The organism is Rheinheimera sp. MM224 (assembly GCF_947090785.1).
GTDB lineage: Bacteria > Pseudomonadota > Gammaproteobacteria > Enterobacterales > Alteromonadaceae > Pararheinheimera.
Map to the genome: position 1 here is coordinate 3,808,212 of NZ_OX352320.1, position 230,686 is coordinate 4,038,897.

A 230,686-nucleotide genomic window follows, 5' to 3' on the forward strand; every position below is an offset into this window, starting at 1 on the left:
TTTGGCGAAGCAAAAGAAAGTATCTCGCCAGCGGCGAAAGCTTTAAAGCAAAAAATGTAGCAATCAAAAACAGTTACAACTACAAAGCGACGAAGTTATTCAGCCTTCCCCTCAGGCGCCGTAGCCAACTTAAGCGGCAAACCCGCATCCTGCTTTACCTGCTCAATCACCACATAAGTATGAGTTTGCAACACGCCTGGCAAGTCCACAATCAAACCCAATACACCCCGGTACGCCTCCATACTGGATAAGCGTAGTTTCAGCAGATAATCAAAACCACCGGCCACCATATGGCATTCCGCTACTTGAGGGATTTTCACCACCGCATCGCGAAACTGATCAAAGACTGCGCCAGTGGTTCTGTCCAGCGTCACCTGAATAAAAGCCGCAGTACCAAAACCCAGTTTACTGGCGTTTAAACGGGCGCCATAACCTTCAATAAAACCGTCCTGCTCCAGCTTGCGAACCCTGTCTATGCATGGGCTTGGGCTTAAGTTGACCTTTTTTGCCAGTTCGACATTAGAAATACGTCCATCTTTTTGCAGCGTGTCTAGAATTGTCATGTCGATACGGTCCGGTAACCGGCCTTTGGCGCTTTGAGTCATGGCAGTATTTTTTCTGGTTTTAGGGTTAATAAACCGAATTATATAAGGTTAGCGTTAAAAAGAAACCACCAAATAGGGCTGCGCTTTCACTAAAATGCAGCATAATTTTTTCAATTCACTGGATTAAAACCCTATGTTATTCCAAGGCCAACTGACCACCAGTCACGCTATTCGTCAAACCATGCGCGACCATTACCGCGCAGATGAAGATCAGGTACTCAACAACTTATTGCCTATTGCTGATATTGGCCCTGCGGCGCGCAGCCGTGCCTGGGAAAAAGCCCGTCAGTTGGTGGTGAATATCCGTGAAGCTCAGGTTGGTAAAGGGGGTGTAGACGCCCTGCTGAACGAGTTTTCTTTGTCGACAGACGAAGGTTTAGTGCTGATGTGTTTAGCCGAAGCCTTATTACGTGTGCCAGACAAACATACGGCCGACCTGCTTATTCGCGACAAGTTATCCAACGGTGATTGGAGCTCGCATTTAGGCAACAGCGAATCTTTATTTGTGAATATCTCGGCCTGGGGTTTATTGCTGACTGGCAAGCTGGTGAATTACAGCGACGATCAGAAAAAAGCTCAGTTTGGTTTATTAAAACGTACTTGTGGTCGTATGGGCGAGCCAGTGATCCGTCAGGCTGTGCGTTATGCCATGCAAATTATGGGTACCCAGTTTGTGATGGGCACCAGCATTGAAAAAGCGGTAGAACGTGCAGTAGAGCTGGAAAGCAAAGGTTTTACTTATTCGTACGATATGCTGGGTGAAGGCGCCCGCACTATGGACGACGCCAACCGCTATTTCGACAGCTACATGATGGCGATTAAAGTCATAGGCACTGCAGCGAAAAAACGTGGCCCATTAAAAAGCCCTGGCATTTCCGTGAAATTATCTGCCATTCACCCACGTTACGAATTTACCCATCGCGACCGCGTGATCAACGAATTAGTGCCACGCTTAAAACAACTGGCGATTGCCGCCAAAGCTTATGACATCAGCTTTACTGTTGATGCCGAAGAAGCTGACCGTTTAGATTTATCGTTGGATATTATCGAAGCTGTATTCTCCGATCCGGAATTAAACGGCTGGGAAGGTTTTGGTTTAGCAGTGCAGGCCTACTCCAAACGTGGTTTGTTTGTCATTGAATGGCTGCGTGAGCTGACGGTCAAAGTGGGCCGTAAAATGATGGTGCGTCTGGTCAAAGGCGCGTATTGGGATACTGAAGTAAAAGTTAGCCAGACTGAAGGTTTAAGCGACTTCCCGGTATTTAGCCGCAAGCCGTCGACCGATGTGTCTTATCAGGCTTGTGCCAAAAAGATGCTGGAATACCGCGACAGTATGTACCCTATGTTCGCCACTCACAACGCTTACACAGTAGCCACCATTTTAGAAATGGCGCCGGATCGCACTGGTTATGAGTTCCAGCGTTTACACGGTATGGGTGATGCACTGTACGATCAAATCGTGGCTGATGACAAAGTCCCTTGCCGTATTTACGCTCCTGTCGGCGAACACTCTGACTTACTGGCTTATTTAGTCCGTCGTTTATTAGAAAACGGTGCTAACAGCTCTTTTGTTAACAACATTGTTGATGAAAATATTCCGGTTGAGTCTTTATTAAAAGATCCGGTAGAAACAGTGCGTGCCTGGAGCAAAAAACGTAATAACTCTATTCCGTTACCAGACCAACTGTACGGTGCGGCTCGCCTGAACTCTAAAGGTCAGGACTTTACCGATATCGATCAGGTCACAGCTATGCGCGAAGCCATGGATACATGGCTCGCTTCTGTCAGCCAGATTGAAGTACCAGCAGGTGCTTTTGCTGTGACTAACCCGGCCAACACCAAAGAAGTGATAGGTTTCCATCATCACAGCAACAGTGCTCAAATGGAGCAGACGGTAACCAACGCTGAAGCCGCATTCCCAGCCTGGTCTGCGACTGCGGTGACTGAACGCGCTGCGCTTTTAAATAAACTGGCTGATCAACTGGAATTACACCGCGACGAATTACTGGCTTTATGTATTAAAGAAGCCGGTAAAACCGTAGGCGACAGCATGGCCGAAGTACGCGAAGCTGTTGATTTCTGCCGTTATTATGCGGCTGAAGCCAGCAAGAACCTGCAAGCATCTCAAGCCCGTGGTGTAGTGCTTTGTATCAGTCCGTGGAACTTCCCACTGGCTATTTTCTTAGGTCAGGTCAGCGCAGCTTTAGTGGCTGGTAATACAGTAGTAGCTAAGCCTGCCGAGCAAACCAGCTTAATAGCTGTGCGTACTCTGGAGCTGATGAAAGCTGCTGGTTTCCCGGACAATGTAGTGCAACTGGTGATAGCACCAGGTCGTCAGGTCGGTGAAGTCATAGTGCCGGATAGCCGTATTCAGGCCGTGATGTTTACAGGTTCTACTGAAACTGGTGCCTGGATTGCCCGTAAACTGGCCGAACGCGGTGGCGAGCCAGTGCCACTAATTGCCGAAACCGGTGGTCAGAATTGTATGATTGTTGACTCTACCGCTCTGCCTGAGCAAGTAGTAGACGATGTGATCTCTTCTGGTTTCCAAAGCGCAGGTCAACGTTGTTCAGCACTTCGGGTATTGTTCCTGCAGGAAGATGTCGCCGATAAGATCATCACTATGATCAAAGGCGCTATGAAAGAGTTGCATGTAGGCGACCCGGCCTGGTTAAGCACGGACTTAGGTCCTGTGATTGACACCAAAGCGTTAGAGCGTTTAAACCAGCATGTGCAGTATCTGGAAGGCAAAGCGACCTTGCATTATGTTTGTGATGCACCATCTGCAGGCGATCATTATTTCTTCGCACCACGTTTATATGAAATCAGCAGCCTGAATCTGCTGGAACGTGAAGTGTTTGGCCCAGTAGTGCATATCATCCGCTTTAAAGCGGAAGAGCTGGATAAAGTCATTCAGCAAATCAACGCCACAGGCTATGGCCTGACTATGGGTATCCATAGCCGTATTGCCCAAACCACAATGAAAGTTGCCAGCGAAATCAAAGCGGGTAACATCTATGTGAACCGCAATATGATTGGTGCTGTAGTGGGTGTTCAGCCATTTGGTGGCCGTGGTTTATCTGGTACTGGCCCTAAAGCCGGTGGCCCGTTTTACTTAAGCCGTCTGGTGAAAGAACATGAGTTACAGGCCCCTGCTTTGGATGCTGCTTTACAACAACAGTTAGAAGCGGCCAGCGGTTTTGATGCTCAGTTGAACACTCAACTGCAGCAAATGGCTGTGGCTCAGGTGCCGTGGCTGAATCAAAACGTCACCAACCGAGGTTCTGTGTTACGTCGTTTTATCGCTCAGCTGGCTGGTAACAAGTTGGTATCGGAGCAAGAGCACGACTTAAACGACGTGATCACAGCGGCTCGTGAACAGCTGCAGTTTATCGAAAAAGAGCTGGCCCAGCCTATTACTCTGCCAGGACCTACAGGTGAATCTAACCAATTGCATCTGGAAGCCAAAGGTGTAGTGGCGCTGATTCGTAGCGAACACAGCAGCTTCCAACACTGGATGCTGGCGTTAATCACAGCTCTGGTATCAGGTAATGCAGTGGCCAGTACTGCAGGCGAAGCTCAGCATGCAGAAATGGACACCTGCCGTAAGTTGTTACTGCAGGCTGGTTTACCAGCGAACCTGTTCCATTGGGTGAAGTTGCCAGCCTTAAAAGCGCTGTTAGCGCATCCAACACTGGCAACAGCTGTAATTGAAGGCACCAACCCACTGAAAGCAATATCTGCGCAGTGGATGGCGGCCCGTGATGGCGCTATCAGTGCTTTAGTCACCAGCCCAGCTGATCATCAGTTATTGCATCGTTTAGTGACAGAAAAAACCGTCACTATCAATACAACAGCTGCCGGTGGTAATGCCTCGTTAATGACGATGACAGACAACCTGGGTTAAAACTTCAGCAAAAGCTAATTAAACCGTCGCAACAACGTTCCAGACAGTTGCGACATACCGTCCCTCCATGGACATATAGCCCGCCTTGTTGCGGGCTTTCTTTTTGCCTAAGAACAATGTATCATTTTTTTCATATTTACAATTATTAGTGAATTTCCGAAATTCGGCAATCACAGAGAGTCAGCCTATGACAGCACCAGCTCAGCTTAAAGTTTTGTCTATTGCCGAATTACAGCCAGGCATGTACGTAGTGTCTGTGCATAAGCAAAAAGGCAATGTCGAAATTAAAACCCAGGGCTGGGCCAGAACTGCTGCTGTAATAGAGCAACTGAAGAAAAAAGGCGTGCTGGAACTGGTGGTAGATTTAAGTAAAACTTTGGAGCAACCCAAAGTAGAAGCCGCTGCCTCATCAGAGCCTGTGCCCGCAGCGTCAACAGGAAGAACACGCGAAAAAGTTAGTTTTGAGCAAGAGCTTGGGCAAGCCAATGTGCTGTACCAACAAGCCAAAGGACTGCAGAAAAAAGCCTTTGCCGATATTCAGGCAGGTCGCGAGTTGAACCTGCAACAGTTTCAGGACTGCGCCACGGGGTTTATCGACTCGGTATTTCGTAATCAGGATGCCTTACTCTGCATCAGCCGCATCCGCGAAAAAGATGCCTACCTGCTGGAACACTCGGTCAACGTATCTATTCTGATGACCATTTTTGCCAAACAAATGAAGTTTGACGAAGAGCTGATCCAACAACTGGCGACAGGCGCCTTATTGCACGACATAGGCAAAATTCTGGTGCCGGACAGCATACTGAATAAACCCGGCAAACTGACGGCAGAAGAATTTGGTGAGATGCGCCGTCATGTGGTGTATAGCAAAGAAATTCTCGACAAAATACCAGGCTTAAGCCCCATCAGTATTGATGTGGCGGCTGTGCATCATGAGCGACTGGATGGCAAAGGTTACCCTCATGGTTTGGCCGAGCAGCAAATCTCTGTATATGGCCGGATGATTTCTATAGTCGACACCTACGATGCTATTACCGCACAACGCTGCTACAAAGAAGGTCAGACTGGTATTTCGGCGCTGAAAATATTAAAACGCGAATCGCCACAAAGTTTTGATCCTGTGCTGTTGGCGCAGTTTATTAAAGCTATCGCCATTCACCCTGTCGGCACTTTAGTCAAACTGAACAATGAAAAGTTGGGCATAGTGATTAAATCGAATGAGCAGGATCCGCTGCGTCCTGTGCTCAAGGTATTTTACAACTGCAAGTTCAGACGTTATATCGAAATTTCTATTGTTGATCTGGCGAGCAATAAAGTGGATCTGGAAATTGAAGGTGCTGTGATGCCTGAAGATTTTGGTATTGATATGATTCGTTTTTTCCGCCAGTCAGTGCTGGAGTAACAACGTCTTTAGCGACGTTGATAACTCCAGTCTGTTAATGCTTCGACACTAAACTGAACCTGATTAAATTGCAGCACCACATACTGCGGCAATATCTCTTTGACCTGAATATCTGCTGTCACCCACTGGCCTTGTTGTAAGTCTTTGCCGTTTACTTTGATCCAACGTTGTTTGGCATCAGTGGCGTAGACATGAGCTTCAAAGCGCAATGAAGGTAATTGGCGCTGTAATAAGTCATCCAGTTGATTAATATCCTGCGCCGGCACATCGTGGTAATTAATTTCTTGTTTGCGTTGCTGTGGGCTATCGGCGGCAGCCAAAGCCGACTCAAATTTACCGCGCAGTTCAGCTGATACATCGGATTGTTCCAGCTCTGCTGCAGGTAATAATTCGTCAACCGGGGTTAATTCTTCGTCTGTATCCGCTTCCTGCATTTGCTCAAAATCAACAAAGTCTTCATCCCTCTCGTCACCACTGGCGCGCCCTAATACTTTCTCACCGCGTTTGGCCGATACAACGAGTTGCGGATCTTCTTCCGGCACTTCTTCCAGTTGCACAGGCTCCGTTGGTTTTAATAAATCGGCTGCCAGTTGCAGTTCCATCGCGATATCAGCCGCATTGGCAATAGCAGGTGCAGCCTGAACCGGGGCAACCACCACTTCAGAGACAGGCTCTTTATTATCGAATTGATACTGGCCAATAAAAAAGCCCAGCAATAAACCTAAAACCACTAATAAAGTTAAAGCAGCAATACGCCAGCCATGGCCTGATGCAGGTTTAGCTGCGGCCACTGGTACTTGCTGTTGTTGCTTTAACGCATCCATTAATAACGACATGACGGGTTCCTACCAAATAAATGCAGACAGCCCTGCACCGACACCTAACGCCACTAGCGTTAATACCGGCCATAACCAGACAGGCAAGGCCGCTTTTTCCGGTTGAGGTTTAATAGCCAGCACTTCTGAAGCCGCCTGATTAATCAGGCCAGCGTCAATTAACGCCTTTTGCTGACTATAACCCCCTAACAAAGCGCGGTCGCAGATTAAATTGAGTAGGCGAGGAATACCACCTGATAATTGAAATAATTTTTTTACCGCAGAAGCCGTAAACACAGGCCGACTACAACCAGCGACCTGTAAACGATAACTGATGTACTGCTGCACTTCCTGCTCGGTCAAAGGCATTAAGTGATACCGGGCCGTGATCCGCTGCGCCAACTGACGTAAATCCTGACGCTGCAACAACTGCTGCAATTCAGGCTGACCTATTAAAATCACCTGCAGCAGTTTTTTAGTATTGGTTTCTAAATTGGTTAACAAGCGCAGTTGTTCCAGCACGGCGGGCTGTAAATGCTGGGCTTCATCGATAATTAAAATAGTATTTTTACCGACCTGATGGTTTTTCATCAGGCGGTTAGTAATTTTGTCAGTCAGCATTTTTAGGCTGGCGTCAGATTTTTTGTAGCGGATTTTTAGCTGATCACAAATAGCGGCCAGCAATTCCAGTTCGTTTAAAGTGGGATTTAAGATAAAAGCCACTTCGGTTTGGTCGGTCAGTTCCTGCAATAAACAACGCGATACTGTGGTTTTGCCAGTACCGACTTCCCCCGTTAACAGCACAAAACCACCAGCTTCACCTAAACCATAACGCAAATGCGCCAGAGCTTCGGCGTGACGAGGACTTAAAAATAGAAAGTCAGGGTTAGGCGCTATGGAAAAAGGCTGACTGGTTAAACCGAAAAATCCGGTATACATAAGGTTCCCGCTGCTGAGTTTTGGCGACAAAAAAAAGCGAAGCGCTATAATGGCAAAAAAACAGGGAAGGTGAAAGCATTGAAAACTTATGTTGTAGCTGGAGCAGGAATACATTGAAAATTTATCTTGTGGGCGGAGCTGTTCGCGACGAGCTGTTGGGCTACCCGGCTTTGGACCAGGACTGGCTGGTGGTAGGTGCTACACCTGAACAATTACTGGGGTTGGGTTATCAGGCTGTAGGCAAAGATTTCCCGGTGTTTTTGCATCCCAAAACCAAACAGGAATACGCTTTGGCCCGCACCGAACGCAAACAAGGCCAGGGCTATACAGGTTTTGCCTGTTATTTTGCGCAAGACGTCACCTTAGAGCAGGATTTACAGCGCCGTGATCTAACCATCAATGCGATAGCCAAAGATGATACAGATCAGTTGCACGACCCTTATGGTGGTGTGGCGGATATCAAGGCAAAAATTCTGCGTCATGTTTCCCCTGCTTTTAGTGAAGACCCACTGCGGGTATTAAGAGTTGCACGTTTTTATGCCCGTTATTTCCATAAAGGTTTTACTGTTGCAGCTGAAACTTTGCAGTTAATGACAGAACTGAGCAACAGTGGTGAGCTGCAGCATTTAACTGCAGAGCGGGTCTGGCAGGAAACAGCTCGCGCTTTAACAGAACAAGACCCACAAGCTTATTTTGAGTTGCTGCACAGCTGCGGCGCGTTAAAGGTATTGATGCCTGAACTGGATCAGCTGTGGGGAGTACCCAACCCGCCGCAGTGGCATCCGGAAATAGACACCGGTATCCACTGCATGTTAGTGCTAAAACAAGCAGCTTTATTGTCTGACCGGTTGGATGTACGTTTTGCAGCGCTTTGTCATGATGTAGGGAAAGGCATTACCGATCCGGCTTTATGGCCAAAACATCATGGCCATGAACATAGTGGTTTGCCTTTAGTGCAGGAGTTATGCGGTCGTATTCGTGTGCCCAACGACTGTCGCGATTTGGCGTTGTTGGCCTGTGAATATCATCAGTTGCTGCACAAAGCCTTTGAGCTTCGCCCCGCCACAGTACAAAAGTTATTTGATGGCATAGATTTATGGCGTAAACCCGAACGTCTGGATTTATTGCTGCTCTGTGCCATAGCCGATTTACGCGGCCGTACCGGCTTTGAACAAGCAGATTATCCGCAAGCTGATTATTTACGTCAGCTCGCAGTAGCAGCCCGCGCTATTGATATGAAGACTATAGTGGCTTTAGGTTTAAAAGGTGAAGCGATTAAACTGGAGGTCGCTAAAGCACGGCTTGAGGCTATTAGCGCCGCTAAACAGCAGTGGCAGGAGCAGCATCCGGCCAGTTAAAAGCTACTTGCCACAGCTTTTGTGGCACTTGGTAGTTTTGCCACATCTGCTGATAGTTTTGGCCTGTCAGCGGATGGATTTGCTCTGGTGCCAGTTCGGACAAAGGCAATAACACAAAGGCGTTTTTAGTAATTTCATCCCGCGGTAATTCAACAGGTTCTTTGCACACGAGTTGATCGTAAGTCAGCAAATCCAGATCCAGCCGTTTGCCACAAAACTTAGGCGATTTCACAGGTCGGCCATACTTTTGTTCTATCGCCTTAAAGGCTGCCACACAGTCAGCTACAGATAAATGGGTGTTGGCTTGCGCCACCAGATTATAAAACGCATCACCATCAAAACCCACAGCTTCACTTTCATACACAGCAGAGCAGCGAATTTCACCGAATAATGCAGACAGCTCAAGATAAGCGGCGCTGATATGCAAATCACGCTCTATATTGCTGCCAATACTGATATAAATCAGCGCCATTACCAATTCCCACGGGATATAGACACGCCCACACTAGCAGCTGCTGGCACAGCGGCAGGCTTGGCAATAGTCACTTTTACCGCTTTAGTCGGGAATTTTTTCAGCACCATAGCTGCTACTTTTTCAGCAACAGTTTCAATTAATTCATGAGGTTGCTGGCAAAGTTCTGCAATGGCAGTACAAACAGCGCTGTAATCCAACGTATATTGCAAATCGTCAGTCGCGGCAGCCTGGCGAATATCGGTAGCGAGCTCCAAATCAAACTCCAGCGTTTGCTGTATGGCTTTTTCCCACTCATACACACCTATTACGGTCTGAACCTTGAACTGCTTGATAAAAACTATATCCGTCATAGATTTCCGCTTTTGTTAAAGACTTGTTTCAGGTAGGCTGGTCGGATAGGCAAAAATTAAAAAAGCCTATACTCTGAACACCTTATTAAACAGGACGCGATTTTAGCGCACTTTGCCGGACTGAGGAACCTTAATCCATGACCGTCACTATAGCGATTTTGATGCTGTTAGCTTATTTAAGCGGCTCAATCTCGTCTGCCATTCTGGTCAGCCGCATATTCAGGCTGCCCGATCCGCGCACTCATGGTTCATGTAATCCGGGCGCAACCAACGTATTGCGTTTAGGCGGCGCTGTTCCAGCCTCTATGGTGCTGGTATTTGATGTGCTCAAAGGCACTATTCCGGTTTGGGGTTCTTATTTTTTAGGCATAGAAGCCTTTTATCTGGGTATGATTGCAGTCTGCGCCTGTTTAGGTCATATATTCCCCATCTTTTTTGGCTTTAAAGGCGGTAAAGCAGTCGCTACAGCTTTTGGCAGTATGATGCCTATAGGGCTTGATTTAGCTGGTTTATTGATTTCTACCTGGATGATGCTGATAGGGGCTACCGGCTATTCGTCGCTGGCGGCTATCGTCACTGTAGGCCTGGCGCCTATTTTTACTTGGTTTATCAAACCTTTGTATACCATCCCAGTGTCGATGCTGAGCCTGCTGATTATTATCCGTCACAAAGACAATATCATCAGGCTCTGGAATGATCAGGAAACTAAGGTCTGGCATAAAAACCGCAAAACCAAAGCTCAAGATCCCGAACAGGAATAATTAAAGACCCCAATTAATTACAAGGCGGGTAATTGCTCCATAGGCCAACGTGGCGTCACACCTATGGTTAAATCCTGCTGCTGCCCTGCTCTTAAACGTTGAAAACCTGCAAAAGCAATCATAGCGCCGTTGTCGGTGCAGAATTCTTTACGTGGGTAATAGACTTCGCCTTTTAAGCTTTTCAGTAAAACTTCCAGCTGTTCACGTAACGACGTATTGGCACTAACACCACCTGCGACCACTAAACGTTTTAAGCGCTGCTCTTTTAACGCACGACGACACTTTAATACCAGCGTATCCACTACAGCCTGCTGAAATGACGCTGCAATATCTGCCTGTACTTCAGGGCTTTTGCCTTCGGCTGCAATCACATTAGCAGCGGCTGTTTTTAAACCACTGAAACTGAAATTTAAGCCAGGTCTGTCTGTCATTGGACGTGGAAAAGCGTATTTATCGGCCTGACCTTGTGTAGCTAATTTGGCAAGCAAAGGCCCACCTGGGTACTCCAGCCCCATCAATTTAGCTGTTTTATCAAAAGCTTCACCTGCCGCATCATCGACAGATTCGCCTAATAACTGATACTGACCTATACCATCCACCCGCACGAGCTGGGTGTGACCGCCAGACACTAACAAAGCGATAAAAGGAAACTCCGGCGGGTTTTCTTCCAGCATAGGCGCCAGTAAATGGCCTTCCATATGATGCACTGCAAGTGCTGGTTTGCCCCAGGCAAAAGCTAAACTACGACCTATTGATGCGCCCACTAACAAAGCTCCGGCTAAACCCGGACCTGCTGTATAAGCCACACCATCTATATCGGAGGCTTCACAACCAGCTTCTTTTAACGCTTGTTGAATTAAAGGCAAAGTTTTACGTATATGGTCACGTGAGGCCAGTTCAGGCACTACACCGCCGTAATCTGCATGCAAAGGGATCTGGCTGTATAACACATGACTTAGCAGACCCCGCTCTTCGTCGTACACAGCGATGCCGGTTTCATCACACGATGTTTCTATGCCAAGTACTCGCATTTTTCTCCCCTTACCTATATGCTACGCGGCGAATTGTACTGGGATCCGAGCATCATCACCAGTACAACACTTATTGCTTTACATTGGGGCTGGCTTTTGAGTAAAATGCCGCACCATTTTTAATCGTATTGGTTAGACACTAACCAGAGTTGACCGAGGTGAGAATTTAATGCCTGTTGTTAAAGTAAAAGAAAACGAACCATTTGACGTAGCTTTACGTCGTTTCAAGCGCTCTTGTGAAAAAGCTGGCGTATTAGCTGATGTACGCTCTAAAGAGTTTTTCGAGAAGCCAACTTGGGTTCGTAAGCGTAAGAAAGCTGCCGCTGTTAAGCGTCACATGAAAAAGCTTTCTCGCGAAAACGCTCGTCGCATCAAGCTTTACTAAGATTATTGCCTGACCTATGGCATTGTTAGAACAGCTGCAAGAAGCCCAAAAAGACGCAATGCGTGCCAAAGACAAATTGCGTCTCGGCACTATTCGTTTAGCTTTAGCTGAAATCAAACAACGTCAAATTGACTCGCAGATGGTGCCTGATGACACCAATATTCTTCCTGTACTTACCAAAATGGTAAAGCAGCGGAAAGAATCTGCCAGTCAATACAGTGCAGCAGGTCGGCAAGATTTAGCTGATATTGAATTAGCAGAAATCGTAATCGTAGAACAGTTTTTGCCACAAGCCTTATCTCAGGCTGAGCTGGATGATTTAGTGCAACACGCTATTACTGCTGTTGCAGCCTCTGGAATGCAGGACATGGCGAAAGTCATGGCCCACTTAAAGCCACAGGTTCAAGGCCGTACTGATATGGCCGTTTTAAGTCAGGTTATTAAAGCTCGTTTGAGTTAAGCTTCTAGCTGAACTACTGCACGCCGTGCCCTTAGCACGGCTTGTCTTTTTCTGAATACAAGTAAAAAGGAAAAAGGTGGCAGGACAAATCCCCAGACACTTTATCGACGACTTATTAGCTCGTACAGATATAGTGGAACTGATAGATCACAGAGTTCCGTTAAAAAAGGCCGGTAAGAATTACCAGGCTTGTTGCCCTTTCCATAACGAAAAATCCCCTTCTTTTACCGTAAGTAGCGACAAACAGTTTTATCATTGCTTTGGTTGTGGCGCTCACGGCAATGCCATCAGTTTTATGATGGCGTACGAACAACTTGAATTTGTAGAAGCCATTGAAGAACTGGCGAAGCAGCATCATTTAGAGATACCACGCGAACAAGGCAGTGGTAAGCAGTATCCGCAGGCTCAGGCAGACGATTACAGCCAGATGCAAAAAGCGGCAGATTTGTATCAGCAACAGCTGAAGCAACAGGTTCATGCTGCCACTTATTTGCAGAAACGTGGTATTTCAGAGGCCACAGCGACAAAATACGGCATAGGCTACGCACCTGATAGCTGGGATTTTGTATTAAAGCAGTTAGGCGTTTCACGTTCAGCTCGTGATCAGCTGTTTGAAATTAAACTGATCAGCCGCAATGATCAGGGTCGTGAATATGATTTTTTCCGTGACCGGCTGATGTTTCCGATCAGGGATAAACGCGGCAGAGTGATAGGTTTCGGCGGCAGAGTGATAGGTGAAGGTACGCCAAAGTATCTAAACTCACCAGAGACCCGCCTTTTCCATAAAGGCCGTGAACTTTATGGTTTATACGAAGCCAGACAAAGCCAGGACAGGCTGAATCGTGTGCTGATTGTTGAAGGTTATATGGACGTGGTGGGGCTTGCCGAGCAAGGAATATCTTTTGCAGTGGCTTGTTTAGGCACCGCCACGACCCCAGATCACATGCATACGTTATTCCGCCTGACCAGCACTGTCACTTGCTGTTATGACGGTGACAGAGCAGGCCGAGACGCCGCATGGCGCGCCTTACAAAGTGCCTTACCGCATTTAAAAGACGGCGTAGAACTGAATTTTGTATTTTTACCGGACGGCGAAGACCCGGACTCGCTGGTGCAAAAAGAAGGCAAAGATGCCTTTTTAAACCGTCTGGAACAGGCTATGCCTTTAGGTCAGTATTTATTTGACCATCTGGCCAAAGAGTTAGATTTAAACAGCGACGCCGGAAAATCCGCCTTATGGGTTAAAGGTAACGAGCTGATTAAACAAATTCCAAGTGAATTTTACCGCGATGCCTTGTTTGAAACCCTGGGATCGCTGGTTGGTAAATCGTCGCAGCAAAACACTGCGGCCAGAAGCCAGACTAAGGTGCAGAGCAAAGCCCCTGCGACCACAAAAATTACGCCGATGCGCCGGGCTATTGCGTTGTTACTGCAATACCCTGCCCTTGCCAAAGTGATGCCACTGGCTCCTGAACTGGCTCAGGCGAATTTACCTGGTATTCAGTTATTGCTGACAGTACAGGAGACTTTATTAGCTCAGCCTGAACTGACTACGGCGCAATTGCTGGAACACTGGCGCGATACGCCTGAATACAACATATTGGTGAAGCTGGCGTTATGGGACCATCAGGTTGCCGAAGAGCAGTTAACTAAAGAATTTCTGGATACCTTCCGCTCTATAGAAGATCAGTATCTGGGTCAACGTCTGGAAGAATTGCAACGCAAAGATACTTTGCAGCAACTGACCACGGCGGAAAAACACGAATTTGTGTTGCTGTTAAAAGCTTTTAAAAGCAAATAACCGTGAGTAAGCCGTCATTGCGCGGTGGCTAGAAAAGCCGCGCTTTGTTATAATCGCTAATTCGCATTTTTGAACTAACTATTTGGGTGGAAGAACAGCCTCTATGGAGCATAATCCTCAGTCGCAACTAAAACTCCTGATCTTGAAGGGTAAAGAGCAAGGTTATTTGACCTTTGCTGAAGTGAATGATCATCTTCCACAAGATATTATTGACTCCGATCAGATCGAAGACATTATCCGTATGATCAATGACATGGGTATTCAGGTGTTTGAAACAGCACCAGATGCCGATGACCTGATCATGTCTGACGCTGCGCCGGATGAAGACGCCGCAGAAGAAGCCGCTCAGGCTTTAGTCAGTGTGGATAAAGAGTTAGGTCGCACTACAGATCCGGTCCGCATGTATATGCGCGAAATGGGCACTGTAGAGCTGTTAACCCGTGAAGGCGAAATCGACATCGCCAAGCGGATTGAAGATGGTATCAATCAGGTTCAGACCTCTGTGGCTGAATACCCTGAAGCCATCACCTACCTGTTAGAACAGTGGGATAAATTCGAAGCCGAAGAAATTCGCTTAAGTGACATCGTCACCGCTTTTATCGATCCAAACGAAGTGGATGATATGGCCCCAACGGCCACTCATATCGGTTCTGACGTGCCAGAAGAAGAACTGGCCGATGAAGACGCTGATATCACAGGCGATGACGAAGAGTCAGAAGACTCGGACGAAGAGGCTGACACTGGCCCGGATCCGGAAATGGCGCGCGAGAAGTTTGGTGAACTGCGTACTCAGTACGAAGTAACCCGTGCCTCTATCGTCAAAAACGGCCGTGAGCACCAGACCACCAAAGAAGAAATTGAAAAACTGAGCGAAGTTTTCCGTTGCTTCCGTTTAGTGCCAAAACAGTTCGACCGTCTGGTCAAAAACATGCGTGAAATGATGGACCGCGTGCGCGTCCAGGAACGTATTGTGATGAAGAACTGCGTTGAGTACGCAAAAATGCCAAAGAAAAACTTTATGAAGTCTTTCAGTGGCAACGAAAACTCAACTAGCTGGATCGACGCCGAAATCGCTGCAGGTAAACCTTATTCAGCCAAGCTGGGTGAGATGCGTGACGATTTGTATCGCAGCGTTGAGAAGCTGAAAAAAATTGAAGAAGAAACTGGTCTTTCCATCTTTAAAATTAAAGATATCAACCGTCGCATGTCGATTGGTGAAGCTAAGGCCCGTCGTGCGAAAAAAGAAATGGTTGAGGCGAACTTACGTCTGGTTATTTCTATCGCGAAAAAATACACCAACCGTGGCTTACAATTCCTTGATTTAATTCAGGAAGGTAACATCGGCTTGATGAAAGCTGTCGACAAGTTCGAATACCGTCGTGGTTATAAGTTTTCAACTTATGCTACATGGTGGATCCGTCAGGCTATTACCCGTTCTATCGCTGACCAGGCACGTACTATCCGTATCCCTGTGCATATGATCGAAACCATCAACAAACTGAACCGTATTTCACGTCAGATGTTGCAGGAAATGGGTCGTGAGCCGTCTCCGGAAGAATTGTCCGAACGTATGGGCATGCCGGAAGACAAGATCCGTAAAGTGCTGAAAATTGCGAAAGAGCCAATCTCCATGGAAACACCAATAGGTGATGATGAAGATTCGCATCTGGGCGATTTTATCGAAGACAGCTCTTCAGAATCGCCGCTGGATTCAGCCACCATGGAAAGCTTAAAAGCCGCCACCAACGAAGTGTTGGCCGGTTTAACAGCCCGTGAAGCAAAAGTACTGCGTATGCGTTTTGGTATCGATATGAATACCGACCATACACTGGAAGAAGTGGGTAAACAGTTTGACGTAACACGGGAACGTATCCGTCAAATCGAAGCCAAAGCGCTGCGTAAACTGCGCCACCCTTCCCGTTCAGAAGTATTAAAAAGCTTCCTCGACGAGTAGATTTGTTTCGCGTCGAAAATGTGCTCCTGCATTTGCGACGTACCGTCCTTCCATGGACATAAAAGAGGCACCTTCGGGTGCTTTTTGTTTTTTACTCTACGAAAATCGCCATGCTTAAAGACATAGACCTGAGCCATATCCGCAGTTTCGAATTGGAGGAACATGTTGCATTCCCTGCTCATTCCGGTTTACCTGCAATGTTAGATCCAAAAGGCGCTCCATTCCTTCCTTTAACCGCGGTTCAACCAATACCCCATAAACCCCAGCAAAAAAATAATAAGGCAGACAGATACAAAAAACCTGTTGGCGATTGCCAACGTATTGGTTGTCGAATGAACTCTGCAAAACGCAAATTAACCAGATGCAACTCAAACAGCAAAGCAAGCATCAGTAATGCCAATGCAAGTTGGTAATAGCGCTGGGGATCTGCGCTGCCATAAAACCAAGGCGAACATAACGCATATAGAAAAACCAGATAGATAAATAACATTTTCATCTTTTTATAAGAAAACTGGAAAAGCTTCTTAATATCCATGATTTTTCTCCTGTTAAATATAATGGCTGGCAACAGCGACACTATTGCCAGCCACACATCCTTTACTCGAGAGCATCACTAATCCAGCGCTGCACAGACGTATTAGTATTCAACCACTGCCCCACGGTATATCCTGCCTGGAAAGCACCTGCTAAAAAACCCAGCGCAGCGACAAACCGAGTTGCTGCAGCAAGATTTTTGGGGCTGTAAAATTCTCCACCAGAAACAGCTGCAATCTGTTTAGTATCTAATATGATCATATGTGTTTCTCCTTGAACAAATGAAAGCCTGCCTTTCAGGCTAAGTATTAGCTCGAATAACCAAACCTAAAGGTTGTGGTTTTCGAGGATCACATCTGCGCTTAACAAAAAACACAGGACTGCAGCGACATCACCTTTTGTAAGCACGGATTACTGGGAACTCAGCTTATTTCAACACTACATACTGGTTCTTTAATAGCGAGCAGCATTTCAACCTTCTGTAATAGCACAATATCACGAGCATTTTTTACCACATCCCTATGATGGGAAACAAAACGCCGATAGAGAAAAGCACTAAACCTGAGCCTCGTCTGCTGGCAATATTGAATAAAATCAAGGACTCGGACAGAGGCTCTAAATGCAGAATTCGACTGTAATAACGTCAGAAAAGACGCCCCAACAATAATTTGAGCGGCCGTCTCCATAACTAAGTTGATGATTTTGAAAATGCTAAAAGGAGTAATAAGCGAAGAAACAGGAGCAAGTTGCAATACCATCACTGGGGCTTCAGGCTTGCCGCTTTGTTGTATCGCATTTGAAAGAAGCCATCCTTGTTCCATAACTCAAACCTGTAGGTAATGGCGACCACTAACTTCCGCATAGATAGTTAACAATAAATTTACGTCATACAAGTGATTTAAGCAAATATTAACCAGTACATTTCCGGTGGAAACACTTAACAGCTTTATTTGGCAGGAAATTTAGTTGATCACAAAATACAGAACCGAGTGATAATTAAAGCCCGTTGCAGTTTTACGCAACGAGCAAGCTAATCCTGCAATAAATACTCCTGCTAATCGGCAATATTTTTATGGAGAATTTATTCCTTCAGTCGGCTAATTAATATAGCCACCAAATCAAGTGTAAATCGCAGGTCCTGTTTGTTTAATCCGGCCTTAGTTATGATTCACTGGCTCTGCAACCGCAACAAACCGTCGACAACAGACCTGCATTAACGACGAAAGTGCGACTTAGACCTGTGTCCTGCTGTCGTACCTCACGGCTAGTGTGAAGGATTCCACGGAGAAGCGGATAAAAAACAAGCAATCAGTACAAAGAGCATGTCACGAAGCGGTGACAACAGCGGAAAAACTTCTTATACTGCCTGCGCTTTAAAGAGTTCAGCCTTTGAACTTGTTTATTTAAAGCCTGTTTCAAATGGCCCTATAGCTCAGTTGGTTAGAGCATCCGACTCATAATCGGCAGGTCCCTGGTTCAAGTCCAGGTGGGGCCACCATTTATCAAGCACTTCTCTAAAAAAGCTTATTTTCAAAATCTCTTTAATTTTGCAGCGGATCGGAATTTCAGAAATTTATTGTACTACGCTCTGTCAATGCGTCTGAAAATGCCACTTCTACTTTTTTGTACTTGGGATATCCATTGGTATTTTTTGATGATAGCTTTTGCTAAGGAACCATAGACGAAAAACAACCGTTAAGGATGACTGCCATGAATAAATACAAGATTCTAAAATTAGGGGAAAAAACGGAGTTTGAGACCGACCAATTAAAAATAGACGCCTTACTTGAGGCTGGCTACAAAATTATCAGTGAGATTGAAGCAAGCAGCGTAGGCGATGCTAGATACAAAAACGCACATAGAAGCGCACAAACGACAGATCTTGGGGCAGAGAGTACGGCATCGAAAAACCCTTCTAGCTATTTGGAAGTAACCTCAACTTTGTTTTTGCTTCTTTCGTTGATCGGATGTCTTGTATTACTTACCCTCGGTTTCGACGCCAGAGACTCATATGAAACACGCCGTTATGCAGTACTCTATTTCACAAGCGCTTTTGCTTGTTTTGTCATTACACTACTAATTCATAGCGTTTGCAGGTCAATCATTTACATAGCCAACAAGTAAAATTGTTGGCGTTTTTTTCGGTCGTAAGAACGCCTTTTGTGAGGTACGAAATTACCATTCAAAACCCTTATCGTTTCCTTAGCTGAAGCGACATGTCTTCTGTACCAGCATTACTGGAGGATTTGACGATACCCTCTTTCAAAAGTCACTTTAAAATCGGCTCAAATTTTTTTAGAACGGTATCAGGCCATTTGCCATAATCATTCCCAAACACAGCCAGCATTTGCTGAAACTCCTCTTTAAGGTCTTCAATTCTCCCTATTTCCATTAATTTCGTATAAGCGCTAAGCATTTCAGCAGCCTTGTTTGAGAAAAACGTTTCATCATCTTTTATTTTTTCTCTTTTGGCGTTCAAAGCTAATTTTTCATGTACTTTTCCGACATACAGACAAATAAAGGCTCTATCTGTTGAACCTGATTGATCGTAATCTTCAATCAGTTTGGGAATAAGATATTTATCCGCAAAGGCTACTCCATCACTATAGCGCCCAGCCTTTTGAAAATAGGGAATTATCTTGGCTATATTCGCTGGAGAGAAAGACACATCGGAAATCCAAATGTTCTCTAACGCTTCTTTCATCACGCTAATGGCTGTATCAAAGTTTTTTTCTTTCGCACTGGCAGAAGCTGACTTTAATAGTAAGTCTACCTTTTCATCATAATGAAACCCTAACTCAACGGTCATATTCCTTTCCTTTGGCAGATAACCTTAGTTTTTTGCATGTTGGCTGAAACCCTTACCGTTTACTTACCTAAAGCGACGGATCTTTTATACCAGCACCATCAGGGTTTTCTGGGTTAAGGTATTGCTACAACCTCAGAAAATCTTGCGTATATCTTGCTTAATTATTGCTTTAAATTTGATAACAATTCAAACCTACCAGCCGCGCTATAACAAGATGTTTGCACTTATTTAAAACGGCTCATGCGATGATCTTTTGTCTGGACAGGTCTACTTCGTTTGCTAGTCTTTTGGCAAATAGGAAAGCCAGAACAGTGCTGAAAGAGCAGAAATTGCAGACAAAACGCCGCTGTGATCAAACAACAGGCCAACTCCAGGGCAGATGCTCTTAAGCTCTTGCTGCGTGCCCCAAATCCATTTCCGCTAACAATTGCTGCATCAGTTGCATCACCTTTAAATTGGCTTGTTCCATTTTGCTCAGGCTTTGTAAAGTCTCTGGCCAGCACCCCTGATGGTAATAATCCAGCGTGCTTTTTGCTTGTTGATGCACAGCTTCGTGTGGTGCTTCAATCTGCTGGTAGACAGAGCTTTTGGCCATACGCTGCTGTGTTGGCAATTGATCATATAAAGCGCCGAGCCGGCATTGGTGTTCGTCTGGTAAGTCTTTGGACTGAAAGCTGGCACCTCCCAATAAGGTGCGGTACACCATCATCTTCATCACAAGTTCTTGCAGGTTGGCTAGTTCCACCGCAAACACCATAGCTGAGTAGGTGCTGCTACGATCGGCCTGAACACAGTTCTGGCTGATATGCTGGCTGACCTCTCCTGTATCGCCAAACAAAGTGGACAAGGCCTGAGTTTCCTCATCCATAGCGCTTACATGCACACTAACTTCATCTACTTGCTGCAAAATACTTTGAATAGATGTGCTGATTTCTGTGGTCGATGCTGTGGTTTTTAAAGCTAATTTGCGCACTTCATCCGCCACCACTGAAAAACCGCGGCCATGCTCACCTGCCCTTGCGGCTTCAATCGCTGCATTCAGTGACAACAAATTCGTTTGCTCTGAAATAGAGCGAATAAGCTCTACTACACCGGAAATAACAGAGGTTTCGGTTTTCAGCTTTTGCAGCGTCTGCAGGCTTTTACTGCTTTGTTGCTGCAAAGATTGCAGTTGCTTGTTCGATTCCTGCATCTGAGAGCCACTGCGCTCGGCCAATTGACGGGCTTCGGATGCCAGTTGTTGCTGCTGCTTTAAGTCATCAGAGAGCCTTACCATGCTGTGTTCCATATGCAGCATGCTTTGTTCAAATTGCCCCAGCTCTGTGGCAGCTTTTGCTGTGCTCTCCAGTTGTTGCGTTATGGTTTTGAGCTGCAGATCCCTGGCGGCCAGTTGGTTTTGAAGTTGCTGATTATGCTCTAACAACTGCTGTAGTTGCTGCTCCGTCTCTTGCCGCTTCACTTCGGCGTGTTGCAACGTAACAGTGCGTACCAGGCTCCACATAAGTCCCCCTTTGCTTGTTCTTTACTAGTCAGTCAGGCCCGGCAAAACGCCGGGCCGCGCAAGCTACCGCTGATCACCATTACAGGTCGCTATGAGGACCAAAAACTTCATAGTGAATTTGTGCCGAAGCCACACCCAAAGCCAGTAACTGGTCTTTGGCAAACTTCATAAAACCTGTAGGACCACAGAGGTAGAAATTGGCACTTTGCAGCGGTAACTCATTGGCGACGGCTTTCAGATCCATCAAACCAGCAAATTGACCAGCAGCTGTGTTCTGCTCCGCTTTGTTGAACCAGGTAAAGTTGTGCAGCAATGGGTAGTCTTGTTCCAGTTGCGAAATACGCTGTGCAAAAGAGTGTTGCTGCGTATTTTCACAAGCGTGCAGGAAAAACACCGGGGTTTGTTGCTTTAAAGCCACGATGCTTTCCAGCATAGACACCATAGGGGTTAAACCCACACCAGCTGAGATCAACACTGTAGGTAAATGGGCAGATTGCAGGAAGAAATCACCGGCGGGCGGCAGAATATCCAGCTCATCTCCGGCCTGAATTTCGTCATGCAGATAATTAGAAACTAAACCAGCCACTTCACCCGTTTCACGTTTTACGCTGATACGGTAACTATGGCCATTGGCTTTGTCAGACAAGGAATACTGACGGATTTCATAGTAGTCACAATGTGCTGGCTTTACCTTCACGCCCAGATACTGACCTGGCAGATAATCCACTACAGCATCACCATCTTTTGGCACCAGTACAAAACTGGACACCAGTTCAGATTCACGGATTTTTTCTTTCACTTTAAAACGACGTGGACCATACCAGCCACCCGGTTTTTGTTCAGTCTGGTTATAAAGTTGACGCTCGCGGCCTGTAAAAATATTCGCCAGCACGCCATAAGCTTCTGTCCAGGCTTGCTCTACTTCTGGCGTAAACGCATCAGGAGCCAGTTCACGTAAGGTTTCAATCAGGTGATGACCTACAATGTCGTAGTGCTCAGGCTGAATAAAAAAGCTGGTATGTTTATGCGCCACACGCTCCACAGTTTCAGTCAGCACAGACAAGTTATCGATATTTTTGGCATAAGCAGCAATAGCACTAAATAAGGCAAATTGCTGACGGCCACTGTGCTGGTTGGTCATATTAAAAATATCTTTCAGCTCAGGATTTACCTGAAACATGCGCTGATAAAAATGGTTAGTAATAGCCACACCTGCACCTTCCAGTAATGGCACAGTGCTTTTAACGATGGCAATAGTTTGAGCAGATAACATAATAAAACCTCTTTTAATTAAATAAGTTAGAACAACAGAAACTAACCTGGTCTGCCATCAGCACGGGGCTGAGTCAGTACAGGCCAATAAAACCGAATAAAAATTGCAAAGGCGCAGAGCCATAACAAAGCGCTGACTTGCCAGAACACCAGAGGGAAGCCTGCTAAGCTGGCCAACATCCGCACTGGGCCAGCCAGCAACAACAAAGCAAAAGCTACAGTGATAGTTTTGCCAACCTGCAGTAGCCGGCCTGTATGACCTAAAGACACCCGCGCCATCATGGCGAGGATCATGCCAGCCATAGCGCTGATACTCAGCAGATGCAGCACGTCTTTAAACACAAGGAGCTGAGTTAAATCGTCGCTTTTTATATGGAGTAGGCCTAAAAGAATTAAACCTAAAGCCAAGGCCAGATAAGCCAGCTGTAAGGACCACAGCAATGGAGCAGCCCAGATTTTCCATGGGGTCCAGAAGGATAAACGCACCAGATGCAAAGACCCCACCAGCAGCATCAACCAGCCCGCTTTAAGTGGCAGTTGGACAAAAAAACCTGTGATAAACAATGCGGTACCAAACACGGACAAGGGCAATAACACCTTATCCAGCAGTGGGGTTTTGATTTGTTCCAGCCCCAAAGCTCTGGCGGTAAAAAATGGGATCACGCGTCCGCCCACTATGCCCATCAGGATGCCAAACAGCAGGATCATGCTGTGACTTAAATGCGAAGCGGCGGCAAACTGCTGTGTTGCAGCTGCATAAACAAAAGCCGCATTGAGCAAAGCCATCACAGACAATAATGGAATAAACAGATAGTTATTTTTGCTTTTTGCCCTGATAAGTAAGCTCGCCAGACTGTAAATAGCACCAGTCCACCACAGCAGTTGAACGGCGATAAAAAGCCATAACAGTGGAGGGTATTCGGCGAATAACAAGCTAAAACGGGCAGTCAGCCAAAGCCCGGTTAATAACAACAGCGGTTTGCCCGATAGACTGGGCAAGCCTGTCCAGTTTTGTGCTGCCGTCAGTAAAAAGCCCACAGCCACAGCAGCTCCAAAACCAAAGACCATCTCATGGGCATGCCACAAGGCTGCAGGAAAACCAAACTGAAACGACATCAGGCCACTAAACCACAAGGCCCAAATGCTGATCGCCAAAAAAGCCCAACAGGCACCGGCCAGAAAAAAAGGTCGGAATGCCAGGGCAAACAAAGGATAAGAGGACAGAGCTTTTCGCTTACCCTCTTCTGTCTGTTCAGGCCAGTGGATATTAATAAGAGAAGGACGCTGGATCATGGCTTAACGCACTTCTTTATGCAGTTCGTACTGAGCTATACAGCGGCAGACATAGGCAATTTTCACCAAAGTCGCGCTGAAAATCATAGTGACGTGACCTGCCAGTTGCAGTTCAAACGAAAACATATAAGACAGCGGATAACAGACAACCACAGTCGCCAGCAGTAAACTAAAAGACAAAGCTAATAACGTATTGGCAGCCAGTAACAAAGTTTCGAACTTGTCAGAGGCGGACAGTTTTTCATTACTAAAAAATTGGGCAACATGAAACATCATAAGCTCCTATGGAATCACCGGATTCCGGTTTGGTTTGCTTATGTAGTGCAGTTCTGATGCCAGTTATTTTTAACTTATACTTCAACACATTAAATAATTACCGGCTAAAATACATGTCAAAATGACCCAACCAAAAAGAGTCAAAATGACAAACTAGATTCTTTGTGACACAATTAAAACACTCTAATTGTCAGCAGGAGCTGCAATGGCCGAACTCAACTCAACCTTGTTGCTGGAAGTAGCGCTGGATCTGGCGAACAGCATCACTACTACAGATCGCTTTGACCGTTTGCTGGGCTCTGTCCGTAAAGCTATTAACTGCGATGCGGTGGTATTGCTCTCTTATCAGGGGGAGTTGCTGATGCCGCTGGCCATTCAGGGCTTAACGGCTGATACCTTAGGCCGTCGTTTCGCTCTGAAGGATCACCCTCGCCTTGCGCTCATTTGCCAGAGCAGTAGCCCGGTGCGTTTTCCATCCGACACTGAATTGGCCGATCCTTACGATGGGTTGTTACTGGCGCAGGCAGGTGACTTGCCCGTGCATTCCTGTATGGGTTTACCTTTGTATTCAGATGGCCAACTGATAGGGGTGCTGACGCTGGACAGCCTGAAACCTGCTGCTTTTTCTGCGATAGCTGAACGGACCTTAGACTTGATTGCAGCTATGTCGGCAGCCACCTTAAAAACCGCTATTCAGCTGAAAAAACTCGAACAACAAGCGCTGCAGGCACAACATTTGGTCGAAGAACTGACGCATGAAGCCTTGATCCGGGATGGTGGCGAGCTGATAGGTCAAAGCCAGGCGATGCTGGCGCTAAAAAGTGATATTCAACTGGTGGCGGGTTCAGATTACACAGTGCTCATTCAGGGCCAGACTGGTGTAGGTAAAGAGCTGGTCGCCAGAACTCTGCACCAGTTATCCAGAAGAGCTAAACGGCAACTGGTACATTTAAACTGTGCGTCTTTGCCTGAAACTCTGGCTGAATCTGAGTTGTTTGGTCATGCCAAAGGTGCTTTTACCGGCGCCGAGCGGGAGAGACCGGGTAAATTTTTATTGGCCGATGGCGGTACTATATTTCTCGATGAAGTTGGTGAACTACCACTAAGCGTACAAAGCAAATTATTGCGGGTGCTGCAAAGCGGTGAAATTCAGCCTGTCGGCAAAGATGAAGTAAAAACGGTGAATGTGCGGGTGATAGCGGCTACCAACAGAGATTTAGCTGCTGAAGTGGCTGCAGGTCATTTTCGCGCCGACTTGTATCATCGTTTATCGGTGTATCCCATTACCGTGCCTGCATTAAAAGAACGACAACAGGATGTGTTGTTACTGGCCGGCTACTTTCTGGAACTGACAGCCCGCAAACTGGGCATACGTCAGCTAAAACTCAGCACCGCAGCTCAGTCCGTGTTGTTGCAGTACAACTGGCCGGGTAATGTACGGGAACTGGAACATGTGATTAGCCGCGCGGCACTTAAAGCCAGAAAAGAAGCCAAAGCTCAGGATATTATTGCGCTGTTGCCGCAGCATCTGGAGCTGGCAGAGCGCGCAGTTTCAACCGATAACCACTCGCCAGCAACTTTGCCGATGATCCACAGCGAGGGCTTAAGCCTGAAAGCTGCCACTGAAGAATTTCAGAAGCAGCAAATTATTCAAATCTTAAGCCAAACAGCTGGCAACTGGAGTCTGGCAGCGAAGCAGCTGGATTTAGACAGAGCCAATCTGGCCCGCCTCGCCAAACGATTAGGTATTAAAGTCGAAAAGACGGTGCGTAGCTAAAATTGAGATAACCAGCGCGTGAGCAATTGCTGGCTAAACTGGCGTAAAGCTGGCGCATAAACTTTGGTGTCCTGGCGGATTTTGGCTAAATCTGCCAAAGGCCAGGCCGCTAATTCGGCGGCATGGCCAAGCAACCATTGTTCGATACGCTGGCCTTCCAGTTCAGGGTGGCATTGAAACGCCAGTACTTGCGAGCCTATACGGTAAATTTGCTTGTAACTTTCACTCGATGCCAAAAGCTCTGCACCAGCAGGCAAATCAAAGGTATCGCCATGCCAGTGGAACATCTGGATTTCTGCATCCACGTCCTCAACCGCAAAAAGCTGAGTGTCCAGCGCGGCTTGAGTAAAACGAATAGGCGACCAGCCAATTTCTTTGCCATAAGCGCCCGGATACACAGCAGCACCAGCAGCTGCAGCTATTAGCTGCGACCCGAGGCAAACCCCGACTAATGGCTTTTGTTCTGCCAAACGTTGTTTGGCTATCAGAAGCTCAGTCTGTAAAAACGGATACAAAGCCGTGTCGTACACGCCCACAGGGCCACCTAAAATGACAGTTAAATCGGCCTGATAAGCCGCAGTTAAATCATCCATAGCCGCATCCAGATACTGCAGCTGATAACCAGCAGCCATTAATGGCTCGGCAAAACTACCGAGATCTTCAAACTGTAAATGCCGGATCACCACACAACTTTTCGTTTTCATCTATTTTCTCCTCTATGCCGTATCCTGATGTTCACGACAAATCAGTTGTGTGCTTGTTACCGGCAAAGGCTGCTTAGTTAAACCACAAAAGGGCAAACCATCCTGCTGTTGATGGAAACGACAGCTCTTGCACACGCCAAAACTTTTGCGCTGCTCTTGCTGCTGCACATGACTCAACAACTGATGCAAAGCGCCGGTCAGTTGCTGTTCCAGTTCAGGCCCCAACTGCTGCACTGCCTGTTGCAGCACCTGCACAGCCACCAACTGTTGCACCACAGCTAAACCTGCTGCTGTTGGTTTTAAATGCACTATGCGTTTGTCCTGCAGATCCGGCTCTTTGTAAATCCACTGCCGCTCTTCCAGCGCTTTTAACGACTGAGACACTGTGCCTTTGGTCAGGCCCAGATAGTCGGTCACGCCCATCACAGTGTCTGAGTAATGATTACAAATACTCAGATAACGCAAAGCGCTGAGCTGCACTGCGGGCACCATTGAAAGTTCGGCATCATCCCGCTGCCAGCTGCGCAGCAAACTGTTGATGCGTTCGACATAATCAAAAAAGCTTAAAGCCATAGTTTTCACACCTGCACTTGCATCTGGATTTAGAACTGCATTTTATCTGCACAGTATAGCTTGACATTGTATCGAAGCGAAACTATTATTTTCATAACGTATCGATTCGATACTTAATTTAAGGTTGAGTGAGGAGCTTTTATGAACGTTCAGGTTTTTGACACCCATGTAAAAACGACCAATGGCCATTATCTGCATTTTGATGTGTTGGTAACACCAGAGCACGCAGCTAAGGCTAAACTTTATGCACAGCAGTTTTTACAACAACAAGGCTATAACAGTGACGACATACAGCAACAAAGCTGTGATTTTTGTCATAACGAAATAGCCACCCCAGCGGTTATTGCAGCTATTAATGCGCAGGGTTATTACATTCTGAAATTACAGGGCTGCTAAGCGGCTCTGTTTTAATTAACCCAAGATTAAAGGAGCACTCTGATGAGCCCGGCCATTCTTGCTTGTGATTTACATGATCATGTCGAAATTATCTGTATGAGACGATACCCGGTCCTGATCCACCAGCTGGATGGCAGCACTATTCAGGGTATTGCCCGTGACACCCGAAGTACAGCACAGGAAGAATTTCTGGTGCTGGATAAGGACGGGCAAAAAGTGGAAATTCCACTGTTGCAGATTGAACGTATTGAGGTATTGGATGCCAATGCACCCCAACAGGAAATTTGGTTACAGCAAGGCGGCAGCTGCGCTATTTAAGCCTATCGCCCCCAATAACCAAAAAGCCACCGACCCGGTGGCTTTTTGTTTTCTGCTGTTTAGCAGCACAGAACAAAAAAATAAAACCATAAAAATTAAAACCTTAATAAGTAACCCACAGTTTTCTTAAAACATAGCCTTGACACAGTTTCGATTCAAAACAATAATATGTATCGAATCGAAACGTATTTCAAAATACAGCACAGTGCAGTACAGATTCTTAACCTGACTTTCTTAAAGGAAACAAACCTATGAACACTAAAACTATTGCTACTTTTTACCATGCTGGTTGCCCTGTTTGCATTAGCGCCGAGCAAGCCTTGTTAAGCATGATTGACCCGAACAAATATCAAATCAATGTAGTGCATTTAGGTGAACAGAGTGCTGAAGTCGCAACAGCCAAAGCTGCCGGCGTGCAGTCAGTACCTGCCTTAGTCATTGATGGCCAGGTATTACATATCAACTTTGGCGCTGCCATCACAGATTTAGCTTGAGGTGAATGATGAAAAAATTACTGTTAAGTTCATTAATAGCTTTAGCCGCCAGCCAGGCGCTGGCTCATGGCCCTGGTGGTATTCACTCGGAAAAATCAGCCACTACAGCTGCTTTTGACTTAGTCCACACCCGGGTATTTAAAGACGGTACCCATCTGGTATTTGAGCAAGTGGTTGCAGGCACTGCAGGTGCAGAAAAACCAGTCAGCAATGGCGGAAAATTTGCCACAGCAGAGGTACTAAGTTATGTCTGGCCAACCACACTGGATTCTTCAGTCATAGGTTTTGATGGTAAAAAAGGCATAGTGGCGCTGGCGTTAACTGCCCACCCTGACTTTGATGACACACCTTTGTATGACGAAAACAACGATGGCAATCTGGCGAACGATGGCGACGACTGGCATTCACATTGGGTGGTGTTAACCCCGGATGAAAGCTGTGGCCCTAAAGGTTTAAAAGTGCGGGATATTCCAAAAGGTGAAACTCCTAAAGTGCCAAAAACCTGGCCAGGTGCTCCAATTTATATCGACTCTCCGGGTTATGATTTCAACCTGAAAAAAGATACCGTCACCATCCGTGTGCCGTTAAAAGAAGTGGGGTTCCCAACTGATTTTAACTACGACGGTGTGACAGCTGCACTGAAAGTAAATGCCAACCTGCACAACCCGCTGCTCTGCGTAGTGAATGTGTACGATGTGGCTTCAGGTGATTTATCTTTACCAGCCACCTGGCCACAAAAAGCTAAATAAATCTGCTTTAGCATCAGAATAACCAGCAGTAATTCCTGCTGGTTATTGCTTCATCTTATTTAACACTTCAGTAGCCTGAAATATGCTGGTCCCTTGTGGACTAACACCTTTGCCCAAACGAATATCAATCCGCACTTCGGTGTAATCCGTTGTTGTATCCAGCTCAGGCATCATGTCAGGCTGGTAATAACTACTGCAGCTGAGTAAACCACAAGACGTCTGCCGATGATGGCTGGCTGTGCTGAGCCTGGTAGTCACTTCATAGGTCTTGCGGTCTACCAGTGTTTCTTTTTCCACCAAATCAAACCAGTCGTAGCCCTGGCTCAAAGTTAGTTCGGCCGCCCTTTGCAGGGCATAATCCATAGCTTTGGCTTTGTTTTTACCTCTGAGTTTAAACTGGACCCTGTGATAATTAGGACCCAGCTCGGTATCACTGTAACCATAACCCGCAGCCGATGCACTGCGGTAATCAGGCGCACTGCTGCACGCCGTCAGACTTAACAATAAAACAGCAAGAAGTAGTTTCATGATCATTCTCCTTTGTGTTTTGTCGACCAGCCTTGCTGGATTAATTGTTGTTCACCCGAAAGGCTTAACACCTGACCTGAGATCATCTGGTCAATCACTGGGTCCAGCACCCCAGTGCCACTGGCGGTCTGGTACATCAATTCTTGTTTCGCCGACCCATTGACCATAGCTTCCAGCTGCCAGCCTTCTGCAGAACGGCAAGCCAATTGCTGGCTGAGTTCAGTAGTGCTGCTGATTTGATAGTGCCGGCAGTATCTGCCTTGTTGATCCAAAAAGGTCAGATGTGCAGTTAAGGTTGAATCTGTTCCCAACTGATAACTACTACCTGCGGGTTGAGTCTCCAGTGCCAGGCTGATATCAGACCATGGGTCATGCTGTTGCCATAGCACCAGGGCATAACCAGCAGCAAAAGCCATACAAGCTGCAGCTGCACTATGCCACTGCCGTGGCTGTGCCAACCGGCGCCAGAACGGAAACCGGATTACCGAACCTTGTTCTGGTTCATCCAGCAGCGCCATCAGTTGCTGTGGCACCGGAGTAGCATCTATCAGACTTGCCTGCTGTTTTAGCAATAAATCCACTTCAGCCAAAGCCGCCAGACGTTCAGCTAATTGCTCGTCCTGGAGCAACAATTCACGGATCTGCTGCATTTGTGGTTCAGGTAATTCAGCATCAAGAAATGCAGATAACATTTCATCTGTGATCTTCATACAACGTAACTCCCCTTTGCGAGCCGAACGCTTTGAGCTAAAGCGGTGCGGGCTCTGGCAAGACGACTCATAATAGTCCCAGCCGGTAAAGCCAGGATTTGGGCCGCTTCGGCATAACTACATCCCTGCACAGCCACCAGACTCAAAACTTCTTGTTGGTCTTGCGGTAACTGGCTAATGGCGCTTTGTACCTGCGTTAGCTGTATTTGTGCCAGCATAGTGGCTTCTCCATCTGTACTGGCTTCTTGTAGTTCTGGCTCATTAGCTCCGGCCTGTCGTACTTTGCGGCTACGGTATTCGTCTATCCAGACATTGCGACATACCCGAAAACACCAGTGCAATAAAGTCACATGGGGTTCAGGCGGGCTATTCAGTAACCGCTCTAGGGTGTTTTGCACCAGGTCATCAGCGTCCTGAACCGAACCGGTCAGCGAAAACGCAAAACGTCTCAGCTGAGGTAATAAAGTTTTTAATTCAGTTTTCATCGTCAGTAATACTCCCTGTTAAAAAGGAGACGAAGCAGCACACAGATTTATTCCACCACAATGGAATTTTTTTTCTGCTCAGACGTTTTTATGGTACATAGTTTTTTGTAACCAAAGAGATCATCATGAAAAATAAACTGACCTTTGTACTATTGTCCTTGTTGGCATTGGAGTCACAAGCTCAGCTTTTGCCTTCAAACCCGCTGACCGACAGACTGGAACAGCCTCTTGGTTCGCCCGTCACAGACCGTCTGACAACTTTAGAGCAGCAGTTGTTACATCAAACCAGACAACAACTGCTTCAGGATAAGCTTGCCACTAACAGATTGCGCCAGCGCCTGAGTCTTAACCTGGACCCAGTCATGCAATTGCCAGCCAACCTGCCAGTAGTGAATCAGCAAAACCAACTGCTCTGGCGTGAAATTGAATTGGAGCCCGGAGTCAGAGTCGTCGAAGGTCAATGGTTGCTGATGTTAAGTTCGCAGCAATGGCAACAACAGACTCAGTTGCACAGTTATTTAGTCGACCAAAAGCGTTACCAGGAATTAGGCTTATTTTTATACCGGATCCAGCTGCCGACAGGTTCAGGAACTAAACCTGAACTGCTGCAATCGTTACCAGCAGATATACAAGCACAGGTTTTCAGCAATACTATTTACAATCCGCAACAAGGCAAAGCCAATGGTGCCAGCAAAGCTTCTGCTTCTGACAGCTTCTGTCAAAGTGCCGTAAAAATAGGTATGGTGGATTCCGCAGTCGATCGACAACATCCCGCCTTTGCCCGAACTGAAGCCTTAATCAGTAGAAATTTTTTACCGCCCGATCTGGCACAAGACAATCAGCATGGTACGGCTGTAGCCTCATTACTGACAGGCCAGGGGCCGGGGCTTAAGCCTTTGTTACCGCAGGCGCAGCTATTTAGCGCAGCAGTGTTTTATCAGCAGAACGCTTATCAGCAAGGTGCTACTTTGGTCCATTTATTGGAAGCGCTGAATTGGTTAGCCTCAGAGCAAGTGCAACTGATTAATCTAAGCCTGACAGGTCCGGCTCATCCTTTACTGCATCATGCCATCAGAGCATTAGATCAGAAAAGTATTGTATTGGTTGCAGCAGCTGGTAATGCAGGTCCTGCTGCTTCGCCTTTGTATCCGGCGGCTTATAAAGAGGTGATTGCCGTCACAGCAGTGGATCAACAGCAACATATTTATCGCTGGGCCAATCAAGGGGATTATATTGAGTTCGCTGCGCCCGGAGTCGCTGTCACTGTGGCCAAAGCCGGTGCTGACTTTGGTTTGGAAACCGGCACTTCACTGGCTTCGCCAGTGGTTGCAGCTATTGCAGCCTGTCAGTTGGCATCAGGTGTAACTGCAGCTCAACTCAGAGCTCAGTTACAGCAACAGGTAGTAGATCTGGGTGAACCGGGCAAAGACCCTGTCTATGGTTTTGGCTTGCTTCGCCCAGGATCCCATTAAAAAGATAAGCGCAATGCCATACCGGCCAGATTTTGCGAATAGTCTGCTGTTGGCACATTGGATGCGGAACTCTGATGCTCCAGCTGGGCTGTCAGCGCCAGATAGTTATTCAATTGCCATTGCCAGTTCATCAGCCAGCTTTGGATCCGATCCTGCCGTTTTTCAGCGTCAGCGGCAATCTGATAGTCTTTGTGTTGCCATTGCCAGCCGAACTGAACCTTGTGATCCTGCTCAAACCAACGCCATTGCTGTGACGCTTTCAGTTGTATCAAAGGCCCCCGGAAATCAAACAATTCAGACTCAGTCTGTTCGTCCTGGTAAGCCAGACCAAGCTGCATAAAACCCTGCTGATCGGTGCTGAATGCAAAGAAGTCACTACGCAGTTGTTGTAGTTTGGCATCTCTGTCATCAAGCACAGTAAAATCTTTATCGGTCTGGGTCAGACTCAACCTCAGGTAATAACGCTGCTGCCAGAGTTTAGCCATATACAGGCTGTATTGATCCAGACCAAGAAAATCCTCGCTGGCTAAGCTGGCATCTGCTTTGTGGTAACTACTGCCAAGCGTCAACCACTTTGCCTGATAACTCAGATCTGCAGACCATAAACCTAAGCTAGTATTAAAATCTGAATTATCTCGCCAGCTGTTTTGTTGGTGCCTGTAGCCAAGATCCAAGGCCCACCGCTGGGCCGGAGTCCAGTGCAGAGCCAACTGCGCTTCCAGTTCCTGCCCTGAAGCTGAGCGACCTGACGCATTGTCCAGCTCAGCGGTTTTAAGGTTTGAATTGTAGCTCTGACCATAATTCAGATAGCCTGTGACTTTGGTCTGCTCTGACGGCTCAAGCGCTTCAGCCCTGACACTTCCTAACAGGCTAACTAGTTGCAGACACAAAATATAATGCAGTGTTCTCATGATAATGCTCCGGAAAAAGGCCAGCAGAACGCTGGCCTGACTATTTTATAAACCCAGAGTTAACACACTGTTCAGGCTCGATTGCACAGAATTCACCACTTCAGCTTTGATGGTGTCATCCACAGCTTTTGTCAGTTCAGTACTTATTTGCTGCTGAACCAGAGCATTTGTGCTTTGGCTGACTGCAGCCCGGGCAGAATCATTGACCAGACCAGGCAATGCCGGAAGCTCTGCTGGCACAACTGAATCTGCGGACGGAAGCTCAGGTATTGTCACAGCAGGTTGAGGCAACAAAGTGTTTACGGCCGTGGAGCTTTGCTGAGCTATGCTTGTACTTTGTGACAAAGCCGCAGAGGTCAGCAGCGCTTCACTTTGTGCAGCACCGTCTGTATTGGTAGTGACCTGATTATTTGTTTCAGCGGAAGTTGAACTGGCAGAAAGAATACCCAAAGACGCAGTATCTGAGGATGAGGCCAGCGTATTTGGTTGGTGCTGTTGCAAGGTTACAGTAGCTGCAGTGTTTTGTGCTGCAGCGGCCGCTGTGACTGTCATTTCGGCCTGCGCCATACAAAGACCAGACAAAGATGCTAAAACCACTGCTGCTGATAAAGAAGAAAAGCGGATTGTGTTCATATTGATTACCTCTGTTGTCACCATTGACACAGAGGTAACGATTCAGCTCCCGGATTTATTCCACAACAGGAAAAAAATCTGTCGCAATTTCTAATGGATTAGCCAATTCAGCCTTCTGTTGGTACATGCGCCGATCAGCCACTTTGCTCAACACTAAATCAGTTTCACCATCCTCTGGAAAACAAGCCAGTCCTATACTGCAGCTGATCTGAATTTCCAGACCATGAATATCAAAAGGCAAAGCGATAGAATGCTGAATTTTTTCAGCGACCAAGGCCGCATGATTTAGTTCGTCCACCGCAGGTAACAGGATAATAAACTCATCGCCGCCTATACGGGCTACGGTATCGGAAGAGCGGATTGCACAGAGTAAACGCTCTGCGACCTGCTGCAATAACAAATCCCCCACTGCGTGGCCATGAGTATCATTCACAGGTTTAAACTTGTTTAAATCCAATAACATCAGGGCCAAGGCTTTTTTATGCCGCACTGCGTATTGCAATGCCTTTTGTAAGCGATCAGAAAACAAAGTGCGGTTAGGTAAACCTGTTAAGGTATCGTGCTGCGCCATATAACGCATACGTTCTTCAATTTTACGTCTTTCGGTTAAATCCCTGCTAACCCCTAAAATGCCCACAAATGCCCCTTCAGCATCATACATACCGGAGATTTTTACCTCACTCCAGACCCGGCGACCGTCTTTGCACACCTGCTCCACTTCGCCAACATAATCCGGATAAACCTCTCCTTCCTGTAAAGCTTTGGCAGCTTTTTTCATTTGCAGTTTCACCTGGGCATAAGAGTCTGGCGTTACCAGCTGCTGCATTTGTTGATGCATCAGCTCTGCGACAGTAAAACCTGTCAGCTTTTGTGCTGAAGGGCTGATATAGGTAAAGTGTCCGCTTAAGTCCATAGTCCAAATCACGTCAGTGGCATGATCAGCCAATAAACGGTGCCGCTCTTCACTGCGTTTTAACACTTCTATTGCATTGCTACGCTCTATGACAATTTCAGCCAAAGCTGCGCTTTCGCTAATCAGCTGGATATCCTGCTCAGACGGTACTGTTACCTCTTTGTGATAAATTGCAAAAGTACCCAGTACTTTGCCTTTACGGTTTTTAATAGGTTCAGACCAGCAAGAACGGATACCCGCCAAATCAACCAAGGCCTGGTAAGGTTGCCAGTAAGGATGCAGCCGCACATCTTCCACTATCACGCGCTCACCTGAATAGGCGGCAGTACCGCAGGATCCCACACCATAAGCTGCAGCCAAACCCTCAATAGCTGCGTTGTATTCATCCGGCAAATGAGGAGCTGAAGCTACATGTAAAAGCCCCTGTTCATCCAGTAACAACACAGTGCAGCTGGCCGACGGGTCCATTTGTTCAGCGCCTTCAACCAGGGCATCCAACACCTGTAACAACGGAGCTTGTTCAACAATCATCGAGAGGATCCGGCTGCGATTTTGCTGCATCAACGCTGAGCGCTGACCTGTATTTACAATAGCTTTGAGTTTACGATTCACCCGAAATATAAAAATAACAAAGGCCAAAGTAGCAGGAATAATAAAAAAGCGCTGCCGCGGCCAACAACAACCAGCCTGAGCTACTGTTATCCCATGCTGAGGCATCAACAGATGCCGGGACACAGACCAACAATCCATGTAGCAGAACGAGCCATAACTTCACGTTATTCCCCTATATCTTCATTCCATAATTCTGGTTTAGTGGCGATAAAATCCTGCATCAGTTGCACACATTCAGCATTGTCCTGAACAATAAGTTCAACGCCGCGGCTTTTGACATAACCTTCAGGCCCCTGAAAAGTACGGTTTTCACCTACGACTACTTTAGGAATACCATAAAGCAACACAGTGCCGCTGCACATATCACAAGGGGATAAGGTGGAATACAACACGGCTCGTTGGTAGTCTTTTGCTGTTAAACGACCGGCGTTTTCCAGACAATCCATTTCCGCATGCAACACACAACTGCCCTTTTGTACCCGCTGATTGTGGCCGCGGCCTACAATTTCACCATCGATCACCAGCACTGAACCTATAGGAATGCCGCCTTCGGCTAAACTTTTTTTGGCTTGTTCTATCGCGGCTAGCATAAAAGGGTCAGTCATTTACTTCATCCTGTAGATCACTTGAAATAAGCCACAGCTTTTTAAAGCTTGTGGCTATGTTTCAGTAGTTTAGTGAGAAAAACAGAAAAAGAAGCACAGTTCTGTAAATTAAATTGCCTACGGTTCAGGCGTTGTCAAAAATAGGGAAGGCTTTGATGTTGGATCAAACCACTTTGGAATAACTCAAGCTATTGGCCTGATGCAGGTAACGGTCAAAACTGGCACAAACTAAACGCACCAGTAACCGACCCAGTGGCGTCACCTGAATAACAATGTCAGAACATAAAACTAAGCCATCGGCTATCAGCGGGTCCAACTTAGGTAAGGCATCGGCAAAATAACTCCAGAAATCCTCTATAGCAAAGCGCTGACAAAAGTCAGGGATATCCAGTTTAAAATGGCAAATCAGTTGGCTGATTAAGGCTGCGCGGATTTTATCGTCCTGACTTAAACTAAAACCCCGTTCCAACGGCAATTGTCCGGCACTAAGCTGCTTCTGATAATCTTGCAGTTCTTTTTGATTTTGCCAAATCACGCCATTGACCTGGCTAATAGAAGACACCCCCAAGCCAATCAAAGCATCCTGGCCTGCTGTGGTGTAGCCCTGAAAGTTACGCTGCAATTTACCTTGTTGCTGCGCTATGGCTAAAGAGTCTGTGGCTTTGGCGAAATGATCCATACCAATACACTGGTAACCAGCTTCACTGAAATGCTTGATAGCAAGCTGCAACAAGGCCAGTTTATCTTCAGCCTGTGGCAGGCTTTGGGTTGGAATTTTGCGCTGGGCGGCAAAACGGGTGGGCATATGGGCATAACTGAATAACGACACTCTGTCCGGATCCAGCTGTAATACGCTTTGCAGCGTCTGTAAAAATCGTTCTGGTTGTTGGTAAGGTAAGCCATAGACCAAATCCAGATTAATAGAGCTAAAACCTAAACGCCTGGCTTCCAGCACCAAAGCCTGGACCAGATCTTCGCTTTGCACTCTATTGATGGCTATTTGCACTTGCTCATCAAAGTCCTGCACACCAAAACTAACCCGGCTAAAACCCAATTGGCGCAAATGAGCCAGCTTTTCCAGACTGCAGCTGCGTGGGTCGATTTCTATCGAAAGTTCAGCATCGGCTTTAAACACAAAATGTTGTCTGAGCAACTGCATAAGTTTGGATAACTGATCTTCAGTCAAAAAAGTGGGAGTGCCACCACCTAAATGCAGCTGTGAAATGGTTTTATCACAAAGTAACGGCTGATACAGCGCCATTTCCCTGGATAGACTTTGCAGATACAAATCAGCTTTTTCACTGTGGCGGGTCACTATTTTGTTGCAGCCGCAGTAATAACACAGCTGCTGGCAAAACGGGATATGCAGGTACAAACACAGCTCTGAAGCTGAATTGGCCAACGCCGCCTGGACAGCTGATGCAGGAAAGTCTGGCAATAAGGATAAAGCCGTTGGGTAAGACGTATAACGGGGACCATTCACCGAATATTTCTGTATTAAATCAGCTGACCATAACACCTGCATTGAACTTTTCTCTGTTGTCCCGTCAAAGGTGGCACCAGTTTAAAACATCGGCTTTTGCGCTGTTTTGATCTGAAACAAAGTCAGCGACTGCCCCTTTGTAGTTCCGATAAATAGTTCAGATAACGACCAAAGCCCATAAAACGGCGACAAATTAAGCTGGAAAAAACCAGTCAATTAACTTAGAATGAACGTTCACTCTAAATGGAGATTCTAAACATGCAGCGTTCCCGCATCGTATTTTTTGCCCTTTCAGCCCTGGCGGGCTCTGTTGCTTTGGCCGGTTGTGGCCAGGCTCAACAAGCCTCTGCACCAGCGGCTCAGGCTATGCCTGTTGGCGTAGTTACTCTGAAAAGTCAGGCCATTACCCTGACCAAAGAATTACCAGGCCGCGTTGCTGCCTCACAAATTGCTGAAATCCGCCCTCAGGTCGACGGCATAGTGCTGCAACGTTTATTTACCGAAGGCGGTGAAGTAAAAGCAGGTCAGGCTTTGTATCAAATCGACCCTGCCAGTTTTGACGCGCAGCTTTCAAGCGCTAAAGCCGCGGTAGCCCGGGCTCAGGCCAGCATCGCCAGCAGCAAATCAAAAGCCAGTCGTTATACCGAATTGTTGAAAATTAAAGCTGTCAGTCAGCAGGAATTTGATGAAGCTGACGCCAGCTATAAACAAGCTCAGGCCGATTTACTGACAGCTCAGGCTCAGCTGAAAACAGCTCAGATTAATTTAAATTACAGCAAGGTATTGTCTCCTATCAGCGGCCAGATCAGTAAGTCCGCTGTGACGGCAGGTGCTTTAGTCAGCGCCAATCAAACAACAGCTTTAGCGACTGTGACTCAGCTTGATCCTATTTATGTCGACCTGACTCAGTCAAGCAACGAGTTACTGCAACTGAAAAAAGCGCTGGCATCCGGTGCTTTAGGTTCTGATGCTGCCATTCAGACCGTCGTTGAACTGAAAATGGAAGATGGCTCTGTTTATCCACATAAAGGCACGCTGCAGTTTTCTGAAGTGACAGTGGATCCGGGTACTGGTTCTGTCACCTTAAGGGCACAGTTTCCTAACCCTGAAAAGTTACTGCTGCCAGGTATGTATGTGCGCGCTGAAGTGGTTGAAGGTGTAAAAGCCAACGCTATTCTGGCGCCACAACGTGGTATCAGCCGTAATAGCAAAGGTGAAGCCACCGCTATGGTCATTGGTAAAGAAGGCAAAGTAGAAGCCCGTATTTTACAAGCCGACCGCACTATAGGTTCAGATTGGCTGGTCAGCAGCGGCTTAAATGCCGGTGATCAACTGATTATTGAAGGCTTGCAAAAAATACGTCCTGGTGCGCCAGTTCAGGCGGTTCCAACCGATGCAGCTGCTCAAGCCAAGTCACAGTAAAGCCAACGGAGAATCCTGATGTCACGATTTTTTATCGACAGGCCGATTTTTGCCTGGGTGTTGGCCATAGTGGTGATGCTGGCTGGTATATTAGCCATCAACACTTTGCCAATCGCACAATATCCATCGATAGCACCACCTGCTATCAGCGTCAGCGCCAGCTATCCTGGAGCTTCAGCCCGTACTCTTGAAGATACGGTTACCCAGGTTATAGAACAGAAAATGAAAGGTCTGGATGGCCTGATGTATATGTCATCCACTTCTGAATCCAATGGTTCTGTGACTTTAACCTTAACCTTCAGCGCCGATACCAACCCGGATATAGCTCAGGTTCAGGTGCAGAATAAACTGGCTCTGGCCACTCCGCTGTTACCGCAGGAAGTGCAACGTCAGGGTGTGTCTGTGGCTAAATCAGCGCGTAACTTCCTGTTAGTGGCCGGCTTTGTGTCTGAAGATGGCAGCATGAGTAATATCGACATTGGGGATTATGTTGCGTCCAACGTGCAGGACATAGTCTCCCGCGTCAATGGTGTAGGCGAAGTGCAGCTGTTTGGTTCTCAGTACGCCATGCGGATCTGGTTAGACCCGGCTAAATTACAAAACTATAAGCTAACCACAGCCGATATCAGTGCGGCGATTAGTGCGCAGAATGCTCAGGTGTCTGCAGGTCAGTTAGGTGGTATGCCCGCAATTGAAGGCCAGCAACTGAATGCTACAGTCACAGCGCAAAGCCGCCTGCAAACTCCGGAGCAGTTCCGTGCAATTCTGGTGAAAACCAACAGCGACGGTTCAGTGGTACGTTTAGGTGATATTGCCAAAGTTGAATTGGGTGGCGAAAACTACGGTGTTGTGGCCCGCTTTAACGGTAAACCTGCTTCAGGTTTAGGTGTCAAACTGGCCAGTGGTGCCAATGCGCTGGAAACAGCGGCAGGCGTGAAAAAAGCCTTAGCAGACCTGGAACCCTTTTTCCCTGCTGGCTTAAAATCTGTTGTGCCTTATGACACCACACCTTTTGTGTCTTTATCAATTGAAAAAGTAGTCAGCACCTTAATTGAAGCTGTAGTGCTGGTGTTTTTTGTGATGTATCTGTTCCTGCAGAACTTCCGCGCCACTTTAATTCCTACCATAGCAGTGCCTGTTGTTTTGCTCGGTACTTTTGCCATTTTATCAGCCTTCGGTTACTCCATTAATACACTGACTATGTTTGCTATGGTACTGGCCATAGGCCTGTTAGTGGATGACGCCATAGTAGTGGTCGAAAACGTCGAGCGGGTGATGACCGAAGAAGGTTTGTCAGCCCTTGATGCCACCCGTAAGTCGATGGATGAAATTAAAGGTGCCCTAGTAGGTATCGCCATGGTGTTGTCTGCAGTCTTTGTACCTATGGCATTCTTCGGTGGTTCCACTGGTGTAATTTACCGTCAGTTCTCCATCACTCTAGTATCTGCTATGGGCCTGTCTGTATTGGTGGCTTTAATTTTGACACCAGCTTTATGTGCCACTTTATTAAAACCAAGCCATGTGCATGACGACAGCTCCGTTTTAGGTAAGTTTTTCTCTGGTTTTAACCGTGGTTTTGATAAAACCAACAAAGGGACTCAGAACTTTGTCAGTCGTATGATTAAACAAAGCAAAAGGTACCTGCTGGGTTATGCACTGATTGTTGGCGGTATGGTATTTATTTTCAGCCAGTTGCCTTCTGCATTTTTACCGGATGAAGATCAGGGCATTATGTTTAACCAGGTGGTATTGCCAGCAGGTTCAACCACAGAACAAACCCTGAAAGTAGTAGAGAAAATGGAAAACCATTTCCTGCAGGATCAAAGCGAAGCTGTGAAGTCTATTTTCACCGTAACAGGCTTTAGTTTTGCCGGTTCAGGTCAGAATGCAGCCTTAGGTTTTGTCAACTTAAAGCACTGGGACGAGCGTCAGCGTGATGACTTATCTGTAGGTGCAGTAGCAGGCAAAGCCATGGGTTATTTCTCTACTATCAAAGAAGCTTTTGTTTTCGCCTTCCCACCGCCGGCAGTGGTAGAACTCGGCACGGCCAACGGCTTTAACCTGCACTTACAGGACAGAGCTGGTTTAGGTCACGATCAGTTATTAGCTGCCCGTAACCAGTTATTAGGTATGGCAGGCCAAAGCCCTGTGTTGGCTGGTGTTCGTCCTAATGGTCAGGAAGATATGCCAGAGCTAAAACTGGACATCGACTTAGCTAAAGCCGAAGCCTTGAATGTCAGCCAGGCCGATATCAACAGTACGCTGGCGACAGCCTGGGGTAGCAGTTACGTCAATGACTTTATTGACCGTGGCCGGGTGAAAAAGGTTTACCTGCAAGGTACACCGGACAGCCGCATGGTGCCGGAAGATTTGACCAAATGGTATGTGCGTAACAGTGAAGGTGAAATGGTGCCATTCTCAGCCTTTGCCACCTCACACTGGACTTACGGTTCTCCTCGTCTTGAGCGCTATAACGGCTTCTCGTCTATGGAAATTCAGGGCGCTGCAGCACCAGGTTACAGTACAGGTCAGGCCATGGATGAAATGGAAAAACTAGCCAAACAGTTACCTGCTGGCTTTGCTTACGAGTGGACTGGTATCTCTTATGAGGAGCGTTTAAGCGGTGGTCAGGCGCCTATGTTGTATGCCTTATCCTTGCTGGTCGTATTCCTGTGTTTAGCCGCCTTGTATGAAAGCTGGTCCGTCCCTGCAGCCGTGATGATGATAGTGCCACTGGGTGTATTTGGTGCTGCCCTGGCCGCTCTTGTAGCCAACTTGTCGAACGATATCTATCTGCAGGTGGGTTTATTGACCACCATAGGTTTAGCCTCGAAAAACGCTATTCTGATCGTGGAGTTCGCCATCCACCGCATGGATCAGGGCTTAGGTTTAGTCGAAGCTGCGATTGAAGCTGTACGTTTACGTTTGCGCCCTATCTTAATGACGTCCATGGCCTTTATCTGTGGTGTATTGCCGCTGGCTATTGCCTCAAGCGCAGGTTCAGGAGCTCAGAATGCTCTGGGTATTTCAGTGATAGGCGGCACTTTAGCTTCGTCTATTCTGGCCGTGATCTTTGTGCCGATGTTTTTTGTGCTGGTTCGCCGTGTCTTCCCAGGCAAACACATAGCAGCGCAGGAGAAAGCAGAATGAAATTAAAAACTTTAACTTTAAGCGCTTTGGCCATGCTGGTATTAAGCGCTTGTCAACTGGCGCCAGAACAACAAGCCATTGAGTTACCTGTGCCACAAAACTATGCACTGGCCACCGGGGATTCTGGGGTCAAAGCGGCAGAGCTGCATTGGCAGCAGTTTTTCAGTAACCCTCAGCTGCAACAACTGATAGAGCTAAGCCTTGCGAACAACAAAAACTTACAGATCGCTGCGTTAAACGTGCAGCGGGTGCGGGCTTTGTACCAGATTGAAGACTCAGCGCTGTATCCGTCTTTGGACTTAAACGCGTCAGGTACACGCCAGCGTTTACCGGCCGATTTAACCGGCACAGGCAATGCGCAGATCAATCAGCAATACAGCGCGACAGTGGGTATTACCTCGTACGAGCTGGATTTCTGGGGCAAAGTGCGTAATCAGTCGGAACAAGCCTTGCAGCAGCTTTACTCCACAGAGCAGGCGCAATTAAGCAGCCAGATCAGTCTGGTGGCAGAACTGGCCAATGCCTGGCTGACTTATGCGGCCGATCAACAGTTACTGGAACTGGCGGCCCATACCTTACACAGTCAGCAAAAAACACTGGAACTGACAGAACAAAGCTACAACTTAGGCGCAGCTTCAGCTTTAACACTGCAGCAAGTCAAAAGCACAGTAGCGACAGCCAAAGTGGATATAGCCCGGTATCAGCGTTTGCTGCAACGGGATAAAAACGCTTTGGACTTACTAACCGGGACTCAAGTATCAGAACAGCTGTTACCGGATCGACCGCTGAGCAAACTGCTGCAATTGCCTGAATTACCTGCAGGTTTGCCGTCAGATTTATTGCAACAACGGCCGGATTTGAAAGCGGCAGAACATGATTTATTGGCAGCCAATGCCAATATAGGCATAGCCAAAGCGGCATTTTTCCCCAGCATCAGCTTAACGGCTAATGCTGGCTCGGCCTCGGCTGAATTGGATAATCTGTTTAAAGGCGGTTCGGGCAGCTGGAGTTTTATTCCGTCCATCAACCTGCCGATCTTTAACATGGGCCGTACTCAAGCCAATTTAGATGTGGCTGAAGCACAGCAGCAAGTAGCACTGGTGACTTACCAGCAAAAAATCCAGCAAGCATTTCGCGAGGTGTCTGATGGCTTAGCGGATCGTGAAGGTTATGCAGCGCAGTTGCAGGCTCAGCAGGACCTCGCCAACAGTAATCAGCAAAGCTTTATGTTATCCGAAGCACGCTTTAAACAAGGCGCTGACAGTTATCTGCAGGTACTGGACGCTCAGCGTTCCTGGTACAGCGCACAACAACAATTAATCAGCGGTCAGCAAGCTTTACTTGCCAGCCAGATTAGTTTGTATAAAGTGCTCGGCGGTGGCTGGCAACAAAGTAATACGTCAGCCGAATAAATGTGTGCTCACCGGGCTTTCGAGCCCGGTGTCGGAGTTCCCATGACAGAAAAAATAGCAAAAAGACATACAGATCCGGCGTTAGCAGAAGCGCGGAGAAACCAGGTACTGACAGCGGCAGCGGATTGTTTCCGTCGCAAAGGTTACCATGGTGCTGGCATGGCTGAGATTTCAAAAACTGCAGGGATGAGCGCAGGCCATATTTACAATTATTTCGACAGTAAAGAAGCCATTATCGAAGCTATTATTCAGCGCGATATGGAGGAAATGTTTTCTGTATTTCAGCAGTTTGAAGATGATCCGGGCGATCTGATGACTATTATGCTGGACGGTGCAGACCATGGTGTCGAACGGCATACAGATAAAGATAAAAACGCTCTTGAGCTGGAAATGCTGGCAGAAGCAGCCCGTAATCAAAAAATGGCGTTTTTGATGCAACAATCCGACACCCACGCCAGAGCTAGGATGAGGCGTTTGTTGACGGGTGAACGTAGTCTGGTCAAAGATGTGACGGACAAAGAACTGGATGCCCGTATCAATGTCATTTTTGCCATGATAGGGGGTTTGGCGATACGCCGGACTTTATACCCTGAGCTACAAAAAGATACGATATTGCTGGCATTACGCCCCGCCTTGCGTACTTTATTGTCGCCATTTACATAGAACTGATAAGGCAGTGTTTAACTGCCTTATGCTGCTTTACCCTGAAATTGATTCATAGTTGCCATCGCATTAGCCCAAAACTGTACTGAGCTTTTATCATTACGCTGCGCAGCACTCTTTATCGCGTCCTGAGCTTTTTCCATAAAATTGATAGCCGTTGTGTCTGAGTTGGCTTCATCGCCAGAACTTTCTGTTTTACCTGAATACAACAAGACCCGAAACGCCTGCTCCTGATCCGCCGGAATTTTTCCGCCCTCCAGGCCTTTCGTCAGCCAGTCGGATAATTGTTTGCGGCTCATAGTGTCAAAGGTCAAGGTCTTGCCGTCGCCAACTTGCCCTGTGCCGTTATCCACCGGCTTGTCTGCCGGATCAGTCACAGATGGAGATTCCTTTTTCGTAGCAGCCGCATACATAGCCGAATACTGACCAGAGCGGATTTGACTTAATGTTTCAAAAAGATTGCTGTTATCCAGTTTCATAAAATGCGTCCTTCAGTGCTTGCAAATGGCAAAGCAAGATGTACGCCAGTATTCGGGACATTATTTTGACAACACAGCTCTTAGCCTGAACGCCCGCTATCAAGTTCACAAAGCGGCAGATACAATGCGGCATATTTTTGAATATCCAGAGGGAAAAATGAAACAACAGCTGCAACACAAAGTGCAACAACTAGTGGAGAAAAACTGGTTTAGTCACGGTATCTTAGTGCTGATTTTAATCAACGCCGTTTTATTAGGTTTGGAAACCTCTGCCACAGTCATGCAAGACTTTGGTGCTGCGATCCTGCTCGCTGACAAAGTATTGCTGGCAGTTTTTGTGCTGGAACTGTTACTGCGGATTTTCGCCTATCGCCTTAACTTTTTTAAAGACCCCTGGAGTTTGTTTGATTTTGCAGTGGTTGGTATAGCTTTAATGCCAGCCACAGGACAATTTTCGGTGCTGCGAGCTTTACGGGTACTGAGGGTGTTGCGTTTATTGTCTATCGTGCCTTCAATGCGCCGTGTAGTGTCTGCCCTGCTGGGCTCTTTACCTGGCTTAGGTTCCATCGCTATGGTGTTGCTGCTGATTTATTACGTTTTTGCGGTGATAGCCACTAAGTTATTTGGTACAGCTTTTCCGGAATGGTTTGGCTCTATTGGCGCCTCGTTTTATACCTTGTTTCAGGTGATGACGCTGGAAAGCTGGTCTATGGGTATTTCCCGTCCTGTGATGGAACAGTTCCCTTTTGCCTGGGCCTTTTTTGTGCCTTTTATCCTGATCGCCACTTTTACCATGTTGAACCTCTTTATCGCCATTATCGTCAACACCATGCAAACCTTTACCGATCAGGAGCATGCGGCAGAACGTGCGGAAGACAAAAAAGCGGAGCAAGCCGAACAACAAATGATGCATCAGCAACTGACTGATATTAAGCAGGAGCTGCAAGCTTTAAGGGCAGAGCTGAAACAACAAAAATAATTGCAAGCACAGCTTTTATACTACAAATGGCGGCCTGAATCATAAATTCAGGCCGCGCTAGTCTGGTAACAGAACCTCAGGCTACTGCTTACCTATTTAATGATTCATCCATTTAAAACTCAGCTTAAGGCCCTGCCTCTGGTTTTCACTGTCCCTGCGAGAGATACCCTGTTTTTGATACAGATGTATCAACATCTCTGTACAAAGACAGCATAAAAAAAGCATAACCATTTGTTTTATAAACCATTAAAAATAGAGCTCATGTTATTTATTTGAAACTAAATGTTACAAATATCAACTACACTGCTTCAAAGCTCTTGCTATTATCAGTCTAACTTAAATCAATGGATGGACTAGATGATGAAAACATTACTGATCTCAATGCTCTGTGCAGCATTAGTGGTGCCCGCTGTATCCGCAGCTGAAGAAGGGAAAAAAACCAGAATACGCTCCTACCTTTATTCCACAGATTATGACAACCTGATGCTTAAAATTCGGAGCCAACGTTTTGAGGAAGCCTTGCCTGAACTAAAGCGTTTTGCCTACTATGGCGAAAAACATCCTCAATACCTGCTAGGTATGATGATGATCTCCGGTGAAGCCGGAGTTCCGGTGAATGTGGAAGAAGGTTTGTCATGGATGCGTTTGTCGCTGGAACAGCGTAATAAAGACTGGGAAAAATCTTATAAGCAGGTCACTTCGAATCTGAGCGAAGCGCAATTAGCCTCACTAGAGCCTATCTATCAGAAGCTGAAAGGTAAGTACGGCGTAGATGTGCAGAACATGCACTGTGGTATAGAACGGATGAGAAGCTCCAACCTTAAAATCCATATCTGTCGTAAAAACATCCTGCAACAGGAATATTACGAAGTCACTGAGTACACTCAAGAATAGAAAGCCATCCGCTTTGAGGCTATCTTTGCAACGATCAGCAAAGGTAGCCCTACCCGCAGCAATACTGAAAAACACATCGGCCACACTTTTGCTCACGAACCAGATTGTAAGCCGTTATTCTGAAATCACACAGTTGGCATAACTTAATTTGGGATGACATCGCCAGAGGCTTTGATCTGCGAATTGCACCGCTTTACCATCCGGGGTTTGTTGTGGCGCATGTGGGTAAAAATCAGTAGAAATAATCTGAGCTGAACTTTGCAAAGCCTTGTCACGTCTTGAGATGGAATAGGCTGTTGGATGAAATTCATCACTACGGGTGCGCACTATGTAACCCAATTGTACCAGTTTAGCTATAGCTTCGAACTGCTGCTCAGGCTGATTTTGCAGCACCATGGCCGCCTCTGCACTGGAAGGCGGATAATTACCAAACATCACCCGCCCGGCTAAAGATGGATGCTGCTTGCGGTACAACTCCAGTTGTTCTGGTTGACCATCAAACAAGAATACAAAACGGCCGCGGGACGAAGCTACACTTGGCCAACCTTGGGTCACTATTGTTTGCTGCAGGCTAAGACCTGGTGTTCGGACAAAATCAGGCGTCAGCAATTTATCTTCCGGCAATACAGCACGAATTTCCTGATCCAACCGGGCATAATCTCCCGCTGTCAGAACTCTGGGCTGAATACCCCCTGCTACGCCGCTTTCTTTTACATTGAGTAAAATCACCACAGGCAAATGATTTTTGTGCTGTTCTGACCATTTTAGTAACTGGCGCAGACAATCCTGAAACAATGGGCAATGGGAGGCAAAATCCAGATCCGGTATATGAAAGGCTTTAAAACCGGGTTGCTGTAACTTGGTTTTGTATTCTGCTGATAACAAAGACTTGCCCAACCACTGCTCCGCCGCTGGTTGGAGATACATACCACCTTGAGGATCGGCCAAGACATCCAGCTCCAGATGACGTAACCCCAACTCCAACTGCTGCTGCAAAGGTAAATGTTGATACTGCAATGACGAGGTATCCTGGCCTTGTTGCTGCATATAGCTGCTGGCTCCCTCCGGCAAAGCCTGTTTATAGCTATTGTGCGAGCCAATCCACTGTAACTGATTTAATTTCAGGGGTCCTGCGGCCTGAGCAGTACAACAAAGCCATAACACAGACAATAAGCAAACTCTGGCAAGCATGTTTTGAACCTTTTTTTAAGCAAAACATCACTATAGAGTTATAAGATGAAGAAATGGAGACACCAAAACTAAATTCTTTAGATGACGCCAAACAGTAACAAGACCTGTTATGTCTGGCGCTGCTCCAGCTCATCATTTACTGTGAATTACAGCCCCAGCTGCGCACCATACACTGACTGCCGCCATAACTTGAACAGTACTGCAACGCCTGAGACTGAGCATCACCACCGTCACTACTGGTTGCCCAACCATAAATGGTACTGCCTGCCGTTTGGTCAGCAGCATAAGCCGCACAACCCGATTCAAATACCTGCACTACACTGCAATTTCCACCACATTCTGATAAAGCTCTCTCTGAAGCTTCTGAAATTGAAGCATAGTCATAAGCAAAACCATATTGATCGCCCTGATTTTCATCAATAGCTAAAGCACCGGCGGCCTGCGCCAACGAACTAAACACCATCATTACAAAAACAACCAACAGATTTTTATACATAGTCAGATTTCCCCTTAGTAGTTATACCTAGTAGTCTCACAACCCGATAACAGACACAGCGTATTGATTTAAAGCAAATTTAACCAGACCTTTGCTCTGCAGAACACTGTAGTTGCTTAGTTGGGATATCACCACTAAAGCTGTTACTTTCCTAACAACGCTTCCTGCTCTAAGAAGCAGCCTTTTTGCTGCAAGGCATCCAACAAACCATAAAAGTGGTGCTTCTCTGCTAATTCCAGAGCTTTCGCCAGTTGATTAGGGTGTTTGGGCTTGTTGTTAAACAACGACTGCCAGGGGCTGAAATCAGCTGGTGTGACAAACTTTAGTTTGTCACCTAAGCGCTGCTTTAATAAATCAAATAACTCTAAAGCCGCCGCATCAAAATCAAAACCGCAATAAATCTGCTGATACTGCTGATAAAAAGGCGTCAGCAAGGCTGAACTGGCTTTACTGCCCGAAGCAAAACCAATGTCGGTAGTGTGCAAAGAAAAATCCAGCGCCAGCATCTGACCACAGACAGGCAGGAGCTCCGCATAACGGAAAAAGCACTCTTCGTTTTCAATCAGCAGCAGAGTAGTTTTAGCCTGATAGCTCTGAAATTTGTCGGTGCCGTCCAGCACCACTACTTCAGGTTGGCGGTTCTGGCATAACTCGTGATACACCAGTTGATATCCAAAAGAGGTATTCACCTGGTGTGAATCGCCAATCTGAGCCGCCTCTTTGCGTGACGCTGGCTTAAGCGCTTGCTGTTCAAGCTGACTAAACAAAACTTCAGATAAAATACTGACCTGCCATCGGCCCGAGCCTAACTGCCGCACTTTAAACATCTCGGACTTTTTCTGATAAAACAGCGGCGGTAATAACTCCAGCATACGACCGTAATGCACAGGCTTACCCTGGCGGATTTGCTGCAGGTATTTTTTTAACATCCCTTACTCCCAAATTGACCCGATTCCTGCCAACCCACAGTCAACCGCAAAGTAACAGGCTTAGCAAGTGTCGCGAAAGCTTTATCAACTTGTCATAAAAATGCCACGGGTCAATTGGATAATAGCTCCTAGTTAAGTGCGAACCCTGTTTATGTGTTGCTTTAACTCTCTGGATTGTCCTGGATTTTTATGAGGGAAACCCTTGTGGTTCTCCCTCTTTTTTTGGTTTTTCATCCATAATCTCATCTGCTGCGTATAGTCTGTTATTACTCTTGATGATGTCATATTATGCGCCTGATCCAGCTTTTAGGTTATGCCGGTTTACTACCTTTTATTGGCCTGACTTTTCTACAACTTTGGCCACAGCTTCTCGCTTTCACACCGCCATTCCCGGCATTTCAAAGCTACAGCCAGATTATTCTGGCTTTTATGTCAGGAGTACTCTGGCCTGTTTTATATCAGCAGTCTGAACGGTTTTTCCCTGTATGGGTGGTGAGTTTTGCACTGGTAGGCTGGTTTAGCGGCTCGCTTGTACCGTCGCAGCAACTTCTGGTACTTGCTGCAGCTTTTGTTGCATTGAGGTGGTTTGAAATCAGGCAAGGGAGTCAGTTAACATACTCCCCCGCCTACACCAGGTTAAGAAACCACCTGACGATAGTGGTTGTCACCTGCCATCTGCTTTACTGGTCCTCACTTTAGCGCACTAACTCAAAACCTTCATCCAGCCAGCCTGTGACTCCACCGATCATCTTCTTCACAGGCCTTTGCAACTGAGCCAGTTTCAGCGCCGCTTTATCTGCACCATTGCAATGTGGTCCGGCGCAATACACCACAAATAAGGTATCAAGCGGGTACAGCGCCAGACTCTCTACACTAATTCTGCTATGAGGAAAAAGAACGGCTTCAGGCAAATGGCCTTGTGCATAAGCAGTCTCCCCCCGCACATCCAGTAGCACAAAATCCTGCCGTTTATTGCTGATGGCATGATGTACATCCCAGCAGTCGGTTTCAAACTGCAACAAAGAACTAAAGTGGGTAATAGCTTGTTCAAAGCCCGCTGCTGAGGGCCTGGATACCATTGATGACATAAGTCTGCTCCTGTCTGAATGTGCTGTGGCATGGTGTTAATAAAACTCAGCAGTACTGTACTTTGCTTCCAAAACCGCCACCATTGGCTTAAAAGCCATAATAGATTAGTATTAAGCCAACACTGACAATCAGCCAAAACCGGAGCAGTCGCATGCACAAAATAGCCATTTTGTTAGGTCCCTCTGTCGCAACTTTTGAGCTGGGGTGTGCTTCCGAGTTATTTGCATTGAGCCGGCCGGAATACCCGGATTGGTATCAAACCGATCTGATCAGCTTTCATCCAGGACCTTTGATGGCAACTGGTGGCCTGCAATTACTGGTGCCTCAGGTTCAGGATTTAACTCAGTACGATACAATTCTGATCCCCAACTGGTCTGTGTCAGAACCAGAACCACCGGAAGAGTTGCGAGCACAGCTCTTGGCAGCTTATCAGCGGGGAGTGAGGCTTATTTCCTTTTGCTCAGGTGCCTTTTTATTGGCAGAGCTTGGGCTACTCAGTGGTAAAGCAGCGACTACTCATTGGCGTTATGCTGATGAGTTTCAACGGCGTTATCCGGACAGCCGTTATCAGCACAATGTGCTTTATTGTTTTGATGGCCAGATTGGCTGCTCAGCAGGCAGTGCTGCAGCATTGGATTTAGGCTTAGCAGTCATCCGGCGGGATTTTGGCTTTGAAATCGCCAACCAGGTCGCTAAAAGAGCTGTTATTTCGGCTCATCGTGAAGGTGGACAAGCTCAGTTTGTCACACTGCCTTTGCAGAAAAAAACCAATTTACTCAGTGCCACTATGGACTGGGCTCTATTAAATTTAAATAAACCTTTAGCTATTGAACAACTGGCCGATAAAGCGGGTATGTCCAGACGTAGTTTCGACCGGCACTTTAAAGCCAGTACAGGGCTAAGCCCGCTGCAGTGGCTGCTACAGCAGCGGTTACAATTGGTACAGCACTATCTGGAACAAGGTCAGCACTCGATAGAACAAATTAGTGACCTGACGGGTTTTGGTTCTTCGTTAAACTTGCGCCAGCAATTTCAGAAGCAACTGGGGATCAGTCCGCGCCAGTACCAGCGCCAGTTTAGTTGTAGTCAGCTTTACTGAACTACAAGGCTACAAAGCGGCAAATTTTATGTAAAAACATGTAAAAAACGGCCGGCTTTTGCCGCACTCTTGCCGTTGTTTTGCCATTTTGCTGTGTTTTTAGACGAAATAACCTTGGCACCAAATTTGCTCCTCTTTAAGCAACAGGTCAGGTACATGACCACAGCATAAAGCTCAGGAGACTAGTATGTTCAATATTTCTGGTGTAACCGCCTCACTTGGATTGGATGCTCAACTGTTTAAATCCCCTTCTTTTGGCAAAGACAAAGTCTTTATTGATGATCCTTATGCAGACAAAGTCAGTTTATCCAGCGGCCAACAAGAGCAGGACATGACCTACCAGCATTTGGCTAAAAACAATAACAATACCATGTCAAAATCAGAGGATATGGCCGAACAAAACAAAGAGAAAAATGACAAGTTAAAAGAGCCAGACCGCTTAGCAACGATGATGCAGCAAGTGCTAGATGGCAAACTCGGCATAGATCGGAAAAAGCTGGAAGAAATAGAAGAGAAAATTGAAGCTCTTGCCAATAAAGAAGGTGAGCTGACTGACGCAGATAAAGCTCAGTTGGAAATGCTGCAAAAACAAAAAGAGCAACTAATTAAAGAAGGAGCGAAAAAACTGACTGAAGCAGAAAGTTAATTCGTCAATTGCATGAACCGCCGGGTTTGCTTTGCAGTGGAGCAACCCGTCCGGCATTCTATTAGTTATATCGGCTCTCCTCAGGTTAAAAATTTTGCCCAAGCGATAAATAATAGCGATAGGCCCTGCCATTAATATCATCTTCAGCCCGGCCATACCCCAGATACACAGGGCCAAAAGGGCTGTCCCAGCCAGCAAACAGACTGCTGGCCCAGATCCAATCGGTTTCGTTGGCCAAACTGTCCAGCCTAATCATGTTGCCATGGACCTGACCTTTTTCCAATGAAGCTCCCAGATAAAATGGGGAGTTAAATACACTGAATCTGTTTTCACTCATCTTGTACAAATACACCAGACTGCCGAATTTAACTTCACTGCCAAACAAGTAATTTTTTGGATAACCTGACAAGTTTAATAGTCCTCCTAAAGAAAACTGCTCAACAGCGACCAGCGGATCTCCTGGCGTGTAGTCTTCAAAGCGCCAGCGGGTACGGAGTATATGCCGGGCAAAAAAGCTACGGGCCGCCTGCACCTCAACAGAATGACTACGACTTCGGTTTGTCTGACCTAACGCAGTATCGTCCAGCCATTGCCAGTTCGCACTGATACTAAAACCCCGACTTGGAAATGCAGGGTTATCCAGCCTGTCCCAGACAAAATCCAGCACAGGACCTTCGCGATCATACCTTAATCGGTTAAAACCTAAATCTTCAACTCCTGAACCCGGTATACGGAAATAACCGTCCCTGTTGGTCCAGCCAGAGCTCAATCTGGCGTGATCAGAGATATTCCAGCCAGCTTTTGCTGTCAGCGCAGTTTCTTTATTGGATAAATCTCCCAACGATAATCCTTCAGTATCCTCCAGAGACAAAATAGTGGTTTCTCTCTGGATTTGCGCACTGACAAAACTTGCAGGAGTAAAGACTGGCCAATACAGCTCTGAGCTAATCAGTTTGTCAGTGCCCAGCGCTAACTCATTATGCCACTCTGCTCCTAACTCACTGATATTGGTATAGGTATAAGAGCCCGCTAGCTGGTAATATCTGTTGTTACGAAAGTCGTCTTCCATAGTAAAACGGAAATTTAAGTAACCAGGGCCCCAGCTTTTTTCTACAGCCCGCACTTTTAAACTAGTGTCTTCACCTTGCTTATTTTGTTCCAATTGCAATGACACCCGCTCCAGTGTGTCGACTCCATACACCTGTCGCAGACCTTCTTTAAGCTTTTTGCTGTCGTAACTTTGACCTTCTTTCAGTGCCAGCCTGTGCAACAACACCTTGTCAGACAATAAACTTTGGTTATCCAGCTCAATATGGTCCACTCTGACTGTCGGCTCTTGCTTTGCTCTGTGTGCAGCCAGCCAATCCGGATACTGTTTTGGATAAGCGAAGCTGGCCAATGCTTTGCTTTGTTGTTCTGCGCTGACGCGGCCCGCTTCAATAGATGCAGGTAAGCGATCAAAATCCAAAGTCCCTATCTGAGCCACATTTGGGCTTAACAACAGATCGTCAGGCCCCAATAAGGCTATTTGTTGATCTACCACCTGACGGACTAAGAAATTGGTTAATTGATCAGTCACCGCAAAAGCCGAGTCTAACTGCTCTTTATTCAACAACGGCGCGTCAATCGCCACCGCAATAACACGATCAGCGCCTAAGTCTTTGGCAATACTGACAGGTAAATTATTCGCCACTCCACCATCGACTAATACCCGTCCATTCAGCTCCATAGGTCTTACTACACCAGGAATAGACATTGAAGCCTGTACGGCTTGCAGCAGACTGCCATGACTCATCACCACAGTTTCTCTGTTGGTTAAGTCAGCAGCCACGGCACGAAACGGGATAGGTAATTGATCAAAATGGCTGTGATTTAACTGCGCGCCATAAGCCTCTAAAATAAGTTCTGCCATGGCCTGGCCTAACAACACACCTTTGGGGATTTTTATGCCTGAGCTGTCTAAGCCCAGACCTAATCGGATCGGATAATCATCCTGCTGTTGTTTACGTCGCACTGGCATTTCATCACGGTGAACTTTGTCGCGAAAGCCTGTGCTCCACTCCAGATGATCAAGGATATATTGAATATCATCAGGGCTATGACCGGTTGCATACAAACCACCAATAAAGGCACCTATGCTGGTTCCAACTATTAAATCGACCGGTATACCTTGTTGCTCTAACTGGCGGATCACCCCAAGATGCGCACCACCACGAGCTCCGCCACCTCCCAAAACTAATGCAATACAAGGACGGTCTTTTACTCTGGCGCAAGGCTGCTGCTCCTGAGTCACAGGCTCTGCCGCATACAACACATCACTAAACAAAATTACAAAAAACAACAGTGCCCACTTTGCCTTCATGCACAATCCCTCTGTTATACTTTTCCATATAAGAAATAGGATGAAATATGAATTTGAATAATCAGGTTTTTCTTTGGATCTAACGCTTTAGAGTTGAGTGCACTCTGACTTATTGCTAAGGTTTCAGCAGACATATCCAGACCTTTGATTTTCACTTATGCTGTTTGAGTGAGTGGTTTGATTACACTCAGATTTTTTCTTTGTCTACTATGACAGTATTCACAAGCTGCTGCCACAACGAGGTCAAATGTTCGATTCATTACGTAGCCGGTTGGTTGTTTCACTTATCAGTCTGTTGACTATTCTGGCCTTAGCCAGCGGCCTTGCTACTTTAAATACGATGAAAAAAGATAGTGAACAACAAGCGCAACAAGTACTGAAAGTTGCGGCCAACGTCTTTTTGCAGGCTCTGGAAAATCGTGCCAGCCAGTTGACGAACTCCGTCAGTATTCTGGCCAGCGACTTTGGCTTTCGCCGGGCTGTGGCGACAGCAGAGCAAGAGACAATATTGTCGGTATTGGAAAACCATGGCAGCAGAGTGCATGCTGATTTGGTGTTGTTATTATCCCCTGGCGGTGATCTGCTCGCCAGCACCAGCGCAGACTTGAATAATGACGATGTAAAACCTGTGTTTTTACAAAGCAAAGGCAATCAGTCAGGCACAGTGAATGATATTCTGGTACTGGCAGGCAATTCTTACCAATTGGTGTTGGTGCCGGTCAAAGCCCCCCAAACCATAGCCTGGGTAGGTATGGGGTTTAGTTTGAATAAACAACTGGCTGAACAAATCAAAGGTATTACCGATCTGGATGTCAGTTTCACGACCAATAGTGAAAGAGGCAATCAAACTCTGCACTCCACATTATCTGCTGAAACGCAGCAAAGCTTATTACCTTTGCTGCCGAATCTGGCCGACACTCAACAGCAGCCATTTAGTAGTAATGAAGATCAGTTTTTGTCCCTTGCTTTAGCTCTGGATAAACAACAATTGCTCTGGGCAGTATTGCATTATCCAAGTTCGCGCTGGCAGGAAAGTTATCAGCAAATCCGACAGCAACTGCTGCTCATTTTTGGTTTAAGTTTAACGCTGGCCTTGTTATTAGCTTTTGTGATTGCCCGCAGTATTACTCAACCTTTACGTTTATTGTCCAACTTCGCCAGCCAGATAGGTCAGGGCTTGACGGCCGTAGATTTGCCAGCAGCCAAAGGCGAAATTGGGGTCTTGGGCAATACATTACATAAGATGCAGTTGGATATCCGCAGTCGGGAAGCAGAACTGCTGTTTCAGGCTGAACATGATTCGCTGACAGGACTCAAAAACCGCGGAGCAGCTGAACGTAAATTGGCAGAACTCTTACCGTCACAGGATGTAGGTCTGCTGCTGCTGAATATCAAAAACTTTCGCCATATTAACGATGCGCTGGGTTTTGCTAATGGTGACTCATTATTGCAGCAAATGGCGCAGCGTTTACATCAGTTGCATCCAGCACCTTTGTTAGCCGCCCGTTTAGGGGGCGACGAGTTTTTACTTTTATATAACCACCATTTTTCTGCGTTACAGCTGGAACAACTCAAGCTGCAACTGCATTCAGGCTACTTACTGGCTGACTCACCGTTAAGTCTGAAGGTTTCCATTGGTGCTTACAATATTAATCCGGGCAGCGTGCATGCAACTGATGCAATAAGACGCCTGGATATAGCGCTGAACCACGCCAAACAGCAACAGGGTTTAGTTGCGTTTTATCAGCAAGGTCAGGACGAAAGCCATCAGCGTGAACTGACTATTTTGCGTGATTTACCTGCTGCTCTGCAAAAGAACCAGTTATTTGTGGTTTACCAGCCTAAAGTGGAGTTGGGTAAACAATGCTGTCATTCTGCGGAAGCCTTAATCCGCTGGGTACACCCTGAACTGGGTTTTGTGCCGCCGGATGAGTTTATTAAATTAGCGGAACACGCAGGCAATATAGCACTGGTGACCGAATGGATACTCAACACTGTGGCGGCACAACTGGCTCTTTGGTACCAGCAAGGCCAGCACATCACTGTAGCTGTGAACCTGTCGGCACATGATTTAACCAATGCCCACTTGCCTGAAGATATTGCCGCCTTGCTGAAACTGTACAACCTGCCTTCGTCCGCTTTATCACTGGAAGTCACAGAAGGTGCGGTGATGCAGGATCCAAAACAAGTGATCCTGATATTAACCCAACTGCGTGATATGGGAATTGAGCTGGCGATTGATGACTTTGGCACAGGCCAGTCGTCTTTAGCTTACTTAAAACAGCTGCCGGTACACGAAGTGAAAATTGACAGAGCCTTTATTAAAGACATTGAACACAATCAGGATGACGCTCTGATTGTCAGTGCCACCACTCAGCTGGCCCATAGTTTGGGCTTAAAAGTCACAGCCGAAGGTCTGGAGAATTTGGCAGGCCTGGCAAAACTGCAGCAGTATCAGTGTGACAAGATACAAGGTTATTTTTTCTCAAAACCTCTAACAGCAGAACATTTCATCGAATGGCTGCAGAACTTTGAACAAAACAGCCCACAATGGTTTGAACAAGAAGTAAGTTCATGAAAAACATCTTAATTGGCCTGTGTTTATTAACGGCCAGTAGCAGTTTGATGGCAGGCTCAAAAGTGATAGCTACCGGAGGCGCTACCAACATCGAAGGTAACTCAGGCGGAGGCATAGTGCCATGGGCCACTATCAACGGTTACGGTAGCAGTGACGAATGGTCGGTCAATACCTTTGCTGGCAGAGTTGGGGTTGACGATTTTACGCTGGACAGTATGGGGGTTAGTGCCAGTTTCAACAACCAATGGGAGCTTTCCTACGCCCGACAAAAATTCGCTCTGGATACCATAGGAGGCGAGCTACGTCAGGACATCCTGGGTATCAAATACAAAGTAGCGGGCGAGTTATTGTATACCGCTATGCCGCAGATCAGTATTGGCGCACAGTTTAAGAAAAATCGCGATTTTGCATTACCTGCGGCTGTAGGGGCTGGTGATGATTCAGGCTATGAACTTTATATCGCAGCCAGCAAAGTGTTTTTTGATGCGATAGCAGGCCGTAACCTGCTGCTAAACGCCACAGTGCGATCTACTGATGCCCATCAAACGGGTTTGTTAGGTTTTGGTGGTGAAGATGTTGGACACAAACTGATGTTTGAAAGCTCGGCTGTATTACTGCTGAATTACAATCTGGCTGTAGGCGCTGAATTTAAACAAAAGCCGAATCAGCTTGGTTTTGCCGACGAACAACACTGGCGCGACTTATTCGCTGCCTGGTTTATTAATAAAAATGCGTCTGTCGTATTGGGTTATGTCGATTTAGGCGATATTGCAGGCTTAACAGAACAAACCGGCTTTTATTTTTCAGTGGAGGGCACATGGTGAAGTACCTTTTGCTGTTAGCGACCTTAGTTTTAACCGCATGCCAACAAAGCCCGGAAACGACTTTATATCAGCGTTTAGGTGGCGAAACCGGAGTTGAAAAGATTGTTGATGGCGTCCTGTATGGCATCGAACATGATCAGAGCATAGTGCATCATTTTTCCGATACAGATATTCCTCGTTTTCGTCGTTTGTTGATAGAACAGTTTTGTGAACTCTCAGGCGGTCCCTGCAAATACACCGGGGCATCCATGCAAGAAAGTCATACAGGTTTTCAAATTACCCAAGCCCACTTTGACGCACTGGTGAATCATTTAATCACCGCTATGCAGCAGCAGAAGGTTGCTATCGAAGCACAAAATGAATTTCTGGCGATTTTAGCACCTATGTATAAAGACGTGGTGTATCGCTGATGACAACACAAGTCGTTTTTCTTGATGCAGCCACTATGGCTGACACCGATCTGAATCCGCTGCAATTAGCTGAAGTCCATTTAACCTTGTATCCACAAACTTCTGCTGAGCAACTACTGAATCACGCCAGCGGTGCACAAGTGCTGATCAGCAATAAAGTACCGCTGGATGCCAAAGCCATTGCTGCCTTGCCAGAGCTACGCTGCATTCTGGTGGCAGCCACTGGCGTGAATATAGTTGATATCGCAGCCGCCAAAGCCGCTGGCATAGTGGTCTGTAATGCTCAGGGTTATGCAGGTACTGCGGTTCCGCAGCAGGTGTTTGCCTTGTTGCTGCAACTGACCAACCATATTCAGTCTTATCATCAGGCCGTGCAGCAAGGATTGTGGAGCCAAAGCCCACAGTTTTGCCTGCATTTGCAGCCTATAGAAGAGCTTGCAGGCAAAACCATGACTTTGCTTGGTTATGGTGATTTAGGCCAAGCGACAGCTCGTCTGGCTGAAGCTTTTGGTATGAAGGTTCTGATTGCAGAACGCCATGACGCCACAGAAACCCGCGCAGGCAGAGCCGCCTTTGAAGCAGCGCTGCGTCAGGCTGATGTGCTGTCGCTGCATTGCCCTCTCACTGACAGCACAGCAAAACTGATCAATGCAAAAACCTTAGGCTGGATGAAACCCACTGCGCTGCTGATCAATACAGCCAGAGGTGGACTGATTGACGAAGCCGCTCTTGCAGAAGCTTTAGCCCAAGGCACAATAGCAGGCGCAGCTTTGGATGTCTTGAGTACTGAACCACCTGCTGTTGCTCACCCTCTACTTGACCGTGCCCTGCCTAACCTGATCATTACACCTCATGTAGCCTGGGCCAGTCGTCAGGCCATGCAACGTCTGGTACTGCAACTGTCTGAAAATCTGCGGGCTTTTATCTCACAAAAGCCTATTCGTCAGGTGTAAGGCTTAGCAGCTTATGATCCTGATCCTGATCCAGCGTCAGCATAAAATCTGCCAGGTCAGGCAATTGCCGCCAACTCTCGCACGTCAAACGCTCGAAATACAACATAAAGTGTTCAAGCTCATCGGGGCTTTTGCCCAAGCCCCGCTGCTGTAAAGGCAGCTCCTGCCAGGCCCGCCAGCGACATACAGCCTTCCAATCCGGCGCATTGAGCCAGATCAGGCTGTCTGACTCTTGCCAGATTTGCTGATAATCAGTGGCAAGCTGCTGATTGACCTTGCGCCTCCATAGTGCGTCAGTATCCTGTAGCTGCTCCAATAGATTGATAGGAGAAAGCAGAGCTTTCTCTGCCTGAGGCTGCAGCCCAACACACCAACCTTCGAGGATCAACAAACGCGCCTTTGTCTTCTCTGAGGGGCGAGCTATACAATCCAAACCTTTATCATAGCGCTGCCAGACCTGAGCTTCGCCGCGCTTGAAAGCCTGTAATTGTGAGAGCAATAATGCTGTGTCATGTGTGCCCGGCACTCCACGCTCAGCGAAAAGCGGGTGCCAAAGCTGAGCTCTATTGAATCGTTTCGCGGGCTCAAGGTAATAATCATCCAGCGACACTACATCAGACAACACATCTTGTGTCGCCCATAACTGCTGCAATGCTTTAGCCAGACTACTTTTGCCACTGCCCTGTGCCCCACTGATACCAATAATCAATGTCTGAGATGGCTGAACCAGGCTTAATCGCCTTAATTGTTCATTCCATAAGTTCTGGTTGGACAACTGCAGTTTCAGGCTATACAAAAGCCACTGCCTCAGCCACAAATCACTAGTGTTTTCAATCACTAAGCACCTCATCGTTTTCATCTGGCTGTCTGATTTTCTTTCAGTTACACTGCGTTGTCTATTTTTGGAGAACTATTGCATGCGTCATGCTTTCTGCATTTTTTTGTTGCTGTTTACTTTTGCTATTCAGGCCGCAGATTTGACTCAATTAATGGAGCAAGTCAAAGCGGATCCACAAGGGCAACTCGACGCACAAGTAAAACAACCGGCCAAAACAGCCCAAGACTATTTCTTGTTGGCTTACAGTCATTATGTGCTGAAGAATAAAGAGGCCGCACTGGAATTCAGTAATAAGGCCATGACCTTAGAGCCAGATACTGAACTCGCTGGCCGTATCTTATTGATGCAGGCTTTAACTTATGGCGTATTTTATCGCGATACTGCATTGGCGATTGAAAAACTAAAACTGGCTCAGGCGATTTTGCCGGATGAGGATAGTGCAGCCACGCTCAATCTGCGGATGGATATTCTGGAAAGTTTTGCTCAGGCGTACAATCAGTTAGGCAATGCAGAACTTGCGATGAAAGCAGCAAATGAAAGCCTGACTCTGGCCACACAAGCTGCAGATAAACAGCGTCAACTGGATTCCATGATCACGTTAGGTCGTTTGCATTTAAACAACAACAATCTGACCAAAGCCTATCAACATTTTAGAGCAGCTTTACCGCTTGCCAGCGAAATGGGTGATCAACAAGCCATAGCGTCCATCAGCATGCGCCTGGGTATGGCCTATCAAAAACTGGAACAACACGAACTGGCATTACAGCACTTTACTGAGGCAGCGCGGCTTTATCAGCAGTTAGATAGCTTGAGCGCCCGGGTTAATGCACTGATTAATATTGGTGACAGCCAACTGGTGCTGAAACAGCTGGAAAAAGCCAAAGATACCTACAACACAGCGCTGAAGTTAGCTGTGGATAGCGAAGATCCTTATATGCTGATCTCCGCTCATGTCAGCTTGTCGGAGCTGGCAACGGAACAAGGTGATCTGGATCAATCCGAACAATTGCTTATTAAAGCTCACCAGTTAGCAAGTCAGGTGTCAGCACAATCGATCAAATCGGAAACCGCTTTATTTCTGGCCACTGTATTTATCAAAAAACAAAACTATAGTGCGGCAAAAAATATGCTGGACGAGGCAGCACCTGAACCGGAAAAGCTGGCGGCTTATCTGAAACGCAAACATTTAGCCTTAAATGCAGAATTAGCGGCGCTTGAACAAGAATGGCAACGAGCCTATCAGCTGGAAAAAACAGCCAACCAGCTAGAAGTTGCACAATTGAACGACACCAGCAAAATACAACTGGATAGTCTGCAGACCAGTCTTGAATTGCAACTGCAGCAAGAAAAACAACAACAGCAGCATCTGGATCAGCAAAACCAACTGAAACAATGGTTACTGATCACGTTAACCTTGTTAGCTCTTGCTGTTTTTATGTTGCTTTTGTTGCTGAGTAAGCAGAAAAAAACCGATACGGCTCCCTGATACAGGTATCACAGTGGCGTAGTTTTACCGAATTATTACTGCACCATCATCAGGCTAAAATGCAAGGCCAGTTGCTGGTCATAGTGCTGGAGCAAACACCTGCACTGTTAAATAAAGGGATACGGCATACGAAGGCCGACCTGAGCCTGTTCAGGGCTGGCTTGGATCAATCGCTGTTTTGGGTTGAACAGGAGCAAGAGTTCTGGCTGTATTGTGCTTCAGAACAGCAGGCGGCTGAGCTGCAACATCAGTTGCTCCAAACTATTCCAGCAGACTATGTGGCGCATTGCGCTGTATTACCTTTGCATGCATTATTGTCCAAACGTATTTGTGAGCAGGATTTAGATGCATTACGTGAATTGGTTTGGTACAGCCTGTCTTTGGCGCAGCAGCAAGGCTTCAACGGAGCTTTGGCATTTAACTATGAATGCCAGCAGAACCGCCCCTGTTCCTGGCAAACTGATAACTTACGACAGGATTTATTCAACGCCATTAGCCTGGGTATATTAAAGGTTCAGGTGAATGGCGTTTCATTGAGTGATAAATTACGACACCAACTGGGTCAGATTTGAACCTGTAGCAGGTTGGCTGGTAACTCAAACTCCATAGCGGTTTTGCGGAAAGGACAAATAAATTTCAGCTTTACCGCTTGCAACATCAAACCTTGTTCATTTTTATTGCCAGAACCATAAGCAGGGTCGCCCATCACAGGGTGTCCTGCTTGTGCAAAGTGACGGCGGATCTGATGTTTACGCCCAGTGATCAACTTGACACGGATTATGCTGGCGCGCCGCTCTTCGGAATAAGACTCCAGCTCAAATTCCGTCGTGGAGGCTTTATCGTCCAGCGGTGTGCTCAAGGCTGCTTTTGCAATCAGCTCGTCTGACAACTGACCTTTGACTTCAATCCGATATTCCTTATCAATTTTGTGCTGCTGCAGCATCAGACTAAAAGCAGCTGCCGCCTGCTTAGTATGAGCGATCAGCACCAAGCCACTGGCTTCGCGATCCAACCTGTGCAATAAAAATACCTGACGTTTACCTTGCCAGTGCAGTTCTGCAAATCGCAGTAAAGACAGATGATCCCCCCATTCATTGCCTTGCGACAACATACCAGCAGGTTTAAACCAGACACTATAGCCACGGGCTTCGTGAATAAGAACTGCAGGATCGCAGCTGCGTTGCAGTAACTGCTCGTCGTAATTCAGCTCCAGACTATCACCTGGCAACAGATCCGCCTGAGCACGGCGTAATCTTTTATTTTGTTTGCCACGCCGCCACAAGACTGCACCTTTGTTCATCGCGTCTTTCAGACGACCTTTGCTCAGTTGTGGTGCTGCGACAACCAAAGCCTCAATAGCCTGTTGTGCTTCGGTGATCTGGAGTTTTTTCGTCAGTTTCAAATTATTTATTCACTTAAAAAGAAGTTCAGCCAGTATTCATGGCGATTAGCCTGTAATGATACCAAAGCTAAGGAGGCTCTGTGTATGCGTAAATTTTGGTTGGTCAGTTTATTTGCCATAAGTTCTGGCATGGTACCCTTTTTCACTCTGGCCGCGCCTGCAGAAATTGCATCCACCAAAGAGTCATTTAAGTTGCAATCCGAAGTGGCGAAAACCGCTAAACCTAAAACAGCATTGCGTGCCAGTGGTGCTTTAATTCAAAGTGTCGAAAACAATGTCTGGTTTGATACCATCGACATTTCATTTGATTCAGATTTAAATAAAAACGGCTTTTTCCACAGCTTGTATGTCCGTTTTGATGCCGATACTAACTACGAGTCCGTCCCTGTATACGTACATTTTGCACTAAAACGTGCGGGTGCCCCTGAAGTCATTATTCACACCAGTTCTGTGTTTACGCTCTATGGCACCAGTGCAGACGACTGGTTTGCGATAGAAAGTGAACTGCTGCATAGTTTGCCGCCGGCTTATTACGACCTAGTGATCCGTGTCTATGATGCTGACTACAATGATTTACTGGCGGAAATTTCAGGCTTTGACGAACCGGCATTAGCAGAGCTTCCACTGGAAGATTTCTCGTATGACGAACCCCAGGTTGTGATTGTTGAAGAAGACAGTGGCAGTGTGGGCTGGTTTAGCCTACTGGGACTGGTTGGCGTTGCTCTGACCAGACGCAAATTTAAAGCCGCATAACAGATAAAAGCCCCGCTTATTGCGGGGCTTTTGTTTTCAATTATAAATTAGCCTCAGCAAAAGATGCCAACCGGCTACGTACTACACCATTGAGATTGATGGTGGTACTGCCTTCAAAGTTTTTAAAACGCTCCACTATATAAGTTAAACCAGAAGTCACAGCTGTCAGGTAATTGCTGTCGATTTGTGACAAGTTGCCTGAACAAATCAACTTAGTGCCTTCACCACAACGGGTGATGATGGTTTTCAGCTGCGCCGCACTTAAGTTCTGACATTCATCCAGCAGCACTATCGCATTCTGGATACTGCGTCCACGCATAAAGTTGACTGATTTAAACTGAATATTGGCCTTATCCATAATGTATTGCACGCTAGCATGCGGGTGTTCATCGGTTTTATGTAGCACTTCCAGCGAGTCAGTAATAGCCGCCAGCCATGGCGCCATTTTTTCTTCTTCAGTGCCGGGTAAAAAGCCAATAGACTCCGCAATTTCTGGCGTGTTGCGGGTCACTATGACTTTGTCGTACATGCCCTTCTCAATCACCAGCTCCAACGCGGCAGCTAAGGCAATTAAGGTTTTACCACAACCTGCAGGGCCAGTCAGAATGACCAAATCCATATCCGGGTCGAGCAAGGCATTTAACGCCATCGCCTGATAAATATTTTTTGGATGAATACCCCAGGCGTGTTTGTGCATCAAACGCTCAAAACCTAAATCAAGAATTTTGATTTCCTGCTCATTGATGTCCAGCACACGACCAGCAAAAGTTTCGGCTTCGTCAATCAGGTATTCGTTGATATACGCATTAGGTAATACGGAACGTGGTACAAAATGGTAGGTTTCACGCCCTTCATTGTGGGTGCGGCAGTCTTTGACTACAGACCAGAAATCGCCTGAAAACTTGTAATAGCCTTTGTATAAAAACCGTACATCATCAATCAACTGGTCGGTACGGTAATCTTCAACCAGCTTCAACCCTGCCCCTTTGGCTTTCAGGCGCATATTGATATCTTTGGTGACCAGTATCACTTTGGTCGGCGCTTTTTCCCGCTGTAAAAATAACGCTGTATTAATAATTAAATGATCGTTTTCACCACCAGGTAATCCCGGAATTTGGTCGCTGATATGATGGTCGTTGATAATAAATAAATGACCAGCATTTTTTTCTTCAATAGGACTTGGTAAAGCAACCCCTTGCAGCATCTCTTCAGGAGAAGCGTCTTTGAGTACATCTTCCAGGGCTCGAATCGCAATACGGGCTTCACGGCTGACGTCTTTGTGTTTGTCTTTGATGTGGTCTAATTCTTCGAGCACTGTCATCGGGATAACAACATCGTGTTCCTGAAAGTTTAAGAAGGCGAAAGGTTCATGCAGTAGAATGTTGGTGTCCAGAACGTATATTTTTTTATCTTTAGCTCTTCTTCGCGCCATAAGCAGCTCCTTAGCGACAATAAAAACCATGAAAGTTCATGGCAAAAATACAACAATCCTTACTTGGGTATACGCATCTGACTGGCTCCCTGATGTTTTGGTTCAGTGGGAAGGAAGATGTCAGTGCTTTTATTCATTTGATCTAAGCTTAGAGCAAAAATGCACTGCCTGTATGACCAATAGATGACGATTTTTAATCTATGGAAAAAAATACGTCATTACAGCTGATGCGGTATCAGGCATTTCGCTGTACCATGGCGCGCCATTTTCTGCAGTGAGGACAAGATGATAAAATTTGCTTTGGGTCAACGTTGGATCAGCGACAGTGAGTCGGATTTAGGTTTAGGTACTGTGATTGGGCAGGAAGGCAGGATGCTGACTTTGCTGTTTCCGGCCAGTGGTGAAAACCGTCTGTACTCCATTCTGGAAGCGCCGCTGACCCGTGTTCAGTTCAACCCGGGCGATACAGTCAAAAGTGCCGAAGGTTTTTCTTTATTAATCAGCGAAGTTGAAAGCAAAAACGACTGTTTTATTTATCATGGCACCCGCACTGACACTGATGAAACCGTGGCACTGCGTGAGTTGTTTCTCGATCATTTTATAAGTTTCAGTCAACCACAAGACCGCATGTTTGCAGGTCAGGTCGATCGTTTTGAAACCTTCCCTTTGCGTTACCAGAGTTGGCAACATTTGCATCAGCAGCAACAAAGCCCGTTGCAAGGTTTAGTCGGCGGCCGGATGAGCTTGATCCCACATCAAATTTATATAGCGGAAGAAGTGGCAAAACGTCACGCGCCACGTGTATTACTGGCTGACGAAGTAGGTCTGGGTAAAACCATCGAAGCAGGTTTAATTATCCACCAACAAGTACTGGCAGGTTTAGCTAAACGAGTTCTGGTGGTCGTGCCTGAATCGCTGCAGCATCAGTGGCTAGTGGAAATGCTGCGCCGCTTTAACCTGAAGTTTTCTATTTTTGATGATGAACGTTGTGTTGAATCCTCATTGGATGGCGGTAATCCGTTTGAAACCGAACAGCTGGTTTTAACCAGCCTTGAGTTCCTGGTAAAAAAACGCAGCCATCACCAAAAAGCCGTCGATGCAGACTGGGATTTGTTAGTCGTAGACGAAGCTCACCATTTGCACTGGAGCGAAGAAGCGGCCAGCACTGAATATCTGCGTATTGAAGAGCTGGCAGAAGGCACTGCAGGTTTAATACTGCTGACCGCAACTCCTGATCAACTGGGTCATCAGAGCCATTTTGCCCGCTTACGTTTATTAGACCCAAATCGTTTCCACGACTACCAGGCTTTTATTGCAGAAGAGCAAAGCTACAAACAAATCGCTGATTTGGCTGCGGTAGTGCTGGAGCAACACCCTTTGAGTGATGCATCGGCTCAAGCTTTAGGTCAGCTACTCGCTGAAAGCAATGTGAAAGCAGCATTAGCCACATTACAAAACACCAAGAGTGCCGATGAAGAGACTGAGCAAGCCAGACAGCAGTTATTAAATCAATTGCTAGACCGTCATGGCACAGGCCGGATTTTATTCCGTAACAGCCGTAGCGCGATTTCAGGCTTCCCACAACGTCAGCCACAGGCCGTTGCACTGGAATTACCTGAGCAGTATAAGAACGCATTAAAAGTACAACAAGCTTTTAATAAACAACAAAGCCTGGAGCAAAAAGCCAAAGCCAGTTTATTTCCTGAGCGCGTTTTTCAGGAGTTTGAAGGTAAAGCCAGCAGTTGGTGGCAATTTGACCCTCGGGTCGATCATCTGATCGCCTTGCTAAAACAGCATAAACGCAGCAAATTCTTACTGATCTGTGCTCATGCAGATACAGCTATCGCATTAGAAGAAGCAGTTCGCGTACGGGAAGGCATTCGCGCTTCGGTATTCCATGAAGGCATGACTATTGTTGAACGGGATATGGCCGCGGCTTATTTTGCTCAGGAAGATAACAGCGCTCAGATGCTGATCTGCTCAGAAATTGGCAGTGAAGGCCGAAACTTCCAGTTTGCTCATCATCTGGTGTTGTTCGATTTACCTCTGAACCCGGATTTACTGGAACAACGTATCGGCCGTCTGGACCGTATAGGTCAAACCCAGGATATTCAAATTCATATCCCATATTTTGCCGATCATCCACAGCAAGTATTGCTGGACTGGTATCAACAGGGTTTACAGGCGCTCAATCAGACCTGCCAAACCGGACGCTCCGTGTTTGAACAAGTTACCACTGAACTCTTTGAACTGCTTTGTGCCAACGTTATGGATCAAGACGCTGTGCAGGCGTTGATCGCAAAAAGCGCAGAACTGAACCTGCAACTGAAACAAAAACTTGAACAAGGTCGCGATAAACTGCTGGAAATCAACAGCTCTGGCAGAGGCAAAGCCAGTGAGTTGGCGGAAGCCATCGCTGTTTTGGATGATGAAACTCGCTTGCCTATGTTTATGTTACGGGCCTGGGATGTGCTGGGTGTTAATCAGGACGACAGAGGTGAAAACAGCATGGTGCTGACTATGTCAGAGCATCTGCATAGCCACTACCCTATGCTGGACGATGACGGTATCAGCGTGACCTTTGACCGGGCGACCGCTTTAGCTCAGGAAGATATTCAGTTTTTAAGCTGGGATCACCCTATGGTGCAAGGCACTCTGGATATTCTGACCAATGAGCAAATGGGCAATAGTTCTGTGGCTTTATTGCCAAACAAAGCCCTACCCGCCGGCACCTATTTTGTAGAATTTGTTTTTATAGTCGAAGCCAGTGCGCCAAAAGAGCTGCAACTGGGTCGTTATTTACCAGTGACTCCAGTGCGCCTGCTCTTGGAAAAAAATGGGAAGAATCTGGCTGCAAATGTTGGCTTTGAGCAGTTTAATAAGCAATTAAAGCCTGTCGGCAGACAACCTGCAGCCAAGATGGTGAAGGCTTTACAAAGCTTTATCCATCCGTTGATAGGTAAAGCGCAGGAGCTGGCCTCAGCACGTTTAATCGAAGTCCAGCAACAAGCACAGCAATTAATGCAACAAAAGCTCAATGCACAAATTGAACGCTTACAGGCGCTACAGAAATTGAACCCATCAGTGCGCCCTGAAGAAATCGCGCATTTACAAAAACAGCAACAAGAATTAACAGATTACATCAGTAAAGCAAGGTTAAAATTTGACGCATTGCGAGTAGTTGTTGTCAGCCATGACTAAAAGTGAATACAATGTTACTTGAGTACAAGCCGCCAACAACGCCTTACCTGGATATTGTTTATCAGGATGAAGACATTCTAATCCTGAATAAACCCAGCGGTTTGTTGACTGTTCCAGGCAAAGCACCTGAACATAAAGACAGTCTGGAGTACAGGGTGCGGCTGGTGTGGCCTTTGGCTCGCATAGTGCACCGGCTGGATATGGCGACGTCAGGTCTGGTGGTCATGGCCATGCATGCACAAAGTCAGCGGGATTTGAACAAACAGTTTGAATTACGCCAGACCAAAAAGCGCTATGTTGCTTTATTGGAAGGACAAGTGCTTGTTGATCATGGGTCTGTTGATTTACCTTTATTGTGTGATTGGCCGAACAGACCAAAACAAATGGTGCATTTTGGATCCGGTAAGCCGTCACTTACGTACTTTAGTGTGCTTGAACGGAATAAGCATCAGACCAAAGTTGAGTTAACGCCTGTCACAGGACGTTCTCATCAACTGAGAGTGCATATGTTGTGGCTTGGGCATCCGATCCTCGGCGATAAGTTTTATGGCACTGAACATGGAAAAGTTTCAGTGCCTCGACTTCAGTTACATGCTTGCGCTTTGAAACTAAGGCACCCAACTTCAGGAACTGAGCTATATTTTGAAGTTGATTGTCCTTTTTAATCAAAATGACAGCTGTAATTGATTGCTTTGTTAACCTAACGTTCAGTTATATAAGGTAAACTTGGCATCAGGGTAAGAAGTCAGATGGATATCTGACTTAAATTCTTAATAACGAGCAGCTAGATTTGACTAAATTTTTTAGTTGAATAGAATAGCCGCCGCAATTTACCTCTTAGGAGATATGGATGAAACTAAGTACTAGCGCAATCGCCATTATGGCAACTTTACTTTCGACAGCTGCATTAGCAGATAGTTCAAAACCTTTAGTCACTGACCGTGCGTACGGTTCTGTATTTGGCGAATACTACATGCCAGATGGTGACAAAACTGAATCTGTAGAATGGAACTACCTGGACAAAGGTTTTGGCTATGGCTTCGAGCTTGGCTACAACATCAACGAAACTTGGGCAGTACGTTTTGAATTCGCCAGAGATCGTCTGGAACAATTAACATCTAACGCTAAGTTTGATGCTGACCGTTTCGGCGTTGACGCCCTGTATAATGTTGCGAACACAGGCATGTATATTGTCGGTGGTCTGAAGCATTTTGACGTGGAAGCAGGTCCTGATTCTGACGCAGTGAATTTAGGTGTTGGCTACCGTCATTATGTTGACGAACGCATCTCTTTATTCGCTGAGATGAACCGTTTCCAGGGTCTGAACAGTAACTCTTACGGCGATGCTAATTTAAAAATTGGTGCATCTATACTGTTCGGTTCAGCACCAGCGATGTCAGAGCCAACTCCAGCACCAGAGCCAGTAGCTGCTCCTGTGGTAGTAGTTGCTGATAGCGACAACGACGGTGTACCTGATGCAAACGACCTGTGCCCAGGCACTCCATCTACAGATAAAGTAGATGCAACTGGTTGTTCAATCTTCACTGAAAAAGAAGTGAACTTCACGTTAAAAGCTCAGTTTGCTAATGACTCAGCTGAAATCAAACCAGAATACAGAGCAGAAATCGCTGATTTAGCAGCATTCCTGAAACGTTTCCCTGGTACTGATGTTGAAATCGGTGGTCATGCTTCAAACGTAGGTACTGCTGCTTACAACCTGAAGTTATCTGAGCGTCGTGCAGATGCAGTAGCTAAAGTATTGTTAAACGAACACGGCATCAGTGCTGGTCGCGTAACAGTAAAAGGTTACGGTATTTCACGTCCTAAAGTTGAAGGTAATACTCCAGCTGCTCACGCTGCAAACCGCCGCATTGAAGCTGTTGTAACTGCAACTATCAAAGAAAAAGTAGAACGTTAATCGCTACTGCCTGAAAAAAGCCGCCGTAAGGCGGTTTTTTTATAACTCCGTTTTGTCTTATTCACTCTCTTCAATAAAGTTTTCCTAGCTGATGCCGATACCCTGTTCAGATTTCCTTCTTTCTGAGCTAACTGATGCCACCAAAATTTTTAGTTGTTCTGCTGCTACTGAGTTGCAGCACCGTGGCTTCAGAACCGATGTCTATGGAAGAGTGGCATAAATCCGATTTGACCTGGCAGTTACCAGCGGATGAAATTACCGAATTATTAGCTGGAGACAAAAGTTTTCTGGCGTTAAAAAGGGCCGCATTTACCGCAAAAGTAAAAGGTACTATTTTATTTGTCCCCGACTGGTCACAACATGCCTCAAGCCCGAAATATCTAAATTTACTCCGTAAAGAATTTAACGATTATGGCTGGGATACCTTAGCTATCGCAGTACCAGATGCCCCTTTCGAAAACGATACCCCAAGTTTAGACAGCTATAAAGAACAGCTACAGCAACGCATAACTGTAGCAATGACCAGTGTAATGACAGAAAGCAGCACCATCATTGTGGTTGCTCAAGGTAGCAGCGCGGCCTTGATTAGCCAGCTTTATGCCGACAAAAAACTACAGGAACCTCAATCTCTGATCTTGCTGGAAGCTTATTTACCTCAAGCCGAGCAACAACGTAGCTTGCCTCTTGCTATCGCCAAACAGCAGGTTCCTACTTTGGATTTGAGGCAAGAAAAAGGGAATCAACAAGTTGCAGCACAATGGCAATTAAGAAGACAGCTGGCAAAGCAGCAACAAAAATTATTGTATCGCCAGCGCGAAATCAGCGGGCTGATTGCGCAGGCAGAAACCCAGCAGCGGGTATTTAAAGAAATTCATGGCTGGCTGAGCTACCAGGGCTACTAAAAATCGCTTTTCCGCTGCTAAAAAACTATTACACTGTGCGACATCAATTTCCCTGTCACCGCTTGCCAAAGAGGCCGGACTATGTCGCCCTTAATCCAAACCGTATTGTTGCTGACTGCCAGTAATATTTTTATGACCTTTGCCTGGTATGGGCATTTAAAGCATTTTAAAAGCTCAGCGCTGTATATTGCTATTGCGGTGTCCTGGGGTATTGCTCTGTTTGAATATATGTTGATGGTACCGGCTAACCGTATAGGCCATCAGGTGCTGAGTCTGGCTCAGCTGAAGATTTTACAAGAAGTGATTACTTTGAGCGTCTTTATTCCATTCGCCGTGCTCTATATGAAAGAACCCTTTAAATGGAATTATGTCTACGCTGGTTTGTGCCTGATGGGTGCAGTGTATTTTATGTTTTTCCGCGACTAACCTCCTTGTTTGCGGATCAATTCATAAGCAGCTTGAATATCCTGAGTCTTTTGTTTGGCCACATCCATCAGCTCAGGCGGTAATCCTTGCGACATCAACTTATCCGGGTGGTGTTGCGACATCAGTTTTTTGTAAGCCTTTTTTAGTTCAGCTTCAGAGCTGTCTGAACTGATGCCTAAAATTTTATAGGCATCTTTTAATCGGTTTCCTGCATCCGCTGCTCCGCTGCTACTGCTTTTGGTAAAGCGGGCTTCGGCTTCATAACGACCTAACATTTGTTCCAGTTGAGTACCACTGATCCCTAAAGCCGAAGCAACCTGTGTCAGGATCTTCTGTTCTGCGCTACTTAAATTTAAATCCACATAGGCCGTGCTAATTTGAATTTCCAAAAACATCAGCAACATATCTGGTCTGGTTCTGTAAGCAGATTTGAATTCTGCCAATTGCTCCAACAGCGGAAAATCAGCTTGTTTGCCATGACGAAAAGCGGCTTGTGCCTCTTGTTTCTGTGTTGCTGTTAAGCCTAACTGCTCCATAAAAACTGTTGCTTGCTGAATATGAGATTGAGTCACTACACCGTTAGACTTAGCGATATGCCCCATCACAGCGAAAGTGTTATAACGGAAAATCCCCTGAGCTTCTGATTTATCGCGGGAAAAACCATTAAACCCGCCACGGCTGGCAAAAGTTCCACCATAAGCTTTGTCGAACCAGTGTCCTACCAATAAACCAATAAACAAACCCGGAATTTTCAGTAATGCCATGCCAAATAAAGCCCCCAGAATTTTACCCCACATGTCCGGACTCCAGTTGTGCAGATAATTCTGTGAGTCGCTGCACTGTGCCTATATCGTGCCAGACACCCTGATAAAGCTCTGCTGTCACTTTATTTTGTTGCATAGCCTGTCGTAAATAAGGCGCTAACTTTTGCTTACCTTCCGCCACTGGATGAAAAAACTCTGGCTGATAAATAGCGATGCCACTGAAAGTAAAGCACTGCTGAGCTTGTGCAATGGCATGACCCGTTGTATTGATACCGAAGTCACCTTCCGGGTGCTGCGGCGGATTCGGCACCAGCACTAAATGCGCTAAGCAGTCTGCCCGCAGCTTGTCGCTCAGCTGCTGATAAGGGTAGTCACAAAACACATCACCATTCACTACAACAAAAGGAGCATCTCCCAGCAAAGGCAACGCTTTTTTTATCCCTCCGGCAGTTTCAAGGCCTTCTGAACCTTCATCAGAGTACTGAATAGTCACCCCAAACTGTTCGCCAGTACCTAAATGCGCAGGCAACAAATGCCCCAGCCAGGCATGATTAATCACAATATCTTGCAGACCTGATGCAGAAAGAGCCTCAAGGTGATACTGGATCAGTGGCTTGCCTGCAACGGGCAACAGAGGTTTTGGCAACAGATCGGTTAAAGGACGCATGCGCTCGCCACGACCAGCAGCTAGTATCATTGCTTTCATATCAGGCCGTCGCCTCCAGCGCTGGTTTAACTTTCTGTTTCAACCACAAATCCAGCTCCTGCAGCTGTGGGTAATGCGACGTCACCTCAAGTACATAGTCAAAGACCCGAGGCAAATCAGCAAGATAACCTGCTTTTCCGTCACGGTGGTATAAGCGGCAGAAAATACCACAGACTTTAATATGTCGCTGTAGCCCCATCCAATCAAACCAAAGCTGGAACTGCTCTGGGCTTGTATCTGCCGATAACTCGGCCTGAGCAATCAGGTTGTGGTAAAACTCATGACTTAAGTCTTGAACCAGTTCGGTGGGCCATTTGATATAACAATCTTTGAGTAAAGACACAGCGTCATAAGTGACGGGGCCTGTCACCACATCCTGAAAATCAATAACAGCTAAATGGCCATCAGGTTGCAACATTAAATTCCGGGAATGGTAATCCCTGTGCATACCGGCCTGTGGCTGTTGCAATGCAGTGTCAGCCAGTAATAAAAAATGTTGCTGTAGCATGGTTTGCTCTTGTTTATTGAGTGTCAGTTTCAAATGCTGAAGCACAAACCAATCGACAAAAATTTGCATTTCCCGCAGTAAAAAAGCCTGATCAAATAGAGGCAGAGGCCCTGCAGTCGTTGAATTGATGGCACGAACCTGAGTAAGTTGTGCCAATGCCTGACGATAGAAACAGGGGGCACTATCCTGAGTCAATCTGGACAGCAATAAAATGTCCCCCAAATCGCTTAACAGCAACAAACCTTGTTGAAGGTCCTGTGCAATAATCTGAGGAACCTGCAAACCTGCGGTAGCAAATGCCTGTTGTGTCGCAACAAAACGGCTACAATCCTCTGCTGGTATCGGAGCATCCATTAAAATGTAGCTGCGTTCTGCACTAGAAAAACGGAAATAACGCCTGAAACTGGCATCACCCGTGATGGGGTCTAACCGAATTGCTTCACCCGGAAAACAAGTCGTTAAAAAACTTTGAATTAACTGCATGCGAGCTGGCACTTCATCCCCCTCATCAGGTCAAAGCCAGCACTATAACGGATTAGCAGGATCCGGAAAATTGATTTATTATAGTTGGCCCTGTGTTCTGGTCGTTTTCACCTGTTGCACGTATTGTACTAAGTAGGTTGCATGACTCATTCTTTGATCTATCGCCTTATTATTATGGCGCTTGGTATTCCTTATCTGGCCCATGCAGAAGAGCAAACATCTCAACCTATTGAGCAATGTTACAGCGCCATTGAAATGCCAGCCAAGCTGAGCACGCTGTCAGCAAAAGACAACAGACTACAAATTTTATCGGACCGTATCCAAATGATGCAGGATCAAACCGCATTATTTGATGGCAATATAGAAATTCTCTACCGCAATACCATGTTAAATGCAGCCAATGCCAAGGTAAGTCAGAAAGAGCAAACCTTGCTCGCAAGTGGAGGTATTCAATACTACAGCCCAGGTTTGAAAGTCAGCAGTAGCGAGTTCAGTGCACAATTAAAAGATGATAAAGCCGTATTAACCGAGGCTGATTACCAATTGGTCAGCCAGTCGGGGCGCGGATACGCCAAAGAGATGAGCGCGTTAAAGCAGCAAATCAATTTATCTGAAGCAAGCTTTACCACCTGTCCGCAAGGCGACAGTAGTTGGGCATTACACGCAGACAAAATTAATATTAATGCAGATGATGGTTGGGGCGAAGCCTGGCATTCGGTTATTAAAATTCAGGACGTACCGGTCTTTTATCTGCCTTACATGACCTTCCCTGTCAGTGATAAGCGTAAAAGTGGCTTGCTGTTTCCAAAAATTGGCAGCTCACAACGGCTGGGTGTAGATTTGGAAACACCTTATTACCTGAATCTTGCCGAAAATTATGATGCCACTATAAGTCCACGTTTTATGAGTAAACGTGGGACTCAGCTTAATACAGAATTTCGTTATCTGACGGAAGAACACCAGGGTCAACTGCAACTGGAAATTTTACCTGATGACAATGACAAACCAGCAGGTTTTGGCAGTCGATATTTAGGTCATTTCAGTCATAGCGGTGAGTTATCCGACCGTTGGCGTGCCAGTGTTGATTTTACCGATGTTAGCGATGATGCCTATTTATCTGAACTTGGATCAGATTACAGCAACCAAAGTGATACGCAGTTGTACCGGCAAGCCAGCCTGAATTATTTCGGTGATTACCTGAATTCTGAAATTCGTCTGCAAGGTTTTGAAATTCTGGGTAATTATTTGCCATCTTACGCCGCTTTACCTCAGATCGACTTGAGTTCAGCTGCACCTTTGGATTTAGCTGCAGGTTTTGAATTTAACTGGCACAGTCAGTATGCCCATTTTCGTAATGACGCCGCTACAATTAACAATGCAGATCGTTTGCATCTTGAACCCAGTATCCGCTGGCCATTGATCACTCCAGCTATGGAGTTAGTGGCAGAAACCAGCCTGTTGCACACCCGTTATCAGCAAAATACCGATCAAAGTCTGCAGCTGGTGCAAGAAGAAACGAACAGGACTGTGCCTAAAGTTCAGATTAACGCCAAATTGAATATGGAAAGAGAGCTGGAATGGGAAGACTCAGGCTCCCTACAAACTTTTGAGCCACAGGTGCAGTATCTTTACATTCCTTATCGCGACCAATCACAAATCGGCTTGTATGATACAGCAAGGCTACAAGACGATTATTATGGTTTGTTCCGCGAAAACAGATATTCAGGTTTAGACAGAATTGCGGATACCAACCAACTGACCATCGGCTGGACGACAAGGCTTTATGACTCAGAAGATACAGAGTTATTCCGTTTTAGCTTGGGTCAGATTGTATTTCTGGACGATCCAGAGCCGATAGATAACTCACTACTAGACGCCGAACAGCCTGCTGATTCAGTACTGGCTTCTGAACTTTTATGGAACTGGAGCAAAGGCTGGTACTTAAACACCGCATTGCAGTATGATTCCAGCAACGAACGTATGGTTAAAAGCAATGTGACATTAGATTACATCGCTGATGATAAAAGCCTGATCCAGTTGAACCATCGTTACAGTCGTGAAGTCTCAGACTACGAAATTGCACAGGTTGGTTTTTTGGCCACTACGCCGATAGACGATAAATGGAAACTGATTGCCAGTTATTATCGTGACATCAACAAGCATCATATGATAGAAGCTAACTTTGGTTTGCAATATGAATCCTGTTGCTGGGCAATACGCGTAGTTGCCAAGCGTCAAATCAATACCAACCTTGAGTTGGCACTGAATGATTTGTCACAACCTCCTACTTTTGATAACGGTATAGCCGTACAATTTGTATTAAAAGGTTTTGGTGAAGGAGCTGGCTTCTCAGTCAGTGACATGTTATCGAACGGAATTTTTGGTTATAGACGCCCATATTTACTAAATAATTAATGTAGGAACCTATGAAGTTACAACTTTTGATTGCCAGCTCTGTGGCCGCATTTCTGGTCTTTTCGAGCCAGGCGGCAGAACAAAAGATCGACGGTGTTGCAGCTATCGTCAATAACGGTGTCGTACTGGACACTGAAGTGACAGATATGGTCAATAAGGTAAAGCGTAATGCTCAAAGTCAGGGCCAGACCTTACCTTCAGACCGGGCTTTACGTACTCAGGCTCTCGAGCGTTTAATCAGCAATAGCTTGCAGATGCAAATGGCTAAACGTATGGGGTTACAGATCACCGATCCTCAATTAGATCAGGCGCTGGAAAACGTTGCACGGGGTGAAAACCTGACGATGGAACAGTTTCGTCAGCGTATAGTTCAGGAAGAAGGTGACTACCAGCAGTTCCGTGAACGATTCCGTGAGGAAATCACTACAGGTGAAGTGTTACGTGCCAACGTGCAGCGCCGTATTTATATCAGCCCTCAGGAAATAGAGAGCCTGATGAAGGTTATGGAAGAACAAGGTGCATCCAATGAACAATACAATATTGGCCACATTCTGATTTCGATCCCAAGCCAGGGTACAACAGAAGAGATCAGTGGCGCCAAAGAGCGTGCAGATAAAGTCATGGCATTACTGCGTGAAGGCAGTGATTTCAAAAAAATTGCTATCGCTTCTTCATCTGACAGCACAGCCTTAGATGGTGGTGAAATGGGGTGGATGAATATTAACGAAATGCCAACGCTGTTCTCTGATGCTATTCGTGGTAAGAAAAAGACCGACATCATCGGGCCTTTGCGTTCAGGCGCTGGTTTCCATATTCTGACGATTTTTGATATTCGTGGCGCGAATGTTGCCGAACTGAACGAAGTGAAATCACGTCACGTATTAATTAAGCCGTCTATTATCATGAGTGAAGAAAAAGCCCGTGATACCTTAAAACAATTTGCTGCCGACTTTAAAGCAGGTAAAGCTGATTTCGCTGAATTTGCCAGCAAAAACTCAGAAGACCCGGGCTCTAAATTAAAAGGTGGTGATTTAGGCTGGGCTGATCCTGCCATGTATGTTCCCGCCTTCCGCGATACGTTAAACAATCTGCAAATCCAGGAACTGAGCGAACCATTCCGTACTGAGCATGGCTGGCACATAGTGCAATTATTAGACAAGCGTGTTGTTGATATGACAGCAGAGAAAAAGCAGGACCAAGTCTATCGTATGCTATTTAACCGTCGTTTTAATGAAGAACAAGCCAACTTCCTGCGCGAGTTACGTGATCAGGCCTTTGTTGAAGTGCTGGCGGAAACTGAATGACATTAAAGATAGCAATCACCCCAGGTGAGCCGGCTGGTATAGGCCCTGATCTGGTGGTGATGTTGGCGCAAAAAGACTGGCCTGTACAGTTGATCGTTTGCGCTAACGCAGAAGTGTTAAAACAAAGAGCGGCAGCGTTAAACCTGCCGCTTCAGCTTTTACCTTATGAACCTGACCAACCTGCACAACCACAGCAAGCAGGCACTTTAACTTGTGTTGATTTCGCTTTAGAAGCGCCTGTAATTGCAGGACAACTCAACGAAGCCAATGGTCGTTATGTGGTAGACACCTTACGTTATGTCGGCGAGAAATCTATATCAGCTGAATTTGACGCCATAGTTACCGGTCCTGTGCATAAAGGTATTATTAATAAAGCTGGTATTCCGTTTAGTGGTCATACCGAATACTTTGCTCATTTGTCGAATACACCTTATGTGGTGATGATGCTGGCAACTGAAGGGTTAAGAGTTGCGTTGGCAACAACCCACATTCCGTTGGCCTACGTAGCCAAAGCCATCACCAAAGAACGACTGCACAAAGTGATATCAGTATTGCATCATGATCTGCAGCACAAGTTTGCTATTGAATCTCCGGTTATTTATGTCTGCGGATTAAATCCTCATGCAGGCGAAGATGGCCATTTAGGACGTGAAGAAATAGACATCATCAGCCCAACTTTAGATGAACTACGCTTACAAGGCATGGATCTGGTGGGGCCTTTACCTGCAGATACCTTGTTTCAACCGAAATATCTGCAGCACGCCGATGCGGTCTTAGCTATGTACCACGATCAAGGCTTGCCTGTTCTGAAATACAAAGGCTTTGGACGCTCGGTGAATATCAGTCTTGGTTTACCTTTAATCAGAACCTCAGTCGACCATGGTACTGCACTGGATTTAGCCGGTACAGGAAAGGCCGACCCCGGCAGTTTATTCCATGCCCTGGAACAAGCCATTTATTTAGCGCAAAGAGCCAAGTTATCACATGACAGATAAAGTACACCTGGGCCATACAGCCCGAAAACGTTTTGGTCAGAACTTCTTACACGATCCTGTAGTGATTGAACGCATAGTCAAAGCCATCAACCCTAAACCGACGGACCTATTGGTAGAAATTGGTCCAGGGTTAGGTGCAATCACTGAGCCTGTGGTTGAGAAATCAGGTCACTTGACCGTGATTGAGCTCGACCGGGATCTGGCACAACGTTTACAAGAACACCCTGTACTGGCTGATAAATTGACCATACACCAGGCGGATGCGATGAAATTCGACTTCCGTCAGTTAGTACAACCAGGTAAGAAATTAAAAGTCTTTGGGAATTTGCCTTATAACATCTCTACCCCACTGCTGTTTCATCTGTTCGATTACGCAGATGATATTGAGAACATGCACTTTATGCTGCAAAAAGAAGTCGTTGAACGTATGACCGCAGGTCATGGCTCTAAAACTTACGGCCGTTTATCCGTGATGACTCAGTTCTTTTGCCATGCGATGCCGGTGGTCGAAGTAGGTCCTGGCGCCTTTAAACCAGCGCCTAAAGTGCACTCTGCTGTCGTACGCCTTATCCCTAAGCCAAGCTCAGAGAGACAGGATGTGCCTGTTGCAGTATTAAACAGAGTCTGTCTGGAGGCTTTTAACCAGCGCCGTAAAACCTTGCGTAACTGTTTCAGCAATTTTGCGACAGCTGAGCAAATTGTCGAAATGGGTATAGATCCAACCTTACGCCCTGAGCAATTAAGCGTGGAACAATTTATTGGCATAGCCCGCTGGCTGCATCAACAAGAGCAACAACAATTATGAGCCTGAGTTTCGAAATTCCAGTCTCAGTCGAGACATTTTATGTGGCGGCTCAATCTGATCCTGCTATGGGCAGATATGTATTTGCCTATACCATTACCATTAAAAATCACGGCTCTGAACCAGTACAATTACTCAAACGTTATTGGTTAATCACCGATGCCAATGGCAAAGAAACTGAAGTACATGGCGATGGAGTGGTCGGGGAGCAACCCCAACTCGCGCCAGGGTCCAGTTATAGTTATACCAGTGGAGCAGTGCTGGAAACTCCGGTAGGCACAATGCAAGGTCATTATGAAATGACCAGTCAGAGCCAACTGAGCTTTAAAGCAGCTATTCCTCTATTCCGTTTGGCTATCCCGAATATTCTGAATTAACTTCATGCCAAGCTATGTGATAGGGGATGTTCAGGGCTGCTTTAGCCAACTGCAATCCTTGTTAGCCAAAATCCAGTTTGATCCAAAGCAAGATCAACTATGGTTTTGCGGGGATTTAGTGGCAAGGGGCCCTGACTCGTTAGCTACTCTGAGGTTTATTCGTTCTTTGGGCGATACCGCTAAAGTAGTCTTGGGTAACCATGATTTACATTTTCTGGCCTGTGTTTTTGGTTTTGCTAAAGTAGATAACAAAGATCAACTTACCGAATTACTCCAAGCCACCGATTTGCCTGAATTAGCACTTTGGCTACAACAACAACCTTTAATGCATTTTGACCCGGAACGACAATTGCTTCTGGTTCATGCAGGTTTAGCACCGGATTGGCCAATTGAGACCGCATTAGAAGCGGCAGCTGAAGTAGGTGAAATACTGAAAAATTGTCCAGAAAAGCTATTTGCCGTGATGTATGGCAATACTCCTGCTTTATGGTCTGAAGCGCGGACTTTGGAAGAGCGCTGGCGTTTTACCATCAACAGTTGCACCAGAATGCGGTTTTGTCTGGCAAATGGCGCACTTGAACTCAAAGAAAAGCGCCATCCGGATAAAGTCAGTAATCTGATCCCGTGGTATCAGTTTTGGCAACAAAAAATTCACCCACAGATTTTTTTGGACACTGGGCAGCCTTGATGGGATATAGCCCGGTTGCAGGCATACATGCGCTGGATACCGGAGCTGTATGGGGAAATTATTTAACAGCCTATTGTATTGAGACGGCACAGCGTTATAGTGTTTCTGACTAAAAATAACGCTATAATGCGACGCTGTTTCAAAATAATATATTTTGAATTGTTTATTGTGTGGTGACAGGGCCAACGATGCCCTTTTAGCCTGGATACTGGGAGTAAGGTTATGAAGTTAACGGTAGCACTTCGGATTATTGGTGGTTTTGGTGTGATCTCACTTCTACTGCTGGTGATCGGTATTACCTCGTACATGAGCTTGAATAGTATCAATGCCTCAACCACGCAAGTAAATGAAATCTCGATCCCAGCTTTAGAAAATAGTGCAGTGCTGCAAAGTGAATTTGTCAAAATGAGCAAAGTCAGTCTGCAGGCATTTTATGCCACTGAAGTGAAACAGGTAAAAGATTTAGAGACTCAGTTCGGTGCGGAACAAGCATTGTACGATACAGCAGCTAAAGCATTACAAACTGTGGTGGCCGAAGAGGAAACTCTGGCGAATTCTTTTAAGGACGTGTCAGCGGCTTACACTGAATTCACCCCCGTCAGTAAAAAACTGTTCGCAGAGCTTAGCAAAAGTCTGACTTTGCGTGATCAAATCGCCTCTCATTTGTCGGATGTAGAATTAAATTCTGATGACTCAGCGTCTTTACTGTTAGATTTCAGCGATGTTAGAGATGTAGCCCGTCGATTCCCACAAGCAAGCAAAGCGGCCACTGAACTGGAAACAGGATTAAACACATTAGTAAGCGTTGTGGTCGATTTAACCCGTACCACTTCAGCAACCACTGCAGACACCATTTCCAATGAAGTAAAATCTCGTTTGGAAGGTGTAAACCAGCAAATGAGCTCCATTAAAACTGAAGCGGGTTCCAGTGTTGATATGGTTGCTGATTTAGATGAAAAAATTACTGCTATTAATGATTTGCTTGCAGGTGACGAAGGCATTCTGACGTTAAAAACACAAATGTTAGCTGCCTCAGCTGAAGCACAGAAATTACTGACTCAAGCTGAAGCTCACAACAAAACTGCGTTAGATGGGTTAAACCAACTGTTATCACGCGCAAGAACGGTAGCAGGTGAAATTCAATCTGAAGCTGCATCTGATGTATCAAACGCTATTTTTTGGATTATTCTTGTTGTATTAGCATCGGTTTCGTTTTCTTTTGTTGTTGCGACGTGGACGGTAAAAAGCATTACGACTCCATTATCAAAGGTTAATGAAATTCTCGGCGTCGTTGCTTCTGGTGACTTAACCAAACGTCTGGATGACAAAGCTCAGGATGAATTTGGCGATCTGGCCCGTAACTGTAATCAGGTTATTACCAACTTACGCCAGCTGATCCAGGGTATTATTTCCCGCTCTACACAGCTTGCCGCAGCTTCTGAGCAGACTTCTGCTATTACTGTGGAAACGACTACAGCTATTCGTGAACAGAAGTCTCAGGTCACACAGGCCGCGACTGCTACAACAGAGATGAGCAGCACCTCACAAGGTGTAATGCAAAGCTCGAACGATGCGTTGGCTGAAATCAAAAATGCGGACAGCGAAGCTGAGCGCGTCAAAGTGATTTCTGAAAATAACAAGCAGACCATACTGCAGTTATCAAAAGAAGTGGACCAAGCGTCAACTGTCATCAACAAACTGCATAAAGACAGCGCATCAATAGGTAGTATCCTGGATGTTATCCGCGGTATTGCAGAGCAGACGAACTTGCTGGCATTAAACGCCGCTATTGAAGCAGCCCGTGCCGGTGAACAAGGTCGTGGTTTCGCAGTAGTAGCGGATGAAGTTCGTTCTCTGGCGAGCAAAACTCAGGCATCCACTCAGGAAATTCAGGCGATGATTCAGGTTCTGCAAACCGGTGCTCATGCAGCTGTAGAAGCGATGAACAAAGGTAAAAAGCAGGCCGAAAATTGTGTGACTCAAACAGAAGTAGCGGCTCAGGCGCTGGAATCAATCACCAATGCGGTGCACTTAGCCCACGATATGAGCGAACAAATTTCTCATGCGGCCAAAGAGCAGAATCAGGTATCTAATGAAATCAGCCATTTATTAGAATCCATCGTCACTATTGCTGAACAAACAGCTTCTGGCGCTGAACAAACCTCTCAATCCAGCCATGAAGTAGCGCGTTTAGCTGAAGAGTTACGCCAGTCTGTCGACCAGTTTAAAGTCTAAACTGGTAACTCACTGAGCATAAAAAAATCCGCCAATTGGCGGATTTTTTTATTCTGATCGGATAAGTGAATTACTCACCACCACCCGCACGCTCTTTTAATACAGCTAACAAAGGAGAGGCAGCAAAACCATTGCCCTCTGCCCATGCCACATCACCAGAAGCTGCAACCTGAGCTGCTGGTAACTGTTTCACAATAAATTCACCCACGTCCGCTGCATTATTCTTTATCGCAAACCGAACTAAGCTATCACCGTTACAGGTCACGCCATCATAGATGTTACGTAAACGCAGGCGGTAATCACTTAATACTTTGCGTAATCTATTTTTATCGTCAGCCTTGACATAATCACACATAGAAGCAGCGAGCTGGTCGTCAGCATGCACCACTGGGGACACTAATACTGCACCGGCCACCACTACACCACAGAACACTGCTGGCAACAATTTCATACATTACTCCTGAAGCAGTCAAAAAACAGACAAATCCATAGTAACAACATGTAGCAACGGGTGCAATGCAGACCTGTTCATTCTCTGTTCAGGGTGCGGAAATGATAAGAATGGGGGTTTTGTGGATCAGGTTGATGATGCTCATATGCAGACTCACGCCAAGTCGCAACGGCCTGATAGTCTGGAAAGAAGGCATCGCCCTCTACGGTCAAATCAATATCAGTAATATAGAGTGTGTCTGCTAAAGGCAGCACCTGACGGTAAATTTCAGCACCGCCTATAATCATCACTTCAGCTTCATGCTGTACTAAAGCCAGTGCCTGCTCAATGCTTTGCACCCAGTCGGCATCAGTACTGAGTGCACCGCTCTGTCTGCTAATCACTATGTTACGGCGACCTGGCAGAGCCTTACCTATAGATTGATAGGTTTTCCTACCCATAATAACCGGCTTACCTAAAGTCACCTTTTTAAAGTGTTTCAGATCAGCCGGTAAATGCCAGGGCATCTGGTTATCTTTGCCAATTACTCTGTTATTGGCCATAGCCGCTATCATTGCAATCCGCATTGTCACCTCAGCGTTTGTAAATTACTTCAACGTCGTAATCATCTTCGTCGAAATCATCATCTTCATCGTCAAGGTCGTCTGCAACAGCCAATACGTCCTGATGATAATCATCCCACTTGAAGTTTACGGCGTCTTCGATCTGCTCCCTTGGTTTTTCAACCGGCAGCAATTCAATATAATTCAATATATCTGCAGCTAAACGCTCGGTATTAGTGCGACTGGCAGCAGCGATTCGATGAACCTCACCTTCCCAGTTGATGGCTTTGGTGACACGCTCAATTACTTCTTCCAGCTCATCTTCCAGCACTAAATCCAGTTTATTGAAGACTAACCAACGTGGTTTATTGGCTAACTTGTCACTGTATTTATCTAATTCATTTAAAATAGTCACAGCATTCTCAGCTGGATCTGAACCGTCAGCAGGCAGCACATCAACAACGTGCAACAACAAACGACAACGTTCTAAGTGTTTTAAGAACTGAATACCTAAACCGGCACCTTCAGCCGCACCTTCAATCAGACCAGGAATATCAGCTATTACGAAAGAACGGTGAGCTTCAACCCGCACTACACCCAGGTTAGGAACCAATGTAGTAAAAGGATAATCAGCAACTTTTGGCTTAGCAGAAGAGACAGCACGGATCAGAGTCGACTTACCGGCATTCGGCAGACCTAACAAACCTACATCAGCTAATAACAGCAACTCTAAGCGGATATTACGTACTTCGCCTGGTGTACCATTGGTCTTCTTACGCGGCGCTCTGTTGGTACTGCTGGTAAAACGGGCGTTGCCCAAACCATGCCAGCCACCTTTAGCAATCATCAACTTCTGACCATTTTTGGTCAAATCGCCAATAACTTCTGCGGTATCGATATCCACAGCACGTGTCCCTACAGGCACACGTAAAATCATGTCATCACCACGTTTACCGGTACAGTTGGTACTCATACCATTCTGACCACGTTCCGCCTGGTGATACTTTTCAAACTGATAGTCCACCAAAGTGTTCAGGTTGGTGTCAGCCATTAAATAAACATCACCACCATCACCACCGTCGCCACCATTTGGGCCACCTTTGGCGACAAACTTTTCGCGACGGAAACTGACAATACCGTTGCCGCCATCGCCGGCTTCAACCCGAATTTCCGCTTCATCTACGAATTTCATCTGGACTATCCTGATCTAAAAAAACTATGGGCTCATTATACTATCAATTCCGCCCGCACATGAATGCATAGCAGGGCTCTGATGAATTGAAAGCAACAAAACTGACCTTCAGCATACTGAAGTATCAGCCTCCGATCGATTCTTAATAAAAAAGCCCCGCACTAGGCGGGGCTTTTCGAATCAATGCGTCGTTATTCGCTAACGATGCTTACGAACTTGCGATTGTGCTCGCCTTTCGTTTCGAATTGCACTTTACCGTCAGTTAAGGCGAATAATGTGTGGTCTTTACCGATACCAACATTACTACCAGCGTGGAACTTAGTACCACGTTGACGAACGATGATGTTGCCAGCTAATACTGACTCACCACCAAAACGTTTCACACCTAAGCGTTTCGCTTCTGAATCGCGACCGTTACGAGTGCTACCTACACCTTTTTTACTTGCCATGAGTAGTTACTCCTTCGATTACGCGCTGATGCCGGTAATTTTCACTTCAGTAAACCACTGGCGGTGACCAGCTTGTTTACGGTAGTGCTTACGACGACGGAATTTGACGATTTTAACTTTATCGCCACGGCCATGGTTGACCACTTCCGCTGTTACTTTACTGCCTTCAACTAAAGGAGTACCGATCTTGATGTCTTCGCCGTTAGCGATCATCAGAGCTGAAAATTCAATAGTTGCGCCGGTTTCTAAGTCTAGTTTTTCTAGACGAAGGGTTTGCCCTTCCGTTACACGGTGCTGTTTACCACCACTTTGGAAAACCGCGTACATAGTTAACTCCGTACAAAGCACGCCGACTTTTAAGGGCGTGTTAATTATAATCACAGGGCGCGAATTGTACGCAATTTCCCCTACCCTCGCAAGCACAATTATTAAAAAGATCAGTGAGCAACAAAAAGGATCGGGTTTTACTTTAGCTGATCGGCTGCAATGGTGTAGAATCAGCCACATTCTATACCTAAGCAGTTGTTTTACCAGATGACGCTCGAAGAGATCCGCCAGCTCAGTCTTAATGACATGACGGCCGTGAACCAACATATATTCTCTCAGCTTAGTTCTGAGGTAGCGCTGATTAATCAGCTTGGCATCTATATAGTAAATAGTGGCGGCAAACGTTTGCGCCCACTTTTAGCTGTATTAGCGGCCCGTGCGCTGGGTTATGAGGGCCAACAACACATTACTCTCGCCACCATAGTGGAATTTATTCACACCGCGACTTTGTTACACGATGATGTCGTCGATGAATCTCTGCTGCGCCGAGGTAAGGAAACAGCCAATGCGGTCTTTGGCAACCAAGCCAGTGTCTTAGTAGGTGACTTCCTTTATACACGAGCTTTTCAGCTGATGGTGTCGCTGGATAAAATGCAGATCATGCAAATCCTGGCCGATGCCACCAATATCATTGCTGAAGGCGAAGTGTTGCAGTTGATGAACGTCAACGACCCGGAGACATCAGAACAAAACTATATGCAGGTGATTTACTGCAAAACAGCCAAATTATTTGAAGCTGCTACCCAGCTTGCTGCTATTTTGGCAAATCAGCCTGAATCTGTGGTGAATGCGATGAAACTCTATGGCATGCACTTGGGCACTGCGTTCCAACTGATTGATGATGTACTGGATTATCAGGCAGATGCTGATGAATTAGGTAAAAACATCGGTGATGATTTAGCCGAAGGTAAACCAACTCTGCCACTTATTTATGCGCTGCGTCATACAAGCGGTGACGACCAGCAACTGCTCAAAGATGCGATTGAACATGCCAACGGTATGCAGCATCTGGACCGCATCATGGCGATTTTAGAACAAACCAAAGCCTTTGATTACACCAGAGCCATGGCCGATCAGGAAGCTGAAAAAGCCCGTCAGGCTATCGCCTTCTTACCAGAGTCTGATTATAAAAACGCTTTGCTGACGTTAGCCGATATCGCAGTGCAGCGAAATCACTAAAAATACGTTTAGCTAAAAAACAGAAGCCAGCTTACGCTGGCTTTTTTTATTACTCGAACAATCTTAGTTTGCGTTAGCAACAAACTCTTCGCCTAAGGTGATGTCAGCTTTTAAAGTACCTAACATGTCGTTCATGGCTTTTTGCTCGTACGCACTTAACTCGCCGATAGGTAACAGTGCTTCAACACCATTTTTACCTAATACGATAGGCTGAGCGAAGAAACGGGCATGTTCACCCTGACCTTCAACATAAGCGTATTCAGTGACTTTTTCGCCTTGTAAACCTTTCACTAAAGACACACAAAAACGTGCAGCAGCCTGACCCATAGACAGAGTTGCAGATCCGCCACCGGCTTTAGCTTCAACTACTTCAGTTCCAGCATTCTGGATACGATAAGTTAATGAAGACACTTCTTCATCTGTGAAAGTGACATCTTTGACTTGAGACAGCAGAGGCAGAATAGTAGTACCGCTGTGACCACCGATCACTGGAACCAGGATTTCAGCAGGGTTTTTGCCTTTTAATTCAGCAACAAAAGTCTCAGCACGGATCACGTCCAGTGTAGTGACGCCGAATAAACGCTTAGGATCATAAGTGCCTGCTTTTTTGAACACTTCAGCGGCGATAGCTACAGTGGTATTCACAGGGTTAGTGATCACACCCACTAAAGCTTTAGGGCAGTTCACAACAATGGCTTCAGCCAGGTTTTTCACTACGCCAGCGTTAATGTTGAATAAATCAGAGCGATCCATACCTGGCTTACGTGGCATACCAGCAGGGATCATCACGATATCAGCACCAATCAGCGCTTTATCCAGGTCTTCTTTACCAAAACCTGTAATTTTTACCGCTGTAGGGATATGACTTAAATCAACAGCTACACCCGGTGTGACTGGGGCTAAATCGTACAAAGCTAAATCAGTACCAGCTGGTAAGTTTAACTTTAATAATAAAGACAGCGCCTGACCTATACCACCAGCAGCACCTAATACGGCAACTTTCATGCTATTCTCCCAATTTACGGTTCAAAAGAAACGCGCCAACAATACTGAAATGTGGCACAAAATACAAATCACTTACGCCTAAAGTCTAAGCATTTTATCCGATTTTGGTGTAATTTACTTGCTGAACCACAGTATTAGTCCAAGTTCGGTGAATACGACCGAAAAAACAAAAAGTTTAAACAAAAATGATGACTAAACAATCGAAACAAGAAGCTTTGATCCAAGCCTTTAAATCCTTATTGAAAGAAGAGCGTTTTGGTTCCCAAAGCGATATTGTTGATGCGCTGAAAGCGGAAGGATTTGACAATATAAGTCAGTCTAAAGTGTCCCGCATGTTAAGCAAATACGGCGCAGTGCGTACCCGTAATGCCAAGCAGGAAATGGTGTATTGTTTGCCCCCGGAACTGGGTGTTCCCACCACCAAAAGTCCGTTGCGTCAATTAGTTCTGGATATTGAACACAACGATGTGATGATCATTATCCGTACCAGCCCTGGCGCAGCTCAGCTGATTGCGCGCTTACTGGATTCTGTAGGTAAAGCTGAAGGCGTACTAGGCACTATAGCGGGTGATGACACCATTTTTATCGCCCCGACCAGCGTAAAAAATATTAACTTCACCTTAAACAAGGTCACTGAGTTATTTGAAAAGGTCTGATCCAGACTGCTCTTCCAGAAAATTAATAGAGGGGGCAAAAAAAGCAGCCCCCGCTTCAATTTGGCAATAATCCAGCAATAAATCTGCATCTTCGGTGTTATAACCCACACGGGTTGATAGCCATAAAGGTACATCTGTTGCGTTGGCTGAAAAACCAACAGAGATCATACCTTGTGAGCGAATATCTGCCACGGGCATGTTTTGCCAAAGAATTTGCTTACGGCCAGCTTCATTCTCCAATGCAGTTTTATCAGCATGAGAGTTTGACTGACGCTGTGCTGAGGGTAGCAACTGTCCATCTAGCTTATTACGTCCCATCACAGCTTCCTGCTCTGGCATCGTCAGTTGTTGCCAACGTTGTAAGTCATATTGATAGCGCAGCATATAGACATAACTGCCGGCACTCATTGGACTTTTCGGCTCGTTGCTAATCAAAGCACAGGAGCGGCGCTGCTTACCCTTAGGGTTATCAGGGCTGTCATGGAAGCCTGTCAGATTACGGCCATCCAGATAACGAAATGCATGTAATTGTTCATACAGATCCACATGTTGCTGTAGCAAATGATAAATTTGTTGGGTAGCTATATGAATGACATCAAAACGGTCTGCCCGGATCTGAATCAATAAATCGGGTGACACAACAGATAAATCTGCCGGATTATCCGTAAAATCAGGCCAGGGTTCTGGTTGGTACTCCGGATACAAATGCGGCCAGTAGTTTTGGCCTACTGCCACAACAACATTAAGCATCGCCTCAGAAAACTGATCCGATAAGCGTTCAGTCAGCATAGGTACTTTAGCTAACTGCAGGCGCACATAGTGCTCATGACCATCTAAGGCATTCAGCGCTACATAACAACAATGCAAGTTTGCTTCGGCACAGATGCCTGATTGTTCCCGGGCCATAACCATCTCATCAGAATTAGGGGTGGGCGATCATACCAATTTGGCTGGTCTTGGTCAGTAGTTTTCACACCAGTCAGCAACAGCCAGACAATTGCCCTGTATCTTTGTGAGATATATCTCACAAATCAGTAAGCTAATGCAGCTTTTACTGCAAGCAACACTTCAATAACAAATACATAAATCATTGATTTAAAATGATTTACAACTTAAAAACCACAAATTACAATAATATTTCACCACAAGTATTTAACAAACAAGGTCCTTTTCCACCGAAAAATAGACGATAATTATTTCGTCGCTGGATGTGACGGCTAAACAAGATGTTTGGCAGGACAAGCTACAAGAGGTAGCAGCAGGAAGCAAGGATATCAAAGGATTGTGCAGGGCAGCGCAAGGATGAACAGGACAGGCTCCGGAGTGAGCATACATCTTTAGGATGAAGATAAAAGGACAAGGACTCTGCCGGAGGCAGAAGGTACTCTCAGGATGAGGGTTAGAGGGAGAGGGATGCTGCAAGAATGCAGTTGGAATGTTCAGGACGAGCACAGGGATGATCCATCAGGGATAGTGGTTGGAAGGACGCCACCAAGTTTTAGGGGCCGCGAAGTTCGCGGCCCGTCTTGTTTTTAGACCACTCATTTTTACTTCCTCGTAGTTCCAGTCAGCAGTATCAAAAATGCACCATATTAATGCACCCTTTGCGCCACGCTGATGCAGTTTAGAGTTTTCGCACTAACAATAATGTTGTTTTTTTCATCAGGGCTCTTTTCCTGTTTGAAAACAGCTGTTAGATTACAGGCGTTCTTTGCAAAATGATTTGGCGACTGCACTAAAACAGCGCACAGGTCCGTGGCTAAGACCACAAGAAAAAACCCCGGAAGCTCGCGCCGCCGGGGTTGTCTGATAAAGACAAAGGACAAGGATAGACGAATTTGGTGGTACGGGTTTAGTTGCCAAGACCAACTGCTACTTGCGTAGCTGCTGGCTTGGCAACCAGCTCCTGAGAAGCCCCACCGGCTCTCCCCAGGCTGCCTACTTTACTGTCGATACAAATTCAGGATAGGCTTCTACGCCACACTCTGAACGATCAACACCTTCATATTCTTCCTGCTCTGTGACACGGATACCCACTGTCATTTTCAAAGCAAACCACACTATTAAACTCGCCACAAAAACCCAGACGAAAATAGTAGCAGCACCAGCCAGCTGACCCACTAAAGTGGCCGACTCTTTGGTCAGAGGAACAATCAATAATCCAAATAAACCTACAGTACCGTGCACAGAAATCGCACCTACAGGGTCATCAATTTTTAACTTGTCTAAGGCAAGGATAGAACCCACCACTAACACACCGGCGATAGCACCAAAGATAGAAGCTTCTAAAGGTGTTGGTGTTGAAGGTTCTGCGGTAATAGCAACCAGACCAGCTAAAGCACCGTTTAACGCCATGGTTAAATCAGCCTTTTTGAACAACAGCATAGACAGGCTAATAGCAGCAATAGTTCCTGCAGCAGCGGCAGCATTGGTATTTAAGAACACCACAGCGACAGCATTAGCGTTAGCAATATCACCTAATTTCAATACTGAGCCACCGTTAAAGCCAAACCAGCCTAACCACAGAATTAAAGTACCTAAAGCCGCCAGTGGCATATTGGAACCAGGGAATGCGTGAGCTTTGCCGTCTTTACCGTATTTGCCTTTGCGGGCACCTAACAGGATAACACCAGCTAAAGCAGCAGCAGCACCAGCTAAATGCACTATGCCTGAACCTGCGAAGTCAGAGAAACCTAAGTCACCCAAGCTGTATAAACCAAATACAGACTGACCACCCCAGGTCCATGAACCTTCCATTGGGTAAATCACACCAGTCATTACTACAGCAAAGGTCAGGAAAGCCCATAACTTCATACGCTCAGCCACAGCACCAGAGACGATAGACATAGCGGTTGCAACAAACACCACCTGGAAGAAAAAGTCTGAAGACTTAGAGTAAATAGCTTTGCCTTCAAAACCATTTTCACGCTCAGCGAAGCTGGTTAAAGTCTGAGCCACATCAACTTCACCAATACCGGTTAAGAAGAAACCACCGCTGTACATCAGCTGGTAACCACAGACCAGATACATCACACAAGCCACTGAATAAAGGACGATATTTTTTGTCAGTATTTCTGTGGTATTTTTCGCACGTACCAAGCCAGCTTCGAGCATTGAAAAGCCAGCTGCCATCCACATCACTAAAGCGCCACACACCAAAAAGTAAAAGGTGTCCATCGCAAACTGTAAATGATAAATTTGTTCCTGCATGATTTACCCCTTAGATGGCTTCTGAGTCCATTTCACCTGTGCGGATACGCACTACTTGTTCCAGATCATAAACGAAGATTTTTCCGTCACCGATGCGGCCTGTGTGTGCAGCTTTTTGGATCACTTCCAATAAACGCTCGACGTTTTCATCCAATACCGCGATCTCCAATTTTACTTTAGGTAAAAAATCGACCTGGTATTCCGCTCCCCGGTAAAGTTCTGTATGACCTTTCTGACGACCGAAGCCTTTCACTTCTGTCACAGTAAGACCTTCAATACCGATGTCCGCAATCGCTTCACGGACATCGTCAAGCTTGAATGGCTTGATGATGGCACATACGAGTTTCATGGTTATTATCCTTATGGTGTCTTGTTGCATTTGCCAATAAGACAAGAAAACCTTGTGCCAAGATTTATAATTGTTATTTTTCAATAAGTTACAAAATTAATTTTTAAATGTTCAAAAAAAACGCACCAATAAGGTGCATTTATTCACTGCCAGAGTGCAGCTGATGGGTAAAAAAACTAAATCAGGCGGGTAAAAATTGTTGCCATTGCTGCACTAAATGCAGCAGATCTTCCAGGCCACATTCGGCATAAAGCTGGCTTTGGTCCAACTCCAAATCCTGCTCTGGATCCAACTCCATGTGAGGACTTCCTTCCTGCAACAATGCGTAATGACAAATCACCACTTCAGAAGCCTGTACCGTCAGGCGATACTCTTTACCATCCCATTGATACTGACTCTGTGCATTCAGCTGCTGTAGCTGTTCCAGCAGCTGCTGATAAGCACTCGCCCGCCGCTCAAATTCATCCAATAAAAAACACTGCAAAGCCAGCTGCTCAGAACTTAACTTCAGGCTGTAGCGCTTCGCATCAGTGTTGTAGGTAAAATCGAATTCCATCACTCACCTGCCCCAAGAATAGTGGCTAATAAAAAGGCCCGCTAAGCGGGCCTTATTGCATCACGTTAAGTCAATTATACAGCTTGCTGAATAATCACATTGGCCGCTTTGCTGGTGTACTGGCTCATCTGATGGAAATTCAGGTAGCGGTAGGTGTCCGCAGCCGTCGTTTCGATCTGTTTGGCATACTCCAGATACTCCGGCACTGTTGGCAGACGGCCGATAATAGCAGACACAGCAGCTAATTCAGCAGAAGCCAGATAAACGTTAGCGCCCTGACCTAAACGGTTCGGGAAGTTACGGGTAGAAGTAGAGACTACAGTGGTATTGTCGCCTACACGAGCCTGGTTACCCATACACAATGAGCAACCTGGGATCTCAATACGGGCGCCAACACGGCCGAAAATACCGTAATAACCTTCTTCGGTCAGCTGATCTTTATCCATCTTAGTTGGTGGAGCAATCCACAGACGGGTTGGGATCTGGCCTTTGAACTTGTCTAACAATTTACCGGCAGCACGGAAGTGGCCGATGTTAGTCATACAAGAACCGATAAAGACTTCATCAATGTTGTCTCCTGCAACTTGTGACAATAAACGGGCATCATCCGGGTCATTTGGTGCACACAGAATTGGCTCTTTAATATCAGCCAGATCGATTTCGATGATGGCAGCATATTCAGCGTCAGCATCAGCACGTTCAAGTTTTGGATCAGCTAACCAGGCTTGCATGGCCTGAACACGACGTTCAATAGTACGTACATCGCCGTAGCCTTCGCTCAGCATCCACTTTAACATCACGATGTTGGATTCTAAGTACTCTGCAACTGAAGCTTCAGACAAAGTGATAGTACAACCAGCAGCTGAACGCTCAGCTGATGCGTCAGACAATTCAAAGGCTTGTTCAGCCGTTAAATGTTCCAGACCTTCAATCTCTAACACACGACCAGAGAAAATATTGACCTTGCCTTTCTTCTCAACCGTCAGCAAACCCTGCTTGATACCGTAGTAAGGAATTGCATGCACTAAATCACGTAAAGTGATACCAGGCTGCATTTCGCCTTTAAAACGTACCAGCACAGACTCAGGCATATCCAGTGGCATCACACCAGTAGCAGCAGCAAAAGCTACTAAACCAGAACCTGCCGGGAAAGAAATACCAATAGGGAAACGGGTGTGAGAGTCACCACCAGTACCTACAGTGTCTGGTAACAACATACGGTTTAACCAGCTGTGGATAACACCATCGCCTGGACGTAAAGAGATACCACCACGGTTCATAATAAAATCAGGCAATGTGTGGTGCGTGTTCACGTCAACCGGCTTAGGATAAGCAGCAGTGTGACAGAACGACTGCATCACTAAATCAGCAGAGAAACCTAAACAGGCTAAGTCTTTTAACTCATCACGAGTCATAGGGCCTGTAGTGTCTTGCGAACCTACTGTGGTCATTTTTGGTTCACAGTATTGGCCAGGACGAATACCTTTTACGCCACATGCTTTACCAACCAACTTCTGCGCTAAAGTGAAACCTTTGTTGGTTACCACAGTCACAGCAGGACGTTCAAACACTGTAGAGTGCGGTAAACCTAAAGCTTCACGGGCTTTGTCTGTTAAACCACGACCGATGATCAGAGGAATACGGCCACCGGCACGCACTTCATCAAGCAACACGTTCGAGCGCAGTTCAAAAGTAGAAACCACTTCATCAGTGCCATGGCGTTTGACCACTCCCTGATGTGGGAAAATGTCGATCACATCACCCATGTTCATGTTCGACACATCTAATTCGATAGGTAATGAACCTGAATCTTCCATTGTGTTGAAGAAAATAGGTGCAATTTTGCTACCTAAACAAACACCACCAGTGCGCTTGTTTGGTACGAATGGAATGTCGTCACCCATAAACCACAGCACTGAGTTAGTGGCTGATTTACGGCTTGAACCTGTACCGACCACATCACCGACATAAGCCAGTGGGAAACCTTTGGCGATTAAGGCTTCGATTTGCTTAACCGGGCCTTTTGAACCAGGTGCATCAGGCTCGATACCATCACGCACGTTTTTCAGCATAGCTAAAGCGTGCAGAGGAATATCAGGGCGTGACCATGCGTCCGGAGCTGGTGATAAATCGTCAGTGTTCGTCTCACCTGTCACTTTAAATACAGTCACAGTGATTTTTTCAGGGATAGCAGGCTTGCTGGTATACCATTCGGCGTCAGCCCAGCTTTGTAATACAGCTTTGGCGTGCACATTACCTGCGTCTGCTTTTTCTTTCACGTCATGGAAAGAATCAAACATCAGTAAAGTGTGAGATAAACCTTTAGCTGCTAAAGCCGCTAATTTTGGGTTATCCAGCAAATCGATCATTGGCTGGATATTGTAGCCACCAAACATGGTGCCTAATAATTCAGTTGCACGCTCTGGGGTGACTAACGAGCTTGTCACTTCGCCTTTGGCGACAGCAGTTAAAAAGCCGGCTTTAACATAAGCAGCTTCGTCCACGCCTGGTGGAATACGGTTCTCTAACAAATCAACTAAGAATGCACCTTCACCTGCTGGTGGGTTTTTCAGTAATTCAGTTAACGACGCCACTTGTTGCGCGTTAAGTGGCAATGGAGGAATGCCTTGAGCAGCACGTTCAGCCACATGTTCACGGTATTGTTGAAGCACAGTAATGTCCTCTGGTTAGGTCGCCACAGAGTACTGTATCAGTACCGCAGCGATAGACAGGAATCTCGAACAGGCTGGATTATAAGAAAAAACGGCCTGAATTGACACCTGAGTATAAGCAAGCAAGCTTATAGTCGCTATAACTTTCGTGAATACCATCCCTAGTTGAGAATCATTCTCAAGAATAATACTAAAACTGGTCGTGCAGATAATCAAATGGCCGCGTTAAGCGGCCATTTGTCAGTAATAAAAACGAATTACCAAATCTTCACGCGGTTTTCCGGCGCTATATACAGCTTGTCGCCTTCTTTCACATCAAAAGCTGTGTAGAACACTGGCAGGCTGGAAACAATACCGTTGACGCGGTAATGTGGTGGTGAATGTGGGTCAGTCGCTAATTGCTCTTTCATCACTTCATCGCGGTATTTAGAACGCCATACCTGAGCCCAGCTTAATAACACACGCTGATCACCGGTAAAACCATCCATCACAGGCGCTTCTTTGCCTTCCAGTGAGATATGGTAGGCTTTCAGAGCTACAGTTAAACCACCTAAGTCACCGATATTTTCACCTAAGGTCAAATCGCCGTTGACGAAATGGCCTGGTACCGGCTCATATTTGCTGTACTGTGCGCTTAAGGCTTTACCCAAAGCCTGGAACTTGGTTTCGTCCTGCTCTGTCCACCAGTTGCGTAAGTTGCCTTCGCCATCATACTTGGCACCCTGGTCGTCAAAACCATGGCCAATTTCGTGGCCAATTACAGCACCAATACCGCCGTAGTTCACCGCATCTTCAGCCGCCATATTAAAGAATGGAGGTTGTAAAATAGCAGCAGGGAACACAATTTCATTATTTGACGGGTTGTAGTATGCATTGACCGTTTGTGGTGTCATAAACCATTCGTCTTTATCGATTGGCTTACCTAATTTAGCCAACATCTGGTCGTAACCCCAATGGGTTGAACGCACAAAGTTACCTACTAAATCATCGGCTTTAATCTCCAGGCTGGAGTAATCTTTCCACTTGTTTGGGTAACCAATTTTTGGTGTAAAAGTACCCAATTTAACCAATGCAGCTTTTTTGGTGTCTTCTGACATCCATTCCAGATCTTTAATCGACTGCTCGTAGGCTTTGATTAAGTTCGCCACCAGCTTTTCCATATGAGCTTTGGCTTCTGGTTTGAAGTGACGTTCCACATACAGCTTACCTGTTAACTCACCTAACACAGAGTCACTGGCATCCACAGCTTTTTTCCAGCGTGGTTTTTGCTCTTTTACGCCACGTAAAGTGGTGGAGTAAAACTGGAACTGACGATCTTCAAAGGCTTTATTCAGCTTGTCTGCATAGGCATTTACCGTATGGAAAGTCAGGTAGTCCTGCCAGCTTTGTATATCTGTAGCTGCAACAATTTTACCTAGCGCTTCAAAGTAGCTTGGCTGGCCAATAATGATTTCATTCACATTGTTCAGTTTAGAACCTGCAGCAAAGTCGCTCCAGCTTAACTCACCCAAAGTTTTGGCTAAATCAGCAGTGGATACTTTGTTGTAGGTTTTATCCGCGTCGCGGTTTTGTACACGGGTCCACTGGTTTTTCGCCAGTTCAGTTTCCAGTGCATACACACGTTTAGCAGCAGCTGCAGGGTCTGCATGCTTAGCTAAAGTAAATAAATCCAGCAGGTAAGTCTGATATTCAGCCTGAATTTTTTTCGAAGCTTCATCATCTTTGGTGTAGTAATCACGGTCTGGTAAACCTAAACCGCTTTGATCCGCATAAACAGCGTATTCAGTAGATTTTTTGGCATCGTTGTTAACGTACCAACCTAATGGAATAGTCACGCCATCACGTTGCAGTGAGGCAAAAGTGCTGGCCAGTTGCTTTTTGTCTTTTAAGCCCTGGATCAGTTCCAACTGAGGCTGTAAGGCGGTTAAACCAAGCTCTTCCAGTTTGGCTTCATTCATATAGCTGTTGTAGAAGCTACCTAACTTATGGCCATCTGAACCAGGCGCTAAATCAGTGCGGCTGGCGACTTCATCAATAATGGCTTTAACAGCCAGCTGAGAGTTGTCAGCCAGTACATGGAAAGAGCCGTACGAAGATTTTTCCGCAGGGATTTCAGTTTTATTTAGCCAGCCGCCGTTCACAGCTAAAAAGAAGTCATCCTGAAAACGTACTGCTGAATCAAAGTTTTCTTTATCAACACCAGACACCAAAGCGACTACAGCAGCTGTAGCTTGTTGTTCTGCTGCTGGTTTTGCGGTTTCAGTGGTAGTGGTTTCTGGGGCTTTGCCACAGGCTGCCAGACCAAGCGCTATCGCAACGCTTAAGGCTGTTAAGGTAATTTTTTTCATCCGAAGGGTTCCTGCCAAAATTCAGAGGGTTGACTAACTGCACCATACTACTCTTGGCTGCGCTTTTTTGTTAATGGAAGTTGTAACAAAATATAAAAAAACCGGCTATGCGAAGCAATTGCCGGTTTTTTTCATGCCATCTCGTTAAGAGAATTAAGCTTATTTTTTCTTCGCTTTTGGATTTGGCAGGTCAGTAATAGAACCTTCGTAAACCTCAGCTGCTAAGCCAATAGATTCGTTTAAGGTTGGGTGAGCATGGATGGTCAGAGCTATGTCTTCAGCGTCTGCACCCATTTCTACAGCTAAGCAGATTTCACCTAACATTTCACCAGCGTTAATACCGACAATAGCGCCACCTAAAATGCGGTGTGTTTCTTTGTCGAAAATTAACTTAGTGAAACCTTCACTGCGACCTGAGGCGATAGCACGGGCAGAAGCGGCCCAAGGGAAAGTTGCAGTTTCAACAGCAACGCCTTTTTCTTTAGCTTCTTTTTCAGTGATACCAACCCATGCGATTTCCGGATCTGTGTAAGCAACAGATGGAATGCAACGTGGGTCGAAGAAATGCTTCTGGCCAGCAATTACTTCAGCAGCCACATGGCCTTCATGTACAGCTTTATGCGCTAACATAGGCTGACCTACTAAATCACCGATAGCATAGATGTGCGGTACGTTGGTACGCAGTTGTTTATCTACGTTGATAAAACCACGCTCATCTACAGTTACACCAGCTTTTGCTGCATCAACCAGTGCGCCATTTGGGCGACGGCCAACAGCAACTAAAATTTTGTCGTAACGTACAGCTGTCGCTGGTGCGTTTTTGCCTTCGAAGGTTACATATAAACCATCAGCTTTGGCTTCAACAGCAGTCACTTTAGTCGACAGCATAATGTTGAAGTTGTCTTTGTTGAACTTGGTGTACACCTTCACCAGATCCGCATCAGCAGCAGGAATTAACTGGTCAGCAAATTCAACTACAGACACTTTAGAGCCTAAAGCACGGTACACAGTACCCATCTCTAAACCAATGATACCGCCACCTAATACCAGCATTTCGCCAGGAATGTCTTTTAATTCCAGAGCACCGGTAGAGTCGATCACACGTGGGTCATCTTTTGGAATAAATGGCAGAGCAACAGGCTCAGAACCAGCTGCAATAATAGCGTTGTCGAAAGTAATAGTAGTATCACCAACAACCAGCGTATTTGGGCCAGTGAATTTACCGTAACCAGTCACTACTTTAACTTTACGCATTTTAGACATGCCAGATAAGCCGTTGGTCAACTGACCTACAACTTTGTCTTTCCAGGCGCGGATTTTGTCTAAATCAATTTGTGGAGCACCAAAAGTAACACCGTGAGAGGCCATTTCTTTGGCATCGTCGATCACTTTTGCTACATGTAATAAAGCTTTAGATGGGATACAGCCAACATTTAAACAAACACCACCAAGTGTGCTGCGTGCTTCAACTAAAGTCACTTCCAGACCTAAGTCAGCTGCGCGGAATGCTGCAGAATATCCACCAGGGCCGGCGCCTAACACCACAACTTGAGTTTTGATTTCGTTGCTCATCGGTTTACCTTTTTTATCTTTTGCTAAGATAGCCGCCAGTCAAAGCGGGCGGCCAGGAAATAAAGTGACGGAATTTTATCACCCTACCTGAAAGATGTCCCGTATCTTTTCAGAACACAGGACAACTTTCGGGCTTGTATCTATTACATAATGATTTGGCGGATATCCGCTAAATACGATGCCAAAGTCGCAGTGAAACGCGCAGCTAAAGCACCATCAATCACCCTGTGGTCATAAGAGACAGACAAAGGCACCATCAGGCGTGGTTCAAACTCTTTACCATTCCACTTAGGTTTGATATCAGATTTTGACACCCCCAAAATAGCCACTTCAGGCGCGTTGACGATAGGCGTAAAGGCCGTACCACCAATACCGCCTAAGCTGGAGATGGTAAAACATCCACCCTGCATATCGGCAGCAGTCAGTTTACCTTCACGGGCTTTTAATGAAATATCCTGCAGTTCGCGGGATAACTCGATAATGCCTTTTTTATTCACATCACGTACCACAGGGACCACTAAACCGTTTGGTGTGTCGACCGCTATACCTAAATGCACATATTTCTTCAGGATCAGGCTGGAACCATCTTCAGATAACGAGCTGTTAAAGGTGGGGAACTCTTCCATCGCTTTCGCCACTGCTTTCATAATAAAGACTAACGGGGTGTATTTAACGCCCATTTTCTTTTTATCAGCCAGTGCGTTTTGCTCTTTGCGGAATTCTTCCAGGCCAGTGATATCAGCTTCATCAAACTGAGTCACATGCGGAATACGTACCCAGTTACGGTGTAAATTCGCACCAGATAACTTCTGAATACGGGACAGTGGTTTTTCTTCCACAGCGCCAAACTTGCTGAAATCCACTTTTGGCCAAGGAATTAAATCGAAACCCACACTGTTGCTACTGCTGGTGACGTTGCCTTTGCCTGATGCCACTTGCGCAATAATGTTTTTCACATAGTTTTGCACATCTTCGCGCTGCACACGGCCTTTACGGGCTGTGCCTGTGACCTTGCTTAAATCAACACCAAACTCACGGGCTAAACGACGGACCACTGGCGATGCATGAGCATAAGCCTGATTCTCGGTAAATTCGCTTGTTGAAGCAGATGCCGCTGCAGCCGGAGCTGATGCTGCAGGCGCTGGAGTTGCTGCCGGAGCTGGCGCAGCAACAGCAGCCGAAGCTGCTACCGCAGCAGCTGCAGCTGATGGAGCACTGCCAGCCACTTCAAATACAAAGACTGAAGAGCCTGTTTGTACTTTGTCGCCTACTTTGACTTTGATTTCTTTGACAGTACCAGCAAATGGCGCTGGTACTTCCATTGAAGCTTTATCACCTTCCACGGACAACAGAGACTGATCAGCGGCAACAGTGTCACCGACTTTCACCATCACTTCAGTCACTTCAACGGCGTCACCACCAATATCAGGCACCTGAACTTCTTTTAACTCTGCAGCTGCAGGAGTGGCCGGAGCAGCAGCAACCGGAGCTGGTGCAGCCACTGGAGCAGGAGCCGCAGCGGCTGGCGCTGCAACAGCAGCACCTTCAGCTTCGAATACCATAATCAACGAGCCGGTTTTCACTTTATCGCCAGCTTTGACTTTGATTTCTTTAACAGTACCGGCTTGTGCAGCTGGTACTTCCATTGAAGCCTTGTCGCCTTCTACCGATAACAATGACTGGTCCAGTGCAACTTTGTCGCCCACCTTCACCAGTACTTCGGTGACTTCAACTTCATCCGCACCTATGTCCGGCACATGAATTTCAATCGTCATGACAAATCCTCTTATGCGTACAGTGGGTTAGTTTTGTTGGTGTCGATACCAAAACGGGCAATGGCGTCTGCCACTAACTGCTTGTCGATTTCACCGCGTTTAGCCAATTCACGTAACGACGCCAGAACTATGTAACCTGCGTTCACTTCGAAGTGACGACGCAGATTTTCACGGCTGTCAGAACGGCCAAAACCATCTGTACCCAGAACTTTATAAGACACCGCAGGTACAAAAGAACGCACCTGATCAGCATAGTTTTTAATGTAGTCGGTCGCTGCAATAGCAGGAGCTGAACCTAACACTGTGGCAATATATGGCACTTTTTCTTCTGCCATAGGATGCAACATGTTGTAACGCTCACAATCTTGGCCATCACGAGCCAGCTCGTTAAATGAAGTCACGGAGAACACGTCTGAGCCTACACCATAATCTTCACTTAAGATTTCAGCCGCTTTACGCACTTCATTCATGATAGTGCCGCTACCTAACAGTTGAACCTTGGCTTTTTCACCGACATGGCTTTCCAGTTTATAGATACCACGACGAATACCTTCCTCAGCACCTGCTGGCATAGCAGGGTGATGGTAGTTTTCGTTCATCACTGTGATGTAGTAGTAAATATTTTCCTGCTCAGCACCGTACATACGACGGATACCATCCTGGATGATCACCGCCAGCTCATAAGAGTAAGTCGGATCGTATGAAATACAGTTAGGCACTGTGCCCGCCAGAATATGGCTGTGACCATCTTCGTGCTGTAAGCCTTCACCATTTAATGTCGTACGGCCAGCAGTTGCACCTAACAGGAAACCACGGGCTTGCTGATCACCAGCTAACCAGGCCATATCGCCGACACGTTGGAAACCAAACATGGAGTAGTAGATATAGAATGGGATCATCGGCAGATCGTTGGTGCTGTATGAAGTAGCAGCGGCGACCCATGACGCCATCGCACCCAGCTCGTTGATACCTTCCTGCAATACCTGACCTGAAGTTTCTTCTTTGTAATAAGACACCACAGCGCGGTCTTCCGGCGTGTAGGTCTGGCCACGTGGGTTATAAATACCAATCTGGCGGAATAAACCTTCCATACCAAAAGTACGGGCTTCGTCTGCAATAATAGGCACAATTTGCTGACCGATATTTGGATCTTTCAGCAATACGTTCAGTGACCGCACAAAAGCCATAGTGGTCGAAATTTCACGTTTTTGCTCTTCCAAAAGAGGCTCAAATACGTTCAGCTCTGGCAGAGTTAACGCCTTAGTGAAATTCGGTAAACGCACTGGCGTGTAACCATTTAACGCATTACGACGGGAATGCAGGTACTGATGTTCAGGTGAACCTTCAGGCAGTTGAATATAAGACAGAGCCTGTACATCTTCTTCGCTGATGTAGTCTTCCAGGTTCAGGCGCTTACGGATTTGTAGCACATGGGTCATATCCATTTTCTTGACCTGGTGCGCAATGTTTTTGCCTTCAGCCGCTTCACCCATGCCATAACCTTTGATGGTTTTGGCCAGGATCACAGTTGGGCGACCTTTGGTTTCCTGAGCAGATTTAAAGGCTGCGTATAACTTGGACGGCTCATGACCACCACGTTTTAACGCGAAGATTTCTTCGTCTGTCATATCAGCCACTAGAGCTGCAGTTTCAGGGTAACGTCCGAAGAAATGCTGACGTACATAAGCACCGTCTTTGGCTTTATAGGTCTGGTAGTCACCATCTACAGTTTCGTTCATCAGCTGCAGTAATTTGCCTGTGGTGTCTTTGGCCAGCAGCTTGTCCCAGCCACTGCCCCATACCACTTTAATCACGTTCCAGCCGGCGCCGCGGAATAAACCTTCCAGTTCCTGGATGATTTTACCGTTGCCCATCACAGGACCGTCTAAACGTTGCAGGTTACAGTTCACCAGGAAACACAGGTTATCCAGCTTTTCACGGGCAGCAAAAGATAAAGAACCACGGCTTTCCGGCTCATCCATCTCGCCGTCACCTAAGAAGGCATACACACGCTGTTGGCTGGTGTCTTTCATACCACGACCATCTAAATACTTCAGGAAACGGGCCTGATAGATAGAAGTGATAGGACCTAAGCCCATAGAAACAGTAGGGAACTGCCAGAACTCAGGCATTAATTTAGGGTGTGGGTAAGAGGATAAACCTTCACCACCGACTTCCTGACGGAAGTTGTCCAGCTGATCAGCTGTTAAACGGCCTTCGACAAAAGCACGGGCGTAGATACCCGGAGAAATATGGCCTTGGTAATACACCAAATCGCCGCCGTCTTTTTCATTCGGCGCACGGAAGAAGTGGTTAAAACAGGTTTCGTAAAACGCAGCTGAAGACTGGTAAGACGCCATGTGGCCACCTAAATCCAGCTCTTTTTTCGAAGCGCGTAAAACGATCATAATAGCGTTCCAGCGGATCACTGAACGGATACGTTTTTCCAGATTTACATCACCCGGATACGCAGGTTCCTGCTGTGGCGGAATGGTATTGATGTAATTGGTGGTGATGCCTGTTGGCATATCCACGCCTTCCAGACGAGCCTGTTCCAGCACTTGTTCTAACAGGAACTGAGCGCGCTCTACACCCTCGGTGCGAACTACAGATTCAAGAGCCTCTAACCATTCTTTGGTTTCGAGCGCGTCGATGTCAATCTTATTGACTTCAGACATATCAAAGTTTCCTTAATCAGTTCCACGCCAGAGAGCGGAACATTAACAGTTAAAAAGTATGCTTACGCTCATTCGCTCTGTTGTGAACGTCTGAGCGAGCGTTCAATGCGTGAGCGCTCCCGGTCAGCTTCCAGCAATGCCTCTTCGATAAAGGCTAAATGGCTGTTGCTGGCTTGCCGGGCTTGCTCCGGCTCGCCATTGATCACCGCTTGCATCAGGCGATGCCTGTGCGAATTCAGCTGGCTCACTATGCCTTCTTTTTCCCGCAAAACTTCAAGGTTTAACTTGATGTTTTGCTCTACCAGCGGCGTTAAACCGCGCACCAAATGCAAAAGCACCACATTATGCGATGCCTCTGCAACCGCCGAATAAAACTGGCCTACCGACCGCGCTTCAGCGTCTAAATCCTGTTGCTGCTGGGCAGCACATATTTCTTCGTAACGTTGTTTAATCAGCTCGTAATCCGCTTGCGTGCCACGCAGCGCAGCGTAATAAGCACAAATGCCTTCTAAAGCGTGACGAAACTCCAGTAAATCAAATTGCGATTCTGGGTGACGACCAATCAGAGCAAATAAAGGATCGGTTAAACCCACAGCCAGATTTTCACAGACATAAGTGCCACCACCCTGACGGCGATTCACCAAACCTTTGGCTTCGAGCTTCTGAATAGCTTCACGTAAGGATGGACGGGAGACATCAAATTGCAGCGCAAGTTCACGTTCAGGCGGTAACTTTTGTCCGGGCGTAAAAGTACCTTCCAGCAGCATATGTTCCAGTTGCTGGACTATTTGGTCGGACAATTTGGCAGGTTTGATTCTCAGACTGGACATTGCCACCTTGATGTTAAGTCTTTGGTTATTGTTTTGGTTATTTCAAGTTGACCACTTGTAAATTGGTCTTACCAATTCAATTTAATGCGGCATAACTTAGCAGAAAGGATTCAAACTGTAAATTAAACTGCGGAATTATGCGACCAAAGCGGGTAAATAATTAGAGCAAAAGCTCAAAAATGAAGAGAGGAAAATACGGCAAGAAAATTGGTCTGACCATTCATAAAATTCGGGTCAGAGTAAAATTAAACGGCTTGGCTTAATTTTACTCTGACCCGAATTAAGTTTAACCCAGCCAGCCTGAGAGTGTCAGAACTGCTACTAAAGCGAGGAAAAATAGCACATTACGTTTAGCTAACTGCACCATACAAGCGGTTTCTTCAGCGCAGTTATAAGCATCATCAGGCAAAGGCTCAGCCGCTTTTGCTACTGTGGTCACTACTTTATCTGCCGGCGTTGAGAAGTCGCCTAAAAAGCCTAACAACGCAGCAGAAGCTCGGGAGAAATGCCCAACCAAAGCTAAACCTACGCCAAATAAACGTGCCGGCACCCAGTCAGCCCAGAACATCAGTTGTTGGAAGACTGCTGGAATATCAGGTGCGACTTCAACAAATTCAGCGCTTTCATCACCTTCTTCCGCCAGTTTTACTGCTTTATCCCAGCTGGCAGGTTCATTCATCTGACGCAGCAAAGCGTAAGTGATAGCACCAGCCCCACCTAAAATAGCAAACCAGAACAAGACTGCGGCGTAATACCGGAAATTCAACCAAACCAGACGTTGGCCATAACTTAAGTCAGCATCTGTTAAACCCACATCCGCACTTAATTGCTGCATAGTTAAAAAAGCCGCTTCGTTATCCGCTCTTTCGCTGGCGTTTAAATATTGTTTGTACAACTGACGATAATGCCAGCAGCCAATACATACCAGTAATACCAGCGTGTTCAGCACTAAAGTCACCAGACTACTGCCGATTAACCACAAAACCAGAGCATATACAATGCCCGGCAACAGCACCCACAGATACTGGCCTTTACTTTCGCTGACTAATTTGGACAAACCTGAGCTTTGGCTTACAGACAGGTACTTTTTGGCATAAAACAAAAACTGCCATGCCTCACTGCGTACCGCCAGCCGTTCAATAATTAAGGCGATAAGCATACTGATCAAGGTCATTTATCCATTCTCCTTTAACGCAGATTGATAACGGTCCCAGTCAAACGACGGACCAGGATCGGTTTTCCGACCCGGCGCAATCTGCTGATGTCCCACAATACGTTCCAACGTGATAGCCGGAAAGTCTTGCATCAGTTGTCTGGTTAACAGCACCAGACTTTGATACTGCATATCTGTATAAGGCAGATGTTCAGTACCCTCTAATTCTATTCCTATCGAAAAATCGTTACAGTTTGGCTGCCCGTTAAATTCCGATAAACCAGCATGCCAGGCTCTGTAGTGAAAAGGCACATACTGCCGAACCACACCGTTTCTGAAAATAACACAATGCGCCGATACCCGAACACCAGCTAAATCCGCAAAACTGTTATCGGCAGCAGTATCCAAAACACCCATAAATAAATCATCGATGTAGCTGTTGCCAAACTGGCCCGCTGGCAAACTGATGCAATGGATCACCAACAAGCTGATATCAATGTTATGCGGTCTTAAGTTCCAATGTGGACTTGGTCGCTGTTCAAGTTCAAAGGAAACCGGGTCTTGGTTCACCGTATAGATCCTGTTTTGCAAATGCGCTTCATGCTCGGTTAAGCTGGAGCCTTTATTGTCAACCCTGAGACTTTGGAATGCAAGCATCTGACAATACAACTAAATTAGGTCGGTTATTTAGCTGGATCAGTTGGCTGCTGTTGCTTGGGCTACTGTACTGTTTTTTTGAAGATCAGATTTCGTTACAAATAAACCCCAATCAGCAGCTGCAAAGTCAGGTTGGTAGCAGCGGTGAAAAAGTCACAGTGCTCAAACGTAACAAAGCAGGACACTATGTTGGCACCGCCTTGTTTAACGGTGTGCCTATGGAATTTATGCTCGATACAGGAGCAACAGTAGTCGCTGTATCAGAGCAGGCCGCACAAAAGCTGGGGATGAGCAAAGGCCAGCGTTATCAGGTCAGCACAGCCAATGGGCCCGCAGCTGCGTACGACAGCCAACTGAATAGCCTGCAACTGGGTGATATTATGCTGACTGACATACGCGCCAGTATCACACCTGGCTTACATGGCAGCGATATTTTGTTAGGCATGAGCGCACTAAAACAATTAGAATTCAGCCAACAACAGGATGAGCTGAAGCTAATCCAACGCTAATTTTAATTGGCCTTATGACCGATTATGACACCGGAACTATAAATACAGATGATTAACGTCCCTTACCTTACTGATTTACAACGGGATATTGAACTGACTGTTCGTCAGGCACTGGCCGAGGATTTAGGCCATTTACCACTGGAGCAAGGTGATATTACGGCGTCCTTGATCCCAGCAAGCCAGCAAGCCAAAGCCACTATTATCAGCCGCGAAGACTGTGTGTTTTGTGGCAGCGCCTGGTTGACCGAAGTATTTCGCCAGTTGTCCGCAGAAGTTCAGGTGGAATGGTTTGTTCAGGATGGTGAAAAAATCACTGCTAACTCCATATTGTGTGAGCTGACGGGACCTGCCCGTATTTTATTAACAGGTGAGCGTACCGCACTTAACTTTATCCAGAGTTTAAGTGGCACAGCTACTACTACGGCTTTGTATGTGTCGTTATTGGAAGGCAGCGCCACCCGCTTGCTGGATACCCGCAAAACTTTGCCTGGTATGCGTTTGGCGCAGAAATATGCTGTGGCTTGTGGTGGTGGTAAAAACCACCGTCTGGGTTTATACGATGCGTTCTTAATCAAAGAAAATCATATCGCAGCCGCTGGTTCTATAGATAACGCGGTCAGCATAGCGCGGCAAAATTTCCCGGGGAAACCTGTCGAAGTCGAAGTGGAAGATTTGATTGAATTTGAGCAAGCCCTCAAAGCCGGTGCTGACATTATCATGCTCGACAACTTCCATATTGCTGATATCCAGCAAGCCGTCAGCCTGAACAAAGGTCGGGCCAAACTGGAAGTGTCAGGCAATATCACTGCTGAAGCACTGCGTTCGTTAAGCAGTACAGGAGTGGACTACATCTCCAGCGGTGCTTTAACTAAAAACCTACAAGCCATTGATTTATCTATGCGTTTACGCAGCATCTAAATCGAAACAAGCAGATGAGGACTATGGCCTCATCTGCTGTCATTCGTCGCAGCGACCAGCAAACTGATAAAAGACTGATACACTTTATCTAGTGTTCCCGCACCGCTGTGATCGTTATGAATCCTGTCCCTCTATTGCAAGGCACTGTCAGCTACTGGCGTGACGACAAAGGTTTTGGCTTTATTACAACCGATACTTCAGAGCGGGTGTTTTTTCATATCCGCGACTTCACACAGCCACCGGCAAGACGTCCACAGCAAGGTGACAGACTGAGCTTCCAGCTAGGTTTGGACAAACAACAACGCTCTTATGCTCTATCGCTGCAACTTGAAGAAAGTACCCTAGCGCCGATAAAACCAGCCAAAGCAACTGGACCTGACTTTTATCAGATCCAGCAGCATGCCTGGTGTTTCCGCTATTTGTTTTTTGCCTTACTGTTACTGTCTTTATTGGCTGGCTCTTTTGCTTTTACGGTGCCTTTGTTTTATCTCGAAGCCAGTCTTTTTACTTACTGGTTGTATCAAATCGATAAAAAGCTTGCTGCCAGTGGACAAAGCAGTCGCTTACCTGAAGAGAGTCTACAAATGTTTAGTCTGATTGGTGGCTGGCCCGGCGCTTTAGTGGCACAAAAACGTTTGCACCATAAAGTACATAAGATGCCCTTTCAACGTGAATTCCGTTTTGTGATTTATGGTAACAGCTGCTTTTTGTTATGGCTTTTATCCGACTCAGGCGCTGCGTTTTTACATAAAGTAGCGCTGTTCTGAACAGAGCATACTGAACACTGTAGAATGCCAGTGGAAAATGGGTTTTAAAAATCAGCAATTTAACTCGTTGTTCACTTTTTCTATCTGCTTTGTTTGCAACTGAAATTAAACATCTGGCCAAAGCTTGCTTAATAACAAATATTAACCAGAATTAAGTAGCCCCGTATGTGGGCAAACCAATCAGGAGATGTTCCATGAAACGTAATCAAGGTTTTACCCTCATTGAATTAATGATAGTTGTTGCAATCATCGGTATTTTAGCTGCAATTGCTTTACCTGCTTATCAGGACTACACCGCCAAAGCCAATGGTTCAAATGCAGTGGCTTCGTTAGGTGGTCAGAAAATTAAAGTAGCTGAAGCCTTTGCCACAGGCGGTTCTTTAGGTTGTACTGACTCAGCAAACGTAGCTATCCCCGACTGTACAGGTGCTGGCGTGCTTGCCAGAACCTATGGAGGCATTACGGCCACTATGACCCCAACTGCGCCATTGGCAGGCTCAGGTCTCAATATTACCTGGACTTGTGCACTAACAGGTTCTGGTGCCGTACCAATTAAAGGCTGTGGTATTTAAGCTTTATTGTCTGCACAGAAAACGGCCCCGCATGGGCCGTTTCTCTCCCACTGAAACCACACAGGGCCAGCTTCACCATAAAGGATCTGTATGGCATTAAACCCAAGCTCAATTTTACTAAAACGTTTGCAACAGGCGAATCTGGTCGACCCGCAGATCACCGCCAAACTGCTGCAAGAAAAAAGTCACCAGTATCAAACTATTGCCGATTTGTTAATTGGCGAAAAACTGATTCAATCAAAAGTACTGGCAGAAGCCGCAGCCTCTTTTACCTTACACAGCTCTATGGATTTAGACTTTTTTGATATCAATGCTATCCCGGAGCAACTACGTAACGAAAAACTGATTCGTAAACACCATATTCTGCCGCTGAGTAAAAGACATAAAACGCTGTTTCTTGCAGTGGTCGACCCGACGGATATGACCTCTGTAGAAGATTTTGAATTTAATACCGGCCTGAACGCCGAAATGATAGTGGTCGAGTTTGATAAGCTGCACAAAGCGATCGACAAGCTCTTTGATACCACAGCTACTGACAGCTTTACCGATACGCATTGGGATTTGGCAAAAATGGGCCTGGCCGGTGGTGAAGAAGAAGACACCAAAGCAGTGGGTTCGGACAGTGAAGATCAGCCTATTATTTCTTTTATCAACAAAATGCTGCACGACGCTATTCGTAAAGGTGCTTCAGATCTGCATTTTGAGCCTTACGAAAAAAGCTACCGTATCCGTTTTCGGATTGATGGTATTTTGCATGAAGTTGCATCACCACCTGTAGCTTTATCTACCCGCTTATCCGCCCGTTTAAAGGTGATGTCCAGATTAGATATAGCCGAAAAACGTGTGCCTCAGGATGGCCGCATTAAATTAAAATTGTCTCAGAAAAAGTCGATAGACTTTCGGGTCAGTACTTTGCCGACCTTGTGGGGCGAAAAAATAGTGATGCGGATCCTCGACTCCGACAGCGCTATGTTAGGTATTGATATTCTGGGTTACGAAGTAGAGCAAAAACAGTTGTATCTGGACGCCTTAGCCCAACCACAAGGCATGATTCTGGTGACAGGCCCGACGGGCTCAGGCAAAACCGTCTCTTTGTATACAGGGCTGAATATTCTCAATACCGAAGAAACCAATATATCCACAGCTGAAGACCCGGTTGAAATTAACCTGCCAGGTATCAATCAAGTGCAGGTCAATCCAAGAGCGGGATTGACCTTCCCTTCTGCGTTAAAAGCTTTTTTACGGCAAGACCCTGATGTCATTATGGTCGGTGAGATCCGTGATATTGAAACCGCTGAAATCGCGATTAAAGCGGCTCAAACCGGGCATTTAGTCTTAAGCACCTTGCACACAAACTCAGCGCCTGAAACCTTAACCCGCCTGCTGAATATGGGTGTACCAGCTTATAACGTCGCAAGCTCTGTCACCTTGATTATCGCTCAGCGCCTGGCTCGGCGTTTATGCAACCATTGCAAAGCCGCAGAGCAACTGCCCGAACAGGAAGCGTTAAAACAAGGCTTTTCTGCCACGCAGCTCAGCCAACTCAAACTGTTTAAGCCTGTGGGTTGTGATCATTGCACTGGCGGTTACAAAGGTCGTTTGGGCATTTATGAAGTCATGCCTATCACAGCGCAAATTGCGGCGAAAATTATGGCAGGAGCTAATTCGCTGGATATTGCCGCTCAGGCACAAGTGGAAGGATTCCCAAACTTACGCCAGTCGGCGTTAAAAAAAGCAGCAGCAGGCTTCACCAGTCTGGCGGAAGTGAATAGGGTGACCAACGCTTAAGCCAACACAAAGCGCAGTAAGGATCAGAATCATGGCCGAAGTAAAACTCAAGCAGCTGGATATCTTCCTGTGGAAAGGCATTAACAGAAGAGGTAAAACCAGCAACGGTGAAATCAGAGCTGGTTCTGTGGCCGAGGCCAAAGCTTTGCTGCGGCAACAGGGTTTTACTCCGTCTTCAGTCAAGAAAAAAAGCAAACCTCTGGGGTTCACTAAGCCATCGATTAAATCCTCTGATATCTCTGTCGTCACCCGGCAAATTGCCACTATGCTGGGTGCTGGGGTGCCTTTAGTGCAAAGTATTGATCTGATTGCCAGTGGCGCCAGTAACGAAACCTTACGCCAGCTGATGGCAAAAATTTCAGTCAAAGTGCAAGGCGGTACACCTTTATCCGAAGTCCTGCGTGAACACAAAGACTATTTTGACGAACTTTACTGCGATTTGGTCAAATCCGGTGAACAATCCGGTGCTCTGGACAGAATTTTTGACCGCATAGCCATTTACAAAGAAAAAGCTGAAGCACTGAAATCTAAAATTAAAAAAGCCATGTTTTACCCTATAGCGGTAGTAGTGGTTGCAGGCATAGTCACCTCAATTCTATTGATTTTTGTGGTGCCACAGTTCGCTGAAATTTTTGGCAATATGGGCGCAGAACTACCTGCTTTTACCTTGTTTGTGTTGAGCATTTCCGAATTTATGCAAAATTATTGGTACATAGTATTAGGAATTGTGGTGGCAACCATAGTGGCTATGTCAAAATCCTATAAAACCAGCCAGAGCTTTAAAGTAGGCGCCGATCACGCCATTTTGAAACTGCCTATTATCGGTATGATTTTAAATAAAGCGGCGGTCGCGCGTTACGCCCGAACTTTATCCACTACTTTTGCGGCCGGTGTGCCTTTGATTGAGGCTTTGGAATCTGCGGCAGGAGCTGCGGGTAATGAAAAATACCGGGCTGCTATTTTGTCAGTGCGCGAAGAAGTCGCTGCGGGTAATCAAATGCATTTGGCGATGAAAAATACCGCGGCTTTCCCTGAGATGGTGAACCAGATGGTGGCGATAGGTGAAGAGTCTGGCGCACTGGACAGTATGCTGTCCAAGGTGGCGACTATCTATGAACAGGAAGTGGATGATGCAGTGGATGGCTTAACTGCCTTGCTTGAACCCTTGATTATGGCGGTATTAGGTGTCTTAATAGGCGGACTTATTATTGCGATGTATCTTCCGATCTTCCAACTGGGCAGTATTGTGTAATGGATTTTTTCTCTCCTCTGGTACAAGTGTTCGAACAGTCTGTACTTACTTTTTATATCATAGTGACGCTTTTTAGTCTTGCAGTTGGCAGTTTCCTCAACGTGGTGATCTACAGATTACCTAAAATGATGGAATTGGCCTGGCAACAGGATTATCAACAGTACTTTAGTCAAAACGCCGAGCAGACCAAAACCAGATTTAATCTGGCTTTACCGCATTCACATTGCCCTAAATGTCAGCATCAGCTCTCTGCTCTGGATAATATTCCACTGGTCAGCTGGCTGCTGTTAAAGGCCAAATGCCGTTATTGTAAAGCCCCTATCAGTGTGCGTTATCCGGCTATTGAAGCATTTACGGGCTTGTTGTCTCTGCTGGTCGCTATGCATTTTGGTGTGACAGAACAGACCCTGATTTATTTGCTGGTCACCTGGTGCCTGATTGCCTTGTCCTTTATTGATATCGATAAAATGTTGTTGCCGGATCAGATCACTCAGCCGCTGCTCTGGTTTGCCTTATTACTCAGCGTCACAGGCTTTACTGTGTCCCCCACCGACTCATTGATAGGCGCTGCTGCAGGTTACTTAAGTTTATGGTCGGTATTCTGGTTATTTAAACTGGTCACAGGTAAAGAAGGCATGGGTTATGGTGACTTTAAACTGCTGGCTATTTTTGGCGCCCTGCTCGGCTGGCAATTATTGCCATTAATTATTTTATTATCTTCCGTGGTAGGTGCTGTGTTGGGTTCGCTGATGCTACTGATACAGGGCAAAGGCAAAGCAACGCCTATTCCTTTTGGACCCTATATCGCGGCGGCTGGCTGGATTGCGATTTTATGGGGCAAGGATATTACTGCCTGGTATCTGGGTACTATGGGTCTTTAGTCAGCACAAGGCAGTTAGATTTATGTCCGGATATATAGTAGGTCTGACCGGCGGTATAGGCAGCGGCAAAACCACTGTCGCCAATTTGTTTCATGATTTAGGTGTACAAAGTGTCGATGCTGATCTGGTCGCCCGTGAAGTGGTGATGCCGGGAGAAGCAGCTTTGGCAGCCATAGTGGAGCACTTTGGCACTGGTATTTTGCAGCACAACGGCCAACTGGACCGCGCGATTTTGCGAGCTAAAATTTTTGCTGATGAAGCCGAAAAACACTGGCTAAATCAATTATTACATCCGCTGATACGCCAACGTTTACTGCAGCAGTTACAACAATGTACATCAGACTACGCTTTATTAATTGCCCCTTTGTTGCTGGAAAATAAGCTGCAAACCTATACAGACCGTGTGCTGGTGGTCGATGTGCCAGCAGAGCTGCAACTCAGTCGCACTATGCAGCGAGATCAGGTGCCGGCAGAACAAGTCCAAAACATCCTGAACAGCCAGATAGCGCGGACAGAGCGTTTGCGCTTGGCTGATGACGTATTGCTGAATACAGTGCCACTTTTTGAGCTCCAACCCCAGATACAGCAGCTACATAGCAGTTATCAGCAGTTTGCCAAGGAAAAACTAGCAAAAAGCTCTACTTAGGTTTATGGTAATGAACATTGTTAACAAATGTTTCAGTTATGACTTCAATCATCTACGAACATCCGCTGAACGAAAAAGTACGCACCTATTTACGGGTTGAGTATTTGTTTCAGCAAGTCACTAAGTTGCTGCCACTGGAAACAGAATGGCAACAACAGGGCTTTTTTACCTCGTTGTTTTCGTTGATTGAAGTATTGGAACGTAATGATGTGCGGCCGGATTTGATCAAAGACGTCGAACGCTGTGAGTCGGCGTTAGTAAACTGGTCACGTCATCCATCAATTTCGGATGAAATGCTGCAAAGCATGTTGCAAAAAGCAGTGCGCTTGCAAAGTGATTTATTAAGGTGCGGCAAGTTTGCGGCCAGCCTGAAAGAAGATAAATTCCTTGCTCCGTTACGTCAGCGCTTTTTTATCCCTGGCGGCACCTGCTATTTTGATTTACCTCAGCTGCAATACTGGTTTTCCCAACCTTTAGTACAACGGAAAAAAGCAGCGCAGGACTGGCTGGATCAGTTGTCTTTGGTTGAAACTGCGATCTCCTATGTACTGACTTTTATCCGTGAACGGGGTCAATTTCAGCCGTTAATCGCAGAAAACGGTTTTTTCCAAAGTAATACCGAGCAGTTTGAGTTGCTGCGTATCGACTACTCGATGGAATACCAAAGTTATCCCACCATCAGCGGTAACAGATACCGTTACGCCATACGTTTTATGCAGCTTTGCGACAGCTTAGGTCGTACTACCATAGATAAAGCGATTCCTTTTAAGTTAGCCTGCTGTTAGTCAATCAGCTGAAGGCTTGTCATTCGAGACGGGCGGGGATAAACCCGGCCCCTACCTGAAATCCACAGTCTGCGGTACACTAGCGCACTTTTGAATACGCTGTTGGAGTACGCCTTATGGCCACTATCGTCAAATGCCCGACCTGCCAGAAAGAAGTCATCTGGGGTCCAGAGTCCGCCTTCCGGCCTTTTTGTTCTGACCGTTGTCGTTTAATAGATTTAGGCGCATGGGCCAATGAAGAACACAAAATACCGGATAAAGGCCGTGCCGACTTGCCGCTCTCTGAGCAGCAATTAGAACAGTTAGAGAATGAGTTGCTAGAGCAGGATAACGAGTTTTTTAAATAAATTGTGTACTGTAGGGGCGACCTTTATGGTCGCCCGTCTACCCTTTGAAACCGATCCCAAACGATAATTACGGCCGTCCGAATTCGGCCAACAACTTATCTAATATCGGCTGATTGGCATCAGGAAACTGATACTGACCAAGCTCCGACAAAGGCACCCAGCGCACTGGCTGCCCTTCCAGACCTTTAGCCTCACCGGCAAAGTCTTGTACCAGATGAATATCCAGCAACACCGTCTTTTCAGGGTAGGTATACTGCAGTTCAAACCAAGGGCTTGAACCGGCAATATCCAGATCCACCTCTTCTTTCAGCTCACGTGCCAGGGCTTCAGAAGTTGTTTCACCTGCTTCCACTTTGCCACCAGGAAACTCCCAGCGACCGCCCTGATGCAATTTGTCCGGACGCAGCGCCAATAACACCTGCTGCTCCTTTAAAATGACACCTACGGCTACGTGAACTACTTTGAGCGTCATGATTTAAACCAACTTACCGTGACACTGTTTGTATTTCTTACCTGAGCCACAAGGACAAGCATCGTTACGGCCTACTTTTTCCGCATCACGAAACACCGGTGACGGATTAGTTTGTGGTACTTCAGTCGCAACCTGTTCTACTTCTTCGTGCTGGAACTGCATATCGGTACTTTCAGCTTTACGACGTTGTTCTTCCACAGCATCAACATCTTCAGCGGCACGGATTTGCACACGTGATAACACACCGACCACGTCCAGTTTCAGGTTGTCCAGCATAGTAGAAAACAATTCGAAAGCTTCACGCTTGTATTCTTGCTTCGGGTTCTTCTGCGCATAACCACGTAAGTTAATGCCCTGACGCAAGTGGTCCATCGCTGCTAAATGCTCTTTCCAGTGTGTATCTAAACTTTGCAGCATCACTGATTTTTCAAACTGACGCAGCACTGAAGGACCCACCATATGCTCTTTCAGCTCATAGGATTTATCGACCACTTCGTGGATTTGCTCACGCAGTTTTTCTTCAAACAGTTTCTTATCATCTGCTAACCATTTAGCGATTGGCATATCGATGGCAAAATCAGCGCGGAAACGGGCTTCTAAGCCTGGAATGTCCCACATCTCGTCTAACGACTGAGGTGGAATGTATTGATCCAGCACAGAGGCAACCACGTCGTGACGAATAGCATTGATGGTTTCAGAAATATCAGCTGCATCCATCAGTTCGTTACGTTGTTCGTACACTACTTTACGCTGGTCGTTGGCCACATCATCGAATTCCAGCAATTGCTTACGGATATCAAAGTTACGAGCTTCAACTTTACGTTGAGCGTTTTCAATAGCGCGGCTGACCCATGGGTGTTCAATGGCTTCGCCTGGCTCCATACCCAGTTTACGCATCATGCCAGCCATACGGTCTGAAGCAAAAATACGCATCAAGGCATCGTCTAACGACAGGTAAAAACGTGAAGAACCCGGATCGCCCTGACGGCCAGAACGACCACGTAACTGGTTGTCGATACGGCGCGATTCATGACGTTCAGTACCAATGATATGTAAACCACCAGACTCAATCACAGCGTCATGGCGTTTTTGCCATTCCTGTCTGACTTGTTCAATCTGTTCTGCACTGGCGTCACCTAACGCAGCCAGTTCAGCCTGCAGGTTACCACCCAATACAATGTCCGTACCACGACCAGCCATGTTGGTAGCGATGGTCACAGTGCCAGGCTGACCAGCCTGAGCAATAATTTGTGCTTCGTTAGCGTGGAACTTAGCGTTTAATACCTGATGCGGGATTTTGGCGTCATGCAACAATTTCGACAGGTACTCAGAACTTTCGATTGAAGCTGTACCGACCAGAATAGGGCGCTTCAGAGCACGGTTCTCTTCCACGTCTTTGATAATGGCCTGATACTTTTCTTCCACCGTCAGATAGACCAAATCAGGCATATCTTTACGAACCATAGGTCTGTTGGTTGGAACTACAATAGTTTCTAGGCCATAAATAGACTGAAATTCAAAAGCTTCAGTGTCTGCTGTACCTGTCATACCAGCCAGTTTGTCGTACAAACGGAACAGGTTCTGGAACGTGATAGAAGCTAAAGTCTGGTTTTCGTGGTTAATATGCACGCCTTCTTTAGCTTCAATGGCCTGGTGTAAACCTTCAGACCAACGGCGACCTTCCATAGTGCGGCCCGTATGTTCATCAACGATAACGATTTCGTTGTCTTTGATCACATAGTCCACATCTTTCTTAAAGAGATTGTGCGCGCGTAAAGCGGCATAGGTATGGTGCAACAGGGTAATGTTGGCAGCAGAGAATAACGAATCGCCTGGCTGGATTAAACCCAGTTCCTGCAGAATTTCTTCCACACGGATTTGACCTAATTCAGTCAGATAAATTTGCTTGGCTTTTTCGTCGATGGTGAAGTGACCATCGCCCATAGCGCCTTCTTCATCTTCTTTTTCCTGTTTCACAAGCTGAGGCACTACAGTGTTGATCACACGGTACAACTCAGAGCTATCTTCAGCCTGACCAGAAATAATCAGCGGAGTACGGGCTTCATCTATTAAAATCGAATCCACTTCATCGATAATGGCATAAGCTAAATGACGCTGAACCCGCTCAACAGCAGAGAAAGCCATGTTATCGCGCAGATAGTCAAAACCAAATTCGTTGTTAGTACCGTAGGTAATATCCGCACTGTAAGACGCTTGTTTATCTAAATGCCCCATACCAGGCACGTTGACACCTACAGTCATACCTAAGAAATCGAATAAAGGCGCGTTGGTTTCAGCATCACGACGGGCCAGATAATCGTTGACGGTAATAACATGCACAGACTGACCACTTAACGCATTTAAGTAAGCCGGCAAAGTAGCGGTTAAGGTTTTACCTTCACCTGTACGCATCTCAGAAATTTTGCCCTGATGCAGCACTATACCGCCAATCAGCTGCACATCGAAATGACGCATCTTAAACACACGTTTACTGGCTTCACGCACAGTAGCAAAAGCTTCTGGTAATAAATCATCCAGCGTAGCGCCATCCGCAAAGCGTTGTTTAAATTCAGCCGTTTTTAATTTGAGTTCTTCATCAGACAAGGCAACAAAAGCAGGTTCCAGGCTATTAATCAGCTCAACCGTTTTTTTCAATTTTTTTAAATAACGATCATTACGGCTACCAATTAATTTGGCGAAAAATTTTCCAAACATTTTATAAATACCACTTCTTGGTTGAGACTCGCTCCGAGTCCGGCCTGAGCCTTTGTTACCCACTTCCCTGAAACTCCTGCCTCAGGAAAAGGGGTATCTATTATTGAATACGGCGATTAACAAACATCATAGGGTCAATCTGCTGACCATTTTTCAGTACTTCGTAATGCACGTGAGGTCCTGTTGAACGGCCTGTGTTGCCCATAATGGCAACTTCCTGGCCTTTGGTCACCATCTGCCCAACCTGAACAGTGGTCTCCTGAGCATGGGCGTAACGGGTGCGATACCCATCGCTATGCTCAATCTCAACCATTTTACCGTAACCAAAACGTTCACCAGCCCAGGTCACAATACCACCTGCTGTTGCAAAAATAGCATCGCCTTCTTTACCGGCAAAATCTACTCCACGGTGCACTGCGGGTTCACCGCTAAAGGGGTCACTGCGAACACCAAAACTCGACGACAAGTAACCACTTAATACAGGGCGACCGGACAGCTGGACGCTTTTTCCTATATGGTGATTCAGGTCCAGAGATTCAAGCATCGCAAAACGGGTTTGCTCGGATTGCAGATTTTGCTCCAACTCATTGAGTTGCAACAACACGGCATTCAGTTCAGCCAGACTGATTTCAGTCGGAGTTTGTGAAGGACCTCCCATCGCAGGAGTCTCGTGCAGATTAAACTCTTCAGTCGACAAATCAGCAGCATCAATTAAACGTTCACCGACCATATTCAGTCGGTTCACCTGAGCCTGCAGCGTCGCAACTTTGGCAGTTAAAGCAGCCAACTGATTTTCAGCACGACGGCGAATATCAGCAATTTCTTCTGTTTCTGCGGCACGGCTCAATTGAGCTTTCTCAAGTTCGGCATTGCCTTGCTGAAACAAATTAGCAAAGGCTGCACCAGCGCCAGAGGCGATACAAAACAATAAGACGGCCGTGACTGTCAGTTGCGATGGCGTGCTGCCAAAGCTGAAGTGGCGATGTCGGCCACGATAGAAAACTGTTACACTCATGCAACCTCAGTATAAATTCATAAGTTAAGATGGCGCGCTATTCTCAGAAACCAGTGGATCTAAGTCAGTTGCTGCAACAAAGCTCTTTGTTGTCGACCATGCAGCACGCCGATCTGTTGCGCCAACTTAATACCGAATTAGCGCAGTTTCTGCAACTGGATCCATCCGGTTTTTGCAAAATTAGTACCATAAAAGCGGGTCGCTTAGTTATTTTGTGCCAATCGCCCGCCTGGGCGACCCGGCTGAAAATGCAAAGAGAGGCCATTCTAGACAATTTCCGCCAGAAAATCTTGCCGGATTTGGCAGGTATCGACATTGAAGTCTCACCCAATACCCAGCTGCAATATGTCAAAGCGGAAGAAATCAAAACTGAAGGACCTAAAATCTCTGAACAAGCTGCGGTGTATTTACTGGCTTTAGCACAAAACAGTGAAGGTGAGTTAAAGCAGAAACTACAAAGGCTGGCAGAGCTGGCTCAAAAGCCTCGCCCTGCCCCCAAGACTTAGGCCAATTGAGGTGCTAAGTATGATATCGGCATTTGCGCTTCTTTGTCGAAGCTAACAAATTCCCAGTTCGCCTGTTCAGCAAGTACTGCAGACAATAACTGGTTATTTAAAGCGTGGCCCGTTTTATAAGAACGGAACTCGCCCAGAATGCTGTAACCGGCCATGTATAAATCACCGATTGCATCCAGAATTTTGTGTTTGATAAATTCGTCTTCGTAACGCAGACCGTCCTGGTTTAACACCCGGAACTCATCCAGCACTACGGCGTTATCAAAGCTGCCGCCTAATGCCAGATTATTGGCGCGTAAATATTCAATGTCCTGCAGGAAACCAAAAGTACGGGCACGGCTGATATCTTTAATAAAAGACGCAGCTGAGAAGTCGAGCTTCATGCGCTGTTTGGTTTCAGAAATCACAGGGTGATCGAAATCGATGGAAAAATCCATACGGAAACCGTGATGTGGCACAAACTCAGCCCACTTGTCACCGTCTTCAACCCGTACTTTTTGCTTAATGCGGATAAACTTTTTGGCTTTTTTCTGTTCGCTGATACCGGCTTCCAGTAACAGGTAAACAAAAGGGTTGGCACTGCCATCCATAATTGGAATCTCAGCAGAGTCCACTTCGATAAACAGGTTATCGATACCTAAACCAGCCACCGCAGCCATTAAATGCTCAGTGGTGGACAGGCGCACGCCGTCATCGTTGATCAAACACGTACACATCACAGTGTCGCCCACTAATTCAGGGGTGACTTTAAAATCAACGATCGGGTTCAGATCGACACGCCGGAAGACGATACCGGTATTATCAGGAGCAGGCCGGAGAGTAAGCGTAACCTTTTCTCCCTTGTGTAAACCCACCCCGATCGAGCTGATTGATTTTGCAATGGTACGTTGTTTAATCATATTTTTTCCTGTTCAAATATTGAACAAATCCAAAATGGCGGCGAAGCATAACATAGCTAATCAGCTATGCCAACCTTTGAGCCTTTTGTAAGCTGACTAAAAATTAGTCAGCTTGTTTACGTAAAAACGCAGGAATATCGAAAATATCGATGTTCGCTTGTTTCTCCGCTACTGGCTTACTTTGCACAGCAGGGGCTTCTAATTGCACCTGTGACATGTCACGGGCGGCGTTACCCTGATGATGCGAATAGCTTGTACCAGCATTGCCATAAACGTGCGCTGAACGAACTGGTTCATGACGGTGATTTGGCACCAGGCTAATGTCAGGCTTACGCTCTGCACCTATACCTGTGGCAACCACAGTGACACGAAGTTCATCAGACATGTCAGGATCAATAACGGCACCTACTACAACAGTAGCATTTTCTGAAGCAAATGCTTTAACAGCATTACCAACAGTTTCAAACTCTTCAATGCTGATATCCAGGCCAGCAGTGATATTCACCAGAATACCCTTAGCACCTGATAAATCGATATCTTCCAGTAACGGGCTGGAAATCGCTTGTTCAGCGGCTTCTTCTGCACGGTCCGGACCTGATGCACGGCCAGTACCCATCATGGCAGTACCCATTTCAGACATCACTGTACGCACGTCGGCGAAGTCGACGTTAATCAGACCAGGACGAGTGATCAGCTCAGCGATACCTTGCACTGCACCTAACAACACGTTGTTAGCCGCTTTGAACGCATCCAGCAAACTAGTGCCTTTGCCTAAGACTTTTAATAACTTGTCGTTAGGAATAGTGATCAGTGAGTCAACATGTTTTGCCAGCTCAGCAATACCTTCGTCTGCATAAGCAGAACGCTTTTTGCCTTCGAACGGGAATGGCTTAGTCACAACAGCCACAGTCAGGATACCCATTTCACGAGCCACTTCAGCCACTATCGGAGCAGCACCAGTACCAGTACCACCACCCATACCGGCAGCGATAAAGATCATGTCCGCGCCTTGCAGCGTTTTCTTGATCGTTTCACGGTCTTCTTCTGCAGAACGACGGCCTACATCAGGGTTAGCACCAGCACCTAAACCTTTAGTGACGCCAGCACCCAGTTGCAGGGTCATATGGGCAGAAGAGTTACGCAGCGCCTGCGCATCAGTATTGGCAGCAATAAACTCAACACCTTCGATGTTGCTTGCAACCATATACTCAACAGCGTTACCGCCACCACCACCAACACCTATTACTTTAATGACAGCTTCTTCGCTGTGGTTTTCCATTAACTCAAACATAGCTCTCTCTCCGTTTTAGTACGCTTACTCAAAAAAGTTAAAATTCGCCTTTAAACCAGCTGGTGAGACGTTTCACCATGCCGCCGACCGACTCGCGGGCAGCAACAGCTTTTTTCTGCTGGGTCCGCATGTCTTTTCCGTAAATCAATAAACCCACGACGCTGGCGTAGGCCGGGTCCTGTACATATTCTCTTAAACCTGTAATGCCAATCGGGTAACCCAACCGCACCGGCATCTGGAACACATCTTCAGCAAACTCAATGGCACCTTCCATTTTGGCGGTACCACCGGTCAGCACTATGCCTGCGGCAATTTGTTCTTCCAGACCAGAGCTGCGGATTTCTTCCAGCACCAGTTCAAACAATTCCTGATAGCGTGGCTCTACCACTTCTGCCAGGGTATGGCGTGACATGCTGCGGGCCGGACGACCGCCCACGCTTGGCACTTCAATGTTTTCTTCTTTACCTACCATGCTGCGCAGTGCACAGGCGTATTGCACTTTGATATCTTCGGCGTGGCCTAAAGGCGTGCGGAAGATTTTGGCAATATCGCTGGTGACCTGATTACCAGCCACAGGGATCACTGCGGTATGGCGTAAAGCACCATTGGTAAAGACCGAGATATCTATAGTGCCGCCGCCCATATCAACGACGCAGACACCCAGCTCTTTTTCATCATCCGTCAGCACCGCATAGCTTGATGCCAATGAAGAGAAAATCAGCTGGTCGACATGCAACTCGCAGCGCTCAGCACATTTTTCGATATTTTTTGCCATATCATTGGCGCAGGTGATGATGTGAGCCTTGGCTTCCATCCGCACCCCTGACATGCCGATTGGGCTTTTAATGCCTTCCTGCATGTCGACTGAAAATTCCTGTGGCAGCACATGCAACATGCGACGCTCAGCCGAAATAGGCACTGACTTGGCGGCATGAATGACGTTAATCACATCTTCAGCTGTCACTTCGGCATCATTGATTGGCACCATGCCACTTTCGTTCTGGCAACGAATATGTTTGCCGGTAATACCTAAATACACAGAAGACACGCGGCAATCGGCCATCAGTTCGGCTTCTTCCACGGCGCGGCGCACAGACTGCACCACCAGGTTCAGATCGTTGACACCACCTTTGTCCATACCACGGGCTACATGAGTGCCCACACCAACAATACTTAACTGATTGTCAGCGGTAATTTCGCCCACTAAGGCTTTTACCTGTGCTGTGCCTATATCTAAGCCAACGATAAGATCACGTTCTGTCGACTTTGTCATCTTGTTCTCTTTGTTCTGGCGCTTCGACCCAACGTACAGCGACGCCTGTGTCATAACGCAAATCAACTTCGGCGACTGCCTGAGTTTTATGTTTACTAATCACAGGGTACAAATCGATAAACCGCTGCACCCGCTTTGCCGTATCTTCACGGCCCAGAGTCAGTTGAATGCCCTCTGCTAAATTCAGTTGCCAGGCCTGACGGGCTGACACTGTGAGTCCTGTTGCTGCATGCTGATGGACGGTCAGCATTTGATTCAATTGATTGAACATGGTCAGTGCATCCTGCTCGGCCCCGTCCGGACCTTGTAACTTTGGCAATGGCTGCTTTAGTTCAGCAACAGGAGCGACAAAGATCTGACCTTGTTGATTGAGTAAATAGTGGTCATTCCATACCGCGACTGGCTTATGTTCAGTCACCACCACCACGAGCGTATCAGGCCATTGTTTGCGCACGGCTGCCTGAGCTACCCAGGGTTGTTGCTGCAGAAACAGCTGCACCTGATCCACGTTCAAATTAAAAAAGTTACCCAGATACTGTTGTTGCAGCTTTTGGTTTAAACCTGCAGCTTCAATCTGAGAAAAATCGCCATAGACCTTCACTTGCTGGATAGGTGCACTTTGTTGATCCTGACTCCAAAGCCAGATCTGATAACCTAACCAGCTGACAAACCAGACGGCAAAGCAGAAAAAGGCGACACCAGCCCAGAAGGCTTTGTTAATAGGTGCGCTCACTGTCTTGCCGTTTTTGGTCATAAGGTCTGTTCTAAAATCTGCAGCACTAACTGCTCAAAACTTAAACCCGCTGCTTTAGCCGCCATAGGCACCAATGACTTCTCCGTCATGCCTGGCACAGTATTCACTTCCAGCAGATAGAAATTACCCTGCTCGTCCAGCATCGCATCGACACGACCCCAGCCTGACGCACCAACAGCAGTAAAGGCAGCGGCTGCAACTTGTTGCAAAAAGGCAGTCTGATCGGCTGTTAAAGGCGCAGGACAAAGGTATTCAGTGCTATTGGACTGATACTTGGCTTCATAGTCATAAAAAGAACGGGGAGTACGCATTTCAACTATTGGCAGTGCCTTACCGTTTAATACAGTCACTGTAAATTCGCGGCCCTGGATCCACTGTTCAACCAGTACATCAGAATCGTATTTACATGCCACAGCTAAGGCCTGTTCCAGCTCTTGTGCAGTGCTTGCTGCACTCATGCCGATACTGGAACCTTCATTCGCTGGTTTAACCATCACTTTACCAGCTAATTGCTGCAAAATATCCTGATAATTCAGTTGTTTTCCAGCTTCAGCCACTAAAAATTTTGCTGTAGGTAACCCTTGTGCCTGAAACAGCCATTTGCAGCGGATTTTATCCATCGCCAGGGCTGAACCTAAGACGCGGCTACCTGTGTAAGGTAAGCCCATCAGCTGCAAAGCACCTTGCATAGTACCGTCTTCACCACCACGGCCATGCAGTACTATAAATACACGATCAAAACCAGCTGCAGTTAAAGCACTTAACGGCTGATCTTTTGGATCAAAAGCATGGGCGTCGACACCTTGCTTTTGCAAAGCGGCCAGCACAGCGGCACCTGAACGTAATGACACTTCACGTTCTGCCGAGGTTCCACCAAACATTACAGCCACTTTGCCAAATTTGCTGCTCATACTTCAAGCTCCCTCGTTTGGTTTTAATGCAGAAATTGCTAATTTAGACGCTGCCAGTTGTTTGGCCAGCGCACCTATATTGCCCGCGCCCTGAGTCAGTAACACATCACCGTCCTGCAACACGTCAGCTAAAGCAGCGGGTAAATCGGCAGGCGTCGCTACATAAATAGGGTCCAATTGACCGCGGGCACGGATAGAGCGGCATAAACTGCGGCTGTCTGCGCCAGGAATAGCGGCTTCGCCTGCGGCATAAACTTCAAGCAATAACAATAAATCGACAGAAGACAGCACTTTGGCGAAGTCTTCATATAAATCACGGGTTCTGGTGTAACGGTGTGGCTGATAAGCCATGACGATACGGCGCTCCGGCCAGGCGTTACGCGCCGCAGCTAAAGTGGCAGCCACTTCGCTTGGATGGTGACCATAGTCATCGACCAGCAGCACTTTGCCACGGCCTGTCTCAAACTCACCGTACTGTTCAAAACGACGGCCTATGCCTTCGAATTTTTTCAGTGCAGCTAAAATGGAATCCGTTGCTATACCTTCATCTTTGGCCACGGCAAAAGCAGCTGTAGCATTCAGCGCATTATGACGACCGGCTAAATTCAGTTCAATCTGGCTGGCAACACCGTTTTTATCGGTAATAACAAAATGGCTTTGAGTACCGGTTTGACCGAAGTCGCTGATGACATAATCTGCATCTTCGCTAAAACCATAGGTAATGACAAAACGGCCAATTTGTAGGATCAGCTCACGAACGACGGCATCGTCGATACACATCACAGCGACACCATAAAATGGCAGGTTATGGCAAAACTCCAGATAGGTGGCTTTCATTTTTTCAAAGTCACCCTGATAAGTTTCCATATGGTCAGGTTCGATATTGGTGATCACTGACGCCATAGGCTGTAAATGCAGGAAAGAGGCGTCGCTCTCGTCCGCTTCGGCAATTAAATAGCGGCCAGCACCAAGACGTGCGTTGGTACCTGCAGAATTCAGTAAGCCACCAATGACAAAGGTAGGATCAGTGCCAGCTTCCGCAAAAATAGAGGCGATTAAGCTGGTAGTGGTGGTTTTACCGTGGGTACCAGCGATAGCAATACCATGGCGGAAACGCATTAATTCAGCCAGCATTTCAGCACGGCGCACCACAGGAATACGGTGTTCAATAGCAGCAGCCACTTCCGGGTTATCGGTTTTAATAGCACTGGAGACAACAACAACACTGGCGCCTTCGATGTTTTCAGCTTTATGGCCAATCACAATACAGGCACCTAACGACGCTAAACGATCGACCACAGGGTTTGGTGCTATATCTGAACCCGAAACTTTATAACCTTCATTGACTAATACTTCGGCAATACCACCCATACCAGCGCCGCCGATCCCAACGAAGTGGATCCGCTCTACTCTGCGCATAGCATTTTTATTTTGTTGTTTTGTATTGCTCATTTAGTCTTACCTATCACTTCACCACAGACTCTAACAACGTGTTCTGCGGCATCATCTATTGCTGTTCTGCGGGCATTATTTGCCAAATGACGCAGTGCACTTTTGTCCTGCAACCAGGACTGGAGTAAAGGCAACAAAGCACCTTTACTGAATTCGCTTTGTGGCAGTAATACCGCCCCTTGTTTTTGCACTAACCAGCTGGCGTTGGCCGTCTGATGATCGTCAATAGCAGATGGCAAAGGCACAAAAACCGCAGCTACGCCGGCACAAGCCACTTCGGATACAGTTAAAGCACCAGCGCGGCAAATCACTAAATCAGCCCAGGTATAAGCAGCAGCCATGTCTTCAATAAATGCACTGGCACTGGCCTTTAATTCAGGCAAAGCGGCATAAGCCTGTTGCACTTGCTGCTCCATCGCCTTACCCGTCTGATGCCTTATTTCCAGCACACCAGTCTGAGATGCTTGTGCAAACAGAGCAGGTAATTGCTGGTTAAACACCTGAGCACCTAAACTGCCACCTATCACTAATACTTTTAAGCTTGGTGTTGACGCCTGCAGTTGCTTTTGACCCGACACAGCCAGCACTTCAGCACGCACAGGATTACCCACTACTAATCTGTCTTTGCGATCGGCAAAGGCCTGTGGAAAAGCCACTAATACTTTTTTGGCAATACGAGCCAATAATCTGTTGGTGGTGCCTGCCACTGCATTTTGCTCATGCACTATTAAAGGCTTACCCGCTAACCAGGCGGCTAAGCCACCAGGTCCACTGGCATAACCACCAAAACCTAACACCAGTTCAGGGTTCAGTTGCTTGACTAAAGCACGGGCCTGACTGATGGAGCGCCATAACATCAGCGGCGCTTTGACTAAGCTTTTTAAGCCTTTGCCGCGTAAACCAGCCACTGCAATGCTATGAAACGGGAAACCAAACTGCGGCACTAAAGTCGCTTCCATTCGATCCGCTGTACCCAGCCAATGAATGTTCCAGCCTTGTTGCTTTAACAGTTCAGCCACAGCTTTAGCCGGGAAAATATGGCCACCAGTGCCGCCTGCCATAATCAGCGCTGTTTTTTGCGGTTTGTCAGTAGTCTGCATCAGCTCAGGCATGAGGACCCCCGCTGATGGCGTGACGACCTTTCAGTCGTACTTCAAAATCAATACGGATTAACAAAGCTGCGGCTACTAACATAATGATTAAGCTACTACCGCCAGAACTGACAAAAGGCAAAGTTAAACCTTTAGTTGGCAAGACGCCGCTTGCCACACCTACATTAACGCAGGTTTGAAAACCAATCCAAATCGCCAGCGCATAAGCTAAAAAGCCGTGAAAGCTCATGCCTTTAAACAAAGCTTTGTTGCCAATCCACAAAGCACGGCTGACCAGTAAAAACAGCAAGCTTAAAATCACAAACACACCTATCAGGCCGGTTTCTTCTGCAATCACCGCGAAGATAAAGTCGGTATGAGCTTCTGGTAAATACTCAAGTTTTTGTACGCTGTTGCCCAGGCCTTGCCCAAACCAGCTACCACGGCCAAACGCCATCAAAGATTGCGTTAACTGATAACCGCTGCCAAAAGGATCGGCCCATGGGTCTAAAAACGAAGTTACACGGCGCCAGCGGTATTCGCTGTATAAAATCAGCACACCAATAGCTGCAAGACCTGTGAAAATTAGGCAGAAAAACTGCCATAACTTAGCGCCAGCCAGAAACAGCAACACCACTGAAGTGGCAAACATCACAATGACTGTACCCAGGTCTGGTTGCATCAGCAGTAAAACAGCCAGAATAAACATAATGATCAAAGGTTTGATAAAGCCTTTGATGTTTTCCCGCACTTCTTCATGCTTACGAACCAAGTAGCTGGACAAGTAGACAAAAAAGAATAATTTGGCTGGTTCAGCCGCCTGAATATTGATTGGGCCTAACGCCAGCCAACGGGTTGATCCATTGACATTGCGACCCACCAGCAAGACTGCAATCAATAACACCAAGGCCAGCATCAGCAATAAGATATTGGTTGTATGCCACCAGGACACAGGTACATTCAGTACCACATAAGACACACCTAAACCTATCACCAGATACACCATGTGACGGATAGTAAAATGCATAGGATTGCCATGTAAGCGCTCTGCCACAGGCACTGAAGCACTAGTGACCATAATAATGCCAACACCAATCACCAACGCCAGCAACACCAAAAACAGCTTATCGTAGCTGTTGGCTTCATCGCGTTGCCACCACTGAGCTATGGCTTCAGTGGGTGAAGGGATCAGGTTCAGCAGCATTTGCTTCATAACCACACCTTCTGCACAGCTGCAGCAAACTGCTGGCCACGGTCTTCGTAATTTTTAAACATATCTAAGCTGGCACAGGCAGGTGATAACAACACCAAATCATCAGCAGTGGCCAGTTGAGCCGCAGTTTTCACTGCTGCCATTAAATCTTTCACTTCAAAGCTGCCCGCTTTTAACGCAGCTATCGCAGGACCGTCCTGGCCTAAAGTAATTAAGTGATCGACATCACGATTCAGCACTGTGGCCAATTCACTGAAATCTGCACCTTTGCCATCACCGCCTGCAATTAAAATCAATTTGCCTCTTACTTCAGAGCGTAAACCGTCAATAGCAGCTAGCGTTGCGCCGACATTGGTGGCTTTGGAGTCGTTGACCCAACGTACGCCTTTTTGATCCAACACTAACTGGCAACGGTGCGGTAATGAGGTAAAGGTCTGCAGCGCTTTGACTAAGCCTTCGCGGCTTGCTCCGGCAGCTAAAGCTAAAGCACAGCTGGCCAACGCATTAAACTGGTTATGCAAACCCACTATGGTCATTTCACGCACTGGCATTAGAGGCTCTGCTACAACTAACAACCAGCTTTCGCCCTGATGCTGAACCACACCGTAGTCTGCACCTGCTAAATCTAAAGCCAGAGCAGGCACCGAAGTTTTTGGTGTAGTTAAGCCATCGGCTTTATTGTAAATCGCCAGATCCGTGCCCTGATACACCCGTTGTTTTGAAGCAGCATAAGCGGCCATAGTGCCGTATCTGTCCATATGATCTTCAGTCACATTGAGAATACAGGCGGCTTTGCTTTGTAAAGAATGAGTGGTATCCAGCTGGAAGCTCGACAGCTCAAGTACAAACACATCAGCATCGCTTTGCAGCGCATCCAGAATAGGCAAACCAATATTGCCGGCTGCTACAGCCCGTAAGCCAGAACATTGCAGCATATGAGCAGTTAAACTGGTGACAGTCGACTTGCCATTGGCGCCGGTAATAGCCAGTACAGGTTTCTGATTTTGCAGTGCAAATAGTTCCACATCACCAATCAGATGAGCACCTTGTGCCAAGGCAAAACGTATAGCCGGATGTTTAGGGTCTAAGCCAGGGCTGACTACCAACACGTCCATATGAGCTAAACGGTTGGCGTCCAGTTCACCTAAATAAATACCGTCCACTTTGTCAGTTGGGATCTGTTCCAGCCCTGACACTTTTAAGCGGGTATCCATCAAAACTGGTTTCACGCCTTGTTTCAGCAAAAAGCGTACTGTGGCCAGACCTGAAAGGCCTAGTCCTATCACAGCAACACGTTTTCCCTGGAACAACTTAGCGTTCATTTTTTATCTCAGTTTTAAAGTAGCTAAACCAATCAGCACAAAAATGACGGACAAAATCCAGAACCGCACAATAACGCGAGGTTCAGGCCAGCCTTTTAATTCGTAGTGGTGATGAATAGGCGCCATACGGAAAATCCGCTGGCCGCGTAATTTGTAAGAACCAACCTGCAAAATCACAGACACAGTTTCCATCACAAAAACGCCGCCCATAATAAAGAGCACAATTTCCTGACGGACTAAAATGGCAATCACGCCCAGCACTGCACCTAAAGCTAAAGAACCTACATCGCCCATAAAGACCTGAGCCGGATAGGTATTAAACCAAAGGAAACCCAGGCCAGCGCCGACTAGCGCAGCACAAACCACCACCAGTTCACTGGCGTGAGGCAGATAAGGAATATTCAGATAATTGGCAAAATTCACGTTACCGCTGGCGTAAGCGATGATGGCAAAAGCAAAGGCCACCATAATGGTTGGCACTATGGCTAAACCGTCTAAACCATCGGTTAAATTCACCGCGTTGCTGGTACCCACAATGACGAAGTAACACAAAGCAATAAAGATAAAACCCAGCTGTGGCAGCACATCTTTAATAAATGGCACCACTAAACTAGTCTCAGCCGGACGTTCTGCCGAGGCATAGAGGAAAAATGCGATAGCCACAGCAAACAAGGACTGCCAGAAGTATTTCCACTTAGCGATCAGGCCCTTCGGATCCTTACGCACTACTTTGCGATAGTCATCAATAAAACCAATCCAGCCAAAGCTGATCAGCGTAAAAATCACCACCCAAACGTATTTATTCGCCAAGTCGGCCCATAACAGAATACTGGTCAGCACTGAACCTAAAATCAGCAAACCGCCCATAGTAGGGGTGCCTTTTTTCGAGAAATGGCTTTGTGGGCCATCATCCCGTACGGTTTGACCAATTTGCAGTTGTTGTAACTTAGCGATCAGCTTGGGGCCAAAATACAGGCTCAGCATTAAGGCCGTTAGAATACCCAGAATAGACCTGAAGGTCAGGTAACTGAATACGTTAAAGGCATTGATATATTGAGTTAAATACTCGGCTAACCACACTAACATGAGCTGATCTCCTGCTGACATCTTTCTAGCAAGTCCTGCACGACCAATTCCATTTTGGCGCTGCGCGAACCTTTGACCAGTACGGTGCTACTCGACTGTTCATCAAGGATCGGGCTTAACTTTTGGATCAGTTGCTGACGGGAACTAAAATGGGCCCCTTGGCCGTTAAATAAATCACTGGCGCTCTGTGATAACACACCCAGGGTGAATAACAGATTAATCCCCTTTTGTTTGGCGTATAAACCTACTTCTTCATGGTACAAACGGGCATCAGCGCCCAGTTCGCCCATATCGCCAAACACCAATACTCTGAAGCCCGGATAAGTAGCCAATAAGTCGATAGCGGCCTTAGTGGATTCAGAATTCGCGTTGTAGGTATCGTCAATCAAACGTAATTTGTCGCTGGCTACTGTGACATTAATGCGGCCTTTGACAGGCTTCATTGCCGCTAAACCTAACTGCACATCGGTCAGGCTGGCACCTAAAGTCAAAGTAGCAGCAGCTGCTGCTAAAGCGTTGGCCACGTTATGTTTACCAGGTAACACCAGCTGAATAAAAATCCGGCCTTGTGGACAAACTAAATCAAAGCTGGCACAACCTTGCTCATTCAGCACTATATGTTCAGCGGTAAAATCGGCCGCCTGAGTGCTGCTGAAGGTCAAGACAGTTTTATCCTGCAGACGCTTTAACCAATAATCAGAAAACTCGCTGTCCAATGGCACTATAGCAACGCCATCAGCACCTAAAGAGCCATAAATTTCGCCTTTGGCACGAGCTACACCAAACAAGTCACCAAAACCTTCCAGATGGGCTGCCGCCACATTGGTGATAATAGAGACTTCAGGTTTCACCAACGAAGAAGTGTAAGCAATTTCACCTAAATGATTGGCACCCAGCTCCATCACAGCGTACTGATGCTGCTCTGTTAAACGTAATAAGGTTAAAGGCGCACCAATATCGTTATTAAAGTTGCCTGCGGTCGCCAGCACATTGCCAATGCGGTCCAAAATAGCGGCCATCATTTCTTTGACTGTGGTTTTACCGACACTGCCAGTCACAGCCACAGATTTAGGATTGACCTTTTGTTTCACTGCCGCGCCTAAAGCCCCTAAAGCTAAGCGGGTGTCAGCAACGATAATTTGCGGCACTGCCACAGGCAGTTGCTGATCAACAATCAAAGCCACAGCGCCTTTGCTGATCACATCAGCAGCAAACTGATGACCATCAAAGTTCGGGCCTTTTAAGGCAATAAACAAATCGCCTTGAGTAATATTGCGGCTGTCTGTGCTGACGCTCTGAATTTGAATATCAGCGCCAACCAGTTGTCCCTGCACTAACTGTGCTATTTCTTTTGTTTGTAAAGGGATCATAAAGCAGTCTCCGTCACCAGTTGTCGGACAAAGGCACGTTCGTCGTAGGGTAAAACTTCATGGCCAATGATTTGATAATCTTCGTGGCCTTTACCGGCGATCAATACCAGATCACCAGCCTTGGCTTGTTCTAAAGCAGTGCGTATCGCCGTCTTACGGTCGGTGATCAGCTGATACTGCTGCTCTGTGCAACCTGCAGCTATATCCAGACAAATCGCCATCACATCTTCAGTGCGTGGATTGTCGGCAGTAATAATTAACTGATCCGCCAACCGCTCCGCGATAGCACCCATTAAAGGTCGTTTGCCTTTATCGCGGTCGCCACCACAACCAAAGACCACCCAAAGCTGGCCCTGACAATGGTTACGAACGGCTATTAAAGTTTGCTCCAGCGCATCAGGCGTATGGGCATAATCCACCACAGCCATCACTTTGCGATGGGCTTGATAAAACTGTTCGATACGGCCCGGCACACTGCATAATTGCTCTGCAGCACCCACTAAAGCCTCAAAGCTATGGCCTAATTGCAGCATGGCACCAAAAGCAGCCAATACGTTTTGAATATTAAATTCACCCAGCACTTTAAGCTGCAACAGCTGTTGACCTAAATGGCTGCTTAAACGGAACTGATAACCCAGTGGGGTAATTTCCAGTTGGTCGTAAGCCAAATACTCGCTATAGCCCTGGCAATCTTTGAACTGACCATAAGCCAGTACAGGAAGAGTGCAGTCAGCTGCTAATTGGCGACCAAACTCATCGGAGACATTAATCACAGCTTTTTTGGCTAAATCAGCTTTAAACAGCAAAGCCTTGGCTTCGCCGTAGGCTTGCATAGTGCCGTGATAATCCAGGTGATCGCGGGTTAAATTGGTAAACACAGCCACTTCAAACTGCAAACCAGCTACACGTTGTTGCACTAAGGCATGAGAAGATACTTCCATAGCCACCAAAGCACAGCCTTTAGCGGCTTCAGTCGCAAGAATACGGTGAATATCCACCAGATGAGGGGTGGTGTTATTCAAAGCGGTCAGGCTACGGTAATCGCCATAGCCCAAAGTGCCAATCACAGCGGCTTGTTGTTGTAACAACACAGCAAGCTGATTGACAAAAATAGCAGTACTGGATTTACCGTTGGTGCCGGTAATACCCACAAGTTGCTGCACCTGATGTGGATAAAAAGCAGCAGCTAAAACAGGCAGCAATTCAACTAGCTTATTTACAACCACAATACGCTCATCATTCAGCGCGCTCTGAGTATCAGTCAGTACCAATACAGCACCTGCGGCTAAGGCTTTTTCAACAAACTGATTGCCATGAGTTTTAGTGCCTGGCAAAGCCAGAAACACATCACCGCTTTGTACTTCAGCGCTGTTGATACGCAGACCCTGTAATGGCAAAGCTGCCACGGAGCCTGGCAGCTGGATTGCAAAAGGAGTCAGCCATAGCTGGAGTGAGTTAGCCTGCATTGGGCACCTCACTGACTTTGGTAATACGGCTATCGTTTGCATCAGGTGCGATATTTAATAACTGCATCGCAGCGCCCGATACAGCGGAGAACACAGGAGCAGCGACTTCACCACCGTAGTAATAATCGCCGCTTGGTTCGTTGATAATAACCACCACAGCAATTCGAGGATTTGAAATAGGTGCTATACCGGCAAAAGAGCCAATGTAATCATCGCTGTAACCACGGATACCGGCCTTTTTCGCCGTCCCTGTTTTACCACCTACGCGATAACCTGGAACAGCGGCTTTTTTCGCACTGCCGCCAGGGCCAACCACAGCTTCTAACATGGCAACCATATTGTCGGCATGTTGTTCGCTGACGACACGTTCACCTAAAGGCTTTTTATCACTTTTGAAAATAGACAATGGGTAAGACACACCGCCATTGGCGATAGTGGCGTAAATGCGGGCCAGCTGTACTGCGTTTACGGTAAAGCTATAACCAAAAGAAATGGTGGCTAACGCATGCTCACCCCAACGGCGTTGTTCACGTAACACACCAGGGGTTTCACCTGTCAGGCCTAAACCCGTTTCAGAGCCCACGCCCATCTTGTAATACATATCGAGGAACTTGTCGGTCGGCAGACCTAAAGCTAAGCGGGTCACACCTATGTTACTGGATTTGCGCATAATGCCGGTTAAGTCCAAATCGCCATAACCATTGATATCCCGCACTAAACGACCACCGATACGAACCGGGCCATAACCAGTTGAAATGACTGTATCCATAGTGGCAGTGCCATTCTCCAGAGCCGCTAAAACAGGCAAAGGTTTAATGGTTGAACCTGGCTCGAAGGTATCGGTAATAGCGCGGTTACGGTATCTGTTGCTGTCGGTATTTTTTCTGTTGTTCGGGTTGTACGAAGGTGCATTGGCCAAGGCCAGCACTTCACCGTTATGCACATCCACTACGACAACAGAGCCAGAGGTAGCACCAAACTGCATCACAGCTTTTTTCAGCTCACGGTAAGCCACAGCCTGAATACGCTGGTCGATACTCAGTTGAATATTATTGGATGCCTGACCATCGGTTTGTGACAGCACTTCAATTTCACGGCCTTTGGCATCTTTACGTATAGTTTTGAGTGCAGGTTTGCCGGTTAAAACGTCGTTAAACTGACGTTCAATGCCTTCCATGCCCTGATCATCCACATTGGTAAAACCTAACAAATGCGCAGTGACTTCACCGGCCGGATAATAACGGCGTGATTCCTGCTGAAAGGCAATGCCCGGAATTTTTAGCTGTTTAATGTAATCCACTGTGGCAGGACTAGCCTGACGTTGCAGATAGACAAAACGTTTGGAGTCATCGGCACCAATCTTATCCGACAGTTGCTGCGGGCTGATTTGCAGCATATCAGCCAGCGCATGCCAACGGCGTTCATCAATTTTGTGTCTGCTGCGCAGCACCAGTTGTGGGTCAGCCCAAATGGACTGCACAGGAACGCTGACCGCCAGTTCTTCACCGTTACGGTCTAAAATCATACCACGCATGGCAGCGTCAGATTTCACCCGCAAGGTGCGCATATCGCCCTGTTCCAACAGCATTTCAGGTTCTAACACCTGCAAATAAGCTGCACGGATAATCAGGCCGCTGAATACCGCAAATAAGGACACAATTACAAAAGCAAAACGCCAACTGATGACAGTCGGCTGTTGATTCTTTTTCGCCTGCTTTTTAGGTGCTGCTGGTTTCTTTATCATGGTTCCTGCACCACCACATCTTGCGGGCCGCTGGGCCTGACCATATTCAGTTTGGTCGCTGCCAGCTCTTCCACCCTGCTGTGTTCAGACAAGGCCCTCTGCTCCAGCAATAAGTTGCGCCACTCCATTTCCAGGGTGTCGCGATGTTGCAGTATTTTATCTTCGTGCATCGTCAGTTGGCGGTTCATATGAGTGAACTCCACCACGGCCAAAGCTGAACCTAAACAACACAACATCAGCACCAGCAAAAACTTGTGTTGCCAGATATCGCCGATGATCAGACGGTTCAGTTTGATGGCGCTCATGCGGTTTTCTCCGCAATACGTAATACAGCGCTACGGGCTCTGACGTTGTGTTCCAGTTCAGCATCAGACGGCATAATGGCTTTGCCAATCAGCTTTAATGGTGTGTACAGGTTCAGTTGGTCTTGCGTTAATGGCAAACCTTTAGGAATGGCGGCGCCTTTGCTTTTTAAACGCATAAACTGCTTTACCATCCGATCTTCCAGCGAATGGAAGCTGATCACCGTTAAACGGCCACCAGGTTTTAATACATGCACAGCAGCATCCAGCGCAGTTTTGATCTGGTCCAGCTCACTGTTGATATAAATCCGAATGCCCTGAAAGCTGCGGGTCGCAGGATGTTTTTTCTCTTTATGGCTTTTTGGTACCACGGTGCTGATTAAGCTGGCCAACTGAGCTGTGCGGGTCAGTGGCTGCTCACTGCGGCTGTCGACTATGGCATTGGCTATACGCCAGGCTGATTTTTCTTCGCCGTATTCACGCAACACAAAAGTAATGTCTTCCACATCAGCTTTTGCCAGCCAGTCGGCAGCAGAAATACCTGATGTTGGATCCATACGCATATCCAGTGGGCCATCACGCATAAAGCTGAAGCCACGTTCAGCATCATCCAGTTGAGGAGAGGACACACCTAAATCCAACAATATACCGTCTACTTTGCCGGTAATGCCTTTGTCTTCAGCAATTTGGGCTAATGCAGCAAAAGGACTGTGGGTAATAGAAAAACGAGGGTCGGCCAATAAAGGCTGGGCGGCAGCAATAGCAGCCGGGTCGCGGTCAATACCGTATAAACGGCCTTGTTCGCCTAATTTAGACAAGATCACTCTGCTGTGACCACCGCGGCCAAAAGTACCGTCGAGATAAATCCCGTCGGGTTTAATGGCTAATCCGTCTATGGTCTCGGCCAATAGTACGGAGATATGGGCGCTTTGATCCATCAGAGTACAAAATCCTGCAGCCGTTCGGAGATCTCAGCGTCGACGGACATATCACGTTCAATTGCCATATCTTCGGCAACACGTTTATTCCAGGTGTCTTCGTCCCAGATCTCGAATTTGTTAAGTTGTCCGACTAAACGGATGTTTTTTGTCAGGCTGGCATGGCTTCTTAGTGGCGCAGGTAATAGAATGCGGCCGCTTTTATCCATGTCACAATCCGACGCGTGGCCTATCAATAAACGTTTAAAGCGCAACTCTTGTGGGTTTTGGTTGGATAAACGCTGCAGCTGTTCCGCAACATCTTCCCATTCAGGTAATGGATACAGCAGTAAACAAGGATCTTTGGTGTGAATAGTACAAACCATGGCACCTTCTGCATCAGCAAATAAGGCATCACGGTAACGCGTTGGAAGCGCTAACCGACCCTTATCATCCAATGTTAAAGAAAACGACCCACGGAACATATTAATCCCACTTTATTGTTGTTTGATCCTGATATTTGATCCACAAATACCCACAATTTCCCACTGATGTACAGTTTAGGGCCGCAGAAGAAAGCTTGTCAAGGTGAAAACCCCTTTGTTTGATCATGATAGATCCAGTAAAAACAAGGCTTAGCGCGAAGATCCTGATTTCTGTGGGGAAAAGTGGAAGAAAAAAACCTTAAAATACTTTGAAATATTTCATTTAGTTACGCATAACCCAACCCTTCAGACTAATGGCTTGCAGTATGCGACTAAGGCGCTGTTACTAAAGTGATTACAGCGATTTTTTAAGGCAAAGGATAGTTATAACCTTATGATTTTTATTGAAAAAAACTAATACCTTGATGAAAGGAAGCAGTTAGAACTGCGATAAACGATAATAACTGCAAAAGCTTATCAAGCTCAAAACAAAGCCAAAAAAACGTAGAAGAATGAGAAAAACCACACAAAGAAACCAACAGTAGCAAGACTTTAAAAGTAAGCAAGCGCTCACAATCAGATATAAAAAAGCCCTGTCTGCCATAAGACAGTCAGGGCGAAAAACAGGAAGTTCAGCGACGCACTGCAGAAGCAGGTCGGGCTAACTGAAATATATCAGCAGCAACCCTGCTGTAACCTGAACCACCAATACGACTGATTAAATCCATTTTGTATGGATCAGGCATGCCATTGGCATCCAATAATGTGGGGTTGATATAAATCGCCAGCACTTCTGCAAAAATCACTTCACAGCTTGGGTTTTCCGGCGGATAAGGTTGTAACCTGGATAACCTGCATTCAAGAGCTACAGGAGCTAATGCCACACGAGGCACTTTGATTTGGCTGGACGCCGCCTGTTCCAAACGGGCTAAATCAAATTCACTTTCATCTGCAGGCACTGCGGCTGCGCTGATATTCATTTCATTAGCCAGCGCATGCGGCACCAGATTCACTACAAAATCCCGGGTCGCTTCAATATTTAGGCTGGTGTCTTTACGACTGCCATCGGCTTTATGCTGAGTGGAGATCATCAGGGTCGGTGGCTGATCTGTGATCATTTGAAAAAAACTAAAAGGGGCTAAATTCAATACGCCATCTGAAGACAGACTCGATACCCAGGCGATAGGTCGAGGGGTGATAGTACTGGTTAATAGCTTATAAGCCGCTGAAGGGTCCAACTGCCGCAGATCAATCCACATTAATAAAAACTCCAAAAAGATAAAACTAAACCCAACATAGCGGCTCCTGCTATCACCCGCATTAAGCTCTGCTTCGCCACAAACAAAGCCAGCGCTGCAAGTATAGTAATAAGAACAGCTTGCCAGTCGATAGCACCGGTAAAGCCTGTTGGCCATACAACATGGTATGCAAAAAACAGCGCTAAATTAACAATAACCCCCACCACCGCAGCACTTATTGCCGTTAATGGTGCAGTGAGCTGTAACTTGCCTTGAGTGGATTCCACCAGAGGACCTCCTGCAAGAATAAAAATAAAAGAAGGTAAAAAGGTAAACCAGCTCACCAGAAGCGCGGCTGTAATTCCGGCCAGCAACATCAAATCAGGGCCAAAGCTGGCATGCACATAAGCGCCAACAAAAGCGACAAAAACCACCACCATAATCAGCGGGCCTGGTGTGGTTTCCCCTAAAGCCAAGCCATCCATCATCTGCCCAGGCGTTAACCAACCAAACTTATCTACAGCGCCCTGATAGACATAAGGCAGCACAGCATAAGCACCACCAAAAGTTAATAATGCAGCCTTGGTAAAAAACCAGCTCATTTGGGTCAGTTGATGTTGCCAGCCCAAACTGAAGGTAAGTAGCAACATAGGTAAAGCCCACAGTACTAAACCACAAGCTACTACCACGACAAAACGGCTCCAGCGAAATAACGCATGTGAAGGAGTTGGGGTTGTATCGTCAATCAAAGCCGGACCATAACTTTTTTGGGAAGCCGCATGACCGCCAGATGAAAACACTGCAGGTGTCACTTTACTGCCGATAAAACCAATCAAGGCGGCAGACAAAACAATAAGCGGGAATGGCAGTTGAAAGGCAAAAATAGCGACAAAAGCAGCAACAGCTATAGCCCATAATAACGGGTGTTTCATCACCCGCCCGCCTATACGCCAGGCGGCATGTAGCACTATGGCGGCTATCGCAGGTTTAATCCCATAAAACAATGCAGCTACCCAAGGGTGCTCGCCATACACCAGATAACCCCAGGACAGCAGCACCAAAAGCAGTAATGACGGCAGAATAAACAACAAACCTGCCACCACGCCACCCAAAGTGCGGTGCATCAGCCAGCCTAAATAGGTCGCCAGCTGTTGTGCTTCAGGCCCGGGCAGCAGCATGCAATAATTCAGCGCGTGCAAAAACCGGCCTTCGCTGATCCAACGGCGTTTTTCCACCAGCTCAGTATGCATCAGAGCAATCTGTCCGGCAGGCCCACCAAAGCTGATACAACCCAACTTCAGCCAAAACCAGAAAGCTTGCCAAAATGGGATGGAAGGAGGAGAAGATAAGGCTACGTTTTGCATTGGAATATCAGCAAGTTATTAAGGGGTTCAGACTACCAAACTTATAAGGTGCATCGCCACTTGATAGTGATTCAGTCACCGTGGAATTATTTGATAGCATCTTAAATCCCGAAAACAACTACTGGACAAATAGATGAAAATAACTAACTCTACATGACGATTAAAAAAATGACATGCCGCTATTAGAAGCAATAAATACATGCTGTGCATACAAAAAAATAGCAGGAAATTAACACGCCAAGCACAAGTATCAATTTTGCCGAGCTTTGGTGTGCGCTCAGAGAAACAGGATTAAGCAAGGAGCACGGAATGGAAAATCAGAATACGAAAGTAACTTTGACGAAGCCAAAATCTATATGGAATCGTAAAGTGACTCTAGATTTAAAGCCGCTATTTAAAGCACTTGGAAAGATGGCTACCCATGCTACCACTCTCAAGTTCGAAGAGTTAGGCAACGATACCGTCGAAGCTGCGGTGAGTCTTGGGTTAGAGACTCCAATTGAGGAGTTAGGATATGCATTAGTTTCAAATGCGCTCTTAGACGCCCTAAAGTCATTATCACGAGAAAGTACCTCGCACTTCGACGCAAGCTCTTCTCAAGATTGCTCAATTAGCGAACAACTTGAGAAACAGTTAATTGGAACAGCCATTTCTTTCAATGATAAATTCTTTGACGCTCCAGCCGATCAACCTTTTCTCAAAGATGTAATTGAAGCCTATTCTAACTGGCTCTGTGATAATGGTGTTTCACCTTGGAACTCACAGTCTATAGCGGCTCGACTTCCTGCATACTTCGTTAATTCGCTATCGTCTGAATGGCGAAAAAATTCTTCTATTTATAAACGGTTATTAGACCTACAAGATACTCCTTTCAAAAAGGCTGAATACGCTCTACAAGGCTGGAATGCTTATTTTTCATACCTACAAAAGCGGATATCGGAAAATATATTCGACGAGCCATTTAGCCTCGCTCAGCTTTATATCCCGCTCAATGCTTACTACGTAGAACGTGTTGAAAAATCCGAGCAAAGTGCCTCTGAGTTCCGAACAAAAGACAGAAGGGTCTGTGTTTGCCTTGAAGATGAGCTTGTACATTGGCTCGGGTCTCAAGATAAATCAGATGCTTTGCGAGTAATCAGTGGTGGTCCAGGAAGTGGGAAGTCTTCTTTTACACGAGTTTTTTGCGCTGAAATAGCAAAACGCGGCATCGCAAAACCCATTTATATCCCGCTGCATCTTATAGATCCTACACGTGACGTTTCAAGCGAAGTTGAAAAGTTTATTCGAGATGAAGCACTACTTGGATTCAATCCGTTAGATCCTGATAGGAAGGAGATAGGTGTACTTCTGGTCTTCGATGGCCTAGACGAACTCGCTAGTATGGGTAAAGCTGCTGCACAAGTTGCTCGTGATTTTATACAAGCTGTCGAAAAGATGATTGAACGAAGAAATCTTGGCCCGAATCCTATTAACGTAATAATAAGTGGCCGTGAGTTAATCGTCCAAGAGAACGAAACTGAGTTTCGACGCCCACGACAAGTGCTTAACATACTTCCCTACTTTGTTACGGAAGACAAATCGACATATGCAGACCGTAAAAAAATACTTGAAGTAGACCTGCGACAACTTTGGTGGCAAAAGTACGGTACGCTGGTTGGGCAACAGTTCACAGGAGTTCCCAAACAACTGCAATTGCCGGAAATTGATGAAATCACGGCTCAACCTTTGTTGAATTATCTAGTCGCCCTAAGCTACCGACGTGGGAAAATCGACTTCAATCGAAAAATAAACTTGAATACAGTTTACGCAGACCTCGTGGTTGCGGTGCATGAACGGGGTTATGAGAAAACAAGAACTTATCGACCAATTAGCCATATTATTCTCCGAGACTTTGTGCGAGTTTTAGAAGAGATTGGTTTAGCTGCTTGGCACGGAAGCGACGGCCGTTCAACCTCTGTCAGGGATATACTTTTTCACTGTAAACAGAGTGGGCTCACCGCATTATTGGACTCTTTTACTGAGGGAGCTCAAGCAGGAACAACCAAATTGTTAGCTGCATTTTTCTTCAGGCGAGGAAGCGAGGCCGCTGGTGACGATTCGACATTTGTATTCACACATAAAAGTTTTGGTGAGTATCTCACAGCGATGCGCATCGTAAGGGGTCTTGATCGCATAATAACTGAGAGAAATCGGAGAATAGCAAACACCGACGACGGTTTCGATACAACTGATGCTTTGATTCATTGGGCGAAACTTACTGGGCCTGCAGCAATGACTGAGTATGTTCAGAGATTTCTTCGTCGTGAAATCGCTAAGCGGCAGATTGAAGAATTAGAAGTTTGGCAACCTGTTCTCACTGAACTAACTACACATGTCATTGAACACTTAATTCCCATGGAGAAAATTGGTAACCTCAGCCATTCATCTGCGTGTCGCCAAGAAATTAACTCGTCGACATCACTTTTAATAGCTTTAAACGCTGTGTCCGTAGCTCTACAAAAAGTTGCCAAACTAAATTTTAGTACCGAAGTGAGTTTTGGTTCCTTTTTACGTCGAATGTGTCCTCAACGCTCAGGGGCTAAGTCGCCACTGCTATTTTCGTGTCTATCATTTTTGGATCTCTCAGAGCAATGTCTGGATATGGTAGATCTATTTGGTGCAAACCTACAATCGACTATCTGGAGGGGAACGAGCGCGCACTTTGGGATCTTTGATAGCACCGATCTCAGTAATGCTGACTTTACAGGAGCAAAGTTAAGTTGGAGCCGATTTGGTCATGCAACACTCAATTCCGTAAGATTCGTTGACGCAAGACTTACAGGAGTAAAATTCGGGATTTCATCACAACTCCGAGGAATAGACTTTTCCAGAGCTCGGCTCCAGCGTGCAGATTTTGAACACGCAGAACTAGTGCAATGCACTTTCGATAGAGCGAATATTTCCGGTACTAATATTAATCTAGCTAGCGTAGTTGTCGACTGCACCATACATGGAGCTAGAGCCGATAAACATGAGAAGCAGTTAATTCAATGGGTAGAGCGATTAAGGAAGGATGGAAGCCTAAAAGGAGAGTTAAACTTAACAGAAGCAAATGACTCTTAGCCGTTAAAATAACACTGAATTATTCATAAGCAGAGGAAATTTGCCTCATTTGGCAAAACTGCAGTAGCAGACTAGCTAAAGCGAGGATGGCTATAGTTCTAAGAAGACCGTCTTTGGCAGGGATGCCAAAGACGAGCCTATAGGGACATATTCACGGCGTGTCTGCTTGGGCTATAGCCATACCGCAGCTACCGAACTTTGCTGAGTAATTAATTGTCAGCAAAGGAAATAAGAAGGTGTGAGTCGGCCCGTTAAGCCGGGTTCTGTCGTGGACAATCATTCCTCTAGGACGTACGTCACCGCACGCCTCAAGCAACCTACCCGCCCCCAACGCGGGCCGCGCCAAAGGGGGCCTATTTGGTCTTGCTCCGAGTGGAGTTTACCGTGCCACGAACTGTTACCAGCCGCGCGGTGCGCTCTTACCGCACCCTTTCACCCTTACCTGATCCCCAGCTTGCGCAAGGGCCATCGGCGGTTTGCTCTCTGTTGCACTAGTCGTCGGCTCGCGCCGCCCAGGCGTTACCTGGCACTCTGCCCTATGGAGCCCGGACTTTCCTCCCCCTGCTTACACAGGCAGCGATTGTCTGGGCCAACTCACGGCGCGCATTATACCCTTCTTCCTCGAAGCTGCAAGGTTGTTGGCCAGACTCTATCTATTACAGTATCAACATCTGATAAAAGTCGCGGGCGGGGACAAGCCTAATTAACATCAGATTGGAATTTGAAACGGGCGGGTATAAGACCCGCCCCTACGATTCGGTATCCCAGCTTAAACCCAATTTATACAAAGCATTTTTCTTTTCGCCGTGAATTTCTGCCGTTAAAGCGGCGGCTTTTTTCAGTGGTAATTCACTCATCAGCAGCTTCAGAGTTTGCTGAGCTGCCGGGTTAATTTCTTCTTCGGCAGCTAAAGTTGGCGCTATCATTAACACCATTTCGCCCTGACAACGGGCTGGGTCTTCATCTAACCAGGCTGTGATCTCTGCAGCTGTGCCATAGACAAAGTTTTCAAAGGTTTTAGTCAGCTCTTTGGCCAGTACCAGCTCACGTTCTGCACCAAACACCTTCACTACATCTTCTAAACAATCTTTGATACGACGTGCCGTTTCGTAGCAAATTAAGGTGCCTACACCTTGTGGAATGGCACTTAATACATTTTGACGTTGCTGACTTTTGGCAGGTAAAAAGCCAATAAAATGGAATTTATCTGTAGGTAAACCAGCGCAGCACAAAGCGCTGATCAAAGCACAAGGACCAGGTATTGGTACTACACGTACACCAGCGTCACGGCATAAACGCACCAGACTGTAACCCGGGTCACTAATCAGCGGCGTGCCCGCATCTGAGATCAGGGCAACGTCTTCGCCTGCCTGTAATTTCTGCAATAAAGTGGCAGCTCGTTGCTTTTCATTGTGGTCATGCAGCGCCAGCATTTTAGCTGAAATACCTAAGTGACTGAGTAACTTACCGCTGTGTCTTGTATCTTCTGCCGCCACCCAGGCCACAGTGCTTAAGGTTTTGATGGCGCGCTGACTGATGTCATCTAAATTGCCAATAGGCGTGGCTACTATGTATAAATTTCCGCTTTGTGCAGTCATATGGCGCTTATTCCGTTGTACTTGAATTACTTTGGCTGGAATTCATTGAGCTTAGGCACGGCACTGAGTAAGATACCTGCATGTTTCCTTCATTGTACCTGTGCATTGTGAAATCCAGCAAACTGAAGCCATTTATTCTTTTAGGCAGCGCCATAGCGTTAGCCAGTTGTTCTTCCGCACCACAGCAGGTTGCTCCGGTAAAACGAGCTCCTGTAGTCCAGCCTATTGTTGAGGCAGAAGATGAAGTGGAAGTCGTTAAAATCGAACGGCCTTTATCAGGCGCCGACTTTATTGAACAGGCAGGTCAACAGCAAGGTTCAGAACAGCAATGGCAATTGCTTGAAGCGGCCAAAGCGCATTTGCAACAAGGTGAAACAGAACAGGCATTAGCTATTAGCCGGGTTCTGGCACAACAAGCAGCACCTGATGTACAACAAGCTAACTTATTGCCCTTTTTTCAGGGCCTGATCGCAGCTGGCGATCATGAAGATATTGAAAAATTCAGCAGCCAGTATTCGTTAAGCTCGTTCAGAGATGAAGATAAAGCCGCTTATTTACAAAGCCTGGCTCAGTATCAAAGCAGCAGAAGAGAACCGGATAAAGCCGTTAAAACCTACCTGCAATTGCTGGCATTACAACCAGAGCAAAGCGCTTATCAAAGTGCTCTATGGCAACAACTGGGTATGCTGACACCGGACCAGTTAGAAAACCTGCGCCAAAGCTCAGATCCCACCACTCAGGGCTGGGCCCAGTTACTGCAACTGCATCAGCAGCATTTAGGTAACACTCCGGCTTTAACTCAGGCAATCAGCGATTGGCAACAGCAATACCCAAATCTGCCATCTTTGCAGCAACTACCAGCTGAAATTCAGCAATTAAGTGCTGTAGATGCATTTTCGCCTAAAACTATCGCCGTCTTGTTGCCTTTTAGCAGTAACTTCCGCCAGCACGCCGAAGCCATCCAACAAGGTATTCTGGCCGCCTCAGCCAACCAGCAAGCCCGTTTGATTTTTATCGACAGCCAAACCGAGGCTGCAGCTTTGAAGCAGCAACTGGCAGCAGAGCAAGTGGATTTTGTTATTGGGCCTTTGCTCAGAGAACAAGTGGATGCCATTTCACAACAAGCGGACTGGACTATTCCAACGCTGTTTTTAAATGGCAAAACCGATTTGGTGCAACAATCTGCCGATAAGTTTTATTTTTCCTTAAGTGTGGAAGATGAAGCGCACCAAATGGCCATGCTGTTTAAACAGAAAAACTATAAGCAACCTGTGCTGATGGCATCACGCAACCCGTTGAGCCAGCGTATGGCTGAACAATTTGGCCGTGACTGGAAACAAATAGCGGGGAAAGAACCTGAAGTCTATTGGTTTGCTGATCAGGCGGGTATGGAAAGCACCATCAAACAATTACTGGAAACCGCAGCCAGCGAGCAGCGTATCCGCGAAATCAGCCAGTTAGCTGGTGAAGGTGTCAAAGCTGAACCTCATAGCCGTCAGGATATAGACGCTATTTATTTATTGGCTGACCCTTCGCAAACCCGTTTACTGAAACCCTACATTGATGTGTCAGTCGCTCCGACTAAAACCACTGTGCCTGTGTACGCCAGTTCACGCAGCCATCAAAAGTCGGCAGAATTCACCGACCGCCGCGACCTGCAGGGTTTAACTTTTACCGAAATGCCATGGATGCTTAGTACGGGGCAGCAACAAGAATTCCGCCAGCAATTTGAACAACTGTTTCCACAGCAAGACGAAACCCTGCAGCGTTTATTTGCCATGGGGTACGATTCTTACCACTTAATTTTCCGTTTAAAGCAGCAGCAACAATTTCCAGCTCTGCGTTATCAGGGTTTAACAGGCAATCTGGCCTTGTCCACAGGTGGACAGGTTCAGCGACAGTTAACCTGGGGGAAATACAGTAAGGATGGTTTGCTGACACCACGGACCCCTTAAATGAGCACAAGCACTGGTCAGTTTTATGAACAACAGGCCTTAGTGTTTTTACAGCAACAAGGCTTACAACTGGTGCAGCAAAACTACAGTTGTCGCTTTGGTGAGATTGATTTAGTGATGCGCGAGCAACAGACGCTGGTTTTTGTTGAAGTGAAGTTCAGGCGCAGCAACCATTTTGGTGGTGCCGCTGCGGCCGTAACTATCAGCAAACAACAAAAGCTAACCCGTACTGCTCAGTGTTATTTACAAAGTGTTGGCCAACAGCATTGCCGTTTTGATGTAGTGGCCATTACCGAACAGCCAGCAGATATTCGCTGGATTAAGAACGCTTTTGCAGGAACAGCTAACTAATGCAAGACCATATCAGGCAACTTTTTACTGAAAATATTCAAACCATGATAGCGACAGGCGAAGCATTGTCTGCCCCTATCGAAAACGCCGCCGTCAGTCTGGTGAACTGCCTGATCAATGGCGGCAAAGTGATTTGTTGTGGCGAAGGCGCATCTGCTGCTTTAGCCACTCATTTTGCTCAGCTGTTATTGGATCAGTTTGAAGCCGAACGGCCTTGTTTACCGGCTTTTGCTTTGCTGAGTAACAACTCCAGCTTACAACCTGGTAATCAGGAAAACCCCGACCATCTGGCGCGTCAGGTACGGGCTTTAGGTCAGGCTGGTGATGTGCTGGTCGCAATTTCAATGACAGGCGAAGAACATAATCTGATTAAAGCGGTCGAAGCTGCTTTAACCAAAGATATGACTGTCGTGGCTTTAACTGTAGATAACAGTGGCGAATTATCGGGTTTATTAGGTAATCAGGACACAGAATTAAAGGTACCAGCGCACAGACCAGCGCGGGTGTTTGAATGTTATACCTTTTTACTGCACGCGTTATGCGAACTGATCGACATAACTCTGTTTCCGCAACAAGGAGATCTTTGATGTTGAATAAATTAATACTGGTGTTACTGACCAGCTGGTTATTACAAGGTTGTGCCGCAGCTGTATTAGCAGGTGGAGCAACAGCTGTTAAATCAGCAGGCGATCCACGTACGCTGGGCAGTCAGATTGACGATAAAAGTATTCAGGTGAAGGTGATCCGGGCTTTAGACGAAAATCCTGAAACCAAGAAAAAGGGCAATATCAATATGACCAGTTACAACGGTGTAGTGCTGTTAACAGGTCAGGTACCCAACGAGCGTGTGCGTGAAGTGGCTGGTGAAGTATCCAGAGTGGAAGGCGTCAAAGACGTACATAACCAACTGCGTGTTGCCAGCGAAATCAGCTTTGGTACAGGCAGTAAAGACAGCTGGATCACTACCCGCATCAAAGGCAAATTTCTGGCCGATGAACACGTCAGTGGTTTAAATATCAAAGTAGTCACAGAAAACGGTGAAGTGTTTTTAATGGGTCTGGTCAGTCAGCAAGAAGCTGAAAGAGCAGTTAACTTAGCCCGCAACGTGGATGGCGTAGCCCGCGTTATTAAAGCTTTTGAATACAAAGAGTAAATCATTGGGGTCAGGCACGGTTGATGCCTGACCCCAGCAATTCAGCATTCCTGCAACGCCTTCAGTGCCTTTGAATGAAACTCGCGGTGTTTCATCACCAGCAATACCAGCACAGACATAGCCATAAATAAGTTCGGGTCAATAAACCAGGACAAAGTAGCTAACGAAAAATAAATCGACCGCAAGCCATAGTTAAACGAATGCCCAGCCTGATCAATGACCTTGGCTGTTCTGTTGGCATACAAGGCCTGTTCTTCTGCTGTCATCTCACGACCATCTGGTGCAGCACCAATCAGTACTCCACCAAAACCATATTGACGTAATGACCAGGTGAACTGGAAAAATGCAAAGACATAAATCACCGCCAGGAACAGAATTTTCACCTGCACAGTTTCTTTATTTTGAGTAGCCCATGGCGTCAAATAACTTAATACCTCACTGATACTGCCACTTGAAGCCAAAGCCGTTAATAAACCCGCCAGTATCAACAAGGTACTGGAGGCAAAAAACGATACATTGCGTTCCAGCGTAGAAATCAGCGCTACATCGGCCATTTTATTGTCACGGTTCAGCATTTGTTTCATCCAGTCGTTGCGCTTACGGCGAAGCTCAAAAGACAAACAACTGGCTGTTCTGGCCTTACGTCTGGCCACTAAGGTGTACCCAATCCAGAGCGATAAAAACCAAAGAACCGCAATTAAATCAATCCACGTCAACATAACAAACCTTATTCCAGAGATAATTCAGTTGCCAAAGGCAAGGTAAAATAAAAACAGGCTCCACCTTGCTCAGAGCGCTGGTAACCAATTTCGCCACGCATGGCTTTAATCAAGTCTTTACAGATAGCCAGGCCGAGTCCTGTCCCTGTCACTTGCCGTCGATCCGATGAATCGGCCTGTGAAAATTTCTCAAACAAACGAGGCTCGAAACCCGATGCCACGCCACTTCCCTGATCAGTTACTGTGACTTTAACCATTTTAGGTGATAGCGCCATACTGACTTGTACTACGGCCCCTGTCGGCGAGTGCCGTATCGCATTAGCCAATAAATTAGCCATCACCTGCTGCAAACGCACTTCATCGACCTCTACCCACAAATCATTCTGTTCAGCACAGTGGAGCTCCAGCCTCACCTGACGCTGCAAAGCCACTGGCTGATTCAGTTCTATGGCTTGTCTGAGCAGCTCGTTTAAAGGCCAGAGCCTGAATTTAAACTGCATTTTATTCACTGCCAGCTTTTCTATATCCAGCAAGTCGTTGATTAACTTACCCAAACGCTGACTATTTTGTTGCGCAAGCATCAGCATATGCTGCTGTTTTTCATTCAGCTCACCCAGAGCTCCACCTATAGCCAAACCCAAAGCACCGGTGATAGCGGTCAAGGGCGTACGTAGTTCATGACTGACGGTAGAGACAAATTCGTTTTTTAACTGTTCTACCTTTTTCCGCTCGGAAATATCGCGGATCAACCAGACATAACGGGCTTTACCCTGGTGTTCAGTACTGTTACGCGATAAATCTATCGCAAAAATTTCGCCGCTGTGACGAACTCCCAGCAATTCAATCGCAGCCCCTTCCCCCGGATCTTGCGTAGCCAATACCTCGGCTTGCCCTGACGCTAACAACAGACTAAAAGGTTGACCCGCCAGTTGAATAGGTAAATAACCAAACACAGTGCTGACAGCGCTGTTGACCCTGTCGATGGTACCATCCACATCTGTGGTCACTATCACGTCCAGTACACTGTTCATAATACGACGTGAATACATTTCGTTGTCTTGCAGTGCATCTGCGAACAAGGCACTGCGCCTGTAGGAGTAAAGCAACCAGGCCAGCATCAGGCAAAATACAACCGACAAGGACGCTCCTAATAAACGCCATTGCCACAATCCCCAGCCCGTAGCATCATCCATAAAACGCACAGCAATCTGCCACTCCGCCCCTTTGATATTTAAATCCAGCACCAGCGCATCTTCACTGAATAAATGCGAATAACCAAACAAAGCGCCGGAAGATTGGTCTTTTTCACGGATCCCCACCTGCACCTGAAGACTATTCGCTTGTTGCAATAGCATCTGATTAAAGGAAGTTAAATCCAGTACAGTGCTGATAATGCCCCAGTAGCTGCCATCATTCAGAAATAACGGCACGCGATAGACATACCCCTCCCCACCTTGGATCAAGGCAACTGGCCCCACTAATTTGGGCTCTTTCTCTTCAATCAGCTGTTTAATTTCAGGCCATTGTTGAGGCAAGTTTTTGTAGTCCAGTCCTAAGGCTCTTTCATTGCCCTGCACCGGATAAATCAGTGTCAGCACATTGTCAGGCGCCAAGCCTATATTGCGGATATGTTTGCCTTGCTCCAGCAAGTTTTGTAGTAAAAACAACATTTCTTTTTCGGAAAGTTTGCCATCGCTGGCGCGTAAATGGGACGCCAGCCCAAGGCTCATATACAAAGAGGTGTTTAATTCAGATTCGACAAAAGAACGTAGCTGGCCAGATAAGCCTACCAACTGCTGCAGCGCCTGATTTTGCCGCTGTTCGACCAATTGTCTCGATTGATATTCAGTCACTATTCCTGCGCACAATAAACAAAATAGCGGCACCAACCAGTGCCAGGGCAATAGCCATTGGGATTGTTGTTTTAACGCGCGGCTCTGTTCCATGGTCTGTAACCTGTTGAACATCTTGTAGTATCGGTACTGACTATAACCTATCCGAATGGCATTACTCCATGCCCGAATTACACAGAGCAGCAGAATAAAAGTTTAACCTGCTGTGCTGAGTATCCATTCAAGCCGTGTTAAACTGCCCCGCCCTGACGGCATGACACTGCATCAGTAGAGGAGAAGCGCTGTGACTGAATTAATTCTGCAAACCCCGGACGACTGGCACTTACATTTTCGCGATGGCGATATGCTCAAAGAAACTGTGGCAGCCACTGCCCGTTGTTTTAAGCGTGCTATCGTTATGCCCAATCTTGTTCCTCCTGTAACCAATGCAGCAGAAGCTTTAGCGTACAAAGAACGTATTCTGGCCGCCCGACCTGCAGGCAGCAGTTTTGAACCTCTGATGGTGTTGTACTTAACAGACAAAACTACGGCTGAAGAGATTAAAGCCGCCAAAGCCGCTGGTGTAGTGGCCGCTAAATTGTATCCGGCAGGCGCAACCACCAATTCTCACTCTGGTGTCAGCAGTTTAAGTAAACTTTATCCTGTGCTGGAAGTAATGGCTGAGCAGCAGATGCTGTTATTGGTGCACGGCGAAGTAACAGACAGCCATATCGATATTTTTGACCGCGAAAAAGTATTTATCGATCAGCATTTAACTCAGCTGATTGACACTATTCCAGGCCTCAAAGTGGTATTTGAACATATCACCACTGCAGACGCTGTTGAGTTTGTTAAAGCTGCACCAGACCGTGTTGCCGCCACGATTACACCTCAGCATTTATTACTAAACCGCAACGATATGCTCGTTGGCGGTGTAAGGCCGCATAACTACTGCCTGCCGGTACTCAAACGCCGTACGCATCAGGAAGCCTTGCGTGCTGTGGTCGCCACTGGCAATACCAAGTTTTTCTTAGGCACAGATTCAGCACCACACGCAAAACACCGTAAAGAAGCAGCTTGTGGTTGTGCCGGTTGTTACAGTGCCTGGAGTGCAATTGAGCTGTACGCTCAGGTATTTGAAGACTTAGGTTGCCTGGATAAGTTAGAAGGTTTCGCCAGCCACTATGGCCCGGATTTCTACAACCTGCCACGCAACAGCGGCACCATCACCTTAGTGAAACAAGACTGGACAGTACCAGCGGAGATCACCTTACCTGATGGCAGCCCTATAGTGCCGTTTTTTGCTGAGCAGCAATTAAGCTGGCAGTTGAAAAAAGCTTTATAAGCTTGTGAAGGGTCCGGTCAGGACCCTTTTTTCTGCTCACTTACTTTTTTCTACGTCTTATTTCGCAGAGCAGTGCTGGTAACACCCAGGCTCTCGTGGGCAATGATTGCCGCGCGAACAAATTAACTGAGCCGGTTTATCTAAACTGCGGGCTACCCAGTTAATATTCAAAATATTCGACACCGTCGTTAAAGTAGAGCGAATAGATTTGGGCACTACGGCTGCTCCTCCTTGCGTTCGACAGAGTTGTTTTAACTCCTGCGCCATAGTCTCCACATCCATGCCCTGAGCTTCAATAGCAGGATTTAAATCAATACCAGCACAAAGCACATGAGCATTACCCGCTAAATCAGACACTTTGGTCGACTCACAGCAATAAATCCGTGGCTGGCCCTGCACATCTAAAATAGACAGCTGGGCTGAATGGGCGGATTCGGCCGCTTCAAACATGCGAAATACCGCCCAGTGCTGACAAGGATCTTCCACCTGCCGCATATTGCCCCAAGGCAGCGGAATACCATTGCCCCTATACACCGCTTTCAATTTACCCGGCGTATAGGCATCAAAATAATGCCAGTGGCTGTAAGGCGACACCGCCGTCATACGGCGCATAGCGACAGAAGCCGATACACCAGCTAAATGATGTGAACTGATTTCATAACCTTGTTTGTCTAACAGCTGGCGAAACGGCATTTTAGGGCACAACAAAGCACCGGCAAAAAAGCTCGATTCAAAATCACGCCAGGCATGCAAAATATCCTGCGGTGCCACAGCACTGTCATCTGTTGGTACAGACTCAAAAGCGCCCCCCACCATCATGCCGCTTTTCACGCCATCTTTGTTATGCAGCACGGCATGGCCTATATGCACAGCCAGCTCGTATTTCAGCCGGGTTGGCCACTGCTGCAGCAGCTTATTTAAATGCAAAGTTGCGGGCGGTAAAAAATACGAAGTAGGGACGTTTTTCGACAACACTCCCAGTTCATCCAGTACTTCTTTTGGGGTTTGCTCAAACCAGCGCACCTGCAGACCCAACTGCTGCACTATTTGCATTAAATCTTCCACCGACAACGGCATTCGCTTCAGGCCCACTTCTTCAGCGGCCCGTTCCAGCTCAGGGAAATGGTTTTGATGATGCTCCTGATGCGCGCGAATAAGCAGCTGGGCAAACTGACGACCGCTAATACCGGTTTGTGACAACATCTCCGGAATAGCAATTTGCAGAATGTCATTGGAAAACAAAAAGCCCGGTTCCAGCGCCATACCAGACACTCCGCCTCTACTGCCTTTTTGCGGTGTGATATCCAGTTGCTGCTCTTCGCCATCAAGAAACCATTCGACTTCTTTTTGAAAAACTTCAGCAATGACCTGCAGCATATCCAGGCTCGGTACCCGTTTGCCGCGTTCAATCATCGACAAATAAGACACAGACGGCGCGTACTCAGAGTTCACTCTGATGCAACGGGTCGACAAGTCTTCCATAGTTAAGTTATTGCGCTTTCTCAGGTTTCTGATCTTAGTACCAAGGAAATGCGACTTTCTGAGTAAACTTTTATTAGCTGTCATTTTGTAAAATTCACACTGTGAAGTTTTAATTGTGAAATTATTCAGAAAACTAACATAGACTAAATATCAAGCAACAGCAATGCTGCTTTACTGGCCCTACAGCCTTAAGACCTAATTAAAAGCAACACACAACAGGACAGAAATCATGAACATGACAGCCACCCAAAACTCACACCAGGACCATGATATCCGGGAAGAGATCAGCTACATAGCAGGGCTGAACCAGAGTCATGTCCGTCAGATCATGGATTACTCCAAAGCCTTCCTTGATAAAGTTTTTCCACTGGACCGCGGCTCACACAAAGATGTGTGCAGTTATGTGGTGTATTACCAGCATGTATTGGCTTTTTTTGCCGACGGCAGCAACAGTGGCTTAAGAACACCGGCGCAGTTTGTCGCTTTTGGCGGCCATCCGGAACAGCCTCAATCGCTGTTATTAAAAGATGGCGAACGCCATGTCGAATTATTGTTTTGCCACAAAGGAGCACATGGCTCCCTGGATAAAGCCGGTATCGAAGATATTCAATTACAGCTGACAGGCGAGCAGACTGGCTGGTTCAGTATGATCCGCGGTAACGATCAGGCACAGCCTTGTATCGCCAGTACACAAAATAGTCCGTGTTTTCGTGCAAAAGAAGGTGGCGATTACAGAGTAAATTAGTTATAACTAACGCAGTTGATTTTTTATACTCTTGGTTATAGCAATTACGAGTATATATATTTGCCTAACCTGATAAAAATCAGGGGCAAAAAGAATAAAAACAACAGGGGACGATAGACGTCGACGGGGAGAAAAAGGCCGGTTCACACCGGCCTTTTTTTATGTCCATGGAGGGACGGTATGTCGCAACTGTCGGGAACGTTGTTGCGACGATGTCCATGGAGGGACTTATACCAATCAGAACTGATAGGTCATACTTAAAGTCACAGAACGCGGCAGAATATAACGGCCGTTCGGTGAAGTTGGATTACGTGGGTCGCCTTCAGTTAAACCTTGTTTATCCGTCAGGTTATCCACCGACAACTGAGTTTTTAACTGCTCTGTTAACTCCAGCTGTAAACCCGCATCAATTTTGGTATAACCCGCTAAAGTCACAGTATTTTCATTGTCAGCATAGCGATCAGAAACCGAAGCTATAGTGCCGTATACAGAAGCAAAGGTATCTTCAAAAGCTTCAAAGCCATAACTTGGGGTTAAACGCACTTGCCATCTTGGTTGACGCTGAGCTCTGTTGCCTTCGTTAGTTGGGCTTTCGGTGATTTCAGTTTTTTGCAGCGTTGAATTCAGGTTCAGTGAAAACCCCACGCTGGTAAAGTAGTTAAAGTCCAGTTCTACACCATAAGCTCTGTTGGTCATCACTTCAGCCGGATCGCCCGGACGACGGACAAAAGTATCACCTTCCACTTCGTTATAAAAAGAAGTGGCGTAAAAGCTGTAGTTTTGTTCAGCCCATTTGTAGCCCAATTCAAACTGAGTCACTTCTTTAATCAGCTTTTCACCGCTGGTAAAGGCACCGTAGTTGTCGCGGAAGTCGTCAAAGAATGGCATCTTGTTGCCTTTATTGACGCGGGCAAATACACCCATATTTTTTTGCCACATCCAGTTCACACCAGCAGTCCAGGCAATTTTACTTTCGTCATAACTGACCGCTTTGCTGACCTGCCCCGTTAAACCTTCATCTACTGTGTAATCAATAGTGTGGTTCTCATTACGCAGGCCAAGATCCACTGTCCATTGCTCATTTAACGCCACTTCAACAGCGGCGTATAAAGCGCGTGTAGTACCATCACCAGTGGCATCAATATCATAGTTCCAGCTACAGCTGTCCTGATTGTCATTACAATTGATGCCAGTTAAAGCTTCACCACCTGATTCAACCACATGCCAGGCCTGGTTACCAATAGACCACCAGTCTTTCACCGAAAAGGCTGTGCTGTAGACACCTACAGTGTACTTGGCACTGTCGGCTGTTTTGGTGACAGCTAAATCGTTGGTGAAGGAATCCAGCTCTTTTTCAACCACCCAGCGGCCAATTTGCTGCACCATGGTATCGCCATCATACAAAGCGCCAGTGGTTGCACCTGTTGCGTTTAAACCGTTATCAGCGACAGTGCTTAACGCCACTGCGCCAGCTTCAGGCACTAAACCTAAGGTATTGGCATCGCCCTGGGTATAGTTAAAGCGATACAACAGTTTCCAGTCGTTGTTTAAATCCAAATCTACAGTACCGCCTGATACTGAGCCTTTCCAGCCACGGCCATCACCAAAATCAACACTACGGCTTTCACCGTCCGGGCCAAACTGAATAGTCCCTTGTCTGTTGTTTGGGCCAATCTGGGTGTAGGTATTATCCACACCAGCCACATTCAGTGGGGTTGGCAGATACCAGACACCGTGATCATCGGTCTGACGGGTATATAAATTGATACTGCCGTTGTCCAAATCTTTGGTGATATTCAGCGTAAACTGATGGCCTTCTTCCGAATTAAAACCCGCATCACGCACACCTTGTGAGCTGCTGATATAACCACCCATCATAAAATACAAGTCGTCAGCCAATTCGCCACTGACCACGGCATCCATGCGCTGCAAGCCATAATCAGAGGTGGATAACTTGACCAAACCTTCAGTTTCTTCCGAGCCTTCTTTTAACAAAAAGTTAGTGGTTAAACCCGGCTGACCATTGGAGATCACCGGTGTTGAGCCACCACGCAAGGCTTCCATAAAGTCGACTGTTTCATCGAGGCGAAACATCGAAGAGTTTTCTAAAAAAGATAAAGTTGGCGGTGGGAAAATTGGCACGCCCTGCATTTGCACAGTTAAAAATGGCGCATCACCACCACCTGGAAAACCACGGACAAAAACGTTGGCACCGGCTACACCGCCTGAGCTTTCAGACCATACACCAGGCACCAGGGTAAATAACTCGGCCGTGCTTTTTGGGTTCATTTTTTCGATATTTTCTGCCGACACGTTCGTGATGGCGTAACTGGCATCTACACGTAAACCAGCAATACCACTGGCTTTACCTGTAATGACTATTTGTTCAATCTGACTTTCTTCGGCTGGCTTTTTTGCTGCTGCAACTTTTTTAGTGTCTTCGGCTTGCTGCTGAGCTTGTAACATACTGACTGGCAGTAAGGTAATGAGCATGGCTGACGCCAGCTTAGTGAGCTGTAAATTCATCTGTTCTCTCCCCGTTGTCTTTGATTACGCAGCTATGACGCTATTTATTTATTGCTGCTTAAATAAACATAATTCATCTTGCAATCGATTGCAATAAAGAAACCGGAACTTTTGCAATCGTTTGCAATATCATTTTGTGTTAGGGTTTTACCAGGTCACAGAAGGGGCTCGATTTGACGCAATCCTTTTGTCATAATCAGCCGATTGGCAGAGTTTGAATGCAGTTTATTATGGAAAATCAGTTGTGAATTCAGGTAAAAAAATGATGACACTGGCCGACATAGCAGCTTTAGCTGAAGTGTCCGAATCTACTGCATCCAGAGCATTACGCGACAACCCTGTAGTGAAAATAGAAACTCGCCTGAAAGTACAACAAATAGCTCAGCAGTACCAATTTAACGTCAACCCTACGGCCCGCAGTTTACGTACACAGAAAAGCTACACCATAGCTGTGATCATTTTGTTTGATGCCAAAAGCCAGCAGGCAATTTCCGACCCCTTTTTATTGGAAATTTTAGGTGTGATTGCCGATGAGCTGACGCATAAAGGCTATGACATGTTGCTCAGCACCAGCAAAACTAAAGATAAAGACTGGAAAACTTATTACATAGACGCCAAAAGAGCAGACGGTTTAATCATCATAGGCCAGGGTGAACACGACCAGCGTATTGAACAACTGTCGCACAGCAAAGTGCCTTTTGTCGTCTGGGGCGCCAGTTCAGGTCATGATAGTTTTACAGTGGTAGGCAGTCAGAACCGCAGCGGCGCAGAAGCTGCTGTCAGTCATTTAGTGGCCCAAGGCTGTACACATATCGCCTTTTTGGGTGATTACCGCCATAACGAAATTGAACAACGTTATCTGGGTTATCAGGATGCGTTGCAAAAAGCCGGTCTGGCTTTAGATCCGGCCTACGAACTCATCACCGACTTTACCGCTCAGGATGGTTATGTAAAAACCCAGCAACAATTATTCCCGTTGCTGCCAGAGCTGGACGGTATTTTTGCCGCCAGCGATGCCATAGCTTTAGGTGCAATGAAAGCCCTGCAGGAACATGGCGTACAAGTGCCACAACAACTGGCTATTGCCGGTTTTGATGATATTGCGATGTCGGCCTATTGCTCGCCAGCACTCACCACAGTGAAACAAGACACCATCAATGGCGGTAAATTGCTGGTGTCTAAGTTATTGCAGCAAATGGACGGCGAACAGGCAGAATCTGAACTCTTACCTGTGCGGTTATTAACCCGTCAAAGTTCTGCGCGGCTGTAGGGGCCGTGGCTTGTCCCGGCCCGACCATCTGTAGCGCGGCATTTTGTCTGAATTGCACACCGCGGTCTCATTAAACGGGCGGGTACAAGACCCGCCCCTACAATTTCCATTGCCTTATCACATTGTCAGCAACCTAGTGAATAAATGCTGATCAATAGCAGAAACTGCAGGGATCACTAAATCAGCCTGAGTTAATGCATGCGGTTCACCAATCCCCAAAGCGTACATGCCAGCTGCTTTAATCGCAGTCACACCGGCTGGCGCATCTTCTACACCAATACAACGCTCTGGCGCTACGCCCAAAGCCTGAGCGCAAGTGAGAAAGATCTCAGGGTCGGGTTTGCCGTTTTTAATCAGATTGGAATCGGCGACGTAATCAAACAAATCCGGAATACACAACTTTTGCAGCACCAAAGCAGCATTTTTGCTGGCGGATGCCAAAGCTGTTTTGACTCCTGCTGCTTTTAAACTGCTAAAAAGTGGCAATACACCGGGGAATAAATCGGCCGGCGACATGGTCTCTACCAGCTTTAAGTACTCTGTATTTTTTTGCTCTGCCAGCATTAGCTTGTCATCCAAACTTAACTGCTTCTGCCCTAGCTGCAGAATAAGCTCCAGCGATCCCATCCGATCAACACCCTTAAGCAGCTCATTATCTGCACGGCTAAATTCGATACCAATCTGAGTTGCCAATTGCTTCCAGGCCAAAAAGTGATATTCAGCTGTATCGGTCAAAACGCCATCCAAATCAAAAATAAAAGCCTGGATCATAATTTCACTCCAGACAAAGCTGCTGACAAGGAAAACATCTGGCTTTGACCTGCCACTAAACTAAAGCGCTCTGTTTGATGCTGCAAAGTTAAATCAGCACCGCTTAACAACTGATAACTCACTTGTTTTTGACTGACTTGTACCTGCAACACCCGGCCTCTGTAGTTGAGTTTAAATTTCAGCTCCGGCCAGGCAGCTGGCAGTTTAGGTTCAAAATACAAACCTTCAGGACGGCTGCGCATACCGGCAAAACCACAAACCACAGACAACCAGCTGCCGGCCATACAGGCAATATGCACACCGTATTCAGTGTTGTGATGGTAGTTATCCAAATCCATCCGCGCTGTGTTGGCAAAAAACTGATAAGCGCGTTCCGTCTGGCCTGTTTCAGCAAAAGCCACCGAATGGATGCAGCTGCTTAAACTGGAATCATGAGTGGTTAACGGCTCGTAATAGGCTAGGTTGCGGGCTTTTAAATCACGATCAAACTGCTGGTCGAGTAAATACATCGCCAGCACTAAATCGGCTTGTTTTAACACCTGATGGCGATAAATCACCAGCGGGTGAAAATGCAGCAACAGCGGGTATTTGTCGGCAGGAGTTGCAGCAAAATCCCATGGCTTTTTCGTTAAGAAACTGTCGTCCTGCGCACTGATTTGTCGCTTGTCGTCATAAGGTAAATACATTAGCTCTGCGGCTTGTTGCCAGCTTTGTATTTCTTCTGGCGTTACACCCAGCCTCACACAAAAACTTTGATAAAACTCAGGGGTTTGGCTAGCAAGCTTTGCCAACACTTCAGCGGTAAAACTTAAATGCAGCTGCGCCATGGCGTTGGTGTAGAAGTTGTTATTGACCAAAGCCGTATATTCATCAGGCCCTGTTACCAGATGAATTTCAAAACGGCCGCTGTGCTTACTGAAAAAGCCCAGTTGCAGCCATAAACGCGCTGTTTCCACCAGCATTTCAGCACCGGCCTGCTGCATAAAAGCCCAGTCATCTGTCGCCAGAACGTAACTTCGAATGGCATAAGCTATGGCGGCGTTAATATGATACTGAGCTGTGCCTGCCGGAAAATAAGCCGAACATTCATCACCGCTGATAGTGCGCCATGGATACAAAGCACCTTTGTCATGCGACATCTGCCGCGCTCTGTTTTTGGCTTGTTCCAACTGACTAAAACGCTGCAACAACAACTGACGGGCAGTGTCTGGCTGGCAAAAACTTAAGGTCGGGATCACGTAAATTTCGGTGTCCCAGAAATAATGGCCATCGTAACCAGGCCCGGTCAGACCTTTAGCGCCAATATTGCTGACGCCATTACGGCCAGCCGACTGCACCAGACTAAATAAGTTAAAACGTAAACCCTGCTGTAGCGCCGGGTCGTCACTGATTTGGATATCTGACTGCAACCAGAAGTCGGCTAAGTACTGCTGCTGCTCTGCCGCCAGCACAGCAAACCCATCAGTGACGGCTTGTTGCAGTACGTTTTTCGCTGCTGGCAATGGCATTTCGGCCTGTTTGGATGCCACCTGATAACTGATGTATTTGCTAAAACTAACAGCCTGACCTTGCTGCAGATGCAGCTCAAACAACTGGGTCAGTAAGTTAGGCTCAATCTGCTGATCCATAAAACGCACATCGTCAGCAAACTGATGCTGAATAGCAGACACCAGCTGAAAATCAGCACCATGCACCTGATGCAGCAAATAACTGCAATCGGCTTTATCTTTGATGCCCTGCTGCGCTACAGGCTTTAAGCTGGTTTCCAGCGCCATCTCACCGACACGAGGATCATCAGGTTTAAATACCGACTTGTACTGGCCATTCAGACAGGATTTTAACAACACAGCCCCAGAGAAATTTTGCGCTGTGACAATCCATTCAATGGCCATCAGTTCAGGGCGCTGAAAACTGACTAAACGGCGGCTTTGCAGTGTCAGTTGTTTGCCGGAAGGGCTGGTAAATAACTGCTCGCGGCTTAAGATGCCGGTGCGTAAATCGAGATATCGTTCACCTGATTGTTCTGCCGACACCGCCAGCCAGTGCCCGTCCAGCGCCAGTTGCAGGCTTTTACCATCAGGCACCTGCAGCATTTTGTCGTTATTTTTAGCAAAACCGTAAGCCGACTCGCCGTACACAATAGGTTCAGAGCTGTAAACACCGTTTAAATAACTGCCTTCACAGCTGGCGCCTGCACTGCAGCCTTCTTCGTAGGTTCCGCGGCTGCCAATAAAGCCATTCGCCAGACTGAATAAGGTTTCTTTTAACATCAGCTGATCGGGGTCAAACTGCTGATCCACAAGCTGCCACTCGTCAATTTCAAGGGCATGGTTTATGGTTTGGCTGGCTACTGCGGATAAAGTCACTGTTCTACCTTCAACTGATCTAAATTGGCTACTATTTTTAATAATACAAGCATTGCAATCGATTGCAATAGCTGTATGATGATTTTCAGACAGGGTAAAAAATCAGCAATAAAAGCTGAAATAAAAACTAAAAAGAGTGCATCTATGCAAAGCATCCGCATCAAAGCAGCCTTGCTGCTGATCTATTTTATTTTCGCCATGCTGCTCAACAGCGTCGGCATAGTGATACTGCAAGTGATCCAGAATTTTCAGGTCAGCAAAGAAGCCGCCAGTGTGCTGGAAGGTTTTAAAGACTTGCCCATTGCCATAGTGTCTTTTCTGGTGGCGTCCGCCCTGCCCAAACTGGGTTACAAAAAAGCGCTGCAAATTGCCTTGTTGCTGATTGCAGGGGCTTCGGTGCTGATGCCGTTATTCCCTTCGTTTGATACCAGTAAGTTATTGTTTTTCTGCGTAGGCGTCGCTTTTGCTTTAACCAAAGTCTCGGTTTATGCCACCTTAGGTTTAATTACCAAAAGCAAAGCTGAACATGCTTCTGTACTGAATTTTATTGAAGGCTTTTTTATGCTGGGCGTGCTGACAGCTTATTGGTTTTTTGCCGCCTTTATGACGGAAGGCTCAGGCAACGGCTGGCTGGATGTGTACTGGTATCTGGCGGGCTTAAGCCTGCTGGCTTTCGCACTGGTCAGCTCCACCGACTTCCCTGCTTTAGAGCTGGACCCACAAAGCACAGGTTTTAACGACTTTATCGCCATGCTGAAACTAACAGCCAAGCCGCTGGTGTTTGTGTTTGTTATTTCCGCCTTTTTGTATGTGCTGATAGAACAAGGCATAGGCAGCTGGTTACCTACTTTTAATAATGAAGTGCTGCATTTACCCAGCCAGTTAAGCGTGCAAATCACCAGTATTTTTGCCGCGTCCCTGGCAGCCGGGCGTTTATCTGCAGGTTTTATCTTACGTTTTATTCCATGGCATCTGCTCTGTAATATCTGCCTGCTGGCGATGGCGGCTTTAGTGCTGCTGACTTTGCCTTTAACCCACGAAATTCAGCCCGATCCAGACGTGACTTTATGGACAGCGCCTTTGTCGGCTTATCTGTTGCCACTGATAGGTTTTTTTATGGCGCCTATTTACCCTATGTTGAATTCGGCCATATTAACCAGCCTGCCACAGCAACAACATGCTGCCATGACAGGTTTAATCGTCGTGTTCTCCGCTTTAGGTGGTACTACAGGGTCTATAGTCACAGGCCATAGCTTTGCCGCTTTAGGCGGACAAACTGCCTTTTACCTGACACTGCTGCCTCTCACCTTATTGCTGTTAAGCAGCAATAGTTTTCATAAACTCAAAGCTGCGGCATAAAAAGCCGCAGTTCGGGCTGCCGCACTATTGCAGTTGGCAGCCTTACTTGCTCTACTGACTATCAGTTACTCCATAAGGACTCACAAGGAACTGTTATGTCGGATCAGGTTCATTCATTGTCACCAAACTCTGCCTGGTTTTCTGAACTCAAACACCACGCTAGCGAACACAAACTGGCTGCTGTAGGTTTAGCTTTCGCTTTGTTTGCTGTGCTGATTTTGCTGGCTCAAAGCATAATGCATTTATCCAACTCCCCTTCTTCTGAAAACTTAAAGCTGGCTTTAATAGGCGGCACTGCTGGTTTTGTTGCTACTACCTTAGGCGCTTTACCAGCTTTGTTATTTCGCAGCTTGCCTCAGGCGATGGAAGACAGCTTATTAGGTATAGCTGCAGGCATGATGCTGGCGGCCAGTGCTTTTTCCTTGTTATTGCCAGGTATTGAAGCAGGCACAGAGCTATTTCAAAGCGACACTTTGGGTGCTTTGGTCGTGGTGTTTGGTATGTCGTTAGGCGTATTGCTGATGCTGGGTTTAGATGCCTTTACCCCACATGAGCATGACAAAACCGGCCCTTGTGGCCCAGGTTTCCAGGCCTGTGATCGCATCTGGTTATTTGTGTTTGCCATAGCCTTACATAACTTACCTGAAGGTATGGCTGTGGGCGTTAGTTTTGCTAATGGTGATATGTCAGTGGGTTTACCTCTGGCAACAGCCATAGCATTGCAGGATATCCCTGAGGGTTTAGCTGTGGCTTTATCCTTACGAGCTGCAGGTTTTAAACCGGGTTTTGCCGTGTTTGTCGCAGCAGCCAGCGGTCTTTTAGAGCCTTTAGGCGCTTTAATTGGCGTAGGTTTATCCAGTGGTTTTGCCGCCGCTTATCCTATGGGTTTAGGTTTAGCAGCTGGCGCTATGATTTTTGTGGTATCGCATGAAGTGATCCCCGAAACCCATCGCAACGGCCATCAGACAGCCGCTACTTTGGGCTTAATGGTCGGCTTTGCGGTGATGATGGTGTTGGATACTACGCTCGGTTAAAACTTAGGCTTAACTCCTAACCTTCGTGTTGACATAAGCTCACCAGCTTAGCTTTCAGGCAAGCCTGCAAATCTGCAGGCTTCAGCCCTATCTCCAATCCTCTTTTACCAGCACTGACATAGATAGTTTCAAAAGCCGCAGCCGATTGATCAATAAAACTGCGTAACAGCTTTTTTTGCCCAAGCGGACTAACACCACCCAGCACATAACCACTACTACGCTCGACATCAGCAGCTGCTGCCATAGCGGCCTTTTTTGCACCAGCAGCTTTGGCCAGCTGTTTCATATTCAGCAGCTGATCCACCGGCACTATGGCGGTGACCAGCTCTTTGCCATCCAAAGCCGCCACCAAAGTTTTAAATACGTGAGCCGGAGCTAAACCCAATTTAGTGGCAGCTTCCAGACCATAAGATTCAGCTTGAGGGTCGTGCTGGTATTCCAAAACCTGATGCGGCACTTTGAGTTTTTTTAGCAGCAAAACAGCGGGAGTCATCACAGCATCCTTCATGTGTCATCAGGCTGCTATTGTGGAAACAAAGGTGCTGAAAAATCAACACCTTTACTTTGATCGATCAATAAAGAATGAGCTCAGAAAAACAAACTGCTGCGCTGCACAGCAACACGGCCATCGGAAAACAACCAGCGGCCTTTCGCCATCACAGCTTTTAACTCCAGAGTGTTTTTATCAATCAGCAATAAGTCGGCATCAGCACCCACCTGCAACTGGCCTTTATGCGGTAGCTTTAAAATACGGGCCGGGTTTGACGTCACTACCCGCAGTGCATCCTGCACTGGCACACCTAAACGAATCGCATCCGTCATTTCTTCGTACAAGCTAGCAATACGGCCTTCACCTAAACCAACAAAGTTGTTCTGCGCGTCAAACATCGGCAAAGAGGCATTAGCGTCAGATGAAAAAGTGACCTGCTGCAAATTCACGCCTGCTTGCACCGCCTGCAACAAGGCATCGGCACATTTAATTTCACCCTGAGCTAAATCCTGAGCCGTGGTGCTGGTGGTTAAGTCGATATAACCGCCTTGAGACACGTAATCAAAACCCATCTGCAGCAACGCCTGATTGCGGTTCATATGAGTCGGATAAAACTGGGTAATAGGAATATCGGTGGTTGACGCCACTTGCAGCAGTTGTGTTATACCTTCAGGTGAAGGCCCAACATGCACACTGACAATACCGGCTTTACCTGAGAGCATACCGCCAACACGGGCCTGCGAGGCCAAACGCGCCAGCTCCTGCACTGTAGGCTGCGACGAGCGGTGATCCGCTATCGCTACTTCACCTACACCAATAAACTTATCGATCAGCACCAGATCCTGCAGCAAATCGCCCATCAGGGTATAAGCCGGCACCTGATAAGAGCCGGTATGGCAGTAACAAGTTAAACCTTCTTCATCCAGCGCATGCGCCTTCGCCAACAAATTGGTTAAAGTGCGGGTGACAGCATCTGTGCCAAGTACACCCACTAAAGTGGTGACTCCAGCTTCAATAGCATCTGTTACTTTTAGCTCAGAGGTGCGACTGCGAAATCCACCTTCGCCACCACCGCCAATAATATGCGCCAGCGAGTCGACTAAACCCGGCACTACATAACAATCACTGGCATCCACTGTTTGCACTATGCTGCCTTCAAGCTCTGCCTGCTCACCTAAGGCAGCAATTTGACGCCCAGCCACTAACAGGTTGGTTTGCCCCAAAGGTTCAGGCGAATAACAGATCCCATTTACTATTCTGGTGATCATAAAAAAATCCTTGTTTAGCAGTCTGATAAATTAAATCTAATAATCTGGCTCTAATAACCAATGGCCACAGCCACACACATAGTCAGCATGCTCATGGCAGTCAGTAATAACCACAGCGGCCACATGGCGCGCAGCCACTGGGTAAACTCAACACCAGCTATGGCTAGCGTGCCCATCAAAGCCGCCGAAGTGGGATAAAACAGATGCGCTAAACCATCACCTAACTGAAAAGCCAGCACTGCCGTCTGACGACTGATACCGACCAGATCCGACAAAGGTGCCATCAATGGCATAGTTAAAGCGGCCTGACCTGAGCCTGAAGTGACAAAAAAATTAAAACCGCTCTGAAACACCAGCATGGCCTGAGCAGCAAACAGCTCTGAGTGACCATTAATACTGCTGGCGGCATAATGCAGCATGGTATTTAAAATGGTTGGATGTTCAGGATTAGTACCGCCCAGCAGCAAAATAATGCCTTGTGCTATGCCCACCACTAAAGCGGCAGGTAACAACTGAGAGGCGCCGGTTTTAAAGGCGTCGACATAATCATTTAAGCTGGCATTATTCAGTTTCAGCACTGTGCCTAAGGTCATACTGACAATAGCCATGACAAAAAACTGCGTAGCGATTTCACGCAGAAAATAGCCTTGAGTTACTACGCCCCAGACCACCCACACCATGCCAGCCACTAAAGTCAAAACGACCAGTGAATGGCCCCAGTGAAACTGATGTTCTATCTGAAAGTTGGTTTCCACATCAGCTTTGCGTCTGAGCCGTTCAGCGCGCCAGATAAACCAGGCTATATAAATCAAGGTAAAAGCCAGCCACATGGCAATACGAAAACCCGAGCCAGATAAAGGCGGCAGGCCAGCAATGCTTTGGGCTATAGCCACAGAAAAAGGGTTCATCCAGGACGTTGCAAAACCTATCTGAGTGGCACCATAAGTGAGTAACACAGCAGTAATAGCGTCGTAGCCCAACATTCGTACCAGCGGCACCAGCAAAATAGCAAAGGCCATCGCCTCTTCACCCATACCAAAAATAGCGCCTCCCAAAGAGAAAAACAGCGCCATCACAGGCAATAACAAACGGGCTTTGTGTTGCATTTTGCTGATCAACAGCTTCAGCAATTCATCGACAGCCCCAGTGCGCAACAGCACACCAAAACTGCCGCCAACCAGCAGAATAAAAATAATCACGCCTATGGCTGAGCCATTTCTGGAGCCTGAGGTCATGCCGTCAAAAAATGCCGTCAGCACACCGGTTTTTTCGCCATCGGCAAATAAAGACACAGCCTGAGGCTCGCCGTTATGCGCAGTACGGTAACTATCGGCCAGCAACAACTGCCGTCCTGTGTTGGTATCCAGAGCTGTATCAAACTGACCTTGCGGCACTATTAAAGTCAGCAGGGCTGAACAAAGTAATACCGCAAAGACAATCAGCAGGGTATCTGGCATACGCCAGCCCGTTGCCTTTATGCCGGATGGCAACTCACTCATAAGTCACCTGCAGACTCATAGGCCACCTGTAGACTCATAGGCAAGCTCAGGTAACGCCAGCGGCCATCTTCGCGCTGACAAGCCTGCACCTTGCCTGGCAAGGCCTGCCAAACCCGGCCATCTACAGCAGAATAAGTATCAGAAGCTACTTTGCTGTTATCTAACAGAGCAGGCGCAGTGCATTGCAGCTTGGCCTGCTGAATACCTTGCTGGAAAAAGGCGGTATCCCCTGCGAGTAAACGGCTGAACTTCATGCCTGATGCAACCCAGCCCGTGGTTTTATCGCCTTGTTTTACAACCTTGCCTTTCGCTTCGCTGGCATCTGCTATCCAGACACCACCCCGGCCTTCGACTTGTAACTGCGCTGTGTCCGGGTCGATAAAATTAGCCCGTAGTACTGTGGCTTCATCCATACCAAAACCAAAATCTGTGTTGGTGTCGACTAGCAAACGTAATAACCGGCCTTCGCGGTTGCGCTCACGAAAATGCGTGTCTGTAACCCCTAAAGTAAAAGACTGCAAACCACCTGCTGCTCTGTAGGTTAACCAGCTGCCATCCAAATCTGAGCTGCAGCTTTGGTGGTATTGGCACAAAGGCGCATTAGGTTCGGTAGCATAAGCACCATACTGCAGCGCTTTTACCGTTTGGCCACCACTGATCATCGGGATCTTTTTCTGTGTATTACCTGACTGCACTGCAGTACCAGCGCTGGAACCAGCAAGTGGCACTCCGGCATCAATACGCTGATGCAATAGCTTGGCTAGTTCAGTAAATTCGCCCGGCTTTTTCTGCAGGCTACGCATGGTCAGCGACTGATCGCCACCGTTAATAAAAATAGCGTCAGCATCCAACAGCAACTGCTTCATCAAATCAGGATTGCGGCACATCTTCTGCTGATAGGCAGCCAGCTCCGGGTAACGCTCAGATCGTTTGTACTGACCATTCCAGCGGAATCTGTCCTGATCCAAAGTGTCACAGTTGCCTGCCTGCACCAACGCAGGTTCTATCGGCAGCCAGACTGCATCAGCACCAGCTGCATTAAAGAGTTGCAGGTAATAATCCACCCAATCCATAGGGCTGTTGGAAGAAGCACTGATCAGCACTAACTTAGGTTTTTGTGCTGTCACTTTGGCAACCTCTGCTGCACCAGAGGCTTTAGCGCGCGCTATTGCACGGTTTTTGGCTGATTGAATAAAATGCTGAAACATCTGCTGCACATAAAGTTCTGTGCCGTCAAAATACACTTTCACTTGAGCTGTGCTGCCGTCTTTGAGTACAGGCCGCTGCTCAAATACATCATCCAGTAAATTCTGCTCGTCGTCTGATAACTCAAAACCCTCAAACTCGTTATACCAGCTGTCTTCCGGCCAGTCTTTGTCTTGCATCTGCTCTAATTTAGTCAGTAGCAAGGGTTTGATCTGCTGCTGTCTGGCTGTTTTATCCGGCCATTTTGGCAGAGCTGTTAATTCAGCAATACGTGTTGCATCAGGTCTGAACACCTTCTGAGTCACGCCCTGATGCTGCTTAAAATAAGCGGCGGCTTCGGCTTGTTTATCCGACGCACAACGTTTGAGTTCCACACTGGAACAAATAGGTTCACCACCACCAAACAGCCAAAGTTCTTTGCCTGAGGTCATTTCAGCGGCCTGAACAGATGCACACAAGCACAACGCCAGAGGCAGCAGGGTTAGTGATTTCTTAGATGGATTTAGCATCAGATTTAATTCCGTTGCGCCAGTTGCTTCAAGCCTGGCTATTTAGAAAAGGCGGACAATCTATAGTCCGCCTTGAGTTTCAAAACTATATTTAAAAGGAGTATCTAGCTGTTAGCCTTACTGAACGTGGGCTCTGATAGTTTTGATCGTTCAGGAAGTTCGGGTTTTGGCCTTCATCTTCCAGCGACAAATCGCCTTTTTCATCGTATTCAGTCACACGCTGGCTGTTCAGCACATTAAATACATTGGCTTGTAACAGTAAACCTTTCACCCATTGTGGACGGTAGGAGAAGCCTAAATCCACAGTGTAAGTCCATGGCGTGCGGCCAAACTGGCCTCTTTGGGTCAGCTCCTGCTCACCATCAACATTGCGGCAATACAGGCTGGATGCAGCATAACGTTCAAAGACTTCATACTCATCTTCATCGACGTCAAATGGTGCATAACCAAAACAGCTGACCGGACGACCGGATTGCACCAGCAGGTTAGCCGATACTTCCATTTCTTCGTTCAGCTCGTAGCCACCAAACAACTTAAAGGTATGGCGTCTGTCATTGGATAAATAGCCGTCTGTACCATCAACAAATACTTTATGGTCAAAGTCGTTGGTTAAACCCGGCGACTCAGATTCCAGCCAGCTGTTGACTAAACCTTCGCTGTTACCCTGGCTTTTTGCCCATACATAGCTGCCTTGCATATACCAGCCGTTGTCGCTGGCACGTTCGAAGTTAAACTCCAACGCCTTGTAAGTACGTTTGTAGTCCGCCAGTTGCAGATAAGAATTTGGCACAGTCACCCGTTGCAACACGCCATCCCCTGCAACGTCCATATCCATTTCCAGATCTTCACCCGGGTTTAGGATCATACAAGTGGCCAATGAATCCGGATCAAAATCCTCAAAACCCTGATCTTCAGCAAAGTCGATAAAGGCCTGACGACCACAGTAGTCATCGACGCCGTTTTTCACTTCACGGTAAATAAAGCTGACACCACCAGTCCATAAGTCAGATAACTCACGCTGATAACCCAAAATTAATTCGTCCTGCAGCATAGGCTCTAAGTTCGCCGAAGCCACAGTGGCCGGATCCGGCGAGCTGTTGCGACCGCTGGTTAAAGTATCGCCCAGCTTGTCGCCTAACTGCACAGGTGCCTGAGTGGTTGGGTCGACCACACCGTCATACAGATAATATTCAGTGGTGACATATTGCCAGTTCGAAGCACGGATATTGGTGTTGGCCGCAATAGGGATATAATAACGACCAGCGTTGGCATACAGCTTAGAGCTGGCATCCCCGTCCACGTCCCAAACAAAACCTAAACGTGGCGCTATCATGTCACTGGCATCGACAAAAGACACACCATCAGCATTGAGGTTGTCAAAAGACTCACTGCGAATACCGGCGTATAACATCACTGTATCTGTGACGTAAAAGCTGTCTTCTAAATAAAGCGCCGAGTTTTTCACTTCATAGCTGCCTGACGGCGAAGTACGGGTACGTTTGCGCACTACATGAGCATCAGCCGGAATATCAACACCGTTCCAGCTGTCTTCAAAATCGACCGGTGTATAACGGCGGTAGAACACGCCACCTGAATATTCAGCACCGGCAATACGGGACGTGAAGGTTTCGTCGTCGTAGCCAAAACGTAAGGTATGTTCACCAATACGCCATTCAGCATCTAAACGCAGCGCTTTACGCTCGTCGTTGTCAGGGCCAAATTCAAGCGAACGCACGTCGATATTGTTCCAGCAACCCACATCTATTACATCGTCTGTGTCCTGATCGTAAATATCCACTAAAGGACAATCATCGCCCGCCAGCGGATCTGGCGTAATGTAACCTGAGTCGTTAGTTAAACGCCCAACCAAAACACCTACTGTAAAATCTTCAGTTAAATGACCTGTGTATTTACCAATCAGAATTTCGCCGCCATTACGTTCGGTGTAACGCACCCGTTCATTGCCATGCTGACCGGTGAAATAGCTATCGTCCGGGTTCAGGTATTCTGTGTAGTCGGTTTCTTCTACATTACGAATACCTGTCACTTCCAGAATATGGTTGTCGGTAATGTACCAGTCGAACTTAGCCAGGCCATTAGGTGAGGTGTTTTCACCTGCAGTGCTGCGATCACTGCTGTATGAATCAAAACTGTCTTTTTTGCCTTCCAGCAAACCATAAAAAAACAGCTTGTCCTGCACAATAGCACCACCACCGGACAAGCTATAAGACAACTCATCTTGCTCATCTGCCGAACGGTAAGCCGAGTAATAACTGCGCTCGCCTTCTTCACCGCTACGGCTGACCACATCACGACCTGATGCTGCTAAATCGGCAGGAGACCAGACAGTTGAGCCATTAAATTTCCACTCGTTGGTACCACGTTTGGTGACTATATTGACCACACCACCTAAAGCGCGGCCATATTCAGCACCAAAACCACCGGTTTTCACTTCCTGCTCGCCGATGGCGTCAAAAGGCACACGGCCATAAGATAAAAAAGTACGGGCATTGGTGACATCAAAACCATTGATGTAGTAGCCGTTTTCAGCCACTGAAGAGCCACCAAAAGAAGCCAGCTTGCCAAAACCACTGTCGCCCCGCACTGTGCCGGGCGCTAATAAAGCTACATCGCTGATATCACGACCTACAGGTAAACGTTCCATCTGAGCGGCAGTAAAGACAGTGCTCGACTCCACGGAAGAGGTATCAATAGGGCTGATGGTCGAACCTACCACTGAGATACGTTCAGTAGGTTCTTCGCTGAAATTCACCGGTGTACCAGTGCCTATAGCGACATTCACTTCACGGGTCACGCCATTGGCGACCACCTGATAACGACCACTGGGTAACTGGGAGAAATTAAAACGGCCACTGTTGTCTGAGGTCAGTTCGCGTTTTAAACCTGTTTGTAAGTTTTTCACCGAAATAGTCACACCCTTTTCGGTCTGACCAAAAATAGAACCTACGGATAAATCGGCATACGCCATATTCTGGCTAAGGGCTGCGGTAATTAGCGCAGCCAAAGCGGAACGGCGCAGGCATTTCAGCTTCTGTTGTGTCATGTTGTTAACTCCGGCTTGTTGCTACAGGTCCATGTCCGCCTGTGATTATTATTTTTATAGGGTCTGTCTGGTAACAACCGGCCTCTGTGTGCCTTTGCTATTACTGCCCTGGTCTGGTTTTGATTTCACTTTGATAATAGAGAGTAAAAGCCAAAGCTTATATATCCTGTTGGGGGTAGAAGCAGGTGGTACAGAACGGATAGACAGATACAAAGGCTACCCAGAAAGCAGTAGTTTATTTTTTAAACACTGCTTATCAATGAAGCTTAGTGACGATGGCTTTGCTGGTAGAGTTCTAATGGATCGGTATTCTCTTCAGGCCGGGCAAAAGGAATACAGTTGATAAATAACGAAAACAGCTCAGCCTGTGAGCCAATTTCCAGCTTACGGTAAATATTCTTGCGGTGAATTTTCACTGTGCCGTCTGAGGTATTTAGCTTCTCAGCCGTTAAAGCCGACGAATAGCCACGCAGCATATAAAGCAGCACATCACGCTCTCTTTTAGTCAGCAAAGAACTGGCAAAATGACTTAGGGTACATTCCACCTGCTGGTGAGTTTTATCATCCGGATTGGCCAGCGGCAAAGCAGCCGCCAGTTGATAATGTTTAGTTAAAGCTTCAGATAAAATCGGCAACACCATATTCAGCGCTGTTAAATCGGCGGCAGTAAATTCACTGCTATGGATATTACGCTGCATAAAAAACACCAGCGCCGAGTCCTCATCAATACGCCACAACACATCAATAGAATCGGCCACACCGGTTTTGGAATAAAAGGTTTCGTAGTATTCACTGGAGTAAAAATCATCAGGCGCCACATCACGCAGCCAATAAGCTCCGGTAGGACAACCCGCTAAAAACAGCCGGTACTGAGGGTCAAGCGCATAAGGCCCGGTGGAATAAATATCAGCCGACACTTTACGGTCAACAGGGTTAAAACGATGCAATAAACTCAAAGGCTTACGCTGCCGGTAAAACACCAGCACACCACAGGAATCGGTAGGACAAACCGCATCCAGCACATCCATCACTGCAGTACTAAAATCAGTCTGGCCTAAACAGCGCCACAGGCCAGAAAATGCAGCTATCACCTTGTCATCAAACATCAGCCCCAAAGCAGGCCGATACACTTTACCCTTTACTGGCTCCATACCCACCTCAACCCCAAACCGGACGTCCAACGCCAGCACACCACACTTTTGTCTGACCTCACGCTGTTTTGCAGTGAAATCAACATCTTCCCATGCCACTGAAAGTTACATATTTTTGGCAGCCACACAAGATGACAAATAGGGAATTGTGTTGCCTTTGGGACAAAGCCACAGGATCTGCGCTGAAAGCAGCTGTTGAACAAGATGTTGGTTAATTTTTAAGCCCTCAAACCGCAACGACAGAATTAGGCCAAATGCTGGCTGGACAATAACCACAAAGCCCCATAAAATGGCCGCCGTTGCGCACCCGTAGCTCAGCTGGATAGAGCGCTGCCCTCCGGAGGCAGAGGTCCCGCGTTCGAATCGCGGCGGGTGCACCACAAAACATCAAAACCACCTTTTCAGGTGGTTTTTGTGTTTTTGGCACCCTGTCCGATTTGAACGCGCCCGTTCGACAAAAACGTCTGGAACGTTTTTGGACAGCTTTAGCTGGCCTGCAAGGCAAGCTCCCCCGAGGATTGGGTGAACACTCCTAGCAGTTGCGCGATGTAAATCAGTGCCTTAGCTGAAAAGCGAGGCCTTTTTTATGCCTAGAAGAAAATTTTATAGCAGATTTATAGCATGTCTTATAGCTGATACTCTTGGTTGATTATCCTCTACCTCTGCAAGCGTTTAATTGTGCATCTGCAGCCATTTGATTAAAAGTTCGTCTTTAGTAATAACGTTACCATTAATAATTTGCTTAGTTTTTGATTCTCTCTCTTTCAGCTTAACGCCTAGAGACGGATCTAATTCAATCAGTATCTGCTCTGCTTGAAATTGATATCTGTTAAATGCTTCTTCTGGCGAGGAAATTGTAGGTGCGCTATCCATCATATAAACCATCGAATTTAATGTACTTCTCAGATAATGCTCTAAATTAACTATAAGCATTTCTAGCCTGTCTGGAGTTGCAGCATTGTGAATAATGGCGTTTCGAGTGCGATATATCCTATGAATTTGCATTTCTACTTTTGCTCTATGCTTTTGAATTTTTAGGCCAAGTTTGTAAGGTGTTTGACATAATTCAATTAGCTGACTGAATCGATATTTCGCATATGGGTGCTGGGCTAAACGACTATTCAACTCGTCGACTGTCGCTTGTGACTTTAAAGTGCAGTAGAGTTCCGCTAGGTTTAGCGTTCTTAGGTCAACCTCCAGCCCATCGATCAGGAATGGCTCCCACTGAAGTGCTTTTGCTACACCTCTTAAAGCAAATAATTGTTTAACTGGGTAGTCTAACCCTATGCAAGGCAAAACCGAGTGTATTACGTGAGCATCGTGAGTAAGGCTCTCATTAGAAACCCCCAAAGTTAGAGACTCTAAAGCTGACCAGAACGCTGTAAAACGACTCTCAGGCGTTCCATCTGTCAATACTCCATTTCTAAAGAACCTAAAGGCTGAACTGACCTTACGAACTGTATGTATCTCAGCATTTTTATACAACTTGGACATAGTTCTTATATATAGAGAAAATTCATCCAAGCTGAGACGGTCAGATGCATTAACAAGTTGTTTATCGAAATGTGGCAGTATTTTAGTCTGTTCGTTACCATTTTCTATGGTAAATGCTCGGTATTTTTTTCTATTTTAATCTCGTCTCGTCCCATCATGTATGCAATAACATCCAGCGCTCCGTATAGCTCTGACTCCGCAATTTGGCGAGCGGCACTGAATGAAATTGCTGTAACGACTATGTCTACTGACACCATGTTATTTTTATCAGATGGGATTTGTTCGAATCTGCAATTTTTGAACTCAAATGACTGTCCAGCACCTTCAATAAGTGAATATAAGCGTTCACTGATTAGTCTCAGAGTGATGGTTATTTGACGCTCTCCTGCTGTAATCTTCTGAGTGAAAGACTGGAATTGATTTTGAAATGTATCAGTTCTCTCTCGAAGATAGTTCCGTGATAGCAAATAGCATTCAGAAATCGGCATTCCCAGTGTCGAAAGTGTGCTTATAAGTAAATTAGTTGTACTGTAAATTTCACCCAAAGTATCAGTGTCGTGCTTCTCACCGCCAAGGAGTCTGTCACGTAAAGCATCAATTGCTATTGCTCTATAATTAGAGAGGATTTTTTCTTTAAGCTGAGTGAGAAGACTACTAATCAAAAAGCGTTTTTTTTCGATAGGGCTACTATTGTGATCTTTAAGATCTTTATTGTCACAGAGGGATATTATTTGGCTTGTCAGCTCCTTAAACCCTGCATCAGTAAAGCACAAATCAGACTTAAGAATTTCTAGCAGTTCTGTCATCACATGACTGCGCTTATCTGCAGCCTTGTGTTTATCGCCATGAGTATATAGTTCAAGTAGTTCAATGGTTGCGTTTAAAGCGTTATTATAAGTAACTCGGTCAGAATCTATGCTATGTAAGCTAGTTAAGCTTGACCAGCATTCGATAAAAAACAGCTGCTGAGTTTGAAGACCTTCTCTTTGGATTCTGGAATCTAACCGCATTCTTGTCCTACACTCGAATTCTGTTATACTGTTTAACAGATTAACTTATTAATACAGTGATTTCCCAATAAATCACTGTTACTACAGAAAAAAACGGTCTCCCCTTCTGACTGAGGCTAGTCCCGAGAAGGATCGAGACCAACCATTTAAGGAGGAGCTTTAAGAAAGCTCCTCCTTTTTTTATTTGCAATTCCCACTCAAGCTAATCCATCTCTTAATTAGTGCACTTATTTACAGAACTCCAAGTGAAGGCGAAAAAGCACAAGCTGTATACTCCAACCGCCATTGGCGTAGGCGTGTAATGATAGTTTGCCCTGCATACGAAATACCTTTTAGCTTTAGGGTAATCAGTCTAACTTCTCTTCTAGATGAGTAGCAGCTTCAGGAACGTTTGTGAACGTTTTCTCTTACGGAGACGACCCGAAGCGCCGAGTACTCCGGCTGCGTCACCACAAAACATCAAAACCACCTTTTCAGGTGGTTTTTGTGTTTTTGGCATTCAATCTCTTCTGCCGTTTCAACAATCCACTTAACCTACCCCGGATACTTCTCCACCCTCAACTGCTCAGCCCGAACCACACGTTCAGCATCAGCCTCTACTTGCCAGCCGTGCAGATTGTCTTTAATCAGCTGACAGAGTGCATCGATATGAGCGGGCTCGGCATTCAGTGCTGTGATGTATTCGTAACGCTCACCACCAGCATGTAAGAAATACTCCTTATTTTCTTCGCCAATTTCTTCAATAGTTTCCAGACAGTCAGCGGCAAAACCGGGGCAAAATACCTGAACGCTTTTTACGCCTTGAGCTGGCAACGCCTTTAAGGTTTCATCTGTGTATGGTTTTAGCCATTCTTCGCGGCCAAAACGCGACTGGAAAGTAGTGAGATACTGATCTTTCGTCAGCCCCAACTCCTCAGCAATTAAACGCGAGGTTTTGTAGCATTCACAGTGATAAGGGTCGCCATTGAGTAAATAACGTTTTGGGATGCCATGGTAAGACAAAATCAGTTTGTCGGCCTGAGCATGTTGTTGCCAGTGCTGACGAATTTTCTCAGCAGCGGCACGAATAAAAGGGGCGTAGTCAGGATAATGCGAGATAAAACGTAAATCAGGTAACCAGCGCCGACGCATAAAATTAGCGGCCAGCTCATCGAAGGTCGAAGCTGAAGTAGAACCCGAATACTGTGGATACAAAGGCAACACCAGCAACTTACGCACGCCCTGAGCGAACATTTTATCCAGCACAGTATCAAAACTTGGGTTGCCATAACGCATGGCAAAATCAACCACCACATTCTGCATGCCTTGTTGCTGCAGCTGGGCAGCAATAGCATCACTTTGCGCCTGGGTATTAAACAACAGCGGCGAGCCTTGTTCGGTAAAGACAGTGGCATAAGCTTTGGCCGAGCGACGTGGCCGGAATTGCAATATCACGCAATTTAAAATCAGCCACCACAATAAACGCGGTACTTCCACAACACGCGGGTCTGATAAAAACTGCTTCAGATAACGCTTCAGCGCCTTAGGAGTTGGCTCATCAGGTGTGCCTAAATTAGTCAGCAAAATGCCAATTTTGTCGTTTTGCTTATGATCATAGTTGGGGGTGTTGATATAACGCATCGCAGATTTATTACTCTTCTGGCTAAGTGAACTTAGTTTACGTCAATTCGATGTAAAAGGTTTACCAGAAAAATCAGCCGGATAAGCATTTTTCGCAGAAAACTCTGTGCCGCACAAGTTTTGGTTTAGCTTCGATAACTTCCACTGTTTTAGGTTAAAACAGTAGATAGTGCATGTCTTTGTAAAATGCAGCGAGAAACACTCAGGGATAAACCAGAGCAAGCTCGTACTTTCCAACCAGCTTTGTTATGTTGTGGTTTTCACTGCGGGCAGCGGTATAAAGCGGCATGAAGCATTATCAGATTGACAAAGTAAGCACTAAAAACTGGCTGAATGCACTGGAAACAAGCCAGATCACCGAGCTGATTGGCAGCAGCTTTAAAGGCGTGGATAGTCAGGCTTATTTTCAGCGTTACTTTAATAATCCAGCTTTCTATCAGCGTTGTGTAAGGCTGTTTTATCAGCAGGATCAACTGGTTGGCTACTGCTTGCTGACCTTTCGCAAAAACACTGACAACAGCATAGTGATGGGTGCATCGGCCGCTTTTCTGGCCAGCTACAGAGGCAATAACAACACTTTTACCTTTTCATTTTTATGGGCGCTGAAAACCTGGCTAAGCCATATCAATCACAACCTGTATTACCTCGACACCATGCTAAGCCCGGCCATGTACCGCGCTATGGGTAAAAAAGTCGCCTTTATTTACCCCAACCCCGCCATGACAGAAACCGAAATTCAGCTGTATCAGGCCCTAGTGCCTGACGCAGAGCCAAGCCAGTGGCGAAACCTCGCCTGCTTAAAAACCGTAGGCCGCTCCACCAATTACAGTGACGACGAAGTACAAAGCTTAAAAGCCAGCAACAAAGCAGAAATTGCCTTTTACTGCCAGCTCAACCCCAGGTTTTCAGAAGGCAGCGCCTTGCTGGTGTTAATTCCTGTCAATCTGAAGCAAATTGTGTGTACGCTCTGGAAGTGGGCCAGTGGCGCAGTTCGTTAAACTGCGCCAGTTTTTATCGGCCAATAAGGCTTAACTAATCCGCCACAAAAGGCTTCAGTTCCACCTGAATTTCTTTGGTACTCACTTTGTTTCCTTTTAAGAAGTCTTTAATCACTTCGGTCACTTTAGGTGACGACATAAACAAGTTATGTCCGGCATTCACCACCATCACCTGAGTTAAATTGGTCAGACCCGCTGTGGCTTCTTTTTGGCTTTGAATATAAGTTCTGCCATCCAATGTGCCTGTCAGCAGCAAAGTTGGCACCTTGCTCTGAGGCAGAGCGCGGAATTCATCGCCCAAATCTAAACCTGCAACCGCCTTGTTCAGCTGTGGCATAGGGAAATTCAGCGCTTTACCTAACAAGGCAGTTTTCGCCTGTTCATTCACCAGCTTTAACCGCGGCTCTGTTATACCAGACGCAATATCCATCGCAAAAGACATCACACGAAAAGAGATCGGATCATCAGTGATATAACCTTGTTTCAAAATAGCCATTAACACGTCGGTATTGCCTTGATCCAGCGTTTGATACAGGCTGAGTAACATAGGCACTGCACGGTCTGGATCGGCAATCATGGCTGACGCAAACCCTTGCAGATGACTGCGCTGGAACAGCAATTTAAACTCGCTGCCATCTTCTTGTGGAATGCTCAAAGCAAGAGGTTGTTTTTCCAGTTTGGCATGCACACGGCGGATCAGTTGTTTGACATCCGGATAGGCTTTGGCTGCAGCAGGTTGCTGGTTAATAGCTTGCTGCAAGCGGTCAAAATACTCATCGGTACGGGCCGGATATTTCACGGTTTGATCCAGGCCTTCAGCGCTGGCGATCACCACTTTATCAATATACTGTTCGATGTATTTCAGGCTGGCCAGCGCAAGGTGGCTGCCATAGGAAATGCCCCACAAGGTAATTTTATCGGCCTTAAAATGCTGCCTTAAATCATTCAAATCCTGCACACTTTCTTTGGTGGTATAACCCCAGACGTCCACGCCTTTTTGGGTCCAGAATTCAACGCATTCTTTGGCCGCTTTTTTATAAAGCTGTTCGACTTCGCCGTCAGTGAAGACTTCAGTGGCTGGTATTTTGTGGCTGGACACACATTCAGGTGTGATATCCGAAACACCGGTGCCACGCTGATCCAGCGCTATCACATCACCAAACTCACGTAATGCCATAAAAAGCGGAAAACGAAAGTTAGGATGTTTAGCGGCTTGAATACCAGAACCACCAGGGCCGCCGGAAAGGTAAATAATAGGCGAACCAGCCTGTTTTCCTGTGGCCGGAAACCGGATGTATTTCACCGGAATAAGGCGGCTATTTGGCTTAGAGCGATTTTCAGGCACCTGAATACTGCCCTCATAAGCAGCTACTTTTTGGCCGTCATTTTCAAACACAATACTTTTTTCATTGGCAAAGACCGTAGGTTGAGTTGTGCTTGCCATCGAAGAGTGCGTGCAACTCAGCAGCAAAGTGGTTATGGTAACTAAGTATCTGAATTTCATATGTTGATTCCCTTTATTTTCATCGCTCGGTTGAAGCTAACCAGCCCTGACTATTGCTGCTTCTGGCTGAGTTTGCAGCTGTTAATCTACTGGCGGCAGGGCTTTTTCGGTGAAGGCCGATAAGCGGTATCAAAGGGTCTATAAGCGGTGATGCTAAAAACGAATAGATTGTAGAGAGGCTGTTCTGAACTATTTACTACTGCTACTGAAATGCTTAGCGCTTGTTGCCATCTGTTGCTGCAACGCGTTGGCTCAGACCGTGATCCCCATTAGCCATAACGAAGTTATAGTTTGCCCTGTCACCACAGACAACGAGACGCCACCGGCATTTAATGAACCGGGATGCAGCACAATAACGGCCGCTGAAATAGACCCCCAAAACAAGGCGCTGTGGCTAAGGGCTAAGCTTGAACTGCCGGACCAGGTGCTAAAAAACGACCAGCCTTATGCCATTTATGTGTATGCCAAAACGTCCAGCCGGGTGTTTTTTAACGGCCACTATCTGGGCCAAAATGGCACACCCAGTCTGTCGGCCAACAAAGAATTTGCCGGATTAATGGACACCAGCTTTTATCTGCCGCCGGCTTTGTTAACGCAAAAACACAACGAACTGATACTGCAGCTGTCGTCGCATCACGGCTTTTTGCAGCTCAAAGCCCCCATTCACTTTATCGGGCTTGGCTCTTATGCATTGCAAGCCGATTCAATCTGGCAAGATAACTGGATATCGCTTATTCCACTGGGCGCGCTGATGATGGGCGCCTTGTATTTTGCCGTATCCAGCTTTAACCCCTATCGCAGGCAGTCTCATTTGCTGTTTTTTCTGATGGCGTTTTTCGCCGCCAATCAGCTGCTAGCCGAATTATCCCGCTATATGTTTAGCTATGCCTACCCTATGCACGATGTGCGGCTACTGCTGATTGTGTCTTTAGCGCTGGGCTTTGGCTGCTGCCTGTGGGTTTACAATGTGCTCAAGTTTGCAGAGCAACATCGCGGTCTCTGGATTGGCGGCGGAATAGCCTTAACTCTGGCTGCTGTGCTGCTGGTTCCAGGCTTTGACACTAAAACCTCTATGGCTATTTTGATGCCAGCGCTGCTTTCCACACTGCTTATCGCCTATCGCTTAACTCAACAGCAGTCCAAAAAGTTATGGTTATTTCTGCTGGTGTACAGCCTGCTCAGCGCCGCCATCCAGCTTAGCCTGGGCCGTTTTCACGACAGTGTGTTTTATTACCTGATAAGCTTAGTTTTAGGCTTTTTATTTGTGCAACAGGCACAGGAACTTAGTAAAGAACAAGCCAGAAGAAAAACCGAAGAGCAGCAAGTGGCGAAGCTGCAACTCAAGCTGGATCAGCTAAGCCAAAAACAAACGCCGCATAAACTAAAAATCAGCAGCGCTGGCAAAGTCGAATTTGTCTCCACCGACACTTTGGTGTACTGCAAAGCCGCAGGCGATTACACCGAACTGTTTTTCAGCGACCAAAAACCCATACTTTACAGCGGCAATTTAAAAGAACTGGAAAGCCAGCTACCCAGCACTTTTTTGCGGGTGCATCGCTCCTACGTGGTGAACACCGACTGCATCGCCGCCTTAGAAAAATCCACAGCCCAGCAAAACACAGCTGCCAGCACAGGTTTTTTACTAATGAACAACGGCGAGCAAGTACCAGTTAGCAGAAGAATATTGCCTATGGTTAGGAGTGCTTTGGGTTAACTCCGGGCGTTCAGACAGGAAGTGCATTTGTGCACAACAACCCACCTTGTTTCTCATTTATCTGACATTTTGAGATTCAACCCGGTTTGATGCGTATTTGTGATCCACAACTCAGCTCGTACAGGCTCAAAGTGGCCCTGCTGTAGGCTTGTTCCGGAACATCCAGAAAGGTAAGCGGGCACAAGTTAGCACTGAACAACGGCAGATAACGGACTAAAAGCCGGAAAGCTGTCAGTCTGGCTGACTTGGTCTGACTACGTGGCTACAGCAATGGGATTGAGCGTAAACACAAAATAACGTCTGGCCCGCCCCTCCCCCACAGCTTTGCTTTGTCCGGCATCAATCAGCTTGGCAATATGACGCTGCAAAGTACGGCGGGCAATAGCAGGATAACTGCTCTGCAGTTCAGCCAAAGTCAGTCTGTAGCTTGACTGATGATCTGGAACAACTCTTGATTAGTGGCTGACATAAATAATCTGGCGCAGTTTAGGCGAACTGCGCCATTTGGTGTTCTTCAGAAGTTTTGGGAAAGCTACGAATGCCCCACGGGGTGAAGGGCAAGAACTGACACCAAAGGTTGCAAGATATTGCCTATGGTGAGGAGTGGGTTGAGGTAAGGTCGGCATACGCACACCGTTGGTTATTTAGGCCTACAAAAAATAACCTCACAGGTAATAATTTATAGACCATTATCTTGGCTTACGGTTTTGTAATGGACATTAGCTTTGGGCGAATTACAGTGTTAACGAGGATTTCACAGCTATCTATGAATATACATTGCTTAATTTCGGTGTTGGTCAGGCAGACCTATACACCAGCCAACTGGAAAATACCTTCCACCTTCTGTTCAGCTCTCCATTGATGGGACATGACTGTCCGGAAATAGCTGTTGGGGTACGTTGGCATGATCACCAGCGCCACACTATTTTTTACCGAAAACGTGATAAAGATATTTTTGTGATCAGAATACTGCATCCACAGATGGAACCTCTGAATCATTTCTTTTAGCTCTGACTAACATCAGGCGGCTCTGATGGGCCTAACAGCGTCAGATTGATAAAGCAGTGCTTCAGCCCCAATGATTCCGGTTACAAATTTAACAGCTTTTTTGTAAAGAGAACCAGTTATCCAGCCCCTCGCCTTTGCCAAAACACTATCAATTAGATATAGCTGAAGCAGTTAAAAATCAGTCGCAACACCAAATAATAAGCAATTGATAATTAATCATTTTCTACATAACTTATTGCTTAACAAGGCCAGCTACGATGAAAAAAAATTCACCAGACAGTTGTGTAAAATTTTCGCATGCACTACATTCTAGAAACCTTGGGGAAGGTTTAAATTAAAATGTAACCGGTTACCATCAGTTAAAGTGTAAAACCTGACTGTGAAGTTTCACTGTTACATAAACTAGAAATACAACGGGTGTTTTGTGTTGCATGCTGTACCACTTTGTCTTAGCGGAGAAGGTGCCTGCTGTCTTGCCTTGCAAAAGAGCCCGACCAGTCAACAGGACAAAGAGATATGAACAATTCCCACAACCAGTTTAAGCGCTGTGCTCTGGCCTTAAGCATCAGCTCCGTATTGGCTATGAGTGCAGGTTATGCTCAGGCTCAGCAAGCAGAACAAACTCAAGCCGAAGATGCACAGATTGAAAAAATTCTGGTGCGAGGCGTCAAAGGATCACAAGTCGCCTCGATCAGCACTAAACGTAACTCAGACCAGGTCGTTGATTCTATAGTGGCTGAAGACATAGGTAAGCTGCCTGACACTACTATTGCCGACTCCTTACAGCGTATTAACGGCGTACAAATCCGCCGCTCTGCAGGTGAAGGTTCAACAGTCAATGTGCGTGGTATGCCACAAGTTGCCACTCTGCTGAACGGCGAACAATTTTTAAGTGCAGGTTCTATTACCACAGTACAACCTGACTTTACTGATATTCCTTCGTCATTGATCTCTGGTGTCGACGTATTAAAGTCCCCTACTGCCAGCACTTTAGCTGGTGGTATTTCCGGCACCATCAACCTGAAAAGCCACAGACCTTTTGATTTGGAAGAAGGCTGGACTTTGGTAGGCGCCACTGAAGGCACTTATGGTTCTTACACTGAAGAAGTGGACGACAAAACCAGTATGTTTGCTGGTTACAACGCCGAAAAATGGGGCGCGGCTTTTTCTGCTACTTACTCCAACTCTAACTTAGCCAATTACCGCAACGGCGCACAAAATGATGGCTGGTGGGGTTTAGCGGGCGAAAGCTGGGCCTGGCCTCAGGGTGCTGCAGATGTCAATGGTGACGGTGATACCACGGACACTTTTTTCAGCTTCCAAAGCCACAGCGCTATGAACCGTTTTGTTGAGCGTGAGCGCTTAGGCTTAACTTCTTCGTTCCAGTACGAGTTGTCTTCCACTTTAACCTTAACTGCTGATGTGTTTTACACCGACATGGATCAGTTTGACCGTGCTTCCGGCATAGTGGCACACAATGCCTGGCAAAACTGGGGCTGGTTTAAACCAGACGCGGCCACTGAAGTAGCACCGGGTTTTTATGCGGTAGAGTCTGTTGATTTAGAATCCCGTGGTTTAAATGCTTACTCACGCAGCGAAGTGGATTACCGCGAATCACTGAATACTAATCTGCAACTGGACTATGACAACGGCGACAGATTTAAAGGCTCAGTGCGTTATTTACATGGCAAAGCCACAGCAGAGCGTACGAAAAACTTTGCAGATTCTTACTTAAATGATGGTTTATCTCAGGTAGGTGCAGACGCCGATTTTGGTAATGGCCCTGTGGCAGTGAACCCAGGTGGTATTCAGGGTTTACCTATTACACAAGCCAATGGCCAGCCGTTACTCGGCAGCAATGGTTTACCTCTGTATTACTATATTCCGGTTTCTATCGATTACCGAGGCGAACATCCAGACTGGAACATAGGGGTCGACACAAGCAATATGGCCAATTACGGTCTGGTCTCTACGTACTCTGAACACAACTCAGATGACGAAGCCAACTTAGATATTTTAAGAGCAGATGGCAGTTATGCCTTTGAGCTGGAAAACTTAACATCTGTCGATTTTGGTGTGCGTTATGCCAAACGTGATGTGACCCGTTTTACTTATGATTTAGTCTCACCTTTTACCTCCAGTGCTGGCAAAACAGTGTATGCCAAATGGAAAGATCCAGCCTCAAGTTTACCTGACACCGGCTTGTCTATTGCCGCTTTGCAGCCGTTTTCTGGTTTACCTGCTGGTTGGGTAAAACAAATCAGCGATTTTGGCCCTGTCACAGGCTTACCTTCAGAGGGTTTGTATTTTATTGATCCTAAAGTGATGGATGATGCTTTGGGTTTCCAGAATGCCTTATACGGCGGCAATGTCCGTCAGAAAAACCCAGCTGACTCTTATGATGTCGAAGAGAAAACCAGCACTGTCTACACTCAGGCTAATTTTGAAGGAGATATCAGCGCTTTAGATCTGCCTTTCCGCGGTAACCTTGGCGTGCAGGTGATTAAAACACAACTGAATGTGGTACAGAATATTCTGGGCGCAACCTCAGTAGTGACAGTAGATGGTGTGGATTACGAAGGTATCTCAGGTACACCTTTATCTGATGCAGGTGATGTGATTACCGACAGAGATTACACAGATGTACTGCCATCTTTTAATATCTCTTTTGATTTAACAGACGAACTGAAACTACGGGCTGCTTATGCCAAAACTATGACAGCGCTCAATACCGACGATTTAGGTTTAGGTTTATCAGTCACCCGTACTATAGATCCAAACAACTCCAGTTTGTTTTTAGCTCAGCAAGCTCAGTCCAATGGTAACCCTATGATGGATCCATGGCGCTCTGACAACTTTGATATCAGTCTGGAATGGTATTTCAGCTCCAGTGGTTTGTTAAGCCTGGGCGCTTTCCGTATGGACATCGAGTCCTTTATTGAGACAGGTACTGTGCTGCGTTCTGATATACCTGATTCTGATGGCGTAGTGCGTAACCCTGCAGTACCTACCCAGACCAAACAAAATGGTCAGGGTGGCACTATTGATGGTATCGAGTTTGGTTACCAGCAAGCCTTTGATTTCCTGCCAGATTTCTGGAGCGGTTTTGGTGTTACTTTTAACTACACTTATGCGCCAAGCGAAAGTGCCAGCAAAGATTACTACGGCGAAACTCTGCCTATTTCGGATAACTCAGAGCATTCTGCCAACTCTATTATCTGGTATGAAAAAGACGGCTTCCAGGCTCGTATTGCTCATAACTACCGCAGCAAGCGTTTACAGTACCCTGTCAATGTCTGGGGTCAGGCTGACTTTGGTTTCTGGCAGCAGCCAACAGCATATGTGGATGCGTCCGTCAGTTATGACATTACAGACAACTTTACTGTCTTTGCTCAGGGTACCAACCTGACTGAAGAGTACGAAGAAAGTTATCTGCAATGGGAAAGTCTGAAAATCAATCAGAACATTTATGAGCGTCGTTATACCTTAGGGTTAAGAGCACGTTTCTAAGCAAAACGCAGCCGGACTTCAGTTTAGACTTTAGTCCGGCTTGTTTTTTTCCATTTTTAAGACCAGTTTAATGCATTGAACTGCTTGAGCAGCTAACCAGAAAAAGAGCACACTGATGTCTAAATTACTCCATAGTTGTTTGATTTTTATGAGCTTGATAAGCACAAGCCTGATGGCAAGCGAACTCACCTTACCGGCACTTTTTGCCGACCATATGGTGCTGCAACGTGACCAGGATCTGAAAATCTGGGGCCAGGCCAAAGCAGGTGACACTGTAGAAGTGGAACTGGCACAAGGTAAAACCTCAGTGCAAGCCGATGCCAATGGCAAATGGCTGGCAACATTAAAACCTCAGCCTGCTGGTGGGCCTTATCAGCTTAAGGTCAAAACAAAAAGCCAAAACATCAGCTTTGACGATGTTTGGCTAGGCGAAGTCTGGGTTGCCTCTGGCCAGTCCAATATGGAATGGAAACTGGGTGCTCAAACTGAAAACTGGCAACAGGAAGTGCAAGACAGCAAGTTGCCACAAATACGGTTTTATACCTTACCCAAAACCTTATCAGCTTTACCCAATCAGCCTGTTCCGGCAGCCAGCTGGATAGTGGCTTCACCTGAAACAGTGGCTGATTTCTCTGCTATTGGCTGGTTTTTTGCTAAACAAAATCATCTGCAAAAAGGCGTAGCTGTAGGTGTAATTGATGCCACCTGGGGCGGCACAGCAGCCGAAGCCTGGACTCCGGCTCAGGCGCTGCTCAATGTGCCTGGTTATGAAAAAGATGCAGCTGATATGCAAGCCCAGCCTGAAGTATGGCAACAACGTATCGAAGAGAACAAACAAAAAGATCAGCAAAAATGGCAATTGATTGCCAGCAATACCGGTGTTGAACAGCTCAAACTGGCTGAACCAGCCACAGATGACAGTCAGTGGCAAAATGTGAGCTTACCTAATACCAAACCCTTGAGTGATATTGTCTGGTTACGCAAAACCGTAAAACTGGAAAAAGCGCCGGCTCAAGCCTCGCTGTTTTTTGGTGATATCAATCAAATTGGCCGTATTTTTGTCAATGGTCAACAAGTGGCCGAAGAAAGCTGGGCTGACTCTACCACTGAAATTAAGTTACCAGCAGGGCTGTTAAAAGCCGGTGACAACCTGATAGCGCTTCGGGTGATCAACAGCTGGGACAATAAAGTCTCAGTAGGCCGCGCCGGTCAGTTGTGGTTAAAAGCCGATGCAAGCCAACTTAATCTGGAAGGTGATTGGCGTTATAAAAATGACGCTGAACCTCAATTACCGGACGTAAAATTCCTGAACTGGAAACCTGGTGTACTCTTTAATGCCATGATCAAACCACTGATGCCTTACGCCGTAAAAGGGGTGATTTGGTATCAGGGCGAAAGTAATGGCGATAAACCTGCGTATTACCACAAGTTATTCAGTACCTTAATTCAAAGCTGGCGTCAGCACTGGCAACAACCTTTGCCGTTTTTATATGTGCAGCTTGCCAGTTATATGAAACCTCAGCCTTACCCTATGGAGAGTAACTGGGCTGAGTTACGTGAAGCTCAAACTAAAACTCTGGCCCTGCCACAAACCGCTATGGCAGTGATCACTGACTTAGGTGATATAGAAGACGTGCATCCACGCCGGAAAAAACCTGTAGCAGAGCGTTTGTATCTGGCGGCCCGCGCCGTGGTTTATGGTGAAGATGTGCTGTATTCAGGCCCGGTGTTAAAAAGCATCAGAGTCCGGGATTCAGGCTTCCGTTTAACCTTTGATCAGGTTGGCACTGGACTCTCAGTCAAAGGCGATCAGTTACTTGGCTTTGCTATTGCCGGACATGACGGCAAATACCATAACGCTCAGGCCAAACTGCTGGGCACTGATCAGGTGCTGGTCTGGAGCGAACAAGTGAAAATCCCTGTCTCTATCCGTTTTGGCTGGGCAGATTACACCTACGCCAACTTATACAACAGTGCAGGATTACCTGCAGTACCTTTCCGGGCTGGTGAACAACAGACAGCTACGGCAGGAGCGGCAAAATGAAATCGTTGAAAACTTTGTTGGGGCTTATGCTGCTGGCTACTTTAGCCAGCTGTGGCAAAGCACCAGTCTCCGAAAACGTTACTGTAGCTACAGACTCTGCAGCGCCTTCAGCTTTTGTGCAGGTGAAAGGTAAGCAGTTTCAGTTAGCGGGCAAACCTTATTATTTTGTTGGTACTAATTTCTGGTATGGCGCTTACTTGGGCGCTGCCGGTGATAAAGGTGACAGAGCTCGTTTAATCAAAGAGCTGGATCAATTAAAAGCTGCTGGTGTGACTAACTTAAGGGTGTTGGCGGCTTCTGAAGCCAGTGCTCTGGTGATGTTGTTAAAACCTGCGATCCAGACAGCACCGGGCCAAATCGATGAAGAACTCTGGCAAGGGTTGGATTTCTTGCTGTCAGAAATGGCGAAACGCGAGATGAAAGCTGTGCTGTTTCTGAATAACTTCTGGCAGTGGTCTGGTGGTATGTCACAGTACGTGGCCTGGCAAACAGGCGAGCCAGTGCTGGACCCAGACTTAACCAAAGACTGGAACGCCTTTATGCAAAACTCAGCACGGTTCTATCGCCTGGCCGAATCACAAGCTTTATACCGCAGCCTTATCAAACAATTGATAGAGCGCAACAATACAGTGACTGGCGTTGCCTATAAAGCCGACCCCACTATTATGAGCTGGCAACTGGCGAATGAACCAAGGCCTGGCAGTGGTGAGGCGGGTGCTGAAAACGCTGAAGTCTATGTGCAGTGGGTGAATGATACAGCTCAGTATATTAAACAGCTGGCCCCACAACAGCTGGTCTCGACCGGCAGCGAAGGCAGCCGTGGCGCTTTAGATAATATGGACTTGTTTATCAAAGCTCACCAGTCGCCTTATGTGGACTACCTGACTTTTCACCTCTGGCCTAAGAACTGGTTGTGGTTTGATATCAAGCAGGCCGAGCAGACTTACGCTTCAGGTTTAGCCGCCTCCAAAACTTATATAGAACAACATATAGCTGTGGCCGATCAGATGAATAAGCCGCTGGTGATGGAAGAATTTGGTATAGAAAGAGACGACGCTGACTACAGGCCCGAAGCCACCACAGTCTGGCGTGATAAGTTTTACACCGAGTTTTTCCAGCTGATAGAACAGGAAGCCAAAGCAGGCCGGGCTATCGCGGGTTCGAACTTCTGGACCTGGGGTGGAGCAGGACGGACTGAAAGAGCAGATTTTATCTGGCAGGAAGGTGATGACTATCTGGGTGATCCACCGCAGGAACCTCAGGGCTTAAATTCAGTCTTTGATCAGGACCAAAACACCATCAGTCTGTTAAAGGCTCATGCGACAGTGATGAATGCGTTGTAAGCCAGAGTTAAAACTTGATCCACACACAAAAGGGCGCTGCAAGCGCCCTTTTCTTATTCTCAAGCCTGTATCTTTAGCCTAACTAAGCCAAAAAGGGCTGTAAGGCCGAAGTCAGCTCTGCAATTTTGCGGGCCAATAATTTAGTATCAGCTCTGGTTTCGACATTAAGCCGCAGCAAAGGCTCAGTGTTCGACATCCGCAGATTAAAGCGCCAGTCGGTAAAACTCAGGCCTAAGCCATCCAGCAGTTCTATTTCTAAGGCCTGCGGCTGATACAAAGCGGCAATAGCAGCTATGGCAGCTTTTGCATCTGTGACCTTAAAATTCAGCTCGTCGCTGCAAGGGAATTGCTGCTGCAATTGCTCGACTAACGCCGACAGCGGTTGGTCTGTGGCAGATAACAAGGCCAGAATAAGCAACCAGGGAATAGTGCCGTTGTCGCAATACGCAAAGTCACGGAAATAATGATGAGCACTGATTTCGCCGCCATAGAGTGCATCTTCAGCGCGCATTTTTTCTTTGATATAGGCATGGCCAGTTTTACTGATCACAGGCACACCACCAGATGCTTTCACTGTTTGTTGCGTAGCCCAGTATAGCCTCGGATCGTAAATGATTTTTTCGCCCGGATTTTTTAGTAATAAAGCTTTGGCCAATAAACTCACCAGATAGTAACCATCCACAAACTGGCCTTTTTCATCAAAAAAGAAGCAGCGGTCAAAGTCACCATCCCAGGCTACACCTAAATCGGCTTGATGAGCTGTAATAGCAGCACTGGTGTTCAGGCGGTTTTCCACCAGCAAAGGGTTGGGCACCCCATAAGGGAAAGTGCCATCCGGCTCAAACTGCAGTGGCACTATCTCTATCGGCAACAAAGGCGCTAAGGCCTTGACCACCAGCCCTGCCCCACCATTACCAGGGTTCATCACTACTTTAAGTGGCTTTAAAGTTGTGACATCAAGGTAGGTCAGCAAATGTTCGACATAAGCAGGTAAGGTATTCTGTTGCTGATAACCTCCTGTGGTGACAGGGGCAGGAAATTCTGCGCTGGCGACTAAATCCCGAATCGCATTAAGGCCAGTGTCTGCACTGATGGGCGCTGAGCCTTTACCAACAAATTTCATACCGTTGTAATTGGCAGGATTATGGCTTGCCGTAACACAAATACCGGCATCCGCCTCTAAATGAAACACCGAAAAATACACTTGCTCAGTGCCGCATAAACCTATGTCGATCACATCAGCGCCACCATCCTGCAAGCCGCGGGCTAAAGCCGCACTTAAAGATGGGCTGGATAAACGAATGTCGTGCCCTATAACTACGATTTTGGCGGACAGCTGCAGACATAAAGCCCGGCCTATACGGTACGCCAGACCTTCATTAAGCTGAGCTGGGACTATGCCACGAATATCGTAGGTTTTAAAACAGTCGGTTGACCACATCAGAGTTTTCCATTTTGCTGAGTTTGACAATAGGCCTGAGCTTCTAAGCCTGCGACCATCAAATGATAGAGTGTACTGGCTGGCGCGTCTGCTACACAAATCTGATTATCTGCATCAAGCTGATCAACATATAAACCGGTTACATCTGAGTTCAGATAAAAACGAAACAATAAATCTATAGCCAAAGCCGCATGTTGCTCTGCCTGAAGCTTATATGCTGAGTCTGAACTGGCTTTGGCCTGAGCCAGACTGGCTTTAATAAGCTCTGTCAGAGGCCAGAGTCTTTTGGTCTTTTTAATTGCTTCGCCACTGGGTAATACTTCGTCATAAATCAGCCCTGAGCCGGTTTCAATGCCCAGCTTCAGGCCATTTTGATACAAGGTTTCGCAATACTGATCAACAGGAGTGCCTGTCAGCTGCTGGTACCAGCGTAATAACCAGACCCATTCAAACATATGACCTGGCTCAACGATTTGGCCCTGAATTCCTGGCATCGGTTGCCATTGCTCAGTGAAGTATTCCAGCAAAATCCCGGGCTCTGGGCGGAAAAATACAGTCTCAAACAAAGTATAAATTTGCCCGGCTTTGGCCAGCCATTTACCGTCTTTTGTCGCCTGATACAAAGCCAAAAAAGCTTCGAATAAATGCATATGAGGGTTTTGCCGACGGTAAGGACTGTTGTAATCCCCTTCCATCCAGCCGCCAGGCGCAGCACGGAATTGCTGCTCTATATGTTCCAGTAATTTATTGGCCTGATCCAGCGCCTGCAGATCAGAAAAACTCTGATACCTGTAAGCGCAGGACAGCAGAAAAAAGGCGAAGTCGTAGGCATCCAGTTTTTGATCCAGCTGCTGGCCGGCAGAATTCAGACTATGCACATAACCTGCGGCAGCACTGTGTTTTTTCGCATGCTGATTTAAAAACTGCTGGATACCTGCCACTTTTTCCAGTGCATCAGGCAACCAGCCTTGCTGGTAAGCAGCTGCAAACACAAAGACTTGCCTGGCCTGCACCCGGCTTCTAAACACAGCGCTGAGATCTGGCTGGTGATCGGCATTAAATTTTTCGTACACAGCACCAGTCTGTGGATGAATGCCTTGCTGACTCCAGAATGGCAGCGCTGAATTTTTCAGCCAGGCACTGAATTTCTGGCTTTGGAGCAGTAACGACAACATGCAGGGACACCTGAAACAGGATGCCAGCACAATATTTTTAGGTCTGCTTGGGGAAGTCCGGCCAATACTGTGCTGACAAAGCTAAAGTTGCCCCAAATGTAACTGGTTACATTGCGCTTTGCAAATCGATTTTCAGCAGAGTACAACCTGACTTCTGAACTTACTTTTTATTTTGTGGTGCTGGCCCTGTGCTTTGACGAATAACAAATTCATAAGGTAAAACAAACTCAGTGCTGCCTTCATGAGTACCGTCCAACAGCTGGAACAACAACTCTGCAGCCTTTTCACCTATTTTGCCAGCTGGCTGAGCTATGGTGGTTAATGCAGGGTCGCTGTATTTGGCAAATTCCAGATCGTCAAAACCTGTGACAGAGATGTCCTCTGGCACTCTGAAGCCCTTACTTTTCAATCCCTTAATAGCACCAATTGCCATTTCATCATTCATGCAAAATAGTGCAGTTGGAGGTGTTGCCATACGGCTGAAATGACCAGATGCATTTAAACCCGACCACAAGGTAAAGTCACCTTCGGCCACTAAAGCAGGGTCAAATTCTATACCAGCGTCAGCCAAAGCCGCTTTGTAACCACGCATACGGTCTATGGCGTGCGGGTTATCTTTTAAGCCTGAGATCATGCCAATGCGCTTGTGTCCCAGCGAAATCAGGTACTGCATCACTTCTTTTGCAGCAGCGACGTTATCAATACGCACCGCAGGATAAGGAGTGTTTTCACAGCCGCTGGCATTGACTGCTGTTACATGGGCTTTGGGCAATAAACTGTTATTGGTTTTATAAGGCCGCAGCTGAATTAAACCGTCTGCCTGACGGGTCTCCACTAAATGGATAAACTCCTGTTCGCGCTGCATAGAGTCGCGGGTATCTCCCAGCAACACATTAAAACCACGCTTTTGCGCCACGTTTTCAATGCCGCTGATCACAGTGGAGAAAAACAGGTTGGCTATATTAGGCACCAGCACCACTATGCTATTGGCGCTGTTATAGCGGAATTTTTGCGACAACATATTAGGTCTGTACTGCAGTTTTTCGATAGCGGCCTGTACCCTTTTCAGGCTTTCAGGCGACACTTTTTCCGGCGTACTCAAAGCACGGGACACTGTAGCTATAGATAAACCTGCCTGTTTGGATACATCGCGGATTGTAGACATGAGTACGAACCTTTGTGACTGATTTATTAGAGTTTTTCAGCGTTTTGTTTTTTTAAACCCAAGGCCATTGCAGTTGCGCCGCGATAACAAAAGCGCACAACCCCATTAAGATAGTCAGGCCATCTGATTAGGCTGGTCAACGCAGTCAACAAAGCGGCAGCTTCAAGAGCGAAGGGGACATTCTACACAAAGCGTTATAAGCCAGTGCAGAAATAAACGCAAATAACAGCTTGCCAACTGAACATAAAAAGGTAAACTCAAAACCAATCAGTAACCGGTTACATGGCATTCCATGCACTCATTACTGTAAAAAATAAAACAAAAAACAGGCCTGCTAACTGATTAACCACCAGCCAGGGCCGGACAAGTCAACAGAGACGAATAACAGATGAATTTAGCTCCAATAGATATTGCCATAGTGCTGGCTTATATTGCCCTGTCGCTATGGATCGGCTTTTGGATTGCCAACAAAGCCAATAAAGATATGCAAAGTTACTTCCTCGGTGGTAACAAAATGCCCTGGTATTATCTGGGCTTGTCCAATGCTTCAGGTATGTTTGATATCAGCGGCACTATGTGGATGGTGTATCTGTTATTTATTTACGGCTTAAAAAGCGTGTTTATCCCCTGGCTTTGGCCTGCCTTTAATCAAATCTTCCTGATGGTGTTTTTATCGATCTGGTTACGCCGCTCTGGTGTGATGACAGGTGCCGAATGGATCACCTTCCGCTTTGGTAACAGCCGTGGCGCGCAGTGGAGCCATTTAATAGTAGTGCTGTTTGCACTCTTGAGCGTGATTGGCTTTCTGGCTTATGGTTTTATCGGCATAGGTAAATTTGCAGCGGCCTTTTTGCCATGGCAACTGTCGGCTGATGCTCATAGTAACGAAGTATTGTACGGTTTAATCATCACCTTAATCACCACAGCTTATGTGGTCAAAGGTGGCATGTTCAGTGTGGTCATCACCGAAGTGGTGCAGTTTATTATTATGACCTTCGCCTGTATCGCCATAGGGATAATTGCGATGGTGCAGGTGTCGCCGGATATGCTGGCTGCCGCTGTGCCTGAAGGCTGGCATAGCCTGGCCTTTGGCTGGAACTTAGAATTGGATTGGTCAGAATTACTGGCGTCGGCTAATCAGAAGATAGTTGAAGATGGCTGGTCTTTGTTTTCGGTGTTTTTTATGCTGGTGCTGTTTAAAGGCTTTTTACAGAGCATGGCAGGCCCTGCACCAAATTACGATATGCAGCGGGTGTTATCAGCAAAAACTCCGGTAGAAGCGGCAAAAATGAGCTGGGTTGTGAATGTGGTGCTGCTGTTTCCACGTTATATGATGATCACAGGTTTAGCTGTGCTGGCTCTGGTGTTTTTCCGCGATGAGCTGAATGCGATGGGCCCGAATGTCGACTTTGAGCAAATTCTTCCTTTTGCCTTGGTCAACTATATCCCGGCTGGTTTATTGGGTTTAGTCATAGCGGGTTTACTTGCGACTTTTATGTCGACCTTTGCCGCTACAGTCAATGCAGCCCCTGCTTATCTGGTCAATGACATCTATAAAAAATACGTCAATGCCGACGCAGCGCCTAAAACGTACGTCAAGCTTAGCTACCTGGTGTCTTTGTTGTTTGTCGTGATAGGCACAGCCATAGGCTTATTTATTCCATCGCTGAACGAACTGATTTTATGGCTGGTATCCGCTTTATACGGTGGCTATACCGCAGCTAACTTATTGAAATGGTACTGGTGGCGCTTTAACGGCTATGGCTATTTCTGTGGCATGCTGGCCGGTATTGTCACTGCTATTCCAATGATGTTTACCTCAGTATCGCCTTTGTATGCTTTCCCTGTACTCTTTGCATTTTGTTTGCTGACCTGCGTCGTAGCAAGCTTGTTAACACCGGCCGATGAGATGGCGGTATTAAAAGAGTTTTATCGTAAAACCAGACCTTGGGGCTTTTGGGCACCCGTATTAGCCGAACTGCAAAAAGATGATCCAGCTATTGCGCCAAACCGCGATTTTGGCCGCGATATGATCAATGTTTGTGTAGGTATTGTCTGGCATACCAGCTTAACAGCAGCTCCGATTTTTATGGTGATCCAATACTGGAGCGCTTTTGCCGGCACTATGTTGATAGCGGCTCTGACCAGTATTTTCCTGAAATATTATTGGTGGGACCAATTGCGCGATCATCCCGATGATCGGCCTGTCGTTGTGGCAGCTTCAGGCGAAATCGTTACACATAAATAAAAAAACATCATCTTTGGTTGGCTATTCTATGCTCAACTAAAGATAAACATGTAACCGGTTCCCAATAGTAGAAATATTGGGAACTCAGAAACAACAAAGCATCAGCTATCTATCGAGAAAGGGTGAACAGTTCCCATGACTTTTAAGCAAAACGTAGAGCAATTATTCGCAGAGCATCAAAAATTACTCTCTTTACCTAATCAGCCTGTTGCAGCCAGTAATGGGGTTTATCGCCGCTGGCAAAACCCTATTTTAACTGCAGCCCATGCGCCTTTAACCTGGCGTTATGACTTTAGCGAACAACGTAACCCTTTGTTACTGGAACGTAATGGCATTAATGCGGCCTTTAACTCAGGTGCTATCTACTGGCAGGGTAAATACATTCTGGTGGTGCGGGTTGAAGCCAACGACCGTAAATCCTTTTTCGCTGTGGCAGAAAGTGCCAATGGCGTCGATAACTTTGTCTTTTGGCCCAAGCCTGTCACTATGCCGGAAACCGACAGGCCAGACACCAACGTCTACGATATGCGCCTGACGGCTCATGCTGATGGTTACATTTATGGTTTGTTTTGTACTGAGCGCAAAGATTTAAGCCGTCCTGAGGATACCTCTGCAGCTGAGGCTCAGTGTGGTATTGCCCGTACCAAAGATTTAGTCAATTGGGAACGTTTGCCGGATTTAGTCACTTATTCTGGCCAGCAGCGCAACGTAGTATTGCATCCGGAATTCGTTGACGGCAAATATGCCTTATACACCAGACCACAAGATGGTTTTATCAGTGTGGGTACTGGTGGTGGTGTTGGCTGGGGTTTAACAGACTCTATGGTCAATGCCGAAGTGAAGCAGGAAGTGATAGTAGACCCTAAGGTGTATCACGCTATTCATGAAGTGAAAAACGGCCAGGGCCCTGCCCCAATCAAAACCGACAAAGGTTGGTTGCATTTAGCTCATGCGGTGCGTAACACAGCTGCAGGTTTACGTTATGTGCTTTATGTCTTTATGACCGACTTAGAAAAACCCTGGCTGGTGACACACAGACCTGCTGGTCATTTTATTGCCCCTGAAGGCGCAGAGCGGGTGGGTGATGTATCAAATGTGACCTTCAGTAATGGTTGGATAGTGAACGAAAACAACGAAGTTTTTATTTATTACGCCTCATCCGACACCCGTATGCATGTTGCCACCAGCACAGTGGCTCAACTGGTGGATTACGCTATCAATACACCGGAAGACGGTTATCGCTCTGCCTTAACAGTGCAGCGTATCAATGCGCTGGTCGACGGCAATGAGCAGGCCTTAAAGGATTTAGGCTTATGATGCAGACGTTGCCTCTGACGGCGCCCCATTGCCGGGCGCACTGCGCAACTATTGCGCGTTGGTGGAGCGATCATGCAGTAGACCCGGCCGGAGGCTTTTATGGTCAAATCAATGATGATGGCAGTGTCGAAGTCAATGCCAATAAAGGCGTTATCCTGAATACCCGTATTTTGTGGTTTTTCAGTGAAGCCGCCGTTTTTCTCGATTCGGCAGAATGTAAAGCCCTGGCTAGCCGGGCTTATCATTACCTGCTGGATCATTTTGACGATAAAACTGCCGGTGGCGTGTTTTGGGAGCTGGATGCTCAGGGCCAACTGGTCAATGGTAAAAAACAAACTTACGCTCAGTCTTTTGCCATTTACGCTTTGTGTGCTTATTACAAGGCCACTGGCGAGCAGGCTGCTTTGGATAAAGCCCTGTGCTATTTTCAGCTGCTGGAGCAACACAGCTGGGATCAGCAACAACTGGGTTACCTGGAGGCGTTTTCACAAAGCTGGCAGGCACTGCAGGATTTGCGCTTAAGTGACAAAGATTTAAATTATCCTAAGACCATGAATACCCATTTGCATGTGCTGGAAGCTTATACCGCTTTGTATCTGCAGCATAAAACCGCTGAAGTGCAGCAGGCGTTAGAGCGGCTGACGCTGCTGTTTGCCGAGCGTATCGTCAATGCCAGCAATGGCCATTTACGACTTTTTATGGATATGGACTGGGCCGATCATTCGCCTTTTTATTCTTATGGCCATGATATTGAAGCCAGCTGGTTACTCTGGGAAGCGCTGCGCGCTTTGGACGATCAACACTTACTGCAGATATACCGGCCTTTAGTAGTACAGATGGCAGAAGTGGCGTTGCAGCAAGGCTTATGTGCAGATGGCCATCTGGCCGATGAGTGGCACCTTGCCACGCAACAGCAGCATCAGCAAAGTTGCTGGTGGATCCAGGCTGAAGCCTTAGTGGGCTTTTTAACCGCATGGCGTTTAACCGATGATATGGGCTATTTCAGCGCTGCCGAAGGGCTTTGGGATTATATTCAGCGCGAACATATAGACGCTGTAGGCGGTGAATGGCATTGGCTGGCAGCATCTAATCCGGACCGTGCGACTCAGTACAAAGTAGGTTTCTGGAAAGGACCTTACCACAGTGGTCGCGCCATGATGGAAGCGGCTTTGCTGCTGGAGCAATCTCACTAAACAATCTTATTGTAAAAAGGAGTAAGCATGCATCGCTGGTTGATCAGTTTGCTGTTGTGTATCAGTACCAGTCCTGTCCTGGCTTTTGACCACTTTATCAGCCGTCAGGGCCACCAATTGCTGGATGGTACACAAGAATTCCGATTTGCTGGCTTGCATGCGCCTGAGCTGCATCGATTAGAAGACGACGCCCGCGGTGTTTGTGCTGCCGATCCCAGAGGCTGGGGCCAATACTTTAACTGGCCTACGGCAGAAGAGCAGGAAAACTGGTTTCAGGCCTTAAGTTTTACCGGCCACAAAGCCATGCGGGTTTATGTACTCTCTGTGGCACATCCAGCCGATGCCGCCTGTGGCCGTGAAACTCATATTCTGCCACCGGCCACAGCAGGCGCTATGCCGGTGCTGAACGAAAAAGCCATGCTGGTGTATGACCGCATGATAGCGCTGGCTGAACAGTATCAAATCCGGCTGATTTTGCCTTTTATTGACCACTGGGACTGGTGGGGTGGCCGGGCTCAACTGGCCGCTTTTTACGGCGAAACAGCAGAGGATTTTTACCGCACCGACAGCCGCACTTATCAGGCCTATCTGGATATTATCCGCCAGGTGATCCAGCGCAAAAACAGCATCACTGGCCGTTTGTATGCGGAAGAAAAAGCCATTTTGGCCTGGGAAACCGGCAATGAACTGAAAGACAGCACCGCAGACTTTGTGCAAAAAACAGTGGCTCAAATCAAAAAGTACGCCCCCAACCAGCTCGCAGTTGACGGTACTTATTTAAAGATTATTCCGGAGTCACTGACCAACCCGCAGGTCGATATTATCTCCAACCATTTTTACACCACCAACAACAATAATAACCCGGAGCAAGTGACAAAAGATCTGGCGGCTATTGGCGGGAAAAAGGTGTATCTGATTGGTGAGTTTGGTTTAACCGACACCAGGAATATCGGCGCTATTCTGCACTCTGCTGTGCATAGTGAAGTCAAAGGGGCTAAAACCGCAGGCGTTTTTGTCTGGGGCTGGCGTGGTCAGCGTCACAATGGCGGTTTTTATTACCACAAAGAATACACAGGTCATTACAGCTACCGTTTGCCTGGTTTTGCTGAAGCTGATTTTAACGATGAGCAACAAGTAGTGAATTTAGTCCGCCAGGCTCAGGCGACTTTGGCGGGTAAAGCCCAACCTGATGCTTTACCTCTGCCTTTGGCGCCTAAGCTCAGAGCCATCACAGATCCTATGAATATCCAATGGCTGGGCGCCGCTGTAGCCCGGCATTACCGCATCGAAAGAGCCAGTTCAGCACAAGGGCCATGGCAGTTGCTAGCTGACAAAGTTTCAAATGCCAAACTGCCGTTTGCCCCGGCCAAAGATAGGATTTTTTCCGACCCGACCGCATTAAAACAACAAGGCACAGTGTATTACCGTGTGATAGCGGTGAACGAAACTGGCCAGTCAGAACCGTCCAACATCCAAAGCTGGACTAGTGCTGCAGCACTCTAATAAAAGTAACAAGGATACATAACATGAACAGAACTTCGCTGTTGCTGAGCTTAGTGGCTCTGGCAGCCACAGCATCGCAGGCGGCAGACAGCTGGCCCAAAGCTCAGTCGCCACTGAAAGCGGATCCAGCGCTGGAACAAAAAATTAATCAGCTGCTTGGAAAAATGACAGCTGAAGAAAAAGTCGGCCAGCTGATCCAGCCGGAAATTAAACACCTGACGCCGGCTGATGTTCGCAAATTTCATATTGGCTCAGTACTGAATGGCGGCGGTTCAGTGCCACAGGGCATCAAACAACATCAAGCCAGCGACTGGGTGAAGATGGCAGACGCCTATTATCAGGCTTCTATGGATGCTTCCGATGGTTTTGCTGCCATTCCTATCGCCTGGGGCACTGATGCTGTGCACGGTGTAGGTAACTTGTATGGCGCCACTTTATACCCACACAACATCGCCTTAGGTGCGACACGCAACCCTGAACTGATCCGGAAAATTGGTGCAGCCACAGCAGCAGAACTTGCAGCTACGGGCCTGGACTGGAACTTTGCTCCTACTGTGGCCGTGGCACAGGATGACAGATGGGGCCGCACTTACGAGTCTTATGCGGAGCAGCCAGAGCTGGTGGCCTCTTATGCCGCCGCTTTGGTGGAAGGTTTGCAAGGCAAAGCCAATAGCACGGGCTGGTTTGGCGCTGGCCAGGTGATCTCAACCGCTAAACATTTTATTGGTGATGGCGCTACGTTAGATGGCATAGACCGCGGTGATGCGGTGATCGACGAGCAGCAATTGCGCGAGCGCCATGCCGCAGGTTACTACAGCGCTATAGCAGCTGGTGTGCAGTCTATTATGGCGTCATTTAACAGCTGGCAAGGGGAGCGTTTGCATGGTCACCGCTATCTGTTAACCGAAGTGCTGAAAAACCAGATGGGTTTTGACGGTCTGGTGATAGGTGACTGGGACGGCCATAGTTTTGTCAGCGGCTGTAGCCCAGTCAGCTGCCCTGCATCTATTAATGCAGGTGTCGATATTCTGATGGCACCGAATGCCAACTGGAAAGAGCTGTATGCCAATACCCTGGCTCAAGTGAAATCCGGTGAAATTCCAGCGGCGCGACTGGATGATGCTGTGCGGCGTATTTTGCGGGTCAAGTTTCGCTCTGGTTTATTTAACAAAGGATTACCATCCAGCCGCGCCCTGGCAGGCCAGCAACAACTGATAGGCTCGGCTGAGCACAGAGCTGTTGCCCGTCAGGCCGTGCGTGAGTCTTTGGTGTTACTGAAAAACCAACAACAGTTATTACCTTTAGCACCACAAGCTAAAATCCTGGTGACAGGAGATGGCGCAGACAATATAGGCAAACAAACCGCAGGCTGGAGTTTAAGCTGGCAAGGCACAGGCAACAGCAACAGCGATTTCCCGGGCGCTACTTCTATTTATCAGGGCATGGCCGCTGCTGTAACTGCAGCTGGGGGTCAAATCGAGTTAAGTAAAGACGCCAGCTTTAAACAAAAACCTGATGTCGCGGTCGTAGTCTTTGGTGAAGAACCTTATGCCGAAATGCAGGGTGACACCCAGAATCTGCTGTATAAAAACGGCGACGACACAGACCTTAAACTGTTGAAACAACTCAAAGCTCAGGGTATTCCTGTCGTTGCTTTGTTTATCACAGGCCGGCCTTTATGGCTGAACCGGGAACTGAACGCTGCAGACGTTTTTATGGTGGTCTGGCAACCTGGCACCGAAGGTGCTGGTGTTGCCGATGTGCTCTTCAAAGCCAAAGATGGCTCAGTACCTTACCCTGTCAAAGGCAAACTGTCGTTCTCCTGGCCAGCCACAGTAGAGCAACTGGTGCTGAATAAAGCTGACGCGAACTACCAGCCGCTATTCGCCTATGGCTATGGCTTGAGTTACGGCGAACAGGACAAGCTCAGTAAAGCTTTGCCTGAAGTGATGCCAAAAGCCAAAGTATCACAAGACCAACTGGCTCTATTTAAGCGCCGGCCTTTAGCCCCATGGCAAGTGCAAGTGATAGGCTCAGAAAATAACAGAGCCTTGATGACAGGCCAAAGCATCAGCGTCGATTCCATTAGTGTTAAAGCAGTGGATTACCAGGTGCAGGAAGATGCCCGCGAAGTCAGCTGGAATGGCAAAGGTTTAGGCGCAGTGATGTTGGCCAGTCAAAACCGTCAGGATTTATCCGCCTACTGGCGTGACGGCGCTGTGCTGAAATTTAAACTGAATGTCAGCGCAGCCCCAACTGCTGCAGCTTTTGTCGCTATAGGCTGTGGTCCTTCCTGCTTATCAAAAGTGGATATCACAGCTGAGCTTAAGCAACGCGCCGGTAAAGGCTGGCAGGATTTTGCGGTAGCGCTGAACTGTTTCCCGGACGCAGGCTCGGACTTTGGTTTGGCCCAGCCGCCTGAAGCGCTGTTTAAACTGGTGCTGGAACCTTTTGGTTTGCAAAGCAGCGGTAGTTTAAAACTAAGTTTTGCTGATGTAGAGCTGAGCAAAACCCATAAAGCGGATAAAAACTGCGCAGCGCTTTAAGTAAGACAGCCCGGCGCCAGAACTTCTGGCGCTGGCTCCTTGCACCACGAGGATCATCTTATGTTTAACCTTAGGCTCGCCCAAGCGAAGCGCCTGATTCTGCTCCTGACCTGCTGTTCACTTTGCGCCTGCAGTGGCAGCGCCAGCTCACCTGCGCTGCAGGATACAGCTAGTGCAGCCTCAGCCTTGGTGCAATTTCCAGATTACAATACCAATGCTGCGACACCGGATAAGACTGGAATGAGCAGTACTGCCAGCGAACTGGCCAGCCGTATCCGGATAGGACTGAATATAGGCAATACGCTGGAGGCAGTTGGCAACCAGGGGGAAAAATCCTGGGGCAACCCAGCTATCACAGCCGACTTTATCGCTCTGGCAAAAAAATCTGGTTTTAATGCGATACGTTTGCCTGTGTCCTGGGACCAATATGCCGATCAGAGGACTGCCGCTCTGGATCCGGCCTGGCAAAATCGCATTAAACAGGTGGTGCAGTACTGCATCGACAACGACCTGTATGTGCTGGTGAATATTCACTGGGATGGTGGTTGGCTGGAGCTTAATGTGACGCCTGAAAAACAGCAGCAGGTGAATGCCCGCCAAAAAGCCTACTGGCAACAAATCGCGACCTTATTGCGTGATTTTGACGAGCGCCTGATCTTTGCCAGCGCCAACGAACCACATGTCGAAAACGCTGAGCAGATGGCGGTGCTGCTGTCTTATCACCAGACCTTTATTGATACAGTCCGGGCCACAGGCGGCAAAAATACCTACCGGACTCTGGTTGTGCAAGGACCTGCAACTGATATCGAAAAAACCCGCGGCTGGATGCATCAGCTTCCGACCGATCCAATTCAGGATCGAATGATGCTGGAGCTGCACTATTACAGCCCCTATAACTTCACCCTGATGGCTGAAGATGCATCCTGGGGCAAAGCGGCCTACTACTGGGGTAAAGACTTTATGTCTGACACGGATTCTGAACGCAACGCCAGCACAGACGAAGACTATGTCGACCAGATGTTTAGCTCTGTGAAAAAACAATTTGTGGACGCGGGCATACCCGTTATTTTGGGCGAGTTTGGTGCTGACACCCGCAGTAAGCTCACAGGCGATGAGCGAACACGCCACCTCAATAGCAGGGCCCACTATTTCAACTACGTGACCAGAAGCGCCATAGCACATGGCATAGTGCCCTTTTACTGGGACACTGGTACTTTGCTGGACAGGCGTCACAACAAAGTATTGGATCAACAAGCCCTGAATGCGCTGATGTCAGGCAGCAGCGCATTCAAATAACCAGCAAGCGGGAGTCAAGGCTGCAGCCGAATGGCTCCCAGTTTCATCTGGCCTGACAAGGTCTGGTTTGCCAAAGCCGGATCCGCCGCATGGATAAACAACGCCAGCTGACCGAGCTCTCCACCGCTAAAACACTGCTGCTGATTACAAAACTTCTGTAACTCAAGCGTCACGTCCTGGCCTTGTCTGAACTCAGTTCCGGGCTGCATGGGCCATTGACTGAGATCCAGACTGTAGTAATAAGCTTTACCTGCACTGTAAAGCTCCAACGCCAGACGCTGCATCTTTTGATCGGGCTGCAGATAGAAGCTCAGCTTCCGGTCCGCCGACAGTGGTACTGCTTGCTCTGGCATATACCTTAAGCCCGTATGGCCAGCTGGATGCAACTTGTACTTCGCCAACAGCAGACAGTCTCTGGCTGCAGCACAAAGCGCCTCAACCTTTACACCATCCCCTGTCCCTGCGATCAGTTGCTGTAAGCGCTGCGAAAAACCTCTGGACCAATTGGGATCAAACAGCAGTTTGGCATCAGGCTTCGGCTGAGCCGGCAGCAGAGGTAGTTTTTCAGTTAAACGCTGGCCGTTTTTCAGCTCGGCATGGAACTCCAGCTGCAAGGGGACTTGCTGAAACGACAGCTGATCCAATGGCAGCTCTGTGGTCCAGTACCACTTTTGTTGCTGCAAAGGCCAGCTTTTACCCTGAGCTCGCACTGTTACTTGTTTAACGGCTTGCGCCGATTGCACCTTCAGTTGCACCAATACCTTGTGTTGTACAGGCTGCCAGGCCAAAGGCGACATCAACACCAGTTGTTCAGCCGCAGGGGCCACATCGACTTCTTGCTGATACAAAGTAGCAGGCACCTTATCTGCCAGAAGCAGATAAGGTTGGGTCGCAAAAGCTTTAAAATCATCGACCCGCACTGCTGGCTCAGACGACAGAGGAACATAACTATGCTCAGCACTAAAATTAGCCCAGGTCATCATATAAACCAGTTGTGAAGCTAAAGGATCAGCCTGCAAAGCCTGCAACAAAGGCAGATAAAAAGCTGCTGAGGCTTTGTTGGGTTCGCCCTGGCCAAATTCGGTTAACGCTGCGACTTTGCCCCTTTCTTTGGCAAATTCCACCAAAGTCCGACAGGTGGCAACCACAGACTGGATCCAACTTTGGGTATCACCAGCTTGATAGTCGTCAAAACCCAGCACATCGACATAAGCATCGCCCGGATAACGTTCGTTAAAGGCGGCTTTATCACCGGCAAAACCCGAAGCTGGTGAATAGGCATATAAAAAATTGTGTACACCTCTCTCCAGCTTTAAGTAATCCACAATAAAGCGATACAAAGCTTTGTATTGTTCAGGACTGCTTTGTGCTGCCCCCCACCAGAACCAGCTGCCGGTGTTTTCGTGCAGAATACGGAAGATCACCGGAATGGAGCTGCCATCATCGGCTTTTAGCTGATGAGCCCAATCAGCCACCTGATCCAGCTCGGCTTTAAATTTCTGATGAAAACTGCCACCCGGCAGTATCTGTGCCACTGCAGGTTGGGTGTCCCAAAAGTTGCCTCCTGTGACAGGGTTATAAAAGTGAGTACTGATGGTAATAATGCCACCTGAACTGTATGCGGCTTTGACTGCAGCGCTGATATCCCCTTCAGGTTTTGGCTGAATAATAGATAAGGTATCCCAGCCATAAATAGCAGGCATCTGCCCTGTTAAGCTGGCTATATCAGACTGGGCTTTGGGATTAAGCTTTTTGCTCAGCACCCTGGTACTGGCGTGCTGTTGGCCAAATAAAATACCTTTGCCCTGCTGTTGATGCAAATACTGTAGCAAAGAGCGAGCTTCTGCTGTCAGTTCCGGGTCAACAGCTGTTAAAGGTGCGGCTAACACAGGCAAGGCAAAACTCAGCAGAACAGCTGCGAATAGATTTTTGAGCTTCATAGATGATCCTGAAAACAGATGCGCCACGACCAGGGAGAGGACGGCCGCAGCACATCTTAAAAAGGCGATGGGCACTGTGCCCATCGGTTTATCAGTTTGCAGTTACAGGCGGGCACGCACACCTAAAGTGATACGACGCTCTTGCACTGACATAGAGTGGAACTGGCTTTCAAACTGAGCATAACTGCGCTGATTGGTTTCAGTTAAGTTAGTGCCCTGCAGATAGACAGTCAGATGCTGGTTTGGATCGTAGTTGATGGAAGCATCCAGATAGCCTGCATCTTTGGCCCAGTTGCCCAGACTAATAGGCGCTTCGTTGGTATTTAAACCAACACGGCCATTAAACTGTTTGCTACGCCAGTTGTAAGCCACACGGGTACTGAAAGGGCCTGCCTGATACCACAGTACAGCGTTGTACTGATGCTTGGAGTTGGACTGCAGCGGGAAAGGATTCCCCTCCAAATCTCTGTCGGTTGATTCACTGTCTGAGTAGGTATAGTTCAGCTCAGAGCCTAAGCCATTAAAAGGTTCAGGCAAGAAGTTGTACGACTGCTTATAGCCCAGTTCAAAACCTTTCAGATCCGAAGCCCCGACATTTTTTGTTGTCCAGACGTTCACACTGCGGCGTATTACACCATCCGAATCGGCGTACTGGCGCTGCTCCTGTAAAGTCTCAGTTGCGCTTTTTACGTCGATCAGGAAAATACCAGCACCTAAAATACCACCTTCGGCAAAATACCATTCTGCCGAACTGTTGTAGTTAACAGCGCGCCATGGTTTCACGTTTGGATTACCCTGATCGTTACCACCACCAGCGCTGGTGACTACCCGCTCAGTGCCATCTTCGTCTGTGACTGTGTATTCCTGATACCACAGAGTCAAACCTTCACCAACGTTAATTAAATCGTTACGGCTCATGGTCTTAGCGTAGGAAAAACGCACTACTACGTCGTCATGTGGGAAGAAGTTGATATTGGCCGAAGGCAAATAGTCGGTAAAATCAATCTCCGTCACTTTAGTGCCGGTTGATTTAAATACGGCGTTCCAGGATTGACTGCCATTAGCTCCACCACCAAAATGGTTCCCTGCTTCATAATACAAAGGCACTTCACTTTGTACTACGGTACGGTCAGTACGCACCACTTGCAGGCCTAAATTACCAGAATAAGGGATACCCCAAATTCCGATGGCATTGTCAAAATTGCCCTGGAAATAAGCTGAAGTGGCGCGTTCTTCCACGTTGTAGGCTTTGGCCGGGTCGTTAAATTTCTGTGCGCCAGGGTAAACAAAGTCCATAAACTGGGCCAGATTATCCAGTGACTTAGGATCTAAACCAGCCACCCCGGATTCAAAGCCTTGAAAAGGGCCAAAATCTGTGTAGGAAATCAGCTGACTTTGTAAATCAGTCGCCGCAGGCAGGCCCAGATTGGCATCGCCTTTAAAATCACGCCAGTCAGGGTAACGTTGCCATACCTGGTCGCCCGGTAACATCTGGTACCATAAATCCGGATCAACAGACGGATCAGACCAGGTGGAATAACGGGCTGTAGGGGTCAGATAATCATAGCGGGTGGTATCCACATCACGGGTTCCGACTCTGGCACCAAATTCAAAGGAACTGAAATCGCCCAGCTCATACTCGTATTTACCATCAGCGCGGAAAGCATCCATAGTGGCTTCATCTTTAATACCGTAAGCATAAGCCTGATACAGATTAAGCCTGTCGACACCAGATAAATCATCGGTATAGCTAAAGGTTGGGTATTCAGGCCTGTAATCCACTGTGACAAGAAAAGGGTCTCTTGGGTCGTTTTGGCCATTATTATCGGCATCTATCCAATACCAGGCCGGTGTACCTTGCTGGAAAGTAGCGTCTTCGTAGACTTTTTCTGCTGTGGCATACACATAACGTACTGAACCAGTGAAAGGGCCACCATCATCAAAATTCAGCTGCAGATTGGTATTAGTTGCATCTGTATGGTTCTGACGACTACGGGTTGTTGCCTGAAAATCCGGCGCTTCAATCACTGCAACCTGCAAAGAATGCAGCACCCGATCCGGCGCACCGTCAATACCTGGTACAGTTGCTTCTTCAGTCAGTACTGAGCCTGGTCTTAATACATCGTAGTTTGAGTTGTTACTGCCGTTAAACTGAGTTTCAATGCCCCGGTCAAACTGATCCATTTTGGTGTAAAACACATCAGCACTGGCTGTCCAGCTGGCATTCAGGACTTTTTGCAAAGAACCGGCAAAACCTTTTCTTTCACGCTCCATCACATAAGCTTTGACACCATAACCGGCAGGCACCAGAAATCTGTCATTGACAGTGTTGCCATTGTCATTCAAATCTGTTGGATCACCACCGGCATTAGGCCAGGCCATACGTGAGTCTTCGTACATCTGATAGTTGGCAGAGTTACTGTTTGAATTAAAAGCCGCCAGCGTAAAACCAATATCGCCATTGTTGAAACCAACAAAGGCGTTGGCATCATGGTTGTCTTTTTCGGTGATCGAGCCTCTTGAGCCTTCCAGGCCAGCAGATGCAGTCCAGCCTTGCGACATTTCCAGAGGTTTACGGGTTTTTAAATCCACCACACCGGAAATACCGCCCGCTATCATCGAAGCAGACATAGATTTGTGTACATCCACTGAGGAAATCATCGCGGATGGAATATCTGAGTAGTTGGCCTGCACATTGGTAATAGACCAGGGGCTTAGAAACTGCTCGCCGTTCAGCGTCGTCAGAACCTGCGGCATACCACGCACGTTTAAACTGGAGCCTTCACCTGCGGTTCTGTCAATTTGCACACCGGTAATACGCTGTAAAGAGTCGGCAATAGTGGCATCAGGTAACTTACCTATATCTTCTGCAACTATAGAGTCCACTATGTTGCTGGCAGCCCTTTTGACATCAATGGCAGCTTCCTGAGCGCGACGTATGCCTTTGACGGTAATAATTTCGATTTCTTTATCGGATTTTTTGTTGTCGGATGCTGTAGTGGCATCATCCTGCGTTTGGCTGTTTTGTTGCGCCTGAGCTACAGATAACGCCAGCGCACAACTTACCGCCAATAGCGAAAGCTTCAGCGGTAATTTAGCTGATGTGTTCATTTGTTCCACCCTTATCTTACTGTTTTTATGATTATTTTAAGTGTCAGATAATGCCGGCGAGCCCCAAGACGCCTGTCATCCTTCACCCTGTTGTTGGCTTTGTTATGGTCTTTCGCTTCTGTAACAGCGCTATTGTCCCATTTTGGTGCGGCACAGCTTATAAATGCACCAGAATAAAAATATAACCGGTTACATTTTCATGCAAGTGTTAATAAGAAATAAATCTGTAACCAAAATGAGAGTTAACCAAAGAAAAAATCAGGTTAAAGCCTGAATCATATAGATTTATAGCCAAATAATGCCACAACAGGCATTCGACTAAAGTCTAGGTCACAGTCTGCAAAAAACGCTGATGAAACTGGTTACAGCAGTATTCAATTAAACCACCTATAGATAAGGAAAAAATTCGGGTACAGATAAACCACAGTGACAGCTTCGACAACAAGCTTCATATTCCGCCAGACCGATTCAGTTCACCCACAGTTTCTGTTAAACTCCACCGCGCCTTTTTTCAGCCACAGAAGAAATGAAGATGACTCTTGCAACTCAGGTCCTGGCGGTCAACGACGACTTGCCTATTCGTACAGATTTACCTGTTCATTCAGGTAAAGTCCGCAGTGTGTACTGGCTGACTGCCGCTGACAGCGAGCGGTTAATCCGGGAAAAAAATTACCCTGTAGCACCAGACACGCCGCTGGCCATTATGGTGATCAGCGACCGCATCTCCGCTTTTGACTGCATCTGGCATGGCGAAAATGGCTTAAACGGTGTGCCTGGCAAAGGCGCAGCATTAAACGCCATATCGAATCACTGGTTTGCCTTGTTTAAACAACATGGCCTGGCCGACAGCCATATTCTGGATATTCCGCACCCGCTGGTGTGGATAGTGCAAAAAGCCCGTCCGCTGAAAATTGAAGCCATAGCCCGCCAATACATTACCGGCTCTATGTGGCGTGCTTACAGCAAAGGTGAACGTGAATTCTGTGGTATTACCCTGCCTGAAGGCCTGCAAAAAGATCAAAAACTACCGGAGATTTTAATTACTCCGTCCACCAAAGGTATTCTGACGGGCTTAGCCGGTGTGCCGGAAGCGGACGATGTAAACATCTCCCGTGCCGATATTGAACGCCATAGCGCAGCTTTTGGTTTTGAACAGTTATCCGATATCAGCCTATATGAAACCCTTTTAAAACAAGGTTTTGGCGTAATCAGCGACGCTTTGGCTGCACTGGATCAGATGTTTGTTGATACCAAATTTGAATTTGGTTATGTCAACGACGCCAATGGCAACAGCAAACTGATTTATATGGACGAAGTGGGCACACCAGACAGCTCACGGATATGGGATGGCGCCAGCTGGCGCAATGGCAGCATTGTCGAGCAATCGAAAGAAGGCTTCCGTCAGTGGCTTTTGAGCAACTTCCCGGATCCGGATATTTTATTAAATAAAGACCGGATGCCAGAGCGTGCAGCACTGGCACGCGACAACGCCCTGCCCACTGACGTAATGATGGATATTTCCCGTACTTACCTGGGTATAGCGGAAAAAGTCACAGGCCGTAAAATTGAATTAGCCGCCAACCCTAAAGCCGAAATTATTGAGGTGTTAGGTCGCGACTATGGTTTGATAGCGGAATAAGCTTTTAAGTACAAAGGCTCTATTGCAATGCCAGTCCCGTGACTGGCATTGTTGTATCTGAAGCACGCAAAACCTTGTATTGAATGGAGATACCGGATGATCCGCCAAGCAACCTCAGCAGATGCAGCAGCCATTGCAGCTATTTATAACCACTATGTACTCAATACCAGCGTCACTTTTGAAGAGCAGGCAGTGAGTACCGAACAGATGGCGGAGCGTATTGGCTTAGTGCAAACCGATGGCTTGCCCTGGTTGGTGCTGGAAAAAAACGGTGAAGTGCTGGGTTATGCCTATGCTACGAAATGGCGGGTCCGCTCGGCGTATCGTTTTTCCGCTGAATGTACTGTCTATGTCAAAGAGGGCTTGTCTGGTCAGGGTGTCGGCAGTCAGCTGTATCAGCAGCTATTGGCAGAATTAAAAGCTTTGGGTATCCATTTGGCTATAGGTGGCATTACTTTACCCAATGCACAAAGTGTGGCGCTGCATGAAAAATTTGGCTTTGAGAAATGCGGTCACTTTCAACAAGTTGGCTTTAAGTTTGAGCAGTGGCGCGATGTCGGCTACTGGCAGAAGTTGCTTTAGTACTGCAAATCTCAAACATAAAGTTAGGTTTATCTCTGCCCCCTGTTCTGTGACTTGCCTAAAACTAGGCCGGGTGGAATTCCATATCTGAAACAACCCCAAGTATGACTGACTACTTAGCAGATCAAGATTCGCATTTTTGTTCTGCACTGGGTATGGTGGTGCCATCAAATTTCTCCACCGGACCATAAAATGAAAAGCTGTTTCCCTTTGCTGTTATGTCTTTTGCCTGTGATGATGCCTCCTCTGCTACTTGCCGAAGAAGCTGTATCAAACCAACCTGCATTAGAAGCCTTATGGCATACCAAAGATTTGCGTGTGCCTGAGTCTGTGCTTTGGCACCAGCAGCAACACAACGGCAAAACCGATACTGTGTTGTTTGTGTCGGAAATTGATGGTCAGGGCAGTGCAGTCGATGGAGTTGGTGGTGTGGCGCTTTTAAATTCAGACGGCACAATACGTAATAAAGACTGGCTCAGAGGTTTGAATGCACCTAAAGGTTTGGCGGTGTATCAGGGCAAACTTTATATAGCTGATTTAACTGAAGTGGTGATTGTGGATATAGCGTCTGCCAAAATACTGAATAAAATCAAAGCGCCCGATTCGGTGTTTTTAAATGATGTGACTGTTGATGACAAAGGTGTGGTTTATATCTCTGACACCCGTAAAAACCGGATTTATAAGCTGGAACAAAACCAGATCAGCATCTGGCTGGATAATGTAGAAGCGGCCAACGGTTTAAAAGTGGTTGGGGAACAGCTGTATATCGCAGCTGGCGATAAACTGCTGAAGCTTGATTTAACCGACAACAGCAAAAACATCAGGCAAGTTGCTAGAGGTTTTGCTGAGCGGGCTGATGGTCTGGAGCCTGTCGGCAATGGCGATTTTATTGTCAGCTGCTGGGCGGGTTTGGTGTATTACGTGTCAGCCGATGGTCGTATCAAAGAGTTGCTGGACACCAGAACCTTAAAACTGAATACCGCCGATATTGGCTGGGATCAGGCGACTAACACTTTATATATCCCCACTTTTTTAGGTAACTCGGTACAAGCCTATAAGCTAAGTTATTAACAGGAAACTTTAAAACTCCACAATAACTTTTCCGGCAAAAATCTTTTGACTGGAGCCGTCCTCTTGCATGCTTTTAATACCCTGTTTGATGGCGGCCTCCAGCTCCGGACAATTACAGTGGCTGGACAGGCCCATATAGACAGGCTGAGGTTTTACCAACGCCTTGGGGAAGATTATATCCTTTAATTCAGCAGCTAACTCAGGATGGTCTTTCAATACAGCCTGTACCTGAGTCGCAGGTAACAAAGCGGCATCTATGCGTTGCTTCGCAGCCATTTGCAAAGCGGTTAACACTGAATCCACCTGCACCAGTTGTCTTTTTTTCATGCCATCCAGCACTATTTGAATTTCTGGCGCTACTTTGTAAGTTCTGATGGTTGCAAGCGTCATAGTGGCCAGTTGACCAGGTGTGTCCAGCCGCAGGTTTTTACTACTGGCGTAATAAACTCTGTCCGGCCAGCGGGTCGCGAATTGGATGTAATGAATATCAGCCCGTCCCTCGCCTGTTTTGAGAATATTGATCATTAAATCAGTTTCTCCGTTGGCCATTTGCGCAAAACAGCGTGCGAATGGTGTTTCTTCGCTTGGAACCAAAGTAAAGTTGGCTCTGCGGGCTAATTCCTGCAAATACAGTACCGACAGCCCTTCCGGCTGTTTTGTCACCGCATTAAAGCCATAAAAACCCGGAAAAGTGCCCAGACACCAGCGCAGTTGTGGCTTAGCTTCTGCAGGATTAAACAGTGAAATAAAAAGGGCCAGCCATAACAACCTGTACATCATCCTGCACTCCCCCAAACAAATCATCTAAAGAGTTTATGTGCGCCAGCGCAGATTTTCATCCGTTCTATGCTTTTTGCTCAAAGCCGCTGAATTTTTCGTTTTTAGCCCAACTGAACTCTGTTTCGACCCATAGCTTTAGCCTGATACAAAGCCTGATCGGCCCTTTTCAGGATAGAGTCTTCATCGTCCTGCGCATGGTATTCGGTGACGCCAAAACTGATGGTAAAGGCAGGCAATTCCGGCTCGTCGAGGCTGGCGATATATTGTCTCAGCATTTCTGCCAATTGGCAGGCCGCTTCGGCTTTTTGTTGTGGTAATAAAATCACAAACTCTTCACCACCCAAGCGGAACAAACTATCGGTTTTGCGTAAGCGGCGGCTGATATGGTCTGTTAAAGATTGCAGTACTTTGTCGCCGGTATGGTGACCAAACTGATCGTTCACTTTTTTAAAAAAATCCACATCCAAAAGCGCAATACTGAAGACGCTGCCACGTTCCGCCAGGCTCAGTTCCATGCGAAGTTGTTCATCCCATTTATGCCGGTTAAAGGCGCCTGTTAATTTATCCCGGGTTGCCAGCACCAGCAGTTGTTGCTCTATTTCCTGCCTGTTGCTGATTTCCTGTGATAACCGCTGCACCATCATTTTCAAGTCGTGCTCAAGCTCTGTCAGCTCATCCTGATGTTCAGGCTGGTGAAAGACCGGGCTGGTGATAGGCTCACCCTGTTCAATCGAATGCTGCACATTTTTAATTTCGGCCTGAATACGACCAATACGCAAACGGAAAATCTGCAGAATGTAAAAGGTCAGGTACAAGCCAATAACAAAAGCACAAAAACCCAGGCCAGTATTGACCAGCATAAATTCGTTTTCGTGTTTGTCGGTATAACGGCTGGCTTCGAGCGTCAGCTTTTCCATATGCCGTAAAATAGCCACAATACTTTGATCTAAACTGGCCGCTTCATCTTCAAACTGCCGCCATTGCTGCTCTGAGGTATGGCCTTGTTGTAACGCCAGTTTCAGCTGCTGTTCAAAGCTGTCACTTTGCTGATGAAACTGTTCAATACTGGCCAGAATTTGCTGATGTTCAGCCGCAGCAAAACGAACCTGATGTTGCAGTAAACTTTTATTCAACACCCGCTCGGCTTTCGCCAGTATCAGTTTCAGGCCATCACGTTGCGCTGCAAAGGCCTGTTCGGGTTTCAATGCAACTTTGGCCTGCTCACCTTTTAAACGAAATTGTTCAATCAGCAAATGCTGTTTTAACTGCATCATTTCCAGCTCGCTGACCATTTCTGTCAGCGGCACATCAATTTCTGCCACTTCGTGCATTTCAGCATCGATCAGTTTGAGCTTGTAGATGGAATAGATAATGACGACAAATAAAAAGGACAGCAGTACCACCAGTAGACCACTGATTTTTCGCTGTAACGATGCATTAAACCATTGTTGCATAAAAGGAACCCGCTTCAAGCCTGAGGCCATGCCTGCTATAGGCAATGGTAGTGCAGTATCTGTGAAGTGTCTGCTTTATACCAGATCATCAGCGATAAAATGGGGTCAGATCACATTGTTAACCGTTAACAATGTGATCTGACCCCATTTTTACTTTTAAGTTTTTCTAAAATTCACCAAGCGGTATAAAGCCGGCAGTACCAGCAAGGTCAACAAGGTGGAGCTGATAATGCCACCTATCACCACTGTGGCTAAAGGCCGCTGAATTTCAGCTCCTGTGCCTGCATTAAACGCCATAGGCACAAAACCTAAACTGGCGACCAAAGCAGTCATCAGCACAGGCCTTAACCTCGACATAGCGCCTTGTTCCAGTGCGACCAAAAGCTCCAAACCCTGATCACGCAGCTGGCGGATAAAACTGACCAGCACTATGCCATTCAGCACTGCTATACCAGACAAGGCTATAAAACCTACGGCAGCTGAGATCGACAATGGCATATCACGAAGCAACAAGGCAAAGACTCCTCCTGTCAGGGCCAGCGGTACACCGCTGAATACCACTAAGGTGTCCCGCACTGAATTTAATGCGCCATACAACAGACCAATGATCAGCAGCAAGGTTAACGGCACCACTATGCTTAAACGCTCCGTTGCTGACTGCAACTGCTTAAAGGTACCGCCATAATCCAGCCAGTAGCCATCAGGCAAGGGCAAATCCTGCATACGTTGCTGCACTTCGGCGATAAAACTGCCCAAGTCACGGTCTGTCACATTGGCGGTTACCACCACATTACGTTTACCACTTTCCCTGTTGATTTGGTTGGGGCCTGTGATTTCGGCAATAGTGGCGATTTCACCTAATGGCACATAACGTAATTCAGGCGAATCATCGACTGGTAAGGTCACAGGAATACGCGCCAAAGCCGCCGGGTCTTGCCGTAGTTCTTCCGGCAAACGCAGCACTAACTTAAAGCGTTTATCGCCTTCATACATCAGCCCAACCTGACGGCCACCAATAGCGGTTTGGATCAGTTGCTGCATTTGCGCGACGTCCATACCCACTAAAGCCAAATGGTCACGTTGCGGTTCTATTGAAAGCAGCGGCAAACCTGCTGACTGCTCCATGCGGGCATCTTCAGCGCCCGGCACAGCAGCAAGCACAGCAGCAACCTGCTCACCCACTTCGGCCAGCACATCTAAATCATCACCATAAACCCGCACCGCCACATCAGTGCGAACCCCTGCGATCAGCTCGTTAAAGCGCATTTCTATGGGCTGGGTAAACTCGTATTTATTACCAGGAATTTGCTCCACCAAAGCCCGTAACTCATCCTCAAACAGGGCTTTGCTTTTCGCCGGATTGGGCCAGTCCTGCTGGTTTTTCATAATGATAAAAGTATCGGCGACATTAGGTGGCATAGGGTCTGTCGCCACTTCAGGTGTGCCAATTTTTGAGAACACCCTTGCTACTTCAGGCAAAGTGGCAATATCCGCTTCGAGCTGCATTTGCATTTGTACCGACTGACTCAGGCTGGTACCGGGAATACGCAAAGCATGCATGGCTATATCGCCCTCATCCAGTTGAGGTAAAAACTCCGAGCCCATTTTACTGGCCGACCATAAAGCGCTGGTCAGCAGCAGTATCGCAACAGCTGATACCAACAAAGGTGTTTTTATCGACAGTGCCAGTAAAGGTTTATAGGCTCTGCGCAAAGCCAGCATTAAGGCGTTTTCTTTTTCCGAAATTTTGCCACTGACAAACAAGGCAATAGAGGCCGGAATAAAGGTAATAGCCAGTACTAAAGCTCCTAACAAGGCTGCTATGACAGTAAAGGCCATAGGCTGGAACATTTTGCCTTCGACGCCACTTAAGGCAAAAATTGGCAGGTACACCAGCATAATAATAAAAACCCCAAACATAGCGGGTGTCATGACTTCTTTAGTGGCATCAAGCACTACTGCAGAACGCTCTTTTAAGTTAAGTAAACGGCCTTGCTGATGCTGAGCTAAACCTAGTTGGCGTAAGCAGTTTTCGACCACTATGACGGAGCCATCGACAATCAGGCCAAAATCTATCGCGCCTAAACTCATCAGGTTGCCGCTCATTTTATTGGCCGCCATACCACTGATGGCAAACAGCATACTCAGTGGGATCACTAGTGCTGTTAACAAAGCTGCCCTAACATTACCGAGAAACAAAAACAGGATCACCACCACCAGCACAGCACCTTCCAGCAGGTTGGTTTCCACTGTTTGAATGGTTTTATCCACTAAGGTAGTGCGGTTGTAATTGGCTTCAGCTATTACACCTGAGGGCAGGCGCAGATTGATTTCATCAAGGCGACTGGCGACTTGCTGCGATACAGTGCGGCTATTTTGCCCCACCAACATCATCACTGTGCCCAGCACCACTTCGTTGCCATCTTGAGTAGCGGCTCCGGTGCGAAGTTGTTTGCCTATCGCTACATCAGCTACATCTTTTACCCGAACCGGGCCATCGTCGCGTTTGGCAATCACTAGTTGGCTGATGTCCTCCAAGGATTTCAGCTGGCCTGGCGATCGGATCAGCCACTGCTCGCCGTTGCGCTCAATATAACCAGCGCCAACATTGCTGTTGTTTTGCTCCAGCGCTTGCGCCAAATCATCCAGCGTCAGTTTAAAGGCCAGTAGTTTGACTAAATCAGGCGACACCTGATATTCGCGGACATAACCACCAATGGTATTAATTTCAGTAACACCCGGCACTTTGAGCAGCTGCGGCCGTATGACCCAGTCCTGAATAGTGCGTAAATCCTCAGGGTTATAGGCAGAGCCATCAGCTTTTTTAGCATCGGGTACGGCTTTGACTGTATAGGAAAAAATCTCACCAAGGCCTGAGACTATGGGCCCCATTTCCGGATCTACATCAGCTGGCAGTTCGTTTCTGACGTTTTGCAGCCGCTCAGCCACTTGTTGTCTGGCCCAATAAATATCTGTGCCTTCAGTAAAAACGACTGTGACTTGTGACAAACCATAACGGGATAAAGAACGGGTGTACTCCAGTTGCGGCAAGCCCGCCATCGCTGTTTCAATGGCATAAGTAACTCGCTGTTCGGTTTCCTGCGGCGAAAAACCTTCAGCTGCAGTATTAATTTGTACCTGCACATTGGTGATATCAGGCACAGCATCCACCGGTAAACGGGAGGCTTGCCAAAGACCAGCAGCTGCCAATAACAGCGTCAGCAGCATGATCAGCACCGGCCTTGCCAGCGCTGTTTTTAATAGGGTATTTATCATCAGAAGCTCCTAGTGATCATGGCTGGCGCCAGACTTCATCACGTCGGCTTTGAGGATAAAACTGTTGCTCGTAGCGTACTGCACACCCAGCGGCACACCGGATAAGACTTCAACTTGCGTATCGTCGGCGCGACCTAGTTCAGGCATACGGATTTCAAACACATCCCCTACTTTGATAAAAATCACCGTTTTGCCATTCCATAACTGCAAGGCTGATTTTTTGATCACTAAAGCTGCATCCACTGTCGCCACTGTAACATCGGTTTTGACATGCATGCCTGGCCGCCAATGGCCGTCTGGATTGGCTAACACACCGCGGGCGCGTGCTATATGACCGCCCGTCATTTGCGGAGCTATGTAGCTGATTTGACTGGCTGCAGATTGATGGCCATGTAAATCTTTTACCAAAAACTCCTGCCCTAACTTCAGTTGTTCTGTGTCCGAAGGGAAAGCCGACATCTCGATATAAACCGATGAAAAATCGCTGATTTCTACTATCGGCTGCTCTGAAACTTTGACGCCCACACTGACATATTTAGCAGTTACTTCACCTGATGCAGGCGCAAAAACAGAGTAGTTTTTTAAGCTCACCGGATTTTGCACTGTGGCAAGTAACTGACCTTTAGTGACTTTATCGCCAACTTTGACCGCCAGTTGTTGCACCACACCTGCATACGCAGCTCCGACTTGATACTGCTGCTCCGGCACAGGCGCTACGACGCCAAATAAATGCAGCTGAGTATGAATTTGCCCTGGCTGGGTTTGCTCCAGTTCTATACCGGCTTTTTCAACAGAGCGCGCTGATAACTCAGTGCGACCTTCAAAAGAATCGTAATGCCATTCGAAGTTTTTGCCCTGATAACTGGCGTTGATTTCCACTTCAAAGGAATGAGGTTCACGGATCACTGTATCCCCCAGCCAATAATCCAGTTCAGGGCTGAAGTTAATCAGTTCTGCTGGCTCGCCTAAACGCTGCAAAGTCACCTGCAGTTTTAGCTCCGGGGTTTTGATTGGCTCGCCGTTTTGATACAGATACACACGCAATTCTGGCTCTACTTCGGTTTCGTAAATAGTCACTTCCAGCGCAAAGTCATCCTGGGTTAGTAAGCGCCCGCCATGTGGGCCTTTGGCGGCTTCTGCATGCTGATGTTCAGCCTGTTCTTCGTTATGCTCATCACCATGGACATGGACGATAGCGGTAAAACTAAGGCTGATAGCCAGCATTAAAACAGAGATAAATCGGAAAAAATTCATTGAGATAACTCCTGTTGTGGAGGGAGATCGGAAAGAGTGTGCTGCTTGGTCAAAGCTTCCGGACCATTCACCACCATAGGTAAACCGGTCAGGCGTTCCAGTTCTAACAGCTGCAAATGCAGAGCGTATTGCAGGTCAATCACGTTGCGTTTGGCCAACAAAATCTCCTGCTGCGCTGAGAGTAAGTCGGTCATATCAAACACAGCTTGCTGATAACCAACCAACATTTGATCCAGTACTTTTTGCGCAAGCGGGATAATGGCTTTTTGGTAATCGCCGATCTGCTCACTGAATTGAGTCAGCTGCAGATGGGTACGCTCTGTTTGCAATTGCAGTTGCTGCATGTTTTGTTGCTGCTGCAGCTCGGCTTGTTCGGCCAAGGCTTCGCTGGACAGAATGGCGCCCTGATTCGGATTTTCCAACGCCAACGGCATACTGACCTGCAGCACAAAAGCATTGTCGTTGCTTTGCTCATTGCGGCGTAGTCCTGCGCCCAAAGTTAAATCAGCCTGGCCTAAAGCTTTGGCCAGCTGCAACTGACTATCCAGCAACCTGTTTTGCGTCAGCCACCATTGCAGCTGCGGGGCTTGTTGCAGTTGCGTCAGTACATCAGCGAGTTGAGGCAAAGTGGGAAGCACAGTTAAATCACCAGATACCGCATCAAAGTCAGGCTGCTCTGACCAATGACTGGCCAGCAGACGCAGGTTCACCAGCTTTTCGGCCAACAGACTTTTCTGCTCCATCCGGCTTTGCAGTACTTTTAGTTCCAGCCTGGTGATATCGGCATCTGTCACATTGCCCGCTTTAGCGCGTTGTTTGGCGGCTTCAAGTGCTTGTTGCTCAGTGGCAATTTTTTGCTCTGTCCACTTAAGCAGCGCTTGCTGATGCAACAACTGCAAAAAGCTGCGCATAGTGGCCGCCAGCGCATCCACTTTATCCAGCTGGTATTGCTGCTCTGTTAATTTGCTTTGCCATTGGGTCAGATCAAGCCGTTTCTGACGTTTATCACCCAATTCAATCAATTGGCTCAGGCTTAAGGTCAGTTCGGCGCTTTTAACACCAGCGCTTTCGCCCGTACCCAGCACATCGGCAAGTTCCAGCTGAAGTTCAGGGTTAGGCCGCATTCCGGCACTGATAGCAGCTGCATCATTGATACGCTGCTGATAGGGATACAATTGCAAGCCTGGGCTTTGCACCACTGTGCGTTTTAACGCTTCGGCAAGGCTAAGTTCTGTCGCCTGGGCAGGAATACCCCACAGCAACATAATGGCCAGTAGCATAAAAGCCACATGGCTGGTTTTTATAGTCATAACTACATCCAATAAATTATTGAAATAAAATAGAAAATCTAATTTTTAAATCAATATTTACTGATTAGGTGGCGGTACTGGCGGGCTATAAGTGGTGGTAATTAAAGCGTACTGAGCTAAAGCTGACGCCTTATGCACAGCAGGAGCTGCAGATACCGAATAAAGTTCGGCTATATAGCAGGCAACATGAGCATGAGTAGGGTGATGGTCGTCGTTATGTGCAGCCTGGTGTTCTGCAGCATCCTCTGCGCTTTCGTCGGCGCTTGCTTCAACAGCACAGTGCTGATGTTCAGTGTGACTGGAACTGTCCAGCACAGAAAACGGATGATTCTCCGCTGGTAAATGCATAACAATGCTCTCACAGGCCGAAACGGCGTGATTCAGCATAATCAGCATTAGCAACACAAAGCGGAGAATGGGTTTTGGCATAAAGCCCTCGATAAGAATTGTTCTCATCATAGCCTATAGGCCTTCAGTAACTCAAGCCCAGGGTCAGAGCTTCAGCTCTGACCCTCCAGATACGAAGGCATAACAGCACAGCTTATCTGTGTAATTGCCCCGCTCGTTCTGGCTGGTAAACAAGCTGAAGCACCTGGATAGGCTGTATCTCACCATCCGGCATAGGCCAATGAATTTGGTCGCCTTCACTAAGGCCCAGTAAAGCTGAACCTACAGGCGCCAACACTGAAACTTTATCGCCAGCTGCATCCAGATCCTTTGGATAGACCAGTGTAAGGCATGATTCTTCGCCAGTTTTCAGTAAGCGTAACCGCACTGTGGAATTCATAGTGACGACATCAGCGGGCATAGCTGCAGGCTCCACCACAGCGCCACGTTCCAGCTCCTGTTCAAGCTGCAGGCGGGCTGGATCTTTGGCTGGCAAGCGGCTTAACAGTTGATCTAACCTGTCCAGATCCAAACTGGACAATACTATTTTTGGTAAAGCGAGTTCTGGTAAAGCCTGTTTAGCTAGGGTTTGACTCATGGTTTTCTCCTGTACAGAAGGATGGAAAGCCGGTGGTTGTTTCACCGACATCAGGTCACACAACATAAATCTCAAGGTGCGGCGAAATAGCGTTACTTCGGCCACTTCGCCAACATTTTTGCCAAGCAAAGCTGCGCCTAAAGGCGACAACACTGAAACAAAACCCTGCTCTGGTTGCTCTTGCTGCGGATAAACCAGAGTCAGCCAGACTTCGGTTTGATCAGATAAATCCAGCAAACGCGCCGAACAGCCCGGCAACATACCGGTTTCGCTTAAAGGTTTGCGTTTGCTTTTTGCAGTCGATTCCAGTTGCAGCAGAAGCTGTTGTAATTGCCAGGGAGGCAGCGGCTGAATAGCCGAACTTGCCATAAAAAATACAGCCGACACATCGGTTTTACCCGATGCATTTTTGGTAAACATAGTCATTCCATACTCCGGAATTTATATAGTCAGAAAATCAGGGGATATAAAAACCTGCCGACCCCATAAAGATGGAGCCGGCTCAGGAATGGAAGACGGTAAAAAAAGCTGCGTGATAAGACGGCGACTTTATTGCTGTTTTGAACAAAATAACCTCCGTCTTGTTGCAAGGGAAAAAAGGGAATTCGATTGCGGACACCATATAGCATTTAGCGGTAAAACTCAAAACTAAACCCCTTCATCACTGGCGGACGGCATACAACTGAAATTTTCTGTTATTGAACAATAGATTGCAGCTCATCTGTATATTTGTTGTGCTAATCTGAAACCAATACAACAGAAAGGGATATCAAGGATGGAACGACAATGGCAGGTATTGGTAATTGATGATTTTGCCCCTATGCGAAATACCATCAGATCTGGATTGGAACAAAGTGGGTTGTACAACGTTTTTGTCTTGTCCAGTACCAATCAGATCTGGCCTTTGCTGGAAAATGAAAAAATTGACTTGGTGATCTGTGATATCAATATACCAGGCCAAAGTGGTTTGGAATTATTGGAAATGGTTCGCGGGCATCACCAATACAGCAACTTGCCTTTTATGCTGATGACAGGAGATGGCAGCAAACAAATCGTTGCCCAAGCCATAGCTTTAAGAGTCAATGATTTTGTTGTCAAACCTTTTACACTGAACCTGCTGAAAGAACGTGTCACCAGTGTGTTGCAGCGTAAAAGCAGAGCCCCTTTGGCTTCAGCTCAACTACCTGACCAGCAGTTAACTGAAGCAACTATTCCTTTTATCAACGCTAAACCGACAATTTTGGTCGTAGATGACGAACCAACCAACCTTGAATTGCTCTTTAATCTGCTCAAGGACCATTACAATATTAAAGTCGCAAACAATGGCAAAAAAGCACTAAGTATTGTGTCCTCTGACTCCCCACCGGATTTGATCCTGTTGGATATCATGATGCCGGATATGGACGGTTATGAAGTCTGCGAAACCCTGATGAATAATACCAGCCATGATATTCCGGTGATTTTTGTCTCTGCAAAAACTGAAGTGGCAGATGTGACCAAAGGATTTGCGTTGGGAGCTGTAGATTACGTGTTCAAACCTCTGCAGCCAGAAATTCTTCAGGCACGGATCCGAACTCAGCTGGCTCTGCGTGATGCGAGGGTTCAATTGCGACGCACCATAGATGCGCTGTTGGAAAACGCACGGATTAAACAAGATATGGAACACATCACCCAACACGATGTGAAAAGTCCGTTGAGCAGCCTACTAATGCAACTCACCTTATTGTTAGAAGACCCGCAGCTGGCAGCTCAATACAAAGAGCAACTCAGCCAGATGCGCCGCTCTGCGCAAATGGCCTTAGGGCTGGTGGGTCAAGGTACTGATTTGCTAAAAATGGAAAATGGCACTTACCAGTTACAAGCCGAACCCGTTGAGGTAGAACCTTTACTGAAGCAGGTTCAGCTTGATTTGTCTGAACAGATCCAGCAAAAACATCTGCAAATTAGCTTTAAATTTTTTGTCAAAAACCCTGTAGTGAAAGGCGAAGAACAACTTTGCTATTTTATTTTCAGTAACTTACTTAAAAATGCAGTGGAAGCAGCCCCTGCCCGCAGCGAAGTCATGATCAGTGTTGAAGAGTTGCACGACTCTGTCACCATCCGATTTTACAATGAAGGCGCAGTACCAGAGGGGATACGTGAGTCTTTGTTTGATAAGTATGTCACCAGCGGCAAAGAGGAAGGCACCGGCCTTGGCAGCTACTCAGCCCGCATGATGACTTTGGTACAAAATGGTGATGTCAGTTTTAAAGTGCTGAATAACGCTAAAACTGTATTCACCGTATCACTGCCACGAATCACATCATCCCATTAAACGCTACGGAGCTGGCGGCTATGACCCATACTTTCGATTCAAAAAAAACCATACTGGTGGTGGACGACACACCTGATAATCTGGCACTTATTTTTGCCCTGCTCAACCCTTACTACAAAGTAAAAATAGCCAACAGCGGCGAAAAAGCCTTGCAGTTGATCACCCAAGGAGAGCGGCCTGATCTGATACTGCTGGACATTATGATGCCAGGAATGGATGGGTATCAGGTGCTGTCTCATATCAAAAGTATGCAGGACGCTGAGCTGTTACCCGTGATCTTCCTGACCGCTATGAATAGCAATGAGGATGAAGAAAAAGGTCTGCAACTGGGCGCCGTGGATTACATCACCAAACCCATCAGCCCTCCTTTGTTACTGGCCAGGGTCAAAAACCACCTACAACTGAAAACTCAGTCTGATTGGTTACGTGATCAGAATGCCTATCTGGACAATGAAGTAAAGTTAAGAACTGCTGAAGTGATGGCCATCCAGGACGTCACTATTCTCGCTATGGCTTCACTGGCTGAAACCCGCGACAACGAAACCGGCAATCATATCCGCCGCACTCAGAATTATGTCAAAGCACTGGCTTTACAACTGCAGCAGCATCCAAGATTCAACCAGTACCTGACGGATCAGCAGATTGAAATTTTGTATAAGTCTGCGCCACTGCACGATATTGGCAAAGTCGGCATACCCGATCGGATCCTGCTCAAACCAGGTAAGTTTACCCCTGACGAATTTGAAATCATGAAAACACATGCGGTGCTGGGTTATAACGCTATTGCTCATGCCGAACAGCAACTGAGTACCCCGGTAGATTTCTTATCCTGTGCCAAAGAGATAGCGCTAAGCCATCAGGAAAAGTGGGATGGCTCAGGGTATCCCCATGCGCTCAAAGGGGATGAAATTCCGGTTTCGGCCCGTCTAATGGCCGTAGCAGATGTCTATGACGCGCTGATCAGCCGCAGAGTTTATAAAGAAGGTATGCCACACGAAAAAGCAGTCTCTATTATTCGGGATGGTCGTGGCCAGCATTTTGACCCTGATATCACGGATGCATTTCTGGCCATTCATGAAGAATTTTATGCCATTGCCACCCGGTTTGGTGACAGTGATAAAGAACTAGAGGACAAAGCTGCCACACTGGCAAAATTTGCCCCGCCTTCAGATAAGCAACAGGATTAGGCGAATGAATCAATTACTTCATATTCTTGAACGTCAAAGCCTGTCAGCCAGACTGGCGTTTGGTTTAAGTGCCATGCTTTTGATGATGCTGGCATTCGGCCTGAATAATTTGTACAACATCCGTGTGATGAACGATCAGCTCGACAAACTCTATAACAATGAACTGCAATCCATTTATTTAAGTAAAGACAGTGAGTTAAACCTGGCCATCATCGATCATCAGGTTGAACATCTGGCCCATAAGCAAGATCTGCTGATACGGCAGCAGGCGATGAACACCATTGCCCGTTCTGATACAAAATTAACAGCGGACATCAATGAATTAAGGCAAAGAGTCGTAAATCCTAAGTCTGGTATTCTGCTGGATGAGTTTCAGGAGTTTTATCAGCAATACAAACTGCAATTGGATCAGGCACTGTACGGCCAACAACAACAGTTTAAAATTCTGGTCGATAGTGCTGATTTTCAATCAAAATGGGATCAAGCGCATAAAGCGCTATCGCTGCACAGTGAATTAAAACGGCAGATCGCCGCAGAAACTTTACGGAATGCTGAAGCATTAGCCAGCCAATCGACCTGGATTACGGTTGTAGGGTTACTCACAGCTATGCTGGCAGGTGCAGTGGTGGCAGCTTTGTTAACCCGCTCAATCAACGCCCCGTCTCAGCGACTGGAGAAACGAGTACAACAACTGACCGAAGGCCAACACGAAGTTGAAGTTCCTCATACCGACTACCCGAACGAAATTGGCCGGCTGGCGCGTTGTGTTGATCAGTTACGCCATGTGGTTTCTGAGATGACCACTCAGCGCTGGGTAAAAACCAATCTGGCGCAGCTGTCCTCCAGTTTGCAGCAAGTGACGACCTATCAGGAATTGTCAGAAAATTTTCTGATGCAGCTCGGCCCAATGCTGGAATTGGGACATGCCGTTTATTATGTCTGCGATGATTCTGGCCAGACGCTGAAACTGGCGGGTAGTTATGCCTTTAAAGAACGTAAGCAACTTAAACAGGTTATTGCTGTAGGGGACGGCATACTGGGGCAAGTGGCGATAGACAAGCAGCCTATAATCCTCACTGATGCGCCTGAAGATTATATCCAGATCAGTTCCGGATTGGGCCAGGCTAAAGCTCCTCACCTCGCTGTCTATCCGGTGATCCGTAATGGCCGCCTGATGGCTGTGCTGGAAATGGCCAGTTTTCATCATTTTACTGAACGTCAGCTTTCGTTACTGGAAGGCGCATTACCGCTGTTGGCAATGAGTCTGGAAATTATGGAGCGCACGCTGAAAACCAAAGACTTACTGCTGGAAAGTCAGCAGCAAGCACTGGCGTTACAAGAAAAATCGGCATTGCTTGCCACACAAACTGCTGAGCTAGAAAGGCAGCAAACGGAATTAAAAGTCACGGAACAATGGTACAGAGACATTATTAAATCCGCGCCTGATGGCTTGCTGGTCTGTGATGCACAAGGGATCATTGTTCTGGCGAATCCGCAGGTTGCCGCCATGTTTGGCTACACAGAAGATGAGCTGCAAGGACAGCAGCTGGATGTGCTGGTCCCTGATGCGATCAGACCAAAACACCCTCAACTCAGAGAGAGTTATATTGCGACAGGAACCACCCGTCAAATGGCTGGTCGTGAAGTGCACGGCCGCTGTAAAGATGGCAGTGAAATTTCGGTGGATGTCAGTCTGGCGAAACTCACAGCCCTTGATGGTTTAGGTGCTTGTGTGTGCGCTTCAGTGCGTGATGTCACTGAACGTAAAGCGGCAGAACAAAAACTACAGTTGGCCTTTTCCGAATTAGAAAAATCTCAGGCTTTGGTACAGGCTGTACTGGATAATTCCCCAACTGATATCTACGTTAAAAATCTGCAGGGCCAATTCCTGCTCATCAATAAATCATTTTCTAATTTCCTGACTAACCGATTAAATATTGAACCAGAAAGCCTGATTGGGCATCGTCTGGACGACTTTTTTGAAAACGAACTGACAAGCTGGATGAGTGAGACAGACCAGCAAACACTAGAAGCCGGTCAACTGATGGAGTTTGAATACAGTTATGGTCAGGGTGAACTCAGTGAAAGCAGGCAACTGCTGAAATTCCCGCTACAAACCTCAGAAGGTGATGCATTTGCCCTTTGTGTGATAGGACAGGACACTTCTGAGCGTAAACGTATGCAACTGCAAATGATGCGAGCCCGCGATGCAGCTGAAGCCGCGACCAAAGCCAAAAGTGATTTCCTGGCCAATATGAGCCACGAAATCCGCACACCTATGAATGCCATTATTGGTATGTCACATTTGGCACTGCAAACTGAACTGGATAAAAAACAGCGCAACTACATTGAAAAAGTGCATAAAGCATCGGAAAACCTGCTGGGGATCATCAATGACATTCTTGATTTCTCCAAAATTGAAGCAGGCAAACTGAATCTGGAACACATTCCGTTCCGGCTTGAAGATGTGCTGGAGAACTTTGCCAATCTGGTAGGGATGAATGCGGACAACAAAGCGCTTGAACTGCTATTTGACCTTGAACCGGATTTACAGACGGCATTAGTCGGAGATCCGCTGCGACTGGGACAAGTGCTGGTTAATCTGGGTAATAATGCGGTGAAGTTTACCGAACATGGCGAGATAGTGGTGGGTGTCCGTACTTTGCAGGCCAGTCAGAATCAGGTGCGCTTGCATTTCTGGATCCGTGATACAGGCATTGGCATGAACGAAGAGCAATGTGCCCGATTATTTCAGTCTTTCTCTCAGGCTGATAGCTCAACCACTCGAAAATATGGTGGCACAGGGTTGGGTTTGGCTATTTCTAAAAATCTGATCGAGATGATGGATGGCCAGATCTGGGTCGATAGCCGCGTAGGTGAAGGTTCCTGCTTTCATTTTGAAGTGAATTTATCGCCACAAACTGACCCTGTGGTTAAACGTATGCTCAGAGCGGATGAGCTGACCAATGTGCGGGCTTTAGTGGTCGATGACAACGCTATGGCCCGTGAAATTCTGGTCGCCATGAGCCAGCATTTTGGTCTGGCTACCGAAATGGCCGAAGACGGAACCGCAGGGCTGGCAGCGATAGCCCGTGCTTATCAGCAAGGCCGGCCTTTTGACATCGTACTGATGGATTGGAAAATGCCAGGACTTGACGGTATTGAGACCATACAGCAACTGCAAAGTAGTTATGAAAAGACCCCGGCTATTGTGATGGTGACAGCCTTCGGCAGGGAAGATGCTCAGCTCAAAGCGGAACAGGTTGGTGTTCATTTGCCTTTTGTGTTGAGCAAACCTGTGACTCCCTCCACTTTATTGGAAGCCATTGGCCATGCCCTTGGTAAATCAAATCTGGTGGAAACCCGCCAACATCAGCTCAATGACATAGCGGCAGACAGCACCAGACAACTGCAGGCTAAAAAAGTGTTGTTGGTGGAAGACAATGAAATGAATCAGGAACTGGCTCTGGAACTGTTACAGCAAGCTGGTATCACTGTGGTATTGGCTGAAAATGGTGCTGTGGCAGTGGATTTATTGCGGCGCGACAGCAGCTTTGACGGTGTATTGATGGACTGCCAGATGCCGGTATTAGATGGTTATGAAGCAACCCGGCTCATTCGCAACGAACTGGGCCTGACCAGTTTGCCAATACTGGCAATGACAGCCAATGCGATGGAAGGTGACCGGCAACTGGCCTTAGCAGCGGGCATGAACGACCATATAGCTAAACCGCTGAATATCAGCACTATGTTCGCCACTATGGCAAAATGGTTTGCAAATTCAGAGGCGCCAGGCACGCAGAATGCAACCTCAGACGCAGAACCCCATAAAGTAGCAGATCTGCCGCAGATCAAAGGATTACATACCGACCATGGCCTGCGCTGCACCATGCATCAGCCTGAATTGTATCGTCGTATGCTGCGTAAATTTTCCTTATCCAACAAACAAATCACCACAGAAATGCAGGATAGCCTGCAGCAACAGGATTACAGCTTACTTGGTCGGCTGGCTCATACCTTAAAAGGCAATGCAGGCACTATAGGTGCGTTGGAAGTGGCTGATGCTGCTGCTGAGCTGGAACAGCAAGTGCAACTTGGTGAAGAGTTCTCGCGGATAAGCACTCAGATCCAACAGCTAGAAAATTTGCTCAACCCTATTTTACAAGGGCTAGACCAGTTTTTTGCTGATACTCCACAAAAAGCCAGCGCAGCTCAGTCTAATCATCCACCTTATGATTGGTCGGCTCAGCTACAAAAATTGCTCGCTTTGCTAGAACACTGCGATACATCGGCTATTGCGGAAGTAGATGCGCTGGAGAGTTTGCCATTGGCTACTGAACAGCTGCGGCATATGGATCAGTTAAAGCAGCTGATCTCAGGTTTTGAGTTTGAAAAAGCTGAACACCTGCTTCAAACCATACTGCAAGAGAATCGCAACTGAAACTATAAGACGCAAGGTGCAGCAAAAGCTGCTGCACTTCTGCCTTTTCGTCTCCGTTCTGGTCGGGTTAAATCCAGACTGCTATATCGCTTTGTGCCTTAGCCCACAGATCTGTGGTTAAAATCAGTCCATGCTCGGTGATCTGGCCATAACACGGAGTACGACATGAGCTATTTCACCACCAAAGACAATACCCGGATTTATTACAAAGACTGGGGCAGTGGCAGCACTGTGATTTTGATTCATGGCTGGCCTTTATCTTCAGACAGTTGGGAAGAACAGGCTATAGCACTGGTGAACGCAGGCCACAGAGTGATTGCCTACGACAGACGAGGTTTTGGCCGATCATCCCAGCCCTGGCATGGTTACGATTACAATACATTAGCCGATGATTTAGCGGCTCTAATCAACCACACAGCAGTAAACGATGTCGCACTGGTTGGTTTTTCGATGGGCGGCGGCGAAGTAGCCCGCTATATGTCTCGCTTTGAGGGCAAGAGAGTTGCAAAAATTGCGCTGATCTCCTCCGTTTTACCCTTTCGATTACTGACACCGGACAACCCCAGCGGCACAGATGCAGCAACTTTTGAACAAACTGCTTTGGCGTTAAAAACCGACAGACCGCACTTTTACACTGCGTTTTTCCAGAAGTTTTTTGGCGTCAGTTTATTGTCCAATCCGGTCAGCTCTGCTTATTTAGACTGGATGCAGGGTATAGCCATGCAAGGTAGCTTACGTGCAGCTTTACAGTGCCTGAACTCTTTTTCTTCAACCGACTTCAGAGCAGATTTAGAAGCTATTGAAGTGCCTGTGTTGGTGATCCATGGCACTGAAGATGCCACAGTGCCTATTCAAAGCTCGTCACGCTTAATCCATAACTTTGTGCCGGAGGCTGAACTGATTGAATACGATGGTGCGCCTCATGGTTTATTTGCGACGGAAAAAGACCGCTTAAGCCGCGACTTAATTCAATTTTTAAAAGCCAGCCCAGTGATACAACTGACAGCAACAGAAAATAACCCTCGTTGAACAACACTTAAGTATCAGAGCCGGAAAACGGCCCTGATGCTTGCTTCAATACTGTCATTAAACAAAGTAATCTTTGCTCACTGCGGCAGTAATCATTCATAAAATCAGAACCTAATCCGCTATTTTTACTATTTTCTATTGCCGCAATTAATGCTTACACTTTGTGCAGAGGCTAACAACAGCAGCCAATTCCTTTGTATTTAACTGACTAAGCAGGGACAAAGCATGAGCATTACGACCAAAAGCGCAGAACTGGAGTGCAACACCGAAGGCGGCTGTGACGCCATTGAGCTGGTGATTACCCCACGTTCTACAGATTTAGGCGATTTTTCTGTACGTCGTACTTTGCCGAATAAAGAACGTCAGATGGTAGGGCCATGGATATTTTTTGATCATATGGGACCTGCCGACTTTCCGGCAGACAAAGGCATCAGCGTGCGGCCACATCCACATATTAATCTGGCGACTGTCACTTACTTATTTGAAGGCGAAATTCTGCATCGCGATTCACTGGGCAGCAAACAAACCATTACTCCTGGTGATATCAATCTGATGGTGGCGGGCAAAGGCATAGTGCATTCAGAGCGTGAGCGCCCTGAAGTAAATGGTGTGCCTCATCGTTTGCACGGTCTTCAGCTGTGGATGGCGTTACCTGAAGAGTTTGAGGAAATAGATCCGGCCTTTTACCACTACCCAAGCCGTGATATTCCGGCCGCCAATATAGATGGCGTATCGCTGCGGGTATTAATAGGTGATGCTTATGGCCTGGTGTCACCGGTAAAAACCTATTCAGACACCTTGTATGTCGAAGCGGATTTGCAGGCAGGTCAACGCCTTGAGCTTGCGAACGCAGAGGAAAGAGCTGTGTATGTTGCCAAAGGCCAGTTGAAGCTCAAAGATAAAGTGATCAACCAATATGACATGGTGGTTTTATCCGAAGCCGAAGGTGTGGTGATTGAAGCCACACAAAATAGCCGGATAGCGCTGATTGGTGGTAAGAACTTAGGCCCACGTTTTATTGAGTGGAATTTTATTTCCAGCCGCAAAGAACGGATAGAACAAGCCAAGCAAGATTGGCTGGCCGGTAAATTTCCAAAAGTCATAGAGGATGAAGTTGAGTTTATCCCATTGCCGAAATAAGTCGAAAAGCAGTCAGAGCCACAAGCTCTGACTGCTGATTTACCGCCCGAATTAAGGTAAAGCTGTGAAATCTATTTGCGGTGCATTGCTGCTTGCTGGCAGCTGCCACTCTGTCCCTGATGTATGATCCCGCTAAAAAAGCTAGTGAATACTCAGAGATAAGGTTGAGATAAACACAGGTAAAACAAGCCCTGCATCGCAGGGCCTTGAGTAAGTCGTGACAATAGCGTCCTTGCTAATTGCCACTATTCTGCACAAATACCCTGTTATTTCGTAAGCGCAAAGATCCGGCGTGTATAGACTAAGGGTAATAACAACAACACAAACCAACCCATTGAACCACCAGAAGAAGCTGGAGTCACAGCAGCCGGAAATTTACAACTGCCATCACTCTTGGTTGCCGCAGGGTTAAAGTTAGTGGCACCACTATCTGTACAACCTAACTCGATACCATCAGATACAACGGTTAACACGAAGCTCTGCACAGCAGCATCAGTCAGGTTAATACTGTCTGTCACTTTTACTGTTACTGTAGTTTCACCGTGCCAGTTTGCATCAGGTGTAACAGTCACCAGAGCGCCAGTGTCATGAGCACTGACGACAGCCTTCACATGATCACCAGTGACACTGACGGTATTTGGATTGGCGTCCAAATCAGCATAGGCAACCTGAAGTTCAAAAGAGCCATTCTCGTCCAGAGTAACGTCGTTAAAGGCCGGCATTGTAATGTTGCCTGCAACTTCAACGCTGCTGCTAATCACCTGTTGGCCCATACCACTAACATCGCTGGTAAAGTCCATATTCAGTGTCTGGCCAGCGGCTGTTTCTGCAACCCTTACCTGGAAG

191 protein-coding genes, 2 tRNA genes, 1 other RNA gene and 2 pseudogenes (1 of these 196 running past the window's edge) are annotated in these 230,686 nt (G+C 46.8%); 88 read left to right on the top strand and 108 right to left on the bottom strand.

What is annotated here, in order from left to right; genetic code table 11:
• Positions 1–95 precede the first annotated feature (95 nt).
• A complete protein-coding gene (locus tag OM978_RS17890; RefSeq protein WP_264343647.1) occupies positions 96–605 on the bottom strand; it encodes a winged helix-turn-helix transcriptional regulator in 510 nt (169 codons plus the stop codon).
• Between the two features lie 133 nt (positions 606–738).
• Between OM978_RS17890 and putA the strand changes: the two genes are divergently transcribed.
• Both putA and OM978_RS17900 read left to right on the top strand, forming a co-directional pair.
• Positions 739–4,512: a bifunctional proline dehydrogenase/L-glutamate gamma-semialdehyde dehydrogenase PutA gene (putA, locus tag OM978_RS17895; protein WP_264343648.1), complete on the top strand. Its 3,774-nt coding sequence runs from the start codon at positions 739–741 to the stop codon at positions 4,510–4,512.
• Positions 4,513–4,699: 187 nt separating this feature from the next.
• Positions 4,700–5,914, top strand: coding sequence for an HD-GYP domain-containing protein (locus tag OM978_RS17900; protein ID WP_264343650.1), 1,215 nt, complete (start codon positions 4,700–4,702; stop codon positions 5,912–5,914).
• An 8-nt stretch (positions 5,915–5,922) separates the two neighbouring features.
• Here OM978_RS17900 and OM978_RS17905 read toward each other — a convergent pair whose 3' ends face one another.
• Both OM978_RS17905 and OM978_RS17910 read right to left on the bottom strand, forming a co-directional pair.
• Positions 5,923–6,750 carry a general secretion pathway protein GspB gene (locus OM978_RS17905; RefSeq protein ID WP_264343651.1) on the bottom strand — a complete coding sequence of 276 codons (828 nt, stop codon included), beginning with the start codon at positions 6,748–6,750 and terminating at the stop codon, positions 5,923–5,925.
• Between the two features lie 9 nt (positions 6,751–6,759).
• Entirely contained in the window at positions 6,760–7,668 is a 909-nt protein-coding gene (locus OM978_RS17910) for an ExeA family protein (RefSeq protein ID WP_319633882.1), read from the bottom strand.
• A 113-nt stretch (positions 7,669–7,781) separates the two neighbouring features.
• Between OM978_RS17910 and OM978_RS17915 the strand changes: the two genes are divergently transcribed.
• On the top strand, positions 7,782–9,026 hold the full coding sequence (locus OM978_RS17915; RefSeq protein ID WP_264343652.1) for a multifunctional CCA addition/repair protein: 1,245 nt from the start codon (positions 7,782–7,784) through the stop codon (positions 9,024–9,026).
• On the opposite strand, the gene folK is transcribed toward OM978_RS17915, so the two are convergent.
• Entirely contained in the window at positions 8,989–9,498 is a 510-nt protein-coding gene (gene folK, locus OM978_RS17920; RefSeq protein ID WP_264343653.1) for a 2-amino-4-hydroxy-6-hydroxymethyldihydropteridine diphosphokinase, read from the bottom strand. The two genes, OM978_RS17915 and folK, sit on opposite strands and share 38 nt — an antisense overlap.
• Positions 9,498–9,851: a dihydroneopterin aldolase gene (gene folB, locus OM978_RS17925; RefSeq protein ID WP_264343654.1), complete on the bottom strand. Its 354-nt coding sequence runs from the start codon at positions 9,849–9,851 to the stop codon at positions 9,498–9,500. Before folB ends, folK begins: the two co-directional genes overlap by 1 nt.
• Positions 9,852–9,988: 137 nt before the next feature.
• Between folB and plsY the strand changes: the two genes are divergently transcribed.
• Positions 9,989–10,612 (top strand): glycerol-3-phosphate 1-O-acyltransferase PlsY, encoded by a 624-nt coding sequence (plsY, locus tag OM978_RS17930; protein ID WP_264343655.1) that lies wholly within the window; start codon positions 9,989–9,991, stop codon positions 10,610–10,612.
• Positions 10,613–10,629: 17 nt separating this feature from the next.
• On the opposite strand, the gene tsaD is transcribed toward plsY, so the two are convergent.
• Positions 10,630–11,643, bottom strand: coding sequence for a tRNA (adenosine(37)-N6)-threonylcarbamoyltransferase complex transferase subunit TsaD (gene tsaD / locus OM978_RS17935; RefSeq protein WP_127688067.1), 1,014 nt, complete (start codon positions 11,641–11,643; stop codon positions 10,630–10,632).
• A gap of 169 nt (positions 11,644–11,812) precedes the next feature.
• Between tsaD and rpsU the strand changes: the two genes are divergently transcribed.
• The 4 genes from rpsU to rpoD all read left to right on the top strand — a co-directional run bounded on the left by rpsU (position 11,813) and on the right by rpoD (position 16,243).
• On the top strand, positions 11,813–12,028 hold the full coding sequence (gene rpsU / locus OM978_RS17940; RefSeq protein ID WP_008899776.1) for a 30S ribosomal protein S21: 216 nt from the start codon (positions 11,813–11,815) through the stop codon (positions 12,026–12,028).
• A gap of 16 nt (positions 12,029–12,044) precedes the next feature.
• Positions 12,045–12,488 (top strand): GatB/YqeY domain-containing protein, encoded by a 444-nt coding sequence (locus tag OM978_RS17945; RefSeq protein ID WP_127688066.1) that lies wholly within the window; start codon positions 12,045–12,047, stop codon positions 12,486–12,488.
• Positions 12,489–12,564: 76 nt separating this feature from the next.
• Positions 12,565–14,289 carry a DNA primase gene (dnaG, locus tag OM978_RS17950; RefSeq protein WP_264343658.1) on the top strand — a complete coding sequence of 575 codons (1,725 nt, stop codon included), beginning with the start codon at positions 12,565–12,567 and terminating at the stop codon, positions 14,287–14,289.
• Positions 14,290–14,392: 103 nt separating this feature from the next.
• Positions 14,393–16,243, top strand: a complete 1,851-nt coding sequence (rpoD, locus tag OM978_RS17955) for an RNA polymerase sigma factor RpoD (RefSeq protein WP_264343660.1) — start codon at positions 14,393–14,395, stop codon at positions 16,241–16,243.
• A gap of 241 nt (positions 16,244–16,484) precedes the next feature.
• Here rpoD and OM978_RS17960 read toward each other — a convergent pair whose 3' ends face one another.
• The 3 genes from OM978_RS17960 to OM978_RS17970 form a co-directional block, all read right to left on the bottom strand.
• Positions 16,485–16,778: a hypothetical protein gene (locus OM978_RS17960; protein WP_264343661.1), complete on the bottom strand. Its 294-nt coding sequence runs from the start codon at positions 16,776–16,778 to the stop codon at positions 16,485–16,487.
• Between the two features lie 62 nt (positions 16,779–16,840).
• Positions 16,841–17,038 carry a hypothetical protein gene (locus OM978_RS17965; protein WP_264343662.1) on the bottom strand — a complete coding sequence of 66 codons (198 nt, stop codon included), beginning with the start codon at positions 17,036–17,038 and terminating at the stop codon, positions 16,841–16,843.
• Positions 17,039–17,199: 161 nt separating this feature from the next.
• The gene (locus OM978_RS17970; RefSeq protein WP_264343664.1) at positions 17,200–17,598 is read right to left on the bottom strand and encodes a hypothetical protein; all 399 of its coding nucleotides are present in this window, start codon (positions 17,596–17,598) and stop codon (positions 17,200–17,202) included.
• Positions 17,599–18,198: 600 nt separating this feature from the next.
• Here OM978_RS17970 and OM978_RS17975 point away from each other — a divergent pair.
• Positions 18,199–18,275, top strand: a tRNA-Ile gene (locus tag OM978_RS17975).
• 212 nt (positions 18,276–18,487) lie between these two features.
• Complete coding sequence (locus OM978_RS17980) at positions 18,488–18,901, top strand: hypothetical protein (RefSeq protein ID WP_264343666.1); 414 nt, start codon at positions 18,488–18,490, stop codon at positions 18,899–18,901.
• Positions 18,902–19,046: 145 nt separating this feature from the next.
• On the opposite strand, the gene OM978_RS17985 is transcribed toward OM978_RS17980, so the two are convergent.
• The 5 genes from OM978_RS17985 to OM978_RS18010 all read right to left on the bottom strand — a co-directional run bounded on the left by OM978_RS17985 (position 19,047) and on the right by OM978_RS18010 (position 23,928).
• Positions 19,047–19,586 (bottom strand): hypothetical protein, encoded by a 540-nt coding sequence (locus OM978_RS17985; protein ID WP_264343667.1) that lies wholly within the window; start codon positions 19,584–19,586, stop codon positions 19,047–19,049.
• Between the two features lie 385 nt (positions 19,587–19,971).
• Positions 19,972–21,087 (bottom strand): methyl-accepting chemotaxis protein, encoded by a 1,116-nt coding sequence (locus tag OM978_RS21470; RefSeq protein ID WP_319633883.1) that lies wholly within the window; start codon positions 21,085–21,087, stop codon positions 19,972–19,974.
• A 79-nt stretch (positions 21,088–21,166) separates the two neighbouring features.
• On the bottom strand, positions 21,167–22,360 hold the full coding sequence (hmpA, locus tag OM978_RS18000) for an NO-inducible flavohemoprotein (RefSeq protein WP_264343669.1): 1,194 nt from the start codon (positions 22,358–22,360) through the stop codon (positions 21,167–21,169).
• A gap of 41 nt (positions 22,361–22,401) precedes the next feature.
• A complete protein-coding gene (locus tag OM978_RS18005; protein ID WP_264343670.1) occupies positions 22,402–23,652 on the bottom strand; it encodes an NnrS family protein in 1,251 nt (416 codons plus the stop codon).
• A gap of 3 nt (positions 23,653–23,655) precedes the next feature.
• Positions 23,656–23,928 carry a hypothetical protein gene (locus OM978_RS18010; protein WP_264343671.1) on the bottom strand — a complete coding sequence of 91 codons (273 nt, stop codon included), beginning with the start codon at positions 23,926–23,928 and terminating at the stop codon, positions 23,656–23,658.
• A gap of 205 nt (positions 23,929–24,133) precedes the next feature.
• Between OM978_RS18010 and norR the strand changes: the two genes are divergently transcribed.
• Entirely contained in the window at positions 24,134–25,705 is a 1,572-nt protein-coding gene (norR, locus tag OM978_RS18015) for a nitric oxide reductase transcriptional regulator NorR (RefSeq protein WP_264343672.1), read from the top strand.
• Here the strand turns inward: norR and OM978_RS18020 are convergent.
• Together OM978_RS18020 and OM978_RS18025 are read right to left on the bottom strand one after the other, a co-directional pair.
• The gene (locus OM978_RS18020) at positions 25,702–26,409 is read right to left on the bottom strand and encodes a glutamine amidotransferase (protein ID WP_264343674.1); all 708 of its coding nucleotides are present in this window, start codon (positions 26,407–26,409) and stop codon (positions 25,702–25,704) included. The two genes, norR and OM978_RS18020, sit on opposite strands and share 4 nt — an antisense overlap.
• 12 nt (positions 26,410–26,421) lie before the next feature.
• Positions 26,422–26,982: a MarR family winged helix-turn-helix transcriptional regulator gene (locus tag OM978_RS18025; protein ID WP_264343676.1), complete on the bottom strand. Its 561-nt coding sequence runs from the start codon at positions 26,980–26,982 to the stop codon at positions 26,422–26,424.
• 141 nt (positions 26,983–27,123) lie between these two features.
• Between OM978_RS18025 and OM978_RS18030 the strand changes: the two genes are divergently transcribed.
• The 4 genes from OM978_RS18030 to OM978_RS18045 all read left to right on the top strand — a co-directional run bounded on the left by OM978_RS18030 (position 27,124) and on the right by OM978_RS18045 (position 28,939).
• A complete protein-coding gene (locus OM978_RS18030; protein WP_264343677.1) occupies positions 27,124–27,378 on the top strand; it encodes a DUF2024 family protein in 255 nt (84 codons plus the stop codon).
• Between the two features lie 42 nt (positions 27,379–27,420).
• On the top strand, positions 27,421–27,696 hold the full coding sequence (locus OM978_RS18035; RefSeq protein WP_264343678.1) for a Rho-binding antiterminator: 276 nt from the start codon (positions 27,421–27,423) through the stop codon (positions 27,694–27,696).
• A gap of 251 nt (positions 27,697–27,947) precedes the next feature.
• Positions 27,948–28,190: a thioredoxin family protein gene (locus OM978_RS18040; RefSeq protein ID WP_233008144.1), complete on the top strand. Its 243-nt coding sequence runs from the start codon at positions 27,948–27,950 to the stop codon at positions 28,188–28,190.
• Positions 28,191–28,195: 5 nt separating this feature from the next.
• Positions 28,196–28,939 (top strand): hypothetical protein, encoded by a 744-nt coding sequence (locus OM978_RS18045; RefSeq protein ID WP_264343679.1) that lies wholly within the window; start codon positions 28,196–28,198, stop codon positions 28,937–28,939.
• Positions 28,940–28,981: 42 nt separating this feature from the next.
• Here the strand turns inward: OM978_RS18045 and OM978_RS18050 are convergent, their stop codons facing one another.
• From OM978_RS18050 to OM978_RS18060, 3 genes are read right to left on the bottom strand one after another with little or no spacing between them, the layout of a single operon-like run.
• A complete protein-coding gene (locus OM978_RS18050; protein ID WP_264343680.1) occupies positions 28,982–29,467 on the bottom strand; it encodes a CC0125/CC1285 family lipoprotein in 486 nt (161 codons plus the stop codon).
• A gap of 2 nt (positions 29,468–29,469) precedes the next feature.
• The gene (locus tag OM978_RS18055; protein ID WP_264343682.1) at positions 29,470–30,177 is read right to left on the bottom strand and encodes a hypothetical protein; all 708 of its coding nucleotides are present in this window, start codon (positions 30,175–30,177) and stop codon (positions 29,470–29,472) included.
• Positions 30,174–30,662, bottom strand: coding sequence for an RNA polymerase sigma factor (locus OM978_RS18060; RefSeq protein ID WP_264343683.1), 489 nt, complete (start codon positions 30,660–30,662; stop codon positions 30,174–30,176). The genes OM978_RS18055 and OM978_RS18060 overlap by 4 nt, the downstream gene beginning before the upstream one ends.
• A 125-nt stretch (positions 30,663–30,787) precedes the next feature.
• Between OM978_RS18060 and OM978_RS18065 the strand changes: the two genes are divergently transcribed.
• The gene (locus tag OM978_RS18065) at positions 30,788–32,134 is read left to right on the top strand and encodes a S8 family serine peptidase (protein ID WP_264343684.1); all 1,347 of its coding nucleotides are present in this window, start codon (positions 30,788–30,790) and stop codon (positions 32,132–32,134) included.
• Here the strand turns inward: OM978_RS18065 and OM978_RS18070 are convergent.
• The 5 genes from OM978_RS18070 to hemN form a co-directional block, all read right to left on the bottom strand.
• Positions 32,131–33,045 carry an outer membrane beta-barrel protein gene (locus OM978_RS18070; RefSeq protein WP_264343685.1) on the bottom strand — a complete coding sequence of 305 codons (915 nt, stop codon included), beginning with the start codon at positions 33,043–33,045 and terminating at the stop codon, positions 32,131–32,133. The two genes, OM978_RS18065 and OM978_RS18070, sit on opposite strands and share 4 nt — an antisense overlap.
• A 45-nt stretch (positions 33,046–33,090) precedes the next feature.
• Positions 33,091–33,678, bottom strand: coding sequence for a hypothetical protein (locus tag OM978_RS18075; protein WP_264343686.1), 588 nt, complete (start codon positions 33,676–33,678; stop codon positions 33,091–33,093).
• A 55-nt stretch (positions 33,679–33,733) separates the two neighbouring features.
• On the bottom strand, positions 33,734–35,308 hold the full coding sequence (locus OM978_RS18080; RefSeq protein ID WP_264343688.1) for a diguanylate cyclase domain-containing protein: 1,575 nt from the start codon (positions 35,306–35,308) through the stop codon (positions 33,734–33,736).
• A gap of 59 nt (positions 35,309–35,367) precedes the next feature.
• Entirely contained in the window at positions 35,368–35,808 is a 441-nt protein-coding gene (locus OM978_RS18085) for a nucleoside deaminase (RefSeq protein ID WP_264343690.1), read from the bottom strand.
• A 163-nt stretch (positions 35,809–35,971) separates the two neighbouring features.
• A complete protein-coding gene (hemN, locus tag OM978_RS18090) occupies positions 35,972–37,333 on the bottom strand; it encodes an oxygen-independent coproporphyrinogen III oxidase (RefSeq protein WP_264343692.1) in 1,362 nt (453 codons plus the stop codon).
• Positions 37,334–37,549: 216 nt separating this feature from the next.
• Here hemN and OM978_RS18095 point away from each other — a divergent pair, with 216 nt between their 5' ends.
• The 4 genes from OM978_RS18095 to OM978_RS18110 are packed head-to-tail and all read left to right on the top strand — an operon-like array spanning position 37,550 to position 43,938.
• Positions 37,550–38,713: an efflux RND transporter periplasmic adaptor subunit gene (locus OM978_RS18095; RefSeq protein WP_264343694.1), complete on the top strand. Its 1,164-nt coding sequence runs from the start codon at positions 37,550–37,552 to the stop codon at positions 38,711–38,713.
• Positions 38,714–38,731: 18 nt separating this feature from the next.
• The gene (locus OM978_RS18100; protein WP_264343695.1) at positions 38,732–41,863 is read left to right on the top strand and encodes an efflux RND transporter permease subunit; all 3,132 of its coding nucleotides are present in this window, start codon (positions 38,732–38,734) and stop codon (positions 41,861–41,863) included.
• Positions 41,860–43,275, top strand: a complete 1,416-nt coding sequence (locus OM978_RS18105; RefSeq protein WP_264343696.1) for an efflux transporter outer membrane subunit — start codon at positions 41,860–41,862, stop codon at positions 43,273–43,275. Before OM978_RS18100 ends, OM978_RS18105 begins: the two co-directional genes overlap by 4 nt.
• Positions 43,276–43,317: 42 nt before the next feature.
• Positions 43,318–43,938 carry a TetR/AcrR family transcriptional regulator gene (locus OM978_RS18110; RefSeq protein ID WP_264343697.1) on the top strand — a complete coding sequence of 207 codons (621 nt, stop codon included), beginning with the start codon at positions 43,318–43,320 and terminating at the stop codon, positions 43,936–43,938.
• Positions 43,939–43,964: 26 nt separating this feature from the next.
• On the opposite strand, the gene OM978_RS18115 is transcribed toward OM978_RS18110, so the two are convergent.
• Complete coding sequence (locus OM978_RS18115) at positions 43,965–44,417, bottom strand: hypothetical protein (protein WP_264343698.1); 453 nt, start codon at positions 44,415–44,417, stop codon at positions 43,965–43,967.
• Positions 44,418–44,574: 157 nt separating this feature from the next.
• Here OM978_RS18115 and OM978_RS18120 point away from each other — a divergent pair, with 157 nt between their 5' ends.
• Complete coding sequence (locus tag OM978_RS18120; protein ID WP_413691243.1) at positions 44,575–45,396, top strand: ion transporter; 822 nt, start codon at positions 44,575–44,577, stop codon at positions 45,394–45,396.
• Positions 45,397–45,753: 357 nt separating this feature from the next.
• On the top strand, positions 45,754–46,290 hold the full coding sequence (locus OM978_RS18125; protein ID WP_264343701.1) for a hypothetical protein: 537 nt from the start codon (positions 45,754–45,756) through the stop codon (positions 46,288–46,290).
• Positions 46,291–46,404: 114 nt separating this feature from the next.
• On the opposite strand, the gene OM978_RS18130 is transcribed toward OM978_RS18125, so the two are convergent.
• From OM978_RS18130 to OM978_RS18140, 3 genes are all read right to left on the bottom strand, one after another.
• Positions 46,405–47,481: a phosphatidylinositol-specific phospholipase C1-like protein gene (locus OM978_RS18130; protein ID WP_264343702.1), complete on the bottom strand. Its 1,077-nt coding sequence runs from the start codon at positions 47,479–47,481 to the stop codon at positions 46,405–46,407.
• A 136-nt stretch (positions 47,482–47,617) separates the two neighbouring features.
• Positions 47,618–47,977, bottom strand: coding sequence for a DUF4189 domain-containing protein (locus tag OM978_RS18135; protein ID WP_264343704.1), 360 nt, complete (start codon positions 47,975–47,977; stop codon positions 47,618–47,620).
• Between the two features lie 143 nt (positions 47,978–48,120).
• The gene (locus OM978_RS18140) at positions 48,121–48,906 is read right to left on the bottom strand and encodes a hypothetical protein (protein ID WP_264343705.1); all 786 of its coding nucleotides are present in this window, start codon (positions 48,904–48,906) and stop codon (positions 48,121–48,123) included.
• Positions 48,907–49,194: 288 nt separating this feature from the next.
• Here OM978_RS18140 and OM978_RS21545 point away from each other — a divergent pair, with 288 nt between their 5' ends.
• Positions 49,195–49,605, top strand: a complete 411-nt coding sequence (locus OM978_RS21545) for a DUF3429 domain-containing protein (RefSeq protein ID WP_413690728.1) — start codon at positions 49,195–49,197, stop codon at positions 49,603–49,605.
• On the opposite strand, the gene OM978_RS18145 is transcribed toward OM978_RS21545, so the two are convergent.
• Positions 49,602–49,994 (bottom strand): rhodanese-like domain-containing protein, encoded by a 393-nt coding sequence (locus OM978_RS18145; RefSeq protein WP_264343706.1) that lies wholly within the window; start codon positions 49,992–49,994, stop codon positions 49,602–49,604. The two genes, OM978_RS21545 and OM978_RS18145, sit on opposite strands and share 4 nt — an antisense overlap.
• Positions 49,995–50,146: 152 nt before the next feature.
• Here OM978_RS18145 and OM978_RS18150 point away from each other — a divergent pair, with 152 nt between their 5' ends.
• Positions 50,147–51,094, top strand: a complete 948-nt coding sequence (locus OM978_RS18150) for a helix-turn-helix domain-containing protein (RefSeq protein ID WP_264343707.1) — start codon at positions 50,147–50,149, stop codon at positions 51,092–51,094.
• A gap of 187 nt (positions 51,095–51,281) precedes the next feature.
• The gene (locus tag OM978_RS18155) at positions 51,282–51,740 is read left to right on the top strand and encodes a hypothetical protein (protein ID WP_264343708.1); all 459 of its coding nucleotides are present in this window, start codon (positions 51,282–51,284) and stop codon (positions 51,738–51,740) included.
• A gap of 85 nt (positions 51,741–51,825) precedes the next feature.
• On the opposite strand, the gene OM978_RS18160 is transcribed toward OM978_RS18155, so the two are convergent.
• Positions 51,826–54,102: a patatin-like phospholipase family protein gene (locus tag OM978_RS18160; protein ID WP_264343710.1), complete on the bottom strand. Its 2,277-nt coding sequence runs from the start codon at positions 54,100–54,102 to the stop codon at positions 51,826–51,828.
• A 247-nt stretch (positions 54,103–54,349) separates the two neighbouring features.
• Here OM978_RS18160 and OM978_RS18165 point away from each other — a divergent pair, with 247 nt between their 5' ends.
• From OM978_RS18165 to OM978_RS18180, 4 genes are read left to right on the top strand one after another with little or no spacing between them, the layout of a single operon-like run.
• Positions 54,350–56,680 (top strand): EAL domain-containing protein, encoded by a 2,331-nt coding sequence (locus tag OM978_RS18165; protein ID WP_264343711.1) that lies wholly within the window; start codon positions 54,350–54,352, stop codon positions 56,678–56,680.
• A complete protein-coding gene (locus tag OM978_RS18170; protein ID WP_264343712.1) occupies positions 56,677–57,504 on the top strand; it encodes a DUF3034 family protein in 828 nt (275 codons plus the stop codon). Before OM978_RS18165 ends, OM978_RS18170 begins: the two co-directional genes overlap by 4 nt.
• Positions 57,498–57,914, top strand: coding sequence for a group I truncated hemoglobin (locus OM978_RS18175; RefSeq protein ID WP_264343714.1), 417 nt, complete (start codon positions 57,498–57,500; stop codon positions 57,912–57,914). The genes OM978_RS18170 and OM978_RS18175 overlap by 7 nt, the downstream gene beginning before the upstream one ends.
• Complete coding sequence (locus OM978_RS18180) at positions 57,914–58,867, top strand: D-2-hydroxyacid dehydrogenase (protein WP_264343715.1); 954 nt, start codon at positions 57,914–57,916, stop codon at positions 58,865–58,867. Before OM978_RS18175 ends, OM978_RS18180 begins: the two co-directional genes overlap by 1 nt.
• On the opposite strand, the gene OM978_RS18185 is transcribed toward OM978_RS18180, so the two are convergent.
• Positions 58,851–59,705: a kinase gene (locus OM978_RS18185; RefSeq protein WP_264343716.1), complete on the bottom strand. Its 855-nt coding sequence runs from the start codon at positions 59,703–59,705 to the stop codon at positions 58,851–58,853. The genes OM978_RS18180 and OM978_RS18185 overlap by 17 nt on opposite strands.
• A 79-nt stretch (positions 59,706–59,784) precedes the next feature.
• On the opposite strand from OM978_RS18185, the gene OM978_RS18190 reads away from it, so the two are divergent.
• Both OM978_RS18190 and OM978_RS18195 read left to right on the top strand, forming a co-directional pair.
• A complete protein-coding gene (locus tag OM978_RS18190) occupies positions 59,785–61,191 on the top strand; it encodes a tetratricopeptide repeat protein (RefSeq protein WP_264343717.1) in 1,407 nt (468 codons plus the stop codon).
• Positions 61,192–61,250: 59 nt separating this feature from the next.
• A complete protein-coding gene (locus OM978_RS18195; protein WP_264343718.1) occupies positions 61,251–61,763 on the top strand; it encodes a hypothetical protein in 513 nt (170 codons plus the stop codon).
• Here the strand turns inward: OM978_RS18195 and OM978_RS18200 are convergent.
• Positions 61,754–62,593 carry an RluA family pseudouridine synthase gene (locus OM978_RS18200; RefSeq protein WP_264343719.1) on the bottom strand — a complete coding sequence of 280 codons (840 nt, stop codon included), beginning with the start codon at positions 62,591–62,593 and terminating at the stop codon, positions 61,754–61,756. The genes OM978_RS18195 and OM978_RS18200 overlap by 10 nt on opposite strands.
• Positions 62,594–62,677: 84 nt before the next feature.
• Here OM978_RS18200 and OM978_RS18205 point away from each other — a divergent pair, with 84 nt between their 5' ends.
• On the top strand, positions 62,678–63,346 hold the full coding sequence (locus OM978_RS18205; protein WP_264343720.1) for a choice-of-anchor H family protein: 669 nt from the start codon (positions 62,678–62,680) through the stop codon (positions 63,344–63,346).
• A gap of 40 nt (positions 63,347–63,386) precedes the next feature.
• On the opposite strand, the gene OM978_RS18210 is transcribed toward OM978_RS18205, so the two are convergent.
• Positions 63,387–64,778: a PhoH family protein gene (locus tag OM978_RS18210; RefSeq protein ID WP_233008107.1), complete on the bottom strand. Its 1,392-nt coding sequence runs from the start codon at positions 64,776–64,778 to the stop codon at positions 63,387–63,389.
• Between the two features lie 285 nt (positions 64,779–65,063).
• Here OM978_RS18210 and rapA point away from each other — a divergent pair, with 285 nt between their 5' ends.
• The 5 genes from rapA (at position 65,064) to OM978_RS18235 (ending at position 71,225) form a co-directional block, all read left to right on the top strand.
• Positions 65,064–67,979: an RNA polymerase-associated protein RapA gene (gene rapA, locus OM978_RS18215; RefSeq protein ID WP_413690729.1), complete on the top strand. Its 2,916-nt coding sequence runs from the start codon at positions 65,064–65,066 to the stop codon at positions 67,977–67,979.
• 11 nt (positions 67,980–67,990) lie between these two features.
• Positions 67,991–68,644: an RluA family pseudouridine synthase gene (locus OM978_RS18220; RefSeq protein WP_264343721.1), complete on the top strand. Its 654-nt coding sequence runs from the start codon at positions 67,991–67,993 to the stop codon at positions 68,642–68,644.
• A 185-nt stretch (positions 68,645–68,829) separates the two neighbouring features.
• Complete coding sequence (locus tag OM978_RS18225; RefSeq protein WP_264343722.1) at positions 68,830–69,897, top strand: OmpA family protein; 1,068 nt, start codon at positions 68,830–68,832, stop codon at positions 69,895–69,897.
• Between the two features lie 134 nt (positions 69,898–70,031).
• A complete protein-coding gene (locus OM978_RS18230; protein WP_264343723.1) occupies positions 70,032–70,799 on the top strand; it encodes an alpha/beta hydrolase family protein in 768 nt (255 codons plus the stop codon).
• A gap of 81 nt (positions 70,800–70,880) precedes the next feature.
• Entirely contained in the window at positions 70,881–71,225 is a 345-nt protein-coding gene (locus OM978_RS18235) for a DMT family protein (RefSeq protein WP_053424181.1), read from the top strand.
• Here the strand turns inward: OM978_RS18235 and djlA are convergent.
• The 3 genes from djlA to OM978_RS18250 are packed head-to-tail and all read right to left on the bottom strand — an operon-like array spanning position 71,222 to position 73,686.
• The gene (gene djlA / locus OM978_RS18240) at positions 71,222–72,022 is read right to left on the bottom strand and encodes a co-chaperone DjlA (protein ID WP_264343726.1); all 801 of its coding nucleotides are present in this window, start codon (positions 72,020–72,022) and stop codon (positions 71,222–71,224) included. The genes OM978_RS18235 and djlA overlap by 4 nt on opposite strands.
• Positions 72,012–72,695, bottom strand: coding sequence for an N-acetylmuramate alpha-1-phosphate uridylyltransferase MurU (murU, locus tag OM978_RS18245; protein WP_264343728.1), 684 nt, complete (start codon positions 72,693–72,695; stop codon positions 72,012–72,014). Before murU ends, djlA begins: the two co-directional genes overlap by 11 nt.
• Before the next feature lies 1 nt (position 72,696).
• A complete protein-coding gene (locus OM978_RS18250; protein ID WP_264343729.1) occupies positions 72,697–73,686 on the bottom strand; it encodes an aminoglycoside phosphotransferase family protein in 990 nt (329 codons plus the stop codon).
• 141 nt (positions 73,687–73,827) lie between these two features.
• On the opposite strand from OM978_RS18250, the gene OM978_RS18255 reads away from it, so the two are divergent.
• From OM978_RS18255 to OM978_RS18285, 7 genes are all read left to right on the top strand, one after another.
• Entirely contained in the window at positions 73,828–76,101 is a 2,274-nt protein-coding gene (locus tag OM978_RS18255) for an LPS-assembly protein LptD (protein ID WP_264343730.1), read from the top strand.
• An 11-nt stretch (positions 76,102–76,112) separates the two neighbouring features.
• Positions 76,113–77,405, top strand: a complete 1,293-nt coding sequence (surA, locus tag OM978_RS18260) for a peptidylprolyl isomerase SurA (RefSeq protein WP_264343731.1) — start codon at positions 76,113–76,115, stop codon at positions 77,403–77,405.
• Positions 77,402–78,400 (top strand): 4-hydroxythreonine-4-phosphate dehydrogenase PdxA, encoded by a 999-nt coding sequence (gene pdxA, locus OM978_RS18265; RefSeq protein WP_264343733.1) that lies wholly within the window; start codon positions 77,402–77,404, stop codon positions 78,398–78,400. The genes surA and pdxA overlap by 4 nt, the downstream gene beginning before the upstream one ends.
• A complete protein-coding gene (gene rsmA, locus OM978_RS18270) occupies positions 78,390–79,205 on the top strand; it encodes a 16S rRNA (adenine(1518)-N(6)/adenine(1519)-N(6))-dimethyltransferase RsmA (RefSeq protein ID WP_264343734.1) in 816 nt (271 codons plus the stop codon). Before pdxA ends, rsmA begins: the two co-directional genes overlap by 11 nt.
• Positions 79,202–79,579, top strand: coding sequence for a Co2+/Mg2+ efflux protein ApaG (gene apaG, locus OM978_RS18275; protein WP_264343735.1), 378 nt, complete (start codon positions 79,202–79,204; stop codon positions 79,577–79,579). Before rsmA ends, apaG begins: the two co-directional genes overlap by 4 nt.
• Before the next feature lie 4 nt (positions 79,580–79,583).
• Complete coding sequence (locus OM978_RS18280) at positions 79,584–80,267, top strand: symmetrical bis(5'-nucleosyl)-tetraphosphatase (RefSeq protein ID WP_264343736.1); 684 nt, start codon at positions 79,584–79,586, stop codon at positions 80,265–80,267.
• A 222-nt stretch (positions 80,268–80,489) separates the two neighbouring features.
• Positions 80,490–82,502 (top strand): methyl-accepting chemotaxis protein, encoded by a 2,013-nt coding sequence (locus OM978_RS18285; protein ID WP_264343737.1) that lies wholly within the window; start codon positions 80,490–80,492, stop codon positions 82,500–82,502.
• 70 nt (positions 82,503–82,572) lie between these two features.
• On the opposite strand, the gene OM978_RS18290 is transcribed toward OM978_RS18285, so the two are convergent.
• From OM978_RS18290 to rplU, 5 genes are all read right to left on the bottom strand, one after another.
• Positions 82,573–82,953 (bottom strand): DUF3718 domain-containing protein, encoded by a 381-nt coding sequence (locus OM978_RS18290; RefSeq protein WP_233008091.1) that lies wholly within the window; start codon positions 82,951–82,953, stop codon positions 82,573–82,575.
• A gap of 77 nt (positions 82,954–83,030) precedes the next feature.
• Entirely contained in the window at positions 83,031–83,519 is a 489-nt protein-coding gene (gene folA, locus OM978_RS18295) for a type 3 dihydrofolate reductase (protein ID WP_264343739.1), read from the bottom strand.
• Between the two features lie 7 nt (positions 83,520–83,526).
• The gene (gene cgtA / locus OM978_RS18300; protein WP_264343740.1) at positions 83,527–84,687 is read right to left on the bottom strand and encodes an Obg family GTPase CgtA; all 1,161 of its coding nucleotides are present in this window, start codon (positions 84,685–84,687) and stop codon (positions 83,527–83,529) included.
• A 191-nt stretch (positions 84,688–84,878) separates the two neighbouring features.
• Positions 84,879–85,136: a 50S ribosomal protein L27 gene (rpmA, locus tag OM978_RS18305; RefSeq protein WP_008899665.1), complete on the bottom strand. Its 258-nt coding sequence runs from the start codon at positions 85,134–85,136 to the stop codon at positions 84,879–84,881.
• Positions 85,137–85,154: 18 nt separating this feature from the next.
• A complete protein-coding gene (gene rplU / locus OM978_RS18310; RefSeq protein WP_008899666.1) occupies positions 85,155–85,463 on the bottom strand; it encodes a 50S ribosomal protein L21 in 309 nt (102 codons plus the stop codon).
• Between the two features lie 207 nt (positions 85,464–85,670).
• Between rplU and ispB the strand changes: the two genes are divergently transcribed.
• Positions 85,671–86,642, top strand: coding sequence for an octaprenyl diphosphate synthase (ispB, locus tag OM978_RS18315; RefSeq protein ID WP_264343743.1), 972 nt, complete (start codon positions 85,671–85,673; stop codon positions 86,640–86,642).
• A gap of 63 nt (positions 86,643–86,705) precedes the next feature.
• On the opposite strand, the gene mdh is transcribed toward ispB, so the two are convergent.
• Positions 86,706–87,647 carry a malate dehydrogenase gene (mdh, locus tag OM978_RS18320; RefSeq protein WP_264343744.1) on the bottom strand — a complete coding sequence of 314 codons (942 nt, stop codon included), beginning with the start codon at positions 87,645–87,647 and terminating at the stop codon, positions 86,706–86,708.
• A gap of 185 nt (positions 87,648–87,832) precedes the next feature.
• Here mdh and argR point away from each other — a divergent pair, with 185 nt between their 5' ends.
• Positions 87,833–88,303: a transcriptional regulator ArgR gene (argR, locus tag OM978_RS18325; protein ID WP_008899669.1), complete on the top strand. Its 471-nt coding sequence runs from the start codon at positions 87,833–87,835 to the stop codon at positions 88,301–88,303.
• Here the strand turns inward: argR and OM978_RS18330 are convergent.
• The 12 genes from OM978_RS18330 to ampD all read right to left on the bottom strand — a co-directional run bounded on the left by OM978_RS18330 (position 88,286) and on the right by ampD (position 106,016).
• Complete coding sequence (locus tag OM978_RS18330; protein WP_264343745.1) at positions 88,286–89,209, bottom strand: Dyp-type peroxidase; 924 nt, start codon at positions 89,207–89,209, stop codon at positions 88,286–88,288. The genes argR and OM978_RS18330 overlap by 18 nt on opposite strands.
• A gap of 1,032 nt (positions 89,210–90,241) precedes the next feature.
• Positions 90,242–91,513: an ammonium transporter gene (locus tag OM978_RS18335; RefSeq protein WP_264343746.1), complete on the bottom strand. Its 1,272-nt coding sequence runs from the start codon at positions 91,511–91,513 to the stop codon at positions 90,242–90,244.
• 10 nt (positions 91,514–91,523) lie between these two features.
• Entirely contained in the window at positions 91,524–91,862 is a 339-nt protein-coding gene (gene glnK, locus OM978_RS18340; protein WP_008899672.1) for a P-II family nitrogen regulator, read from the bottom strand.
• A gap of 181 nt (positions 91,863–92,043) precedes the next feature.
• The gene (locus OM978_RS18345) at positions 92,044–92,418 is read right to left on the bottom strand and encodes a YacL family protein (protein ID WP_264343747.1); all 375 of its coding nucleotides are present in this window, start codon (positions 92,416–92,418) and stop codon (positions 92,044–92,046) included.
• A 74-nt stretch (positions 92,419–92,492) separates the two neighbouring features.
• Positions 92,493–95,090 carry a bifunctional aconitate hydratase 2/2-methylisocitrate dehydratase gene (acnB, locus tag OM978_RS18350; RefSeq protein ID WP_264343748.1) on the bottom strand — a complete coding sequence of 866 codons (2,598 nt, stop codon included), beginning with the start codon at positions 95,088–95,090 and terminating at the stop codon, positions 92,493–92,495.
• 257 nt (positions 95,091–95,347) lie between these two features.
• Positions 95,348–97,438: a M13 family metallopeptidase gene (locus tag OM978_RS18355; protein ID WP_264343749.1), complete on the bottom strand. Its 2,091-nt coding sequence runs from the start codon at positions 97,436–97,438 to the stop codon at positions 95,348–95,350.
• 159 nt (positions 97,439–97,597) lie between these two features.
• Entirely contained in the window at positions 97,598–99,010 is a 1,413-nt protein-coding gene (lpdA, locus tag OM978_RS18360; protein ID WP_264343750.1) for a dihydrolipoyl dehydrogenase, read from the bottom strand.
• A 143-nt stretch (positions 99,011–99,153) separates the two neighbouring features.
• Complete coding sequence (aceF, locus tag OM978_RS18365) at positions 99,154–100,785, bottom strand: pyruvate dehydrogenase complex dihydrolipoyllysine-residue acetyltransferase (protein ID WP_264343751.1); 1,632 nt, start codon at positions 100,783–100,785, stop codon at positions 99,154–99,156.
• A gap of 11 nt (positions 100,786–100,796) precedes the next feature.
• Positions 100,797–103,463, bottom strand: coding sequence for a pyruvate dehydrogenase (acetyl-transferring), homodimeric type (gene aceE / locus OM978_RS18370; protein ID WP_264343752.1), 2,667 nt, complete (start codon positions 103,461–103,463; stop codon positions 100,797–100,799).
• 68 nt (positions 103,464–103,531) lie between these two features.
• Positions 103,532–104,293 carry a pyruvate dehydrogenase complex transcriptional repressor PdhR gene (pdhR, locus tag OM978_RS18375; RefSeq protein ID WP_233078757.1) on the bottom strand — a complete coding sequence of 254 codons (762 nt, stop codon included), beginning with the start codon at positions 104,291–104,293 and terminating at the stop codon, positions 103,532–103,534.
• A gap of 286 nt (positions 104,294–104,579) precedes the next feature.
• Positions 104,580–105,467: a beta-lactamase regulator AmpE gene (gene ampE / locus OM978_RS18380; RefSeq protein ID WP_264343757.1), complete on the bottom strand. Its 888-nt coding sequence runs from the start codon at positions 105,465–105,467 to the stop codon at positions 104,580–104,582.
• Positions 105,468–106,016 carry a 1,6-anhydro-N-acetylmuramyl-L-alanine amidase AmpD gene (ampD, locus tag OM978_RS18385; RefSeq protein WP_264343759.1) on the bottom strand — a complete coding sequence of 183 codons (549 nt, stop codon included), beginning with the start codon at positions 106,014–106,016 and terminating at the stop codon, positions 105,468–105,470.
• A 77-nt stretch (positions 106,017–106,093) separates the two neighbouring features.
• On the opposite strand from ampD, the gene OM978_RS18390 reads away from it, so the two are divergent.
• The 10 genes from OM978_RS18390 (at position 106,094) to yacG (ending at position 114,568) form a co-directional block, all read left to right on the top strand.
• Entirely contained in the window at positions 106,094–106,612 is a 519-nt protein-coding gene (locus tag OM978_RS18390; protein ID WP_264343761.1) for a TIGR02281 family clan AA aspartic protease, read from the top strand.
• A 48-nt stretch (positions 106,613–106,660) separates the two neighbouring features.
• Entirely contained in the window at positions 106,661–107,530 is an 870-nt protein-coding gene (gene nadC / locus OM978_RS18395; RefSeq protein WP_264343763.1) for a carboxylating nicotinate-nucleotide diphosphorylase, read from the top strand.
• 116 nt (positions 107,531–107,646) lie between these two features.
• On the top strand, positions 107,647–108,297 hold the full coding sequence (locus tag OM978_RS18400; protein WP_264343765.1) for a cold shock and DUF1294 domain-containing protein: 651 nt from the start codon (positions 107,647–107,649) through the stop codon (positions 108,295–108,297).
• A gap of 194 nt (positions 108,298–108,491) precedes the next feature.
• A complete protein-coding gene (locus OM978_RS18405) occupies positions 108,492–108,869 on the top strand; it encodes a pilin (protein WP_264343767.1) in 378 nt (125 codons plus the stop codon).
• 90 nt (positions 108,870–108,959) lie between these two features.
• On the top strand, positions 108,960–110,657 hold the full coding sequence (gene pilB, locus OM978_RS18410) for a type IV-A pilus assembly ATPase PilB (protein WP_264343768.1): 1,698 nt from the start codon (positions 108,960–108,962) through the stop codon (positions 110,655–110,657).
• Positions 110,658–110,688: 31 nt separating this feature from the next.
• Entirely contained in the window at positions 110,689–111,909 is a 1,221-nt protein-coding gene (locus tag OM978_RS18415; protein WP_264343770.1) for a type II secretion system F family protein, read from the top strand.
• Positions 111,909–112,790, top strand: a complete 882-nt coding sequence (locus tag OM978_RS18420; RefSeq protein ID WP_264343771.1) for a prepilin peptidase — start codon at positions 111,909–111,911, stop codon at positions 112,788–112,790. The genes OM978_RS18415 and OM978_RS18420 overlap by 1 nt, the downstream gene beginning before the upstream one ends.
• A gap of 22 nt (positions 112,791–112,812) precedes the next feature.
• Complete coding sequence (gene coaE / locus OM978_RS18425; protein WP_264343772.1) at positions 112,813–113,436, top strand: dephospho-CoA kinase; 624 nt, start codon at positions 112,813–112,815, stop codon at positions 113,434–113,436.
• 38 nt (positions 113,437–113,474) lie between these two features.
• Positions 113,475–114,221: a cell division protein ZapD gene (gene zapD, locus OM978_RS18430; RefSeq protein WP_264343774.1), complete on the top strand. Its 747-nt coding sequence runs from the start codon at positions 113,475–113,477 to the stop codon at positions 114,219–114,221.
• Between the two features lie 116 nt (positions 114,222–114,337).
• A complete protein-coding gene (gene yacG, locus OM978_RS18435) occupies positions 114,338–114,568 on the top strand; it encodes a DNA gyrase inhibitor YacG (protein ID WP_147903582.1) in 231 nt (76 codons plus the stop codon).
• Positions 114,569–114,635: 67 nt separating this feature from the next.
• Here the strand turns inward: yacG and mutT are convergent, their stop codons facing one another.
• The 3 genes from mutT to OM978_RS18450 all read right to left on the bottom strand — a co-directional run bounded on the left by mutT (position 114,636) and on the right by OM978_RS18450 (position 118,770).
• Complete coding sequence (mutT, locus tag OM978_RS18440) at positions 114,636–115,040, bottom strand: 8-oxo-dGTP diphosphatase MutT (RefSeq protein WP_264343778.1); 405 nt, start codon at positions 115,038–115,040, stop codon at positions 114,636–114,638.
• Positions 115,041–115,043: 3 nt separating this feature from the next.
• A complete protein-coding gene (gene secA, locus OM978_RS18445; RefSeq protein WP_264343780.1) occupies positions 115,044–117,755 on the bottom strand; it encodes a preprotein translocase subunit SecA in 2,712 nt (903 codons plus the stop codon).
• 100 nt (positions 117,756–117,855) lie between these two features.
• Positions 117,856–118,770, bottom strand: a complete 915-nt coding sequence (locus OM978_RS18450) for a M23 family metallopeptidase (protein ID WP_264343782.1) — start codon at positions 118,768–118,770, stop codon at positions 117,856–117,858.
• A gap of 29 nt (positions 118,771–118,799) precedes the next feature.
• Here OM978_RS18450 and OM978_RS18455 point away from each other — a divergent pair, with 29 nt between their 5' ends.
• On the top strand, positions 118,800–119,276 hold the full coding sequence (locus OM978_RS18455; protein WP_264343784.1) for a DUF721 domain-containing protein: 477 nt from the start codon (positions 118,800–118,802) through the stop codon (positions 119,274–119,276).
• Here OM978_RS18455 and lpxC read toward each other — a convergent pair.
• The 18 genes from lpxC to chrA form a co-directional block, all read right to left on the bottom strand.
• Positions 119,273–120,184, bottom strand: coding sequence for a UDP-3-O-acyl-N-acetylglucosamine deacetylase (lpxC, locus tag OM978_RS18460; RefSeq protein WP_264343785.1), 912 nt, complete (start codon positions 120,182–120,184; stop codon positions 119,273–119,275). The genes OM978_RS18455 and lpxC overlap by 4 nt on opposite strands.
• A gap of 103 nt (positions 120,185–120,287) precedes the next feature.
• Positions 120,288–121,475, bottom strand: a complete 1,188-nt coding sequence (gene ftsZ, locus OM978_RS18465) for a cell division protein FtsZ (RefSeq protein WP_264343786.1) — start codon at positions 121,473–121,475, stop codon at positions 120,288–120,290.
• A 37-nt stretch (positions 121,476–121,512) separates the two neighbouring features.
• Positions 121,513–122,748: a cell division protein FtsA gene (ftsA, locus tag OM978_RS18470; protein WP_053424145.1), complete on the bottom strand. Its 1,236-nt coding sequence runs from the start codon at positions 122,746–122,748 to the stop codon at positions 121,513–121,515.
• Positions 122,726–123,481, bottom strand: coding sequence for a cell division protein FtsQ/DivIB (locus tag OM978_RS18475; protein ID WP_264343787.1), 756 nt, complete (start codon positions 123,479–123,481; stop codon positions 122,726–122,728). Before OM978_RS18475 ends, ftsA begins: the two co-directional genes overlap by 23 nt.
• Before the next feature lie 17 nt (positions 123,482–123,498).
• Positions 123,499–124,413: a D-alanine--D-alanine ligase gene (locus OM978_RS18480; protein WP_264343788.1), complete on the bottom strand. Its 915-nt coding sequence runs from the start codon at positions 124,411–124,413 to the stop codon at positions 123,499–123,501.
• A gap of 3 nt (positions 124,414–124,416) precedes the next feature.
• Positions 124,417–125,865, bottom strand: coding sequence for a UDP-N-acetylmuramate--L-alanine ligase (gene murC / locus OM978_RS18485; protein ID WP_264343789.1), 1,449 nt, complete (start codon positions 125,863–125,865; stop codon positions 124,417–124,419).
• Entirely contained in the window at positions 125,862–126,977 is a 1,116-nt protein-coding gene (gene murG / locus OM978_RS18490) for an undecaprenyldiphospho-muramoylpentapeptide beta-N-acetylglucosaminyltransferase (protein ID WP_264343791.1), read from the bottom strand. Before murG ends, murC begins: the two co-directional genes overlap by 4 nt.
• Positions 126,970–128,169, bottom strand: coding sequence for a cell division protein FtsW (gene ftsW, locus OM978_RS18495; RefSeq protein WP_264343792.1), 1,200 nt, complete (start codon positions 128,167–128,169; stop codon positions 126,970–126,972). Before ftsW ends, murG begins: the two co-directional genes overlap by 8 nt.
• Positions 128,166–129,491, bottom strand: a complete 1,326-nt coding sequence (murD, locus tag OM978_RS18500) for a UDP-N-acetylmuramoyl-L-alanine--D-glutamate ligase (RefSeq protein WP_264343793.1) — start codon at positions 129,489–129,491, stop codon at positions 128,166–128,168. Before murD ends, ftsW begins: the two co-directional genes overlap by 4 nt.
• Positions 129,492–129,494: 3 nt before the next feature.
• Positions 129,495–130,577, bottom strand: a complete 1,083-nt coding sequence (mraY, locus tag OM978_RS18505; RefSeq protein ID WP_233008054.1) for a phospho-N-acetylmuramoyl-pentapeptide-transferase — start codon at positions 130,575–130,577, stop codon at positions 129,495–129,497.
• Positions 130,571–131,947 carry a UDP-N-acetylmuramoyl-tripeptide--D-alanyl-D-alanine ligase gene (locus tag OM978_RS18510; RefSeq protein WP_264343794.1) on the bottom strand — a complete coding sequence of 459 codons (1,377 nt, stop codon included), beginning with the start codon at positions 131,945–131,947 and terminating at the stop codon, positions 130,571–130,573. The genes mraY and OM978_RS18510 overlap by 7 nt, the downstream gene beginning before the upstream one ends.
• Positions 131,944–133,413 (bottom strand): UDP-N-acetylmuramoyl-L-alanyl-D-glutamate--2,6-diaminopimelate ligase, encoded by a 1,470-nt coding sequence (locus OM978_RS18515; RefSeq protein WP_264343795.1) that lies wholly within the window; start codon positions 133,411–133,413, stop codon positions 131,944–131,946. The genes OM978_RS18510 and OM978_RS18515 overlap by 4 nt, the downstream gene beginning before the upstream one ends.
• A complete protein-coding gene (locus OM978_RS18520) occupies positions 133,403–135,157 on the bottom strand; it encodes a penicillin-binding transpeptidase domain-containing protein (RefSeq protein WP_264343796.1) in 1,755 nt (584 codons plus the stop codon). Before OM978_RS18520 ends, OM978_RS18515 begins: the two co-directional genes overlap by 11 nt.
• Entirely contained in the window at positions 135,154–135,462 is a 309-nt protein-coding gene (ftsL, locus tag OM978_RS18525; protein ID WP_264343797.1) for a cell division protein FtsL, read from the bottom strand. The genes OM978_RS18520 and ftsL overlap by 4 nt, the downstream gene beginning before the upstream one ends.
• Complete coding sequence (gene rsmH, locus OM978_RS18530) at positions 135,459–136,397, bottom strand: 16S rRNA (cytosine(1402)-N(4))-methyltransferase RsmH (protein WP_264343798.1); 939 nt, start codon at positions 136,395–136,397, stop codon at positions 135,459–135,461. Before rsmH ends, ftsL begins: the two co-directional genes overlap by 4 nt.
• Entirely contained in the window at positions 136,397–136,861 is a 465-nt protein-coding gene (gene mraZ, locus OM978_RS18535) for a division/cell wall cluster transcriptional repressor MraZ (protein ID WP_264343799.1), read from the bottom strand. Before mraZ ends, rsmH begins: the two co-directional genes overlap by 1 nt.
• A 572-nt stretch (positions 136,862–137,433) precedes the next feature.
• On the bottom strand, positions 137,434–138,060 hold the full coding sequence (locus tag OM978_RS18540; RefSeq protein WP_264343800.1) for a flavin reductase family protein: 627 nt from the start codon (positions 138,058–138,060) through the stop codon (positions 137,434–137,436).
• Positions 138,060–139,403 (bottom strand): chromate efflux transporter, encoded by a 1,344-nt coding sequence (chrA, locus tag OM978_RS18545; protein WP_264343801.1) that lies wholly within the window; start codon positions 139,401–139,403, stop codon positions 138,060–138,062. The genes OM978_RS18540 and chrA overlap by 1 nt, the downstream gene beginning before the upstream one ends.
• A gap of 309 nt (positions 139,404–139,712) precedes the next feature.
• Here chrA and OM978_RS18550 point away from each other — a divergent pair, with 309 nt between their 5' ends.
• On the top strand, positions 139,713–142,505 hold the full coding sequence (locus tag OM978_RS18550; protein WP_264343802.1) for a pentapeptide repeat-containing protein: 2,793 nt from the start codon (positions 139,713–139,715) through the stop codon (positions 142,503–142,505).
• 236 nt (positions 142,506–142,741) lie between these two features.
• Here the strand turns inward: OM978_RS18550 and rnpB are convergent.
• Both rnpB and rsmI read right to left on the bottom strand, forming a co-directional pair.
• An RNA gene (gene rnpB, locus OM978_RS18555) (RNase P RNA component class A) lies at positions 142,742–143,101 on the bottom strand.
• 153 nt (positions 143,102–143,254) lie between these two features.
• Positions 143,255–144,103, bottom strand: a complete 849-nt coding sequence (gene rsmI, locus OM978_RS18560) for a 16S rRNA (cytidine(1402)-2'-O)-methyltransferase (protein WP_264343803.1) — start codon at positions 144,101–144,103, stop codon at positions 143,255–143,257.
• 80 nt (positions 144,104–144,183) lie between these two features.
• Here rsmI and OM978_RS18565 point away from each other — a divergent pair, with 80 nt between their 5' ends.
• From OM978_RS18565 to dolP, 4 genes are read left to right on the top strand one after another with little or no spacing between them, the layout of a single operon-like run.
• Complete coding sequence (locus OM978_RS18565; protein WP_264343805.1) at positions 144,184–146,058, top strand: penicillin-binding protein activator; 1,875 nt, start codon at positions 144,184–144,186, stop codon at positions 146,056–146,058.
• On the top strand, positions 146,059–146,409 hold the full coding sequence (locus OM978_RS18570; RefSeq protein WP_233008042.1) for a YraN family protein: 351 nt from the start codon (positions 146,059–146,061) through the stop codon (positions 146,407–146,409). It abuts the gene before it with no gap.
• A complete protein-coding gene (locus OM978_RS18575) occupies positions 146,409–146,996 on the top strand; it encodes an SIS domain-containing protein (RefSeq protein ID WP_147903563.1) in 588 nt (195 codons plus the stop codon). Before OM978_RS18570 ends, OM978_RS18575 begins: the two co-directional genes overlap by 1 nt.
• Positions 146,996–147,562: a division/outer membrane stress-associated lipid-binding lipoprotein gene (gene dolP, locus OM978_RS18580; protein ID WP_264343807.1), complete on the top strand. Its 567-nt coding sequence runs from the start codon at positions 146,996–146,998 to the stop codon at positions 147,560–147,562. The genes OM978_RS18575 and dolP overlap by 1 nt, the downstream gene beginning before the upstream one ends.
• Before the next feature lie 41 nt (positions 147,563–147,603).
• Here the strand turns inward: dolP and OM978_RS18585 are convergent, their stop codons facing one another.
• A complete protein-coding gene (locus OM978_RS18585) occupies positions 147,604–148,281 on the bottom strand; it encodes a DUF599 domain-containing protein (protein WP_264343809.1) in 678 nt (225 codons plus the stop codon).
• 8 nt (positions 148,282–148,289) lie between these two features.
• On the bottom strand, positions 148,290–150,227 hold the full coding sequence (locus OM978_RS18590; RefSeq protein WP_264343810.1) for an ATP-binding protein: 1,938 nt from the start codon (positions 150,225–150,227) through the stop codon (positions 148,290–148,292).
• A gap of 190 nt (positions 150,228–150,417) precedes the next feature.
• Here OM978_RS18590 and pyrC point away from each other — a divergent pair, with 190 nt between their 5' ends.
• Positions 150,418–151,458, top strand: a complete 1,041-nt coding sequence (pyrC, locus tag OM978_RS18595; RefSeq protein WP_264343811.1) for a dihydroorotase — start codon at positions 150,418–150,420, stop codon at positions 151,456–151,458.
• Positions 151,459–151,515: 57 nt separating this feature from the next.
• Here the strand turns inward: pyrC and OM978_RS18600 are convergent, their stop codons facing one another.
• Positions 151,516–153,024 (bottom strand): DUF3612 domain-containing protein, encoded by a 1,509-nt coding sequence (locus tag OM978_RS18600; RefSeq protein ID WP_233008037.1) that lies wholly within the window; start codon positions 153,022–153,024, stop codon positions 151,516–151,518.
• Positions 153,025–153,169: 145 nt separating this feature from the next.
• Here OM978_RS18600 and OM978_RS18605 point away from each other — a divergent pair, with 145 nt between their 5' ends.
• Positions 153,170–153,685 carry a malate synthase gene (locus OM978_RS18605; protein ID WP_264343812.1) on the top strand — a complete coding sequence of 172 codons (516 nt, stop codon included), beginning with the start codon at positions 153,170–153,172 and terminating at the stop codon, positions 153,683–153,685.
• A 237-nt stretch (positions 153,686–153,922) separates the two neighbouring features.
• Here OM978_RS18605 and OM978_RS18610 read toward each other — a convergent pair whose 3' ends face one another.
• Positions 153,923–156,211: a TonB-dependent receptor gene (locus OM978_RS18610; RefSeq protein ID WP_264343813.1), complete on the bottom strand. Its 2,289-nt coding sequence runs from the start codon at positions 156,209–156,211 to the stop codon at positions 153,923–153,925.
• Between the two features lie 244 nt (positions 156,212–156,455).
• On the opposite strand from OM978_RS18610, the gene OM978_RS18615 reads away from it, so the two are divergent.
• Entirely contained in the window at positions 156,456–157,481 is a 1,026-nt protein-coding gene (locus OM978_RS18615; protein ID WP_264343815.1) for a LacI family DNA-binding transcriptional regulator, read from the top strand.
• 117 nt (positions 157,482–157,598) lie between these two features.
• Here the strand turns inward: OM978_RS18615 and pgmB are convergent, their stop codons facing one another.
• Entirely contained in the window at positions 157,599–158,252 is a 654-nt protein-coding gene (pgmB, locus tag OM978_RS18620) for a beta-phosphoglucomutase (RefSeq protein ID WP_264343817.1), read from the bottom strand.
• On the bottom strand, positions 158,249–160,618 hold the full coding sequence (locus OM978_RS18625) for a glycoside hydrolase family 65 protein (protein WP_264343819.1): 2,370 nt from the start codon (positions 160,616–160,618) through the stop codon (positions 158,249–158,251). The genes pgmB and OM978_RS18625 overlap by 4 nt, the downstream gene beginning before the upstream one ends.
• Before the next feature lie 144 nt (positions 160,619–160,762).
• Here OM978_RS18625 and OM978_RS18630 point away from each other — a divergent pair, with 144 nt between their 5' ends.
• Both OM978_RS18630 and OM978_RS18635 read left to right on the top strand, forming a co-directional pair.
• On the top strand, positions 160,763–161,977 hold the full coding sequence (locus OM978_RS18630) for an MFS transporter (RefSeq protein WP_264343820.1): 1,215 nt from the start codon (positions 160,763–160,765) through the stop codon (positions 161,975–161,977).
• Between the two features lie 95 nt (positions 161,978–162,072).
• Positions 162,073–163,011 (top strand): ZIP family metal transporter, encoded by a 939-nt coding sequence (locus OM978_RS18635; RefSeq protein ID WP_264343822.1) that lies wholly within the window; start codon positions 162,073–162,075, stop codon positions 163,009–163,011.
• A 16-nt stretch (positions 163,012–163,027) separates the two neighbouring features.
• Here OM978_RS18635 and ybaK read toward each other — a convergent pair whose 3' ends face one another.
• The 6 genes from ybaK to OM978_RS18665 all read right to left on the bottom strand — a co-directional run bounded on the left by ybaK (position 163,028) and on the right by OM978_RS18665 (position 172,297).
• Positions 163,028–163,504 (bottom strand): Cys-tRNA(Pro) deacylase, encoded by a 477-nt coding sequence (gene ybaK / locus OM978_RS18640; RefSeq protein ID WP_264343824.1) that lies wholly within the window; start codon positions 163,502–163,504, stop codon positions 163,028–163,030.
• Between the two features lie 95 nt (positions 163,505–163,599).
• On the bottom strand, positions 163,600–164,769 hold the full coding sequence (iadA, locus tag OM978_RS18645) for a beta-aspartyl-peptidase (protein ID WP_264343825.1): 1,170 nt from the start codon (positions 164,767–164,769) through the stop codon (positions 163,600–163,602).
• 50 nt (positions 164,770–164,819) lie between these two features.
• The gene (yfcC, locus tag OM978_RS18650) at positions 164,820–166,268 is read right to left on the bottom strand and encodes a putative basic amino acid antiporter YfcC (RefSeq protein ID WP_264343826.1); all 1,449 of its coding nucleotides are present in this window, start codon (positions 166,266–166,268) and stop codon (positions 164,820–164,822) included.
• A complete protein-coding gene (locus OM978_RS18655) occupies positions 166,265–167,983 on the bottom strand; it encodes a cyanophycinase (protein WP_264343827.1) in 1,719 nt (572 codons plus the stop codon). The genes yfcC and OM978_RS18655 overlap by 4 nt, the downstream gene beginning before the upstream one ends.
• A gap of 91 nt (positions 167,984–168,074) precedes the next feature.
• Positions 168,075–171,047: a carboxypeptidase regulatory-like domain-containing protein gene (locus OM978_RS18660; protein ID WP_264343828.1), complete on the bottom strand. Its 2,973-nt coding sequence runs from the start codon at positions 171,045–171,047 to the stop codon at positions 168,075–168,077.
• A 266-nt stretch (positions 171,048–171,313) separates the two neighbouring features.
• Positions 171,314–172,297 carry a helix-turn-helix transcriptional regulator gene (locus tag OM978_RS18665; RefSeq protein WP_264343829.1) on the bottom strand — a complete coding sequence of 328 codons (984 nt, stop codon included), beginning with the start codon at positions 172,295–172,297 and terminating at the stop codon, positions 171,314–171,316.
• Positions 172,298–172,501: 204 nt separating this feature from the next.
• Between OM978_RS18665 and OM978_RS18670 the strand changes: the two genes are divergently transcribed.
• A tRNA-Arg gene (locus OM978_RS18670) sits at positions 172,502–172,578 on the top strand.
• 292 nt (positions 172,579–172,870) lie between these two features.
• Here OM978_RS18670 and OM978_RS18675 read toward each other — a convergent pair.
• From OM978_RS18675 to hemH, 3 genes are all read right to left on the bottom strand, one after another.
• On the bottom strand, positions 172,871–173,692 hold the full coding sequence (locus OM978_RS18675) for a hypothetical protein (RefSeq protein WP_264343830.1): 822 nt from the start codon (positions 173,690–173,692) through the stop codon (positions 172,871–172,873).
• Positions 173,693–173,796: 104 nt separating this feature from the next.
• Positions 173,797–174,702, bottom strand: a complete 906-nt coding sequence (locus tag OM978_RS18680; protein ID WP_264343831.1) for a hypothetical protein — start codon at positions 174,700–174,702, stop codon at positions 173,797–173,799.
• Between the two features lie 534 nt (positions 174,703–175,236).
• Complete coding sequence (gene hemH / locus OM978_RS18685; RefSeq protein ID WP_264343832.1) at positions 175,237–176,322, bottom strand: ferrochelatase; 1,086 nt, start codon at positions 176,320–176,322, stop codon at positions 175,237–175,239.
• 287 nt (positions 176,323–176,609) lie between these two features.
• Between hemH and OM978_RS18690 the strand changes: the two genes are divergently transcribed.
• Complete coding sequence (locus OM978_RS18690; RefSeq protein ID WP_264343833.1) at positions 176,610–177,320, top strand: hypothetical protein; 711 nt, start codon at positions 176,610–176,612, stop codon at positions 177,318–177,320.
• A 34-nt stretch (positions 177,321–177,354) separates the two neighbouring features.
• On the opposite strand, the gene OM978_RS18695 is transcribed toward OM978_RS18690, so the two are convergent.
• Positions 177,355–178,764 (bottom strand): alpha/beta hydrolase, encoded by a 1,410-nt coding sequence (locus tag OM978_RS18695; protein ID WP_264343834.1) that lies wholly within the window; start codon positions 178,762–178,764, stop codon positions 177,355–177,357.
• Between the two features lie 319 nt (positions 178,765–179,083).
• Between OM978_RS18695 and OM978_RS18700 the strand changes: the two genes are divergently transcribed.
• Positions 179,084–180,538, top strand: coding sequence for a LytTR family DNA-binding domain-containing protein (locus OM978_RS18700; protein WP_264343835.1), 1,455 nt, complete (start codon positions 179,084–179,086; stop codon positions 180,536–180,538).
• A gap of 254 nt (positions 180,539–180,792) precedes the next feature.
• On the opposite strand, the gene OM978_RS18705 is transcribed toward OM978_RS18700, so the two are convergent.
• Complete coding sequence (locus OM978_RS18705; protein WP_264343836.1) at positions 180,793–180,951, bottom strand: hypothetical protein; 159 nt, start codon at positions 180,949–180,951, stop codon at positions 180,793–180,795.
• Between the two features lie 340 nt (positions 180,952–181,291).
• Here OM978_RS18705 and OM978_RS18710 point away from each other — a divergent pair.
• The 4 genes and pseudogenes from OM978_RS18710 to OM978_RS18725 form a co-directional block, all read left to right on the top strand.
• A pseudogene (locus tag OM978_RS18710) lies at positions 181,292–181,546 on the top strand (type II toxin-antitoxin system RelE/ParE family toxin); the annotation flags it as partial.
• Positions 181,547–182,062: 516 nt separating this feature from the next.
• Positions 182,063–185,056, top strand: a complete 2,994-nt coding sequence (locus tag OM978_RS18715) for a TonB-dependent receptor (RefSeq protein WP_264343837.1) — start codon at positions 182,063–182,065, stop codon at positions 185,054–185,056.
• 115 nt (positions 185,057–185,171) lie between these two features.
• The gene (locus tag OM978_RS18720) at positions 185,172–187,100 is read left to right on the top strand and encodes a sialate O-acetylesterase (protein WP_264343839.1); all 1,929 of its coding nucleotides are present in this window, start codon (positions 185,172–185,174) and stop codon (positions 187,098–187,100) included.
• Positions 187,097–188,443: a glycoside hydrolase 5 family protein gene (locus OM978_RS18725; RefSeq protein WP_264343840.1), complete on the top strand. Its 1,347-nt coding sequence runs from the start codon at positions 187,097–187,099 to the stop codon at positions 188,441–188,443. Before OM978_RS18720 ends, OM978_RS18725 begins: the two co-directional genes overlap by 4 nt.
• 82 nt (positions 188,444–188,525) lie before the next feature.
• Here the strand turns inward: OM978_RS18725 and OM978_RS18730 are convergent, their stop codons facing one another.
• The 3 genes from OM978_RS18730 to OM978_RS18740 all read right to left on the bottom strand — a co-directional run bounded on the left by OM978_RS18730 (position 188,526) and on the right by OM978_RS18740 (position 192,224).
• Complete coding sequence (locus OM978_RS18730; RefSeq protein WP_264343841.1) at positions 188,526–189,884, bottom strand: phosphomannomutase; 1,359 nt, start codon at positions 189,882–189,884, stop codon at positions 188,526–188,528.
• A complete protein-coding gene (locus OM978_RS18735) occupies positions 189,884–191,059 on the bottom strand; it encodes an AGE family epimerase/isomerase (RefSeq protein ID WP_264343843.1) in 1,176 nt (391 codons plus the stop codon). Before OM978_RS18735 ends, OM978_RS18730 begins: the two co-directional genes overlap by 1 nt.
• 160 nt (positions 191,060–191,219) lie before the next feature.
• Positions 191,220–192,224: a LacI family DNA-binding transcriptional regulator gene (locus tag OM978_RS18740; protein WP_264343844.1), complete on the bottom strand. Its 1,005-nt coding sequence runs from the start codon at positions 192,222–192,224 to the stop codon at positions 191,220–191,222.
• 388 nt (positions 192,225–192,612) lie between these two features.
• Between OM978_RS18740 and OM978_RS18745 the strand changes: the two genes are divergently transcribed.
• The 6 genes from OM978_RS18745 to OM978_RS18770 all read left to right on the top strand — a co-directional run bounded on the left by OM978_RS18745 (position 192,613) and on the right by OM978_RS18770 (position 202,327).
• Positions 192,613–194,472: a sodium:solute symporter family protein gene (locus OM978_RS18745; RefSeq protein WP_264343845.1), complete on the top strand. Its 1,860-nt coding sequence runs from the start codon at positions 192,613–192,615 to the stop codon at positions 194,470–194,472.
• 135 nt (positions 194,473–194,607) lie between these two features.
• On the top strand, positions 194,608–195,789 hold the full coding sequence (locus tag OM978_RS18750; RefSeq protein ID WP_264343846.1) for a glycosidase: 1,182 nt from the start codon (positions 194,608–194,610) through the stop codon (positions 195,787–195,789).
• Complete coding sequence (locus OM978_RS18755) at positions 195,786–196,982, top strand: AGE family epimerase/isomerase (protein ID WP_264343847.1); 1,197 nt, start codon at positions 195,786–195,788, stop codon at positions 196,980–196,982. The genes OM978_RS18750 and OM978_RS18755 overlap by 4 nt, the downstream gene beginning before the upstream one ends.
• 27 nt (positions 196,983–197,009) lie before the next feature.
• Entirely contained in the window at positions 197,010–198,485 is a 1,476-nt protein-coding gene (locus OM978_RS18760) for a hypothetical protein (protein WP_264343849.1), read from the top strand.
• Positions 198,486–198,508: 23 nt separating this feature from the next.
• On the top strand, positions 198,509–201,031 hold the full coding sequence (locus tag OM978_RS18765; protein WP_264343852.1) for a glycoside hydrolase family 3 protein: 2,523 nt from the start codon (positions 198,509–198,511) through the stop codon (positions 201,029–201,031).
• 60 nt (positions 201,032–201,091) lie between these two features.
• Entirely contained in the window at positions 201,092–202,327 is a 1,236-nt protein-coding gene (locus OM978_RS18770; RefSeq protein ID WP_264343854.1) for a glycoside hydrolase family 5 protein, read from the top strand.
• A 14-nt stretch (positions 202,328–202,341) separates the two neighbouring features.
• Here the strand turns inward: OM978_RS18770 and OM978_RS18775 are convergent, their stop codons facing one another.
• Together OM978_RS18775 and OM978_RS18780 are read right to left on the bottom strand one after the other, a co-directional pair.
• Positions 202,342–204,267, bottom strand: coding sequence for a glycoside hydrolase family 26 protein (locus tag OM978_RS18775; RefSeq protein WP_264343856.1), 1,926 nt, complete (start codon positions 204,265–204,267; stop codon positions 202,342–202,344).
• Positions 204,268–204,369: 102 nt separating this feature from the next.
• Positions 204,370–207,378 carry a TonB-dependent receptor gene (locus OM978_RS18780; RefSeq protein WP_264343857.1) on the bottom strand — a complete coding sequence of 1,003 codons (3,009 nt, stop codon included), beginning with the start codon at positions 207,376–207,378 and terminating at the stop codon, positions 204,370–204,372.
• 532 nt (positions 207,379–207,910) lie between these two features.
• Between OM978_RS18780 and OM978_RS18785 the strand changes: the two genes are divergently transcribed.
• The 3 genes from OM978_RS18785 (at position 207,911) to OM978_RS18795 (ending at position 210,670) form a co-directional block, all read left to right on the top strand.
• On the top strand, positions 207,911–209,017 hold the full coding sequence (locus tag OM978_RS18785) for a phosphoribosylaminoimidazolesuccinocarboxamide synthase (RefSeq protein WP_264343858.1): 1,107 nt from the start codon (positions 207,911–207,913) through the stop codon (positions 209,015–209,017).
• Between the two features lie 96 nt (positions 209,018–209,113).
• On the top strand, positions 209,114–209,599 hold the full coding sequence (locus tag OM978_RS18790) for an arsinothricin resistance N-acetyltransferase ArsN1 family B (protein WP_264343860.1): 486 nt from the start codon (positions 209,114–209,116) through the stop codon (positions 209,597–209,599).
• Positions 209,600–209,791: 192 nt separating this feature from the next.
• The gene (locus OM978_RS18795) at positions 209,792–210,670 is read left to right on the top strand and encodes an SMP-30/gluconolactonase/LRE family protein (protein WP_264343863.1); all 879 of its coding nucleotides are present in this window, start codon (positions 209,792–209,794) and stop codon (positions 210,668–210,670) included.
• A gap of 9 nt (positions 210,671–210,679) precedes the next feature.
• Here the strand turns inward: OM978_RS18795 and OM978_RS18800 are convergent, their stop codons facing one another.
• From OM978_RS18800 to OM978_RS21475, 8 genes and pseudogenes are all read right to left on the bottom strand, one after another.
• On the bottom strand, positions 210,680–211,450 hold the full coding sequence (locus tag OM978_RS18800; protein ID WP_264343864.1) for a substrate-binding periplasmic protein: 771 nt from the start codon (positions 211,448–211,450) through the stop codon (positions 210,680–210,682).
• A 101-nt stretch (positions 211,451–211,551) separates the two neighbouring features.
• The gene (locus OM978_RS18805; RefSeq protein ID WP_264343865.1) at positions 211,552–212,904 is read right to left on the bottom strand and encodes a GGDEF domain-containing protein; all 1,353 of its coding nucleotides are present in this window, start codon (positions 212,902–212,904) and stop codon (positions 211,552–211,554) included.
• 156 nt (positions 212,905–213,060) lie between these two features.
• Positions 213,061–216,180: an efflux RND transporter permease subunit gene (locus tag OM978_RS18810; RefSeq protein WP_264343866.1), complete on the bottom strand. Its 3,120-nt coding sequence runs from the start codon at positions 216,178–216,180 to the stop codon at positions 213,061–213,063.
• Positions 216,181–216,189: 9 nt separating this feature from the next.
• Positions 216,190–217,434 carry an efflux RND transporter periplasmic adaptor subunit gene (locus OM978_RS18815; RefSeq protein ID WP_264343868.1) on the bottom strand — a complete coding sequence of 415 codons (1,245 nt, stop codon included), beginning with the start codon at positions 217,432–217,434 and terminating at the stop codon, positions 216,190–216,192.
• A complete protein-coding gene (locus tag OM978_RS18820) occupies positions 217,431–218,744 on the bottom strand; it encodes a TolC family protein (RefSeq protein WP_264343870.1) in 1,314 nt (437 codons plus the stop codon). Before OM978_RS18820 ends, OM978_RS18815 begins: the two co-directional genes overlap by 4 nt.
• 57 nt (positions 218,745–218,801) lie before the next feature.
• Positions 218,802–219,203, bottom strand: a complete 402-nt coding sequence (locus tag OM978_RS18825) for a cobalt transporter (protein ID WP_264343872.1) — start codon at positions 219,201–219,203, stop codon at positions 218,802–218,804.
• Between the two features lie 82 nt (positions 219,204–219,285).
• Positions 219,286–219,729, bottom strand: coding sequence for a nucleoside diphosphate kinase regulator (rnk, locus tag OM978_RS18830; RefSeq protein WP_264346973.1), 444 nt, complete (start codon positions 219,727–219,729; stop codon positions 219,286–219,288).
• Positions 219,730–219,870: 141 nt separating this feature from the next.
• A pseudogene (locus tag OM978_RS21475) lies at positions 219,871–220,155 on the bottom strand (hypothetical protein); the annotation flags it as partial.
• Positions 220,156–220,504: 349 nt separating this feature from the next.
• Here OM978_RS21475 and OM978_RS18840 point away from each other — a divergent pair.
• From OM978_RS18840 to OM978_RS18860, 5 genes are all read left to right on the top strand, one after another.
• Positions 220,505–222,043, top strand: coding sequence for a response regulator (locus OM978_RS18840; protein WP_264343874.1), 1,539 nt, complete (start codon positions 220,505–220,507; stop codon positions 222,041–222,043).
• Positions 222,044–222,063: 20 nt separating this feature from the next.
• On the top strand, positions 222,064–223,230 hold the full coding sequence (locus OM978_RS18845) for a two-component system response regulator (RefSeq protein WP_264343876.1): 1,167 nt from the start codon (positions 222,064–222,066) through the stop codon (positions 223,228–223,230).
• 4 nt (positions 223,231–223,234) lie between these two features.
• Positions 223,235–227,671 carry a response regulator gene (locus tag OM978_RS18850; protein ID WP_264343878.1) on the top strand — a complete coding sequence of 1,479 codons (4,437 nt, stop codon included), beginning with the start codon at positions 223,235–223,237 and terminating at the stop codon, positions 227,669–227,671.
• A 165-nt stretch (positions 227,672–227,836) separates the two neighbouring features.
• Positions 227,837–228,700: an alpha/beta fold hydrolase gene (locus OM978_RS18855; RefSeq protein ID WP_264343879.1), complete on the top strand. Its 864-nt coding sequence runs from the start codon at positions 227,837–227,839 to the stop codon at positions 228,698–228,700.
• A gap of 225 nt (positions 228,701–228,925) precedes the next feature.
• Positions 228,926–229,840 (top strand): pirin family protein, encoded by a 915-nt coding sequence (locus OM978_RS18860; protein ID WP_264343880.1) that lies wholly within the window; start codon positions 228,926–228,928, stop codon positions 229,838–229,840.
• A 266-nt stretch (positions 229,841–230,106) separates the two neighbouring features.
• On the opposite strand, the gene OM978_RS21480 is transcribed toward OM978_RS18860, so the two are convergent.
• Positions 230,107–230,686, bottom strand: partial view of a S8 family serine peptidase gene (locus OM978_RS21480; protein ID WP_319633884.1) — the end only. The gene runs 4,649 nt beyond the window's last position; only the last 580 of its 5,229 coding nucleotides appear in the window; the start codon falls outside the window, past its right edge — the gene reads right to left on this strand; its stop codon occupies positions 230,107–230,109.

Coding starts and splice junctions, on each gene's coding strand:
- OM978_RS18755 (WP_264343847.1), top strand. CDS start 195,786: ATGATGCAGACGTTGCCTCTGACGGCGCCCCATTGCCGGGCGCACTGC.
- OM978_RS18120 (WP_413691243.1), top strand. CDS start 44,575: ATGAAACAACAGCTGCAACACAAAGTGCAACAACTAGTGGAGAAAAAC.
- folA (WP_264343739.1), bottom strand. CDS start 83,519: ATGCGGATTGCAATGATAGCGGCTATGGCCAATAACAGAGTAATTGGC.
- OM978_RS18405 (WP_264343767.1), top strand. CDS start 108,492: ATGAAACGTAATCAAGGTTTTACCCTCATTGAATTAATGATAGTTGTT.
- iadA (WP_264343825.1), bottom strand. CDS start 164,769: ATGATCACCAGAATAGTAAATGGGATCTGTTATTCGCCTGAACCTTTG.
- OM978_RS18250 (WP_264343729.1), bottom strand. CDS start 73,686: ATGCAGTTAATTCAAAGTTTTTTAACGACTTGTTTTCCGGGTGAAGCA.
- OM978_RS17970 (WP_264343664.1), bottom strand. CDS start 17,598: ATGGAACAAGGATGGCTTCTTTCAAATGCGATACAACAAAGCGGCAAG.
- surA (WP_264343731.1), top strand. CDS start 76,113: ATGAAGTTACAACTTTTGATTGCCAGCTCTGTGGCCGCATTTCTGGTC.
- OM978_RS18715 (WP_264343837.1), top strand. CDS start 182,063: ATGAACAATTCCCACAACCAGTTTAAGCGCTGTGCTCTGGCCTTAAGC.
- OM978_RS18025 (WP_264343676.1), bottom strand. CDS start 26,982: ATGGCTTTAAGCTTTTTTGATTATGTCGAACGCATCAACAGTTTGCTG.
- plsY (WP_264343655.1), top strand. CDS start 9,989: ATGACCGTCACTATAGCGATTTTGATGCTGTTAGCTTATTTAAGCGGC.
- OM978_RS18150 (WP_264343707.1), top strand. CDS start 50,147: ATGCACAAAATAGCCATTTTGTTAGGTCCCTCTGTCGCAACTTTTGAG.
- OM978_RS18765 (WP_264343852.1), top strand. CDS start 198,509: ATGAACAGAACTTCGCTGTTGCTGAGCTTAGTGGCTCTGGCAGCCACA.
- OM978_RS18840 (WP_264343874.1), top strand. CDS start 220,505: ATGGAACGACAATGGCAGGTATTGGTAATTGATGATTTTGCCCCTATG.
- norR (WP_264343672.1), top strand. CDS start 24,134: ATGGCCGAACTCAACTCAACCTTGTTGCTGGAAGTAGCGCTGGATCTG.
- OM978_RS18330 (WP_264343745.1), bottom strand. CDS start 89,209: ATGGCCCGGGAACAATCAGGCATCTGTGCCGAAGCAAACTTGCATTGT.
- OM978_RS18630 (WP_264343820.1), top strand. CDS start 160,763: ATGCAAAGCATCCGCATCAAAGCAGCCTTGCTGCTGATCTATTTTATT.
- OM978_RS18130 (WP_264343702.1), bottom strand. CDS start 47,481: ATGCTTGCCAGAGTTTGCTTATTGTCTGTGTTATGGCTTTGTTGTACT.
- OM978_RS18170 (WP_264343712.1), top strand. CDS start 56,677: ATGAAAAACATCTTAATTGGCCTGTGTTTATTAACGGCCAGTAGCAGT.
- OM978_RS17960 (WP_264343661.1), bottom strand. CDS start 16,778: ATGGATATTAAGAAGCTTTTCCAGTTTTCTTATAAAAAGATGAAAATG.
- OM978_RS18345 (WP_264343747.1), bottom strand. CDS start 92,418: ATGGAATTCGATTTTACCTACAACACTGATGCGAAGCGCTACAGCCTG.
- rplU (WP_008899666.1), bottom strand. CDS start 85,463: ATGTACGCGGTTTTCCAAAGTGGTGGTAAACAGCACCGTGTAACGGAA.
- secA (WP_264343780.1), bottom strand. CDS start 117,755: ATGTTTGGAAAATTTTTCGCCAAATTAATTGGTAGCCGTAATGATCGT.
- OM978_RS18730 (WP_264343841.1), bottom strand. CDS start 189,884: ATGTGGTCAACCGACTGTTTTAAAACCTACGATATTCGTGGCATAGTC.
- apaG (WP_264343735.1), top strand. CDS start 79,202: ATGAGCCTGAGTTTCGAAATTCCAGTCTCAGTCGAGACATTTTATGTG.
- OM978_RS17965 (WP_264343662.1), bottom strand. CDS start 17,038: ATGATCATATTAGATACTAAACAGATTGCAGCTGTTTCTGGTGGAGAA.
- rpmA (WP_008899665.1), bottom strand. CDS start 85,136: ATGGCAAGTAAAAAAGGTGTAGGTAGCACTCGTAACGGTCGCGATTCA.
- OM978_RS18520 (WP_264343796.1), bottom strand. CDS start 135,157: ATGATAAAGAAACCAGCAGCACCTAAAAAGCAGGCGAAAAAGAATCAA.
- OM978_RS18825 (WP_264343872.1), bottom strand. CDS start 219,203: ATGATGAGAACAATTCTTATCGAGGGCTTTATGCCAAAACCCATTCTC.
- ftsL (WP_264343797.1), bottom strand. CDS start 135,462: ATGAGCGCCATCAAACTGAACCGTCTGATCATCGGCGATATCTGGCAA.
- OM978_RS18800 (WP_264343864.1), bottom strand. CDS start 211,450: ATGATGTACAGGTTGTTATGGCTGGCCCTTTTTATTTCACTGTTTAAT.
- mutT (WP_264343778.1), bottom strand. CDS start 115,040: ATGACGCTCAAAGTAGTTCACGTAGCCGTAGGTGTCATTTTAAAGGAG.
- OM978_RS18140 (WP_264343705.1), bottom strand. CDS start 48,906: ATGTTAAAAAAATACCTGCAGCAAATCCGCCAGGGTAAGCCTGTGCAT.
- OM978_RS18400 (WP_264343765.1), top strand. CDS start 107,647: ATGAATCCTGTCCCTCTATTGCAAGGCACTGTCAGCTACTGGCGTGAC.
- OM978_RS18780 (WP_264343857.1), bottom strand. CDS start 207,378: ATGAACACATCAGCTAAATTACCGCTGAAGCTTTCGCTATTGGCGGTA.
- OM978_RS18010 (WP_264343671.1), bottom strand. CDS start 23,928: ATGATGTTTCATGTTGCCCAATTTTTTAGTAATGAAAAACTGTCCGCC.
- OM978_RS18110 (WP_264343697.1), top strand. CDS start 43,318: ATGACAGAAAAAATAGCAAAAAGACATACAGATCCGGCGTTAGCAGAA.
- putA (WP_264343648.1), top strand. CDS start 739: ATGTTATTCCAAGGCCAACTGACCACCAGTCACGCTATTCGTCAAACC.
- tsaD (WP_127688067.1), bottom strand. CDS start 11,643: ATGCGAGTACTTGGCATAGAAACATCGTGTGATGAAACCGGCATCGCT.
- OM978_RS17985 (WP_264343667.1), bottom strand. CDS start 19,586: ATGACCGTTGAGTTAGGGTTTCATTATGATGAAAAGGTAGACTTACTA.
- ftsW (WP_264343792.1), bottom strand. CDS start 128,169: ATGAAGCAAATGCTGCTGAACCTGATCCCTTCACCCACTGAAGCCATA.
- OM978_RS18125 (WP_264343701.1), top strand. CDS start 45,754: ATGATGAAAACATTACTGATCTCAATGCTCTGTGCAGCATTAGTGGTG.
- OM978_RS18045 (WP_264343679.1), top strand. CDS start 28,196: ATGATGAAAAAATTACTGTTAAGTTCATTAATAGCTTTAGCCGCCAGC.
- OM978_RS18810 (WP_264343866.1), bottom strand. CDS start 216,180: ATGATAAATACCCTATTAAAAACAGCGCTGGCAAGGCCGGTGCTGATC.
- pdxA (WP_264343733.1), top strand. CDS start 77,402: ATGACATTAAAGATAGCAATCACCCCAGGTGAGCCGGCTGGTATAGGC.
- pilB (WP_264343768.1), top strand. CDS start 108,960: ATGGCATTAAACCCAAGCTCAATTTTACTAAAACGTTTGCAACAGGCG.
- rnk (WP_264346973.1), bottom strand. CDS start 219,729: ATGAGTCAAACCCTAGCTAAACAGGCTTTACCAGAACTCGCTTTACCA.
- OM978_RS17910 (WP_319633882.1), bottom strand. CDS start 7,668: ATGTATACCGGATTTTTCGGTTTAACCAGTCAGCCTTTTTCCATAGCG.
- OM978_RS18860 (WP_264343880.1), top strand. CDS start 228,926: ATGAGCATTACGACCAAAAGCGCAGAACTGGAGTGCAACACCGAAGGC.
- yacG (WP_147903582.1), top strand. CDS start 114,338: ATGGCCACTATCGTCAAATGCCCGACCTGCCAGAAAGAAGTCATCTGG.
- OM978_RS18155 (WP_264343708.1), top strand. CDS start 51,282: ATGTTCAATATTTCTGGTGTAACCGCCTCACTTGGATTGGATGCTCAA.
- OM978_RS18210 (WP_233008107.1), bottom strand. CDS start 64,778: ATGGCGCGAAGAAGAGCTAAAGATAAAAAAATATACGTTCTGGACACC.
- OM978_RS18220 (WP_264343721.1), top strand. CDS start 67,991: ATGTTACTTGAGTACAAGCCGCCAACAACGCCTTACCTGGATATTGTT.
- pgmB (WP_264343817.1), bottom strand. CDS start 158,252: ATGATCCAGGCTTTTATTTTTGATTTGGATGGCGTTTTGACCGATACA.
- OM978_RS18735 (WP_264343843.1), bottom strand. CDS start 191,059: ATGTTGTCGTTACTGCTCCAAAGCCAGAAATTCAGTGCCTGGCTGAAA.
- OM978_RS18450 (WP_264343782.1), bottom strand. CDS start 118,770: ATGAGTGTAACAGTTTTCTATCGTGGCCGACATCGCCACTTCAGCTTT.
- argR (WP_008899669.1), top strand. CDS start 87,833: ATGATGACTAAACAATCGAAACAAGAAGCTTTGATCCAAGCCTTTAAA.
- OM978_RS18775 (WP_264343856.1), bottom strand. CDS start 204,267: ATGAAGCTCAAAAATCTATTCGCAGCTGTTCTGCTGAGTTTTGCCTTG.
- OM978_RS18850 (WP_264343878.1), top strand. CDS start 223,235: ATGAATCAATTACTTCATATTCTTGAACGTCAAAGCCTGTCAGCCAGA.
- OM978_RS18355 (WP_264343749.1), bottom strand. CDS start 97,438: ATGAAAAAAATTACCTTAACAGCCTTAAGCGTTGCGATAGCGCTTGGT.
- OM978_RS18480 (WP_264343788.1), bottom strand. CDS start 124,413: ATGAGCAGCAAATTTGGCAAAGTGGCTGTAATGTTTGGTGGAACCTCG.
- OM978_RS18600 (WP_233008037.1), bottom strand. CDS start 153,024: ATGACAGCTAATAAAAGTTTACTCAGAAAGTCGCATTTCCTTGGTACT.
- OM978_RS18160 (WP_264343710.1), bottom strand. CDS start 54,102: ATGAAGGCAAAGTGGGCACTGTTGTTTTTTGTAATTTTGTTTAGTGAT.
- OM978_RS18815 (WP_264343868.1), bottom strand. CDS start 217,434: ATGAATTTTTTCCGATTTATCTCTGTTTTAATGCTGGCTATCAGCCTT.
- dolP (WP_264343807.1), top strand. CDS start 146,996: ATGTTGAATAAATTAATACTGGTGTTACTGACCAGCTGGTTATTACAA.
- rsmA (WP_264343734.1), top strand. CDS start 78,390: ATGACAGATAAAGTACACCTGGGCCATACAGCCCGAAAACGTTTTGGT.
- rsmH (WP_264343798.1), bottom strand. CDS start 136,397: ATGGATCAAAGCGCCCATATCTCCGTACTATTGGCCGAGACCATAGAC.
- OM978_RS18080 (WP_264343688.1), bottom strand. CDS start 35,308: ATGCCTCAGCATGGGATAACAGTAGCTCAGGCTGGTTGTTGTTGGCCG.
- OM978_RS18745 (WP_264343845.1), top strand. CDS start 192,613: ATGAATTTAGCTCCAATAGATATTGCCATAGTGCTGGCTTATATTGCC.
- murU (WP_264343728.1), bottom strand. CDS start 72,695: ATGAAAGCAATGATACTAGCTGCTGGTCGTGGCGAGCGCATGCGTCCT.
- OM978_RS18040 (WP_233008144.1), top strand. CDS start 27,948: ATGAACACTAAAACTATTGCTACTTTTTACCATGCTGGTTGCCCTGTT.
- djlA (WP_264343726.1), bottom strand. CDS start 72,022: ATGTGGGGTAAAATTCTGGGGGCTTTATTTGGCATGGCATTACTGAAA.
- OM978_RS18030 (WP_264343677.1), top strand. CDS start 27,124: ATGAACGTTCAGGTTTTTGACACCCATGTAAAAACGACCAATGGCCAT.
- folB (WP_264343654.1), bottom strand. CDS start 9,851: ATGACGGATATAGTTTTTATCAAGCAGTTCAAGGTTCAGACCGTAATA.
- OM978_RS18105 (WP_264343696.1), top strand. CDS start 41,860: ATGAAATTAAAAACTTTAACTTTAAGCGCTTTGGCCATGCTGGTATTA.
- OM978_RS18785 (WP_264343858.1), top strand. CDS start 207,911: ATGACTCTTGCAACTCAGGTCCTGGCGGTCAACGACGACTTGCCTATT.
- OM978_RS18690 (WP_264343833.1), top strand. CDS start 176,610: ATGAAGCATTATCAGATTGACAAAGTAAGCACTAAAAACTGGCTGAAT.
- OM978_RS18515 (WP_264343795.1), bottom strand. CDS start 133,413: ATGCAGGCTAACTCACTCCAGCTATGGCTGACTCCTTTTGCAATCCAG.
- coaE (WP_264343772.1), top strand. CDS start 112,813: ATGTCCGGATATATAGTAGGTCTGACCGGCGGTATAGGCAGCGGCAAA.
- mdh (WP_264343744.1), bottom strand. CDS start 87,647: ATGAAAGTTGCCGTATTAGGTGCTGCTGGTGGTATAGGTCAGGCGCTG.
- hmpA (WP_264343669.1), bottom strand. CDS start 22,360: ATGTTATCTGCTCAAACTATTGCCATCGTTAAAAGCACTGTGCCATTA.
- OM978_RS18165 (WP_264343711.1), top strand. CDS start 54,350: ATGTTCGATTCATTACGTAGCCGGTTGGTTGTTTCACTTATCAGTCTG.
- OM978_RS18820 (WP_264343870.1), bottom strand. CDS start 218,744: ATGACTATAAAAACCAGCCATGTGGCTTTTATGCTACTGGCCATTATG.
- OM978_RS18575 (WP_147903563.1), top strand. CDS start 146,409: ATGCAAGACCATATCAGGCAACTTTTTACTGAAAATATTCAAACCATG.
- OM978_RS18085 (WP_264343690.1), bottom strand. CDS start 35,808: ATGACTGACCCTTTTATGCTAGCCGCGATAGAACAAGCCAAAAAAAGT.
- OM978_RS18585 (WP_264343809.1), bottom strand. CDS start 148,281: ATGTTGACGTGGATTGATTTAATTGCGGTTCTTTGGTTTTTATCGCTC.
- pdhR (WP_233078757.1), bottom strand. CDS start 104,293: ATGTCCAGTCTGAGAATCAAACCTGCCAAATTGTCCGACCAAATAGTC.
- OM978_RS18720 (WP_264343839.1), top strand. CDS start 185,172: ATGTCTAAATTACTCCATAGTTGTTTGATTTTTATGAGCTTGATAAGC.
- ftsA (WP_053424145.1), bottom strand. CDS start 122,748: ATGACAAAGTCGACAGAACGTGATCTTATCGTTGGCTTAGATATAGGC.
- OM978_RS18335 (WP_264343746.1), bottom strand. CDS start 91,513: ATGCAGGAACAAATTTATCATTTACAGTTTGCGATGGACACCTTTTAC.
- OM978_RS18610 (WP_264343813.1), bottom strand. CDS start 156,211: ATGAATTTACAGCTCACTAAGCTGGCGTCAGCCATGCTCATTACCTTA.
- glnK (WP_008899672.1), bottom strand. CDS start 91,862: ATGAAACTCGTATGTGCCATCATCAAGCCATTCAAGCTTGACGATGTC.
- OM978_RS18675 (WP_264343830.1), bottom strand. CDS start 173,692: ATGTCCAAGTTGTATAAAAATGCTGAGATACATACAGTTCGTAAGGTC.
- murG (WP_264343791.1), bottom strand. CDS start 126,977: ATGCCTGAGCTGATGCAGACTACTGACAAACCGCAAAAAACAGCGCTG.
- OM978_RS17900 (WP_264343650.1), top strand. CDS start 4,700: ATGACAGCACCAGCTCAGCTTAAAGTTTTGTCTATTGCCGAATTACAG.
- OM978_RS18565 (WP_264343805.1), top strand. CDS start 144,184: ATGTTTCCTTCATTGTACCTGTGCATTGTGAAATCCAGCAAACTGAAG.
- mraY (WP_233008054.1), bottom strand. CDS start 130,577: ATGTTAGTGTGGTTAGCCGAGTATTTAACTCAATATATCAATGCCTTT.
- nadC (WP_264343763.1), top strand. CDS start 106,661: ATGATTAACGTCCCTTACCTTACTGATTTACAACGGGATATTGAACTG.
- OM978_RS18845 (WP_264343876.1), top strand. CDS start 222,064: ATGACCCATACTTTCGATTCAAAAAAAACCATACTGGTGGTGGACGAC.
- OM978_RS18285 (WP_264343737.1), top strand. CDS start 80,490: ATGAAGTTAACGGTAGCACTTCGGATTATTGGTGGTTTTGGTGTGATC.
- aceE (WP_264343752.1), bottom strand. CDS start 103,463: ATGTCTGAAGTCAATAAGATTGACATCGACGCGCTCGAAACCAAAGAA.
- OM978_RS18540 (WP_264343800.1), bottom strand. CDS start 138,060: ATGTGGATTGATCTGCGGCAGTTGGACCCTTCAGCGGCTTATAAGCTA.
- OM978_RS18605 (WP_264343812.1), top strand. CDS start 153,170: ATGAACATGACAGCCACCCAAAACTCACACCAGGACCATGATATCCGG.
- cgtA (WP_264343740.1), bottom strand. CDS start 84,687: ATGAAATTCGTAGATGAAGCGGAAATTCGGGTTGAAGCCGGCGATGGC.
- OM978_RS18855 (WP_264343879.1), top strand. CDS start 227,837: ATGAGCTATTTCACCACCAAAGACAATACCCGGATTTATTACAAAGAC.
- OM978_RS18390 (WP_264343761.1), top strand. CDS start 106,094: ATGCAAGCATCTGACAATACAACTAAATTAGGTCGGTTATTTAGCTGG.
- OM978_RS18290 (WP_233008091.1), bottom strand. CDS start 82,953: ATGAAATTGTTGCCAGCAGTGTTCTGTGGTGTAGTGGTGGCCGGTGCA.
- OM978_RS18135 (WP_264343704.1), bottom strand. CDS start 47,977: ATGTATAAAAATCTGTTGGTTGTTTTTGTAATGATGGTGTTTAGTTCG.
- ftsZ (WP_264343786.1), bottom strand. CDS start 121,475: ATGTTTGAGTTAATGGAAAACCACAGCGAAGAAGCTGTCATTAAAGTA.
- OM978_RS17980 (WP_264343666.1), top strand. CDS start 18,488: ATGAATAAATACAAGATTCTAAAATTAGGGGAAAAAACGGAGTTTGAG.
- rpoD (WP_264343660.1), top strand. CDS start 14,393: ATGGAGCATAATCCTCAGTCGCAACTAAAACTCCTGATCTTGAAGGGT.
- ampE (WP_264343757.1), bottom strand. CDS start 105,467: ATGACCTTGATCAGTATGCTTATCGCCTTAATTATTGAACGGCTGGCG.
- OM978_RS18020 (WP_264343674.1), bottom strand. CDS start 26,409: ATGAAAACGAAAAGTTGTGTGGTGATCCGGCATTTACAGTTTGAAGAT.
- OM978_RS18695 (WP_264343834.1), bottom strand. CDS start 178,764: ATGGCAAGCACAACTCAACCTACGGTCTTTGCCAATGAAAAAAGTATT.
- OM978_RS17890 (WP_264343647.1), bottom strand. CDS start 605: ATGACTCAAAGCGCCAAAGGCCGGTTACCGGACCGTATCGACATGACA.
- OM978_RS18145 (WP_264343706.1), bottom strand. CDS start 49,994: ATGTCATCAATGGTATCCAGGCCCTCAGCAGCGGGCTTTGAACAAGCT.
- OM978_RS21545 (WP_413690728.1), top strand. CDS start 49,195: ATGCGCCTGATCCAGCTTTTAGGTTATGCCGGTTTACTACCTTTTATT.
- OM978_RS18510 (WP_264343794.1), bottom strand. CDS start 131,947: ATGATCCCTTTACAAACAAAAGAAATAGCACAGTTAGTGCAGGGACAA.
- yfcC (WP_264343826.1), bottom strand. CDS start 166,268: ATGAGTGAGTTGCCATCCGGCATAAAGGCAACGGGCTGGCGTATGCCA.
- OM978_RS21470 (WP_319633883.1), bottom strand. CDS start 21,087: ATGTGGAGCCTGGTACGCACTGTTACGTTGCAACACGCCGAAGTGAAG.
- OM978_RS18750 (WP_264343846.1), top strand. CDS start 194,608: ATGACTTTTAAGCAAAACGTAGAGCAATTATTCGCAGAGCATCAAAAA.
- folK (WP_264343653.1), bottom strand. CDS start 9,498: ATGGCGCTGATTTATATCAGTATTGGCAGCAATATAGAGCGTGATTTG.
- OM978_RS18550 (WP_264343802.1), top strand. CDS start 139,713: ATGGAAAATCAGAATACGAAAGTAACTTTGACGAAGCCAAAATCTATA.
- OM978_RS18205 (WP_264343720.1), top strand. CDS start 62,678: ATGCGTAAATTTTGGTTGGTCAGTTTATTTGCCATAAGTTCTGGCATG.
- OM978_RS17945 (WP_127688066.1), top strand. CDS start 12,045: ATGGCATTGTTAGAACAGCTGCAAGAAGCCCAAAAAGACGCAATGCGT.
- OM978_RS18005 (WP_264343670.1), bottom strand. CDS start 23,652: ATGATCCAGCGTCCTTCTCTTATTAATATCCACTGGCCTGAACAGACA.
- mraZ (WP_264343799.1), bottom strand. CDS start 136,861: ATGTTCCGTGGGTCGTTTTCTTTAACATTGGATGATAAGGGTCGGTTA.
- OM978_RS18760 (WP_264343849.1), top strand. CDS start 197,010: ATGCATCGCTGGTTGATCAGTTTGCTGTTGTGTATCAGTACCAGTCCT.
- murC (WP_264343789.1), bottom strand. CDS start 125,865: ATGAGCAATACAAAACAACAAAATAAAAATGCTATGCGCAGAGTAGAG.
- OM978_RS18230 (WP_264343723.1), top strand. CDS start 70,032: ATGCCACCAAAATTTTTAGTTGTTCTGCTGCTACTGAGTTGCAGCACC.
- OM978_RS18095 (WP_264343694.1), top strand. CDS start 37,550: ATGCAGCGTTCCCGCATCGTATTTTTTGCCCTTTCAGCCCTGGCGGGC.
- lpxC (WP_264343785.1), bottom strand. CDS start 120,184: ATGATTAAACAACGTACCATTGCAAAATCAATCAGCTCGATCGGGGTG.
- OM978_RS18075 (WP_264343686.1), bottom strand. CDS start 33,678: ATGAACACAATCCGCTTTTCTTCTTTATCAGCAGCAGTGGTTTTAGCA.
- ispB (WP_264343743.1), top strand. CDS start 85,671: ATGACGCTCGAAGAGATCCGCCAGCTCAGTCTTAATGACATGACGGCC.
- OM978_RS18725 (WP_264343840.1), top strand. CDS start 187,097: ATGAAATCGTTGAAAACTTTGTTGGGGCTTATGCTGCTGGCTACTTTA.
- OM978_RS18280 (WP_264343736.1), top strand. CDS start 79,584: ATGCCAAGCTATGTGATAGGGGATGTTCAGGGCTGCTTTAGCCAACTG.
- OM978_RS18115 (WP_264343698.1), bottom strand. CDS start 44,417: ATGAAACTGGATAACAGCAATCTTTTTGAAACATTAAGTCAAATCCGC.
- hemH (WP_264343832.1), bottom strand. CDS start 176,322: ATGCGTTATATCAACACCCCCAACTATGATCATAAGCAAAACGACAAA.
- OM978_RS18065 (WP_264343684.1), top strand. CDS start 30,788: ATGAAAAATAAACTGACCTTTGTACTATTGTCCTTGTTGGCATTGGAG.
- OM978_RS18195 (WP_264343718.1), top strand. CDS start 61,251: ATGCAAGGCCAGTTGCTGGTCATAGTGCTGGAGCAAACACCTGCACTG.
- OM978_RS18180 (WP_264343715.1), top strand. CDS start 57,914: ATGACAACACAAGTCGTTTTTCTTGATGCAGCCACTATGGCTGACACC.
- OM978_RS18795 (WP_264343863.1), top strand. CDS start 209,792: ATGAAAAGCTGTTTCCCTTTGCTGTTATGTCTTTTGCCTGTGATGATG.
- lpdA (WP_264343750.1), bottom strand. CDS start 99,010: ATGAGCAACGAAATCAAAACTCAAGTTGTGGTGTTAGGCGCCGGCCCT.
- rapA (WP_413690729.1), top strand. CDS start 65,064: ATGATAAAATTTGCTTTGGGTCAACGTTGGATCAGCGACAGTGAGTCG.
- OM978_RS18035 (WP_264343678.1), top strand. CDS start 27,421: ATGAGCCCGGCCATTCTTGCTTGTGATTTACATGATCATGTCGAAATT.
- OM978_RS17905 (WP_264343651.1), bottom strand. CDS start 6,750: ATGTCGTTATTAATGGATGCGTTAAAGCAACAACAGCAAGTACCAGTG.
- OM978_RS18770 (WP_264343854.1), top strand. CDS start 201,092: ATGTTTAACCTTAGGCTCGCCCAAGCGAAGCGCCTGATTCTGCTCCTG.
- aceF (WP_264343751.1), bottom strand. CDS start 100,785: ATGACGATTGAAATTCATGTGCCGGACATAGGTGCGGATGAAGTTGAA.
- OM978_RS18680 (WP_264343831.1), bottom strand. CDS start 174,702: ATGCGGTTAGATTCCAGAATCCAAAGAGAAGGTCTTCAAACTCAGCAG.
- zapD (WP_264343774.1), top strand. CDS start 113,475: ATGACTTCAATCATCTACGAACATCCGCTGAACGAAAAAGTACGCACC.
- hemN (WP_264343692.1), bottom strand. CDS start 37,333: ATGCAGGTGTTATGGTCAGCTGATTTAATACAGAAATATTCGGTGAAT.
- OM978_RS18455 (WP_264343784.1), top strand. CDS start 118,800: ATGGCGCGCTATTCTCAGAAACCAGTGGATCTAAGTCAGTTGCTGCAA.
- OM978_RS18635 (WP_264343822.1), top strand. CDS start 162,073: ATGTCGGATCAGGTTCATTCATTGTCACCAAACTCTGCCTGGTTTTCT.
- OM978_RS18420 (WP_264343771.1), top strand. CDS start 111,909: ATGGATTTTTTCTCTCCTCTGGTACAAGTGTTCGAACAGTCTGTACTT.
- OM978_RS18655 (WP_264343827.1), bottom strand. CDS start 167,983: ATGCTAAATCCATCTAAGAAATCACTAACCCTGCTGCCTCTGGCGTTG.
- rsmI (WP_264343803.1), bottom strand. CDS start 144,103: ATGACTGCACAAAGCGGAAATTTATACATAGTAGCCACGCCTATTGGC.
- chrA (WP_264343801.1), bottom strand. CDS start 139,403: ATGCAAAACGTAGCCTTATCTTCTCCTCCTTCCATCCCATTTTGGCAA.
- OM978_RS18415 (WP_264343770.1), top strand. CDS start 110,689: ATGGCCGAAGTAAAACTCAAGCAGCTGGATATCTTCCTGTGGAAAGGC.
- OM978_RS18190 (WP_264343717.1), top strand. CDS start 59,785: ATGCGTCATGCTTTCTGCATTTTTTTGTTGCTGTTTACTTTTGCTATT.
- OM978_RS18590 (WP_264343810.1), bottom strand. CDS start 150,227: ATGGAACAGAGCCGCGCGTTAAAACAACAATCCCAATGGCTATTGCCC.
- OM978_RS18790 (WP_264343860.1), top strand. CDS start 209,114: ATGATCCGCCAAGCAACCTCAGCAGATGCAGCAGCCATTGCAGCTATT.
- OM978_RS18100 (WP_264343695.1), top strand. CDS start 38,732: ATGTCACGATTTTTTATCGACAGGCCGATTTTTGCCTGGGTGTTGGCC.
- OM978_RS18050 (WP_264343680.1), bottom strand. CDS start 29,467: ATGAAACTACTTCTTGCTGTTTTATTGTTAAGTCTGACGGCGTGCAGC.
- ybaK (WP_264343824.1), bottom strand. CDS start 163,504: ATGACTCCCGCTGTTTTGCTGCTAAAAAAACTCAAAGTGCCGCATCAG.
- OM978_RS18070 (WP_264343685.1), bottom strand. CDS start 33,045: ATGAGAACACTGCATTATATTTTGTGTCTGCAACTAGTTAGCCTGTTA.
- murD (WP_264343793.1), bottom strand. CDS start 129,491: ATGAACGCTAAGTTGTTCCAGGGAAAACGTGTTGCTGTGATAGGACTA.
- OM978_RS18740 (WP_264343844.1), bottom strand. CDS start 192,224: ATGTCTACAATCCGCGATGTATCCAAACAGGCAGGTTTATCTATAGCT.
- OM978_RS18225 (WP_264343722.1), top strand. CDS start 68,830: ATGAAACTAAGTACTAGCGCAATCGCCATTATGGCAACTTTACTTTCG.
- OM978_RS18055 (WP_264343682.1), bottom strand. CDS start 30,177: ATGAAGATCACAGATGAAATGTTATCTGCATTTCTTGATGCTGAATTA.
- OM978_RS18235 (WP_053424181.1), top strand. CDS start 70,881: ATGTCGCCCTTAATCCAAACCGTATTGTTGCTGACTGCCAGTAATATT.
- OM978_RS18175 (WP_264343714.1), top strand. CDS start 57,498: ATGGTGAAGTACCTTTTGCTGTTAGCGACCTTAGTTTTAACCGCATGC.
- OM978_RS18060 (WP_264343683.1), bottom strand. CDS start 30,662: ATGAAAACTGAATTAAAAACTTTATTACCTCAGCTGAGACGTTTTGCG.
- OM978_RS18570 (WP_233008042.1), top strand. CDS start 146,059: ATGAGCACAAGCACTGGTCAGTTTTATGAACAACAGGCCTTAGTGTTT.
- OM978_RS18660 (WP_264343828.1), bottom strand. CDS start 171,047: ATGACACAACAGAAGCTGAAATGCCTGCGCCGTTCCGCTTTGGCTGCG.
- OM978_RS18805 (WP_264343865.1), bottom strand. CDS start 212,904: ATGCAACAATGGTTTAATGCATCGTTACAGCGAAAAATCAGTGGTCTA.
- rpsU (WP_008899776.1), top strand. CDS start 11,813: ATGCCTGTTGTTAAAGTAAAAGAAAACGAACCATTTGACGTAGCTTTA.
- OM978_RS18255 (WP_264343730.1), top strand. CDS start 73,828: ATGACTCATTCTTTGATCTATCGCCTTATTATTATGGCGCTTGGTATT.